207 protein-coding genes, 3 tRNA genes, 3 rRNA genes and 2 pseudogenes (1 of these 215 cut by a window edge) are annotated in these 227,892 nt (G+C 70.7%); 126 read left to right on the top strand and 89 right to left on the bottom strand.

Translation table 11 applies throughout. From position 1 onward, the window contains the following. Positions 1-261 precede the first annotated feature (261 nt). Positions 262-2,226, bottom strand: a complete 1,965-nt coding sequence (locus ACQRWP_RS22360; protein WP_430497472.1) for a penicillin-binding transpeptidase domain-containing protein — start codon at positions 2,224-2,226, stop codon at positions 262-264. A 289-nt stretch (positions 2,227-2,515) separates the two neighbouring features. Between ACQRWP_RS22360 and ACQRWP_RS22355 the strand changes: the two genes are divergently transcribed. Next, positions 2,516-7,597 (top strand): NAD-glutamate dehydrogenase, encoded by a 5,082-nt coding sequence (locus tag ACQRWP_RS22355; protein WP_430497470.1) that lies wholly within the window; start codon positions 2,516-2,518, stop codon positions 7,595-7,597. Between the two features lie 73 nt (positions 7,598-7,670). Here the strand turns inward: ACQRWP_RS22355 and ACQRWP_RS22350 are convergent, their stop codons facing one another. After that, complete coding sequence (locus ACQRWP_RS22350) at positions 7,671-8,369, bottom strand: class F sortase (RefSeq protein WP_430497468.1); 699 nt, start codon at positions 8,367-8,369, stop codon at positions 7,671-7,673. A 1-nt stretch (position 8,370) separates the two neighbouring features. After that, entirely contained in the window at positions 8,371-9,672 is a 1,302-nt protein-coding gene (locus ACQRWP_RS22345; protein ID WP_430497466.1) for a hypothetical protein, read from the bottom strand. 601 nt (positions 9,673-10,273) lie between these two features. Between ACQRWP_RS22345 and ACQRWP_RS22340 the strand changes: the two genes are divergently transcribed. Continuing rightward, positions 10,274-12,046, top strand: coding sequence for a glycoside hydrolase family 6 protein (locus ACQRWP_RS22340; RefSeq protein WP_430497464.1), 1,773 nt, complete (start codon positions 10,274-10,276; stop codon positions 12,044-12,046). A 122-nt stretch (positions 12,047-12,168) separates the two neighbouring features. Here the strand turns inward: ACQRWP_RS22340 and ACQRWP_RS22335 are convergent, their stop codons facing one another. The 5 genes from ACQRWP_RS22335 to ACQRWP_RS22315 form a co-directional block, all read right to left on the bottom strand. Next, a complete protein-coding gene (locus tag ACQRWP_RS22335; RefSeq protein ID WP_430497463.1) occupies positions 12,169-12,555 on the bottom strand; it encodes a hypothetical protein in 387 nt (128 codons plus the stop codon). Between the two features lie 119 nt (positions 12,556-12,674). Then, positions 12,675-12,983, bottom strand: a complete 309-nt coding sequence (locus tag ACQRWP_RS22330) for a hypothetical protein (RefSeq protein ID WP_354948441.1) — start codon at positions 12,981-12,983, stop codon at positions 12,675-12,677. A 15-nt stretch (positions 12,984-12,998) separates the two neighbouring features. Then, positions 12,999-14,657, bottom strand: a complete 1,659-nt coding sequence (locus tag ACQRWP_RS22325; protein ID WP_425700523.1) for a sodium:solute symporter family protein — start codon at positions 14,655-14,657, stop codon at positions 12,999-13,001. 198 nt (positions 14,658-14,855) lie between these two features. Further along, a complete protein-coding gene (locus ACQRWP_RS22320) occupies positions 14,856-15,899 on the bottom strand; it encodes a hypothetical protein (protein ID WP_430497461.1) in 1,044 nt (347 codons plus the stop codon). A gap of 11 nt (positions 15,900-15,910) precedes the next feature. Continuing rightward, a complete protein-coding gene (locus ACQRWP_RS22315) occupies positions 15,911-16,504 on the bottom strand; it encodes a hypothetical protein (protein WP_354948449.1) in 594 nt (197 codons plus the stop codon). 288 nt (positions 16,505-16,792) lie between these two features. Between ACQRWP_RS22315 and ACQRWP_RS22310 the strand changes: the two genes are divergently transcribed. From ACQRWP_RS22310 to ACQRWP_RS22280, 7 genes are all read left to right on the top strand, one after another. Next, complete coding sequence (locus ACQRWP_RS22310; RefSeq protein WP_430497460.1) at positions 16,793-19,195, top strand: nitrate- and nitrite sensing domain-containing protein; 2,403 nt, start codon at positions 16,793-16,795, stop codon at positions 19,193-19,195. Then, positions 19,195-19,617, top strand: coding sequence for a roadblock/LC7 domain-containing protein (locus ACQRWP_RS22305; RefSeq protein ID WP_112584065.1), 423 nt, complete (start codon positions 19,195-19,197; stop codon positions 19,615-19,617). Before ACQRWP_RS22310 ends, ACQRWP_RS22305 begins: the two co-directional genes overlap by 1 nt. Continuing rightward, on the top strand, positions 19,607-19,996 hold the full coding sequence (locus tag ACQRWP_RS22300; RefSeq protein ID WP_430497458.1) for a DUF742 domain-containing protein: 390 nt from the start codon (positions 19,607-19,609) through the stop codon (positions 19,994-19,996). Before ACQRWP_RS22305 ends, ACQRWP_RS22300 begins: the two co-directional genes overlap by 11 nt. Beyond that, positions 19,977-20,579, top strand: a complete 603-nt coding sequence (locus ACQRWP_RS22295; RefSeq protein WP_091405745.1) for a GTP-binding protein — start codon at positions 19,977-19,979, stop codon at positions 20,577-20,579. The genes ACQRWP_RS22300 and ACQRWP_RS22295 overlap by 20 nt, the downstream gene beginning before the upstream one ends. Positions 20,580-20,645: 66 nt before the next feature. Beyond that, the gene (locus tag ACQRWP_RS22290) at positions 20,646-21,704 is read left to right on the top strand and encodes a lactonase family protein (RefSeq protein WP_430503263.1); all 1,059 of its coding nucleotides are present in this window, start codon (positions 20,646-20,648) and stop codon (positions 21,702-21,704) included. Between the two features lie 157 nt (positions 21,705-21,861). Next, on the top strand, positions 21,862-23,619 hold the full coding sequence (locus tag ACQRWP_RS22285; protein WP_430497456.1) for a substrate-binding domain-containing protein: 1,758 nt from the start codon (positions 21,862-21,864) through the stop codon (positions 23,617-23,619). A 216-nt stretch (positions 23,620-23,835) separates the two neighbouring features. Further along, positions 23,836-25,317 carry a sugar transferase gene (locus ACQRWP_RS22280; protein ID WP_430497454.1) on the top strand — a complete coding sequence of 494 codons (1,482 nt, stop codon included), beginning with the start codon at positions 23,836-23,838 and terminating at the stop codon, positions 25,315-25,317. Between the two features lie 7 nt (positions 25,318-25,324). Here the strand turns inward: ACQRWP_RS22280 and ACQRWP_RS22275 are convergent, their stop codons facing one another. Continuing rightward, positions 25,325-26,455 (bottom strand): PP2C family protein-serine/threonine phosphatase, encoded by a 1,131-nt coding sequence (locus ACQRWP_RS22275; protein ID WP_430497452.1) that lies wholly within the window; start codon positions 26,453-26,455, stop codon positions 25,325-25,327. Positions 26,456-26,552: 97 nt separating this feature from the next. On the opposite strand from ACQRWP_RS22275, the gene ACQRWP_RS22270 reads away from it, so the two are divergent. Further along, complete coding sequence (locus ACQRWP_RS22270) at positions 26,553-27,179, top strand: MarR family winged helix-turn-helix transcriptional regulator (RefSeq protein WP_430497450.1); 627 nt, start codon at positions 26,553-26,555, stop codon at positions 27,177-27,179. Positions 27,180-27,207: 28 nt separating this feature from the next. Here ACQRWP_RS22270 and ACQRWP_RS22265 read toward each other — a convergent pair whose 3' ends face one another. Together ACQRWP_RS22265 and ACQRWP_RS22260 are read right to left on the bottom strand one after the other, a co-directional pair. Beyond that, positions 27,208-28,818 (bottom strand): SpoIIE family protein phosphatase, encoded by a 1,611-nt coding sequence (locus ACQRWP_RS22265; protein ID WP_430497448.1) that lies wholly within the window; start codon positions 28,816-28,818, stop codon positions 27,208-27,210. Between the two features lie 126 nt (positions 28,819-28,944). Beyond that, on the bottom strand, positions 28,945-30,183 hold the full coding sequence (locus ACQRWP_RS22260) for an ROK family transcriptional regulator (RefSeq protein ID WP_430497447.1): 1,239 nt from the start codon (positions 30,181-30,183) through the stop codon (positions 28,945-28,947). A gap of 78 nt (positions 30,184-30,261) precedes the next feature. Here ACQRWP_RS22260 and xylA point away from each other — a divergent pair, with 78 nt between their 5' ends. The 3 genes from xylA (at position 30,262) to ACQRWP_RS22245 (ending at position 34,413) form a co-directional block, all read left to right on the top strand. Continuing rightward, positions 30,262-31,449: a xylose isomerase gene (gene xylA, locus ACQRWP_RS22255; RefSeq protein ID WP_430497445.1), complete on the top strand. Its 1,188-nt coding sequence runs from the start codon at positions 30,262-30,264 to the stop codon at positions 31,447-31,449. A gap of 9 nt (positions 31,450-31,458) precedes the next feature. Continuing rightward, positions 31,459-32,886 carry a xylulokinase gene (gene xylB, locus ACQRWP_RS22250; protein ID WP_430497443.1) on the top strand — a complete coding sequence of 476 codons (1,428 nt, stop codon included), beginning with the start codon at positions 31,459-31,461 and terminating at the stop codon, positions 32,884-32,886. Positions 32,887-32,979: 93 nt separating this feature from the next. Next, positions 32,980-34,413, top strand: coding sequence for an MFS transporter (locus tag ACQRWP_RS22245; RefSeq protein ID WP_430497441.1), 1,434 nt, complete (start codon positions 32,980-32,982; stop codon positions 34,411-34,413). 143 nt (positions 34,414-34,556) lie between these two features. Here ACQRWP_RS22245 and ACQRWP_RS22240 read toward each other — a convergent pair whose 3' ends face one another. From ACQRWP_RS22240 to ACQRWP_RS22220, 5 genes are all read right to left on the bottom strand, one after another. Further along, on the bottom strand, positions 34,557-36,230 hold the full coding sequence (locus ACQRWP_RS22240; RefSeq protein ID WP_430503262.1) for a glycoside hydrolase family 13 protein: 1,674 nt from the start codon (positions 36,228-36,230) through the stop codon (positions 34,557-34,559). A gap of 30 nt (positions 36,231-36,260) precedes the next feature. Further along, complete coding sequence (locus ACQRWP_RS22235) at positions 36,261-37,307, bottom strand: LacI family DNA-binding transcriptional regulator (protein WP_091405707.1); 1,047 nt, start codon at positions 37,305-37,307, stop codon at positions 36,261-36,263. Positions 37,308-37,376: 69 nt separating this feature from the next. Further along, positions 37,377-38,345, bottom strand: coding sequence for a carbohydrate ABC transporter permease (locus tag ACQRWP_RS22230; RefSeq protein ID WP_430497439.1), 969 nt, complete (start codon positions 38,343-38,345; stop codon positions 37,377-37,379). A gap of 1 nt (position 38,346) precedes the next feature. Continuing rightward, positions 38,347-39,393 (bottom strand): carbohydrate ABC transporter permease, encoded by a 1,047-nt coding sequence (locus ACQRWP_RS22225; RefSeq protein WP_430497437.1) that lies wholly within the window; start codon positions 39,391-39,393, stop codon positions 38,347-38,349. Between the two features lie 71 nt (positions 39,394-39,464). Further along, complete coding sequence (locus ACQRWP_RS22220) at positions 39,465-40,811, bottom strand: ABC transporter substrate-binding protein (protein WP_430497436.1); 1,347 nt, start codon at positions 40,809-40,811, stop codon at positions 39,465-39,467. 250 nt (positions 40,812-41,061) lie between these two features. Here ACQRWP_RS22220 and ACQRWP_RS22215 point away from each other — a divergent pair, with 250 nt between their 5' ends. Then, the gene (locus ACQRWP_RS22215; RefSeq protein ID WP_430497434.1) at positions 41,062-41,835 is read left to right on the top strand and encodes a peptidoglycan DD-metalloendopeptidase family protein; all 774 of its coding nucleotides are present in this window, start codon (positions 41,062-41,064) and stop codon (positions 41,833-41,835) included. Between the two features lie 51 nt (positions 41,836-41,886). Here the strand turns inward: ACQRWP_RS22215 and ACQRWP_RS22210 are convergent, their stop codons facing one another. From ACQRWP_RS22210 to ACQRWP_RS22190, 5 genes and pseudogenes are all read right to left on the bottom strand, one after another. Then, positions 41,887-42,381 (bottom strand): TspO/MBR family protein, encoded by a 495-nt coding sequence (locus ACQRWP_RS22210; RefSeq protein ID WP_430497432.1) that lies wholly within the window; start codon positions 42,379-42,381, stop codon positions 41,887-41,889. 171 nt (positions 42,382-42,552) lie between these two features. Next, positions 42,553-42,696, bottom strand: a complete 144-nt coding sequence (locus tag ACQRWP_RS22205) for a GPGG-motif small membrane protein (protein ID WP_165947907.1) — start codon at positions 42,694-42,696, stop codon at positions 42,553-42,555. Further along, positions 42,687-43,463 (bottom strand): metallophosphoesterase family protein, encoded by a 777-nt coding sequence (locus ACQRWP_RS22200; RefSeq protein ID WP_430497430.1) that lies wholly within the window; start codon positions 43,461-43,463, stop codon positions 42,687-42,689. The genes ACQRWP_RS22205 and ACQRWP_RS22200 overlap by 10 nt, the downstream gene beginning before the upstream one ends. Positions 43,464-43,473: 10 nt before the next feature. Further along, a complete protein-coding gene (locus ACQRWP_RS22195) occupies positions 43,474-43,749 on the bottom strand; it encodes a hypothetical protein (RefSeq protein ID WP_430497428.1) in 276 nt (91 codons plus the stop codon). Continuing rightward, a pseudogene (locus ACQRWP_RS22190) lies at positions 43,746-44,333 on the bottom strand (nucleotidyltransferase); the annotation flags it as partial. The pseudogene ACQRWP_RS22190 and the gene ACQRWP_RS22195, both read right to left, overlap by 4 nt. 179 nt (positions 44,334-44,512) lie before the next feature. Here ACQRWP_RS22190 and ACQRWP_RS22185 point away from each other — a divergent pair. Next, positions 44,513-45,181, top strand: coding sequence for a thymidylate kinase (locus ACQRWP_RS22185; protein WP_430503261.1), 669 nt, complete (start codon positions 44,513-44,515; stop codon positions 45,179-45,181). Here ACQRWP_RS22185 and ACQRWP_RS22180 read toward each other — a convergent pair. After that, positions 45,166-45,858 (bottom strand): SDR family NAD(P)-dependent oxidoreductase, encoded by a 693-nt coding sequence (locus ACQRWP_RS22180; protein WP_430497426.1) that lies wholly within the window; start codon positions 45,856-45,858, stop codon positions 45,166-45,168. The two genes, ACQRWP_RS22185 and ACQRWP_RS22180, sit on opposite strands and share 16 nt — an antisense overlap. A gap of 178 nt (positions 45,859-46,036) precedes the next feature. Between ACQRWP_RS22180 and ACQRWP_RS22175 the strand changes: the two genes are divergently transcribed. The 4 genes from ACQRWP_RS22175 to ACQRWP_RS22160 all read left to right on the top strand — a co-directional run bounded on the left by ACQRWP_RS22175 (position 46,037) and on the right by ACQRWP_RS22160 (position 50,349). Continuing rightward, on the top strand, positions 46,037-47,053 hold the full coding sequence (locus ACQRWP_RS22175) for an NAD-dependent epimerase/dehydratase family protein (protein WP_430497424.1): 1,017 nt from the start codon (positions 46,037-46,039) through the stop codon (positions 47,051-47,053). Positions 47,054-47,128: 75 nt separating this feature from the next. Further along, positions 47,129-48,043: a MurR/RpiR family transcriptional regulator gene (locus ACQRWP_RS22170; RefSeq protein ID WP_238670458.1), complete on the top strand. Its 915-nt coding sequence runs from the start codon at positions 47,129-47,131 to the stop codon at positions 48,041-48,043. Next, a complete protein-coding gene (murQ, locus tag ACQRWP_RS22165; RefSeq protein ID WP_430497422.1) occupies positions 48,040-48,981 on the top strand; it encodes an N-acetylmuramic acid 6-phosphate etherase in 942 nt (313 codons plus the stop codon). The genes ACQRWP_RS22170 and murQ overlap by 4 nt, the downstream gene beginning before the upstream one ends. 378 nt (positions 48,982-49,359) lie before the next feature. Further along, the gene (locus ACQRWP_RS22160) at positions 49,360-50,349 is read left to right on the top strand and encodes a sigma-70 family RNA polymerase sigma factor (protein WP_091405669.1); all 990 of its coding nucleotides are present in this window, start codon (positions 49,360-49,362) and stop codon (positions 50,347-50,349) included. Between the two features lie 72 nt (positions 50,350-50,421). Here ACQRWP_RS22160 and ACQRWP_RS22155 read toward each other — a convergent pair whose 3' ends face one another. After that, positions 50,422-51,399 (bottom strand): NlpC/P60 family protein, encoded by a 978-nt coding sequence (locus ACQRWP_RS22155; protein WP_430497420.1) that lies wholly within the window; start codon positions 51,397-51,399, stop codon positions 50,422-50,424. Between the two features lie 499 nt (positions 51,400-51,898). On the opposite strand from ACQRWP_RS22155, the gene ACQRWP_RS22150 reads away from it, so the two are divergent. After that, positions 51,899-52,420, top strand: coding sequence for a DUF6232 family protein (locus ACQRWP_RS22150; protein WP_238678172.1), 522 nt, complete (start codon positions 51,899-51,901; stop codon positions 52,418-52,420). 51 nt (positions 52,421-52,471) lie between these two features. Here ACQRWP_RS22150 and ACQRWP_RS22145 read toward each other — a convergent pair whose 3' ends face one another. Both ACQRWP_RS22145 and ACQRWP_RS22140 read right to left on the bottom strand, forming a co-directional pair. Further along, complete coding sequence (locus ACQRWP_RS22145; RefSeq protein WP_354945497.1) at positions 52,472-52,801, bottom strand: DUF3817 domain-containing protein; 330 nt, start codon at positions 52,799-52,801, stop codon at positions 52,472-52,474. A gap of 25 nt (positions 52,802-52,826) precedes the next feature. Beyond that, the gene (locus ACQRWP_RS22140; protein WP_430497417.1) at positions 52,827-53,249 is read right to left on the bottom strand and encodes a hypothetical protein; all 423 of its coding nucleotides are present in this window, start codon (positions 53,247-53,249) and stop codon (positions 52,827-52,829) included. Between the two features lie 131 nt (positions 53,250-53,380). On the opposite strand from ACQRWP_RS22140, the gene ACQRWP_RS22135 reads away from it, so the two are divergent. Genes ACQRWP_RS22135 through ACQRWP_RS22125 form a run of 3 tightly spaced genes read left to right on the top strand, consistent with a single transcriptional unit; the run spans position 53,381 to position 54,657 of the window. Next, positions 53,381-53,722 (top strand): DUF6158 family protein, encoded by a 342-nt coding sequence (locus tag ACQRWP_RS22135; protein ID WP_430503260.1) that lies wholly within the window; start codon positions 53,381-53,383, stop codon positions 53,720-53,722. After that, a complete protein-coding gene (locus ACQRWP_RS22130) occupies positions 53,722-54,060 on the top strand; it encodes an SRPBCC family protein (RefSeq protein ID WP_238678168.1) in 339 nt (112 codons plus the stop codon). Before ACQRWP_RS22135 ends, ACQRWP_RS22130 begins: the two co-directional genes overlap by 1 nt. 54 nt (positions 54,061-54,114) lie before the next feature. Next, positions 54,115-54,657, top strand: a complete 543-nt coding sequence (locus ACQRWP_RS22125; protein ID WP_196919420.1) for a DUF1360 domain-containing protein — start codon at positions 54,115-54,117, stop codon at positions 54,655-54,657. 57 nt (positions 54,658-54,714) lie between these two features. On the opposite strand, the gene ACQRWP_RS22120 is transcribed toward ACQRWP_RS22125, so the two are convergent. The 5 genes from ACQRWP_RS22120 to ACQRWP_RS22100 form a co-directional block, all read right to left on the bottom strand. Continuing rightward, positions 54,715-54,909, bottom strand: coding sequence for a hypothetical protein (locus ACQRWP_RS22120; RefSeq protein WP_091405645.1), 195 nt, complete (start codon positions 54,907-54,909; stop codon positions 54,715-54,717). Between the two features lie 49 nt (positions 54,910-54,958). Further along, positions 54,959-55,192, bottom strand: a complete 234-nt coding sequence (locus ACQRWP_RS22115; protein WP_430503259.1) for a hypothetical protein — start codon at positions 55,190-55,192, stop codon at positions 54,959-54,961. Positions 55,193-55,244: 52 nt separating this feature from the next. Continuing rightward, positions 55,245-55,928 carry an SDR family NAD(P)-dependent oxidoreductase gene (locus tag ACQRWP_RS22110; RefSeq protein WP_430497415.1) on the bottom strand — a complete coding sequence of 228 codons (684 nt, stop codon included), beginning with the start codon at positions 55,926-55,928 and terminating at the stop codon, positions 55,245-55,247. A 102-nt stretch (positions 55,929-56,030) separates the two neighbouring features. Further along, on the bottom strand, positions 56,031-56,882 hold the full coding sequence (locus tag ACQRWP_RS22105) for a helix-turn-helix domain-containing protein (protein ID WP_430503258.1): 852 nt from the start codon (positions 56,880-56,882) through the stop codon (positions 56,031-56,033). Positions 56,883-57,195: 313 nt separating this feature from the next. Then, the gene (locus ACQRWP_RS22100; RefSeq protein ID WP_091405633.1) at positions 57,196-58,290 is read right to left on the bottom strand and encodes a 3-deoxy-7-phosphoheptulonate synthase; all 1,095 of its coding nucleotides are present in this window, start codon (positions 58,288-58,290) and stop codon (positions 57,196-57,198) included. Between the two features lie 273 nt (positions 58,291-58,563). Here ACQRWP_RS22100 and ACQRWP_RS22095 point away from each other — a divergent pair, with 273 nt between their 5' ends. Further along, complete coding sequence (locus tag ACQRWP_RS22095; RefSeq protein WP_410822120.1) at positions 58,564-58,782, top strand: hypothetical protein; 219 nt, start codon at positions 58,564-58,566, stop codon at positions 58,780-58,782. Here the strand turns inward: ACQRWP_RS22095 and ACQRWP_RS22090 are convergent. After that, complete coding sequence (locus tag ACQRWP_RS22090; RefSeq protein WP_430497412.1) at positions 58,749-59,498, bottom strand: phosphodiesterase; 750 nt, start codon at positions 59,496-59,498, stop codon at positions 58,749-58,751. The two genes, ACQRWP_RS22095 and ACQRWP_RS22090, sit on opposite strands and share 34 nt — an antisense overlap. Positions 59,499-59,600: 102 nt before the next feature. Between ACQRWP_RS22090 and ACQRWP_RS22085 the strand changes: the two genes are divergently transcribed. The 4 genes from ACQRWP_RS22085 (at position 59,601) to ACQRWP_RS22070 (ending at position 63,995) form a co-directional block, all read left to right on the top strand. After that, positions 59,601-60,890, top strand: a complete 1,290-nt coding sequence (locus ACQRWP_RS22085; protein ID WP_430497410.1) for a M16 family metallopeptidase — start codon at positions 59,601-59,603, stop codon at positions 60,888-60,890. Continuing rightward, the gene (locus ACQRWP_RS22080; protein ID WP_430497408.1) at positions 60,887-62,224 is read left to right on the top strand and encodes a M16 family metallopeptidase; all 1,338 of its coding nucleotides are present in this window, start codon (positions 60,887-60,889) and stop codon (positions 62,222-62,224) included. The genes ACQRWP_RS22085 and ACQRWP_RS22080 overlap by 4 nt, the downstream gene beginning before the upstream one ends. A gap of 159 nt (positions 62,225-62,383) precedes the next feature. Continuing rightward, positions 62,384-63,409, top strand: a complete 1,026-nt coding sequence (locus ACQRWP_RS22075) for an aspartate-semialdehyde dehydrogenase (protein WP_430497406.1) — start codon at positions 62,384-62,386, stop codon at positions 63,407-63,409. Positions 63,410-63,554: 145 nt separating this feature from the next. Beyond that, the gene (locus tag ACQRWP_RS22070) at positions 63,555-63,995 is read left to right on the top strand and encodes a PPOX class F420-dependent oxidoreductase (RefSeq protein ID WP_430497404.1); all 441 of its coding nucleotides are present in this window, start codon (positions 63,555-63,557) and stop codon (positions 63,993-63,995) included. Positions 63,996-64,009: 14 nt separating this feature from the next. On the opposite strand, the gene ACQRWP_RS22065 is transcribed toward ACQRWP_RS22070, so the two are convergent. Further along, entirely contained in the window at positions 64,010-64,591 is a 582-nt protein-coding gene (locus ACQRWP_RS22065) for a nucleotidyltransferase family protein (protein WP_430497402.1), read from the bottom strand. Between the two features lie 114 nt (positions 64,592-64,705). Between ACQRWP_RS22065 and ACQRWP_RS22060 the strand changes: the two genes are divergently transcribed. From ACQRWP_RS22060 to ACQRWP_RS22030, 7 genes are all read left to right on the top strand, one after another. After that, positions 64,706-65,389 (top strand): TMEM175 family protein, encoded by a 684-nt coding sequence (locus tag ACQRWP_RS22060; RefSeq protein WP_430497401.1) that lies wholly within the window; start codon positions 64,706-64,708, stop codon positions 65,387-65,389. A gap of 72 nt (positions 65,390-65,461) precedes the next feature. Then, entirely contained in the window at positions 65,462-65,878 is a 417-nt protein-coding gene (locus ACQRWP_RS22055) for a CBS domain-containing protein (RefSeq protein WP_430497400.1), read from the top strand. 211 nt (positions 65,879-66,089) lie between these two features. After that, a complete protein-coding gene (locus tag ACQRWP_RS22050; protein WP_091405597.1) occupies positions 66,090-66,461 on the top strand; it encodes an SCP2 sterol-binding domain-containing protein in 372 nt (123 codons plus the stop codon). Continuing rightward, a complete protein-coding gene (locus ACQRWP_RS22045; RefSeq protein WP_430497397.1) occupies positions 66,461-68,521 on the top strand; it encodes an amylo-alpha-1,6-glucosidase in 2,061 nt (686 codons plus the stop codon). The genes ACQRWP_RS22050 and ACQRWP_RS22045 overlap by 1 nt, the downstream gene beginning before the upstream one ends. 95 nt (positions 68,522-68,616) lie before the next feature. Next, positions 68,617-69,369: a lysophospholipid acyltransferase family protein gene (locus tag ACQRWP_RS22040; protein WP_430497395.1), complete on the top strand. Its 753-nt coding sequence runs from the start codon at positions 68,617-68,619 to the stop codon at positions 69,367-69,369. 80 nt (positions 69,370-69,449) lie between these two features. Then, the gene (locus ACQRWP_RS22035) at positions 69,450-70,058 is read left to right on the top strand and encodes an isochorismatase family protein (protein WP_430497393.1); all 609 of its coding nucleotides are present in this window, start codon (positions 69,450-69,452) and stop codon (positions 70,056-70,058) included. A gap of 4 nt (positions 70,059-70,062) precedes the next feature. After that, positions 70,063-71,043 carry a GlxA family transcriptional regulator gene (locus ACQRWP_RS22030; protein ID WP_430497391.1) on the top strand — a complete coding sequence of 327 codons (981 nt, stop codon included), beginning with the start codon at positions 70,063-70,065 and terminating at the stop codon, positions 71,041-71,043. Here the strand turns inward: ACQRWP_RS22030 and ACQRWP_RS22025 are convergent. The 5 genes from ACQRWP_RS22025 to ACQRWP_RS22005 form a co-directional block, all read right to left on the bottom strand. Continuing rightward, positions 70,925-71,647: a hypothetical protein gene (locus ACQRWP_RS22025; RefSeq protein ID WP_430497389.1), complete on the bottom strand. Its 723-nt coding sequence runs from the start codon at positions 71,645-71,647 to the stop codon at positions 70,925-70,927. The genes ACQRWP_RS22030 and ACQRWP_RS22025 overlap by 119 nt on opposite strands. Before the next feature lie 72 nt (positions 71,648-71,719). Further along, entirely contained in the window at positions 71,720-72,433 is a 714-nt protein-coding gene (locus tag ACQRWP_RS22020; RefSeq protein WP_238678153.1) for a response regulator transcription factor, read from the bottom strand. Further along, positions 72,406-73,575 carry a hypothetical protein gene (locus ACQRWP_RS22015; protein ID WP_430503257.1) on the bottom strand — a complete coding sequence of 390 codons (1,170 nt, stop codon included), beginning with the start codon at positions 73,573-73,575 and terminating at the stop codon, positions 72,406-72,408. The genes ACQRWP_RS22020 and ACQRWP_RS22015 overlap by 28 nt, the downstream gene beginning before the upstream one ends. A gap of 28 nt (positions 73,576-73,603) precedes the next feature. Further along, positions 73,604-74,782, bottom strand: a complete 1,179-nt coding sequence (locus tag ACQRWP_RS22010) for a sensor histidine kinase (RefSeq protein ID WP_430503256.1) — start codon at positions 74,780-74,782, stop codon at positions 73,604-73,606. Between the two features lie 118 nt (positions 74,783-74,900). After that, the gene (locus ACQRWP_RS22005) at positions 74,901-75,296 is read right to left on the bottom strand and encodes a VOC family protein (RefSeq protein WP_430497387.1); all 396 of its coding nucleotides are present in this window, start codon (positions 75,294-75,296) and stop codon (positions 74,901-74,903) included. Between the two features lie 153 nt (positions 75,297-75,449). On the opposite strand from ACQRWP_RS22005, the gene ACQRWP_RS22000 reads away from it, so the two are divergent. The 3 genes from ACQRWP_RS22000 (at position 75,450) to ACQRWP_RS21990 (ending at position 78,164) form a co-directional block, all read left to right on the top strand. After that, positions 75,450-76,448: a hypothetical protein gene (locus tag ACQRWP_RS22000; protein ID WP_430497385.1), complete on the top strand. Its 999-nt coding sequence runs from the start codon at positions 75,450-75,452 to the stop codon at positions 76,446-76,448. Between the two features lie 295 nt (positions 76,449-76,743). Then, complete coding sequence (locus tag ACQRWP_RS21995) at positions 76,744-77,490, top strand: GAF and ANTAR domain-containing protein (protein WP_430497383.1); 747 nt, start codon at positions 76,744-76,746, stop codon at positions 77,488-77,490. 176 nt (positions 77,491-77,666) lie between these two features. After that, positions 77,667-78,164: an STAS domain-containing protein gene (locus ACQRWP_RS21990; RefSeq protein ID WP_430497381.1), complete on the top strand. Its 498-nt coding sequence runs from the start codon at positions 77,667-77,669 to the stop codon at positions 78,162-78,164. Between the two features lie 39 nt (positions 78,165-78,203). Here ACQRWP_RS21990 and ACQRWP_RS21985 read toward each other — a convergent pair whose 3' ends face one another. The 3 genes from ACQRWP_RS21985 to ACQRWP_RS21975 form a co-directional block, all read right to left on the bottom strand. Then, positions 78,204-79,247 (bottom strand): hypothetical protein, encoded by a 1,044-nt coding sequence (locus ACQRWP_RS21985; RefSeq protein WP_430497380.1) that lies wholly within the window; start codon positions 79,245-79,247, stop codon positions 78,204-78,206. After that, positions 79,247-79,744 (bottom strand): SigE family RNA polymerase sigma factor, encoded by a 498-nt coding sequence (locus tag ACQRWP_RS21980; RefSeq protein ID WP_430497378.1) that lies wholly within the window; start codon positions 79,742-79,744, stop codon positions 79,247-79,249. Before ACQRWP_RS21980 ends, ACQRWP_RS21985 begins: the two co-directional genes overlap by 1 nt. 127 nt (positions 79,745-79,871) lie before the next feature. Beyond that, positions 79,872-80,267: a VOC family protein gene (locus tag ACQRWP_RS21975; RefSeq protein WP_430503255.1), complete on the bottom strand. Its 396-nt coding sequence runs from the start codon at positions 80,265-80,267 to the stop codon at positions 79,872-79,874. A 681-nt stretch (positions 80,268-80,948) separates the two neighbouring features. On the opposite strand from ACQRWP_RS21975, the gene ACQRWP_RS21970 reads away from it, so the two are divergent. Beyond that, on the top strand, positions 80,949-81,251 hold the full coding sequence (locus tag ACQRWP_RS21970; RefSeq protein WP_430497376.1) for a MerR family transcriptional regulator: 303 nt from the start codon (positions 80,949-80,951) through the stop codon (positions 81,249-81,251). A 973-nt stretch (positions 81,252-82,224) separates the two neighbouring features. Here the strand turns inward: ACQRWP_RS21970 and ACQRWP_RS21965 are convergent. After that, entirely contained in the window at positions 82,225-83,181 is a 957-nt protein-coding gene (locus tag ACQRWP_RS21965) for a hypothetical protein (RefSeq protein ID WP_430497375.1), read from the bottom strand. A gap of 857 nt (positions 83,182-84,038) precedes the next feature. Between ACQRWP_RS21965 and ACQRWP_RS21960 the strand changes: the two genes are divergently transcribed. Next, complete coding sequence (locus ACQRWP_RS21960; protein WP_430497374.1) at positions 84,039-84,575, top strand: hypothetical protein; 537 nt, start codon at positions 84,039-84,041, stop codon at positions 84,573-84,575. A gap of 428 nt (positions 84,576-85,003) precedes the next feature. Here the strand turns inward: ACQRWP_RS21960 and ACQRWP_RS21955 are convergent, their stop codons facing one another. The 5 genes from ACQRWP_RS21955 to ACQRWP_RS21935 form a co-directional block, all read right to left on the bottom strand. Then, positions 85,004-86,008 carry a hypothetical protein gene (locus tag ACQRWP_RS21955; protein WP_430497373.1) on the bottom strand — a complete coding sequence of 335 codons (1,005 nt, stop codon included), beginning with the start codon at positions 86,006-86,008 and terminating at the stop codon, positions 85,004-85,006. 1,202 nt (positions 86,009-87,210) lie between these two features. Next, a complete protein-coding gene (locus tag ACQRWP_RS21950) occupies positions 87,211-88,245 on the bottom strand; it encodes an NAD-dependent epimerase/dehydratase family protein (protein ID WP_430497372.1) in 1,035 nt (344 codons plus the stop codon). A 1,031-nt stretch (positions 88,246-89,276) separates the two neighbouring features. Then, complete coding sequence (locus ACQRWP_RS21945; RefSeq protein WP_430497371.1) at positions 89,277-89,768, bottom strand: hypothetical protein; 492 nt, start codon at positions 89,766-89,768, stop codon at positions 89,277-89,279. 152 nt (positions 89,769-89,920) lie between these two features. Continuing rightward, the gene (locus ACQRWP_RS21940; RefSeq protein ID WP_430497369.1) at positions 89,921-91,444 is read right to left on the bottom strand and encodes a tyrosine-type recombinase/integrase; all 1,524 of its coding nucleotides are present in this window, start codon (positions 91,442-91,444) and stop codon (positions 89,921-89,923) included. 68 nt (positions 91,445-91,512) lie between these two features. Further along, a tRNA-Arg gene (locus tag ACQRWP_RS21935) sits at positions 91,513-91,585 on the bottom strand. A gap of 160 nt (positions 91,586-91,745) precedes the next feature. On the opposite strand from ACQRWP_RS21935, the gene ACQRWP_RS21930 reads away from it, so the two are divergent. Beyond that, positions 91,746-92,441 carry a hypothetical protein gene (locus ACQRWP_RS21930; RefSeq protein ID WP_430497367.1) on the top strand — a complete coding sequence of 232 codons (696 nt, stop codon included), beginning with the start codon at positions 91,746-91,748 and terminating at the stop codon, positions 92,439-92,441. Between the two features lie 197 nt (positions 92,442-92,638). Here ACQRWP_RS21930 and ACQRWP_RS21925 read toward each other — a convergent pair. Together ACQRWP_RS21925 and ACQRWP_RS21920 are read right to left on the bottom strand one after the other, a co-directional pair. Further along, a pseudogene (locus tag ACQRWP_RS21925) lies at positions 92,639-93,578 on the bottom strand (alpha/beta hydrolase); the annotation flags it as partial. Positions 93,579-93,742: 164 nt separating this feature from the next. After that, positions 93,743-94,162: an HPF/RaiA family ribosome-associated protein gene (locus tag ACQRWP_RS21920; protein WP_430497366.1), complete on the bottom strand. Its 420-nt coding sequence runs from the start codon at positions 94,160-94,162 to the stop codon at positions 93,743-93,745. A gap of 304 nt (positions 94,163-94,466) precedes the next feature. On the opposite strand from ACQRWP_RS21920, the gene ACQRWP_RS21915 reads away from it, so the two are divergent. From ACQRWP_RS21915 to ACQRWP_RS21905, 3 genes are all read left to right on the top strand, one after another. After that, on the top strand, positions 94,467-95,345 hold the full coding sequence (locus tag ACQRWP_RS21915; RefSeq protein ID WP_430497364.1) for a single-stranded DNA-binding protein: 879 nt from the start codon (positions 94,467-94,469) through the stop codon (positions 95,343-95,345). A 318-nt stretch (positions 95,346-95,663) separates the two neighbouring features. Next, on the top strand, positions 95,664-96,656 hold the full coding sequence (locus tag ACQRWP_RS21910; RefSeq protein WP_430503254.1) for a cobalamin biosynthesis protein: 993 nt from the start codon (positions 95,664-95,666) through the stop codon (positions 96,654-96,656). Beyond that, entirely contained in the window at positions 96,653-98,191 is a 1,539-nt protein-coding gene (locus ACQRWP_RS21905; protein ID WP_430497362.1) for a cobyric acid synthase, read from the top strand. Before ACQRWP_RS21910 ends, ACQRWP_RS21905 begins: the two co-directional genes overlap by 4 nt. 166 nt (positions 98,192-98,357) lie before the next feature. Here the strand turns inward: ACQRWP_RS21905 and ACQRWP_RS21900 are convergent, their stop codons facing one another. Beyond that, a complete protein-coding gene (locus tag ACQRWP_RS21900; protein ID WP_145785474.1) occupies positions 98,358-98,759 on the bottom strand; it encodes a rhodanese-like domain-containing protein in 402 nt (133 codons plus the stop codon). 311 nt (positions 98,760-99,070) lie between these two features. On the opposite strand from ACQRWP_RS21900, the gene ACQRWP_RS21895 reads away from it, so the two are divergent. The 5 genes from ACQRWP_RS21895 to ACQRWP_RS21875 all read left to right on the top strand — a co-directional run bounded on the left by ACQRWP_RS21895 (position 99,071) and on the right by ACQRWP_RS21875 (position 104,266). Then, complete coding sequence (locus ACQRWP_RS21895; RefSeq protein ID WP_430497361.1) at positions 99,071-99,685, top strand: uridine kinase family protein; 615 nt, start codon at positions 99,071-99,073, stop codon at positions 99,683-99,685. 67 nt (positions 99,686-99,752) lie between these two features. Further along, entirely contained in the window at positions 99,753-100,898 is a 1,146-nt protein-coding gene (locus tag ACQRWP_RS21890) for a M48 family metallopeptidase (RefSeq protein WP_430497359.1), read from the top strand. A gap of 36 nt (positions 100,899-100,934) precedes the next feature. Then, positions 100,935-102,278 (top strand): dipeptidase, encoded by a 1,344-nt coding sequence (locus ACQRWP_RS21885; RefSeq protein ID WP_430503253.1) that lies wholly within the window; start codon positions 100,935-100,937, stop codon positions 102,276-102,278. Between the two features lie 77 nt (positions 102,279-102,355). Next, positions 102,356-102,562 (top strand): hypothetical protein, encoded by a 207-nt coding sequence (locus tag ACQRWP_RS21880; RefSeq protein WP_030333429.1) that lies wholly within the window; start codon positions 102,356-102,358, stop codon positions 102,560-102,562. A 111-nt stretch (positions 102,563-102,673) separates the two neighbouring features. Then, entirely contained in the window at positions 102,674-104,266 is a 1,593-nt protein-coding gene (locus ACQRWP_RS21875; protein ID WP_430497356.1) for an ATP-dependent DNA ligase, read from the top strand. Positions 104,267-104,276: 10 nt separating this feature from the next. Here ACQRWP_RS21875 and ACQRWP_RS21870 read toward each other — a convergent pair whose 3' ends face one another. Further along, positions 104,277-105,098: an SURF1 family cytochrome oxidase biogenesis protein gene (locus ACQRWP_RS21870; RefSeq protein ID WP_430497354.1), complete on the bottom strand. Its 822-nt coding sequence runs from the start codon at positions 105,096-105,098 to the stop codon at positions 104,277-104,279. A gap of 206 nt (positions 105,099-105,304) precedes the next feature. Here ACQRWP_RS21870 and ACQRWP_RS21865 point away from each other — a divergent pair, with 206 nt between their 5' ends. Further along, positions 105,305-106,708, top strand: coding sequence for a cobyrinate a,c-diamide synthase (locus tag ACQRWP_RS21865; RefSeq protein WP_430497352.1), 1,404 nt, complete (start codon positions 105,305-105,307; stop codon positions 106,706-106,708). After that, the gene (locus ACQRWP_RS21860) at positions 106,705-107,274 is read left to right on the top strand and encodes a GNAT family N-acetyltransferase (RefSeq protein ID WP_091405515.1); all 570 of its coding nucleotides are present in this window, start codon (positions 106,705-106,707) and stop codon (positions 107,272-107,274) included. The genes ACQRWP_RS21865 and ACQRWP_RS21860 overlap by 4 nt, the downstream gene beginning before the upstream one ends. 25 nt (positions 107,275-107,299) lie before the next feature. Here the strand turns inward: ACQRWP_RS21860 and ACQRWP_RS21855 are convergent, their stop codons facing one another. After that, positions 107,300-109,429, bottom strand: a complete 2,130-nt coding sequence (locus tag ACQRWP_RS21855) for a transglycosylase domain-containing protein (RefSeq protein ID WP_430497350.1) — start codon at positions 109,427-109,429, stop codon at positions 107,300-107,302. 121 nt (positions 109,430-109,550) lie between these two features. On the opposite strand from ACQRWP_RS21855, the gene cobC reads away from it, so the two are divergent. From cobC to ACQRWP_RS21835, 4 genes are all read left to right on the top strand, one after another. After that, the gene (gene cobC, locus ACQRWP_RS21850) at positions 109,551-110,636 is read left to right on the top strand and encodes an Rv2231c family pyridoxal phosphate-dependent protein CobC (RefSeq protein WP_430497348.1); all 1,086 of its coding nucleotides are present in this window, start codon (positions 109,551-109,553) and stop codon (positions 110,634-110,636) included. Beyond that, positions 110,636-111,736 (top strand): nicotinate-nucleotide--dimethylbenzimidazole phosphoribosyltransferase, encoded by a 1,101-nt coding sequence (gene cobT, locus ACQRWP_RS21845; protein WP_430503252.1) that lies wholly within the window; start codon positions 110,636-110,638, stop codon positions 111,734-111,736. The genes cobC and cobT overlap by 1 nt, the downstream gene beginning before the upstream one ends. Positions 111,737-111,776: 40 nt before the next feature. After that, a complete protein-coding gene (gene cobA, locus ACQRWP_RS21840; protein ID WP_430497346.1) occupies positions 111,777-113,027 on the top strand; it encodes a uroporphyrinogen-III C-methyltransferase in 1,251 nt (416 codons plus the stop codon). A 73-nt stretch (positions 113,028-113,100) separates the two neighbouring features. After that, positions 113,101-114,387 (top strand): hypothetical protein, encoded by a 1,287-nt coding sequence (locus tag ACQRWP_RS21835; protein ID WP_430497344.1) that lies wholly within the window; start codon positions 113,101-113,103, stop codon positions 114,385-114,387. A 48-nt stretch (positions 114,388-114,435) separates the two neighbouring features. Here ACQRWP_RS21835 and otsB read toward each other — a convergent pair whose 3' ends face one another. The 3 genes from otsB to ACQRWP_RS21820 form a co-directional block, all read right to left on the bottom strand. Beyond that, a complete protein-coding gene (gene otsB / locus ACQRWP_RS21830; protein WP_430503251.1) occupies positions 114,436-117,000 on the bottom strand; it encodes a trehalose-phosphatase in 2,565 nt (854 codons plus the stop codon). 41 nt (positions 117,001-117,041) lie between these two features. After that, on the bottom strand, positions 117,042-118,442 hold the full coding sequence (locus ACQRWP_RS21825) for an alpha,alpha-trehalose-phosphate synthase (UDP-forming) (protein WP_030333449.1): 1,401 nt from the start codon (positions 118,440-118,442) through the stop codon (positions 117,042-117,044). Between the two features lie 142 nt (positions 118,443-118,584). Next, a complete protein-coding gene (locus ACQRWP_RS21820; RefSeq protein WP_430497341.1) occupies positions 118,585-118,815 on the bottom strand; it encodes a hypothetical protein in 231 nt (76 codons plus the stop codon). A gap of 210 nt (positions 118,816-119,025) precedes the next feature. On the opposite strand from ACQRWP_RS21820, the gene ettA reads away from it, so the two are divergent. The 4 genes from ettA to ACQRWP_RS21800 all read left to right on the top strand — a co-directional run bounded on the left by ettA (position 119,026) and on the right by ACQRWP_RS21800 (position 122,611). Further along, positions 119,026-120,702 (top strand): energy-dependent translational throttle protein EttA, encoded by a 1,677-nt coding sequence (ettA, locus tag ACQRWP_RS21815; RefSeq protein ID WP_430497339.1) that lies wholly within the window; start codon positions 119,026-119,028, stop codon positions 120,700-120,702. A gap of 12 nt (positions 120,703-120,714) precedes the next feature. Next, positions 120,715-121,161, top strand: a complete 447-nt coding sequence (locus tag ACQRWP_RS21810) for an acyl-CoA thioesterase (protein WP_430497337.1) — start codon at positions 120,715-120,717, stop codon at positions 121,159-121,161. Further along, the gene (locus ACQRWP_RS21805) at positions 121,158-121,895 is read left to right on the top strand and encodes a hypothetical protein (protein ID WP_430497336.1); all 738 of its coding nucleotides are present in this window, start codon (positions 121,158-121,160) and stop codon (positions 121,893-121,895) included. Before ACQRWP_RS21810 ends, ACQRWP_RS21805 begins: the two co-directional genes overlap by 4 nt. 131 nt (positions 121,896-122,026) lie before the next feature. Next, entirely contained in the window at positions 122,027-122,611 is a 585-nt protein-coding gene (locus tag ACQRWP_RS21800; RefSeq protein ID WP_030333460.1) for a YbjN domain-containing protein, read from the top strand. 21 nt (positions 122,612-122,632) lie between these two features. Here ACQRWP_RS21800 and ACQRWP_RS21795 read toward each other — a convergent pair whose 3' ends face one another. The 4 genes from ACQRWP_RS21795 to ACQRWP_RS21780 all read right to left on the bottom strand — a co-directional run bounded on the left by ACQRWP_RS21795 (position 122,633) and on the right by ACQRWP_RS21780 (position 126,661). Then, a complete protein-coding gene (locus tag ACQRWP_RS21795) occupies positions 122,633-123,022 on the bottom strand; it encodes a globin (RefSeq protein WP_430497333.1) in 390 nt (129 codons plus the stop codon). Positions 123,023-123,183: 161 nt separating this feature from the next. Further along, positions 123,184-124,569 (bottom strand): MFS transporter, encoded by a 1,386-nt coding sequence (locus tag ACQRWP_RS21790; protein ID WP_430497332.1) that lies wholly within the window; start codon positions 124,567-124,569, stop codon positions 123,184-123,186. A 233-nt stretch (positions 124,570-124,802) separates the two neighbouring features. After that, positions 124,803-125,843, bottom strand: a complete 1,041-nt coding sequence (locus tag ACQRWP_RS21785) for a mechanosensitive ion channel family protein (protein ID WP_430497330.1) — start codon at positions 125,841-125,843, stop codon at positions 124,803-124,805. A gap of 95 nt (positions 125,844-125,938) precedes the next feature. After that, on the bottom strand, positions 125,939-126,661 hold the full coding sequence (locus ACQRWP_RS21780; RefSeq protein ID WP_430497328.1) for a hypothetical protein: 723 nt from the start codon (positions 126,659-126,661) through the stop codon (positions 125,939-125,941). A 268-nt stretch (positions 126,662-126,929) separates the two neighbouring features. Here ACQRWP_RS21780 and ACQRWP_RS21775 point away from each other — a divergent pair, with 268 nt between their 5' ends. After that, positions 126,930-127,466: an HNH endonuclease gene (locus ACQRWP_RS21775; RefSeq protein WP_030333470.1), complete on the top strand. Its 537-nt coding sequence runs from the start codon at positions 126,930-126,932 to the stop codon at positions 127,464-127,466. A 15-nt stretch (positions 127,467-127,481) separates the two neighbouring features. Here the strand turns inward: ACQRWP_RS21775 and ACQRWP_RS21770 are convergent, their stop codons facing one another. Further along, positions 127,482-129,077 carry a DUF6194 family protein gene (locus ACQRWP_RS21770; protein ID WP_430497326.1) on the bottom strand — a complete coding sequence of 532 codons (1,596 nt, stop codon included), beginning with the start codon at positions 129,075-129,077 and terminating at the stop codon, positions 127,482-127,484. Positions 129,078-129,080: 3 nt separating this feature from the next. Here ACQRWP_RS21770 and ACQRWP_RS21765 point away from each other — a divergent pair, with 3 nt between their 5' ends. Continuing rightward, positions 129,081-129,905 carry a MerR family transcriptional regulator gene (locus tag ACQRWP_RS21765; protein WP_430497324.1) on the top strand — a complete coding sequence of 275 codons (825 nt, stop codon included), beginning with the start codon at positions 129,081-129,083 and terminating at the stop codon, positions 129,903-129,905. Here ACQRWP_RS21765 and ACQRWP_RS21760 read toward each other — a convergent pair. The 3 genes from ACQRWP_RS21760 to ACQRWP_RS21750 all read right to left on the bottom strand — a co-directional run bounded on the left by ACQRWP_RS21760 (position 129,848) and on the right by ACQRWP_RS21750 (position 131,861). Continuing rightward, on the bottom strand, positions 129,848-130,624 hold the full coding sequence (locus tag ACQRWP_RS21760; protein WP_430503250.1) for a class F sortase: 777 nt from the start codon (positions 130,622-130,624) through the stop codon (positions 129,848-129,850). The two genes, ACQRWP_RS21765 and ACQRWP_RS21760, sit on opposite strands and share 58 nt — an antisense overlap. Before the next feature lie 75 nt (positions 130,625-130,699). Continuing rightward, entirely contained in the window at positions 130,700-131,224 is a 525-nt protein-coding gene (locus ACQRWP_RS21755) for a hypothetical protein (RefSeq protein WP_430497322.1), read from the bottom strand. Positions 131,225-131,414: 190 nt separating this feature from the next. Beyond that, entirely contained in the window at positions 131,415-131,861 is a 447-nt protein-coding gene (locus tag ACQRWP_RS21750) for an Lrp/AsnC family transcriptional regulator (protein WP_430497320.1), read from the bottom strand. A gap of 148 nt (positions 131,862-132,009) precedes the next feature. On the opposite strand from ACQRWP_RS21750, the gene ACQRWP_RS21745 reads away from it, so the two are divergent. The 14 genes from ACQRWP_RS21745 to ACQRWP_RS21680 all read left to right on the top strand — a co-directional run bounded on the left by ACQRWP_RS21745 (position 132,010) and on the right by ACQRWP_RS21680 (position 144,916). Beyond that, on the top strand, positions 132,010-132,912 hold the full coding sequence (locus ACQRWP_RS21745; protein WP_430503249.1) for a tryptophan 2,3-dioxygenase: 903 nt from the start codon (positions 132,010-132,012) through the stop codon (positions 132,910-132,912). 14 nt (positions 132,913-132,926) lie between these two features. Further along, on the top strand, positions 132,927-134,207 hold the full coding sequence (gene kynU / locus ACQRWP_RS21740; RefSeq protein WP_430497318.1) for a kynureninase: 1,281 nt from the start codon (positions 132,927-132,929) through the stop codon (positions 134,205-134,207). Beyond that, complete coding sequence (locus tag ACQRWP_RS21735) at positions 134,204-135,541, top strand: FAD-dependent oxidoreductase (RefSeq protein WP_430497316.1); 1,338 nt, start codon at positions 134,204-134,206, stop codon at positions 135,539-135,541. Before kynU ends, ACQRWP_RS21735 begins: the two co-directional genes overlap by 4 nt. Positions 135,542-135,564: 23 nt before the next feature. Beyond that, on the top strand, positions 135,565-137,046 hold the full coding sequence (locus ACQRWP_RS21730) for a 2-hydroxymuconic semialdehyde dehydrogenase (RefSeq protein WP_430503248.1): 1,482 nt from the start codon (positions 135,565-135,567) through the stop codon (positions 137,044-137,046). Positions 137,047-137,066: 20 nt separating this feature from the next. Beyond that, on the top strand, positions 137,067-137,864 hold the full coding sequence (locus tag ACQRWP_RS21725; protein WP_430497315.1) for a 2-keto-4-pentenoate hydratase: 798 nt from the start codon (positions 137,067-137,069) through the stop codon (positions 137,862-137,864). Then, positions 137,861-138,796 (top strand): acetaldehyde dehydrogenase (acetylating), encoded by a 936-nt coding sequence (locus tag ACQRWP_RS21720; protein WP_430497314.1) that lies wholly within the window; start codon positions 137,861-137,863, stop codon positions 138,794-138,796. Before ACQRWP_RS21725 ends, ACQRWP_RS21720 begins: the two co-directional genes overlap by 4 nt. Beyond that, positions 138,793-139,854, top strand: a complete 1,062-nt coding sequence (dmpG, locus tag ACQRWP_RS21715) for a 4-hydroxy-2-oxovalerate aldolase (protein ID WP_430497312.1) — start codon at positions 138,793-138,795, stop codon at positions 139,852-139,854. Before ACQRWP_RS21720 ends, dmpG begins: the two co-directional genes overlap by 4 nt. Then, entirely contained in the window at positions 139,851-140,624 is a 774-nt protein-coding gene (locus ACQRWP_RS21710) for a 2-keto-4-pentenoate hydratase (protein ID WP_430497310.1), read from the top strand. The genes dmpG and ACQRWP_RS21710 overlap by 4 nt, the downstream gene beginning before the upstream one ends. Next, positions 140,621-141,043 (top strand): RidA family protein, encoded by a 423-nt coding sequence (locus ACQRWP_RS21705; protein ID WP_430497308.1) that lies wholly within the window; start codon positions 140,621-140,623, stop codon positions 141,041-141,043. The genes ACQRWP_RS21710 and ACQRWP_RS21705 overlap by 4 nt, the downstream gene beginning before the upstream one ends. Beyond that, positions 141,040-141,564 carry a 3-hydroxyanthranilate 3,4-dioxygenase gene (locus ACQRWP_RS21700; protein ID WP_430497306.1) on the top strand — a complete coding sequence of 175 codons (525 nt, stop codon included), beginning with the start codon at positions 141,040-141,042 and terminating at the stop codon, positions 141,562-141,564. Before ACQRWP_RS21705 ends, ACQRWP_RS21700 begins: the two co-directional genes overlap by 4 nt. Further along, the gene (locus ACQRWP_RS21695; protein ID WP_430497304.1) at positions 141,564-142,565 is read left to right on the top strand and encodes an amidohydrolase family protein; all 1,002 of its coding nucleotides are present in this window, start codon (positions 141,564-141,566) and stop codon (positions 142,563-142,565) included. Before ACQRWP_RS21700 ends, ACQRWP_RS21695 begins: the two co-directional genes overlap by 1 nt. A gap of 121 nt (positions 142,566-142,686) precedes the next feature. Then, positions 142,687-144,150, top strand: coding sequence for an amidase (locus ACQRWP_RS21690; RefSeq protein ID WP_430497302.1), 1,464 nt, complete (start codon positions 142,687-142,689; stop codon positions 144,148-144,150). A 57-nt stretch (positions 144,151-144,207) separates the two neighbouring features. Then, complete coding sequence (gene ctaJ / locus ACQRWP_RS21685; RefSeq protein ID WP_428842198.1) at positions 144,208-144,522, top strand: aa3-type cytochrome oxidase subunit CtaJ; 315 nt, start codon at positions 144,208-144,210, stop codon at positions 144,520-144,522. Beyond that, positions 144,509-144,916 (top strand): DUF5130 family protein, encoded by a 408-nt coding sequence (locus ACQRWP_RS21680; RefSeq protein WP_354945602.1) that lies wholly within the window; start codon positions 144,509-144,511, stop codon positions 144,914-144,916. The genes ctaJ and ACQRWP_RS21680 overlap by 14 nt, the downstream gene beginning before the upstream one ends. A gap of 76 nt (positions 144,917-144,992) precedes the next feature. Here the strand turns inward: ACQRWP_RS21680 and ACQRWP_RS21675 are convergent, their stop codons facing one another. From ACQRWP_RS21675 to pepN (ACQRWP_RS21665), 3 genes are all read right to left on the bottom strand, one after another. Next, the gene (locus tag ACQRWP_RS21675) at positions 144,993-145,178 is read right to left on the bottom strand and encodes a hypothetical protein (RefSeq protein WP_430497301.1); all 186 of its coding nucleotides are present in this window, start codon (positions 145,176-145,178) and stop codon (positions 144,993-144,995) included. Positions 145,179-145,230: 52 nt separating this feature from the next. Next, positions 145,231-148,503 (bottom strand): RHS repeat-associated core domain-containing protein, encoded by a 3,273-nt coding sequence (locus ACQRWP_RS21670; RefSeq protein ID WP_430497299.1) that lies wholly within the window; start codon positions 148,501-148,503, stop codon positions 145,231-145,233. A 249-nt stretch (positions 148,504-148,752) separates the two neighbouring features. Beyond that, a complete protein-coding gene (gene pepN, locus ACQRWP_RS21665; protein ID WP_430497297.1) occupies positions 148,753-151,302 on the bottom strand; it encodes an aminopeptidase N in 2,550 nt (849 codons plus the stop codon). Between the two features lie 221 nt (positions 151,303-151,523). On the opposite strand from pepN (ACQRWP_RS21665), the gene ACQRWP_RS21660 reads away from it, so the two are divergent. The 4 genes from ACQRWP_RS21660 (at position 151,524) to ACQRWP_RS21645 (ending at position 154,691) form a co-directional block, all read left to right on the top strand. Continuing rightward, complete coding sequence (locus ACQRWP_RS21660) at positions 151,524-152,150, top strand: disulfide bond formation protein DsbA (RefSeq protein ID WP_357258009.1); 627 nt, start codon at positions 151,524-151,526, stop codon at positions 152,148-152,150. Positions 152,151-152,331: 181 nt separating this feature from the next. Further along, the gene (locus tag ACQRWP_RS21655; RefSeq protein ID WP_430497295.1) at positions 152,332-152,847 is read left to right on the top strand and encodes a hypothetical protein; all 516 of its coding nucleotides are present in this window, start codon (positions 152,332-152,334) and stop codon (positions 152,845-152,847) included. 89 nt (positions 152,848-152,936) lie between these two features. Beyond that, a complete protein-coding gene (locus tag ACQRWP_RS21650) occupies positions 152,937-154,136 on the top strand; it encodes a DUF1015 family protein (RefSeq protein WP_430497293.1) in 1,200 nt (399 codons plus the stop codon). An 87-nt stretch (positions 154,137-154,223) separates the two neighbouring features. Further along, positions 154,224-154,691 carry a ribose-5-phosphate isomerase gene (locus ACQRWP_RS21645; RefSeq protein WP_238669040.1) on the top strand — a complete coding sequence of 156 codons (468 nt, stop codon included), beginning with the start codon at positions 154,224-154,226 and terminating at the stop codon, positions 154,689-154,691. An 11-nt stretch (positions 154,692-154,702) separates the two neighbouring features. On the opposite strand, the gene ACQRWP_RS21640 is transcribed toward ACQRWP_RS21645, so the two are convergent. Next, positions 154,703-155,044 carry a hypothetical protein gene (locus ACQRWP_RS21640; RefSeq protein WP_430497291.1) on the bottom strand — a complete coding sequence of 114 codons (342 nt, stop codon included), beginning with the start codon at positions 155,042-155,044 and terminating at the stop codon, positions 154,703-154,705. Between the two features lie 139 nt (positions 155,045-155,183). Between ACQRWP_RS21640 and ACQRWP_RS21635 the strand changes: the two genes are divergently transcribed. Then, positions 155,184-155,729, top strand: a complete 546-nt coding sequence (locus ACQRWP_RS21635) for a hypothetical protein (protein WP_238680812.1) — start codon at positions 155,184-155,186, stop codon at positions 155,727-155,729. A gap of 164 nt (positions 155,730-155,893) precedes the next feature. Here the strand turns inward: ACQRWP_RS21635 and ACQRWP_RS21630 are convergent, their stop codons facing one another. Further along, on the bottom strand, positions 155,894-156,160 hold the full coding sequence (locus ACQRWP_RS21630) for a hypothetical protein (RefSeq protein ID WP_091405397.1): 267 nt from the start codon (positions 156,158-156,160) through the stop codon (positions 155,894-155,896). A 93-nt stretch (positions 156,161-156,253) separates the two neighbouring features. Then, positions 156,254-158,401 carry a M14 family zinc carboxypeptidase gene (locus tag ACQRWP_RS21625; RefSeq protein WP_430497288.1) on the bottom strand — a complete coding sequence of 716 codons (2,148 nt, stop codon included), beginning with the start codon at positions 158,399-158,401 and terminating at the stop codon, positions 156,254-156,256. A 190-nt stretch (positions 158,402-158,591) separates the two neighbouring features. On the opposite strand from ACQRWP_RS21625, the gene ACQRWP_RS21620 reads away from it, so the two are divergent. After that, complete coding sequence (locus ACQRWP_RS21620; RefSeq protein WP_430497286.1) at positions 158,592-159,101, top strand: SigE family RNA polymerase sigma factor; 510 nt, start codon at positions 158,592-158,594, stop codon at positions 159,099-159,101. Further along, on the top strand, positions 159,098-159,928 hold the full coding sequence (locus ACQRWP_RS21615) for a hypothetical protein (protein WP_430497285.1): 831 nt from the start codon (positions 159,098-159,100) through the stop codon (positions 159,926-159,928). The genes ACQRWP_RS21620 and ACQRWP_RS21615 overlap by 4 nt, the downstream gene beginning before the upstream one ends. Positions 159,929-160,046: 118 nt before the next feature. On the opposite strand, the gene ACQRWP_RS21610 is transcribed toward ACQRWP_RS21615, so the two are convergent. The 3 genes from ACQRWP_RS21610 to ACQRWP_RS21600 form a co-directional block, all read right to left on the bottom strand. Next, on the bottom strand, positions 160,047-160,439 hold the full coding sequence (locus tag ACQRWP_RS21610) for a hypothetical protein (RefSeq protein WP_430497283.1): 393 nt from the start codon (positions 160,437-160,439) through the stop codon (positions 160,047-160,049). A gap of 95 nt (positions 160,440-160,534) precedes the next feature. Then, positions 160,535-161,050, bottom strand: coding sequence for a putative immunity protein (locus tag ACQRWP_RS21605; protein WP_430497282.1), 516 nt, complete (start codon positions 161,048-161,050; stop codon positions 160,535-160,537). A 101-nt stretch (positions 161,051-161,151) separates the two neighbouring features. Further along, positions 161,152-161,225: transfer RNA gene (locus ACQRWP_RS21600), tRNA-Gly, on the bottom strand. Positions 161,226-161,559: 334 nt separating this feature from the next. On the opposite strand from ACQRWP_RS21600, the gene ACQRWP_RS21595 reads away from it, so the two are divergent. From ACQRWP_RS21595 to ACQRWP_RS21570, 6 genes are all read left to right on the top strand, one after another. Beyond that, positions 161,560-161,633, top strand: a tRNA-Pro gene (locus tag ACQRWP_RS21595). Positions 161,634-161,771: 138 nt separating this feature from the next. Further along, positions 161,772-163,118, top strand: a complete 1,347-nt coding sequence (gene tig, locus ACQRWP_RS21590; protein ID WP_354945627.1) for a trigger factor — start codon at positions 161,772-161,774, stop codon at positions 163,116-163,118. Between the two features lie 224 nt (positions 163,119-163,342). Continuing rightward, a complete protein-coding gene (locus ACQRWP_RS21585) occupies positions 163,343-163,984 on the top strand; it encodes an ATP-dependent Clp protease proteolytic subunit (RefSeq protein WP_430497280.1) in 642 nt (213 codons plus the stop codon). A gap of 10 nt (positions 163,985-163,994) precedes the next feature. Further along, positions 163,995-164,657, top strand: coding sequence for an ATP-dependent Clp protease proteolytic subunit (locus tag ACQRWP_RS21580; protein WP_030333536.1), 663 nt, complete (start codon positions 163,995-163,997; stop codon positions 164,655-164,657). Positions 164,658-164,866: 209 nt separating this feature from the next. Then, a complete protein-coding gene (clpX, locus tag ACQRWP_RS21575) occupies positions 164,867-166,162 on the top strand; it encodes an ATP-dependent Clp protease ATP-binding subunit ClpX (protein ID WP_430497278.1) in 1,296 nt (431 codons plus the stop codon). Positions 166,163-166,296: 134 nt separating this feature from the next. Further along, the gene (locus ACQRWP_RS21570) at positions 166,297-167,094 is read left to right on the top strand and encodes a carbon-nitrogen hydrolase family protein (protein WP_430497276.1); all 798 of its coding nucleotides are present in this window, start codon (positions 166,297-166,299) and stop codon (positions 167,092-167,094) included. A gap of 3 nt (positions 167,095-167,097) precedes the next feature. On the opposite strand, the gene ACQRWP_RS21565 is transcribed toward ACQRWP_RS21570, so the two are convergent. Continuing rightward, a complete protein-coding gene (locus ACQRWP_RS21565) occupies positions 167,098-167,322 on the bottom strand; it encodes a hypothetical protein (protein ID WP_112584164.1) in 225 nt (74 codons plus the stop codon). 730 nt (positions 167,323-168,052) lie between these two features. Between ACQRWP_RS21565 and ACQRWP_RS21560 the strand changes: the two genes are divergently transcribed. From ACQRWP_RS21560 to rrf, 3 genes are all read left to right on the top strand, one after another. Next, positions 168,053-169,567: ribosomal RNA gene (locus ACQRWP_RS21560) — 16S ribosomal RNA — on the top strand. A 379-nt stretch (positions 169,568-169,946) separates the two neighbouring features. After that, a 23S ribosomal RNA gene (locus tag ACQRWP_RS21555) occupies positions 169,947-173,056 on the top strand. An 85-nt stretch (positions 173,057-173,141) separates the two neighbouring features. Continuing rightward, a 5S ribosomal RNA gene (rrf, locus tag ACQRWP_RS21550) occupies positions 173,142-173,258 on the top strand. The 16S, 23S and 5S rRNA genes sit together here, the layout of an rRNA operon. 199 nt (positions 173,259-173,457) lie before the next feature. Here rrf and ACQRWP_RS21545 read toward each other — a convergent pair. Beyond that, a complete protein-coding gene (locus tag ACQRWP_RS21545) occupies positions 173,458-174,144 on the bottom strand; it encodes a hypothetical protein (protein ID WP_430497273.1) in 687 nt (228 codons plus the stop codon). Between the two features lie 69 nt (positions 174,145-174,213). Here ACQRWP_RS21545 and ACQRWP_RS21540 point away from each other — a divergent pair, with 69 nt between their 5' ends. Genes ACQRWP_RS21540 through ACQRWP_RS21530 form a run of 3 tightly spaced genes read left to right on the top strand, consistent with a single transcriptional unit; the run spans position 174,214 to position 178,594 of the window. Next, positions 174,214-176,832 (top strand): valine--tRNA ligase, encoded by a 2,619-nt coding sequence (locus ACQRWP_RS21540; RefSeq protein ID WP_430497271.1) that lies wholly within the window; start codon positions 174,214-174,216, stop codon positions 176,830-176,832. Next, positions 176,829-178,163: a bifunctional folylpolyglutamate synthase/dihydrofolate synthase gene (locus tag ACQRWP_RS21535; RefSeq protein WP_430497270.1), complete on the top strand. Its 1,335-nt coding sequence runs from the start codon at positions 176,829-176,831 to the stop codon at positions 178,161-178,163. Before ACQRWP_RS21540 ends, ACQRWP_RS21535 begins: the two co-directional genes overlap by 4 nt. Further along, complete coding sequence (locus ACQRWP_RS21530) at positions 178,160-178,594, top strand: DUF4233 domain-containing protein (protein ID WP_430497269.1); 435 nt, start codon at positions 178,160-178,162, stop codon at positions 178,592-178,594. Before ACQRWP_RS21535 ends, ACQRWP_RS21530 begins: the two co-directional genes overlap by 4 nt. A gap of 38 nt (positions 178,595-178,632) precedes the next feature. Here the strand turns inward: ACQRWP_RS21530 and ACQRWP_RS21525 are convergent, their stop codons facing one another. Beyond that, positions 178,633-180,153 carry a VOC family protein gene (locus ACQRWP_RS21525; protein ID WP_430497267.1) on the bottom strand — a complete coding sequence of 507 codons (1,521 nt, stop codon included), beginning with the start codon at positions 180,151-180,153 and terminating at the stop codon, positions 178,633-178,635. A 142-nt stretch (positions 180,154-180,295) separates the two neighbouring features. Between ACQRWP_RS21525 and ndk the strand changes: the two genes are divergently transcribed. Beyond that, the gene (gene ndk / locus ACQRWP_RS21520; protein ID WP_141910817.1) at positions 180,296-180,721 is read left to right on the top strand and encodes a nucleoside-diphosphate kinase; all 426 of its coding nucleotides are present in this window, start codon (positions 180,296-180,298) and stop codon (positions 180,719-180,721) included. Between the two features lie 37 nt (positions 180,722-180,758). On the opposite strand, the gene sigJ is transcribed toward ndk, so the two are convergent. The 3 genes from sigJ to ACQRWP_RS21505 form a co-directional block, all read right to left on the bottom strand. After that, a complete protein-coding gene (gene sigJ / locus ACQRWP_RS21515; RefSeq protein ID WP_430497264.1) occupies positions 180,759-181,637 on the bottom strand; it encodes an RNA polymerase sigma factor SigJ in 879 nt (292 codons plus the stop codon). Beyond that, positions 181,634-182,065 (bottom strand): carboxymuconolactone decarboxylase family protein, encoded by a 432-nt coding sequence (locus ACQRWP_RS21510; protein WP_430503247.1) that lies wholly within the window; start codon positions 182,063-182,065, stop codon positions 181,634-181,636. The genes sigJ and ACQRWP_RS21510 overlap by 4 nt, the downstream gene beginning before the upstream one ends. Positions 182,066-182,190: 125 nt before the next feature. After that, positions 182,191-183,369: an acyltransferase family protein gene (locus ACQRWP_RS21505; RefSeq protein ID WP_430497262.1), complete on the bottom strand. Its 1,179-nt coding sequence runs from the start codon at positions 183,367-183,369 to the stop codon at positions 182,191-182,193. 347 nt (positions 183,370-183,716) lie between these two features. Here ACQRWP_RS21505 and ileS point away from each other — a divergent pair, with 347 nt between their 5' ends. Both ileS and ACQRWP_RS21495 read left to right on the top strand, forming a co-directional pair. Continuing rightward, positions 183,717-186,911, top strand: coding sequence for an isoleucine--tRNA ligase (gene ileS / locus ACQRWP_RS21500; protein ID WP_430497260.1), 3,195 nt, complete (start codon positions 183,717-183,719; stop codon positions 186,909-186,911). A gap of 105 nt (positions 186,912-187,016) precedes the next feature. Beyond that, the gene (locus ACQRWP_RS21495; RefSeq protein ID WP_238678458.1) at positions 187,017-187,706 is read left to right on the top strand and encodes a lysophospholipid acyltransferase family protein; all 690 of its coding nucleotides are present in this window, start codon (positions 187,017-187,019) and stop codon (positions 187,704-187,706) included. Positions 187,707-187,899: 193 nt separating this feature from the next. Here the strand turns inward: ACQRWP_RS21495 and ACQRWP_RS21490 are convergent, their stop codons facing one another. Continuing rightward, positions 187,900-189,174 carry a hypothetical protein gene (locus ACQRWP_RS21490; RefSeq protein WP_430497258.1) on the bottom strand — a complete coding sequence of 425 codons (1,275 nt, stop codon included), beginning with the start codon at positions 189,172-189,174 and terminating at the stop codon, positions 187,900-187,902. Between the two features lie 107 nt (positions 189,175-189,281). On the opposite strand from ACQRWP_RS21490, the gene ACQRWP_RS21485 reads away from it, so the two are divergent. The 11 genes from ACQRWP_RS21485 to ACQRWP_RS21435 all read left to right on the top strand — a co-directional run bounded on the left by ACQRWP_RS21485 (position 189,282) and on the right by ACQRWP_RS21435 (position 202,527). After that, positions 189,282-191,282, top strand: a complete 2,001-nt coding sequence (locus tag ACQRWP_RS21485; protein WP_410815351.1) for a TIGR03960 family B12-binding radical SAM protein — start codon at positions 189,282-189,284, stop codon at positions 191,280-191,282. Positions 191,283-191,543: 261 nt separating this feature from the next. Next, a complete protein-coding gene (locus ACQRWP_RS21480; protein WP_430497256.1) occupies positions 191,544-191,984 on the top strand; it encodes a hypothetical protein in 441 nt (146 codons plus the stop codon). Between the two features lie 10 nt (positions 191,985-191,994). Further along, positions 191,995-193,497 (top strand): WXG100 family type VII secretion target, encoded by a 1,503-nt coding sequence (locus ACQRWP_RS21475; RefSeq protein ID WP_430497254.1) that lies wholly within the window; start codon positions 191,995-191,997, stop codon positions 193,495-193,497. A gap of 10 nt (positions 193,498-193,507) precedes the next feature. Next, complete coding sequence (gene mycP, locus ACQRWP_RS21470) at positions 193,508-194,914, top strand: type VII secretion-associated serine protease mycosin (RefSeq protein WP_430497252.1); 1,407 nt, start codon at positions 193,508-193,510, stop codon at positions 194,912-194,914. A 157-nt stretch (positions 194,915-195,071) separates the two neighbouring features. Further along, positions 195,072-195,884, top strand: a complete 813-nt coding sequence (locus ACQRWP_RS21465; protein WP_430497251.1) for a TIGR03936 family radical SAM-associated protein — start codon at positions 195,072-195,074, stop codon at positions 195,882-195,884. A 131-nt stretch (positions 195,885-196,015) separates the two neighbouring features. Continuing rightward, complete coding sequence (locus ACQRWP_RS21460; protein ID WP_430497249.1) at positions 196,016-199,099, top strand: Rne/Rng family ribonuclease; 3,084 nt, start codon at positions 196,016-196,018, stop codon at positions 199,097-199,099. 116 nt (positions 199,100-199,215) lie between these two features. Further along, the gene (locus ACQRWP_RS21455) at positions 199,216-199,698 is read left to right on the top strand and encodes a hypothetical protein (protein WP_430497248.1); all 483 of its coding nucleotides are present in this window, start codon (positions 199,216-199,218) and stop codon (positions 199,696-199,698) included. Between the two features lie 166 nt (positions 199,699-199,864). Next, positions 199,865-200,179, top strand: coding sequence for a 50S ribosomal protein L21 (gene rplU, locus ACQRWP_RS21450; RefSeq protein ID WP_007464063.1), 315 nt, complete (start codon positions 199,865-199,867; stop codon positions 200,177-200,179). Between the two features lie 11 nt (positions 200,180-200,190). Continuing rightward, the gene (gene rpmA, locus ACQRWP_RS21445; RefSeq protein ID WP_007464062.1) at positions 200,191-200,445 is read left to right on the top strand and encodes a 50S ribosomal protein L27; all 255 of its coding nucleotides are present in this window, start codon (positions 200,191-200,193) and stop codon (positions 200,443-200,445) included. Between the two features lie 95 nt (positions 200,446-200,540). Next, entirely contained in the window at positions 200,541-202,007 is a 1,467-nt protein-coding gene (obgE, locus tag ACQRWP_RS21440) for a GTPase ObgE (protein ID WP_425698925.1), read from the top strand. A 70-nt stretch (positions 202,008-202,077) separates the two neighbouring features. After that, positions 202,078-202,527: a GNAT family N-acetyltransferase gene (locus tag ACQRWP_RS21435; RefSeq protein ID WP_430497244.1), complete on the top strand. Its 450-nt coding sequence runs from the start codon at positions 202,078-202,080 to the stop codon at positions 202,525-202,527. 16 nt (positions 202,528-202,543) lie between these two features. Here the strand turns inward: ACQRWP_RS21435 and ACQRWP_RS21430 are convergent, their stop codons facing one another. Continuing rightward, a complete protein-coding gene (locus ACQRWP_RS21430; RefSeq protein WP_430497242.1) occupies positions 202,544-203,203 on the bottom strand; it encodes a DUF6766 family protein in 660 nt (219 codons plus the stop codon). Between the two features lie 65 nt (positions 203,204-203,268). Continuing rightward, positions 203,269-203,760, bottom strand: a complete 492-nt coding sequence (locus ACQRWP_RS21425) for a DUF4383 domain-containing protein (RefSeq protein ID WP_430497241.1) — start codon at positions 203,758-203,760, stop codon at positions 203,269-203,271. Positions 203,761-203,989: 229 nt separating this feature from the next. On the opposite strand from ACQRWP_RS21425, the gene ACQRWP_RS21420 reads away from it, so the two are divergent. From ACQRWP_RS21420 to ACQRWP_RS21410, 3 genes are read left to right on the top strand one after another with little or no spacing between them, the layout of a single operon-like run. After that, a complete protein-coding gene (locus tag ACQRWP_RS21420) occupies positions 203,990-204,811 on the top strand; it encodes a hypothetical protein (protein WP_430497239.1) in 822 nt (273 codons plus the stop codon). A gap of 31 nt (positions 204,812-204,842) precedes the next feature. Then, positions 204,843-205,310: a phage holin family protein gene (locus ACQRWP_RS21415; RefSeq protein WP_357280365.1), complete on the top strand. Its 468-nt coding sequence runs from the start codon at positions 204,843-204,845 to the stop codon at positions 205,308-205,310. Next, positions 205,307-205,924, top strand: coding sequence for a DUF3618 domain-containing protein (locus tag ACQRWP_RS21410; RefSeq protein ID WP_430497236.1), 618 nt, complete (start codon positions 205,307-205,309; stop codon positions 205,922-205,924). The genes ACQRWP_RS21415 and ACQRWP_RS21410 overlap by 4 nt, the downstream gene beginning before the upstream one ends. Before the next feature lie 104 nt (positions 205,925-206,028). Here ACQRWP_RS21410 and ACQRWP_RS21405 read toward each other — a convergent pair whose 3' ends face one another. Continuing rightward, complete coding sequence (locus ACQRWP_RS21405) at positions 206,029-207,108, bottom strand: glycosyltransferase (RefSeq protein WP_430497234.1); 1,080 nt, start codon at positions 207,106-207,108, stop codon at positions 206,029-206,031. Between the two features lie 158 nt (positions 207,109-207,266). Between ACQRWP_RS21405 and ACQRWP_RS21400 the strand changes: the two genes are divergently transcribed. Beyond that, positions 207,267-207,905 (top strand): cyclase, encoded by a 639-nt coding sequence (locus ACQRWP_RS21400; protein WP_430497232.1) that lies wholly within the window; start codon positions 207,267-207,269, stop codon positions 207,903-207,905. After that, positions 207,902-209,071: a zinc-dependent alcohol dehydrogenase gene (locus ACQRWP_RS21395; protein ID WP_430497231.1), complete on the top strand. Its 1,170-nt coding sequence runs from the start codon at positions 207,902-207,904 to the stop codon at positions 209,069-209,071. The genes ACQRWP_RS21400 and ACQRWP_RS21395 overlap by 4 nt, the downstream gene beginning before the upstream one ends. A 49-nt stretch (positions 209,072-209,120) precedes the next feature. Here the strand turns inward: ACQRWP_RS21395 and ACQRWP_RS21390 are convergent, their stop codons facing one another. Continuing rightward, positions 209,121-210,368: a cytochrome P450 gene (locus ACQRWP_RS21390; RefSeq protein WP_430497228.1), complete on the bottom strand. Its 1,248-nt coding sequence runs from the start codon at positions 210,366-210,368 to the stop codon at positions 209,121-209,123. A 146-nt stretch (positions 210,369-210,514) separates the two neighbouring features. Here ACQRWP_RS21390 and ACQRWP_RS21385 point away from each other — a divergent pair, with 146 nt between their 5' ends. Next, a complete protein-coding gene (locus tag ACQRWP_RS21385; protein WP_430497226.1) occupies positions 210,515-210,916 on the top strand; it encodes a hypothetical protein in 402 nt (133 codons plus the stop codon). A 120-nt stretch (positions 210,917-211,036) separates the two neighbouring features. On the opposite strand, the gene ACQRWP_RS21380 is transcribed toward ACQRWP_RS21385, so the two are convergent. Beyond that, entirely contained in the window at positions 211,037-211,255 is a 219-nt protein-coding gene (locus ACQRWP_RS21380; protein WP_124817462.1) for a DUF397 domain-containing protein, read from the bottom strand. 69 nt (positions 211,256-211,324) lie between these two features. Between ACQRWP_RS21380 and pepN (ACQRWP_RS21375) the strand changes: the two genes are divergently transcribed. Continuing rightward, a complete protein-coding gene (gene pepN / locus ACQRWP_RS21375; RefSeq protein WP_430497224.1) occupies positions 211,325-213,841 on the top strand; it encodes an aminopeptidase N in 2,517 nt (838 codons plus the stop codon). Positions 213,842-213,947: 106 nt separating this feature from the next. Here the strand turns inward: pepN (ACQRWP_RS21375) and ACQRWP_RS21370 are convergent, their stop codons facing one another. Together ACQRWP_RS21370 and ACQRWP_RS21365 are read right to left on the bottom strand one after the other, a co-directional pair. Then, positions 213,948-215,153, bottom strand: a complete 1,206-nt coding sequence (locus tag ACQRWP_RS21370; RefSeq protein ID WP_430497222.1) for an FAD-dependent oxidoreductase — start codon at positions 215,151-215,153, stop codon at positions 213,948-213,950. Between the two features lie 189 nt (positions 215,154-215,342). Continuing rightward, a complete protein-coding gene (locus tag ACQRWP_RS21365; RefSeq protein WP_430497220.1) occupies positions 215,343-216,047 on the bottom strand; it encodes a PadR family transcriptional regulator in 705 nt (234 codons plus the stop codon). A 197-nt stretch (positions 216,048-216,244) separates the two neighbouring features. On the opposite strand from ACQRWP_RS21365, the gene nadD reads away from it, so the two are divergent. The 5 genes from nadD to ACQRWP_RS21340 all read left to right on the top strand — a co-directional run bounded on the left by nadD (position 216,245) and on the right by ACQRWP_RS21340 (position 219,696). Beyond that, on the top strand, positions 216,245-216,841 hold the full coding sequence (gene nadD / locus ACQRWP_RS21360) for a nicotinate-nucleotide adenylyltransferase (RefSeq protein WP_030336528.1): 597 nt from the start codon (positions 216,245-216,247) through the stop codon (positions 216,839-216,841). A 110-nt stretch (positions 216,842-216,951) separates the two neighbouring features. Further along, positions 216,952-217,359, top strand: coding sequence for a ribosome silencing factor (gene rsfS / locus ACQRWP_RS21355; RefSeq protein WP_210785344.1), 408 nt, complete (start codon positions 216,952-216,954; stop codon positions 217,357-217,359). Then, positions 217,356-218,015, top strand: coding sequence for a histidine phosphatase family protein (locus ACQRWP_RS21350; RefSeq protein ID WP_430497217.1), 660 nt, complete (start codon positions 217,356-217,358; stop codon positions 218,013-218,015). The genes rsfS and ACQRWP_RS21350 overlap by 4 nt, the downstream gene beginning before the upstream one ends. A 48-nt stretch (positions 218,016-218,063) precedes the next feature. Beyond that, positions 218,064-218,918 (top strand): DegV family protein, encoded by an 855-nt coding sequence (locus ACQRWP_RS21345; RefSeq protein WP_430497215.1) that lies wholly within the window; start codon positions 218,064-218,066, stop codon positions 218,916-218,918. Positions 218,919-218,922: 4 nt separating this feature from the next. Continuing rightward, a complete protein-coding gene (locus tag ACQRWP_RS21340; protein WP_430497213.1) occupies positions 218,923-219,696 on the top strand; it encodes an SDR family NAD(P)-dependent oxidoreductase in 774 nt (257 codons plus the stop codon). Between the two features lie 30 nt (positions 219,697-219,726). Here ACQRWP_RS21340 and ACQRWP_RS21335 read toward each other — a convergent pair whose 3' ends face one another. Next, complete coding sequence (locus tag ACQRWP_RS21335) at positions 219,727-219,948, bottom strand: GntR family transcriptional regulator (RefSeq protein ID WP_430497211.1); 222 nt, start codon at positions 219,946-219,948, stop codon at positions 219,727-219,729. A 250-nt stretch (positions 219,949-220,198) separates the two neighbouring features. Between ACQRWP_RS21335 and ACQRWP_RS21330 the strand changes: the two genes are divergently transcribed. Together ACQRWP_RS21330 and ACQRWP_RS21325 are read left to right on the top strand one after the other, a co-directional pair. Beyond that, positions 220,199-220,402, top strand: a complete 204-nt coding sequence (locus tag ACQRWP_RS21330) for a hypothetical protein (RefSeq protein WP_430497209.1) — start codon at positions 220,199-220,201, stop codon at positions 220,400-220,402. A gap of 227 nt (positions 220,403-220,629) precedes the next feature. Next, on the top strand, positions 220,630-221,004 hold the full coding sequence (locus ACQRWP_RS21325) for a VOC family protein (protein WP_112604312.1): 375 nt from the start codon (positions 220,630-220,632) through the stop codon (positions 221,002-221,004). 41 nt (positions 221,005-221,045) lie between these two features. On the opposite strand, the gene ACQRWP_RS21320 is transcribed toward ACQRWP_RS21325, so the two are convergent. Both ACQRWP_RS21320 and hemC read right to left on the bottom strand, forming a co-directional pair. Continuing rightward, positions 221,046-221,444 (bottom strand): integrase, encoded by a 399-nt coding sequence (locus ACQRWP_RS21320; protein ID WP_430497207.1) that lies wholly within the window; start codon positions 221,442-221,444, stop codon positions 221,046-221,048. 36 nt (positions 221,445-221,480) lie between these two features. Continuing rightward, entirely contained in the window at positions 221,481-222,416 is a 936-nt protein-coding gene (gene hemC / locus ACQRWP_RS21315) for a hydroxymethylbilane synthase (RefSeq protein ID WP_430497205.1), read from the bottom strand. A 187-nt stretch (positions 222,417-222,603) separates the two neighbouring features. Between hemC and ACQRWP_RS21310 the strand changes: the two genes are divergently transcribed. The 4 genes from ACQRWP_RS21310 to ACQRWP_RS21295 all read left to right on the top strand — a co-directional run bounded on the left by ACQRWP_RS21310 (position 222,604) and on the right by ACQRWP_RS21295 (position 227,502). Further along, the gene (locus ACQRWP_RS21310; protein ID WP_430497203.1) at positions 222,604-223,440 is read left to right on the top strand and encodes a helix-hairpin-helix domain-containing protein; all 837 of its coding nucleotides are present in this window, start codon (positions 222,604-222,606) and stop codon (positions 223,438-223,440) included. Beyond that, a complete protein-coding gene (locus tag ACQRWP_RS21305) occupies positions 223,437-225,842 on the top strand; it encodes a ComEC/Rec2 family competence protein (RefSeq protein WP_430497201.1) in 2,406 nt (801 codons plus the stop codon). The genes ACQRWP_RS21310 and ACQRWP_RS21305 overlap by 4 nt, the downstream gene beginning before the upstream one ends. 260 nt (positions 225,843-226,102) lie before the next feature. Further along, a complete protein-coding gene (gene holA / locus ACQRWP_RS21300; RefSeq protein ID WP_430497200.1) occupies positions 226,103-227,083 on the top strand; it encodes a DNA polymerase III subunit delta in 981 nt (326 codons plus the stop codon). After that, on the top strand, positions 227,080-227,502 hold the full coding sequence (locus ACQRWP_RS21295) for a hypothetical protein (RefSeq protein ID WP_430497198.1): 423 nt from the start codon (positions 227,080-227,082) through the stop codon (positions 227,500-227,502). Before holA ends, ACQRWP_RS21295 begins: the two co-directional genes overlap by 4 nt. A 125-nt stretch (positions 227,503-227,627) precedes the next feature. On the opposite strand, the gene rpsT is transcribed toward ACQRWP_RS21295, so the two are convergent. Further along, on the bottom strand, positions 227,628-227,892 hold the 3' portion of the coding sequence (gene rpsT / locus ACQRWP_RS21290) for a 30S ribosomal protein S20 (RefSeq protein ID WP_030491765.1). 2 nt of this gene lie beyond the right edge of the window; 265 of the gene's 267 nt are visible here — the last part of the coding sequence; the start codon is cut by the window's right edge — 1 of its three bases falls inside, at position 227,892; its stop codon occupies positions 227,628-227,630.

Below are 227,892 nucleotides of genomic sequence, written 5' to 3'. Positions count from 1 at the left end.
GTGTCCCCGGCGTCGGTTCGTCGGAGAGCGCGGTGCCGTACGGCATCCCGGCCGAGGGGGAGTCGCCCGGCACGGGCGAACGGGCCCACTCCGAGCCACCGGGCGTCGCGGCCAGTGTCGCGCCCCTGGTCGAGCGCGAACCGGTCGGCCCGCCGGCGTCGGCCGGCCCAGGTCTCCTCCGACGCACCGCACCGTCGACCCAGAACCCGCCCGAAAGGCACGAAGCCGACACCGCCTGACCCGGCCCGGGAGGGCGTGGGGTCAGGGGGTTGGGAGGGCGCGGAGGAAGCGCTCGGCCATCGGGACGGCCGAGGCGGTGCTGGCCCCGCCCTTCTCCACGAAGACGGCGAACGCCACGTCGCCCCGCCAGCCGACGAACCAGGCGTGGGTGTGCGCCGGGTTGTCGTCGTACTCGGCGGTGCCGGTCTTGCCGTACACCTCTCCCGGCACGTCCTTGAGGGCGCTGCCGGTGCCGGCGGTGACCACCTCGCGCATCATCGTGCGCAGCGCCGCGACGGATTCCGGCTTGAGTTGCTCGCCTGCCGGGGCCGGCTTGGCCGGCGCCGGGTCGATCAGCAGCTTCGGCTGCTCGAAGCGGCCGCGGGCGACGGCGGCGGTGGCGCCGGCCATGGCGAGCGGGCTGACCAGCGTGGTGCCCTGCCCGAACGACGCGGCGGCCTGCTCGGCCAGGCTGCCGCCCGTGGAGACCTTGCCGGTGAAGGCGTCCGTGCCGAGGTCCCACTGACCCTCCAGGCCCAGCGAGCGGCCGGCGGCGGCCAGCCCGTCGCCGCCGAGCTTCGGGGCCAGCGCGGCGAACGCCGTGTTGCAGGACTTGGCGAAGTCGGTGCGGAACGGCACCGAACCGAGCTCGAAGTTGTCCGAGTTCTTGAAGGACCGGCCGTCCACGGTGAAGGTCTTCTTGCAGTCCACCGGGCCGTCCAGCGTGACCGCGCCCCGGTCCAGCAGGCCCAGAGTGCTGACCATCTTGAACGTGGAGCCAGGAGGCACCTGGGCGTCGAAGGCCAGATTCTCCCCGGCCGGGCCGGGGCCGTTCGCGGCGGCGAGCACGGCGCCGTCGCTGATCCGGAGCGCCACCAGGGCGGACCGGCGCGACTCGGCGCGCAGCGCCCCGTCGGCCGCGTTCTGGACGGCGACGTCCAGCGTGGTCTTCAGCGCCTGCCCGGGCTGCGGCTCCCGGCGGAAGAGCTCGGTGCCGGTGGGTTCGAGTTTGCCGCCCTCGGCCGGACGCTCGACCACCACGGTCAGCCCGGGGCCGCCGCGCAGTCGCTCGTCGTAGCGGCCCTGAAGCCCGCCGTGCCCGACCAGGTCGCCGACGACGTACCGGTCGGGGTGTGCGGCGAGGTCGTCTGCCTGCGCCGGGTCGACCGAGCCGAGCAGCGCACGGGCGAACTCGCGGGTGGGGGCCAGGTCGATCTTGTCGGAGACGAACTTGGTGCCGGGCAGGTCGTAGATCCGGGGCTTGATCTGCCGGTACGCCTCCTCGCGGAGCGACACCACCTCGACGAAGGCACCCGGCTCGGCCTTGGCCACCCGGTCGGGCAGATCGGCCAGGTCGACGCCGGGGACCAGCGCCGGCCGGATCGCCTTGAACGCCGCGTCGAGGTCCTTGACGAGCTTCTTGAGGTCGGTGACCCCGTTGGGCTGCACACCCACCCGGACCACCGGGCGCGGGGTCACCAGCGGCTTCCCGGCGTTGTCCAGCACCGCGGCGCGGGCACCGGCGTCGCGACGCAGCGCCAACCGGTCGCCCTTGGTTAGCTGCTCGTGCGCCACCTTCGGCTCCCAGATCACCTGCCACTGGTCGTCGTCGCCCTGGGCGAGCCGCACCTCCCGGTCGTACGCCCAGCGGGTCTGACCGGGCAGGGTCCACTCCACCTGGACGGTCGTGGTCGCGATGTCCTTCGTGATCTTCGGCTCGCCGCGACGCGTCAGCGTGGGCGGGGTGGCCGCCAGCTCACCGGAGAGGTCCTTGATCTCGCGCGCCACGTCGGCCGACGGCAGTTTCGAGCCGAGCGGGTCGATCAGACCGACCGCCTGGAGGTCACCGCTGCGCCAGCCCGCGAGGAAGGCGTCGACGGTGCGCTGCGGCCCGTCGTCACCCGAACAACCGACCAGGACACCCGCCGCGAGCAGCGCCGTGGTGACGGCGGCGGCCAGCCGGCGGGCGGGGTTCGGCCGGTGGGGCCGGGGGTACGACAAGGGCATGAAGCTGGTCCTTCCAATCTTGGACTGCCCTCGCACGGTAGTACGCGAGCGCCGTCCCCAACGTCCCCCAGGTGCTCGGCCGCGCTCAAAGACGGGCCGCACCCGTGTGATGAACATCGCGTGGAGGGGTATCCCGCAGCCAGCCAACCTCGGACCCGCAACGGGTGAAAGGACAAAGTCCCGATCCGGACGTCTGGTCAGTGGTCCGCCGACGAAGGCGCAGAGCGGCAGGGCCTAGGCTGGGCGGCAGAGTGACCCACAACGCGGTGGGTCGAGGGGAGTGGCACCGATGGACCGGCGTCCGGCGATCAAACCGGAACCCGACCTCCGGCAGGATGACTCCGGCCGGGACGATGACAGCTTCGATTCGGCGACCGACGGGGACGGCTACGGCCGACTCGACACGGGAGTCACCGGGCTGACCGGGTCGAGCATCGACACCATCTACGATCTGGGTCTGCCAGCCGAGGCGTTGGCCGACGACGTGGAGGATGCCGAGCTCGACGAACCCGTCCCCAACGCGGAGCGCCTGGTGGCCCAGGCCGTCGCGCTCGCGGGGGACGACCACGACGCGGCGACACTTGTCGGCCGTTTCTGGCGGTTCGCCCCGGACGAGGAGCTGGTCGGCTTCACGGCGGAAGAGATGCTCGACGCGGCCCGGGCACATCGGGATCTTGCCCAGCAGCGGGTGCCGGGCGAGTTGAAGCTGCGGATCCACGAACCGCACGCCGATCAGCACCACACGGTCGTCGAGATCGTCACGGACGACATGCCGTTCCTGGTCGACTCGGTGACGGCGCTGCTCAACTCGTACCACCTCGACGTGCACCTGCTGGTGCACCCGCTGGTGGTGGTGCGGCGGGAGCCGCTGGGCCGGCTCACCGAGGTCTCCGCGGATGTGGAGCCGGACGACGCGATCTCCGGCGACATCATCGAGAGCTGGATGCGGATCGAGATCGACCCGGTCCGGGACGCGGCCGAACGGGACCGGTTGCGCCGCGAGTTGCAGCGGGTGCTCACCGACGTGCGGGAGGCGGTGGAGGACTGGCCGAAGATGCGTCAGCGTGCCCTCGCGCTCGCTGACGAGCTGGCCTCGGCCCGTACCTCCGACAACCGCCCACCGGTGCCGGAAAAGGACATCACCGACTCGGTGGAGCTGCTGCGCTGGCTCGCCCAGGACCACTTCACCTTCCTCGGTTACCGCGAGTACCGACTGGTGGACGCCGACAGCGGCGACGCCACCGACCCGGTCGACGGCAAGGCGTTGGAGGCGGTGCTCGGCACCGGTCTGGGCATCCTGCGCTCCGATTCGCCGGACGCGCGGTCGCTGTCGTCGATGACGCCCGAGGCGCACGAGAAGGTGCTGGAGAAGCGCCTGCTCATCATCACCAAGGCCAACTCCCGTGCCACCGTGCACCGCTCGGCGTACCTGGACTACATCGGTTTCAAGATCTTCAACTCCGCCGGTGACGTGATCGGTGAGCGGCGCTTCCTGGGCCTGTTCTCGACGGCCGCCTACCGGACCAGCGTCCGCGAGCTGCCGGTGGTACGCCGCAAGGTGGCCGAGGTGCTGGACCGCTCCGGCCTGAGCCAGCGCAGCCACTCGGGCAAGGATCTGATCCAGATCCTGGAGACCTACCCGCGCGACGAGCTGTTCCAGATCAAGACCGACGACCTCTACCACGCGGTGGTCGGCGTGCTGCGGATGGCCGGCCGCCGGCAGCTGCGCGTCTTCCTGCGTCGGGACGCCTACGGGCGCTTCATCTCCTGCCTGATCTACCTGCCCCGGGACCGGTTCACCACCCAGAACCGGCTGCGCATGCAGGACATCCTGCTGCGTGAGCTGAACGGCGTCGGGGTGGACTACACCACCCGGGTCACCGAGTCGATGCTGGCTCGGGTGCACTTCATCGTCCGTACCGACCCGACGCGGCCGCCCGGCGACATCGACGCCGACCTGCTCGCCGAGGAGTTGGCCGACGCCACCCGGCTCTGGGACGACGACTACCGCCTGGTGCTGGAGCGCAAGCTCGGCGACGAGCAGGCCAAGCACCTGTTCACCCGGTACGCCGACGCGTTCCCGGAGGGCTACAAGGACGGGCACACGCCGTACGAGGCGATGAAGGACCTGGCGAAGCTGGAGCTGCTGGAGGAGCCCGGCCAGCTGGAGATGCACCTGTTCCGCAAGCAGTTGGCGCCCCGGCCGGGCACCCGGGTGCCGGGCGCCGACCTGGCCGAGGCGATGGACGTCCGGTTCAAGGTCTACCGGTACGGCGAGCCGATGATGCTCTCCGCCGTGCTGCCGGTGCTGCACTCGCTCGGCGTACGGGTGGTCGACGAGCACCCGTACGAGGTGGACCGGATCGACGGCCGGGTCTACCTGTACGACTTCGGCCTCATGCTGCCCGAGGGGCATCACGAGCTGGCCGAGGTGCGCCCGCACGTGGAGAACGCCTTCGCGGCCGCATGGCGCGGCGAGGCCGAGGTGGACCGGTTCAACGAGCTGGTGCTGCGCGGCGGGCTGACCTGGCGGCAGGTGGTGGTTCTGCGGGCGTACGCGAAGTACCTGCGGCAGGCCGGCACGGTCTTCTCGCAGGACTACATGGAGCAGACCTTCATCGCGTACCCGAAGCTCGCCGCGTTGCTGGTGGAGCTCTTCGAGACCCGGTTCGCGCCGGGCGAGTTGGGCACCGAGCAGCGGCAGCAGCGCAGCGGTGAGCTGGTGGAGACGATCCGGGGCGCGCTGGACGACGTGGCGAGCCTCGACCAGGATCGGATCCTGCGCTCGTACCTGACGCTGATCGAGGCGACCCTGCGGACCAGCTTCTACCAGAAGCGCGCCGACGGGCGGCCGAAGGCGTACGTGGCGTTCAAGCTCGACCCGCAGGCCATTCCGGACCTGCCCGCGCCGCGACCGAAGTTCGAGATCTTCGTCTACTCGCCTCGCTTCGAGGGTGTGCACCTGCGGTTCGGGCCGGTGGCCCGGGGCGGGTTGCGCTGGTCCGACCGTCGGGAGGACTTCCGTACCGAGGTGCTGGGCCTGGTCAAGGCGCAGATGGTGAAGAACACCGTGATCGTGCCGGTCGGCGCCAAGGGCGGCTTCGTGTTGAAGCAGAAGCCGGGTGACCGGGACGAGGCGGTCGCCTGCTACCAGGAGTTCGTCGGCGCGATGCTGGACGTCACCGACAACATCGTCAGCGGGCAGATCGTGCCGCCCGAGGACGTGGTCCGGCACGACGGCGACGACCCGTACCTGGTGGTGGCGGCCGACAAGGGCACCGCGACGTTCTCCGACATCGCCAACGAGATCTCCAAGACCCACAACTTCTGGATGGGCGACGCGTTCGCGTCCGGCGGATCCGCCGGCTACGACCACAAGAAGATGGGCATCACCGCCCGGGGCGCCTGGGAGTCGGTCAAGCGGCACTTCCGGGAGCTGGGCCTGGACACCCAGACCCAGGACTTCACTGTGGTCGGCGTCGGCGACATGTCCGGCGACGTTTTCGGCAACGGGATGCTGCTCTCCGAGCACATCCGGCTGGTGGCCGCCTTCGACCACCGGCACATCTTCCTCGACCCGGAGCCGGACGCCGCCACCTCGTACGCGGAGCGTCGACGGCTGTTCGACCTGCCCCGTTCCTCCTGGGAGGACTACAACCCGGAGCTGATCTCGGCAGGTGGCGGCATCTTCCCGCGTACCGCGAAGTCCATCCCGATCACGCCGCAGGTCCGGGCGGCGATCGGCCTGGACGACGACGTCACGCAGATGTCGCCGCAGGATCTGATGAAGGCGATCGTCACCGCGCCGGTGGACCTGTTCTGGAACGGCGGCATCGGCACCTACGTCAAGGCCTCCACCCAGACCAACGCGGAGGTGGGCGACAAGTCCAACGACGCGATCCGGGTGGACGGGCGCAGCCTGCGCTGCCGAGTGGCGGGCGAGGGCGGCAACCTGGGCTGGACCCAGCTCGGCCGGATCGAGTACGCGTTGACCGGTGGCCGGATCTACACGGACTTCATCGACAACGCGGCCGGGGTGGACACCTCCGACCACGAGGTGAACATCAAGATCCTGCTCAACACGGCGGTGGCCGATGGCGAGCTGACCATGGCCGACCGGGACGAGCTGCTGGCCGGGATGACCGACGAGGTCGCGGAGCTGGTGCTGCGGGACAACTACGACCAGGCTCGGGCGATCAACAATGCCCAGGCCCAGGCCGCCTCGCTGCTCCCGGTGCACCGCCGGATGATCAACGAGCTGGAGCGTTCGGGCGGGTTGGACCGCGCGTTGGAGGCGCTGCCGCCGGATGAGGAGCTGGCGGTCCGCAGCGAATCCGGGCTGACCGCGCCGGAGTTCGCGGTGCTGCTCGCGTACGTGAAGATCGTCCTGGAGCGGGAGATCCTCACCGAGGGGTTGGCCGACGAGGAGTGGACGACCGACGTCCTGGTCAACTACTTCCCGACGCCGATGCGTGAGCGGTTCGCCGACCGGATGGGCCGGCACCGGCTGCGTCGGGACATCGTCACCACCGTGCTGGTCAACGAAGCGATCAACCGGGGTGGCATCTCGTTCATCTTCCGGGTGGTCGAGGAGACGGCGGCCAGCGCGGCCGACGTGATCCGGGCGTACGTGGTGGTCAGCGAGGTGTTCGGCCTGCGCGACCTGTGGGACGCGGTCGAGGCGCTGGACAACAAGGTGGCGCCGGAGCTCCAGACCAGCGTCTACCTGGACACCCGTCGGCTGCTCGACCGGGCGGTGCGGTGGTTGGTCTCCAACCGGCGCTCGCCGATCGACGTTCCGGCCGAGATCGCCCGACTGCGCGACGGGGTCACCCGGCTGCTGCCGGGGCTGGAGGAGCTGTTCTACGGCAACGAGCGCCAGGGCATCGCCGCGCACATGGACTCGATGACCGAGCGTGGGCTGCCCCGCGAGTTGGCGGAGCGGGCGACCCGGCTGATGTACAGCTTCGGCCTGATGGACGTGGTGGAGACCGCGAACGCCAGCGGGCGGGACGTCAGCGAGGTGGCCTCGGTCTACTTCGTGCTGTCCGACCTGTTCCGGGTGGACTCGCTGCTGTCGAAGATCTCCCTGCTGCCGCGGGAGGACCGCTGGCAGACGCTGGCCCGGATGGCGCTGCGGTACGACCTGTACGCCGCGCTGGCCGCGCTCACCGCGGAGGTACTCGACTCCACACCGGGCGACCTGCCGCCGCACGAGCGGGTGCAGCAGTGGGAGCAGTCGAATGCCACCTCGATCCACCGGGCCCGGCGGGCGATGGGTGAGTTCGACGAGTCGCGGGCGGATCTCGCCGCCCTGTCGGTGCTGCTGCGCCAGATCCGCACCCTGGTGCGGACCTCCGCGGCCGCCTGAGTCAGGTACGCCGGACGCGGTCCGGCCGGTCGGGTCACCCCGACCGGCCGGACCGCGTTTCGTTTGTCGCGGGTCACGCCGCCAGGGTGGCGAAGACGACGATGTTGTCCGGGTAGCTCTTCGCGGCCGCGTCGAACTGACCGCCGCAGGTGACCACCCGCAGGCTGGGCCGGTCGCTCGGTCCGTACACCAACTCGGTGGGGAAGGCCGTCTTCGGGTACGACTTCACCGAGTCGACGGTGAAGGTGGCCGGCACTCCGTCGGCGCGGCGCACGGTGACGGTGTCGCCGGGGGTGAGAGCGCCGAGGTCGAAGAAGACGGCCGGGCCGAGCACCGCCGAGTCCACGTGCCCGACGATGACCGCGTTACCCGTCTCGCCGGGGCTCGCGCCGGGCTCGTACCACCCGGCCTGGTCGGCCTTGTCCAGCGGAGGGACCTGGACGGTGCCGTCCGGGTTGGTGCCCAACGACATGATCGTCGCGTCGACGCCGATCCGGGGGATCTCGATGCTGGTCGGCGCCGAACGGGCCAACCCGGCCGCCCCCTGACCGACCGGCTGCCCGTCGACCGGGGGGGTGTCGTCGACGGTGCTCGCCGGCCCGGTCGCCTCGGGGCCGGCCTGGGCCAGCGGCTGCGGCGGCCGGGGAGTGGGCGTGGTCTTCAGGGAGGCGCCGATCATGCCGGCGCCGATCATGGCCATGGTAACGACGACGGCCGTGCCGGCGGCACGCCACGGTTTCCCGCGGCGGCCGCCGGCCGGTGTCGTCGTCACGTCAGACGAGCGAACCATCGGTCCGCCGACGACGCATCAACACGATCCCGCCCAGCGCGGCAGCGCCGAGCAGGCCCGCCCCGCCGGTGGCCAGACCCCGGTCGGTACCGGTGCTGACGCCACCGTCACCACCGTCGACACCGCCGTGCGGCAGCACGACGAGCTCGCCCTCGCCGCACGAACCCTTGAGCTCGTAGCGACCCGGCTTGGCGTCCTTGTCGACCTTGGCTTCGCCGTAGTAGACGAACTCGCGCTCCTTGTCCCAGTCGCGCTCGTCCGAGCCGCGCTCGTCCTTGCCGTAACCGCCACGCTCGTCCGAGCCGTGCTCGTCCTTGCCGTAACCGCCACGCTCGTCCGAGCCGTGCTCGTCCTTGCCGTAACCGCCACGCTCGTCCGAGCCGTGCTCGTCCTTGCCGTAACCGCCACGCTCGTCCGAGCCGTGCTCGTCCTTGCCGTAACCGCCACGCTCGTCCGAGCCGTGCTCGTCCTTGCCGTAACCGCCACGCTCGTCCGAGCCGTGCTCGTCCTTGGAGTCCCAGCCGTTGTCCGAGCCGTACTCGGAGCCGTGCTCGTCCTTGGAGTCCCAGCCGTTGTCCGAGCCGTACTCGTCCTCGTGCTTGGAGTCCGAGCCGTACTCGTCCTTGTCCTTGGAGTCCCAGCCGTTGTCCGAGCCGTGCTCGTCCTTGGACTCCCAGTCCTTCTTGTCTTCGTCCTTGGAGTCCCAGTCCTTCTTGTCACGGCCTTCTTCGGCGTCCTGGCCGTGCTCCTCGCCCTTCCAGTCCTTGCTGCCCTCGTCGCCGTAGGCGTCGGCGGCAGCGCCGCCACCCTGGCCGCCCTTGCCGTTCTCGTCCTTGTGCTCGTCCTTGCCCTTGTCGTCCTTGCCGTTTTCGTCCTTGCCGTTCTCGTCCTTGCCTTCGTGGTCCTTGCCCTTGTCGTCCTTGCCGTTCTCGTCCTTGCCGTGCTCGTCCTTGCCGTTTTCGTCCTTGCCGTGCTCGTCCTTGCCCTTGTCGTGGTCGGAGGAGTTCTCCTCCTCGCGCCACTCGCGGTCCTCGCCTCGGTCTTCATGCGCCGGCTTGAGCTTGACCTTGCCGGTGACCTTGGACCACACGTACGCGTGCTCCTGCCGATCCGGGCAGATCTCGAGGAGCTTGACCTCGTCGCCAGCCTTGACGACGTGCGGCTTGGCGTAGACCTTGCCGTCGTCGTGGCCGTCGGCGAACGCGATCCCCGGTGCGAACACCAGGAGCGACGCGCCGCCGAGCGCGGCGCCCGCAACGACCTTCCCGAGCATCTTCTTAGCCATGACCTGCGTCACTCCATCCCTGTTGTCCTGAGCTCGGCGACAACCGAGCTAAGACCGACGTTAGACCGTTTCATGACTTATGAAGTGAAAGATTCGCGTTTTACCTTTGATCCAAGTAAGAGGTGAAGGGGTGCTACGCGGCTTTCGCCGCGCCGAGCGTCGTGTCAGGCGTCCCGGGACCTTCTGGGCACGCCACGGCGTTCCGCGCTCGACCTGCCCGGCCTGCCCCGGTCATCCGTTAGTGGCGGGTCCGAGCGCCGCGTGCCGGTCGGGCGCACTCGGAGGTATCGTCCGAAACGGCTTCGGCAACGCATCGAGCCATTGCCATGGAAGCGCTCCCATGTAAGAATCGGCGAACGCGGTTCAGAGAGCCACACCGTGCAGGCAGGGGAGTCGAGGGCACCCGGTTTCACCGGGCGACGCACCCGCCGCCGATCGACCGGCCGACGCATCGGCCGGGCACCACCACCACCATCGCCCGTCCGGGTCGGGCGCCCCCCAAAGAATCCCGTTGGCGCCGACGGCCGTCCGTTCAGGACGCCCATCGGGCCGTCCCGCCGGGCCGCACGTGGGCCCGGTCTCGCCCAAGGAGATCAGTGGCATGAATGTGTGGAGAAGGCTAACCGGCCCACGCCGGGCCCTCGCGCTCGCCGGCGCGGGCGCCCTGGTCGCCGGTGGGCTCGTAACGATTCCGGTTACCGCGGCGCAGGCCGCGACGCAGTGCGACATCGCGTACACGAGCAACGACTGGCCCGGCGGTTTCACCGCGAGCGTCACCATCAAGAACGTCGGCGACCCGCTGAACGGCTGGACGCTGGGCTGGACCTTCGCCAATTCCAGCCAGCGGGTGCAGCAGGGCTGGTCGGCCACGTTCACCCAGTCCGGCAGCCAGGTCACCGCCCGGAGCCTGTCCTACAACGGCACCCTGGCCACCGGCGCGTCGACGAGCATCGGCTTCAACGGCGCGTGGAGCGGCAGCAACCCGAAGCCGACCTCGTTCACCCTGAACGGCGTGGTCTGCAACGGCGGCACCACCCCGCCGACCGACCCGCCCACTGACCCGCCGACCGATCCGCCGACGGATCCGCCGACCGATCCGCCCACCAACCCGCCCGGCACCAAGGTCGACAACCCGTACGTCGGGGCGCGCGGCTACGTGAACCCGGAGTGGAAGGCCAAGGCGGACGCCGAGACCGGCGGAAGCCGCATCTCCAACAACCCCACCGCCGTCTGGCTGGACCGGATCGCCGCGATCAACGGCACGCCGGACAGCAGCTCCAACGGCGCCTTCGGGGTGCGTGACCACCTGGACGAGGCGTTGCGCCAGGGCGCCGGCTACATCCAGTTCGTGATCTACAACCTGCCCGGCCGGGACTGCTCCGCGCTCGCCTCCAACGGTGAGCTGGGCCCGGACGAGCTGCCGAAGTACAAGGCCCAGTACATCGACCCGATCGCCGCGATCCAGGGTGAGTCGAAGTACAGCAGCCTGCGGATCATCAACATCATCGAGATCGACTCGCTGCCTAACCTGGTCACCAACACGTCCGATCAGGCCGGCGGCACTGTCATGTGCGACACGGTCAAGGCCAACGGCGCCTACGTCAACGGTGTCGGCTACGCCCTGGCCAAGCTGGGCGCGATCGGCAACGTGTACAACTACATCGACGCAGGTCACCACGGCTGGCTCGGCTGGGACTCCAACTTCGTCCCGACCTCCAACATCCTGAAGACCGCCGCAGTCGCCTCCGGCAGCACTGTCAACAACGTGCACGGGTTCATCACCAACACCGCGAACTACTCGGCGCTGCAGGAGCCGTACTTCAAGGTCACCGACAACGTGAACGGTCAGTCGGTGCGGCAGTCCAAGTGGGTCGACTGGAACTTCTACGTCGACGAGCTGTCGTTCGCCCAGGCGTTCCGCAACCAGCTGGTCTCGGTCGGCTTCAACTCCAACATCGGCATGCTGATCGACACGTCCCGTAACGGCTGGGGCGGCTCCGCCCGGCCCACCGGTCCGGGCGCCACGACCAGCGTCGACACGTACGTCAACGGCGGCCGCATCGACCGCCGGGCCCACCTCGGCAACTGGTGCAACCAGGCTGGTGCCGGTCTCGGTGAGCGGCCCCGGGCCACCCCGGCGACGGGCATCGACGCCTACGTCTGGGTGAAGCCGCCGGGTGAGTCGGACGGCTCCAGCAAGGAGATCCCGAACAACGAGGGCAAGGGCTTCGACCGGATGTGCGACCCGACGTACGGCGGCAACGCCCGCAACGGCAACAACCCTTCCGGGGCGCTGGCCGACGCACCGATCTCCGGTGCCTGGTTCTCCGCCCAGTTCCAGGAGCTCATGCGCAACGCCTACCCGGCGCTCTGATCGGGTAGCACGCACCAACCCGCTGCCAGTGGTTGGTGAGGCACTGTTGGCAGCAGGTTCCCCCCGGGTCCCCGGCTCGACCGTCACAGGTCGGGCCGGGGACCCCCTTGGGCGTGAGTCGATCAGGGCACTGTGCGTTCGATCGCCGCCCGGCCCTGCTCGGCCAGGTCCCGGCGGGCCTTCTCCAGGTTCTCCGGGGTCAGGTCCTGCCCGCGGGCCATCACCAGGTCCTCCGGCTCCCAGGGCTGTTCGGCCCCGGTGCGGATGTTGTCCCCGCCAGCGCCGGTGCCCGTCCCGGTCGCCCCGGTGCCGGCAGCGTACGGGTCGCCGATCAGCTCGTCGGTGTCCGGCGCCAGGTCGTCCGGTCGGCTGCGGGGCTCGGCGAAGCCCGGTGTGTCCCGGTCCGGGCCACCTCCGGTCCGCAGCTGCGGCACGGTGGCGTCATCGTCCACCGCCGAGGCCACCTCGGGGCTGTCCTCCAGCGGCGGTTGGCGATCGCGATCGGTCATGGTGCTGCCTCCTGTGTCCGACACGGTGCCTGATTTCCCCACGTACCCCTTCGTGCCGCGCTCATGCCGCACGGCCCGGCGGTCAGGCCGGGCCGCGCTCATGCCGTGCGGTCAGGCGGTCAGGCGTCGGGCTGCTGCTCGTTCGGGGCCGGCGCTTCCGCTGGGCGCAGCCACTGCCAGAGCAGCATGAGCAGACCGAACACGAGCATCGCCAGCCCGGCCCACAGGTTGATCCGTACGCCCTCGGCCTTGTCGATCTCGGCCCGGCTGTCGAAGATGCCGATCAGGGTCACGATGACCCCGTACGCGACGAAGAGGCCACCGATCACCCGGCGGATGTCGAACAGCCGGGCCGCGGCGGAACGCCGCTGCTCCGCCTGGGCCTCGTCGATCAGCGGGTCCTGTGCCGGCTGGCCATCGTTGCTCATCTGCCGACCCTTTCCTTAGAAGACCGGGATGTAGAAGAGGGCGGCCAGCGCGACCGCGATCAGACCGAGCAGCACCGGGGAGCGGTACCAGGCGGCGTCCCCGGCGAGCACGTCGCCCTTCAGGTCGACGCCGCCCATGCCGTACACCAACCCGCGCAGTTCCTCGTCGCGCTTGGGTGCGGTGAGCGGCGTGACGATCGCGGCGACCACCACCGCGGTGACGAACGCCAGACCGGCACCCCAGAAGCTCTCCTCCAGGTCCGAGTTGAAATCGACCACACCGCCCTTGTAGAGCAGGTAGAGGCTCAGCGACACCAGGGTGCCCAGCAGCAGCGACCAGAAGCCGGCCAGGGCGCTCATCCGCTTCCAGAACATGCCGATGATGAAGGTGGCGAACAGCGGCGCGTTGAAGACGGAGAAGAGCGCCTGGATGTAGTTCATGATGTTGCTGAAGCCGGCCGCGATGAACGCGGTGCCGATCCCGATCACCACGGCGGCGACGGTCGCCCACCGGCCGACCCGCAGGTAGTGCTCGTCCGACCGGTCGCGGCGGATGTACGCCTGCCAGATGTCGTAGGTGAAGACGGTGTTGAAGCCGCTCACGTTGGCGGCCATGCCGGCCATGAACGAGGCGAGCAGGCCGGTGACCGCCACCCCGAGCACGCCGTTGGGGAGCAGGTCGCGCATCAGCAGCGGGATGGCGTTGTTGTACTGGAGGTCGCCGCTCTCCGCGCCGAGGCCCTTCACCGTGACCAGGGCCACCAGGCCGGGGATGACCGTGACCAGGGGGATGAACAGCTTCGGGTACGCAGCGATGATCGGCGTACGCCGGGCGGCGCTCATGTTCTTCGCCGAGAGGGCTCGCTGCACCTCGGCGAAGTTCGTCGTCCAGTAGCCGAACGACAGCACGAAACCGAGGCCGAAGACGATGCCGATCCAGTGCGCGCCCAGCGGGTTGGCGGTGCTGCCGGTGTCCTGCCACGCGTGCAGGCCGGCCTCGCCGAGCTTGGTGTCGCCGACCGCGTCCATCAGGCCGTTCCACCCGCCGACCTTGACCAGGCCGATCACGGTGACCGGGATGAGGCCGGCCAGGATGACGAAGAACTGGAGCACCTCGTTGTAGATCGCCCCGGACAGGCCACCGATGGTGATGTAAGCCAGCACGATCGCCGCGCCGACCACGATCGCCGTCCAGAGCGGCCAGCCGAGCAGCGCCTGCATGACGAGGGCCAGCGCGTACAGGTTCACGCCGGCGATGAGCACCTGGGCGACCGCGAAGCTGATCGCGTTGAGCAGGTGGGTGGGGCGGTTGAACCGCAGCCGCAGGTACTCCGGCACGCTGCGGACCTTGGAGCCGTAGTAGAAGGGCATCATCACGATGCCCAGGAAGACCATCGCCGGGACCGCGCCGATCCAGTAGTAGTGGACCGTCATCACGCCGTACTGGGCCCCGTTGGCGGCCATTCCGATGATCTCCAGCGCGCCCAGGTTCGCCGAGACGAAGGCGAGACCGGTCACCCAGGCCGGCAGGGAGCGGCCGGAGAGGAAGAAGTCGACGCTGGTCCGGATGGCCCGACGCGCGGCGAAGCCGACCCCGAGAACGGTGACGAAGTACAGCGCCAGGATCAGGTAGTCCAGGCCGTTCATGTTGAGCCGGAGACCGTCGCCGTCCATCCCGTCACCCCTCGTCCCGACGTCCCGCGCTGTTTGGTGCGCGCGCGCCCTATTACCCCGTCCGCGCGGTTTCACTCCCAGAGGTCGAGACCGCCGTGTTCGGGCCCTGTCGGGCGGTCTGGCGGGCTTGGCGACGGTCGGCACGCAAGAGGGCGCCCCGGCCGTTGCGGCCGGGGCGCCAGTTGGTGGTCGGGGGTCTCAGCGACCGAGTACGCGGTCCAGGAAGTCCCGGTAGTTGCGGACCGCCATCCGCAGTTGCTCGGTGTCGGCCGAGCCGGCGTCCTGCCACCCGCCCAGCGTGCTCTTCTGAGCGGCCAGCGCCGAGGAGAGGGCCTGGATGGCCTCCTCCACCAGTGACTGCGCCTCGCCGGCAGCCGCCTGCGGGTCATCGACGAAACGCAGCTGCACGTCCCGCCAGCGGTCCCGGAAGCCCTGCGCGGTGTCCGTGTCGAGGAGCGTGGCCGGCTCGGCCGCGACCGTCGACCCGGCGGGTCGGGACGTTCCGGCGGACCCCAGCGTGGGGCTGGCGTCGTCGCCGGGGACCGGTTCGCCGTCCGCGTCCGGGTCGACCATCTCCGGTGTCGCGCTGCCGTAGCCGGCCGCGCCCGCCGCGGCGGCATCCCGGTCGCCGGTCAGATCGCCGCGCCGCTCGGGGTCGCCGTCCGTACTTCCCGGCGGGACGACGGTCCGCGCGGACGTGTCCGCGTCGTCCCGGTCGTCCCGGTCGGTGCGGTCGTCGAAGTCCGCGCTGTCGTCGACGTCCGTGTCGCGGCGGTGCAGCTCGGCGGTGGGGTCGGCGCGCAGACCTTCCCGCTCGCCGTCCTCGGCGCCGTCGCCCGGCTGGGCGGTCCGCTCGGCCCGGGGGTCCGGCTGGTCCTGCGGGTGCGGGCTGGCCAGCGCGGAGGCGGCCACCGCGTCGGCCACCGTGGTGGCGCCGAACGTCGTCGGCAGCGGCCCCGGCTCGTGGAAACCGCCCTCGTCGGTGGACCGGTCGTGGCGCCGGTGGCGCGGGTCGGAGTCGTCGGTCAGCTCGTCGTCGGCCGGGTCGTACGCGGCGTCCCGGTCGGTGTCGTCGGCCCGCTGGTGGGCGGCGGTCTGGTCGTCGAAGGTGCCCCGGTCGTCGAGGGCGTCCTCCGGGACGTCGGAACGGCCGGCCCGGTCGCCAGCCGGGGGTACCGGCACGGGCGCGGACCGGACGGCCTCCGGGTGGTCGTTGCTCACCTGCTGCTCTTCCTGGCGCATCGGTGGCCTCCTCAGCGGCTCGTGGCGTCGTGGTCCGGGTGGTGGCGCTGTTCGGGCGTGTGGTGGCCGACCGGCTCCTCGCCCAGCAGGTCGGCGAAGAGTGCGCGGTAGTGCACGACCGCCTGCCGCAGCTCCTCGGTGTTGGCCTCGCCCCGGGAGTTGCGCAGGTGGATCTCGTGCGCGTCCCGGTAGTTGGTCAGCGTGCGGGCGTGCTCGACGGAGAGGTGGGCGATCTGGTCGGAGAAGTCACCGGTCGGGTAGCCCTGCTCCTCGATGAGCCGGGTGACCAGTTCGTCCGCGTCGCCCACGGTCTCGCCGGGGGAGTCGATGAAGCGGACCTGGAGTTCCTCCCAGGCGGCGGCGTACCGGGCCCGGGACTCCGGGCTGAGTGGGGTGAGCGTGAGCTCGGCATGCCGGCGTTCCCGGTCGCGCAGTTCGCGCTCCGCGGCGGACCGGCTGTCCTGTTCCGCCACCACCCGGTCGTACTCCGGCCCGAACCGGTTGCGCAGGGCCCGGCGGTTGTTGAGCGAGCGGGCGGCCACAGCCAGCACCGCGACGATCACCAGCACGACGAGCACGATGACGACTATCTGCGTGGGCGACATGGGCTCCTCCTTCGTCATCTGCTATTCCCTCCGCGCAGTGATCGCCAATCCCGATCCGAGACACTTTCCTGACGAGGGCCGCAACTACTCACCGGCCAAGACCTGATTTACCCCAGAAGAGGCGCTTGGGTGGGTGGCGACACGGGCGGTAGTGAAACAGCCTCCGATTACGTATCCTGCCCAAGGCGCCCGCGCCGGTGCCCGGCGACGCGGCCGGGCGTGCAGCCGGCAGGCGCGGTGCCCGGCGGTGCCGGCACCCCTCCTGCCACCCTGTACGGGCGAGGTCTGATGAAAACCCGCGACTGGCCGATCCGCTCGAAGCTGACCGCGTTGGTCGTCGCGCCGGTGACCGCGCTCCTGGCGCTGTGGATCTTCGCGACCACGCTGACCTTCGGTCCCGCCCTGAACCTGCTCTCCGCCCGCACCCTGTTGTACGACCTGGGTCGCCCCGGCGAGACAGTGGTCACCGAGCTGCAACGGGAACGCCGACTCTCGGTGGTGCAGCTCGCCGGCAACACCGAGCTGCCCGCCCTCGCCGAGCAGCGCGGGCGCACCGACCGGGCGGTCGCCGAGCTGCGCCGCCGGGTGGACGGGGAGCCGCTGCGCGACGCTGCGGACGACCTGCTGGAAACCCGGGTCGACCAGCTGGTCAACGCCCTGGCGGCGCTACCCAGCGGGCGGAAGTTCATCGACGACCGCAAGGTGGACCGGGCCGGCGCGATCGGCCTGTACAGCGGCATGGTCGCCGCGGCCTTCCAGGCGTTCGCCGGCATGGCGACCCTGACCGACCCGGACATCAACCGGCAGGCACTTGCGCTCACCGCGCTGGGTCGCTCCCGGGAACTGCTCGGCCAGAGCGACGCGCTGCTGGCCGGCGCGCTGACCGCCGGACGGTTCGCCGAGGGCGAGCACACCCAGCTCGTACAGGCCATCGGCAACCAACGGTGGCTCACCGAGAGCGCCGTGGCCGACCTGCCCGAGAGCAGCAGGGTCGCGTACCAACGGCTGACCGAGGGCGAAGCGTTCACCCGGCTGCGCCGCATGCAGGACGCGCTGGTCGTACCCAACCGGTCCGGCCGACCAACGGTCGACGCGGCCGCCTGGCAGGCCAGCCAGGACGCGGTGCAGCAGCAGTTGCGGGACTTCGAACTGTCCGAGGCCGACGCGCTCACCGACCGTTCGGTGCCGATGGCGGTCCGCATCCTGGTGCGGCTGGCCGCCGCCGGCGTGCTCGGGCTCGTCGCCGTGGTGGTCTCGGTGCTGGTGGCGCTGCGGGTCGGCCGCACCCTGGTCCGGCGGCTCAGCGGCGTCCGCACCGCCGCCCTGGAGCTGGCCGAGCACCGGCTGCCCGACGTGGTCGCCCGGCTGCGCCGTGGCGAGCAGGTCGACGTCGCCCGGGAGGCACCGCCGCTGGAGTACGGCCACGACGAGATCGGCGAGGTCGGGCGCGCCTTCACCGAGGTACAGCGCACCGCCGTCCAGGCCGCGGTGGACGAGGTCACCCTGCGTCGCGGGCTCAACGAGGTCTTCCTCAACATCGCCCGACGGAGCCAGAGCCTGGTGCACCGTCAGCTGCACCTGCTGGACCGGATGGAGCGGCGTAGCGAGGACCCGGACGAGCTGGCCGAACTGTTCCAGGTCGACCACCTGGCCACCCGGCTGCGTCGGCACGCCGAGGATCTGGTCATCCTCGCCGGCTCCGCGCCCGGCCGGGGTTGGCGGAACCCGGTCGCGATGGTCGACCTGATCCGCGGTGCGATCTCCGAGGTCGAGGCGTACGAACGGGTGGACGTCAAGGCCGTGCAGCCGGCCGGCGTGCTGGGGCGGGCGGTCGGCGACATCATCCACCTGCTCGCCGAGCTGGTCGAGAACGCCACCGCCTTCTCCCCGCCGGACACCCGGGTCACCGTCACCGGGGCGCAGGTGGCCAACGGGTACGCCCTGGAGATCACCGATCAGGGGCTGGGCATGTCCGACACGGCGCTGGAGAGCGCCAACACCCGGCTCGCCAGCTCGCCCGAGTTCGACCCGGCGCAGAGCGCCCGACTCGGCCTGTTCGTGGTGGCCCGGCTGGCGGCCCGGCACGGCGTACGGGTGCGGCTGCGCCCATCCGGGGAGGGTGGCGTGACCGCCGTGGTGCTGGTCCCCGGCGACCTGATCACCACCGAGCCGCCGGCCGGCCCCGACCCCGCCACGCTCGGTACCGCGTCGGCCGACCCGAGCCGGCGGCTGGCTCGGACGGCGCGCCGGGGCACAGTGACCCGCCCTCGTACCCGCCCGCCGACGGCGCCGTCCGCCAGCACAGCCCCACCCGCCCCACCCACCGGAGCGCCGACCTCGGCCATCCCGCCCGCCAACGGGCGCGACGAGGGGTCGGCGACCCCCGACGAGCCGGACGATGAGCTGGATGGCCTGCCCCGCCGGGTGCGTCGTCGTACCCCCGCCGCCCAGCCCCGGTCGACCGTCAGCGACACGCCGTCGCCCCGCTCGCCGGAGGAGGTCCGCCAGGTGATGGCGGCGCTCCAGGCCGGCACGGCGCGCGGACGCGCCACCGCCATCACCCCGGCGGCGCCAACCGGTCCGGCGGCGCCAACCGGTCCGGCGGCGCCAACCGGTCCGGCAGTCCCGGCGGCTCCCACCGACCCGGCGACGACCCCCGAACCCCCGACCGCAACTGAGAGGGACGCCTAGTGCGGCATTCGACGAAGCAGAGCGCCGGCCTCGACTGGTTGCTCGACGAGCTGGTGCAACGGGTGCCGGCCGCCCGCGAGGCGGTGGTGCTCTCCGCCGACGGCCTGCTGCTCGGTTGCTCGGCCGAGCTGGAGCGCTCCGACGCCGAGCACCTCTGTGCGCTCGCCGCCGGCTTCTCCAGCCTCGCTCGAGGCGCCAGCCGGCACGTGGACGGCGGCCCGGTCCGACAGACCGTGGTGGAGATGGAGGCGGCGTACCTCTTCGTCACCGCCGCCGGGCAGGGGGCCTGCCTGGCCGTGGTGAGCGACGCCGACGCGGACATCGGGCTGGTCGCGTACGAGATGGCGATGCTGGTGATCCGGGTGGGGGAGAGCCTCGCCGCGCCGGCCCGATCGGCAGCGGGTGCCGGAGATGCGGACTGAGCCGCCCGGGCCGCAGCACGAGTGGCTGGATGGTGAAGCCGGCCCGGTGATGCGCCCGTACACGCTCACCGGAGGACGGGTACGCTCCGCCGTCGACAATTTCAACCTGGTCGCGTTCGTGTTGGCCGGTTCGGACGTCGATGCGACAAGCCATTCGCATCTGCTGCCGGAGCATCGACGGTTGGTCGCGTTGGCCCACCGGCCGGTGTCGGTGGCCGAACTGGCAGCCGAGCTGGACCTCGCGGTCGGCGTGGTCCGGGTACTGCTCGGTGATCTCCTCGCCGATGGCCTGGTAGCGGTGCACGAGCCGCCGCCCGCCGGCATCCTTCCCGACGACGACATCCTCAAGGCGGTGGTCAGTGGACTCCGTGCGCTATGACCAGGTGGGCACCAGCACCACCATCCCGCTGGCACTGAAGATCCTCATCGCGGGAGGCTTCGGGGCTGGCAAGACGACCTTGGTGAGCGCCCTGAGCGAGGTCCGTCCGTTGCAGACCGAGGAGGTGCTCACCGGCGCCGGGATCGGCACCGACGACATCTCCGGCGTGGAGGGCAAGTCCACCACCACGGTGGCGATGGACTTCGGCCGGATCACCATCAACGACGACCTTCAGGTCTACCTGTTCGGCACGCCGGGCCAGGACCGGTTCTGGTTCCTCTGGGACGAGCTGGCCTTCGGCGCGCTCGGCGCGGTGGTGCTCGCCGACACCCGGCGGTTGGCCGACTGCTTCCCCTCCATCGACTACTTCGAGCAGCGCGGCATCCCGTTCGTGGTGGGCGTGAACTGTTTCGACGACTCCCGCCGGTTCAACCTGGAGACCGTACGCCGGGCACTCGACCTGGACCCGGACGTGCCGATGGTGCTCTGCGACGCCCGGGACCGGCAGTCCGGAAAGATGGTGTTGATCTCTCTGGTGGAGCACGTCGCCCGACAGCGCGGCGAGCCGGTGCCGGCGGCCTGAGATCCCGGCCGGAAAGCGGGTTAACGGGCGGGCAACGCGGGCAGCCTCTGGTTGGATCAACGGAGGATGCCGGCGGAGGAGTTGGGCGTGAGCGGTCACGGTGAGGTCGTCCACATCGGGGGTTACACCGCGCAGAGTGGCGGTCGGGGCAGCGGCATCGTCGCCGCGCGTCGCGACCCGACGACCGGGGCGCTGACCCCGCTCGGCACGGTGGCGGTCACCCCGTCCCCCTCGTTCCTGGCGCGGCACCCCACCCAGCCGGTGCTCTACGCGGTCAACGAGCTGACCGACGGCGAGATCAGCGCCTGGCAGGTCGGGGCGGACGGCGCCCTGGACCCGCTCGGCAGTCGGTCGACCGGCGGCGCCGAGCCCTGCCATTTGGCGGTGCTGCCCGGCGGCGAGCACCTGCTGGCGGCCAACTACGGCAGCGGCAGCATCGCGGTCTTTCCGCTCGACCCGCAGGGCGTGCCCGGCGAGCGCACCGACCTGGTGGTGCACGAGGGGCACGGCCCCGACCCGGAGCGCCAGGACCACGCCCACGCCCACATGGTCTCGCCGGGGGCGGGCCGGGGTCCGATCTTCGGCGTGGATCTCGGCACCGACTCGGTCTACCGGTACGACCTGGACGAGGCGACCGGACGACTGGTGCCGCGTGCGCCCCGGATGCGTACCAAGCCCGGCACCGGCCCCCGGCACCTGGCCCGGCACCCGGACGGACGGCGCTGCTACCTCGTCGGTGAGCTGGACGCCTCGGTCACCGCCTACGAGCTGACCGACGACGGCGCGTTGCACCAGCGCGGGCGGGTCGAGGCGAGCGAGCGGGCCGGCCACGTCCAGCCGTCGGAGGTCACTGTCACCCCGGACGGCCGGTTCCTCTACGTCGCCAACCGTGGGGTGGGGACCGTTGCGGTCTTCACGGTGGCCGGGGAGTTGCCCGAGCTGGTGGCCGAAGTGGACACCGGCGGCGAGTGGCCTCGGCACTTCGCCCTCATCGGTGAGCACCTCTACGTCGCCGACGAGCGGGCGGACATGGTGCGGGTGTTCCGGCGCGACGCCGACACCGGCGTCCCGGAGGCGGTCGGCGAGCCGGTGCCGGTGCCGAGCCCGACGTGCGTGCTGCCCTGAACGATGGTTTAGAGACGCGAGCGCTGCACTGATTCGGCAACGCCACGAGGCTGCTGCGTCACTCTGTGTTGCAAAAAGGTGGTCAACTGTTTCTCCTCCGTAACTTTAGTCCGAACGGATGTGGCAGAGACGGCACCTAGTACGCAAGATGGTCACCGTGTCAGCAGGCCGCCATCGCATGCGTTCGAAACTCCACCTAGCCGCCGCCGCCGCAACGGCGGGGGTGCTCGTCGTGACGACGGGCGCGTGGTTCGGCTACCAGGAGTTGGTCCAGCCCAGCTGCTCGGGGGAGATCCGACTCGCCGTGGCGGTCGCTTCCGAACTCGCGCCGGCGGTTGACGCCGCCGCGTCCCAGTGGGTCAAGGATGGCGCTGCGGTAGGCCCGACCTGCATCCGCGTCGACGTGTCCGCGTCCGACCCGGTCGACGTGGCGGCCGTGGTGGCGGCCAAACACGGCGCTGTGCTGGCCGGCGTGGGGCAGGCCAGTGGCACCGCCGTCAGCCCCGACGTCTGGGTGCCCGACTCCTCGACCTGGCTGCTGCGGTTGAAGAAGGACGCGACAGCGTTCGCTCCGACCAACGGCCAGTCCATCGCGCGCAGCCCGATCGTCGTCGCGATGCCCGAGCCGATCGCGACCCGGCTGGGCTGGCCGGACAAGAAGTTCAACTGGACCGACCTGCTCAAGCAGGTCAACAACACCAGCGCGCCGCTGCGGACCGGGATCGTCGAGCCGACCCGCGACGCGGCGGGCCTGTCCGGTCTGCTCTCGCTGACCGCGGCCGCCAACGGCGCCGGCGGCGACGCCCAGCGCAACACCGTCGGCGCGCTCCGCGCCCTGGCCACCGGGCGCTCCTCGCTCCGCAACGACCTGCTGGCCCGCTTCCCCACGGCCAACGACTCGACGTCCATCGCCAGTGGTCTCGGCGCGGCGGCCCTGTCCGAAGAAGACGTGATCGCGTACAACAGCAAGAAGCCGCCGGTGCCGCTCGCCGCGCTCTACATGGAGCCGGCTCCGATGCCGCTGGACTACCCGTACGCGGTGCTGCCCGGCATCGAGCCGAGCAAGGCATCGGCCGCCAAGGTGCTGTTCGAGCTGCTCACCAGCCCGACCTTCCGTAACCGGCTCGCCGCGCAGTCGCTGCGCGCGCCGGACGGCAACTGGGGCGAGGGCTTCAAGGCGCCGCAGGGTGCTCCGAGCCCGTCCGGCGGCGCGCCCACCGCACCCGCGAACGGCGGCACCGCGGCGGGTGGCCTCGACCCGGCCGCCATCCAGCGGGTCGTCTCCAGCTGGTCGATCGCCACCCAGTCCGGTCGGATGCTGGCCGTCATCGACGTCTCCGGCTCGATGAAGGACCCGGTGCCCAGCGCCAACAACCGCAGCCGGGAAGAGGTCACCGTCGACGCGGCCCGCCGCGGCCTCGGCCTCTTCGACGACTCCTGGTCGATCGGTCTGTGGACGTTCTCCACCAAGCTCGTCGGCAACCGGGACTACCGGGAGCTGGTCCCGATCGGGCCGCTCTCCGGCCAGCGGGCCCAGTTGGAGGGCGCGCTCGCCACCGTCAAGCCTTCCAGCGGCGACACCGGCCTCTACGACACCATGCTGGCCGCGTACCAGGCCGTGCAGGAGAACTGGCAGCCCGGCCGGGTCAACTCGATCGTGCTGTTCACCGACGGCAAGAACGAGGACGACAACGGTCTCAACCAGCAGCAGCTGCTCAGCAAGCTCAAGCAGATCGCCGACCCGGAGCGGCCGGTCCAGGTCATCATGATCGGTATCGGCGAGGGCGTCAGCAAGGCAGAGCTGGAATCGATCACCAAGGTGACCGGTGGCGACGTCTTCGTCACCAAGGACCCGAGCGAGATCGGCAGCATCTTCCTCAGCGCCATCGCGCGGCGTCCGCCAGCACCACGCTGATCCCACGCTCAGACGTCCAGGGGCCTGCCGTACCGTCGATTCGGTGTGGCAGGCCCCTTTTCGGCCACCAGGTTGTTTAAAAAAAGTGACGGCAATACGTCGGAAGCAATCGGCAGTCATAGTTGTCAAGGCAGGATGTCGACTGTTCCGGCATAGTCGGTCCGCCTCCGGTCCGACCCGTCGGCCGGGGCCATCCTGTACAGAGTGGGAGGGCCGGTGAGCGTGGCGACACTGTTGACCCCCGCCACGTCGGCGGAGCCGAGCGGTCGACGCGCCGGGTTGGTGGCGCGCGCCGACGAACGGTCCTACGTCCGGGTCCTGGTGGTGCTGGACACCACCGTCCTCATCATCGCGCTGCTGATCGGGTACGTCGCCCGTTTCGGTGACGACGAGCCGACCGGCTCGGAGATCCCGTACGTGCTGGTCGCCCCCGGGTTGGTGCTGGCCTGGCTGATCTCGCTCAAGGCGCTCGGCTGCTACGACGACCGGGTGATCGGCTACGGGGCGGACGAGTACCGGCGGGTCAGCTCCGCCAGCCTGCGCCTGGCCGGGGCGATCGCCATCATCGGCTACATCGCCGACGTCGGCGTCTCCCGGGGCTTCCTGGGAATCTCCTTCGCGGTGGGCACCGTCGGGCTGGAGGTGGCGCGGTTCGCCGCCCGCAAGCGGCTGCACCGGGCCCGCTCGCTGGGCGCCGGCTGGTCCCGCAAGGTGCTGGTGGTCGGCGACACCGCCCACGTGTTGGAGTTGGTCCACACGCTGCGCCGCGAGCCGTACGCCGGTTACCAGGTGGTGGGCGCCTGCATCCCGGACGCGCTGCTCGCGCCGGTGGCGCAGCGGCTGGGTGACGTGCCGGTGGTGGGGTCGTTCCGGGGCATCCCGGAGGCCGCCACCGCGATCGGCGCGGACACGGTCGCGGTGACCGCCTCCGGTGAGCTGACCGCGACCCGCCTGCGCCGCCTCGGCTGGCAGTTGGAGGGGACCGGCATCGACCTGGTCGTGGCACCCGCGCTGACCGACGTCGCCGGCCCGCGCATCCACACCCGCCCGGTCGCCGGCCTGCCGCTGATCCACGTCGAGGCGCCCGAGTTCCGCGGGGTCCGCAAGCTGGTGAAGGGTCTCGTCGACCGATCCGTCTCGTCGCTGGCGCTGGCGGTGCTGCTGCCGCTGATCGCGTTCATCGCGTTGGCCATCAAACTGGACAGCCGGGGCCCGGTGCTGTTCCGACAGGTCCGGGTCGGCCGGGGCGGGCAGGAGTTCGGGGTGTTCAAGTTCCGCACCATGGTGCTGAACGCGGACGCGCTCCTCGCCGAGCTGACCGCCCGCAACGAGACCGACGGCCTCATGTTCAAGATGCGCCACGACCCCCGGGTGACCCGCGTCGGCCGGCTGCTGCGCAAATGGTCACTGGACGAGCTGCCGCAGCTGGTCAACGTGCTGCTGGGGCAGATGAGCCTGGTCGGGCCCCGCCCGCCGCTGCCCTCGGAGGTGGCCCGCTACGACGGCGACGTGGCCCGACGGCTGCTCGTCAAGCCCGGCATGACCGGCCTGTGGCAGGTCAGTGGCCGCTCCGACCTGAGCTGGGAGGACGGCATCCGGCTCGACCTCTACTACGTGGAGAACTGGTCCCTCGCCGCCGACCTCACCATTCTCTGGAAGACCTTCGGCGCGGTGCTCAACGGCCGCGGCGCGTACTGAGCACCGCTCACGCCTGCGGGCCGGTCCAGTCCAGGCAGACGACCACCGCGTCGTCGACCAGGTCACCGGCCACGAACGCGCGCAGGTCACCGATCAGCGAACGGACGGCGTCCAGGGGCGCCATCGGCCCGGTCCGCCGCAGGAACCGGTCCAGTGCCGTCTCGCCGTAGCGCACGTGCTGACCGGTGGCCTCCACCACCCCGTCGCTGACCACGAAGACCCGGTCGCCGCGCTCCAGCGGGAACTTCTGCTCGTGGTAGTCGGTCGCCTCGAACATGCCCAGCGGGAACTGCGCCTCCAGCGGCTGCTCGGCGACGTCCCCGTCGCGGAGCAGGACCAGTCGGGGCGACCCGGCGTCCACAACGGTCATCATTCCGGAGCGCAGGTCCAGCTCCATCAGCAACGCGGAGAGGTGCTGCTCGCCCCGGTACAGGTCGTAGATGGCCTGATCGGCGAGGGCGGCCTGGTCGGCGAGGCTCAGCCCGGCCCGACGCGCGTTGCGCAGAGCGTGGGTGGCCAGCGAGGTGAGCAGGGAGGCGGCCACGCCCTCACCGGTGCCGTTGATGGTGGACAACCAGAGCCGTTCACCGTCGTCGGACCAGTCGAAGCTGTCGCCGCGCACCGCGTACGCCGGCTCCAACTGCCCGGCCAGGCTGAACGAGGGACGGATCCGGCTGCGGCCGGGGAGCAGGTCCCACTGCATCTCGGCGGCCAGGGTGAGGCGTTGGGCGCGTCGGGCCGCCCGATAGACGTCGGTGCCGGCGGAGACCGCCGCCACCTCGTGGGCGAGCGCGGTGGCGATGTCGGCCAGGTCGGCGAGGACCTCCCGGTCGTCCGGAACGGACGACAGGCGCAGCACCCCTCGGCGCTCGCCACGCATGGCGACCGGGAACCAGGCGGTGCCGTCGATCAGTATCGGCGACTGGTGGTCGAAGGCGCGCCAGGCCGGGTGCCCGGGGCTCGTGATCGAGTCACCGTCGGTGAGTGGCAGTAGCTCCGCGAGTCGGTAGTCGACCTGGTAGAGCTCGACGTCGGTGATCCCGTACGACTGGGCGAGTACGTCCCCGATACCACCGACGAGCCGGTCAGCTGGTGTCTCGTTCAGGGCACGTCGTGCCCGATTGACCGGTTCGCTCATCGTCACTCCCTCGCTGAAAGCTCGACTACCAGTGGGTTCGGAGTACTCTCGGGCCACCATGGCCGAACTGAACCGTCCGACGGACCCTGAGACGAGTATGGCCGCCGCACTGGACGCGGCGGCCGCTGCCCTGTTGGGCATCTGGGAGTCTGCCCGGGAGGGGACCGCCAGCCGCCTGTCTGGTGCCCAGTTACGGGCGGTGATGGTGGTGGAGCAGTTCGACGGGATCAACCTGCGTCGGCTCGCCACCCGACTCGACATGCTGCTCAGCTCCGCCAGCCGCCTGTGCGACCGGCTGGTCGCCGCCGGCATGCTGGAGCGCGAGCCCGGCCGCTTCGACCGGCGGGAGATTTCGCTCCACCTCACCCCGGAGGCCCGTCGGCTCGTCGCCGAGCTGCGGGCCGACCGCCGGGCCCAACTCGCCGCCGTGTTGGCCGGGATGAGCCGGGAGGGCCGCGACGCGCTGCTGCGCGGGATGCGGGAGTTCGACGAGACCGTTCGTGGCCAGCAGGCGCAGAACGCGCCGACGTCGGATGAGTCGACGGGCCAGGGGGACTGGCCGGACGACCCGGACCGGCCCGGTGGTCGGTCGGGGGACTGGTCGGTCGATTCGGGTCGGCAGACCCGAGCGGGGTGGACGGGTTCGTCGGGCGGCCCGGAACGATCGGTCGGCACCACCCGGGAGCGGCCGGCCGGCGACCCGCCGGTGGCGCGTACCGCCTGATCAAGCCGGTCGGGCCGGCACCCGTCGGTCATGCCGACGCCGACGCGCTCACGGCCAGCATCGCGATGTCGTCGTGGGCCTGCCCGCCCAGCCAGTCGTCGACCGCGCGGAGCACCCGGTCGATCAACACCGCCGGCGGTTGCCCGGCCGCCGACGCGAGCGCGGCCCGCAGCCGGGCCTCGCCGAACATCGCCGCGTCGCGCGGGCCGCGCGCCTCGGTCACCCCATCGGTGTACGCGAGCAGCAGATCGCCCGGATCGAGGTGGACCCGGGTCTCGGCGAACCGTGCGGCCGTCAGCGCCCCCACCGGCATGCCACCGACCGGGACCGGGGTGACCGTGCCGTCGGCGGTGACCAGCAGTGGCGCCGGGTGCCCTCCGCCGGCGATCCGGACGTCCAGCCCGGCTGGCCCCCGGTCCAGGGAACCGAGCAGCAGGGTGGTGAACTGGTTGCGCCGTGCCGCGTCCGGCGCGTCGAACAGCGCCTGGTTGAGCAGGTGGATCAGCTCCAGCGGGCGTTGCTCGACGAGCCGCAGGGTCTGCAACGACTGGCGGACCCGGCCGGTCAGCACCGCCGCGCCCACGCCCTTGCCGCACACGTCGCCGAGCGCGAACAGGGCGCCGCGCGGGTGTGGGAACACCTCGTAGAAGTCGCCGCCGATGCGCAGCGTGTCGCCGGCTGCCCGGTAGCCGCCGGCCATGGTCACGCCGGGCACGACGGGCAGCTCGGGCGGGAGCAGACTGGTTTGCAGCACCCGGGCCAGGTGGGCCTGCTCACCGTGCAGGTCGGCGGTGGCCAGTGCGGCACCCGCGCGGGCGGCGAACTCCCGGGCCAGCTCGACGTCGCGCCTGTCGAAGCCGGCCCGCCCAGGCCGACGGATGAGCAGCAGTGCACCGGCCGACCCGCTGGCGCTGAGCAGTGGGCTGACCAGCACCATGCCCGGGGGGCCGAACTCGGACGGCAGCAGGTCGGCCAGGTCGGTGAGCGGGGCATCCGGCCAGGGGCCCGGCTCGGCCCGGTCGCCGGCCAGCGCTTCGGCCAGCCCGGGCACGGAGTGGGTCAGCTCGGGACTGGCCAGCCCGGTGACCGGGGCGGGCTCGCCGTCGGCGTACCGGATCCAGCGGGGATGCGGCTCGGCCGGCGCGGTCGGTCGGGGCAGTGCCACGGCGACGTCGGCCAGGTAGGGAACGGCGAGCGTGGTGGTGGCCAGGAGGACCTGGTCGCGGTGCAGGGCCAGCGCCAGCCGACTGCCGGCCTGGGCGAGGAACGCGGTGCGGGAGCGTTCGGCGAGCAGGGCGTCGGCGCGGGCGTGCTCCTCGGTTATGTCGCGGACATACCACGCCCATCGGGAGCGGGCGAGTTGCCGCCGGACGCCGCGCAGTCGCCGGCCGTGGTGGTCGGCGTCGAACCGGTCAGCGCCGCTGGCGACTGCCCGGGCCAGGGCTGCCACCGAGCAACCGGCCAGCTCGGTGCCAGCGTCGATCTCCGGGATCAGCTCGGCCGCCATGGCGTTGACCAGGGTCACCCGACCGGTCCCGTCCGTTGTCAGCACGGCCTCGGCGAGCCCGTCGAGCAGCTCGCGGGCCAACCGTTCGTCGGCCGGCAACGGGGTGCCGCCGGGTTGCTGCGTCGTGGTCACCGCCGGACGCCGGCGCGCGTCTGACGACGTGTGCGCATGCTGCTTCTCGACTCCTCACCGGGGATCGTTGCCTGGGAGCAAGGATACCGATTCCCCCCGACAGCGGCGCACGGCGCGGGGTGGCGATCAGTCGGAGCGGGCCAGCCAGCCGGCGGGCTGAGCGACGATCCGACGGGCCACCGAGCCGGCGGCGCCTACCGCGGCGGCCTCCGCGCCGAGCGTCGACGGGCGGACCGTGACCGGCGACCAGGCAGCGGTGAGCACCCGGGCGCCGATCTCGGCGAGGACCGGGGGGCACAGCCAGGGTGCGAGCGCCGCGTAACCGCCACCGAGTACCACGGTGTCCAGGTCGAGCAGGTTCACGACGCTGGCCACCGCGACACCGAGCGCCGTTCCGGCGTCGTGCAGCGCCCGCAGCGCGTCGGCGTCGCCGGCCTCCGCCAGCTCGGCCAACCGGGCCGTCGCGGTGTCCGCGGGAAGCTCCGCCCGGGCCAGCCCGGCGGCGGCCACGATCGCCTCCTGGCCGGCGTACTGCTCCAGGCAACCCTGGCCGCCGCAGCGGCACGGACGGCCCTCGGGGTGCACCGGAAGGTGCCCGATCTCGCCGCTCCACCCGCGTACGCCGCGAAACAGCGCGCCGTCCAGCACGATGCCGGCGCCGATGCCCACCTCTCCGGAGATGTGCAGGAAGCTGGACGGGCCGGGTGGCTGAGAGTGCAGCTCGCCGAGCGCGGCGAGGTTGGCCTCGTTGTCCACCACCAGCGCGGGGACGCCGGGCACCTGCTCGATCAGCGGAGGGTGCTCGGCGAGCAGCGCGGGCACCGGCACGTCCCGCCAGCCGAGGTTCGGCGCGAGCCGGACCAGCCCGGCGTCGTCCACCAGGCCGGGCACCGCGAGCGCGGCCCCGACCAGGGTGAGGCCGTGCCGGGCAGCGTCCTCGCGGGCCACCCCGGCCATCTCGACCAGGAGGGCCAGGGCGTCGGCGGGGGCCACCGGGCGCAGGTCGGCCCGGTGCACCGTGCGGTGCCGGACCTGGCCGGCTAGGTCCACCACGCAGACCGCCAGGTAGTCCACGTTGACCTCCAGGCCGAGCCCGGCCGGCCCCTGATCGGCCAGGACCAGTCCGCGCGCCGGTCGGCCGGCGCCCGAGCGGGGCGCGGGGTCGGACTCACTGACCAGCCGGCCGGCGAGCAGGTCCTCGACCACCGCGGACACGGTGGCTCTGGTCAGGCCGGTGGCGGTCGCCAGGTCGGCCCGCGAGGGAGGCCGGTCGGCCGTGGCGATCCGGCCGAGGACCAGGGCGAGGTTGAGCTCGCGCAGGCTGCCCTGACGGACTGCGCCGGCCGGGGCGTGGGTGAGGCTCACCCCTTGACAGTGCCATATGGTGGGCAAATAATTCAATCGCTGAACAAATAGCGGACAACACCACCCCGGAGGTCGCTCATGGCACCCCGTCCCACCCCCGCCGACAAGTTCTCCTTCGGGCTCTGGACCGTGGGCTGGCAGGCCCGTGACCCGTTCGGTGACGCCACCCGTCCCGAGCTCGACGCGGTCGAGGCAGTGCACCGGCTCGCCGAGCTGGGCGCGTACGGCATCACCTTCCACGACGACGACCTGATCCCGTTCGGCGTCGACGCGGCCACCCGTGACCAGCACATCGCCCGGTTCCGCAAGGCCCTCGACGAGACCGGCCTCGTGGTGCCCATGGTGACCACCAACCTCTTCACCCACCCGATCTTCAAGGACGGCGGCTTCACCAGCAACGACCGCGAGGTCCGTCGCTACGCGCTGCGCAAGGTGCTACGCCAGGTCGACCTGGCCGCCGAGCTGGGCGCCAGCACCTTCGTCATGTGGGGTGGCCGCGAGGGCTCCGAGTACGACCTCGCCAAGGACGTCCGCGCCGCCCTGGACCGCTACCGCGAGGCGGTGGACCTGCTCACCCAGTACTCCATCGACAAGGGCTACAACCTGCGGTTCGCGCTGGAGCCCAAGCCCAACGAGCCGCGCGGCGACATCCTGCTGCCCACCATCGGGCACGCGCTCGGCTTCATCTCCCAGCTGGCCCACCCGGAGCTGGTCGGCCTCAACCCGGAGGTCGGCCACGAGCAGATGGCCGGGCTCAACTACGCCCACGGCATCGCCCAGGCGCTCTGGCAGGGCAAGCTGTTCCACCTGGACCTCAACGGCCAGCGCGGCATCAAGTACGACCAGGACCTGGTCTTCGGCCACGGTGACCTGATGAACGCGTTCGCCCTGGTGGACCTCCTGGAGAACGGCGGCCCCAACGGCGGGCCGGCCTACGACGGGCCGCGGCACTTCGACTACAAGCCCTCCCGCACCGAGGACATGGACGGGGTGTGGGCCTCCGCGGCGGCCAACATGAGCACCTACCTGCTGCTCAAGGAGCGCGCGGCGGCGTTCCGCGCCGACCCCGAGGTGATCGAGGCGCTCGCCGCCAGCAAGGTCGGCGAGCTGAGCACGCCGACGCTCAACGACGGCGAGGGCTACGAGGAGTTCCTGGCCGACCGGTCGGCGTTCGAGGATGTCGACGTCGACGCGGTGGCCGCCCGGGGCTTCGCCTTCGTCCGGCTCAACCAGCTCGCCGTCGAGCACCTGCTCGGCGCCCGCTGAGGCCCCGCCATGCCGTTGGTCGCAGGCGTTGACTCGTCCACCCAGTCCTGCAAGGTGGTGATCCGGGACGCGGAGACCGGCACCCTGCTCCGGCAGGGCCGGGCACCGCACCCGGACGGCACGGAGGTCGACCCGGAAGCCTGGTGGCAGGCGCTACGTAGCGCCGCCGACCAGGCCGGCGGGTTGGCCGATGTGGCGGCGATCTCCGTCGCCGGCCAGCAGCACGGCATGGTGTGTCTCGACGAGGACGGCCGGGTGGTCCGCCCGGCGCTGCTGTGGAACGACACCCGATCCGCCGACGCCGCCGCCGACCTCATCGAGGAGGCCGGCGGCGGCTCGGCCGGGAGTCGGTTCTGGGCCGAGGCCACCGGCAGCGTTCCGGTGGCCAGCTTCACCATCACCAAGCTGCGGTGGCTGGCCAGGCACGAACCGGAGCTGGCCGCCCGGGTGGCCGCCGTCTGCCTGCCCCACGACTGGCTGACCTGGCGGTTGGCCGGCGCACCGGGGTTGGGCGCCCTGCGTACCGACCGGGGTGACGCCAGCGGCACCGGTTACTGGTCGCCGGCGACCGGTGACTACCGACTGGACCTGCTGGAGCGGGGCTTCGGTCGGCGGTTGGTGGTGCCCGAGGTGCTCGGCCCGGCCGAGTCGGCGGGGAAGCTCGCCGACGAGCTGGGCGGGCCGGGCGGTGCGCTGCTCGGCGCGGGCACCGGGGACAACGCCGCCGCCGCGCTGGGTGTCGGCGCCGGCCCGGGTGACGTGGTCGTCTCGATCGGCACCTCCGGCACCGTGTTCAGCGTCGCCGACGTGCCGGCCGCCGACGAGAGCGGCGCCGTCGCGGGCTTCGCGGACGCGTCCGGCCGTTTCCTGCCCCTGGTCTGCACGCTCAACGCGGCCCGGGTGCTGGACGCCGCCGCCGCGATGCTCGGCGTCAACCTGGACGAGCTGGCCGAGCTGGCGCTCTCCGCGCCAGCCGGGGCGGACGGGCTGGTCATGGTGCCCTACCTGGAGGGTGAGCGGACGCCAAACCGGCCGCTCGCCACCGGTGCGGTGCACGGCCTGACCCTGCGCACGTCGACCCCCGCGCACCTGGCGCGGGCCGCCGTGGAGGGCATGCTCTGCGCGCTCGCCGACGGGCTGGACGCGTTGACCGCGCAGGGTGCCACCGCCCGCCGGGTCATTCTGGTCGGCGGCGGGGCCCGGTCGGCCGCGGTGCGTCAGATCGCCCCGCAGGTCTTCGGCTGCCCGGTCGTCGTCCCGCCGGCCGGGGAGTACGTCGCCGACGGCGCCGCCCGGCAGGCCGCCTGGGTCGCCCTGGGTGGTGCCGCGCCGCCGGTCTGGGCGGTCGAGGGCACCGAGGAGTACGCGGCGGCGGCCGTCCCCGCCGTCCGCGAGCAGTACGCCGCGGCTCGCGGGTTGGTGCTCGACCGGCGCTGAGCGTCGGGATCGACGCGGGTGGGTGCCGGTCGACGGTGACCGGCACCCACCCGCGTGACGACCTCCTCCACGCAGTCTGGTTGGCTGCCGGTCATGACGGTGACCAGTGGCGGGCCCGGTCTGCGCTCGCACGGTCGGGGTGGTGGGCCGGCGCACCGGTTGTACAGCGTCGTGGTGTTCGTGCTGCTCGCCTCCCTGGACAACGTGGCGATCGGGCTGGTACCCCCGCTGTACGGCCCGATCTCCGACGCGTTCGACGTGTCCGGGCGGCTGCTCGGCGTGGTCACCGCGGTCAGCTTCCTGGTCAGCGCGGTCGCGGCGGTCGGCTGGGCGTACGTCGGGGACCGCACCAACCGCAAACCGCTGCTCATGGTGGGCACACTGCTCTGGGCGGCGGGCACCGGCGGTAGCGCGCTCGCCGGCGGCTACCTGACGTTCCTGGCCGCGCAGTTGGTCGCGGCGGTCGGCCTCGGCGCGGTCGGCTCGGTGGGCTTCTCCGTGGTCACCGACCTGATCTCACCGACCCGGCGCGGGCTGGTGATGAGCTTCTGGGGGCTCTCCCAGGGGGTCGGCACCCTCGCAGGCACCCTCGTCGGCGGGCTACTCGGGGCCGCCGACTGGCGGCGGCCGTTCCTGCTGTTGGCCGGCGTCGGCCTGGTCGCCACAGTGGCCTACCTGTTCACGTACGACGTCCGGCGTGGCCAGAGCGAGCCGGAACTGGCCGGCAGGTTGGACGCCGGCGCCGAGTACGACTACCGGATCAGCCGCGCCGACCTGCCGCGCATCCTGGCCCGGCGGACCAACCGGTGGCTGATCCTGCAGGGGCTGACCGCGCAGGCCGCGTTCGGTTCGCTGGTCTGGCTGCCGGTGCTGTTCGCCGAACGCGCCGAGGCCCAGGGTTACTCCACTTCGACCGCTGTGGTGGTGGGCAGCGTCTTCGCCACCCTGTTCCAGCTCGGTGGGGTGCTGTCCATCGTGGGCGGGCTGATCGGCGACGCCGTGCAACGGCGTACCCCGCGAGGGCGGGCGCTCGTCGCCTCCATCGGCATCCTCGCCGCGCTGCCGTTCTACCTGGTGTTGTTCTTCGTGCCGGTGACCATCGACGTGCCGGACGGCGCGAGTGGCGGCGCGGTGGTCGGTGCGGTGCTGTCCAGTGTGTTCACCGAGCCGTCGGTCGGGCTGAGCCTGCTCACCGCCATCGTGGCGCTCGCGTTGACCTCGGCCAACTCGCCGAACTGGTTCGCGTTGATCGCCGACGTCAACCCGCCGGAGCACCGGGGCACGGTCTACAGCCTGGGCAACCTGGTCAACGGGGTCGGTCGCGCGGCCGGCAACGGGCTGGTCGGGGTGGCCTTCCAGGCACTGCGAGTGGCATTCCCGCCGCCGCTGAACTTCGCCGTCGGGCTGGCCGCGTTCCAGCTCTTCTTCATCCCGACCGGTGTCATGTACTGGCTCGCCTCGCGAACCTCACCAGCGGACATCGACAACGTGCACGACCTGCTCCACACCCGAGCCGACCACCTCTGACCCCGCCGCCCTACGTTCGCGGCACTCCCACGTGCCTTGATCCGCGCAACATCAGGCAAGGTGCTGCCTCGGGCGAGCGTGAGGGGCCAACATCCCTGATGTTGCGCGGATCTTGGCCCCCCGCGCCTCCACGTGGGGCTGGGTCAGCCGCGCAGCCAGACGGTCACGTCGGCCGGGACCGCGCCGTCGTCGTCCAGGGGCGCGCTGGCGGCGAGCACCTCGGCGCCGGCCGGCAGCGGCACCGGGGCGGCACCGAAGTTGGTCAGCACGGTCAGCTCACCGTTGCGGAAGCTCAACACCTCGTCGCCGGAGGACAACCACTCCAGGGTGCCGCGACCCAACCCGTGGGCACGGCGCAACCGCAGCGCCGCGCGGTACATCTCGTACGTCGAACCGGGCACGTCGCGCTGGCGGTCCAGCGCGTACTCCGCCCAGAGCGCGGGCTGCGGCAGCCAGCTCGCGTCGGTCGGCCCGAAGCCGTACGAGGGGGCGTCGGCCTCCCACGGGATCGGCACCCGGCAGCCGTCCCGGCCGCGCTGGGTGTGCCCGCTACGCGCCCAGGTCGGGTCCTGCCGGGCCTCGTCGGGCAGGGTGGTGTGCTCGGGCAGCCCCAGCTCCTCGCCCTGGTAGAGGTACGCCGAGCCGGGCAGTGCCAGCATCAGCAGGGTGGCCGCCCGGGCCCGGCGCAGACCGAGTGCGGCGTCCGGCTGCGGGTCGCCGATGCCGATGCCGTTGGGGCGTACGGTGCCGACCGGCAGGCCGAGCCGGGAGGCGTGCCGCACCACGTCGTGGTTGGACAGCACCCAGGTGGTCGGCGCGCCGACCGAGTCGGTCGCCTCCAACGAACGGGTGATCACCGCGTACTGGGCCGGTGCGGTCCACGCGGCGAGCAGGTACTCGAAGTTGAACGCCTGGTGCATCTCGTCCGGGCGAACGTAGCGGGCCAGCCGCTCGGCCGGCTCCACCCATGCCTCGGCGACCAGCACCCGCTCACCGGGGTAGCTGTCCAGGACCTGCCGCCACTGCCGGTAGATCTCGTGTACGCCGTCCTGGTCCCACATCGGCGGGCGGGGCTTGTCGATCTCGTTTCCGGAGAGGATCTCCTGCGGCTCCTGCCAGTCGGCCAGGTCGGCCTGCTTGATGAGGCCGTGCGCCACGTCGACCCGGAAGCCGTCCACGCCGCGGTCCAACCAGAAGCGCAGCACGTCCAGGAACTCCGCGTGCACCTCCGGGTTGTCCCAGTTGAGGTCGGGCTGCCCGGTGTCGAACAGGTGCAGGTACCACTGGCCGGGCTGCCCGTCGGCGTCGACCGTCCGGGTCCAGGCCGGGCCACCGAAGACGCTCTGCCAGTCGTTCGGCGGCTGGTCGCCGGCCGGACCGCGGCCTTCGCGGAAGATGTACCGCGACCGCTCCGGGCTGCCGGGCGCGGCCGGCAGCGCGGCCTGGAACCAGCGATGCGCCGAGGAGGTGTGGTTCGGGACCAGGTCGACGATCACCCGCAGGTTGCGGGACCGGGCCTCGGCGATCAGCTTGTCCGCGTCGGCGAGGGTGCCGAACAGCGGGTCGATGTCGCGGTAGTCGGCCACGTCGTAGCCGGCGTCGGCCTGCGGCGAGGGGTAGAAGGGGGAGAGCCACACCGCGTCCACGCCCAGCTCGACCAGGTGGTCGAGGCGGGCGGTGATGCCGGGCAGGTCACCGATTCCGTCCCCGTCCGAGTCGGCGAACGAGCGGGGGTAGATCTGGTAGATGGAGGCCTCGGTCCACCAGCCGGTGGCCGGGTGACCGGAGGGGGTCTGCTGCGTCGGGTTGGTGTTCAGGGTCGTCTCCCGTGTTGCGGTGTTTGGATTTCAGTGTGCCCGGGGCGGTGCGGTCGAGTCCCGGACCACCAACCGAGTGGGCAGGACCACCGGAGTGTCGCAACCGGCGCCCCGTTGACTGACGATGGGGCCCGGAGGCCGGGCACCGAGCGGGTCGAGCAGCATCTGGGCGGCCAGCCGGCCCTGCTCGGCGGCGGGCTGGGCGACGGTGCTGAGCCCGAGCACACCGGCCAGGTCGTGGTCGTCGATGCCGACCACGCTGACGTCCTGCGGCACCCGCAGTCCGACGTCGCGCAGGGCGGTCATCGCGCCCATCGCCATCTCGTCACAGGCGGCGACGATCGCGGTCGGCGGCTCGCCGCGGGCCAGCAGTTCGGCGGTGGCCCGGTTGCCGCCGTCGATGGTGAAGGTGGACTCGATGTCCAGGGTGGGGTCGGGTCGCAGGCCGGCGGAGCGCAGCGCCGCCTGGTAACCCCGGCGTCGGTCGAGGTGCGTGGTGAAGGCCAACTCGTCGTCCGGGTCGCCGGAGATGTGGGCGATCCGGTGATGGCCGAGGTCGATCAGATGCTTGGTCGCGACCCGCGCGGCCGCCACGTCGTCGATCCGTACGCACGGCCAGTTGGGCACTCTGCTGCCCGAGCTTATGGTGACGCCGGGCAGTTCCAGCGTGGCCAGCGCGGTCAGGTCGGCCGGACGCAGGGGCGTGGCGACCAGCATCATGGCGTCCACCCGCTTGTGCAGGTTGGCCGTACGCAGGACCCGCTGGCGGACCTGCTCCCGACCGCCCAGGTTGTAGAGCAGTAGGTCGTAGCCGGACTGGTGGAGGTACTCCTCGACCGCCTCGACGACGGTGCTGAAGAACCAGCGGGTGATCCGGGGGACCACCACCGCGACAGTGCCGGTTCGGCCGCCGGCGAGCCGGGACGCGCTCGGTGAGACCTCGTAGTCGAGTTGCTCGGCGGCGGCGAGTACCCGGCGTCGGGTGGCGGCCGAGACCGTCGGTAGTCCGCGTAGCGCCCGCGAGACGGTGGCCGTGGACACTCCGGCCAGCCGGGCCACATCATCGATCCTCGTCACGGTTACCCCCGCTCGGTGCCCGGAGCGTCCGCCGCCGCCCGAGGGGCCAGGCGGCGGCGGACGCGCGGGTCAGCCCTTGACGCTGCCGGCGAGCAGACCTCGCACGAAGAAACGCTGCAGGGACAGGAACACGATGAGCGGGACGACGATGCTGACGAACGCGCCGGCAGTCAGGCGCTGCCACTCGTTGCCCCGGGTGCCGGCCATCTCGGCGAGCCGGACGGTGAGCGGAGCGGTCTCGTCGCTGCCGCCCGCGAAGATCAGCGCCACCAGCAGGTCGTTCCAGACCCAGAGGAACTGGAAGATGCCGAACGCCGCCAGCGCCGGGGTGATCAGCGGCAGCACGATGGTGCGGAAGATCTTCGGGTGGGTTGCCCCGTCGACCCGGGCCGCCTCCATCAGGTCACCCGGCAGTTGCGAGATGAAGTTGTGCAGCAGGAAGACGGCGAACGGAAGCGCGAAGCAGGTGTGCGCGAACCACACCTGGGCGAACTTCTGCTCGTCGACCAGGTCCCAGGCCGGCATCAGTGTGACGCCGCCGAGGGTGACCCCGGTGGAGAAGAACCTCAGCAGCGGCACCAGGGCCATCTGCAGCGGCACGATCTGCAACGCGAAGATCGCGATGTAGAGCCAGTCCCGGCCACGGAAGTTGATCCACGCGAGCGCGTACGCGGCGAGGGACGCGAAGGCGAGCGGGAAGAGCACCGACGGGATGGTGATCGCCAGCGAGTTGATGAAGGAACCGGCGAGCTGCCCGGAGGACGCCGAGCGCCCGAACAGGACCTGCTCGTAGTTCTCGAAGGTGAACTGCGGGTTGGTGAAGGCCGTCCACCAGCCGGTGGTCTTGATCTCGTCCTCTGGGCGGAGGGAGGAGACGAGCAGGCCGAAGGTCGGGATGGTCCAGACCACCGCGATGACGATCGAGACGAGCGTCGCGGTGCGGCTGTTCAACCGCTTGCGGACCCGGCCGGCCGCGCTGGTCGGGGTGCCGTCGGTCTTCTGGGTGCCGGCGGCGACGGTGGGCGTTGCGGTGGTCATCTCAGCCCTCCCGCTGTTGACGGAGGTTACGGATCTGGTAGATCACGACCGGGATGACCAGGATGAAGAGGAAGACCGCGAGCGCGGAACCCCGCCCGTTCTCGCTGTACCGGAACGCCTGGTTGTACATCTCGTTGGCGATCACGCTCGTGTCGTAGTTGCCGTTCGTCGAGGTCCGGACGATGTCGAAGACCTTGAGCGTGGCGATCGTGAGGGTCACCATCACGACGATCAGCGCCGGTCGGATGCTCGGCATGGTGATCTGCCAGAACATCTGCCACGGGCTGACACCGTCGAGCCGGGCGGCTTCGACGATGTCGCCGGGAATCGCCTTGATCGCGGCGGAGAGCACCACCATGGCGAAACCGGCCTGGATCCAGACCATGATGACGATCAGCAGCAGCGTGTTCAGTGGCGATTCGAGCAGCCACTGCTTGGGCTCACCGCCCAGGCTGACCACGATCTGGTTGAGCAGACCGATCTGGTCGCCCTCGCCTCGGTAGGCGTAGACGAACTTCCAGATGATGCTGGCGCCGACGAAGGAGATGGCCATCGGCAGGAAGATCAGTGACTTGGCCACGGCCTCCAACCGGGCCTTGTCCACCAGTACGGCGTAGATCAGGCCGAACCCGGTCGCCACCAGCGGGACCAGGAGCACCCAGATCAGGGTGTTGATCAGGACCCGGACGATCGCGTCGTCGGAGAACATCCAGCCGAAGTTGTCCAACCCCACCCACTCCGTGCTGGTCCTGTTCATCAGGGAGAGCAGCACGGTGCGGATGGCCGGCACGACCAGACCGATGGTGAGCAGCAACAGCGTCGGCAGCATGAAGAAGAGCGCGAAGATCCCCTCCCGCTGCTTGAGTCGACGGGGAAGTGGAGCACCACTCGCCGAGGCGGCGACGAGCTGTGCCTCCCGTCGCCGGGCGAACCAGGCCGGCACCACGTCGAGCAGCAGCAGGAGACCACCCACCACCAGCACGAAGGCGACCAGCCCGTACATCAGCATGAGGAGCTTCGGCTGCTCATCGGCGAAGTCGAACTCCATCAACCCTCCCTTCCGGGTCCACCTCGGCCGGTGGCCCGGCCCGCGTCAGCGGACCGGGCCACCGCCGGGGATCACTTAGGCCAGCTGCTCTCGATGCCCTGGAGCACCGGGGCGGTCGCCTTGCCGTTCAGCCACTCGACCATGCCCTTCCAGAACGTTCCCGCGCCGACGCCGGCCGGCATCAGGTCGGATCCGTCGAAGCGGAAGGTGCCCGTCTTGTCCTGGAGGATCTGGACGGAGAGCTTGTCGATCGGGCTGGCGACGTTGGCGATGTCCAGCTTGTTGTTCGCCGTGACCCAGTTGCCGAGCTTCGCGCGGCTGTTCACGTACTCCGCCGAGACGAGGTAGGTCTGCACGGCCTGCACCTCGGGACGGTCGGCGTAGCCGACGACGAACTCGCCCGCGCCCAGCACCGGCTTGCCCTTGGCCGGGTCGATGGCCGGGAAGTAGAAGGCGAACGCGTCGCCGTCCTCGGCCACCTTGGTGCCCTCGGGGAACTGGTTGGCGTAGAACGACGCCTGTCGGTGCATCGCGCACTTGCCGGTGGTCACCGGCAGGCCCGCCTCCTGGAAGGCGGTGGTGGTGATGCTCTTGACGCCGCCGAAGCCGCCGTTGACGTACTTGTCGTTCTTGAGGATGCTGCCGGCGCGGTCGACCGCGTCGATGATCTTCGGGTCGTTGAACGGGATGGCGTGGGTGGTCCACTGGTCGTAGACCTCGGGACCCTGCGTACGCAGGACCACGTCCTCGATCCAGTCGGTGGCCGGCCAGCCGGTGGCGTCACCGGACTCGACGCCCGCGCACCACGGCTTCGTGCCGCTGGCGGCGATCTTGTCGCTCAGGGCGATGAGCTGGTCCCAGGTGGTCGGAACCTCCCAGCCCTTCTCCTTGAACGTCTTCGGCGAGTACCAGACGAAGGACTTCACGTTGGCGCCGAGCGGCACGCCGTAGAGCGTCCCGTTCACGGTGCCGTACTTCAGCCAGTCGGCCGGCATGTTCTGCTCGGCGAGGGCCTTGGTGTCGGCGCCGAGGGACTTCAGCTTGCCGGCGTCCGCGAAACGCTTCACCAGGCCCGGCTGGGGCACGAAGGCGATGTCGGGGGCGTTGCCACCGTCGACCCGGACGGGGAGCTGCGCCTCGAACTCGCCGCTGCCCTCGTAGTCGATCTCGATGCCGGTGCACTCGGTGAACTGCGACCAGGACCGCTCCAGCAGGTCGGCCTCGGCGTCACGGATGGACGCGTAGATGGAGACCTTCTTGCCGTCGTGGCCCTCGTACTTGTCGTATGCGGCGCACTCCGCGGAGCCCGCATTGCTGCTCTTCTTGTCGTCGCCGGTACCGCAGGCGGTGGCGCTGAGCGCCAGCCCGAGTACACCGGCGATCACGAAGGCCTGGCGTGGTCTGGTAAAGACCGCCATGCCGTCCTCCTTCCTAGCCGGCGCGGTCGTGCTGGTGACCCGTCGCCGGTCCGATTGGGCGTGCACACATGTAAGCGCTTGCATCCGGCCCGGTCCACCCCCTGTCAGACACGAGCGAGTAACAATCCGGAAACCTGCGGGCTGCCTGGTGGGCGCGCTCCCGGGACATGCTGGGGACTCTTTCGAAGATTGACGATATCTGTCAGGCTGGGCACACCGGATCGAAGGTTTTCGACATAGGAGGAGCTGTATGCGAAAGCGGTGGATCAGCCTGCTGGTGACGGGTCTCTTCGTCGGGGGAGCGCTGGTGCCGGCGACCCCGGCGATGGCCGCGCCGACCTTCAAAGTGCCGTTCCCGTGCGGCCAGTCCTGGTCCGGGCAGACCCGGTCGGACCACAGCCCGGCGTACGCCGTCGACTTCAACCGCACCGACGACCTCGGCGACCCGGTGGTCGCCAGCGCCCCCGGCACTGTCGACCGGGTGACCGACCTCGGCGGCACCAGCTACGGCAAGTACGTCCGAATCAACCACGGGGGCGGTTACAGCACCTACTACGCGCACCTCAACGGGTTCAACGTCTCGGTCGGGCAGACGGTCGGGTACGGCAAGGTGCTCGGCTGGGTCGGCAGCACCGGCGGATCCACCGGCCCACACCTGCACTACGAGCAGCGCCTCAACGGGGCCGACATCCAGGTCCGCTTCAACGGAACGCTCGCGCTGTACTGGGGCACCAGGAGCTACAGCAGTGACAACGGGTGCTCCTCGGGCAGCGGCAACGGCACTGTCGACACCGCCGGCACGCCGCTGACGGTCCGCTCCGGCCCCGGCACCGGGTACGCCTCGGTGGGCACCGTCGCCGACGGCACCCGGGTGACCATCGCCTGCCAGACCAGCGGCACCACGGTCACCGGCACGTTCGGCACCAGTTCGATCTGGGACCGGATCGGCTCCGGCCGCTACATCGCCGACGCGTACGTGTACACCGGGCACGACGGCTACATCCCCGGCGTGCCCCGCTGCTGACCCGGCTACGGCAACGGTCCCCGGCGGCCACCGCCGCCGGGGACCGGTCGGTCAGTTGTTCAGCTGCCAGATCGACAGGTTCAGCGCGGCGGCGAAGGTGACCCAGGCCCAGTACGGCAGCAGCAGCGCCGCCGCGACCCGGGACACCCGGGCGAACAGCACCACGGTCAGGCCGATCGCCAGCCACATCAGAACGATCTCGGCGAACGCCAGCCCGTACTGCCCCGCGCCGAAGAACAGCGGGGTCCAGATCGCGTTGAGCACCAGCTGGGCGGTCCACGCCCAGAGGGCGGGGGAGAAGCCGACCCGGCGCCACACCAGCCAGCCGGCCACCGCGATCAGCGCGTAGAGCAGCGACCAGACCGGGCCGAACAGCCACGAGGGCGGGGCCCAGCCGGGCTGCCGCAGGTTCGCGTACTCCTCGGTGGTGCCCTGCACGCCCAGCCCGCCGATCGCGGCGGCGACGAAGACCGCCGCCGCGAACCCGGCGAGGCCCCACCACGCTCGCCGCCCGGAGGCCGCCGGCGCGTCCTGAGATATCTCCATGGTCGAGATATTTCCTCCGGAGGTCGGCTCAAACCGCCGAGCGGGAGGGCGGTCCATGGGCCGGCCACCCACGAAAAAGCGCCGGGATCGCCACGGCCGGTGCTTCTGTCGGGAGGACGAAGCTCCGGTCGCGGCGACCCCGGCGGGTCCCGGTGTTAAGGAATACGAGCGCTAATTGAAGATGCTGACACCACCCGGGCCGACCAACAGCCCGACAACGATGAGGACGACGCCCCACAGGATCTGCCGGCGGAACAGCGCGAGGATGCCGGCGACCACGAGTACGACTGCGAGAATCCAGAGAATCAGCTCCATGACCTCTGACTACCCGACTGGCCGATCGGGGAAACCTGGTCGGTGTCGAGTTGATCGCCAACGTGAAAGACGCTGTACGCCTGCTTGATCACCGGGTGCGCGACGTTGCGGACGCGTACCCCACCGGGGGTCGTGCCGCGCTCGGTGCCGGCGTGCGCGTGACCGTGCACGGCCAGCGCCGTGGGCGCCGAGTCGATCGCCTGCCCCAACTGGTACGACCCCAGGAACGGGTAGATCTCCAACGGCTCGCCGGCCAGTGTGTCCGGCACCGGCGAGTAGTGGGTGAGCGCGACCAGCATGTCGCAGTCCAGCGAGCGCAGCGCCGCACCGAGGCGGTCCGCGCTGTCGGTGGTGGTCCGCACGAAGGCCTTCATCTCCGGCTCGCCGAAGTCACTGGCGCACCGCCCGGCGAATCCGCCGCCGAAGCCCTTGACGCCGGCGATGCCGAGCCGGCCACCCGCGCAGTCCAGCACGACGCCGTTGCCCTCCAGCACGGTGATGCCCGCGTCCTCCAGCACCTTGACCACCTGTGGCACCTGGTCACACTGGTGGTCGTGGTTGCCCAGCACGGTCACCACCGGTACGGCCAATCCGCCGAACTCCTCTGCCACGCAGCGCGCCTCGGCCTCGGTGCCGTGCCGGGTCAGGTCCCCGGCCAGCAGCAGCACATCAGCGCAATCCGGCAGCTCCTCCAACGCCGGTCGGAACCGGCCGACCACGTCCTCGTCCAGATGCACGTCGCCCACAGCGGCAATCCGGATCACCATGAAACCTCCCTCAGGGCAGTTGCTCGATCTCCGTGGGCGCCTGGGCGCGGATCACCCCGATGTCGCTGGTGATCGGCACGTCCGGGAAGCGCTCGGACACCCGACGCAGGATCTCCTCCCGCCGGTGCGGACTCTCCACCTCGCCGTAGAGCACGAGGGCGCGTTCCCGTCGAACCACTGTGATCCCCTGTTCGGCGACGGCGGGGTCCTCGACGAGCAACCGTTGGATCTCCGCCTCGACGTACTCGTCCGGTGGCTCGGCGCCGATGTCGCGATGGTGGGTCACGATGTCCCCTCTCCTGGCTGGGTGCCGGCGGCCGGCACCACCTCCAGCCGGTCCAGCAGCATCAGGAACGCCTCGGCGTACGGCGAGTGCTGCGTCTCCTTGCGTACCCGTTCCCAGTCGATCTGCTCCCGCAGCGAGCGGGCCAGCGGCAGACCGCGGGCGAAGTCGCAGTAGTGCTGGGAGAAGCTGAGCAGTTTGTGCACCATCAGCTGGCTGGCGGACAGCACCGGCATGTGAATCGCGTCCACCGGCCGGATGACGGTGTCGGCGAACGTCTCCTCGGTCACCGGCGTCTCGATCGGCCGGTGGATCAGGTCCACCATCCGGCCGTCGTCGAAGACCTTGACCAGCCAGTCCTCCGGTGGGCGCTCGGCGACGAAGCCGGCGGCCACCAGGGCCTCCAGTGCCTCTTCCACGTCGGCCTCCCGGATCAGGAAGTCGACGTCGTGATCGCTCGAGTGGCCCCCGTGGGCGTAGACCGCAAAGCTGCCGCCCAGGGCGAACGGAATCTCGGACTGCTTGAGCACGGCGGCGACCTTCTTGAGGGTGTGCACAAGACTCTCGTCCCCGCGCTCAGCCATCTGGTGCCTCCGTCGTCGTGTTGGTGGACCGGCGGTTGGATTTCAAACTCCGGTACCCGGCATTCCGGTCGTCCACACCTGCTGGTGTCGCGGTCGGGCGTGAACAGGGATGAAGCGCCACAAACCTCGCGGAGCAGGTGCGTGGGTCGGATAACCTGTGGAGAGTGGCCAGATCATCGGGGATGCGACGACGCAAGGCCCGATTGCGCACCGTCGCCCTGATCGGGATCGACGGTTCGGGCAAGACCACGCAGGCACACCGGTTGGCCGACGCGTTGACCGCCGCCGGACGCCCCGCCACCTACCGCCGCAACGCCAGTGGTCGCCGCTGGCTCGGCCGGCTCGCCCACCGTCTCGGCCGGCCGGACGCGCAACGGCTCGTCGGTCGCGACGGCGTGCTGGCGGTGGAGTCGGTGCTGCGCTGGCTGGCCATCGCCATCGCCCTGGTCAGCTGTCTGCTCACCGGCCGGACGGCGGTGATGGATCGCTACTCGGCCTGCCAGTACGCGAGCATCCGGGCGCACGGCGGGCAGCGTTGGGAGCGGCTCGCCCGGGCCGGCTACCGACTGTTCCCGACGCCGCAGGTCACCTTCCTGCTCGCCGTCGACCCGGCGGAGGCGTACCGGCGCATCGAGGAACGCGGCACCGACCACGAGACGATGGGGTGGCTGACCGCCGCCGACACCGCCTACCGGGCACTGCCCGAATACCCCAGCTTCGTGCTGGTGGACGCGGGCCGCACGGCCGAGGAGGTGACCGAGCAGATTCAGGCGCACCTGGAGACCTGGCTGCCGCCGTCCTCGTCGGGCGGAGAGGACGTCGGCCCGGTGGTGGCTCAGGCCCGCCCGTAGACCGGCACGGTGGCGCCACTGGTCGGAGCTGACTCGGCCGACGCGAGGAACCGGATCACTGGCGCGATCTCGTCCGGCGTCACCCAGCGGGAATGGTCGGCGTCGGGCTGGGCCGCCCGGTTCGCCGAGGTGTCGATGACGCTGGGCAGCACGGTGTTGCAGCGCACGTTCTGCGACCGGTACTCCACCGCGACCGCGTTGGCGAAGGCAAGTACCGCCGCCTTGGCCGTCGAGTAGCCGGCCGCGCCACGAAACGGGGCGATTGCCGCGCGGGCCGAGACGCAGACCACCGCGCCGCCGCCGGACGCCACCAGGTGCGGGAGCGCGGCCTGGGTGACCAGGTAGGTCGGCCGCAGGTTGACGGTGAGCATCCGCTCGAACTCCTCGACCGGGGTCTCGTGCACCAACCCGCCGCTGGCGTACCCCCCGACGAGGTTGACCACCGCGCGCAGCGGCGCCGTCGGTTCACCGGCCGCGGCCTCGACCGCCTGCGCCGCGCCCGCCGGCTCGCCCAGGTCCGCGACCACCCGGACCAGTCCGTCCGCCGCCGGCTCCGACCCGGGCCGGGCTTTCCGCTCCGGTACGACCACCCGCCAGCCCGCCTCGACGAACGCGGTGACGACCGCCCCGCCAAGCCCACCGGAACCCCCGGTAACCAAAACGCTGCGCTCTCCCATGACCCCACGCTAGTGCCCCCCGGCGCCCCCACCTCCCCCCGCGCCCCTCCGCCCCACGCCGTCGATCATGAAGTTGTTGCCGTGACACGCCGATCTGAGTGGCGACAACTTCATGATCGCGGTCTGCCGTGGGCAGATTGGTTGGGTTGTTCGGACCTTGGGGGCGCAGGATCGGCGGATGCGGATCCTCATTCTCGGTGGCACCCAGTTCCTCGGCCGGGCGACGGCTCGGCTCGCCGTTCAGCAGGGTCACGAGGTGACCTGTGCGGCCCGGGGCGTGTCCGGCGCCGTGCCGGCCGGGGCGCGGTTCGTGGCGGCCGACCGCGATGATCCCGAATCGCTTGTCCCGCTCGCCGACGCGGGCTTCGACGCCGTGGTCGACGTGACCCGCCAGATCAGCCACGCCCGGCACGCGCTGGCCGCGCTCGCCGACCACGTCGGCCACTGGTCGTTCGTGTCGACGATCTCGGTGTACGCGGACCACACCACCCCGGGCCAGACGGCGGCGGACGCGCCGATCCTGGCGCCGGCCCCGCCGGACGTGGACGGTCCGATCGGCCCGGATCACCGCTGGTACGGCGAGTGCAAGGTGAGCATCGAGGAGCTGGTCCGGGAGCGGATGGGCGTGGACCGTTCGTTCATCTGCCGGGCGGGGCTGATCGTCGGCGCGGAGGATCCGAGCGACCGTTTCCCGTACTGGGTGCGGCGGCTGTCGGCCGGTGGCGAGGTGCTGGCCCCCGGGCACCCGGCCGATCGGGTGCAGTTCGTCGACGTCGCCGATCTGGCGCGTTGGTTGCTGCACGCCGCCGGCACCCGCCTCGTCGGCACGTACGACGGCACCGGTCCGGCGATGTCCCGGGCCGACCTGTTGGCCGGGCTGGCCGCCGGGCTGGGCGTCGCCGATCCGGTCCTCACCTGGGTCGACCAGGAGTTCCTGCTGTCCCACGACGTACGCGAGTGGTCGGGGGAGCGGGCGCTGCCGCTCTGGGTGCGACTGCCGGAGACCGCTGGCCTGATGGACCGGGACGTCCGGCCGGCCCTGGACGCCGGTCTGACGGTCCGTCCGCTGGCCGACACCGTTCGGGCGACCGCGTCCTGGATGGCCGCACACCCGGCCGCCGTCCGGCATGGTGGACTCGACCCGGCGGATGAGGCGGCGATCCTGGGGAAGTGGCAGGCTGTGCGGGACCGGTGATCCCGGCGATCAAAGTTTCCCCCACCTCGGACAGTCATAGTTGACGCTCACGCTTGGTGAAAGTAAGTTTCATCCGTGGCGAAGAGTCCGAAGATTTCTGCGAGTCACGAGCCCGGTGGGCTGATCGTCCACATCAGCGGGCTGTTGCCATCGCTGTCGCCCGCCGAGCAGCGGGTCGCGCGGCTGGTCGTCTCCGACCCGGCGGCCGCCGCCCGGCGGACAATCACCGACCTCGCCACCGCAGCCGAGACATCCGAGGCGACCGTCATCCGGTTCTGCCGTTCGGTGGGCATGGACGGCTACCCCCAGCTGCGCATCCGCCTCGCCGCCGAGGCCGCCCGCCGGATCGAGCCGCCGGACGCCCGAGTGGTCGGCGGTGACATCCCGCCCGGCGCCGACCTCGCGCAGATCATCGCCACCATCGCGTTCAACGACGCCCGCGCCGTCGAGGAGACCGCCGAGCAACTCGACCCCGCCGTCTGCGAGCAGGTGGTCGAGGCGATCAGTGGTGCCGCTCGGATCGACATCTACGGCGCCGGCGCCAGCGGGTTCGTCGCCTCGGACTTCCAGCAGAAGCTGCACCGCATCGGCCGGATCGCCTTCTACTTCCCGGACGTGCACACCGCGCTGACCTCGGCCGCCCTCCTGGGCCGGGGAGACGTGGCGATCGGCATCTCGCACACCGGCACCACCTCCGACGTGATCGAGGTGCTGGAGCAGGCCCGTACCCGCGGTGCCGCGACCGTGGCGCTGACCAACTTCCCGCGCTCGCCGATCACCGACGTGGCGGACTTCGTGTTGACCACGGCGGCCCGGGAGACCACCTACCGCTCCGGCGCGACGGCCAGCCGGCTGGCCCAGCTCACAGTGGTCGACTGCCTCTTCGTCGGGGTGGCCGCCCGCAACCGGGCCCGGGCCCGCAAGGCCCTGGAGGCGACCGCCGAGGCGGTCCAGTCGCACCGGGTGGGTGCCAACCGGAGGCGGGCATGACGGCCGGTGCGGAGATGCCCGCACGGCCCGCTCGCCCCACGGTCCGGGTGGGCGCCCCCACCGAGCGGCGTAACCCGCTCAGCGTCGACCTCGACCTGATGTCGACCCGGGACGTGCTTACCGTGATCAACGAGGCGGACCGGCGGGTGCCCGCGGCGGTCGCCGCGGTGCTCGACGAGATCGCCACCACCGTCGACCTGGCGGTCGCGGCGCTTCGCGGCGGTCACCGGGTGCACTACTTCGGGGCCGGCACCTCCGGCCGGCTTGGCGTGCTCGACGCGGCCGAACTGGCCCCCACCTTCAACTCGCCCCGACACTGGTTCTGCGCGCACCTCGCGGGCGGCCCGGACGCCATGTGGCGGGCCGTCGAGGATGCTGAGGACGACGATCGGGGCGGCGCGGTCGAAGCGGCCAGTTGTGTACGGGCCGGGGACCTGGTGGTTGGTCTGGCGGCCAGCGGTCGCACCCCGTACGTCCTCGGGGCGCTTGCCTCGGCCCGCGCCAAGGGCGCCTCGACGGTGCTGCTCTGCGCCAATCCGGAGGCGGAGGCCGCCCGGTCGGTCGACGTGTTCATCGGGGTGGACACCGGACCCGAGGTGGTCACCGGGTCGACCCGGATGAAGGCGGGCACAGCGCAGAAGTTGGTGCTCAACACGTTCTCGACCGCCGTCATGGTGCGCCTGGGGCGGGTCTACTCGAACCTCATGATCGATATGGTGGCCACCAACGCGAAACTCCGCGGACGAATGATCTCGATCCTGGTCGAGGCCACCGGCTGCTCGGAGGAACTCTCCCGGCAGGCCCTCAGCCAGGCCGACGGGGACCTGAAGACGGCGCTCGTCGCCCTCGTCTCGGGCGCTGAGATCGACGCTGCCCGGGCCGCGCTGGCCCGCTCGGCCGATCAGGTGCGCGGCGCCCTCGCCCTGCTCGCCTCCTAGCGCCACCCGGCCCCGGGAAGCGAATGGGGCCTCGGATTGTTCATCTGGCCGGGGGGTAATAACACCCCCGTGGATGAACCGACCGGCTCACCGGTGCGTATCTGGCAGTGACCAGGATCGCATCGCGGTGGTGACCCGGGTCGCTGTGCCCCCACGGCGGGCGGTGTTGCCATGGTGCGGTAACCCGTACGTGGTGCCCAGTGGCGAGCCACCCGATGGGGTGCTGACAGCAAACATGGACCGTGCTCTCAGCTACTACTCAGGCATTCGTGACACTTTCGACTCACGACGAGGAATCCCCGACACGTCTCATCTGTTGTGTAGGTGTCAGCACCGATGGGCACAGCAGAAGTTACCAGGGGCTGACAGGTGTGGGGAATGGCAAGGAACCGGGCAACCGGCGCGAGCGAGGGGACCGTGGGCAACGTGGACAAGAACATCGGCATGCGAACCGACGAGGTTGCCGAGGAGCGCGACCTGGTCGGCGTCTACCTGCACGAGATCTCCCGGACGCCACTGCTGGACGCCGCCAAGGAGGTCGATCTCTCCAAGGCGATCGAGGCCGGCCTCTACGCCGAGCACCTGCTCGGTGAGGAAGCCGTTCCCGCCGGTGTCGACCGGGCCGACCTGGAGTGGCTGGTCGTCGAGGGGGAGCGGGCGAAGGATCTCTTCATCCGCGCCAACCTCCGACTGGTCGTGTCGATCGCTCGGCGCTACGTGCGCTCGGGGATGCCCATGCTGGACCTGATCCAGGAGGGCAACACCGGCCTCGTCCGGGCGGTCGAGAAGTTCGACTACGAGCGCGGCTACAAGTTCTCCACCTACGCCACCTGGTGGATCCGGCAGGCGATCAGCCGGGCGATCGCCCAGCAGGAGCGCACCGTCCGTCTGCCGGTGCACCTGGTGGAGGACGTCAACCGGATGCGCAACGTGGCCCGGCAGTTGACCCGTGAGCTGGGCAGCGACCCGGAGCCGGAGCAGATCGCCAACGCCCTCGGCGTCACCGTCGAGCGGGTGAACGAGCTGCGCCGCTGGTCGCAGGACACCGTTTCGCTGGACACCCCGGTGGGCGACGACGGCGACACGAACCTCGGTGACCTGGTCGCCGACAGTGACGCGCCGTCGCCGGAGGACATCGTCCTCAGCGGCCTGGAGCGGCAGCGCATCGAGGGGCTGCTCAACCACCTCGACGACCGGTCCGCCGGCATCATGCGGGCCCGCTACGGGCTGGAGGACGGCCGGGAGCACTCGCTCACCGAGGTCGCGTCCCGCTTCTCGCTGTCCCGCGAGCGGATCCGGCAACTGGAGATCCAGGCCCTCGGCCGGCTCCGTGAGCTGGCCCGGGCGGAGGGGCTGCAAGCAGCCTGACCTGGTAGCAATGACGGCGAACGGCCGGCGTCCGATAGGGGGACGCCGGCCGTTCGCCGTTACCGATCGTGGTTAGCGGACCCGTCCGTAACCCTGGATGGACATCATGTTCATGCCACGCTTGAGCACGTTGCGACCGGCGCTGGGCGCGTCGATCACCTGACCGCCGCCCACGTAGAGGGCGACGTGCCCGAGCCCGCTGTAGAAGACCAGGTCGCCGGGGCGTAGCTCGCCCCGCCCGATGTGGGCGACCGCGCTCCACTGCATCCTGGTGTTGTGCGGCAGGGACTTCCCGGCCGCCCGCCAGGCCGCCGAGGTCAGACCGGAACAGTCGTAGCCGTTCGGCCCGTCGGCCGCCCAGATGTACGGCTTGCCGATCGCGCCGAACGCGTAACGCACCGCCGTGCCGGCAGCACCGGACACGGCGGGCACGTTCTTGGCCTCGGTCGTCGCCGCCTTGGGCTCGGGTCGCTCGGTGGCGGCCCCGTACGCCTGCCGGCGCAGCTCGTAGAGCTTGGCCAGGTCCTGCTCGATCTGCTTCTTACCCGCGGCGAGCTGACGAGCCTGTGCGGCCTGCCGGGTCAACGTCGCGCCCAGCCGGGCCTTCTCGTCGAGCAGCCGCTGCTGGTCGGCCGTGAAGCCGGAGATGCGCTCCTGCCGCTGGCGGGTCAACTGCTCGATGGCGCCGAGTCGGTCCAGCAGCGCGGCCGAGCCGCCGGGACGCAGCAGGGCGTCCGCAGTGCGCAGGCCCCCACTCTTGTACGCGGTGGAGGCAAGCTCCGCCACGTCGGCCCGGCTCTGCTCGACCTGCTGTTCGAGCGGGCCGATGCGGGTCTGTAATCGGGCCACGGCGGCCTCGTTTGCCTTGATCTCCTCACGCAGCTTGTTGTACGACTCGACGACCCGCTCCAACTCGGCCGAGGACGTCTCGATCCGGCGGGTCAGGTCGGCGGGGGACGGCTCGGCCTGGGCCACCGCCGTCGGGGCGATCAGCGCGGCCGACATGCCGACCAGCGCCACGGTGCGCAGCAGATTTCTCAGGGATGACAAGAGCGGAAGGCCCCTCTCCCACGGCCGTCGGGGCTGCTGACGCCCTCGACGACACCGGCCGGGGTCATCCGGGCGGACGGCACTGGGCCGGACCGGCTCGCCCAACCTAACCCGGGACGGATGTCGCTCGCAGTTGAAGCAGGGGCGAAAGTTGGGAGAGTTGCGGGTCGGGCCCCTGGGCTGGGTGGCGCCATCGTGGCGGATGACACCTGCGAACGAGGGGACATCGCCCTTTTCGCCGCCTACTGACGGATATGCGACTTTCGTCGTTCCGGGCGTATGCCGCCGGATTCCTGGCCGCGATAACCGATAAAAGCTGAAATGGATGCTGTTTCTCGGCGATGTCACCCAGCCGTGGCGAACTGTCGGGACCTGGTAAATGCCCAGGTCGACTGGCGGTGCCGCAACACAATGAAGTCCGGAGCCGGGAATCCCGTCGACAGGCAGCGATGAATCGCCTTCGGGTCCACTCGGCCAACCGTCCCCTTCGGGAGGAACCGTGAACCGTGAAGGCGCAAAGACGCGACCGCCGCGAACGGTGCCGGGCGCTCGGTCGACCCTGCTGTACGCGCGGCCCGGCATCATCGTGACCGTCGACCGGTTCACCGTCGGTCGGAACAGTTACCGGGTCGCCGACCTGACCCATCTGCGTACCACCCGGGGTCCGCATGACCGGATCGCCGTCCGGGCCGTCGTCATCACCGCCAGCATGCTCGGCGGCGTCGGGGTGCTCCTCGGCTTCACCGGCGGCCTGCAACGCCTCACCGCCGAGGCGTACCTGATCCTCGGCGCTGTGTTCCTGCTCCCGGCCGCTCTTGCCCTGGTCGGCGATCGCTGGCGGCCACCGCCGCACGAACTGTGGGGGTGGTACCAGGGATCGGAGGTGCTGCTGTTCAGCGCCGACGACGAACGGCAGTTCGGCCAGGTCACCAGGTCGCTGCTGCGGGCCCGGGAGGTCAACCGCTACGGCAGTTGGGTCGACCCGCTCGCCTCGGCGGACCCGTGGCGGCCCAACCGCTGACCCGTTGGCGGTGGGCCGGACGCGTGCCGACCCCCCGGCGGTTTGGCGAGCTCAGCGGGCGACCGGCTCCGGAGCCCGTTCCGGCTGCGGCGCGGCCACCCAGGCGCTGACCCGGCGCTCGGCGTAGAACGAGACGAACGGCACGGTGCCGGCCAGCATCACCAGCAGCATCCGCTTCAGCGGCCAGTCGGCTCGGCGGCTCAGGTCGAACGCGGCCACCAGGTAGATCATGTAGAGGAAGCCGTGCGCCGGCCCGATCGTCTCCACCACGACCGGGTTGTCGAACGCGTACTTCAGTGGCATGCCGATCACGACCAGCAGGATCAGCACCACGCCCACGATCCAGGCGATCACGCGGTACCGGGTAAGGGCAGCGCCCACCTTCGTCCGTCCTTCCGAGCCCGGCTCAGCCGGGATAGTCACCGGGCCGGGCGCCCGGATTGGCGTTCAACCATGACAGGTAGTGGTTGTAGGCGGCCAGGTCGTTGTCCTCGACGACGTCGCCGGTGGCCGGCACCCGGGACACCCGCACCGGTCGGCGTACCGTCGGTCGGGACCCGTCGGTGACCGCCGGCGTCGGTTCGACGGCCGGATCCTCGGGCGGCGCGTCGGCCTCCGCCGCCCTGCGGCGGGCCAGCTTCACCTCACGCCACCAGACGTAGACCACGAAGCCGGCGAAGATCGGCCACTCGACCGCGTACCCCCAGCTCAGGCTGTTGCCGGCGGTGGCCCGGCTGATCTGCCACCAGCCCAGTCCGAGGAAGCTCACGACCAGCACGACCATGGCCACGTGGCGCGCGATCCACGCCGGGGTCCAGAGCCGCCTCATGACATTGAGGGTACCGGGGGCGCTACCGCTCTCCGACACCGTGTCGTAGTCGTCGCCTCGCCGGCTTGGTTTGGCATCACCACGCCTGGGCAATCGTCTAGACGCCAGCCCAAACGAGATCAAGGGGGGCGATCATGACCGGATCGGTACGTGAGGACGACTTTGCGTCCAGCGGCAGTGCCGAGATGAGCCCGGAGCAGCGGGTGCCCGAGTGGGGCGGCGACCAGCTCGCCGACCCGGCCGGCGCTCCCGGCCTCGACGGCGACCTGCTCGGCATCGACCCGACGGAGCTGACCGACGAGGACCTGATCCGCGAGATGCACAGCCTGCACCGCACCCGCCTGGACACCCTGCGGCACGCGGCGGACTCCGCACTCGCGAACCACCTGCGGCGCACGGCGGAGCTGGAGACCGAGTACCTGGCCCGCCACCCGGGTCGCGAGGTCGATCCCAGCCGCCTGCGGGACGCGTGATGCCGGCGCGCGCCGTGCGCGGCATGTCCGCGCCACCCGAGGTGGTCTTCAGCACCGCCACCGACCCCGACCGGGCCTCGGCCTGGCTGCCGGAGCCGCTGCGCGGCGACGGCAGCCCCGCGGCGGAGATCAGCGGCGAGGAGCTGCGCGCCCGCTGGGGCGACGGCGACGCCGACGACTGGTCCGCCGAGATCCGGGTGGAGCCGGCGGATTCCGGCGGCGCCCGGATCCAGCTCGACCTGGCCGACGGGTCCGGCGGGCCCGGTCCGGATCAGCTGGCGGACGAGGCGCTCACCAACCTGGCACGCGAGGTCGCCGACAACCTCCAGGCCGGCTGAGCCGGCCGCGCGGGACGCCGTTCCCACACCACCACGACCATGTGAGGAGATCGGGTGAGCGACACTGGCCTGCGACAGAAGGCGGCCCGGCTGCGCCGGGCGTACGCGCCGCACGAGCACCGGCCGCTCGGCGGCTACCTGGTGGCGATGGGCGCCTACGCCGGGGTGACCGGGGCTCTCGCCGGCCTGGTCAAGGCGACCGGCCGGCCGGTGCCGGAACGTCCCGCGCCGTCCGACGTGGTGCTGCTCTCCATCGCCACGCACAAGCTGAGCCGGTTGCTGTCCAAGGACGCGGTGACCAGCCCGCTGCGGGCGCCGTTCACCCGCTACGACCGACCGATCGGCAGCGGCGAGGTGATGGAGCAGGTACGCGACTCGGGCAGTCCGACCCGGCACGCCATCGGTGAGCTGCTGAGCTGCCCGTTCTGCCTGGCGGTCTGGGTGGCCACCGGGCTGACCGGTGGCCTGGTGCTCGCGCCCCGGCTCACCCGCCTGGTGGCCACCGCGCTGACGGCGGTCGCCGCGTCCGACTTCCTCCAGATGGCGTACGCGACGGCGCAGCAGGCCGCCGAGGGTGGGCACCACGACGACGACTGACGAGCAGGACACGAGAAGGGGGGCCGGCAGACGCCGGCCCCCCTTTTCTCGTACGTCTCAACGTTGCATGCCGGACCAACCGTGCGGCGACTCCGGCTCCCGTTCGTCCTCGTCCGCCCCGGTGATGATGTCCCGATCCACCGCCGTGCGGTCGTGCTCGTTGGCGAAGTCCGGCTCGGGCGTGGTGTCCCTGCCCTTCGGGGGCTGACCCAGCGCCGGCACCTTCTCGTCGTGGTCCTCGTGGTGCGTCATGTCGGTGTCCCTCCTGCGGTCATTCACGCGATGGTGCCGCCCAGGTCGTTCACCCGATGGAACCGCCCAGCAGGTCGCTGGCCTCGTCCACCGCGTACTCGCCCTCGGGAAGCGCGTCGATGCGGGCGAGCAGGTCCGGCGAAAGCTCGGCGGCCACCGCCCGGCGATAGATCTCCGCCTGGGTGACCCGCTCCTGCGCCCGGAAGATGTCGTCGAGCAGGTCGTCGAGGGCCTGGGTGCCCGGCTCGCCGGCCACGGATGCGTCGTCGGTCACGTCGATCAGCTACCCGGGGCGGAATCGGTCAAACGTCACGCCGATGGCCGACGTACGGGGCTCACCAGGGCAGCGCCCCCGCTTCGTCCTGGAAGGTCCCCGTCGGCCCGGTCGGCTCCAGGGTCGCCAGGCGTACGACCTGTCGGGCGCTCTCCTCGGCCGGTCGACCGATCCCGAAGGCCGCGGTCATGTCGGTGGCGGTGGTGCCCGGTTCGAGGGCGTTGAACTTGATGCCCGGCTGCGACTTGGCGTACTGCACGGTCAGCATTGTGGCCGCGGACTTGGACGCCGAGTACAACGCGAGCGACATGCCGAACTCCGGTCGCTCAGGATTGTTCACCGCCCAGAACGATCCGGCGCTGCTGGAGAGGGTGACGACGTTGGGATTCGAGGACTTGCGCAGCAGGGGCAGCGCCGCCTCGGTGACGCGCACGATTCCCACCGCGTTGGTGTCGAAGGAACGCAGCGCGGCGGGGCCGTCGAGCCCGGTTTCCAGAATGCCCGCGTTGTGCACCAGGACGTCGAGTCGGCCCTCGGCCGCGTCGATCGTGGCCAGTGCGGCGCGCACGGACGCGTCGTCGGTGACGTCGAGCTGGACGAATCGCGCTCCGAGTGCCGTGGCGGCCTGCTCGCCTCGCTCGACATCACGCGCGCCGATGTAGACGACATGCCCCAGCTCCAGAAGCTGTCTGGCGGTCTCGAAGCCGATGCCCTTGTTGGCCCCGGTGATCAATGTGACGGTCATGTCGCGAACGCTAGCCAGCGCGGGCCGACGTACCCGGAGCCCTGTTGAGACCGGGGTCTGACAGGACCCCCTCTGATCGCTCGACATTGCCATCGGCAGTTTTCAGGCCCTGGCGTGCTCGACTGCTCGTGGCTCGCGGATGGCGGGTAGGCCCGCGGAGGCGAGGAGGGTCAGCTTCTCCGCGTCGCTCGACCCGGCGTCGGCGTGATAGACGACGAGCATCAGGCCATCCGCTCCGGCGATGCTCAGCCGTTCTCGATTGAGGGTCAGCTCCCCGACCTGCGGGTGATTGAGCCGGATCGGCGTTCCGCGCTGTCCGCGTACGTCGTGGCGTGCCCAGAGCTGACGAAATCGGGCGCTCGCCAACGAGAGTTCTCCGGTGAGTTCGATGAAGCGGGGGTCGTCTATGTCGGTGCCCACGGCCTGTCGCAGGTTCGCGACGAAGCACTCCGTCATGTTCTCCCAGTCCGGGTGCAGTGCCTGCTCGGCGGGGTTCAGGAACAGATCCCTGAGCTGATTTCCCCCTTCGGCAAGCCGTGGGGAGAGGGCTCTGGCGAGGCTGTTCGAGGCAAGGATGTCGAAATACCGCCCCTCGATGAAGGCGGGCTGGACGAGGGAGCCCAGGAGTTTGAGCGCACCGGCTGGAACGATTTCCTTACGTGGTCGACGTCTGCGCTTTCGGGGAGTGTCCGCGACCAGCTTCAGCAGGTAGGCCAGGTGCTCGTCGTCGAGCTGGAGGACGCGTGCGATGGACTCGAGCACCTGCACGGACGGGTTGCGGTCGCGGCCCCGCTCCAAGCGCAGGTAGTAGTCAGCGCTGACGCCGGCAAGCATGGCGACCTCCTCGCGGCGCAGGCCCGGAACACGTCGCACACCCCCGTCGGGGATGCCGGCCTGCTGCGGTGTCACCAGCGCCCTTCGAGCACTCAGAAACGCGCCAAGGTCGTTCGACATCTCGCTCACCAATCGATCGTATGACCGGGGAAGACGGTTGACGGGGGCCCTGTCGCACCCCCGGCTTTAGCGGGACCAGGGAAATCCCGCTGCCCCGGGCCCGCGTACAGACAGCGCCGCCCCCGGCCTTGTGGGCCGGGGGCGGCGCTGGTGTCGGTGTGCAGGTCGCCTCTCGGCGAGTGGCACTACGCGGCTCCAGCCGGACGGTATTCCGCGAAGGCTATTTAGGTGAGGCCCGGGGACACTGGACACACCGACACCCCTGTCAACGAGCCGACCCCCGCTCGTGTTCCGTACGCCGCGGTGTCGGCGGTCACACCGTCGTCGGCAGAGTGGCCCGACGGGCCCGCACCGCCGAGGCGAGGTGGTCGAGCACCTCGGCGGTGTCGTCCCAGCCCAGGCAGGCATCGGTGACCGACCGGCCGTACTCCAGCTCCCGGGTCGGGTCGAGCTCCTGCCGGCCGGGCAGCAGGAACGACTCCAGCATCACGCCGGTGATCCCCCGCTGGCCGGCGGCCAGTTGGGCGGCCACGTCCGCGGCGACCAGCGGCTGGTTGCGGTGGTCCTTGCCACTGTTGGCGTGACTGGCGTCGATCACCAACCGCTCCGGCAGGTCGGCGGCGCGGAGCAGGTCGAGCGCCCCGGCGACCGACTCGGCGTCGTAGTTGGGTCGGCCGCCCCCGCCGCGCAGCACCAGGTGCCCGTCGGTGTTGCCCCGGGTGTGCATGATCGCCGGGGTGCCGGAGAAGTCGATGCCGGGGAAGACGTGCGGCACCCCGGCGGCGCGGATCGCGTCCACGGCCGTGCCGATGCTGCCGTCCGGGCGGTTCTTCATGCCGATCGGCATGGACAGGCCGGAGGCGAGCTGGCGGTGCACCTGACTCTCCACGGTGCGGGCGCCGATCGCGCCCCAGGCCACCGTGTCCGCGATGTACTGCGGGGTGATCGGGTCGAGGAACTCGCAACCCACCGGCAGGCCGAGGCGGAGCACGTCGAGCAGTAACGCCCGAGCCAGCCGCAGACCGGTGTTGACGTCCCCGCTGCCGTCCAGGCCGGGGTCGTTGATCAGGCCCTTCCAACCGACGGTGGAGCGCGGCTTCTCGAAGTAGACCCGCATGACGATCAGCAGGTCGTCGGCGAGCCGGTCGGCTGCCGTCCGCAGACGCTGCGCGTAGTCGAGGGCGGCGGCCGGGTCATGCACCGAGCAGGGGCCGACCACCACCAGCAGGCGGTCGTCCTCGCGGTCCAGCACGCGACCGACCGCGCGGCGGCCGGTCAACACGGCCGACGCGAGCGGGGCGTCCAGGGGCAACTCGTGGTGCAGCAGGGCGGGCGTGGTCAGCGGCACGACACGGTCGATCCGCTGATCGCTGACCCGATCAGTCTCCGGGGTCGTCACGGTGGGCATCCTTCCGCCGACCGTGCCCGGGGCCGGTGCCCGGGACGAGCCGGCTGCTCGTACGCAAATGGGCAGGAACGACAGCTCCTGCCCAGCCGGCTCGGTCCGTGGTGACGTCAGTTCATGGTGAAGTCACCGGCGTGCGAGCCGGCTGCCTAAACCATCGATAGGAACGCGTCACCGGGCCAGCGTACCCGACCGGACGCGGTCACCCGCCCTGTCGTCCCAAGATGCGGGGCGGAGATCGCGTGCCGGGGGCGCGGTCGGGGTAACAGGGGTGCCATGACACACGAGCAGAGCGATCAGGACCGGGTGGAGTCCCGCGCGCACCACCTCCTGCCCGAGGAGAAGGCGGTGGGCAGCGACGACCCGGAGGCGCAGGCGGAGGCCATCCTCGCCGACTCGGACCTCCGCGCGGCGGACCAGAACGCCGCCCCCGATACGGTGCTGGAACGTCGTACCTCGGATCAGACCGTGGCGGCGGTCGAACCGCCGGACTGAGCGGTCGCCCCACGGGCCCGGCGCGACCCCCGGTAGGTCTGGTCGCGCAGCCAGGCCAGCGGACCTGCCACCCGCAGTTCGGGTGGCAGGTTGCGCACCGGGTCGAACGCGAGCGCCGCGTCCTCCTCGGCGCTGACCTGGGCGCCGAGACTGACCTGCCCGACCAGCCGCCAGGGCCCCACCGCCGACGCGACCGCGAGCACCAGGCGCGGGGTGTCCGTCCGGGTCGCGGCGACCGCCGTGGCCAGGCTGCGACCGAGGTCGGCCGAGTCGGGGTCGGCCAGCGCGGCCAGCCAGAGGCGGCGTCGACCCGCGCGGTAGCACATGATCGTGCTGTACGTGCCGGTGAAGCGGCGTCGGGGCAGTGGCAGGTTCCGCAGCACCGGGGCCGCGCCGCTGGAGCTGACCAGCAGGTCGAACGGCCGGCCACCGTCACCGTGCAGGCGCAGCGCGAGGCCCAGAACGTCGGGCCAACTGCCGGGCGTGGGCGTTCCCTTGGAGAGCCGGACGGTGGTCCGGTACCGGCCGGGGTCGTCCAGCAGAGCGACCCCGGTGGGCGGTCCGGGCGTACCCCAGATCACCGTCTCGCCGACGAACGAGCGACCGGCCGGATGCAGCAACCGGCCGCGGCGCAGCCGGCCGAGTGCCTTGCTGGCGCGTTCGACGGCGGTGGCGGCCCGGCCAGCGGCCCGGGACGGAGGCGGGGCGACGGTCATTGCTCTCCGATACCCCGCGCGGCGGCTCCGATGCCGCCCGGGTCGGCTCGCCGACCGACCGCACGTCACCTTTCCGCCCCCGAGATCGGATAGCGTCGGGGCATGCCCGACAGCGGTTACCCCTGGCCCATTCAGACGTCCCGACTGGACAACGGCCTGCGCGTGGTGGTGAGTGAGGATCGCACCGCGCCCGCCGTGGCCGTCAACCTCTGGTACGACGTCGGCTCCCGGCACGAGCCGGCCGGGCAGACCGGTTTCGCCCACCTCTTCGAGCACCTGATGTTCGAGGGCTCGGTGAACGTGGCGAAGACCGAGCACATGAAGCTGATCCAGGGCTCCGGCGGCTCGCTCAACGCCACCACCAACCCGGACCGGACCAACTACTTCGAGACGGTCCCGGCCGAGCACCTGGAGCTGGCGCTCTGGTTGGAGGCCGACCGGATGGGCGGCCTGGTCCCCGCCCTCACCCAGGAGACGCTGGACAACCAGCGGGACGTCGTCAAGAACGAGCGCCGGCAGCGCTACGAGAACGTGCCGTACGGCGACGCCTGGCTGCGGTTGCTGCCGCTGCTCTACCCACCGGGGCACCCCTACCACCACGCGACGATCGGCTCGATGGCCGACCTGAACGCCGCCGACCTGGCCACCTTCCAGGCGTTCCACCAGACCTACTACGCGCCGAACAACGCGGTGCTCACAGTGGTCGGCGACGCCACCGCCTCCGACGTGTTCGCGCTCGCCGACAAGTACTTCGGCGCGCTGCCCGCCCGCGACGACATCCCGCAGGCACCGGACGGCCGCAACGTCCCCGCCACGGGGCAGACGGCCGTCGAGTCGGTGAGCGCCGACGTGCCGGCGCCACGGGTCTACATCGCCCACCGCAGCTACCCGTTCGGCAGCCCGGGATACAACGTGATCACCGTGCTCGCCACCATCCTGGGCAGCGGCCGGGGCAGCCGGCTCTACCAGCGCCTCGCCGACGGCGAGCGGATCGCGCAACCGGACCTGGTCGGGGCGTACGGGGTGGACCTCGCACACGCGCCGGCACCGCTGATCGCCACCGCCACCGCCCGCCCCGGAGTGAGCGCCGAGCGGCTGGCCGAAGGGCTGGCCGACGTCGTCGACGAGCTGGCCACCGTGCCGGTCACCGCCGCCGAGCTGGATCGGGCCAAGGCGTTGCTCAGCACCGGGTGGTGGCGTCAGCTGTCCACCGTCGACGGCCGCGCCGACCTGCTCGGCCGGTACACCACGCAGTTCGGTGATCCGGCCCGCATCGCCGACCAGTTGCCGGCCCTGCTCGCGGTCACCGCCGAGCAGATCGCCGAGGCCGCCGCCGACGTGCTCGCCACCGACCGGGTGACCCTGACCTACCTGCCCGAGGAGACCTCATGACGCTGATCGCCGACCGTCCCGGCCCGGGCGCCGCCCGCCCGTACCGGTTCCCGCCGGTGGTCCGCCGTGCCGCGGCCGGTGGTCAGGTCGTCGCCGCGCACCTGCCGGGGCAGAACCTTGCCGTGGCCCTGCTGCTGCTCGACGTGGGCGCGGGCCAGGAGCCGGTCGGCAAGGAGGGCCTGTCCGGTGTGCTGGCCAAGGCGCTGGAGGAGGGCACCGCGCAGCGGGACGCCGCCGCGTACGCGCTCGCCGTCGAAGGGCTCGGCACCGCGCTGTCGACCGGTCTGGACTGGGACTCGTTCCAGGCCAGCGTGGTGATCCCGGTGGACCGGCTGAGTGCGGCCGTGGAACTGCTCGCCGAGGCGGTCCGGACGCCCAAACTCGACCCCGCCGACGTACGCCGGGTCCGCGACGACGAGGCGACCGCGCTCCGGATGGACTGGGCCAACCCCGGCCCGCGCGCCGACGCCGCGCTGCGCGCCGACCTGTTCGGCGCGCAGAACCGCTGGGGACGGCCGATGCACGGCGACCCGGAGTCGGTCGCCGGGTTGGACGTGGAGGACGTGACGGTCTTCCACTCCGAGTGGTTCCTGCGTCCCGGCACCCTGATCGTCGCCGGTGACCTGGACCGGATCGACCTGGACGCGCTGGCCGCCGCGGCGTTCGCCGGCACCGGTGGTGGCCCTGCCGAGCGGGGCGGCCCCACCGAGGTGCCGCTGCACAGCGAACGGCGGATCATCCTGGTGGACCGGCCCGGCTCGGTGCAGTCCACGCTGCGGCTGGGCCACCCGTCACCACACCGGGCGCACCCCGACCACGTGCCGATGACACTCGCCGGCACGGTGCTCGGCGGGGCGTTCACCTCCCGACTCAACCACCTGTTGCGCGAGGTGCACGGCTACACCTACGGCATCCGGGGCGACTTCGCCGCGTCGCGGCGGTTCGGTCGGTTCGCGGTCAGCTCCGGCGTGCAGACGGCGGTCACCGCACCGGCCCTGGTCGAGGCGGTGGGCGAGATCACCCGTACCCAGGCCACCGGGGTGACCGAGGACGAGCTGGAGGTGGCCCGCTCCTGGCGCGCCGGGCAGCTCTCGGTCGAGTTGCAGAGCCCCCGGGCGATCGCGTCCGCGCTGACCACCCTGGTGGTGCACGACCTGCCGGACGACTACCACGCGCGGCTGCGCGAGTCGCTGCTCTCCGCCGACGTGGACCAGGTCTCCGCGGCGGCAGCCACCCACCTGCACCCGGAAGCCCTCACCCTGGTCATCGAGGGCGACGCCGCGGTGATCCGCGCCGACCTGGAGTCCACCGCCCTGGGAACCCTCCTCCCCTAACCCCGAACAAACGCCGTTGATCAAGAGATTTGCGTCATCCGGAGCACGCTTTCTGACGCAAATCTCTTGGTCGACAGCCGTAGGGCGGGGTGTGAGGTGGGACCCGGGGGGTGGGAAAGGGGTCCCGGTTTCGGGGGTGGGGTCGGTAGCCTCGCGGACATGAGGATCGGCATTGTGGGGGCCACCGGCCAGGTCGGTGGCGTGATGCGGCAGGTGCTGGCGGAGCGGGAGTTCCCAGCGGAGCAGGTGCGGTTGTTCGCCTCGGCGCGGTCCGCCGGGCGGGCGCTGCCGTGGCGCGACGGCGAGGTGATCGTCGAGGACGCCGCGACCGCTGACTATTCCGAGCTGGACATCGTGCTCTTCTCGGCCGGTAAGGGCACCGCTCGGGAACTGGCGCCCCGGGTCGCCGAGGCCGGCGCCGTGGTGATCGACAACTCGTCGGCGTTCCGGATGGACCCGCAGGTGCCGCTGGTGGTCGCCGAGGTCAACCCGCACGCCGCTCTGGAACGGCCCAAGGGCATCATCGCCAACCCGAACTGCACCACGATGGCCGCGATGCCGGTGCTGCGTCCGCTGCACGCCGAGGCTGGCCTGGTCGGCCTGGTCGTCTCCACCTACCAGGCGGTCTCCGGCGCCGGGCTGGCCGGCGTCGCCGAGCTGGACGAGCAGGTCCGCAAGGTGGCCGAGCACGCCGCCGGGCTGGCCTTCGACGGGTCGGCCGTGGAGTTCCCCGCGCCGCGCTCGTTCGCCCAGCCGATCGCCTTCAACGTCCTCCCGCTGGCCGGTTCGATCGTCGACGACGGCTCGTTCGAGACCGACGAGGAGCAGAAGCTCCGCAACGAGAGCCGCAAGATCCTGGAGATCCCTGACCTCAAGGTCTCCGGCACCTGCGTCCGGGTGCCGGTGTTCACCGGGCACTCGCTCCAGATCAACGCCCGGTTCGCCCGGCCGCTCACCCCGCAGCGCGCCCACGAACTGCTGGCCGACGCGCCCGGGGTGGCGCTGACCGACGTCCCGACGCCGCTGCAGGCCGCCGGCCAGGACCCGACCTACGTGGGCCGGATCCGCGCCGACGAGACCGTCGAGTACGGGCTGGCCCTGTTCTGCTCCAACGACAACCTGCGCAAGGGCGCCGCGCTTAACGCTGTGCAACTCGCCGAGCTGGTCGCCGCCGAGCGCCGCTGACCGGCGCGGTCGCCGAAACACCGAGCCCTCACCGAGCCCTCGCCGTCCGTCGGCGGGGGCTCGGTGCCGTTCCCGGGTGGTCGCCCGCGGCGGCCGGCCGGTCTGCTTGGATGGGTCGGAGACGATCGTCCAACTGGAGGACACCATGCCGGATGACCGCACCCAGCAGGCGTTGACCGATCTGGTGGCCGGCCGCTCGATGGGCGTGCTCGCCACCATCAAGCGGGACGGGCGTCCGCAACTGTCCACGGTGCTCTACTCCTTCGACCGGGACGCGGGCCTGATCCGGGTCTCGGTCACCGACGGCCGTGCCAAGACCGCCAACCTGCGCCGCGACCCGCGCGCCAGCTTCCACGTCAGCAGCGAGGACGGCTGGGCGTACGCCGTGGTCGAGGGCCGCGCCGAACTGACCCCGCCGGCCACCCAGCTCGGCGACGACACGGTCGAGGAGTTGGTGGCGCTCTACCGGGGGCTGAGCGGTGAACACCCCGACTGGGACGAGTACCGCCAGGCCATGGTCGACGAGGGACGGATCGTGCTACGCCTGCACGTCGAGCGGCTCTACGGCATGCCGCCCCGAGGCTGACCCGCCACAGCCGATCAGCCCGGCTCGATCACGGTCACGCCGGGCCAGCGCTGCGCCGGCCGGTGCCGGGCCAACCGCTGCCGCGACCGGGCCACGTCCACCCGGGCCGGGTTGTGCCGCCACACCCCGCCCAGCAGATCCGTCAGGCCGTACGGGGCGCAGACCTTGAGCCGGTCGGCCGGGTCCAGGCGGACGGCCACCGCTGTCGCGTACTCCGGCCAGGTGGCGACCGCCTCGGCCACGCTGCGGTACGGCTCGATCGGGTCGCCGCCGAACTTGGCCGCGTACCAGGTGTGCACCGCCGCCTGGTTGCGCGCCTGCCACGGCGGCTGCGGCCACATCCCCGCCAGCCGGGCGGTGGCCCGGTCGTCGTCGACGGGGGTCAGCTTCGCCGGGTCGAAGAAGACCACGTCCACGTCGCGGACCCGCGCCGGGTCGAACCCGTCGCCGTACCGTTCGCCCCAGACCAGGTCACGCAGGGCGCCCGCGCCGATCCAGGCGTCCGGCAACCCGGAGTCACGCACCACGCTCAGCGCCCGGGTCAGCCAACCGCTGCCGGCGACCAGGTCCCGCAGTTCGTCCTCGCCCGTCATCATCCGCCCACGGTAGGCAGCGGAGCCGACGCGCGCCGCCCGTAGGCGGGTGTGCCGCCCGTCGACGGGTATACCGCCCTGCTTTGCCGTTGCGGGACGTCGGGGAGGGGATGGGCGATGGGCGCCGGCACGAGCAGCGACGACACCGGCCCCGCCGGCCCGACCCTGCGGCGGGAGACCTCCCGGCTGCTGTCGTTCAGCGACGGGGTCTTCGCCATCATCATCACGCTGCTGGTGCTCGACCTCCAGCCGCCTCGGGTCGGCCGCGGTCGGCTGCTCCACGCGCTGGTCGAGCAGTGGCCCGCGTACCTCGCCTATGTCACGTCGTACGTGTACGTGGCGGTGGGCTGGCTGAACCACCGAGCCGCCTTCAACCGCGTGGTGAACAGCGGAAAAGCCCTCCAGTGGTACAACCTCGGAGTGCTGTTCAGCACCGCGCTGCTGCCGTTCGCCACCTCGGTCGTCTCGCAGGCGATGCGCGACGGCGACCAGGCGGACCAACGGACCGGCGTGGTCGTCTACGGTCTGGTCGGCGTGCTGGTCTCGGTGAGCTGGCTGGGGCTGTACCACTACCTCGCCCGGCATCACGATCTGCTGGACCAGACGGTGCCGCTTGGGTTCTTCCCGGCCGAACGGGCCCGGGCCGCTGTCGGCCTCCTGGGGTACGCGCTGGCGATCCTGGTCGGATTCCTGGCCAGCCCGCTGTTCGCGCTGGTGATCTTCCTGCTGCTGCCGGCGTTCTACAGCCTGACCAGCAGCGGCCTCTACGAACTGCGACGCCTGCGGCACCCGCGTCGATAGGCCGGGGCCGTCGGCGTTACCCCCTCCCGGGCGGCGGGTAGACGGCCGTGCCGACACCGAGAGGGGAGCACCATGACAACGGTCGGAGAGTTCATGACGACCCGGTTGGTGACGATGGACGGCAACGACACGCTCATCGCCGCCGCGCAGGAGATGCGTGACAGCGCGATTGGCGATGTGGTGGTGACCGACGGTGACAGTGTGGTTGGCATCGTCACGGACCGGGACATCACGGTCCGAGGTGTCGCGGAGAACATGGACCCGGGCTCGACCCGGTTGAGCCAGATCACCACTCGCGACGTGATCACGGTGAGTCAGTACGACGATGCCGTGGCCGCCGCGGACCTGATGCGGACGTACGCCGTACGCCGACTTCCGGTGATCGACGACGGGCGCCTGATCGGTCTGGTGTCGATGGGTGACCTCGCGGTCGAGCGCGAACCGCAGTCGGTCCTGGCCGACATCAGCGCCGACGAGCCGAACAACTGACCCGTCCGCCGCGGCGCGCGCCGGCTCTCCCCTTCCGGGAGGGCCGGCGCTGTGGCGTCCCCACCGGGGCGGGGCGGCGCTCACCCGAATTGGGCGAGGTTGACCGGGGGAGCGGCGGGGACCCGTGCGGGGACGTGCAACGCCGGCCGTCCGTGCGACGCGAGCGCGGTGGGTGGGATCCCCGGCCCGGCAACTGGGAGGAGTGGACCCGATGGTGGACGCGACCACGAGGTTCTTCGAGGACCTGGACCGGCGGGGGTACGAGCCCCTGCTGGCCAAGACCTCCGGGACGCTGCGGATCGACCTGCACGAGGGGGCGCAGACCCGGCACTGGCTGCTGAGGATCGACCACGGCCGGCTGAACGTAAGTCAGGAGGACCAGGAGGCCGACACTGTGATCGGCGCGAGCCCGGTCCTCTTCGACGACATCGCCTCGGGGCGCGAGCACGGCCTGGCCGCGCTGTTGCGGGGGGACATGACGGTGTCGGGCGACGCTCGTCTCGTCGTACAGGTGGAGCGGATCTTCCCGGGTTCCCCGGACGCCCGTGGGCCGCGTCGGCGATTCGCCGGGGAGGTGCACTGATGGGGCAGAGCAACACGATCCGAATCCTGGACGGCAACACGTTCGTCGTCTGCGAGGACACCGGTGACATCGAAGCGACGCCGAGCGAGCCCACCGGGCTCTTCTCCATCGACACCCGGTTCCTGTCGACCTGGGTGCTGACCGTCAACGGTGAGCGACTCAACTCGCTCTCCTACGACGACCTCCAGTACTTCGAGTCGCGATTCTTCCTGGTCCCGGGGATGGCCACGCACTACGTGGACGCGAAGCTGTCGATCATCCGGGAGCGCACGGTGGGCGGCAGCTTCTGTGAGCAGCTGACCATCCTCAACCACGACGAGAAGCCGGTCGACCTGGAAGTCCGGATGGACGCGGCGTCGGACTTCGCCGACCTGTTCCAGGTCAAGGACGAGATCCTGAACAAGAAGGGCGAGATCTACACCGAGGTGGAGTCGGACCGGCTGCGGCTGGGCTACCGGCGGGGGAACTTCCGGCGGGAGACGGTCATCTCGTCGTCGATGTCGGCCCGGTACGACAGCAAGGGCTTCGCGTACACCGTCCACCTGGAGCCCAACGAGCAGTGGGATGCCTCGATCGACGTCCAGACCCACGCGGTCGGGCCCGGCGGCCGGGACCTGCGGTTCGGGCTGCGCAAACACGGGACCGAGCGGCTCGCTCTCCAGCACGACCTGGAGAAGTGGATCGCCGACGCGCCCAAGGTCAACAGTGAGCACGGCCGGGTGGCCAGCACATACCGGCGCAGTCTGATCGATCTGGCGGCGCTGCGCTTCTCGCCGCTGTCGCTGGGCGGCGCCACCCTCCCTGCCGCCGGTCTGCCCTGGTTCATGACCATGTTCGGCCGGGACAGCATCCTCACCTGCCTGCAGACGCTGCCGTTCACCCCGCAGCTGTCGAAGACGACGCTGCGCATCCTGGCGTCCCTTCAGGGCAGCCGGTTCGACGACTTCCGGGACGAGGACCCGGGGCGCATCCTGCACGAGATGCGCTACGGCGAAACCGCGGCCTTCGAGGAGCAGCCACACTCGCCCTACTACGGCTCGGTCGACGCGACGCCGCTGTTCATCGTGCTGCTCGACGAGTACGAGCGGTGGAGCGGGGACGTCGCGCTGGTCAAGGAGTTGGAGCAGGAGTCGCGGGCGGCGCTGAGGTGGATCGACAACTACGCCGATCTGGTCGGCACCGGCTACATCTGGTACGAGCGACGCAACACCGACACCGGCCTGGAGAACCAGTGCTGGAAGGACTCCTGGGACTCGATCTCCTACTCCGACGGCACGCTCCCGCCGTTCCCACGGGCCACCTGCGAGGTGCAGGGGTACGCGTACGACGCGAAGGTCCGCGCGGCTCGGTTGGCGCGCGAGTTCTGGGGTGACCCGGAGTTCGCCGACCAGTTGGAGCGGGAATCGGCAGAGCTGAAGGAGCGGTTCAACCGGGACTGGTGGGTGGCCGACGGCGAGTACTTCGCCCTGGCCCTGGACCCGGACGGCCGGCAGTGCGACATCCTCAGCTCCAACATCGGCCACCTGCTGTGGAGCGGGATCGTCGAACCCGAGCGGGCGGAGAAGCTCGCCGCGCACCTGGTCGGGCCGCGGCTCTTCTCCGGCTGGGGAGTGCGCACCCTCGCTGAGGGGGAGGCCCGGTACAACCCCATCGGCTACCACAACGGCACGATCTGGCCGTTTGACAACTCGTTCATCGCCTGGGGTCTGCGCCGCTACGGCTTCGCCGAGGAGGCCGCGACCATCGCCAACGGCATCCTGGACGCGGCCACGTACTTCGACGGCCGGTTGCCGGAGGCCTTCGGCGGCTACCCGCGGGAGCTGACCAAGTTCCCGGTGGAGTACCCGACGGCGTGCAGTCCGCAGGCCTGGTCGACCGGTACGCCGCTGTTGCTGCTGCGCACCATGCTCGGTCTGGAGCCGCACGAGGGTCACCTGGCGGTCGAGCCACGGCTGCCGGTGGGGATGGGTCGCATCGAGGTGCTGGACATCCCCGGTCGTTGGGGTCGGGTGGACGCGTTCGCCCGGGGTCGACTGGACCTGAACAACCTCGCCGACTGACCGACTGGTCCGCCGAACCGGCGGTGGCGCGCCACCCGCGTCGCCGCCGGTTCTCCACCCAGCCGATCCCCAGCCGGTCAGGGTAGATTCTGCGAATGCCGGAGCTCGTGTACCCGCCCGTTATCGCCGCCGCCAAGACGCTGTTCCGGGTCCTCGACCTGAAGATCACCATCGAGGGCGCCCACCACGTACCCCGCACGGGCGGGGCGGTGCTGGCCAGCAACCACGTCAGCTACCTCGACTTCATCTTCGCCGGTCTGGGCGCGAACGCGTCGGGCCGGCTGGTCCGCTTCATGGCGAAGGATTCGGTCTTCACGCACAAGATCTCCGGCCCGCTGATGCGCGGCATGCGGCACATTCCGGTGGACCGGCAGGCCGGCGCGGCCTCGTTCCGCGCCGCCGTGGGCGCGCTCAAGCAGGGCGAGGTCGTCGGCGTCTTCCCCGAGGCGACGATCAGCCGGTCGTTCACCGTCAAGGAGCTCAAGAGCGGCACGGTCCGGATGGCCCGCTCGGCGAAGGTGCCGGTGCTGCCTGTCGCGTTGTGGGGCACCCAGCGCCTCTGGACCAAGGGCCGCCCGCGCACCCTGACCCGTCGGCACACGCCGATCACCATCCTGATCGGCGAGCCGATCAACCCGGCGGACTTCCCGGACCCGAACGTGCTGGCCGCCGAGCTGACCACCCGGCTCAGCGCCCTCGTCGACCGGGCGCAGCGGGACTATCCGGACACCCCGGCCGGCCCGGACGACACCTGGTGGCAGCCCGCGCACCTGGGTGGCAGCGCGCCCTCACCGGAGGAGGCCGCCGCTCTGGACGCCGCCGCCGAACACCGCGCCCCCACCGCCTGACGCCGAGTTGGCCGGATCGTTCCGCACCCGGGCAGAATGGTGTCTGCCGGCGCGGACGCCGTCCGAGCAGGATCGACGTCATGAGCAGAGCAGCACTCGTCGTGATCGACGTGCAAGAGTCCTTCCGTCAGCGCCCGATCTGGGCGTACGGCTCCAACCCCGACATGATCCGCCAGGTCGACCGGCTGGTGGCTGCCGCCCGGCAGCGCGGCGACCTGGTGGTCTGGGTCCTGCACTCGGAGCCCGGCACGGGCGGGTTGTTCGACCCCGCCCTAGGGCACGTCCGGCTGATCGACGGGCTGGTCCCCGCCGAGGGTGAGCCGACGCTGGTCAAGACCGCGCACAACGCGTTCACCACGACGAACCTCCAGCAACTGCTCACCCAGGCTGGCATCACCGACATCACCGCCTGCGGCATCCGCACGGAGCAGTGCGTGGAGACCACCACCCGGGTCGGCGCGGACCTCGGCTACCGGATGACCTTCGTCACCGACGCCACGCTGACCTTCCCCATCCCACACCGGGACCTGCCGGAGACCGCCACGGTCGCGGAGATCCTCGCCGACCCGCGCACCCTGACGAACGAGGAGATCGTGACCCGCACCGAGTACGCGCTGGCTGGCCGCTTCGCGACCATCCGCACCGTGGACGAGGTCACCGGCGCGACCCTCGCCGGCAACCGGGGCTGACGGCGTGACCCGGGTCGTCTTCCTGCTGGTCCCACAGCTGCACCTGCTGGACCTCGCCGGGCCGGCCCAGGTCTTCTCCAGCGTCGCCGACCTCGGGTACGACTATCAGCTGCACTACGTCGCCGAGCGCGAGCAGGTGCCCACCGTGCAGGGCGTACCCCTGGTCGCCGACACCCGGTGGCCCGAGCTGGCCCCGGACGACCTGGTGATCGTGCCCGGTTGGCGGCCGGCGGCGCACGGGCCGCAGGGGCCGGTGTCGCCCGGCGACCTGCGGCGGCTCGCCGAACACCACGCGGCCGGCGGCACGGTGGCCAGCGTCTGCGCCGGGGCGTACGCGCTCGGGCGGGCCGGGCTGCTCGACGGCCGACGCTGCACCACCCACCACGAGGTGCAGGACGACCTGGCCCGCCGGCACCCGGCGGCCCAGGTCGTCCGGGACGTGCTGTACGTGGTGGACGACCGGGTGGTCACCTCGGCAGGCATCGCCAGTGGCATCGACGTGGCGCTGCACCTGGTGGCGACCCGGCACGGCCCGGCGACGGCCGCGAAGATCGCCCGCACACTGGTCGTCTACGCCCGCCGCAACGGGCACGAGCCGCAGGCCAGCGCGCTGATGCGGCACCGCTCACACCTGTCCGACTCGGTGCACCGGGTGCAGGATCTGATCGACAGCCGGTACGCCGAGCCCCTGCCCCTGGCCGAGCTGGCCGCCGCCGGCGGCGTGGCCGAACGAACCCTGACCCGGCTGTTCCGGGCGAGCACCGGCCTCACCCCGCTCGGCTACCAGCAGCTGCTCCGGGTGGAACGGGCCGAGCACCTGATCGGGCACGGCACCACAGTGGAAGCCGCCGCGCGGGCGGTCGGCTTCACCGATGCCCGGATGCTGCGCCGCCTGCGAGCCCGCCCCACGAGGTCGGATCCGGTCTTGAGCGGTAGTAGTCGTCCCGGGAGTGGAACTCCACCGGCAACGAGCCGGGCAGCGTGATCCGGCTGCCGCCGGCGAGCAGAGCGGGGCCGGCCCGCAGCAGCAGCACGTCACGCTCCTGGGCCGAGAGGTCGACCAGTTGTGGACGGTTGAGCCGGAACATGGCCACCGCCCGGCGGACCTGCCGGGCCAGCGCCACGACCTCGGCGGCGGCTCCGCTGAGGGCCAACGCCGGCTGCTGAATGGTGCGCAGCGCGTCGCAGACGATCAGCAGCTGCGCCTGGGCACCCGGCTCGGTCGCCGGCAGTTCCAACCGGGACGGCCACTGCCAGCGGATCTGACCGCTCATCAAGCCGTTCAGTCGAGCGGGTGGTCGGGCCCGGTGCGTGCCGTCGGCGACCAGCGACAGCTGCGAGCCACTGCCCACCCAGCAGATCCGCTGGTCGGTGACTGTCACCGCGACCGGCTCGGGCAGCTGCCAACGGCGGCGCACCTCGCTCGGCCCGAGCAGGTAGCCCGCGACCAGTAGCGGGTATCGCCCGAGCACCCGCTCACCGGGCCTCGGTCGCAGGTTGTAGCGGCGGTCCAGGGTCGGGCCCACGTCGTCGTCGGGAGCGTCGAACCGGTGGGGACCGATGAAGAAGGGGGACGCGTCGGAGTGCATCGTCACGACCTTCCGGTCAGCTGGCTGTGTACTGAAGCCTGGCGGACCGGAGGACTCCTGTCATGACGCCTGTTAGGGGGTCGGCCGGTCGTGCGTCGCCTGTGACCGGTAGATGCCGATCTCCTCCGGGCGGACGAGACCGTCCTCGATCGCACGGGCGAGCAGTGCTGCCTTTGTGGCGGCTGGTCGCCCCGCCCGGGTGTACTTGATCCGCGCCCGGTCGACGTACTGCTTCACGGTGTGCTCGCTGATCTGCATCCGCCGAGCAACCGACGCCTTGGACATCGACTGGAACCAGAGCAGCAGCGCCTCACGCTCCTTGTCGGACAGCATCGGCCGGTCCGGCCGCGGGTCGCCGACCATCGCACCGGCCAGCGCCGGTGGCACGTACGGACGGTCGCTCGCGGCGGCCAGCACCGTCTCCACGCAGTGTTCCCGGCCCTCGTGCTTGGCCAGGAACGCGACCGCCCCGGCGTCCAACGCGGCGAGCATCGTCTGCGGGTCGGTGTGCTCCGAATAGACCACCACCCGCCGGCCGGCGGCGCTCAGCTCGGCCAACTTGTCCAACGCCATCCGCCCGTGCAGGCGCAGGTCGAGCAGGACGACGTCGGCGTCCGGCGCCGCCCGCAGCACGGCGTCCGGGTCGTCGCCGGTGGCGAGCACCGTCAGGCGCGGCTCGGTGGCGAGCCAGGCGCGGACCCCCTCGACCACCACCGGGTGGTCGTCGACGATCGCCACCCCGACCGGCCGATCGCCAGTCACCGCCGCCACCGGGTCTGCGCCCATCTGATGTTCCCGTCCCGTTCGTAGAGGTACTGCACCGGCCCGTCGTCGTGCTCCCCGGGGGGTGGGCCGGTCGACTCCGGCCCCTCCCGGTCCGGCGTGACCAGGCTGACCACCACCTCGTCCGCGCCGGATACCACGGTCAGACGCGCCCATCCCCGGGCATCGGCGAGGGTGCCGGTGAGTGGGTCGGCCAGTCGGCGGCGGACCTCCACCGGCAGCGGCGGCGGGGTGCCGATGGTGACCAGGTCGATCGGTAGGCCGTTGCGTTCCGCCAGGTCGGCGGCGGCTCGCAACTCGTGCAACAGCGGGTCGGGCACATCGTCGGACTCGGCGATCAGCCGGCGCAGCCGGGCGGCGGCCAGCATGCACCGACGCTGCACCTCCGGGTCGTCCGGGTCGGCCTGGCCGGCGGCCAGATCCCCGAGGACCCGACCGGCCGCCGAGCTGACCAGAGCGAGGCGGTCCCGGCGTTCCCGAAGGCCCCGCTCGGCGGCATCCCGCTCGGCGGCCATCGCGTGACCGGCGGCCGAGACGGCGGCCCGTTCCCGAGCCAGGCCGACGATGACCGTGCTGCCCACGAAGACCGCCACCGGCAGCGAGAACGTGCCGTAGACGTACATCACGTAGCGGACCACGTCGGCCGGGTCGGGGCCGTGCCCGAGCACGGCGACCAGGGCGATCAACGCGTGCGTGCTGAGGAGCGCGATCAGCCCCACGACGCGCCGACCCCACACCGCCAGCACGAAGAACCAGCCGAGCGTGCCCCACACCCAGTTGGCGGCGGTGAACAACTGCCGCTCGCCGGCCGCGGCGAAGACGGCCGCGTCGACGACCAGCAGCAGCCCGGCCAGCGGCCACGGCGGCAGCGGCGAACCTTGCAGCAGTCGTACCCCGGCCACCGCGCCGATCACGGCGACCAGGATCCAGGCGCCGAGCACCACCGCTGGCGCGGCGAACTCCGCGCGGGCGGACAGCACCGCCGGCAGCGCGATCGCGACGTGCCAGGCCAACGCGATGGCGACGGCGGCGATCCGGGCACCCCGGTCGGACGCGTGCGCCACGGCGGCCGGCGCGGCGAGCGCCGCGGGGGAGCCCGGCTCGCGGGGCGTCGGAACGCGGGTCCGGTGCGGTGCCTCCGGCACGTCGGTGGGGTGCGCCGGGGCGTTCAGGTCAGCCGACACCGGGCCACTCCAGTCGAATCCGGGTGCCTGCTCCGACGGCCGAGTGCACGACGGCCCGCCCACCGACCGTCGCCATCCGGCCGCGGATCGACTCGCGCAGTCCGTACCGGTGCGGGGGGACGGTGGCCAGGTCGAAGCCGGGGCCGTCGTCGGCGACCTCGACCACGACGCCGATCGCGTCGCGGCTCAGCCGCAGCGTGGCCCCGGCGCCCGGTGCGTGGCGGACCACGTTGGACAGCGCCGCGTAGGCGCTCTCGCTGATCGCGTCGGCCACCCCGACGGGGACGGTGCAGGACGCCAGATCCAGTCGTACCGCAAGCTCGGGCAGCCGGCCGACCACCAACCGCAACCGCCCGTCGAGCGGCACCGGACCGTCGCCGGCCACCGGGCCGATGTCGGTGAGCGAGACGAGGGTACGCAGGTCGGCCGCGCACCGGTCCCGGAAGACAGCCGAGGGTCCGGCCACCGCGCCCAGCCCCACCATGGTCAGCGTCCCGAGCACTGTGTCGTGCAGGTCGCGATTCTGTTGGCGTTCGGCCTCGCGGGCGGCGCGCGCGACCAACGCCTCCCGGGTCAGCCGCTGGTGTTCGACGAAGGCGCGGTCCGCCCGGCCGATGCGTCGGCGCATGACCGCCGCCATCATCGCCGTGCAGAGGGTCTGCGCCAGCAGCGTGGCCGCGTGCGCCCTGGCTTCGATGGGATTGCCGGCGGCCTGCGCCCCGGTCACGTAGGTGGCGATCACGAGTAGCCCGGCCGGGATCGACCAGCGTGCCGAGGTGGTGGCCTGTGCGTTGATCACCGTGGTGCTGGCCAGCACGGCGATCCAACTGCCCTCGCCAGGCAGCACCTCGGGCGCCACCAGCACCGGGATGAGGAGGCAGGCCAGCGCGGTGACCGCCACGTCACCGGCGACGAGGGCGGGGCCGATGCCGTGGCGCAACGCGCGGTGCGCGTACCAGAGGGACCAGCCGGTCAGCACGGCCACCGCGGGCAGCAACACCGCCTGCTCCACCGGCGGGGTCTGCACCGACACGGCCACCGCCGCGCCGAACAGCCCGCAGCTCAGCCGCAGCAGCGCTGGCAACGTGGTGAAGATGAGGCCCAGGGCCCCACCGGCCGGATTGTCCAACGTGGGCGGCGGCACGGTTGGGGTGGCAACGGCCGGCATCGGGAAGTGTCCTTCCGACAACGACCCGGTCCGGGTCCACGCGGCGTAGATCGACATCGGACAATAGCATGGCGGACGGTGACGGGCCGACCCTTTGTTGCGGAGTGTCGCTAATGTGTCACTCTGTGCTGCGGGGCTGAAGGAGGTCCCAGCGGTTGCCGTAGATATCGACGAATACCGCTACCGAACCGTACGCCTCGTGCCGCGGTTCCTCCAGAAAACGCACCCCGGCCCCCACCATCCGGGCATGGTCCCGGGCGAAATCCTCCGTGTACAGGAACAGCCCGACCCGACCGCCGGTCTGGTCGCCGATCCGAGCCTTCTGCTCGGCGCTGCTCGGCCGGGCCAGCAGCAGGGCCGTCTCGCGGGCCCCCGCCGGGCGTACCACCACCCAGCGCGAACCGTCCGGTCGGGCGGTGTCCTCCACCAGCTCGAAACCGAGGTCGCCGACGTAGAAGTCGATCGCCTCGTCGTACTCCCTGACCAGCAGCGCGACAAGTCCCAGATGTGCCATTCGGCCATTCTGCCGGCGGGCACCCGGACCCAGCCGGCGACGTCCCCACCGGTCACCCTCGTCACGCCGCCGGTCGGATGGCTGCGACCGGCCGGCCGGAACCAGACGTGTCTGCCGTCCGTCTCATCCTCGGGTGGAAGGGTGGTGAGCCGGATGCGCTCGTCCCGGACGGTACTGGCGGTGGCACTGCTCGGCATGGCGCTGGGTGGCTGCGGTGGCACGGTGATCGGGCCGGGCGGGGCCGACGAGCCCGCTCCGGCCCAGATCGTCGATGGGTGGACCTCCTGTGCCAAGGCGGCACCCCGGGCCGGCGAGATGATCACGGTGCCGAACACGGAGACGCCGCCGGCGGCCGTGAAAGAGCCGGCGATCGGTCGCATCGACCCCGCGTTCACAGCGGTCGCGGCCGTGATCTGCGGGCGCGAGATTCGGCCGGGCCCCAACGGCGGCCAGGAGCAGATCGCCACCGAGCAACGCGCCGAGCAGATCGCACCGCTGCTCACCGCGCTGCGCCTACCCAGCGAGCAGACCGGCGGGGAGGTCGCCTGCACCCTCGAGATGGTCATCCCGCCGTGGTTGGCCCTGGTGGACGACCGGGGGCGCTGGCTGCGGCCACACATCCCGACGGACTCCTGTGGCAAGCCTCGCACCGAGGTGATCGCCGCGTTGGCCGGTCCGCAGTGGACCACGGTGGACACCCGCACCATCCGGCAGATCGAATCCGCGGCGGCCGAGGCCGCCGGATGCGCGCAACAGTGGACGGACCTGGTGTGGGTGGAGACCCGCAACGGTAGCCCCGGGCCGGCCGGGCCGGGGCTACCGCCGGCCGCCGGGCCGCTGCGCCTCTGCGTCTACCAGGTGCCCGCGTCGCTTCAGGACGGCGAGAAACCGGCGGGCGACTTCGTGTACGGCGGGCCGCTGCCACCCGAGCGCCAGGCGGGCGTGTTCCGTGCGCTGTCCAACCGCCGGGCGGTGGCCGACTGTGCCACCCCGGCGACCCGTTTCGCCGTGCTGCGCCCGCTCGATGGTGCTGGCCCCGACCGGTACGTGGAACTCGACGGCTGCCGCCGGTTCCTGGTCGCGCCAGCGACCGGCGCCGCGCAGCTCGGCCAGGGCGACGACGCGCTGGTCGCCCTGCTGGGGCCCGTCTGAGCCGGCTCGCCGGATCCACGACACACGGCCTGTCAGGGCGGGGACCGCCGACCGGGGGGCAAACGAGTGCGCCCGAGCCGATCCGGCTGCGCCTTCCGGGACGTTCGACTCGGCGTCGTATAGTTGGCGCCGCAGCCGACGCTTGGGCGTCGGTCAGTCAGCGTCCAGCAGCGGGCGCCCGGGCTCCGTTGGCGAGTCCGTGCGGCGCCCCGTGCTCGCGGTGCGCCATCACCACGCGCGCTGCCGTCGCCTTCCTGCAACCGGTACGCGCCCCGGGCACGAGGACCTTGAAGTCATGGCACAGCAGCCCATTGATCCCAATGTGGCGATCTCCGAACTCGGCCAGATCAAGCTCGGCGAGACCGATCTGTCTGGGGTGTTGACCCAGGTCTCCGAACTGGCGCGGCGCACGATCCCCGGCGCCGAGGAGGTGTCGGTGACGTTGATCAAGCGGGAGGGTGCGCACACCGCCGCGTTCAGCGGTGAGATGGCACTGCGACTCGACGAACTGCAGTACGAGCATGGCGAGGGACCGTGTCTGGAGGCGGCCAGAGACGCCGCTGTCGTGTCCGTCCCCGACATGTCCGACGAGGCCCGCTGGCCGCAGTGGGCGGCCCAGGCCGTACAGGGCGGAGCGCACAGCTCACTGTCGATCGGGTTCCCGATCCAGGAGTCCGTGCTCGGTGCGCTGAACATCTACGGGGCCCAGGCGGGTGCCTTCGACGAGGACGCGGTCACCCTCGCACAGACATTCGCGGGGTACGCCGCCGTCGCCCTCGCCAACGCCCACCTCTACGACGCCACCGCCACCCTGGCCGCGCAGATGCAGTTGGCCATGCAGAGCCGGGCCGTCATCGAGCAGGCCAAGGGCATCATCATGGGCGAACGCCGCTGCACCCCCGACGAGGCGTTCGCGGTCCTCGCGAAGGTGTCCCAGGACTCCAACCGCAAACTGCGGGAGGTTGCTGCCGCCCTGGTGGAAAGGGCCACCCGACCGCCGAGTCTCAAGCGTGATCGCGGTGGGTTGGGCAGCCTGCCGTAGGGGTTCGGCAGCGAGCTGCTGTGCCGCGGGAAGAGGCGGCCTGCCAGCGCAGCGCAGCGGGTCCGGCCAGAAGCGGACGCGCCGACTGGCGGCCGACTGTGCGGCCCATTATCGTCGAGGTTGGTCAAGCCATGCGCCAATCCTGTTACGGATTTCCACAGGAGGCGTGTGTTCCTATGACCGAACGTTCCTGGTTCTTTCAGACCCACTTCGACACCTACCCGACGGCAGTCAGCCTCGGGCAGGTCACGCCAGCGGCGCTCGCCGTCGGCCAGCGGGATGGTCGTCTCGACGTCGACTCCTCAGGCCCGTCGTTCCAGGTGACTCGCTACACCGAGCTCACGAACCTGTCCGCGACCATCTCGGCCGACCGGATGGTTGTCGCCCCGATGGGGTACGTCGACATGGACACCGCGCCACGCCTGGCCACGGCCCTGATGGACGCGATCGACAGCCATCCCGAAGTGTGTTGCGACCTGACCGGCGTCGGCTTCTTCAGCGCAGCGGGTGTGCGCGTACTCCTGCTGGCGCGGGACCGGGCGGACCGGGTCGGTTCCCGCTTCTCGGTCCGCGGCGCCGGGGGAATCACCCAGCGGGTGCTGCGGATCACCGGGGTGGAGCCCCTGCTCCTGGGCCCCGAACAAGACACCGGGCCAGCCGCGCGGCTCGGCTGATCCCCAGCTCATGACCAACGATTCCGCAATGCGGTGGCGTCACCAGGTGTCTGGGCGGTCGAGATCGCGGGCCGGCTGGTACCCGCCGAGGATCGCCAAGCCCTCGGCCTCGGTGTAGCCGTTCCCCCAACCCTTGCGGAACGCCTCGACGACGCACGGCTCGACGGCCATCTCCAGCACGTCGCTGCCTTGCCGACGAGCCCGGTACGGGCCAGCGACGAGATCCCCGGGCCGGGCGTCGTCGCCGGCCGGGGCGGGTTGCGCCCGAACAGTCAGCCAACGGCCGGAGGCGTCACCGACCACCAGAGCGCCCTCGACGAAAGAGTCCCGCGCCGACCGGCCGAGCGTGACCGAGCACTCCAGCAGCCGTCCGTCGGGCGGCAGCGACTCCAGGCGGAACGGCACGATGCACCGGTGGGCACCGTCGAACCGGACCCGGCTCGCCGTGCCGGCCGCCTCGTCGCGGGTGGTCGCGTACATGTCCACCTGGGCCCAGAGCCCGTCGGCGGGTTGCCAGCGGACGAACCACAGCTTCCGGTCGCCGGACGGATCGAACCAGGCGACCCCCGAGCGGTCGCCGACCCGCACCTCGGTCCGTCCCTGCGGTCGCCCCTGCGAGGACAACGTCTGCTGAAGCCCATCCAGCAACACTTCGGTGCGCGCCAACACGAAACGGGCCTGACCGCTCGGGCCCCGGAACTCGACGCTCTCGATGCCGCGCCCGGTGCGCCACGACGCGAAATCGGCATCGCTGACCAGAGCGTGGGTCGAGAAGTGCACCGTCGCGGGATCGGCACCGACCTCCTCGGGGCGTACGGTCCCATCGCTCTGCGCCTCCGGCAGCATCAGTGCCGCGGCCGGCATGATCGGGCCATCGGTGCTCCGAACGCCCGGGATCGCCAGCACCACCGAGGTGAGAGCGACACACGCTGCTGCCACGCCGCCGGTGATCAGCCCCCGCCGCCGCAGTCGCAACCGCCGGCCCCGATGCCGGGCCTGCTCCACGATCGGCGTCGGGTCGACGTCGCCGCCCGCCCGATGCCTCAGCGTGGCGGCGAGCTGCTCATCGAGGTCACTGAACATCAGAGGTCTCCTGCCCGTGCGGGGGTTGCCGCAACCTGTCGTTGACGCAGCGCCGCCAGGGCACGCCTCGCGTGTGTGCGTACCGTCCCGGTCGAACAGGCGAGGATCTCCGCGATCGACGTGTCGTCCAGATCCTCGTAGTAGCGCAGCACGATCACGGTGCGCTGACGTGCCGGCAGATCACAGACCAACCGCCACAATGCGTCGCGCTCGGCGACCCCGGCGGCCTCATCCACCTCGCCCGCCCGATCGAGCACCGCGGCAACGGAGATCTCCTGGCTGCTGCGCCGACGCCACCACGAGTTGTGGGTGTTGACGAGCATGCGCCGGACGTAGGCGTCCGGCCGATCCGTCCGCGAGATGCGCCCCCACCGGGCGTACGCCCGGGCCAGGACCTCCTGAACCAGGTCCTCGGCTCGGTGCTCGTCACCGGTCAGCAGCCGGGCGAGCCGCACCAGCGCCGAAGTGCGAGCGAACGCGTACTCCTCGAACGTCACGCCCTATTAACGCCGCAGGCCGGCCAACTCGTAGACACCTGCCGGGCACTTCTTACCGGCAGGCCCGGATCGACCTCGTTGCGTGCCTACCTGTCGCTGACGTGGCCGTCCCGCCGCGGCACGGTCATCACCCGTCCACGCTCTCGAGTTGTTGGACGATCTGGATCGGGTTGCCGTCCGGGTCGGCCGTCCAGGCGATCAGCAGGCGATCGAGCCACCGGTGCGGTGCGGCCAGTGCGGGCGCGCCGTTCGCCGTGAGTTCGGCGTACGCGGCGGCCGTGTCGTCGGTCCAGAGGATCACCGCGGCCCGCTGGCCTTGGGATACGGGGTCGAGCCCGTGATCGTCGCGGGTGGAGGCCACCGAGGCGACGCCGATCTGGTAGCCGTCGAGCACGAGATCGATGTGGATCGGCTCGCCCTCGGCCGGCACCCGGAAGGTCTCGGTGAAGCCGAGACCGGCGTAGAACTCGGCGGCGCGGGAGACATCCTCGCTGAAGAGAATCACCTGAGGAGTGCGGAACATCGACACGGCCCGACGCTATCAGCGCGGTGCTGGTGTTGAGCGCCAGGAGATCTCCGCGCACACCCAGCCACGACGGTCTTGGCTGCGCAGGCGGGCTATCCCCGTCCTCGGAGAAAATCTATGTGCGAAGCGCTAGACATTCGCGCCGGTGCCGGCTAACGTTCCTGGTGTCGAAAACAGAGCAAACAAAGACGCTGACGTTGCCGCCCCGCACGAGGGCGAAGGAGTGGGGCCAGGGATCTTGCAAGCCCTGCTCAGCTCGGCGGCAGACATTTGCCGTAGTGAGGTAGTGGTGTGACAGCGGGTGGAGCCGACGCTTGTTCAGGGCTTCACCCGAGGTAAGGAGAGTTCGTCGTACGTGTTGGGGCCATGAAGTCGCGTGGGGCTCGGACACCGACGGACAGCACGGAGTACGGCACAGGAAATCAGAGGCAAGGGAGGGCATTACACCGTTGGATCGCCCGCTGCCAGTCGCACTCGTGGGCTGGGCGCGGACACCGCAGTTTCCCTCGAACGAGAGGTGGTCTCCGGTCACGCTTATGCGATCCTCGCACCCGAAGCCGTCCCTGACGGCTGGTGCGGACAAGACAAGCCGACGTTCTGTCGGTAGATGGTGTTCCTGACCCACAACCCTTGGGCCCCGGTGCTTTCGAGCACCGGGGCCCTCGTGATGGAGGTTCCATGGCTCAACCCGACGACATGCTCGACGATGAGGACTACCCCGCCTACACGATGGGCCGCGCCGCCGAGATCCTCGGCTGCTCACAGGACTTTCTACGCCGGCTCGGCGATGCGAAATTGATCGACCCGCAGCGCTCCAACGGAGGGCACCGCCGCTACTCCCGCTACCAACTGCGCCTTGCCGCGAGAGCTCGGGAGATGTGCGACCAGGGCACCGACATGGCCTCGGCCTGCCGGATCATCATTCTTGAGGACCAACTCGAAGAGGCCCTTCGGCGCAATGAGCGCCACCAGCAGGGCTGAGCACACGCTCCCGCGCGGGCCTGCCCGCAAGGTGAAGCCGAGCGCCATACGGTCCCTCCCGTCAGGGCAGGGGCCGTCTGTCGTCTGGGGAAGGTCTCGGGCGTCCGGAGGGGCGGGCCTGGCGGCAGCGCTCGATTGTGGTCCCGTGCCTGCCGGCTTCTGGATGACCAACTTCTGAGCGGAAGCTGCAAGTCAGCGGTGGCGCGCCCGGCAGGATTCGAACCTGCGGCCTTGGGATTAGAAGTGGTGTTCACGTAGCGATCTCTGGTTTCAGAGTCTGCCCTAGCTGCTAAAACCCGCTCCACAGACTCTCTGGCTTCCGTGGTTGGCTGTTTTTCGCACCACGGATAGCTCCACAACTCTTTTGGTCCGACGGGTTTGGCAGGTCTTGGTGCCGTGACTCTGAGTGGTTAAAGGTTCTAAACGGGGCTTCGGCGCCGTCGGAGTGGCTCAGAGTTTTGTACGTCTTCAAGGCGGCCCTGAACGGGCCGCACGCGCCGCCGCTTGGGCGCGCGCCGGCCGCTATCGCACACGGCCGCCAAGCCGACGCCCGGCGGCTGGCGGCTGGCGCGGAAGCGTGAAGCCCAAGGGGCCGCCCCTAGCGACAGGGGCGTTGACCGTGGTGTGGTGGGCCGGCAGCCGGCCGGGCCGCGCGGCCACGAGCCCGCGCGGCGCAGGTGAGCGCACGCCGGCCGCGTCGGCGAACTGGCGGCGATGGTGGGGTTGCGGCCATTGCGCCTCCGGCGGGGGCGCTCCGGCTCCAGGATGGGAGGGGATCCGTCGGCGGGTGCCGGGCCGTAGGTGGTTGCGCGGGCCATCCCGTCTGCCATCGACCCGGGCAGCCGAGCGGGCCGCCGCCCGAACCGCCAGCGTCCGACCGTGGGTCAAGGCCGTCTTGACGTGGCGGTCCGGGCGGCGGCCCGCTCCCCAGGAGGGCGGGTCGATGGCAGACGGGATGGATGGCTTGCAATACTTACTGTTTGCGGCTAACAAAGTGTTCCTCACGATAGGCCTTATAAAGCCCAAGCCAAGCTTCAAAATATTCTTCCTTCTCAGGCTTCCCGTGATTGGCTAGGAGCCATTCCGGGTCGAACAAGTGCATATTTTCGCGTATTTTCTGTAGAGCGTTGTTGTGGATACTGATAACCCGTGCGTCAAGGTATTCGCTTAAGTGGGGGAAGCTCACGACATCAAAAAGATAAGACCCTTGAAGGTCGCCTGCTTTGAATGTCCGAGTTAGCGACCCCCAACTGCAGGCACTAACTTCCGGCTCCTCCGCCTTAATGTTGACAGAAAATATAGGCCCGCTAGTCACCAAGACGAGGTGAAAGAAGCCGAAATCTGCGGATATCTCCGTAGGGTCGGGCTCTGAGAAGCCGTCAGCAAGGTGCTTTGCGGCTTTCGCAAGCGGATAAACAATGCTATCGAAAATAGATGAGTTATCCGCCCGCCAGCTGCTTCCTTGGCGGTTCATGCGCACGAGTTGCCGGCCAACCAGGTCAGATTTGGTCAGCTGCCCAGGAAGCGACCCGAAATTTAGCTCCCACTGAGATTCAGAGACAAGACCTCCGAAATTGAGTCCCAGTGGATCGAAGCCACTCACAACCTGGACACTGCCACGTGAATCGAAGTGCTCCAAATCCTCGCCGACGATGATAAACGGCTGATCTGTATTCTTGCACTCGCAAATCACCTGGGTATCGAGGTAGATCGAAAGCAGGTCCCTTCGGGCAAAAGAGCTCAGGCTGGCCCAGACATCCATCTCTCTTGACTTTCCAGAATCACCGTCGGGAAAGGGGCGATTTAAGTCGGTCTCAAATCCTTTGCTTCTCAGCACTTGCGCAACGCGATGCTCCAGGATGAACCCTGTCTGATCGAGCGCTTTGATGATTTGGTCAGGCGAGGGGAGGTTCGGCGCGGGCATAGTCATTTGGCCTCTTCATCCAGCACTGGGTCGACTTCAGTCAGGCTAGGTGACTTGCGCGAGGAGCGGAACTCTCACACGGACTGGGGTTTTCTACGCCGAGCACGACCTCTACCGGCCTGAGTGACTAGCTGGGTGACGATCACGCCGTACACGTCTCGGTCAGTCCGCTGGCTGGACAACCCACACGAAGATCATCGGGCACAGATCCGGCACAGCCAACAGCGAGAACGCGTGTGAGACGTCGAGAGTTGCCGAGGGAAGCAGTCCAGGCCAGCGCACCGGTACGTCCGTCTTGGCCGGCTCCTCCGTGACGTCTCGGGTTAGGGGTTCAAGCCCGCTCCACGACCTGGCGCTCGGGCTGGAGTGGCTGCTCTACTGATGCGGTGCGCACTCATCTTGTTCTCCGCGTCGCCTTGCTGGTGTCGGGTGTGATGGTGACGGGGGCCGGACTCGTGGTCGCCTTGGGATACGTCGAGCAGCTAGGGCCCTTCAACGCGGCGATATTGGGTGCGATGGGCGGGGGGATGATCGTCGTGGGCCTCCGCCGTTGGAGGAAGCACCGCTCCTCGGGCTCGGGGCACACACGGGGCACAAGACAGCGTGCAACGTCGGCAACCAGCCACCAATGACGTGAGCCCAAGACGGAACGTGACCAGCATGCCGGCCAGCCTGCCGCAGGTCACGCGAGGGCGGGTCTAAGTTCCGCTTCAACGTCTGCCCCTCGGGCCGGCGACAACAAAGTGGAAATCGGGGCGCTTGCTCTGGCAAATGGCAGCGAGGGCCGTTGTGTCGACTATCTGACTAAAGAGTCGCTCTGCCGTCAGCAGCCGCGAGCGTAGGCCGTGCAGAAGGGAGGCCTTGTGGCCGCGCTTGGGATGTCAGCTGAATCGATGGAGCGCCTAATACTGGCTGCTGAGGAAGCGGCGCGGGAAGGAGATATACCGCGCCTGGAGGCCATGCAGCGCATAATTGCCATGGCGGCAGACAGTTTGCGAGCGCAGCAAGCCGTCGAGCAGCAAATGCAAAGGTCAACCGACGTTTCATCGCTGCAAAGCCAAGCACTTGCGCATCGTTCGAGGCTGGAGTTTATGCGATTCGGCGTGGCGATCCTCCTAATCGTTGCTCTGTTTTCCGTGATCTTTGCAGGAGTAGCGGAGGGAATTGCAGGCGACAGTGTGGCCCAGTTTGCGGCTCCAGTTAGTGGACTAGCGGGTATTGCCATCGGTTGGCTCTTTAGTGGTCGCGATCAAGGATCCTCGATAGTGGATACGCTTCCTGCCCTTGAACAGCAGGTAGCCGAAACGCCCCAAGCGCAACCGAGCATATACATCGGCGGAAGCAACTTCGGAGGGCGCGTAGGCGATGAAAGAGACACCCGAACTGAGGAAATCCGTTAACCGTCGGACGGGCTCGGGATTGAAGTCTTAGAGGGAGCGGCGGAGGATGGTGAGGCCGCAGGTTGCGCCTCACCCTGCAGTCCTCAGAGAAGTCCGCGCTACAGAGCATGCTCAACACCTGCGCCTCCTGACCAGCGTGTGCCACCCGGTCGGCCGTCACGCCGACGACTCAGGCCGGCCGGGTCACACGCCAATGAAGCTGGAACGTCGGGGGGTGGTGGGGTTCGGCCGTGCCCGTTGCGTGCCCGATCTCGCGGTCGCTGATGGGTAACCACGGTCATTTGCTGACGGCAGACAGCGTCCCTGGTAAGGGGTATCGGCAGACAGCGAGGCTGCTCGACGTGCAGCGCCGAGAATTCTTAAGCCGTGTATCGAAGGCGAGCAGCCAGCGGGTGTTAGGAGGGCAGCGTGGTGGCGGAGTAGCGTGCCTATGGAGCGCGTCGGAATGTGTGGCCTCTGTGCCAGGCGAAGTAGGGTTCGCGCTGGGGCGACCACCAGTTGGTTGCCTTACTGGTGAAGAGAGTGCTGCAGTGAGCAGCAACCGCCGGGGCAAGCGCTGCCTGTGGGCTGATTTCGATCGCACCTCCCAGTTGGACCGTGATAAAGCCGTGTTCATAGAGGCTGTCGCAGCCAAGAACGCAGGCGAGCATCGCTACATTGTCATAATCGAGCTTCTCGGCGTCCGTGCATTCGGAGCGCTTCTTGATGTGGGCAGCGACGAGAAACTGCGGCGGCAGTCCACGACCGCAGAGTGCGCAGGTCTTTCCGCCGATGTTACGCAGCCGTCGTTTGAGCTGGGCTTGTTCTCTGCGGTAGGCCGCGGTGCGGCGACCGTCAGGGTCACCGGGGAAACTCCTGATGGCCTCCCTGAGCTCGTGTAGATCGGCAGGGAGATTTTCGGGTTCGCTGGCTGTCCTGAACGACGGTTCTGCTGAGAGATCGGCGCCGAGACGATCCGCGTCGGAGGGGGCGTAGCCAGGGATGCTAAGACGTAGCCGAATCCGCTTGGTGCTGTTGCCGGGGCGTCGAGCGCTGGGTGCCTGCCCGATCGTGGTTTGAGCATTGGTCAGTCGTTTTCGTAGCGCTCCGGTGTCGAGGACGTCAATCAAACGAATGGGCTCGCTGATCAGACTGCGGCTTGACTCAGGAAGTTGTTGAGTTCGTCGCGAATCGACTATGGCTGCCTCGATGACAGCTCGCCGTTCCTTGAGGCGCCTCAAGATCAGTTCTAGAGCGGGTTTATAGTGGTCGTTCCGCGGCGCTCTGCCCTTGGCCCGGCCACTCCTGCTTTGCAGGATGATGGCGACGTGGTTGCCGTCGGGCTCTACCGAGAATTCAGCTTCGAGCACTTTGCCGTGGTCGTTGGTCATTCGCACGGGCTGACTCTTGCACAGGCGTGCGACGGCCTGCTCAGGTCGCTCGGTGGTCGGCAAGGCTGAACCATCTCCGCATCTCCGCATCTCCGCAAACGTGCCTCTGAGCTGGGCAAATACTTGCGGAGATGGAGCGGGGTGGTGGGGGGTCATCTCCGCAAAGAGAGGGGATCTCCGCAGTTGGTTGCGGAGATGCGGAGATCGACGATCCTCTTGGTTCTGATCTTCGGAGGGTGTTTTCCCTGGTGGTGGGGGTCGGTGGCAGTGACGGCAGCGTTCTGGATGGTGTGAGCGCTGCTGCTGAATCGGTCGCCAACGATTCCTTGCTGATGAGTCTTGCTCTGCCGCACGACTCTATCGAGTCCCTACAGGAAGACGTAACGCTGCTCGCCCGGTCGGGTGGAATGACAGCCTTCGACGTGTTCAGCGGCGCCCGGCGGTTGCGCGACGAGGCAAGGGCGTTAGTCGAGCGCACCCGACGGCCCGTTGATCTGGCCGATCTCTACGTGATTATCGGCCAGAGCGCGTCCCTGATGGCTTCTACCGCCTTCGATCTCGGGCATTGGAACGAGTCGGCGGCGCTAGCCAGGGCGTCGACGCAGTACGCCGACCTGGCCGGACATGCTTCATTGAAGGCATGGACCTACGGCCTGCAAATGACACTTGCCAACTGGCGCAACGAGCCTGATTCCGCACTGAGCTACTTCGCTCGTGCCATGCGGGCGGCCCCGGAGGGAGAACCGCGACTGAGGCTCCGCTATATCGCTTCCCGCTCTCACGCACTGCTCGCCGATTCCGATTCAGTCGCGGCCGTCTTGGAAGCAGCGCAGCGAGACAGGGAATCGGCGGCGGACCGACCCGACGAACTCGCCACCTCTACTGGCGGGGAATTCGCGTTCGGCGAAGCGCGGGCGGCGGCATGTGCGGCGGCGGCATGGCTTGACCTCCGAAACGGCGAGCAGGCCGCGAGGTACGCCCGAGAGGCGTTGCAGGTGTACGAGGCGTTGCCCTCGCCAAGGCGGCCGTACTCGCAGATCAACGGGACGCAGATCGATGTAGCCGCTGCTCACCTCCACATGCGAGACAAGGACGGTGCGGCCGAAGCGCTGCGTACCGTATTGGGCCTACCACCGCAGAAGCGCAACGTTTCGCTGACAGGCCGGCTGTCGCGGATAGAGCGCCTGCTGAGCGAATCGCCGTGGGACCGCGATGCGGACGCGCGCCAGCTCGCCGAGCGCATTGCGGCGTGGTTGTCGGAAACGTCAGCCCGTCCGCTGACCTGCCCGGCGCCAGGCGGCCAACACCTGCTCTTCCTTCTCCCAGCTGATGCCGATCTCGGCGGCCCGATCGTGGCTGCTGGCCTCGCCGCTCTCCACCAGCCATCGCCAGGTGTCGCGGACGGTTAGTGAGAGCGGTCGACAGCGGAGGCCGGCTGCCTGCGCCCTGGCCGTGTCGACGCGCCACACACCGTCGAACGTGCGCCAGAGCGGCAGTTCGGACCACTGCCGGACGCCTTTGCTGAGCAACACCTCATCGGACACCCACTCGAAGGAGGTATCACCGCGGGTTGCGTGGACGCAGTCGCCCAGCAGTCCGCCGAACGTGGCGCCGTCCACCGGGGCGCAGACGTTAAACGCGCCGGAGGATCCCTCGGCGATGGTGTGGAGTGCGAACGTGGCCAGGTCGCGTACGTCGATCGGCTGGATAGTGCGGTCGGGGGAGCCGGGGGCTAGGATTTCTCCACCGGCAGCCACGCGGCGCAGCCACCACGGCAGACGGCCGACGTACTCGCGCGGGCCGAGGATGACACCGGGGCGCAGGATCGTGGTCCGATCTTCTCCGAACGCGGCGACTGCTGCTGCCTCGCAGCCGGCTTTCTGGTAGCCGTACTGGGTCGGTCCGTCCTCGGTGTCGGTGCCGTAGTCTGGGCCGGCGTCAGGCGGGCAGTAGAGCACTTCGGACCGTTCGCTGAGCGGCTTTGCCGGCCAGTCGCGGTAGACGCTGACCGTGGACATGAAGACGTAGCGACCGGCGGCGGGCGCGAGTGCGCGAGCCACGTCGAGAACATTCCTAGGCACGTAGCCCGAGGTGTCGACCACGGCATCCCAAGGGCCAGCGGCGGCGAGGGCGGCGACGTCCTCAGGATGGGTCCGGTCGCCGCGGATGGGCCGTACGGCTTCCAGGAAGGGATCTGAGGTGCCCCGGTTGAACGTCGTCACCTCCCAGCCGGCATCGATCGCAGTCGTGACGACCGCGTGTCCTACGAACCAGGTTCCGCCGAGCACCAGCAAACGCATGTGCCCATCATGCCGAGCGGCGCGACCGCTCGGTCGGCGGAGGGTCTCGGCAGGAAATCGGCTTCTGCTAGCGGTTCAGCTCGCTGCGATCTAGTTGCTTGCTGCCGGCAGCGCCGGAGAAGACGGAGCCGCTGTAGGGGAAGGTGCAGTCGACGGTGCTGGTGTCAAGGGAGGCGTCGCTGACGGAGACATTGGTGTGGTCGAAGGGGTCGGAGTTTCTCGCTGCGGTAGACCCGACGGGCAAGCTGGGTGGGAAAAAAGCTGCTTTGATCTACGCAGATGTGCGCTGAGGGATTGCGAATACCACGATACAGTTTCATCGTTGCAGGTCTTTCGGTCGTGCAGTTCATCGAGGGGCAATACTCGCACTTGGCCGGCAGAGCGGTCGAGTACGGTAGCTGACCCTTCCTTGGTGTCGAGGACGTAAATAACGCTAGATGATGAGGAATTTCCAATTCGGGCTGTCTCGGCAGGAACCCAAGCAGTGGGCATTAGGGAGAACCCGACAGGCATGAGCACAACATACGCAAAGGAAATGTTCTTCGCAAAACGTTGCAAGTAGTCTAGGGGTTCGGGAAGATCCTCACCGCGCCTTCGCGACAGAATCATCGCGCCGCCGATAACCACTGCCAAAAGCAAGGCGGAAAGCGTGAATGCTGCCGGAACGACGAGGGCAAGCTGTAAAACAAGCATCGCGCAACCCACCCGATAGAGGTTCAGTCGCTGTTGATTTGCGAGCGGCGACTCGGGCGCCAGTTGTTTGGCCGGATAGAGGGTCAGCACTACAAGCGTGAGAGTCGCGGCACTTATTAGGAAGACGGCGGATATGGGCGCAAATACCGACAGTAGGAGGCTGCGAAGGTCTAGGGTTTGGCCCAGGAACCTCATCGTGGCCGGGTCGCCGCCAGCAAACGCATAGATCCGAAGGATCGCAAGTGCACCTGCGGCTGTTGGAATGAGGACTAGAAGGTCCACCCAGAGTGCTGGCTTAGGCGTTCCTCTCGACCCCTCCTCGGCCGACACGGGGGTGATCATGCCTCAGCCTCTCGCTGCTTGGGCGGTTGGCCGCCGGCGGGTGGCTGAAAATCGACTAGACCAAGCTGTATCAATGCCAGGTCGTTCTTGTTTAATGGTTCGCCGGCTATGACCTTCTTACGGATCTCCTCAGCCCTGAGTTTGATGCCGATCGCCGTAAGATTATTCTCCGGCCGACGTAGGAAGAGATTAACTACCAGCCATGCGAGTATCCCAAATGCCGAGACGATGAGGAGGGTTGACAGCGCGATTGATAAAGGTCGAGTGCCTTTTAGTAGGCCGGATGCGACAGCGACAAGATAGATTAAGCCGGCCCCTAGTGCGGTACCAACGGCTTGAACCACCAAACCACGCACCATCTCTCCGACATGCAGCTTTATCTGCTGCCGAGACGCGCGCCTTCGCGCCTTTCGTTCCTTGACCACCGCTGCAATTTCCGCATACTGCCGTTTCAGTTCTTCAGGGCTTTTCTGCTTGCTGTCCGTCATCTTGCTCATGCTCCCGGCGAGTCAAGGGGTCCCGGTCGAGAAGTACGTGAATGCACGTCGGAGGCAGGGTATTGCAGTCCGGTTAAAACTATTTCGGTCGTTTCGGCTCTACCTTCACGATCATGCGCCGACTGCAGTAGCCGGGCCCTTAATCAGGTTGTTGCAAGGCTATCTGGCGAGTTCCCATCGCGAGGGTACGCGACGGTCGCCCGGCGACCTCGGACTACGCTTACCAGGCCCTCCGCCGTCAGCAGCGCCACGGCGCGGTGAGCGGTTCCGACCGAAACGCCATGCGCCGCAGCCAGTTCGGCAACCGCCGGGAGTTGGTCGCCGGGTCGAAGCTGACCAGTAGCGACCTGCTCGCGTAGCTCTGCCGCTATCACTTGGTACGGGCTGCTCGACGCAGTGCCTTGAGTTGGCGTGACAGGGCGCGGCGGCATCCGAGCGGCGAGCGTCCCGGCAGCACGCTGGTCCGATTCCGACAGCCAGGCTGCGTACACCCTGAGGGTGGTTGTTCCACCACCGCCATGACCAAGCCGGCCGGCGACCGTCCGTACGTCGACACCGGCGTTGATCAGCTCAGTAGCCGAGTAGTGGCGCAGTGCGTGAATGTGACTGTTGATGTCGAGCCGGGTAGCGAGTCGGCCATACCGCTGGGTGATGGTGTCGGGCCGGTAGCCACGGCTGTTGTCCGGCTGGGGGGAGAAGACGTAATCGGCAGTGTCGGCGCCAGCGTCGAGCTGCGCCAGCCGGTCAAGGTACCGGCCGTGCAGCTCACGCAGTACCTCGATGGTCTCCGGGTCGAGCGCCACCCGCCGCTGCTGGTGCGTTTTGGTGTCCTTCTCGCGCAGCTCGCCGTGTTCGTCCAGGTAGGCACTGCGCCGCAGCGTCAACACCCCGGCGTCCAGGTCGAGATGCTGCCAGCGCAGCGCACACAGTTCACCGCGTCGGGCGCCCGTCGTCATGGCGAGCCAGACCAACGCGCCCCAGTCCGGATCGCGCCACGCCTCATTGATGATTCGGGCCGCGTCGGCAGGATTCGGCGGCTGCGGGTCGGGGTGCGGCGGCGCCGGTGGTTCGGCTTGCCCGGCGGGGTTGACGGCGATCCAGCGCCACCGGACGGCGCGACTGAGCGCACCACTCAGGATCCAGTGAACCTGGCGCACGGACGAAGCGCTGAGCGGTTTGCAGACGTGCGGCCGGCACTTTGCCGTACAAGTGTGCTCACCTTCTACGCGGTGCTTCACGTACGCCTTACCGCCGCACCAGTCGCGGCAGCGGCGGAGGCTCGCGTAGAACGACTCCAACGTCTCGGCGTCGAGTCGGCCGACCGGCAGCTTGCCGAGCACCGGCCGTACGTGCTTGTTGAGCTTGTTGACGTAGCCCATGCGCGTCGTGGCCTCGATGTCGGCCACCTCAAGCCACCGGTCTAGGAGCTGGTCGAGCGTGGCGCGGGTGCGGGGGTTGCGCCGCTCGTCTACCTGAGCCAGCAGCCGCGTGCGTGCCTTCTCGGCTTCCTTGGCGGCGGTGCGGCCGGCGGGGATGACCTCGGTGAGGTAATGCCGCTTCCCGCTGATCGGGTCGACGCCGGCATAGACCTTCACCCGTAGTGACCCGCTGGGCAGGGTTTCGATCTCGCCGCGCTGGCGCTTGGTGCGTCCGTTCGAGGCTGCCACGGGGCCACCGTAGCGCGCTCGCACCACGAATAGCCCCACGCGAGCCGGCCAGATTGAGGAAGTACCTGTGCGCCCGGCAGGATTCGAACCTGCGGCCTTGGGATTAGAAGTCCCCTGCTCTATCCGCTGAGCTACGGGCGCCTGTGGCGTGGATGTCGCGCCCAGAGGGTACCGCCGTCCCACTGCCCGACGGCAAAAAGGGTGCCCGCGTCCACGTTGCCGAGCAGAGTCTCACGTCCGCCTCGTAGCGGGCATCCGGGTTACCGCGGACCGGCCTCGCCTCGGACCGTACCTTTGGCTGGTGTTGCTGGATTCCGACGCCGAGAGCGACGTCGCCTACGAGCTGTGCCAGGTCGTCGGTCGCGCCATCCTGCCGTACCGGTCCTCGGGCGACTTCGGTACCGCCTTCTTCTTCCAGGGCGGTGACGACCCGGTGGGGGAGTCGCTGCTGACGGCGGCCGACCTGGTGGGCGGTTCGGGTGGTGAGTTGGGCCTACGGACGAGCGTCACCGAGCCGGCGGGGGTGGCCCCGGCGGTCATTTCCGAGGCCGAGATCGTGCCCGGTTGGGCCCGCTTCGCGGGCGACGGGGTCGCGGTGTTGCCGACCGCCGGCCTGCACCGGTATGCCGGCGACGGCGGCTGGCGGTGGCGCGTCCAGCCGGTGCCGGCGGGGATCGCCGCCGGGCCCGAGGTGATCGCCCGCCTCGCCGCCGACGCCAGTTCCGCTTTCGTGCTGGCCCATGGGGTACGCGAAGACGGGTCGCGCCCGCTGGAGGTCGCGATCGAGCGGGTGGTCCGCGACGGGGACGCCGTGCTGATCACCACGGAGCTGCCACCGGGGTACGTCGGGGCGCCGGTCTTCATCGTTCAGGCTGAACCCACCGGTGAGGTCTCCCCGTACTGCCTGGGCCTGGTCCTGCCCGGCGTCGGCGAGCACCCGGTGGCGACCTTCGACCGGATCCGTGCCGTCCTCCCGGCGACGCCCGGCGACATCTGAACCGCGTTCCGTTCGGCCTGGTCAGCTGCCCGGCGACGCCGCCCCCGCCGCGTCGGCCGTCTGCGCGTTGGCCGGCGCCGCGTCAGCGCGGCCGGCGTCGGTAGACGCGGCGTCAGCTGGGGCCGCCTCTGATCGTGCGGCGTCGCTCGGCGCGGCGTCGGTCAGCGCTGCGTCGGCCGGGGCGGTGGGGCCGGCGGCGAGGAACGCCTCGGCCCAGCGGCCGACCTCGTCGAAGACCTTTTTCCGTACGACGGGGCCGGAGAGCGTGAGGTCGTGCAGGCCGCCGTCGAAGCGGGCCACTGTGACGTGGCGGCCGAGGCGGGGCGCGTAGCGGACCATGTGCTCGACGTCCAGCACGGCGTCGGCCAGGGTCGCGTTGTCGTGCCACTTGGTGCCCCGGAAGGACCGGGTCGAGCAGGCCAGCAGCACCGGCACCTGGATGTCCAGCCCGGCGCGGAGCCGGCGTTGCCCGGTGCGGATCGCGTTCAGCCAGCCGGCCCGGACCGGGAACCCGGCCAGCGGCTTCCACGCCAGGTCATAGGTCCACTCGCCGCGGTGGTCGGAGTGGATGCTCTCGCCGTACACCGTGCCGAGCCCGAACGGGAGGATGCGGTGCGGCGCCCTGCGGCCCAGCCGGGACGCGGCGGCCGCGAGGGGTCGACGGACCGCCCAGGGGGCGTTCAGGTCGAAGAAGGGGCTGTTGAGCACCAGGCCGTCGATGGTGCCGGTGTCGCGGCGGGCGTCCGCCCAGAGCGAGATGATCAGGCCACCGGTGGAGTGGCCCATCGCCAGCAGGGTGTCGTGCCCGTCGTCCTTGCGGATGATCTCGGCGGCGGCGTCCAGCTCCGGGAAGTAGTCGCTGATGTCGTGGCAGAAGTTCGGAGTCTGGGCCGGGAGCAGACTGCGACCGTACTTGCGCAGGTCGAGCGCGTAGAAATCCCAGCCTCGCTCGGCGAAGAAATCGGCCAGATGCGTCTGGAAGAAGTAGTCGACGAAGCCGTGTACGTAGAGCACGGCCCGGCCGGTGGGGCGCTCGGCCCGCCGCCGGACCAGAGTCGCGACAACGGGGCCTTCGTCGTCGGTGCCCAGGTCGATCGTCTGCCGCTCGTACGGCGGCCCCAACACGTCCGGTTCCACGAACGCGACGCTACGCCGCCAACCTACCCAGCGGTAGCCCGCGCCCCGCCCGCCCCGCCCTCGCCCCGCTCGTCCCCGCGATCTTGCACTTTCTGTCCCGACATAAGGGGCGTTAGCCGCTGTTCGGGGGCCGAAAGTGCAAGATCGCGGGGGTGCGGCGTGGGTCAGGCCGTTTCCGCGTCGGCGCGGGGGGCCGGGTCGTCGGACTCGACGGCCTCCACCTGCGGCTGGGGGAGGTCGCGTAGGTGCTTGTTGTGCCGGGGCTCCTGGCGGGTCTTGGCGTCGTTGAGCCGGCGGCGCAGGTCGTCACGGACGTCGTTGAGGGCGGCGTGCAGGTCCTCCTCCGCGGAGGTCGTGACGATTTTCTGCCGGCCGGCGATCCAGCACTCCAGGGTGACCTTCTGGCCACGCGCCTCCCGGTCCTTCACCGACACCTCCAGCTCGGTGGCGTCAGCGTGGAAGCTCGCGAGCCGGGCGTCGAGGGTGGCGAACTGCTCGGCGATCCAGTTGCGGTCGCCCTGGGAGAACCCGGCGCCCACCCGCAGGCACTCAGCCACGGTGGCCGGGTTCGCCACGGCGCTCATCGCTGCGCCTCGGAAGCGTTCGCGGAGTCGATGGTAGTGATCGTCATGGCGCTGACCTCTCGTCGACGTGGAGCTGTCGGTGGTGCGTTGATCAAGTCCTTACCCAGTTCGGGAGGCCTGGGAAACCGTGGACGGCGGGTCGGGCGGGTCGGGCGTACCACATCCGGGCGTGATCAGGGCGTTGTCCACAGGTGGGTTCGTCATCCACAGGTCGGGGATCGGCGCTCGCGATGGGTGCTCTCAGTGTCGATGCTCGGTGTCGAGTCGACTCGCGCTGGCAGGCCCCGATCCCCCTGGAGGGACGATGTTCGACACTTACGTGACAATCGTCGGCAATGTGCTGACCACGCCCGAGTGGCGGCGTACGACCCAGAGCAACACCCTGGTGGCCAACTTCAAGGTCGCCTCGACCGCCCGCCGACTCGATCGGGACAGCGGCCGGTGGGTGGACGGCAATTCGCTCCGCGTCCGCGTCAACTGCTGGCGCAAGCTCGCCGAGGGGGTGGCGGCCTCCGTCATGGTCGGCGATCCGGTGGTGGTCTGTGGGCGGCTCTACACCCGCGACTGGACCGACGACGCTGGCAACCACCGCACGCTCTACGAGCTGGAGGCGGTCGCCGTCGGCCACGACCTCTCCCGGGGCCGGGCGCGGTTCCTGCGCAACCGGCCGAGCATGACGACCAGCACCGTGGAGGACGCGGAGGCCGAGAGCCGGGTGCACGGCGAGCCCACCGAGCCGGTGCCGGCCGGGCAGGCGCCCGTGCTGCCCGACGACCGTCCGCTGGACGACGACTTCGAGCTGCCCGACTACGCCGAGCTGCGGACCAGTCCGTTTGGCAACATTCCGGAGGACGACGACAGTTCCCCGAGAGGCGGGGTCTCCGCGAACGGCGGGATCTCCTCGGGCGGTGGGGTCTCCTCGGGCGATGGAGTCTCCTTGAGCGGTGCGGTCTTCGGTGACGGCGGAGCGCTCCCGAGCGGCGGGCAGGTCGGGCAGGTCGGGCAGACCAACGTCCCGGCGGGCCTCGACGACGAGTTGGCCCCTTCGCCCGAGGCGGACGGCGACAGCGCCGACGGTGACCTGGACATCGAGTTGGGTCCGGTGCCCGACGAGGGGCAGCCGGAGCCGGCGCAGCCCGGTCGAGGGCGGCGTGGTCGGGGCCGGCTCCCGCAGCCAGCCTGACCGATCGGCTCGACCGTCGCGGGTTGGGCGGCGGTCGAGCTGGCTGAGGTTCCCGCATCGGTCGCTGGTGCTGCGACGAAACGGCACCACGCGGCATGGCGCGGTGCGGCGCGGCACGCGCTTCGCGGCGCGGCACGACGGGGGCGGGGTGGCGGCGCGACCAGCGTCGTCACCCCGCGTGACGGGCGTCGGCGGCCGGCCGGCCGGTTCGCTCCACGGGTTCTCGTTGCCGGTGCGGGACCGTGGGTTGGGCTGGTTCACGGGGTGCTCGTCTAGGCTGGCCGGCCGGAGGTGGTGCGGGTGCGACGGACAGCGCCGATGGCGAACGCGGTGGGGCTGCTGGCCGGGTACGCGCTGGACAGGGTGCTCGGCGACCCCCGCCGATGGCACCCTGTGGCCGGCTTCGGGCAGGTCGCGGGTGCGCTGGAGCGCCGCCTCTACCACCCGGACCGAACGGCGGGTGCGGCATTCACCGCGCTGGCCGTCGGCGGGCCGGTGTTGCTCGGGGCGGTCGCTGCGGCGGCTACCCGGCACCGTCCGGTGACCCGGGCGGTGCTGGTGGCGGCCGGCACGTGGACCGTGCTGGGCGGCCGCACGCTACGGCACGAGGCGACCGTCATGGGTCGGACGCTGCGTGACGGTGACCTGCCCGCCGCCCGGCGACGCCTCGGTCACCTCTGCGGGCGGGACCCGTCGACGCTGGGCGAATCGGAGCTGGCCCGTGCGACCGTCGAGTCGGTCGCGGAGAACACCTCCGACGCGGTGGTCGCTCCGCTGCTCTGGGGAGCGGTTGCCGGTCTGCCCGGGCTGCTGGGCTACCGGGCGGCGAACACCCTCGATGCGATGGTGGGGCACCGGTCGACGCGCTACGCGCGCTTCGGCACACCGGCCGCTCGGCTGGACGACGCGCTCAACCTCGTGCCGTCCCGGCTGACCGGGCTGCTCACCATCGCCGTCGCGCCGGTCGCGCACGGGGACCGGCAGCGCGCCTGGCAGGTGTGGCGGCGGGACCGCAACGACCACCCGAGCCCCAACGCCGGTCAGTGCGAGGCGGCGATGGCCGGTGCGCTCGGGGTCCGCCTCGGTGGCCGCAACGTCTACTTCGGGCGCTCCGAGGTGCGGCCGTTCCTCGGCGACGGTCCCCGCCCGGAGGCGCGGCACCTGAAGCGGGCCGCCCGGATCTCCGGCGCGGTGGGGCTGGCCGCCGTCGGGCTCGCCGCCGCGTATCCGGTGACGCTCGGCCGGCTGGTTGGTGCGGTGAGCAGGCGCGCACTGATCGGCGCCGTGGGTCGGCGGGGGAGTGGGCGGTGAGCGGCGGGCTGCTGGTGGCCGGCACGACGTCCGACGCCGGCAAGAGCGTGCTCACCGCCGGCATCTGCCGCTGGCTGCACCGGCAGGGCGTGAAGGTGGCGCCGTACAAGGCGCAGAACATGTCGAACAACTCTGCGGTGGTCGTCGGGCCGGACGGGCGCGGCGGCGAGATCGGGCGCGCCCAGGCCATGCAGGCCGCGGCGTGCGGGCTCGCACCCGACCTGCGGTTCAACCCGGTGCTGCTCAAGCCGGGCAGCGACCTGGCCAGTCAGGTGGTGCTGTTGGGCGAGGCGGTCGACACGATCACCGCAGGCACCTTCCGGCAGCTGCGTCCCCGGCTCGCCGAGACCGCGTACGCCGCACTGGCCGAGCTGCGCGAGACGTACGACGTGGTGATCTGCGAGGGTGCCGGCAGCCCCGCGGAGATCAACCTGCGGGCCGGTGACTACGTCAACATGGGGCTGGCCCGGCACGCCAACCTGCCCACCATCGTCGTCGGCGACATCGACCGGGGCGGTGTCTTCGCCTCGATGTTCGGCACCGTGGCCCTGCTCGACCCGGCCGACCAGGCGCTGATCGCCGGCTTCGTGATCAACAAGTTCCGGGGCGACCTCGGGCTGCTCCAGCCGGGCCTGGGCATGCTGCGTCAGGTCACCGGCCGCCCCACGTACGGGGTGCTGCCCTGGGCACTGGACCTGTGGCTCGACGCGGAGGACTCTCTCGCCTACGGCCGGGTGCTCGGGCGACCCGCCGCCCCGCACGGCAGCGAATGGCTGGACGTGGCCGTCGTCCGCCTACCCCGGATCAGCAACGCCACCGACGTGGAGGCGCTCGCCACCGAGCCGGGCGTCCGCGTACGCCTCACCATCGAACCGGCCGAACTGGCCGCCGCCGACCTGGTCGTCCTGCCCGGCTCCAAGTCCACCGTCGCCGACCTCGGGTGGCTGCGCGAGACCGGCCTCGCCGACGCGGTAGCCACCCATGTGGCGGCCGGCAAGCCCCTGCTCGGCCTCTGCGGCGGTTTCCAGATGCTCGGCCGCGCCATCCACGACCCGGTGGAGAGCCGGCAGGGCAGCGTGCCGGGGCTCGGTCTGCTGCCCATCGACATCACCTTCGACCCGCGCAAGACCGTCCGGCAGTCGGTGGGCACCGGCCACGGCGGCCTCCCCGTGCGGGGCTACGAGATCCACCACGGGTACGTCTCACACGCCGACCCCAGCCTGACCCCGCTGCTGACCAGCGACGGCGGTGTCGGAGAGGGTGCCGTGCTCGGCGCGGTGCACGGCACGCACTGGCACGGGGCGTTCGAGTCCGACGAGTTCCGCCGGTGGTTCGTCACCGAGGCGGCTCGCCTGGCCGGTCGCAGCGGCTTCCGGGTCGCACCGGCCACCAGCTTCGCCGCCGCCCGGGAACGCTCACTCGACCTGCTCGGCGACCTGGTCGAGGAACACCTGGACACCGATGCTCTCTGGCGTCTCATCGAAGCCGGCCCACCCGCCGACCTCCCCTTCATCCCACCCGGCGCTCCGTCCTGACCGGCACACCATCCACTGAGGACGGTGACAGCGGGGACCGCGCATGATCGTGCTCGATCGTTGTTGTAGAGGCCTCGTCCGCGCGAGGAGGGGCCCGCTTCCTGGATCGAGCGCGATCTTGCGACGTCCTCCCGCCCGGGATGGGCTTGAGGGCGAGGCCGGGATTTCAGGGGCGGATGTCGGCGGGCCGGTCGGTGGTGGGGAGGCCGGCGGCGAGCCAGGCGTCCACGCCGCCGATCATGTCGGTGGCCCGGCGCAGCCCGAGGGTCTGGAGGCTGGCGGCGGCCAGGCTGGAGCTGTAGCCCTGCCGGCACACCAGCACGATCTCCCGGTCGTACCCGGTGGCCTCCGGGATCCGCCAGGCGCTGGCCGGATCGAGGCGCCACTCCAGTACGGTCCGGTCGATGACGACCGCGCCCGGCAGGTCGCCCTGTTCGCGGCGCTGTAGTTCGGTACGGGTGTCGACCAGCAGCGCACCGCCGCGGACCGCCTCGACGGTCTGCTGCGGAGTCAGTCGGTGCAGCCCAGCGCGGGCCTGTTCGAGTAGGGCGTCTATACCGGGGCTCATTACGTCTCGGAGCACCACCCGATCATGCCGATTCGGTGGCACCCCGGGCGGCGAACGGGCCGCCCGTCACCCGTCGCCGCCCCAATTCCCCCGGACGTGACGGTGGTCGGCGAGCGCGATCAGCCGGACGTGTCAACGCGGCCCAATTTGGCCCCCCGATCGGCATGATCGACGCCGTCACTGACAACTGTGGTTCCGCCGACAGGGCCGTCGATGAACCGGAGCCGATCACCCCGCCAGCAGCGGTGGCGGCATACTTCGGTCATGCACCACGGGAGGCTGCGCTGAACCCGGGAACTGGCGGGCCGACCGTGGCGGTTGTCGAGGCGTACGCCGAATTGGCTCGTCGGGTGCTCGCGGGCCCGGCGCGGTTGGGGCGGACCCGGCTGGTCGCGGTCGACGGGCCGAGCGGCGCGGGTAAGAGCCGGTTCGCCGCGCAGCTCGCGGATGCCCTGGCGGGGCCGCTTGGCGGCCGACCGCCGGTGGTGCACACCGACGACCTGCTCGACGGGTGGGACGACCAGGTCACCTTCTGGCCCCGGCTCGACGACTGGGTGCTCGCCCCGCTGCGTAACGGAGAGCCGGGCGGCTACCGGCGGTACAGCTGGGTCCGGCAGTGCTTCCTGTCCCGGCCGGTTCCGGTTCCGGTGGCTCCGGTGCTGCTGGTGGAGGGGGTCAGCGCGGCCCGGGCGGTCGTCCGGCCGGAGCTGACGGTGGCCGTGTTCGTCACCGCGCCCGCGTCGCTGCGGCTTGCTCGCGCGGTCGCCCGGGACGGGCCGGAGATCCTGCCCGAGCTGCGCCGCTGGCACGAGGGGGAGCGGTCGCACTTCGCTGTCGACGAGACCGCGACCCACGCCGACCTGTTGGTGGATGGCGCGCCGACACTGCCGCACGACGCGGACCGGTACTACGTGCGGCTCCGCTGAGCGGGGCATGGACGTCGGCCACCGACTGCGGCACGATGCGAAGAGCTACGGCGAACGGGGAGCCACCATGACGGCAGCGGACGCGCCAGCGCGGCGTCGGATCACCCTCACCGGCATCAGCTCGCGGGCCTGGGAGCATCCGGCCGACCGGGGTGCCCTGGTCGCGCTGCGGGAGCTGCGCGGCTTCGACGACGTGGTGCGGGCGTTCTTCGGGATGTGGAACGAGCGGGGTTTCCGGCTGTCCGTGCTGGCCTCCGGCATCCGGGTCGACCACCGGCAGTACCCGGCGGTGTGGCAGCGCTACACCGAGGCCGCGGCGACGCTGGACGTGGCCGAGCTGCCCGAGCTGTACGTGACCCAGTCGCCCTGGTTGGGCGCCGAGGCGGTCGGGCTGGAGCGGCCGTTCATCGTGCTGAACTCCGCGTGCGTGCAGCAACTCGACGAGGACGAGCTGCGCTGCCTGCTCGGCCACGAGTTGGGGCACGTGGGCAGCGGGCACGCCGTCTACAAGACCATGCTCATGATCCTCACCCGGTGGGCGGCCAACCTGAGCTGGTTGCCGGTCGGCGCGATCGCGCTGCGCGCCATCATCGCGGCGATGCTGGAATGGTGGCGCAAGGCGGAGCTTTCCGCCGACCGGGCCGGCCTGCTCGCCGGGCAGGACCCGGCCGCCGCGCTGCGGCTGCTGATGAAGCTCGCCGGCGGCGGTGACCTGTCCCAGGTCGACACCACCGCCTTCCTGGAGCAGGCCGCCGAGTACGCCGGTGGCGGCGACCTGCGCGACAGCCTGCACAAGATCCGGATGACCGCGTGGAGCACCCACCCGACGCCGGTGGCGCGGGCGGCGCAGCTGCGCCAGTGGATCGACTCCGGGTCGTACGGGCGGGTGCTGGCGGGGGACTATCCGCGCCGCGAGGACGACAGCTCGACCAGCGTCTCGGAGGAGATCAAGGCGGCTGCCGAGTCGTACCGGGAGGAGTTCAGCCGGTCCACCGACCCGCTGGTCGGGTTGCTGCGCCGGCTGGGCGACGGCGCGAGCGACGTCGGCGAGTGGGTGGGCGGCACCGCCGGTCGGGCCCGTTCCTGGATGGACGCCGCCACCGAGGCGGCGGGCCGCGCACACCGTGCCGGGCGGGCCGCCCCGGGCGCGCGGGCCGGTGCCGGCCCCGCGGACAGCGGTGACGGTACGGGCTCCGCCGGCACGCCTGGGTAAGGCCGGCATACGATGCCGGTCATGACCTCTCCGATCATGTCCGAGTCCGAGGTGCGGGCCGCCGTCGAGCGGGAGATGCCCGGCGTCCGGGCCGACCTGGAGCGCCTCGTCCGCATCCCCGGCATCGCGTTCGAGGGCTTCGACCACTCGCACGTGGAACGCTCCGCCGAGGCGGTCGCCGAGCTGCTGCGCGGCTGCGGCCTGGACGTCGACATCGTGCGATCCGGCGGTCAGCCGGCGGTGATCGGCCGTCGGGCCGCCCCGCCCGGCGCGCCCACCGTGCTGCTCTACGCCCACCACGACGTCCAGCCGGTCGGCGACCGGTCGCTGTGGGAGTCCGACCCGTTCGAGCCGGTGGAACGGGACGGCCGGCTCTACGCCCGGGGCGCGGCCGACGACAAGGCCGGCGTCATGGCGCACGTCGCGGCGCTGCGCGCGTACGGTGACGCGCTGCCGGTCGGCGTGGTCCTCTTCATCGAGGGCGAGGAGGAGTACGGCTCCGACTCGCTGGAGCAACTCCTGGCCGAACACCGCGACGAGATCACCTCGGACGTCATCGTGATCGCCGACTCAGGTAACTGGGACATCGGCGTACCGGCGTTGACCACCTCGCTGCGGGGCATCGTCAACTGCTTCGTCGAGGTGCGCACGCTGGACCACGCGGTGCACAGCGGCATGTTCGGCGGTGCCGTGCCGGACGCGCTCACCGCGCTGGTCCGGCTGTTGGCGACGCTGCACGACGACGCCGGTGACGTGGCCGTGGACGGCCTGGTCGGCCGGGAGGGCGCCGTCGTCGACTACCCGGAGGACCGGGTCCGGGCCGAGGCGGGGCTCGCCGAGGGCGTGCAGTTCATCGGCACCGGCCGGATCACCGACCGGCTCTGGACCAAGCCGGCGCTGGCCATTCTCGGTGTCGACGCGCCGTCCACCGGCGAGGCGCCGAACGCCCTGGTCCCGGCCGCGAAGGCGAAGCTCAGCATCCGCCTCGCTCCGGGCGACGACCCCAAGCGGGCGTACGCGGCGGTGCGCGCGCACCTGGAGCAGCGCGCGCCGTGGGGTGCGCAGGTGACTGTCACCTTCGAACACGACGGTGACCCGTGCGTGATCGACGCGTCCGGGCCGATGTTCGACGCCGCGCGTTCGGCCTTCCGGACCGCCTGGGACGGCACCGACCCGGTGGACATCGGCGTCGGCGGCTCGATTCCGTTCATCGCCACCTTCCAGGAGATGTTCCCGAAGGCGGCGATCCTGGTGACCGGTGTGGAGGACCCGCACGCCCGCGCGCACGGCCCGAACGAGAGTCTGCACCTGGGGGAGTTCGCCCGGGTCTGCCTCGCCGAGGCGCTGCTTCTGCGCAACGTGGCAGCGGTGAGCGGTTAGGTGTCGGAACGGCAACTTTGGGCCTGATCTGGGAGTTTACGGCGTGTCGGATGGTCAGCTGTTATAGCCTTTCGTACATGAGTACGAACGAGGTGATGGCCCGGTTGGGGGCCGCTGTCAGCGCGCTGGGAGATGTCGATGTCTCCGCGTGGTCCGAGGACACGCTCAACGAACAGCTCGGTGAGCTCTCCGCCGCACTGGTCGCCCTCGACTCGGTGCTCTCCCGGGTCGCCGGCGAGGTCCGCGCCCGAGGGTTGCGCATCGAGGAGCCCGTCTCCGCCTAGGGCCTGTCCTCATGAAGCAGGCCTAATCCGTCGTCCGCGTGAGTGGGCGGCACCCTGCCGACACCGCCCGGGCACGGCAATGCCCGGGCGGTGTCGGAGGTGACTGGCAGGATGAGCTGCGTGCGGTTCCTCGATCTGGCAGCCACCTCCGCCGCCGTCGGCGCCACCAGCGGCCGACGGGCCAAGGTGGAGCTGCTCGCTGACGCGCTGCGCCGGCTCGACCCCGGCGAGGTCGAGCCCGGCGCCGGCTACCTCGCCGGCGAGCTGCGCCAACGGCAGACCGGGGTCGGCTACGCGAGCCTGCGTGACCTGCCGCCGCCTGCCGCCGAGCCGACGTTGACGGTGGCCGCCGTGGATGCGGCCATCGCGCAGATCGCCGCGGTGCACGGCTCGGGCTCACAGGCTCGGCGTCGGGCGTTGCTCGGTGCTCTCTACGCGGCGGCGACGGCCGACGAGCAGCGGCTGCTCACCGGCCTGTTCAGCGGCGAGCTGCGGCAGGGTGCCCAGGCCGGGCTCCTGGCGGACGCGGTGGCCCGGGCCGCCGAGGTGCCGGTGGCGGCGGTCCGCCGGGCGCTGCTGCTCGCCGGTGATCTCCGGGCGGTGGCGGTGGCCGCGCTGGCCGGTGGGGCCGCCGAGTTGGCCGGCTTCGGTCTGCAGGTCGGCCGCCCGCTGGCGCCGATGCTCGCGCAGAGCGCCCCCTCTGTCGACGAGGCGCTCGCCGCGACCGGCACGCCCGCGGTGGTCGACGTGAAGCTCGACGGCATCCGCATCCAGGTGCACCGCTCCGGCACCGACATCGCCGTGTTCACCCGCAGCCTCGACGAGATCACCACCCGGGTGCCCGAGGTGGTCGCCGCGGTCCGTGCCCTGCCGGGCCGGGAGTTGGTCCTCGACGGCGAGGCGATCGGCCTGGACGAAACCGGCCGCCCACTGCCGTTCCAGCAGACGTCGAGCCGGGCGGCCCGACGCACCACCCCCAGCACCACCGGGCGCACACCGGTCGCCCCGGCGGTGCTCGCGGCGGCCGCCAGCACGGGCGCGACGGTGCTCACCCCGTACTTCTTCGACCTGCTGCACCTCGACGGCGAGGATCTGATCGACCTTCCCGGCCGGGAGCGGTGGGCCGCCCTCGCCGGTTCGGTGGATTCGTCGCTGCTGGTCGGCCGGATGGAGGTCGACGGCCCGGAGCAGGCCGCCGCCGCGTTCGCCGCCGCGCTCGACGCCGGGCAGGAGGGCGTGGTGATCAAGGCGCCGGACGCCCCCTACGACGCCGGCCGGCGCGGTGCCGCCTGGGTCAAGGTGAAACCGCGGCACACCCTCGACCTGGTGGTGCTCGCCGTCGAGTGGGGCAGCGGCCGCCGCAAGGGCTGGCTGTCCAACCTGCATCTGGGTGCGCGTGACGCGCGCACCGGTGACTTCGTGATGCTCGGCAAGACGTTCAAGGGGCTCACCGACGAGCTGCTGCGGTGGCAGACCGAGCGGTTCCTCGACCTCGCCGTGGACCGCGGCGACTGGGTGGTCCGGGTCCGGCCCGAGCAGGTGGTGGAGATCGCCTTCGACGGGGTGCAGACGAGTTCGCGCTATCCCGGTGGAATGGCGCTGCGGTTCGCCCGGGTGGTGCGCTATCGCGACGACAAGTCCGCCGCCGAGGCGGACACCATCGACGCGGTCCGCGCCATCCACGCCGGCCGCGTGAGCGGCTGACGGGGCGAGGTCAGGCGGACGCGGTCGGCGTCGGCTCGGCGGCCCGGTCCAGCGGAGCCGGGGTGGTGCCGATGCCGGCGGCCCGGCGGGCCTCCCGACGGGCCACCCAGCCGTAGCCGAAGATGGACATCACCGCGAAGAGCCACCACTGCACGACGTAGCCGAAGTTCTGCCAGTTGTTGGCGTGCCCGACCGGCACCGCCTTGAACACCGGATCGGCTGCCGGGGTCTGCTCGTCGAGCAGCAGGTACGCACCGTAGACCGGGTAGGGAAGCTCGCCGGCCAGCCGCGGCACACCGATCCGCCGGATCTCCAGCAGCCCGTCGCGTCGGGCCACCGCGCCGGCGCCGCTCTCGGTCTCGTGCACCCGGCCGACCACCGTCACGTCGCCGGTCGGCGCGGCCGGCACCGACGGCTGGGCGGTCGCCCCACCGGGCGCCGGCGGGATCCAGCCCCGGTCCACCAGCAGCGCCGTGCCGTCGGCGAGCACCAGCGGGGTGAGCACCTCGAAACCGACCCGGCTGTCCACCGTCCGGCCACGGACCAGCACGGTGTTCGTCGGGTCGTACCGGCCGGTGACGGTGACCCGGGTCCAGACCTTGTCCTCGGCGGGGGCCGGACCGGCCGTTCCCGCGCCGCCGGTGGGAGCGCGCAGCGCGTTGGCGAGCGGCACGGGGGCCATCCGCTGGCCCGCGTCGATCCGCTCGTTGACCTCGGTGCGCCCCCGGTAGCGGTCCAGCTGCCAGTTGCCGAGGAACACCATGACGGCGGCCGCGACCAGGGTCAGCGCGAGAGCGCCCAGCCAGCGTGGGCTCAGCAGGAACCGGTACACGGCACCGAGGCTACTCGTATGACCGGCGCCACTGACCTGGACCGGGCCGGACCGGGCCGGGACCGACGCCCGGGGGCCCTGCCAGGGCCGGGCCGGCTGTCCCGGTTGGCGGTGCTCGCGCCTTCAGCCGGGCGGGTATCGTCACGCCGACGGATCGGCCTCGGTCGTCCCGTCGCGTACCCGCCGCCGCTCGCGAGGAGTCGATGATGACCGTCGTGCCGCGCCTGGTGCTCAGCGCGCCGTCCTCCGGGCACGGTAAGAACGCGCTGGCGATCGGGCTGCTCGCCGCCCTGGCCGAGCGAGGGGTCGACGTCGCCGGGTTCAAGCTCGGGCCGGACCACGTCGACGCCGCGTACCTCGGCCTCGCCTCCGGTCGGCCGGGTCGGGTGATCGACCCCCGACTGGTCGGCCTCGACCGGCTCGCCCCGCTGGTGGCGCACGGTGCCGCCGATGCCGGGCTGGCCGTGGTGCAGGGCAGCATGGGGCTGTACGACTCGGTGGGTGGCCGTCCCGAGCAGGAGTCCACGGCCGCTGCGGCCGCCGCGCTGCGCAGCCCGGTGGTGCTCGTTGTCGACGTGGCCGCGATGGGTCAGTCGGTGGCGGCCCTGGTGCACGGTTTCCGCTCGTACGACGAGCAGTTGTGGCTCGGCGGGGTGATCCTCAACCGGGTGGCGTCGTCACGGCACGAGGGGATGCTGCGCGAGGCGTTGGACGACGTGGGGGTGCCGGTCTACGGCGCGTTGCGTCGCCAGGACCTGCCGGCGGTGCTGCCGTCGCGGCGGCACGGGGTGGCGCCGGTGGTCGACGACTCGGCCGACGCCGTCCGTGCGGTCCGCCGCCTGGGTGAGGCCGTCGCCGCAACTGTCGACCTGGAACGGCTGCTCGGGCTGGCCCGCTCCGCCCCGCCGCTGCCGGCGCCGGCCTGGTCTCCCGAGGAGGCCCTGGGCACGTTCACACCCCCGGCGAACCGCCCACTGGTGGCGGTTGCCGGTGGGCCGGGCGGCAGCTTCAGCCACCCGGAGACCACCGAGCTGCTTCGGGCCGCCGGCGCCGAGGTCGTCGTCGTCGACCCGCTGCGCGACGAGGCGCTGCCGGTCGGCACCCGCGCGCTGGTCGTCGGCGGCGCGCTGCCCGAGGCGTACGCCGAGCAGTTGTCGGCCAACCGGCGGCTCTGCATCGCGGTGGCCGAGTTGGCGCGGACCGGGCGTCCGGTGATCGCCGAGGGCGCCGGGCTGCTCTGGCTGGCCCGGGAGTTGGACGGGCTGCCGATGTGCGGTGTCCTGGACGCGGTTGGTGTCAGCCGCGACGGGGTGGTGGCCGGCTACCGGGAGGCGACCGCCCAGACCGACAGCGTGGTGGCCGCCACCGGCACTGTGCTGGTCGGGCACAAGGCGCACCGTGCGGTGCTCACCCCCCGCGCCGGTCAGCGCCCGGCCTGGAGCTGGGACGGCGGCGCGCCGGAGGGCTTCGTCTGGCGCAACGTGCACGCCTCGCAGCTCACCCTGCACTGGGCGAGCCATCCGGCGACGGCGGCCCGGTTGGTCGCCGCGGCGGCGGCCGACCCGACGAGCGAGGTGGAACCCGCGCAGTCGGGCGAGGTGTCGGTGTGATCGGTCAGGTGGCGGTGCGCCGATTCCCGGCGTTGACCGTCTCCACCCCGCGTACCGAGGTGCGTCAGCTCACGGCGGCCGACGCGGCGGCGGCCGGGGAGATCTTCGCCGACAAGTTGACCCGGCGTTGGCTGCCGCTGCCCGACGACTCCGGCCCGATCGACGGGCTGGCCTGGTGCACCGATCTGGCCCGGCAGCGGCGCGACAGCGGGGAGGGCGACCACTACGCGGTGCTCCGTCGGGAGGACGACCAGGTGGTGGGCTCGCTGTGGACCCGGCGCACCGACTGGGGCGCCCGCCTCACCGAGATCTCCTACGCGATGGCGGCGCACGCGCGGGGCTTCGGCTTCGCCGCCGAGGCGGTCGACGCGGTGGCCATCGCGCTGATCCTGGAGCACGGCTTCCAACGGGTCGAGCTGCGGGTGGCTCCCGGCAACCTGGCCTCGCGCCGGGTCGCCGAGAAGGCCGGGTTCAGCTACGAGGGTCTGCTGCGCAACGCCGGGTTCGTCAGCGGCGGCCGGGTGGATCTGGAGCTGTGGTCGTTCGTCGCCGCCGACCTGCGCTGAGCCCCGCGCACCGACCTGCGATCCGTCAGCCGACGATGGCGTCCGATGGTGGGGTGAACTGGCGGGTCGGGGTGCCCTTCAGGCCGTCGCGCAGGGTCTCCGAGACCGCCTTGATCGGGATCTGGGACTGCCCGTCACCGACCGCGTTGAACGGGTTGTCCGGGTCGGAGATGAAGCTCGCCGCGGCCAACTCCGGGGTGTAGCCCACGAACCAGGCCGATCGGGTGCTGTCGGTCGTACCGGTCTTGCCGGCCACCGGGCGTCCGACGGTGCCCCGCACGCTGTCGGCGGTGGACCAGCCGCCGCAGCTGCCGCGCGCCGGGGTGTCTCCGGTCGGGCAGCGGGCCGCGTCGGTGGCCGCCCGCGCGGCGTCCGCGCTCACCACCTGCCGGCAGCGCGGCTTGGCCACCTCGCGGTGCAGACCGCCCGGGGTGGCGTACGTGGCGGGCGTGCCGTCCCGGTTCATGATCGCTTGCACCGGAATGGCCTCGCAGTAGCGGCCGTCGGCCGCGATGGCGGCGTACGCGTTCGCCATCTCCAGCGGGGTGGCGTCGGAGACGCCCAGGGTGAACGCACCCCACTTCTTCGCCTTGTCCGGGGACGCGTGGTCCCGGTCGACGTCGGTGCGCCACCGCAGCCCGAGCTGCTCGGCCAACCGGACCGCCCGGTCCGCGCCGACCTTCTCCTCCAGCCACACGAAGTACGTGTTCACCGACTTGCCGAAGCCGGACCACATGGTCTGCTGACCGGACATGGCGCCGCTGGCGTTGGAGGGCGCCCAGCCGTCGTAGACCTCGGAGCGGTAGCGGTGTGGGGCGTTGAACGAGGTGGAGAGGGGCATCCCGGCGTCGAGCGCGGCCAGCATCGGGAACATCTTGAACGTCGAGCCGGCCTGGTAGCCGGCCAGGTCACCGCCGCCGAGCAGCGGTGCCACGGTGTTCGGGTAGTTGGCCTTCACCTTCGGCCCGGCCTCGGGGTTGGAGCTCTGCGGGTTGTCGGCCAGGTCCAGCGAGTACGTCCGGTTCACCGCCATGGCCTTCACCCGCCCGGTGCCCGGCTCGGAGACCACGATCCCGTTGGCGAACGGGCTGCCGGTGGCGTCCTTGGCGCCGACGTTCTTCTCCGCGGCCTCCTGGATCTTCGGGTCGAGGCTGAGCACGATGCGGTAGCCGCCCCGGCGCAGGTTGTCCATCCGTTCCAGCCGGTTCGCCCCGAACGCGGGCTGCGCGCTCCACCAGTTCTTCAGGTAGTCGCAGGCGAAGCCCCAGCTGTTGTACTTCTCCGCCACGGCGGCGCAGTCGTGCGGTGGGGTGGTCAGCTTGAGCCGGATCGGCTCGGACTTGGCGGCGGCGGCCGAGTCGGGGGAGAGGTAGCCGAGTTGGCTCATCCGGTCCAGCACGTAGTTGCGCCGCCCGGTGGCCTCCTTCTGGTCGGAGTCGGCCGGGTCGTACTCGGAGGGGGACTTGACCAGTCCGGCGAGGGTGGCGGCCTCGACAGGGGTGAGGTCCTTCGGGGTCTTGGAGAAGAAGATCTCGCTGGCCGCGTAGATGCCGTACGCCCGGTGCCCGAAGTACGCCGAGTTCAGGTAGCGCTCCATGATCTGTTCCTTGCTTATCTCCTTCTCCAGGTCCAGCGCCATCCGCATCTCCTTGACCTTGCGCAGGCTGGTCTGCTGGGTGGCTTCCTGGACCTCCTTGGGCGTGGTCGCGCTGTCCCGCAGGGCCATCCGGACGTACTGCATGGTCAGCGTCGAGGCGCCCTGGGAGCCGCCGGAGCGGGCGTTGGAGACGAAGGCCCGGGCCACGCCCTTCGGGTCGACGCCGTGGTGCTGGTAGAAGCGGGAGTCCTCGGCGGCGACGATCGCCTGCTGGATGTTCGGCGACATGTCCGACAGCTTGGTGTACTGCCGGTACTCCTCGTAGAACATGGTCAGCACGGTCTTGCCGTCCGGGCCGTAGACGTACGAGGTCTCAGCGGGCAGGGCGGTCTTCAGCACCCGGGTCTTCTGGTCCACGGCGTGCGCGGTGGCCTTCGCGCCGAGCCCGGTGAGGGCGACCAGCGGGTAGGCGGCGGCGGCGATCACGATTCCGGCGATCAGTCCGGCGCGGAGGAGAGGGACGAGTCGACCAGCGGCAGCAAGGGGTCGGTTGCTCACCAGGTCAAGTTATGACATTTCCGATTCGTACATGAGAAGAACTCTTAAACCGGCGAGTGGTGACGCGGCTTACGCCGAGATCGACTGTCCCACCGGCCACCTTCCCGGCAGGATCGCGGACATGTCTGATCAGCCGAGCGCTGTCGCCCCACCCACCGGGGTCGAGCCGGACCTTGCCCACCACGGCGACGCCGAGGCGACCGCCGGCCTGATCGACCTAGCCGTCAATGTCCGTCGGGCGCGGCCGCCCGCCTGGCTGGCCGACCCGATCGTGGCGACCCTGACCGACCTGGCCCGCTATCCGGACCCGACGCCGGCCCGGGCGGCGGTCGCCGTCCGGCACCGCCGTCACCCGAACGAGGTGCTGCTCACCGCGGGCGCCGCCGAGGGCTTCGTGCTGATCGCCCAGGCGCTGCGCGGCGTTCGCCGCCCCGTGGTGGTGCACCCCCAGTTCACCGAGCCGGAGGCGGCGCTGCGGGCCGCCGGGCACCCGGTCGAGCGGGTGCTGCTCGACGCCGCCGACGACTTCCGGCTCGACCCGTCCCGGGTGCCCGCCGACGCCGACCTCGTGATGATCGGCAACCCGACGAACCCGACCTCGGTGCTGCACCCCGCCCGGACGGTGGCCGCGCTGGCCCGCCCCGGCCGGGTACTGGTGGTCGACGAGGCGTTCGCCGACACCACCATCGCCCCCGGGCACCCCGGCGAACCGGAGTCGCTGGCCGAACGCCGCGACCTGCCCGGGCTGCTCGTGGTGCGCAGCCTCACCAAGACGTGGGGCCTGGCCGGCCTGCGGATCGGCTACCTGCTCGGCGCCGCGGAGCTGCTGTCCCGACTGGCCGCCGTCCAACCGCTCTGGGCCGTCTCCACGCCCGCGCTGGCGGCCGCGTCGGCCTGCGCCAGCACCGTCGCGGTCCAGACCGAACGCGCGATCGCCGCCGACCTCGCCGCCGACCGCGACCACCTGGTCGCGCGCCTCACCGACCTGCCCGGTGTACGCGTCGTCGGCCGTCCCGCCAGCGCGTTCGTCCTGCTGCACCTGCCGGGCGCGACAGCGATCCGGGCCGCCCTGCGCGAGCGCGGCTGGGCGGTGCGCCGAGGCGACACGTTCCCCGGCCTCGGCCCGGACTGGCTGCGGGTGGCCGTACGCGACCGAAACACCACCGACGCGTTCATCGACGTGCTGCGCGAGACCATGGAGGCATGATGCTGGAGACCACTATCGCGGCGATCCGCCCGGCGGACGAAGCGGCCATGGCCGCCGCCCGGGAGCTGCACGGCCGGCTGACCAAGCCGGCGGGCTCGCTGGGCGCGCTGGAGGAGCTTTCGGTACGCCTCGCCGGCCTCGCCGGAGCCTGCCCACCACCGCTGCCCGAGCCGGCCGCGGTGGCGATCTTCGCCGGCGACCACGGGGTGCACGCCCAGCGGGTGAGCCCCTGGCCGCAGGAGGTCACCGCGCAGATGATCGGCAACTTCCTGGCCGGTGGAGCGGTGGTCAACGCGTTCGCCCGGCAGGCCGGCGCCTCGGTCACAGTGGTCGACGTCGGCGTGGCCACCCCGCTGCCCACCGAACCGGCTGTGCTCGACCCGGTGCTCGACTCGGCGGTGCTCGACCCGGCCGTGCCTCGGCTGGTTGTCGCGTCCGTCCGCCGGGGCACCCGCGACCTCACGGTGACCGCCGCGCTGACCCGGGACGAGGCGCTGGCGGCGGTGCAGACCGGCATCCGGATCGCCGACGAGCTGATCGACGCCGGCGCCGGCATCCTGCTCACCGGGGACATGGGCATCGGCAACACCACCCCGGCCGCCGTGCTGATCGCCGCGTTCACCGGCGCCGACCCGCTCGACACCACAGGTCGGGGCACCGGGGTGGACGACCCGACGTACGCGCACAAGGTGGCGGTGGTGCGGGCCGCGCTGGCCCGGCACACCCCCGACCCGACCGACCCGCTGGGGGTGCTGGCCGCCGTCGGTGGCCTGGAGCACGCCGCCCTGGCCGGGCTGATCCTCGGGGCCGCAGCGCGCCGCACGCCGGTGCTGCTGGACGGCGTGATCGCGGTCTCGGCCGCGCTCGCCGCCGCCGCGTTCGCCCCGGACGCGGTCTGCGCCATGGTCGCCGGTCACCGCTCGGCCGAGCCCGGTGCCACTGTCGCGTTGCGCCACCTCGGCCTCGACCCGCTGATCGACCTGGGGCTGCGCCTCGGCGAGGGCACCGGCGCGCTGCTGGCGTTGCCCGTGGTCACCGGAGCGGTCCGGGTGCTGCACGAGGTGGCCACCTTCGACTCCGCCGGGGTGGCCGAGAAGTGAGCACGCGCATCGAACGAGCCGTCCGCCCCGGTGGTGCGGCGTGACCTCCAATCCGTACCCCCTGGGTTTGCGGCTGCACGGGCGGCGGGTGGTCGTGGTGGGTGGCGGCGCGGTCGCCACCCGGCGGGTACCCGCGCTGCTGGACGCCGGTGCGGACGTCCTGCTGGTGGCCCCGGAGCTGACCCCGGCGCTGCGTGCCCGGGTCGACGCGGGTCGGCTGCACTGGGTGTCGCGCCGGTTCGTACCGGAGGACCTGGACGGCGCCTGGCTGGTCCAGGTCGCGGTCGACGACCCGATCGCGGCGGCTTCGGTGAGCGCCGTCGCCGCCGAGCGGCGGATCTTCTGCGTTCGGGCCGACGACCGGACGGCCGCCACCGCCTGGACCCCGGCGGTGACCCGGCACGGCCCGGTCACCGTGGCGGTGCTCGGCGGCGGCGACCCCCGCCGGGCGATGACCGTCCGCGACGCCATCCGCGACCTGCTCGCCGTGCGCCTGGCACCGGACGGGGCCGCTCCGACGCCGGGCGGACCCGACGCTTCGACCGGGACGACCGCTGGGCCGCAGGCCGGGCGGGTGGCGCTGGTCGGGGCGGGGCCGGGGGACCCGGAGCTGATCACCGTGAAGGGTTGGCGGCTACTCACCGAGGCCGACGTGGTGGTCGCCGACCGCCTGGTGCCCGGGCTGCTCCTCGACGAGTTGCGCCCGGACGTCGAGCTGGTGGACGCCTCGAAGATCCCCTACGGCCCGTCCCGGGCGCAGGAGGAGATCAATCAGATCCTGGTCGACCGGGCCCTGGCCGGCGCCTTCGTGGTGCGGCTCAAGGGCGGTGACCCGTACGTCTTCGGGCGCGGCGGCGAGGAGTTGTTGGCCTGCGCGGCGGCCGGCGTGCCGGTGACCGTGGTGCCCGGGGTGACCAGCTCCATCGCCGCGCCGGCCGCGGCTGGTATCCCGGTCACCCATCGGGGGGTGGCGCACGAGTTCACTGTGGTCTCCGGGCACCTGGCACCCGACGCGCCGGCTTCGCTGGTGCGCTGGGACGCCCTCGCCGGTCTGCACGGCACCCTGGTGATCCTGATGGGGCTGAAGAACCTCGCCGCCATCACGGCCACCCTGATCGCGCACGGCCGACCGCCGCAGACGCCGGCCGCTGTCGTCCAGGAAGCCACGACAGGCACCCAGCGGGTGCTGCGGTCGACACTCGGCGAGGTGGCTGCCGACCTGCGTGCGGCCGACCTACGCCCGCCCGCCGTCGTCGTGGTGGGCGATGTGGTGAACGCCCTCGACGGGTGAGGGAACGGGTGGCGCTGCCGGCACGAGGATCGGGAACGCGGGGTTGTCGGGGGCTGTGGACACAATGTCGACCATGCTCACCGTGAAGGATCCTCACGAGACGTGGCGGACGGAACTGCTCACACCGGTCGCGCTGCGGTGCGGAAGCCCCGGCCTGACCACCACCTTCGAGGACCTCCCCTCGCGATGGCGCAATGCTCCGGTCCGGACTCTGAGGTGCACTGTCGTGGACGGCTCCTGGGCCGTCCTGGTCACTGTGGTCCGCGGCTATCGCCAACAGCCGGGCGACTCGCTCGTCGGCAACGAGTTCGGCCGTGACCCGCACACCGCCTACGACCTGGACTCGCCCGGCGACCTGGTGTACGAGCTGCAGGTGACCGAGGACGACGGGTCCGACGAGCCCGAGCTGCTGGAGTTCCGGCTCTTCGGCGACCCGCAGGCGGCCGGGTCGGAGGTGCTGCGGTGGGCGGGGAAGAAGGCGGCGCACTCGGTCAGCCCGTTCGTCGAGCGGGCCGAGATACGGCAGCGCCGGGACCGTCGCCAGTTCGACCATCGTCAGGCCAGTGCGGCATCGCCGCCGGCCCGGATCGGCGTGGTGTCGGACGAGGCCGCCGCCGACCTCGACGCCATCGACCTGTCCGGGTTGTGCTGGCACTTCCCGCGCGGGAACACCGGCGCCTACCTGCGGTCCGCGGTGGTCGCGCTGGCCGGCTACGGCGGGCAGCGGCCGCACCTGCGGGGCCGGTGGCTCACCGCACGGGTAGAGGGCGAAGAGTTGGTCATCGGCATGGACGACCTGATCCCGGCCAACCAGCGGCACCGCTGGGACAACGCCCGCTGGCTGTGGGACCGCCGACAGGCGAACACCCCGGCAGGGCTTCGCTGGCAGGTCGATCGGGTCGAGCAGGCCGCCCCCGCGGTCGCGGCCGTCCGCCGTGGCGCGCTGCCCGAGGCGCTGACCAACGCCGGGGTGGAGACTGATCCGGAGCTCGACGCGTTGCTGACCGGGGTGCCGTACCGGCTCTCCGACGCCGAACTCACCCCGACCTGGGTGGCGAACCTGTACCGCGGCCTCGCCGACCTCGCGCCCTGGCGGCTGGACGCGGCATACCGAGGTTGGCGTGACGCCCGGCAGGCACAGGGGCTTCCGGTCCAGGACTCGGTTGTCCTGTTCGGCCTCGGCGGCGTCGGCGCGGCCCGTAAACCGAAGCTCGCGCTCGACCACAACGGTGACGCCCCACTACTGTGCCTGATCCACACCGGCAGCAGCGCGGTGCTGCCGTACGCGCACTGGACCGTGCCCGCCGACCTCGCCGCCCAGCTGTACGGGTGGCGACCGAGCCTGCCGTACCCGCAGTGACTGACGGGGCCAGAGCATGCGCTCCGGCCCCGTCACACGAGCTGTCGACTACTGCTTGAGCATGTTGTCCAGCAGCAGGGCGCAGCGGATCAGACCGAGGTGGCTGTACGCCTGCGGGTGGTTGCCAAGGCCGCGCTCGGCGAGCGGGTCGTACTGCTCGGGGAGCAGGCCGGTCGGGCCGGCGGTCAGCACCATCTGCGCGAACAGCTCCTCGGCGTCGGTGCGGCGGCCGGTGCGCAGGTACGCCTCGATCAGCCACGCCGTGCAGATGTGGAAACCGCCCTCACGGCCGGGCAGGCCGTCGTCCCAGTGGTAGCGGTAGACGACCGGGCCGCTGCGCAGGTCCGCCTCGATCCGCAGGACGGTGGACAGGAAGCGCGGGTCGTCGCCCGGGAGCAGGCCGGAGAGCCCGATCCAGAGCGACGAGGCGTCCATGTCCTCGTCCCCGTACGCGACGCTGTATGCCTCGACGTCGGAGTGCCAGCCGTGCTCCAGCACGTTGGCGCCGATCCGGTCGCGCAGATCCTTCCACTCGGGCCGGTCCTCGCCGCCGTGCTCGCGCATCACGTGCAGCGCGCGGTCGACGGTCATCCAGCACATCACCTTGGAGAAGACGTGGTGCCGGGGTGGCAGCCGGGCCTCCCAGATGCCGTGGTCGGGCTCGTGCCAGCGGCGGCGGACCGCCTCGACCATGTTCTCCAGGACCCGCCACTCGTCGTCGCGGACCGAACCGCGTGCGTCGGCGACGGCCGCGATCAGGTCGGCGATCGGGCCGAAGACGTCCAGCTGCAACTGGTGGTTGGCGAGGTTGCCGACCCGGACCGGCCGGGAGCCGGCGTACCCGGGCAGCGTGTCGATGACCGCCTCGGCACCCAGCTCGTAGCCGTCGATGGTGTAGAGCGGGTGCAGCCGCTCCGGGTGCCCGCCGGTGCGCTCGATGCAGCCGTCCACCCAGCGCAGCAGCGCCTCGGCCTCCTCGACGGAGCCCAGGTCGACAAGTGCGCGGGCGGTCAGCGCGGCGTCGCGCAGCCAGCAGTAGCGGTAGTCCCAGTTGCGGACGCCGCCCAGCTCCTCGGGGAGCGAGGTGGTCGCCGCGGCCAGGATCGAGCCGGTGGCTTCGTGGCAGAGCCCGCGCAGGGTGAGGGCGCTGCGCGCGACCAGGTCACGGGCGGTGGACGGCAGCCGCAGCGAGGCCACCCAGTCCTTCCACGGCTGCTCGGCGGCGGCCTGCCGCTCGTGGATCGGCACCCGGTGATGCTCCAGGCTGTGCGTGCCGAAGCGCAGCTCCAGCACGACCTGGCCACCGGCGGCGGAGAGGTCGACGATCGCCTTGGCGGTCTCGTAACCGCCGTCGTTGCCGACCTCCCACTGCACGCCGGGGGCGTAGAGCGCGACCGGTTCGTTGGAGCCGAGCACCAGCAGGCCGTCGCCGAGCGGCTGCAGCTGCACGGCGACCTGACCGAACTCCGGCCTCGGCGCGAACTCCACCTTGGCCTTGCCGCCGCCGGTCAGCACCCGGACCAGGGTCGAGTCGCCGGTGATGACCGCCGGGCTGTCGTCCGGAGTGGTCTCCCGGGCCGGCTTGTCCAGCCAGTCGGTGACGGTGAGCCCGGACCAGCGGGTCTCCACGGTCATCGTGCCGGAGCGGTAGCGCTGGCCCAGCGGGATGCCGCCGCGTTCCGGGGTGATGCTGAAGTGGCCGGCCGGGCTGCCGCCGACCAGGTCGGCGAAGATCGCCGCCGAGTCCGGCTTGGGGTGGCAGAGCCAGCTCACCTTGGCCTCGGGGGTGAGCAGAGCGACGGTACGACCGTTGGCCAGCATGGAATGCCGTTCGATCGGCACCGCCCGCTCACCGAAGAGCCAGTGCCGCCGGGTCTCCAGCAGCAGCGCCAGCGCGCGGGCGGCCTCCAGCGGGTCGGCGACCCGGTAGCTGGCCTGGGTGTCGCCGGGGCCGATCTTGATGCCGAGGTCGGGACCGTGCAGGTGGCCGAATGCGTTCTCGTCGGTGACGTCGTCGCCCATGAACAGCACCGCGCTGGAGGCGAGCTGGGTCCGCAACTGGTCGAGTGCGGTGCCCTTGTGGGTGGCCACCACGGAGAGCTCGATGACCTCTTTGCCCTGGGTCACCGTGACGCCGTCGAAGGTGGCCGGACCGTTGCGGACCGCCTCGATGGCGGCGGCGGCGATCTGCGGGTCGACCCCGCGGGTGTGCATCGCGACGCTTGCCGGTTTGCGTTCCAGCCGGATGCCCGGGTGCTGGGCGGCGATCTCGCGCAGGGCGTTGCGGACCTGGGTCCGCACGGCCACCAGCTCGGGGGAGAGCCGCTCGACGAAGCCGATGTCGAATTCGGAGCCGTGGCTGCCGACGAGGTGCACCTCGCTGGGCAGCCGCGAGAGGGCGGCCAGGTCGCGCAGCGCCCGACCGGAGACCACCGCCACGGTGGTCTGCGGCAGCGCGGCGAGCGCGCGGATCGCGGCTACCGACTCGGGCAGCGGGACGGCCGTGCTCGGGTCCTCCACGATCGGCGCCAGCGTGCCGTCATAGTCGCAGGCGACCAGGAGCTGGGGGACCCGGGCGATCCGGCCGATGGCGGAACGCAACTCAGGGTCCATGACCCCGGTGACGGTTGCCGCCCCATCGTTGACGGACGTGTTCACTCGGCCTCCGCCTCGGGAACTCCGAGCTCCGAGAGGAAAGACTTGGCCCAGTGGCCCACGTCGTGGGTACGCAGGTGACGTTGCATTGTCCGCATCCGGCGGCGTGCCTCGGTTTTCTCCACGTGCACTGCCCGGAGGAGGGCGTCCTTGACCGCGTCCGGGTCGTGCGGGTTACACAAAAATGCCTGGCGAAGCTCGGTGGCGGCACCGGCGAACTCACTGAGCACGAGCGCGCCACCCTGGTCGGCACGTGATGCTACGTATTCCTTCGCCACGAGGTTCATTCCGTCTCGCAGCGGGGTCACCATCATCACGTCGGCAGCAACGTACATCGCCGCCAGCTCACTGCGACTGTACGACTGATGGAGGTAATGGACCGCCGGCACGCCGACCCTGCCGAACTCGCCGTTGATCCGACCGACCTCGCGCTCAACCTTGACCCGTAGTGCCTGGTAGTGCTCCACGCGCTCGCGGCTGGGTGTGGCGACCTGAACCATGACCGCGTCGGGAACTGTCAACTTTCCGTCAGCCAGCAGCTCCCGGAAGGCCTTGAGGCGCAACTCGATGCCCTTGGTGTAATCCAGCCGGTCCACGCCCAGGATTATCGTCTTCGGATCGCCCAGCTCGGCGCGAATCTGCTTGGCCCGGGCCTGGATCGCCGGATCGGCGGCCATCCGTTCCATTTCCTGGGTGTCGATCGAGATGGGGAAGGCGCCCGCCTTCACCTGCCGACCGTCGACCTGGATCATCTGCCCCTCGTAGCGCAGCCCGAGCAGGTGCCGGGCCAGCCGGACGAAGTTCTGCGCGGCCAGCCGCTGCTGGAAACCGACCAGGTCGGCGCCGAGCAGACCGCGCAGGATCTCGGTGCGGAACGGCATCTGCATGAACAGCTCGATGGGCGGGAACGGGATGTGCAGGAAGAACCCGATCCGCAGGTCCGGGCGGAGCTCACGGAGCATCGCCGGCACCAACTGGAGCTGGTAGTCCTGCACCCAGACCGTCGCGCCCTCGGCCGCCACGTCGGCTGCGGCCTCCGCGAACCGGGCGTTGACCAGGCGGTACGCCTCCCGCCACCGGCGCTTGTAGGCCGGTGTCTCCACCGCGTCGTGGTAGAGCGGCCAGATCGTCGCGTTGGACTGGCCCTCGTAGTAGCGCTCCAGCTCCTCGGCGCTGAGCGGAACCGGGTGCAGCCGGATCCCCTCCAGGTCGAACGGCTCGGGGGCCGCGCCGGTGCCACCGGCCCAGCCGACCCAGGTGCCCTTGTGTTCGGCGAGTACGGGATGCAGCGCGGTGACCAGCCCGCCAGGGCTGCGTCGCCACTGCCGGCCCTCGGGTGTGCTCACCTCGTCGACCGGCAGACGGTTCGCCACTACGACAAAGGAGCTACGGACGGTCACGATCGGCCACCTCCGGGTACTGACGGGTCCACCGCGATGAGCGTACTGAGCGTAGCTGCGGCGTCTTGTGCCCCGTGCCGGAGTCTCCTACCCGCCTCGGACCGACCGAATCCTATAGGTGATCTTGTCGACAGCCCGTGGGTCAGAGGTCGATGATCGGCCATTCCTTCGGCAGCACCTCGCCGAGCAACTCCCGCCGATCCGTCATGATCGGTGTGATCGCCCGAGCCGCCTCCATCGCAGCCTGGGCCAGGTCCATGGCCGGCACGCTCCGCAACCACAGGCCCAGCGCAGCCGAGCAGTCTGCGGTCAAGGGCTTGACCCGCGTCGGGCGTAGACCGTCCGGCACCTCGATGACGAACTCGGTAGACATCGAGTCACGATAAAAAACGGACTGCCGAGCGGCAACGCGGCGCGCTTGCGTACTCCTGGGACGGGGTGATGTGGGCGAAGCGCGTCGTACCTGTCAGGATTGACGATGGCGTGCGCGCGGCCGGCTTCCCGGCCGGCGGCGGCGGGCGGTCCTCGCAGCCCGCGCCGCGCCGCCGATCAGCGACAGCAACCGACGGAGGTAGCCCGCACCGTGGCCCAGTACATCTACGTCCTGGAAAAGGCGCGCAAGGCGCACGGCGACAAGGTCGTGCTCGACAACGTCACGTTGAGCTTCCTGCCGGGGGCCAAGATCGGTGTGCTCGGTCCGAACGGCGCCGGTAAGTCCAGCCTCCTCAAGATCATGGCAGGGCTGGACAAGCCGAGCAACGGCGAGGCCCGACTCATGCCCGGCTACACCGTCGGCATGCTCGCCCAGGAGCCCCCGCTCAACGAGGCCAAGACCGTGCTCGGCAACGTCGAGGAGGCGGTCGCCGAGACCAAGGCCAAGCTGGAGCGGTTCAACAAGATCGCCGAGCAGATGGCCACCGACTACTCCGACGAGCTGATGGAGGAGATGGGCAAGCTCCAGGAGGAGCTCGACCACCTCGACGCCTGGGACGTCGACTCCAAGCTCGAACTGGCCATGGACGCGCTGCGCTGCCCGCCGCCGGACGCCGACGTGACCCAGCTCTCCGGTGGTGAGCGTCGCCGGGTCGCGCTCTGCAAGCTGCTGCTGGAGGCGCCCGACCTGCTGCTGCTCGACGAGCCCACCAACCACCTGGACGCGGAGAGCGTCTCCTGGCTCGAGCAGCACCTGGCGAAGTACGCCGGCACCGTCATGGCGATCACCCACGACCGGTACTTCCTCGACAAGGTGGCCGGCTGGATCCTGGAGCTGGACCGCGGCCGGGCGATCGGGTACGAGGGCAACTACTCCACCTACCTGGAGAAGAAGGCCGCCCGGCTGGCCGTCGAGGGCCGCCGCGACGCCAAGATGAAGAAGCGCCTCACCGAGGAGTTGGAGTGGGTCCGCTCCAACGCCAAGGCCCGCCAGACCAAGTCCAAGGCCCGCCTGGACCGGTACGACGAGATGGCCAACGAGGCCGAGAAGACCCGCAAACTGGACTTCGAGGAGATCCAGATCCCGCCGGGCCCGCGACTGGGCAGCACGGTCATCGAGGCGGACCACCTCACCAAGGGCTTCGGCGACCGGATCCTCATCGACGACCTGTCGTTCTCGCTGCCGCGCAACGGCATCGTCGGCATCATCGGCCCCAACGGCGTCGGCAAGACCACGCTCTTCAAGACCATCGTCGGGCTGGAGCAGCCGACGGACGGCAAGGTGCGGGTCGGCGAGACGGTCTCGCTGTCGTACGTCGACCAGAACCGTGAGGGCCTCAACGGCGACAAGACCGTCTGGGAGGTCGTCTCCGACGGGCTCGACTACCTGATGGTGGGCAAGGTCGAGATGCCGTCGCGGGCGTACATCGCCGCGTTCGGCTTCAAGGGCCCGGACCAGCAGAAGCCGACAAAGGTGCTCTCCGGTGGCGAGCGCAACCGGCTCAACCTGGCGCTGACCCTGAAGATCGGCGGCAACGTCATCCTGCTCGACGAGCCGACGAACGACCTGGACGTGGAGACGCTGTCCAGCCTGGAGAACGCGCTGCTGGAGTTCCCCGGCTGCGCCGTGGTCATCTCGCACGACCGGATGTTCCTGGACCGCGTCGCCACGCACATCCTGGCCTGGGAGGGCGACGACCAGGACCCGGCCAAGTGGTTCTGGTTCGAGGGCAACTTCGAGGCGTACGAGAAGAACAAGATCGACCGCCTCGGCGCGGAGGCCGCCCGGCCGCACCGGGTGACGTACCGCAAGCTGACCCGCGACTGACCGGCCGAGAAGGTGTCTGACCGCTTCGTCTACCACTGCACCCTGCGCTGGTCCGACCTGGACGCGTACGGCCACGTCAACAACTCGCGCTTCCTCACCCTGTACGAGGAGGCGCGGGTGGCGTTGATGTTCGCCGGCGGCCGGGCCTGGGGCGTCGGCTCGTTCGCCGACGGCGTGGTGATCCGCCGGCACGAGGTCGACTACCTGCGCCCGGTCGACTACGCGCTCGGCCGGGCCACCGCGGAGGCGGCACCCACAGTGCGGATCGAGCTGTGGGTGGAGGAGATCCGGGCCTCCCGGTTCACCGTCGCCTACGAGCTGTACGACGGCGAGGTGCTGGCCAGCCGGGCCCGTTCGGTGCTGGTGCCGTTCGACCTGACCCGTCAGGTGCCCCGGCGGATCACCACCGAGGAACGGGACTTCCTGCTCACGTACGCGCCGCAGGGCGGTCTGGCGTGACCCGGCCGGGTACCGCCGAGCCCGGCCGGGTGGCGGCGTCCACCCACGGTATTGCCGGGGTGGCGGACGCGGGCGCCTTCCTGGCCCGGCTGGTCCGGTTGGATCCGGTCGCGCCGGTCCGGCTGCGACCGGCCGGCGCGCCGGGCCGGGTTGCCCTGTGGGCCCGGCTGCCGTGGCAGGTCCTGGTGGTCCGCACGGTTGCCGGTGGGCCGGCCGACGGCGACGCCGAGGACGTCACGGTGGCAGCCGCAGAGCTGCTCGCCGAGCTGGAGCGGGGCGGCGCGACTCTGCCGACCCGCCGGGACGCCCAGTGGCGGTGGCCGCTGCCGCCGACGCGGAGCCGCCAGGTGGAGGCGCTGCCCGCTGCCGAGTTGCGACGGATCGCGGACGCGGCGGCGGGCACCCTGCGGACGGCGAGCGAGCAGGGTGTGGCCGGCCGTGCCGTGGGCCAGCGGGCCCTGCGTGACGCGTTGCTCGACCACGTGGCGGTGCTGATCACCCCGGACGGGACGCCCGCCGCGCCGGTCGAGGTGTCGCAGCGGCTGGTGCAGGGGGTGGTCCGGATGGGCTTCCTCGGCGCCCCCGACGGCTCTGCGGGTGACGAGGGCGGGCACGCCGTTCAGGTGCGGGTGGCCGGTCGTTGGGTCGGCCTGGTGGGACCGCACGGAGCGGCTTGGTTGCAGAAGGCCACGGATCTTGCCGTGACACCGCTGAGTGCTCGTCCGAACGGATGACCCCGGGTCATTCTTCTGGTCAGGGGCGGTCGTTGGGGGGATGCTTCAACCCGGCTGTCCGGGTACCGTCCATCCTCGGATCCAACGCACCGTAGGCGACTGGATCCGCTGGGGAGTGAGGTGCGCGAGCGATGCCGTGGTGGTCATGGCGCCCCGGTCCCGCCGACGGCGGCGATCCGGAAACCCGAAGCGGGATCACAGTCGACAGCGCGGTCCGGATCGGGCCGCCCAGCCCTCGTCAGCCGGGGGACGACTGCCCGTCCAACGAGCGGCCCGTGCTGACCGAGATGCCCGCCACAGTCGAGCCGGTGAGTCTACGCCGGGTCTGTGACGCGCTCGATCTGCTCGACGTGCGTTACCTGGCCGACGGCGACGGCAACCTGCTGGCGATGTGGGAGCGGCACGCGGTGCTGGTCACCCTCGAAGGGCCGGAGGACGAGATCCTGGTCATGCGGGCACGCCCGCACGCCACGGTCCCGCCGGACTGGGCCGACCGGGCGTACCGGGTGGTCAACGAGTGGAACCACACCCGCCGGTTCTGCAAGGCGTACATCGGTGACCCGACCGAGCGCGGTCAGCTACCGATCTACGCCGAGCTTCAGGTGCCACTCGGTGCCGGCACCCACGACGCGCTCCTGGTAGAGATGCTCGACTGCGGCGCGGCGGTCGCCACCAGCTTCGTGGACTGGCTGCACGACGAGGGCGCGCTGCTCTGACGCCGCTCCGGGTCGGGTGGGTCAGCCGCCGTTGGCCGGGTCTTCCTCGGCGTTGACCATGAAGTACGCGGCCCGCTCCAGGTAGTCCCAGAGGGTGTTGGCGATCTCCGGCTCAAGGTCGAGCCGGTCCACGGCGCGGCGCATGTTCCGCAGCCAGGCGTCCCGTTCGGCCGCGCCGATCCGGAACGGCGCGTGGCGCATCCGCAGCCGCGGGTGCCCGCGCTGGGCGGAGTACGTGTTCGGCCCGCCCCAGTACTGCATCAGGAACAGGGTCATCCGGTCCGCGGCCGGGCCCAGGTCCTCCTCCGGGTACATGGGCCGTAGCAGGGGGTCGGTGGCGACGCCGGCGTAGAACTCGTCGACCAGCTTGCGGAAGGTGGGTTCGCCGCCGACCGCTTCGAAGAGTGTCATCGACGCACCGGGACGGTCGGATTCACCTGCGGAAGTCACAGTTCCATCCTGCCAGGTGTGTCCGGTGCCGACCCGACCCGCACGGCGTGCGTCGGATCACGCCGGGTCGACAACCCCGAATGTCGGTCACCCGGCCTGTCGGGCGGAGGTCGGTTCGACGGTCAGGTGACCGCGTGCCGGCGGTGGCCGTCACCGGCATGCGGGTCGGACGTGCCTCCCACCGGGCCGTCCCTGGCCGGGTCGCCGAGCCCGGAGGGCGGCGGATCGGCGTTGGCCAGCGAGGCGGCAGTGATCGCGTCGTCCACCGTCTGCTGGTCGGGCCAGCGCAGGGCGGCCACCGCCATCAGCACCACCCCGGCCGCGCTCCACACCCCGACCACGATCGGAATGGGGAACCGTTCGGCGAGCACCCCGGTGACCAGCACCGCGAGACCCTGGATGACCTGTATGCCGGTAGCCATCACCCCGAAGGCGCGGGCCCGGAACCCGTTGGGCAGCGCCTGGACGAACAACCCGTTGGCCATCGGGATCATGCCGGCGACCGCGAACCCGCAGAGCGCGGCGAGCAGCGCGACCACCAGCGGCGGAGGGTCGAATAGCGCCGGTACGAGCATCAACGGGGCGAGCACCGCGAGCGGCCGCATCAGCTTCAGCCGGCGAGCCGGCCCGAACAAGCGACTCACCAGCAGCCCGCCGAGGATGAAGCCGACCGGGTTGGCCACCATGATCGCTGCTTGTGCGGTGCCCGCGCTCACCGCGCCGCGGCTCTCTTCGTTGGCCCAGGCCGCGGCCAGACCCTCAGGAACGATCGAGAAGAGCATCGCGCTGAACACCAGCACCGCGATGGCCCGCAGCACCGGCGTGCGGAACACGATGTCGAACCCCTGGCGAGTCTCCCGCAGCAGGTGACTGCGGTGCGCCGGGTTCATCACCGCCGGGCGGTGGCGCACCCCGAGGCGAACCAGCAGCGCCGAGAGGCCGAACGTGGCCGCGTTGAACAGCAGCGCCGCCTCCGGGTCGATCGCGGCGACACCGGCGCCGAAGATGTACCCCACGACCTGGGCGGCCTGCCCGACGCTGCTGTTCAGCGACAGCCCCAGCACCAGTCGGTCCCCGGTGAGCAACTGCGGGATCAGCGCGGACTTCGCTGCCTGGCTCGGCGGATTGGCCAACGTGGCGGCGAAGATGAGCACCAGCACCGCCTGGTACGGCAGGCTCGGAATGGCGATGAGCAGCATCAGCGCCATTCGGATGAGGTCGCACGCCACCATCACCCGTCGGTACGGGTAGCGCTCCGCGAGTGCGGCGAGCACGGGACCGCCGAGCAGCCAGGGAAGAAAGCTGACCGCGAAGGCAGTCGCGGAGAGCGCGACGGACCGGGTCTGCTGATAGACGAGCAGGGTGACGGCGGCCTTCGCGACGTAGTCGCCGACCCAGGAGAGGGTGCCAGCCGCGAACACGGCCCGGAACTCGTGCTGGGCGAAAACTTCGCGGAATGTGGCGGGGCCTTCCGCAGAAGGTCGCTCGTCAGGCACCGTCGCCTCCATCGGCCCCGGCTCGGCCGCTCGTGGCAGCCCGGCCGGAAGCGCTCGTCAGATCTACGGATCAGCGAGGATGTGATCACGCTTTGGTGGGAACGCGTGCTCCGGATTCTGCCCGATCGTCTGACAACTAGCTAGGTCGAACGGGCCGTTCGTCGCCTCCCCGACTGAACGAACGGACGATACCCGAGGGGCCGGCCGGCTCGCGACCCCCGAATTGCCGGACAGTGTCGGCGGTTTCAGGTAGCGCCGCCCTGACCAGTCTCACCCTCGGGCAACGGCCGGGTCGACAGACCGGGATAGATGCGGGCGGCCGCGATCTGCGCGGTGATCCCCGAATTCTCCAGCGCCTCGGCGAGACGCCGACGCAGTTCCCGGCCCACCGCGAACTGCCCGTCCGCGGTCGTCTTCACCACGGTGCGGATGACCGCGCCGTCCACCGTCACCTGCTCGACACCCAGCACCTCGGGCGCCTCCACGATCTCCGGCGACAGCTCCGGGTCCATCGCGATCGAGGCGGCCGCGGTCCGTAGCACCGCCGTCGCCTCCTCGGTGCTGTTGAAACCGATCGGCAGGTCCACCACCACGAGGGCCCAACCCTGGCTCTTGTTGCCCACCCGGATGATCTCGCCGTTGCGGATGTACCAGAGCACGCCCCGGCCGTCGCGCACTGTGGTGACCCGCAGGCCGACCGACTCGACCACGCCCATCGCCTCGCCCAGGTCGACGTTGTCGCCCACGCCGTACTGGTCCTCGATCAGCATGAAGAGGCCGGCGATCAGGTCCTTCACCAGGCTCTGCGCACCGAAGCCCAGCGCGACGCCGGCGATCCCCGCGCTGGCCAGCAGCGGAGCCAGGTCGAAGCTGAACTCCCGCAGGATCATCAGCAGCGCGATGCCGAAGACGAACGCGGTGGTCAGGCTGCGCAGCACCGACCCGATCGCCTCGGCCCGCTGCCGTCGTCGCTCGGGTACGAACTCGGCCGGGTCGACCGCGGCGGTGGGTACCCGCTCGCGCAGCGGCCGCAGCATCGTCGGCACCGCACCGTCGGTGGTCGTCCGAACCAACCGGTTGATCGTCCGGTGCAGCGCCCAGCGGGCCACCATCGCCAGTGCCAGGATCAGCAGCACCCGAAGCGGTTTGAGCAGGATCCAGTAGCTTCCCTCGGCGAACCAGGCCGACCCGGTGATCCGGTAGATCCACTCGCAGGAGGTGCTGCCCTGGCAGCTCACCGAGACGGCGTCGGACAGGGCTAGGGGCGTCACACTGGCGGCACTCACTATGTCTTCGTACCGTAAGGGGCCCGAGCGCCCGCCGCCGACCCACCGGCGGGGTGGCCTACCGGCGCGGGCAGGATGCCGCCGCCGGTTGTTACTCACTCTCTCCCGGGCAACGCGGCGCGGAGCCGTTCGTACTCGGCCTGGCTACCGATCGCCGCCCGGTGTTCGGGGTGCGCGACGTAGTGTCCGATGACCGCGGCGAGGAATCCCGCGTCGACGATGTCCGTCCGCAACGCCCCCCGGCTCCGCGGAATGCCGCGCCGCCGAACCAGCCGGGGTTCCGTGATCCTCATCGGGAGCCACGGACGGCGATCGGCAGGCGGGGGGATCTGCGGGGCCAACAGGGCCTCCCATGGCACGGTGAGCGAGCCCAGCGGCCAGGTCTGCCGTACCCCGGACGGATGCAGCCGTACCCCGTGACCCCGCCACGCCCACGCCACCACCAGCGCGGTCAGGCCGACCCAGAGAACATCGAGAACCACGTCGAACGTCGACGGCGTGCCCTGGCTGGCCGAGCGCGCCAGTGCGTCGACACGTGTGGACGCGGGCCCGAGGTAGCCCAGGGCGAAGAGCACCGTCCAGGCGGGCCCGGGTGTGACGAAGGCCGGAACCTGCGGCCGTACCACGAGGTAGGCCGGACGGACCCCCATGATGACGATCGCCAGGATCAGGGCCGCCAGCGAGATGAGGATCAACAGGCGCTGCCCCACGATGGACGCGGACCCCGGGGTTGCGACGTTCACGCCGACCAGGAGAAGCCCAAGTGCCAGGACGACGTGCCGGTGGCGCACGGTGGCGGCGGACAGCTTGTCGATCATGCCCGTGACCATAGGAGCCGATGGCTGCTGGACCGGCTGGCCGATCGGTCGAGGCTGAGCACCGAAGCGTCGTAAATCGAGGTGCCTGGCTCGGCGTGGGTGATCCGCTTACCAGAAGAGAGATTAGTACGTGCAATCCGGGGTCCGATCAGGGACTATTGGCGCAACGGACGTCGGTGATCGGCCCGGCGTCGACCGTGTGGGCCGTTGTGCCCGGCCCCGGTCGGCGGCGGTCCCCAGCAGCCGCTGAACCGGGAGGGTGAGCGCGATGCCTGACATACGACCCACGGTGGGCTCCGGCGCGTTGGTCCTCAACGCCACCTACGAGCCGCTGTGTGTCGTGTCGGTGCGCCGCGCCGCGATCCTCGTCCTCTCCGCCAAGGCGGTCTGCGTCGCCGATGGTGACGGCATCCTGCACAGCGCCCGGGACGCGCTCCCGGTGCCATCAGTGGTCCGGTTGACGCGCTTCGTCCGGGTGCCGTACCGAACGCACGTCGGGCTGTCCCGCCGGGCGATCTTCGCCCGGGACGGGTGGCGGTGCGCCTACTGCCGGGGCCCGGCCGAGACCATCGACCACGTCTTTCCGCGCAGCCGGGGTGGCCGGCACGCCTGGGAGAACGTGGTCGCCGCGTGCGCCCGGTGCAACCACACCAAGGGCGACAAGACCCCGGCCGAGATGGGGTGGCGGTTACACGCCTTGCCGGCCGCCCCGAAGGGCACCGCCTGGCGGGTGCTGGGCCACCGCGCCCCCGACCCCCGCTGGGCCGACTGGCTGGACCTGCGGGAGCCCGAGGCGGCCGCCTGACTCCGCAGGGCGTGGTCAGGCTCCGGATTGCGGGCGGTTTGCCCGGCGCGCTGCGCGTTCGTGGCGGTCGACCGCTCGGTGGTGCGCGATCGCGAGTAGCCGGTCGATCTCGGGCAGCAGTTGCGGGCCGGGCATGACGATGCTGGCGAAGCCGTACTGTGCGTAGCCCGGGTGCGGCGCGAGGGTGTCCAGTCGGGCGAAGTCGAACTCGTGTCGGTGCTCTTCGAATGCCTTTGGCGGGAAGCCGAACAGCCGCTCGAACTCGGCCCGGCCCAGGTCCAGGTTGAGGCGGAAGACGCCGGGCCGGTCAAGCTGTGCTGCCTCGTCGAAGCCGGGCACGTCGTGCTCGACGACGGTGGCGAATGGCTGGCGGCGGTCCGGGCCGACGAAGAAGAACCGGTCACCCCAGGCTGCCTCGGGTGATCCGTTCTCCTCGCTCGCCACGACCTGCTCGACGCCGGGCAGCGCGACGATCCGATCGGCGAGCACGGCCGCGTCGACACCTGTCGGGACGTGTAGGACCACGTCGGCGTGTTCGATGGCGGCCCGGTCCAGCGGGAAGTAGCGGTAGTCGTGCGTCCGCTGCTCGGCCGCTCCGATGTCGGACGCTGGCAGGTAGCGGGGAAGGCTGGCCTCCTGCTGGAGTCCGCCCTCGTAGGTGCCGGGGGCGGGCGGCCCGATGCCGAGCGCCGGGCTCGCGCCGAGGCTGCCGGCGATCACCGCGTACCGGTCACCCAGTAACGACGCGAGGATCGCGCCGGCGCCGGCCCATGACACCTCCGTGTCGGCCAGCGTCATCGTGCTCTGGTGGCGCTGGAGGTGCGCGTTGTGCGAGAAGACCAGCGTGGGCCCGCGGTGTGCCTCGGCCGATCGGATCGAGAGCAGGTTCTCGGCCATCAGCGCGTCCCGGACCGCGACCAGGCGGGCGAAGCGTTCCTCCTGGGCCAGTGGTGCGGCGGCTGCGGCGTGGTAACGCAGCAACGCGACTGCGGCAGTGGCGTGCACGAACGCCGCCTGCCAGCCCGCTGACTTCCACGGCGCCCACAGGTACAACTCGGTCAGCAGGTCGTCGGCGAGCACCCGCAGTCGCTGGGCGTCGGTCGAGCGCCCGACCGATCGGCCCGGTTCCCAGATCGCGGCCGAGTCACTCCACCGCGCCTCGTCCCCGATCAGGTCGTCGATCTCGGCAGACCGGTCCAGGTCGAGGAAGTGGCAGACCTGGTCAAGGTGGCGGCGCGGGCTCGGGGCGCTCTCCAACTCCACCGGGGCGTCGAAGCCGTGGAACGTCAGGCGCTCGGCGACCGGCCGTCCGGCGTTCCACTCCCGCATCCGCAGCAGGAGGTCGCGGTTGGCCGGGGCCGCTCCGAATCCGTGGCTGAACCCTTCGGTGAGCGCCCGGTCGAGCGTCACGGCGGCGACGCCCTGCACGAAATCGTCGGCGATCAGCCCGGCCGCCCGGTCGCTCTCCACGGCGATCGAGCGGTAACCGTGCTCCGTCAGCGACATGAAGGCCTCGTTGCGGAGCTGGAGGAAGGCGGACTCACCGTGCGTCGGCTCGCCCAGCGCGAGCAGGTCCGGGGATACCGCCAGCAGGTCGAGAAAAGATGGCATTCCATGAACCGTATCGTTGAACCAGCGGTTGAAACTCACGAGCGGCGGAGCGCGGTGGCAGCCATAAAACCTTCAAACCCGGGGGTACGCCGACCGATCGATCTCGCGCGCGCCCACGGCCTCTCCGCGCAGGCCGTGCGCAACTACGAACGAGACGGCGTCCTGCCGCCGGCCCAGCGCACCACGAACGGCTACCGTCGCTTCACCGAGCTGCATGTAAAGGCGCTGCGTGCCTACCTCGCGTTGATCACGGGCCATGGCTATGCGGCCAGCGGCGAGATCATGCGGGCCGTCAACCGGGGCGAGATCGACACGGCGTTGCGCACCATCGACCAGGGCCATGCCCTGCTCCAGCGCGATCGGGAGACCCTGGACGCGGTCGAGGCGGCGGTGGCGACGCTCACCGGAACGAGACCGCAGCCACAGAGCCAGAAAGCCGTGCCGATCAGCGCGCTGGCCCACCGGCTCGGTCTACAGCCGGCCACGCTGCGCAAATGGGAGCGGGCCGGGGTGCTGCGGCCGGTACGTGATCCGGTGACCCACTATCGGCTGTACCTTCCCGACGACGTCCGGGACGCCGAACTCGCCCACCTGTTGCGCCGCGGCGGGTACCAGCTCGACCACATCGCTGGCGTGCTGCGTCGAGTGCGCGACGCCGGCGGTGCCGAACCGCTCGCCGCGTCGCTGCGCCAGTGGCGGCAACGGCTCACCGAGCGAGGCCGGGCCATGCTCACCGGCGCCGCCCGGCTGGCCGATTACCTCGAGGCTGGTCAGCCGCCTGAACGCGCCTTGACCAGCGAGGCGAAGACCACCACGTTGTCCGCGTAGCCGGTCTCGCCGCCGACCCACTGGCCGCCGCAGGTGATCAGTCGGAGGCTCGGGCGGCTGAAGTCGCCGTACACCTCGTCCACCGGCAGTCGGCCCTTGTCGAACTTCTCCACCGAGTTGACCTCGAAGACCGCCACGCGCTGGTCGGTGCGGGTGACCTCGATCTCGTCACCGGAGCGCAGCTCGCGGAGTTTGTGGAAGACCGCCGGCCCGCTGGTGGTGTCGACGTGCCCGACGATCACGGCTGGGCCGTACTGGCCCGGGGTGGGCCCCTGGTCGTACCAGCCGGCCTCCTGGGCGCGGGCCGCGTCCGGCACGGCGATCGTGCCGTCCGGGGCGATGCCCACGTCGTGTACGGGCGCCCGCACGTCGATCTTCTCGATGGCGAGGCTGGTCGGAGGGCTGGCCGGCAGCACCGGGAACTTCTTCGGCGGCGGTCGCAGGCCGGCGCTGAGCCGGTCCGGCAGCAGGCTCATCCCGGTCACCTGCTCGACGCCGAGCATCGCCACGATCAGCACCATCAGCGCGGCGATGGCCAGCACCGGCAACCCGGGACTCGTACCGAATCGGTGTCGGGCCGACGGCGGCCCGGCCGGACGCCGCGGCGGCAGCGGGCGGGTGGCCGGGTCGGTGGTGGTGACGCTGGCCGACACGGCCTGCCCGGCGACCCGGCGCAGCCGCCCGGAGACGCGGGCCACCAGCCGGCCGGACGCGCGCAGCGCCGGCCCGGCCCGGAGGCGGGCGCGGCGGTCCGGCCGCGCACGCGCGGATCTGCGGGTCATGGGTGATCCGGCTCAGGAGCCGGCTCCCCGTCTACGTCGGCCGCCGCTCATCCCGAGCATGATCGCGGTCGCCACCAACGCCACGCCACCGAGCACCAGCAGCGAGCCGGTGCCGCGACCGCCGGCCATCCCACCGCCGCCGGTCGCCGGTCCCTTGCTGGGTGAGGCCATGTTCAGCACGGTCAACGTGGTCGACGCCGTCTGGCCGTTCTCGCAGCGCAGGTCGACCGGGTAGTCACCGGCCGGCTTGTCCCTCGCAATGGTGACCTGCGCGGTGAGGAAGCCCTTGTCCGGTTTGAGCATCACGTGCCCGAACGCGTCGGAGTGCACGTTGGACTGTCGGTTGTTGTTGTCGTTGTCGCAGCTCGCCTTGATGCTGACCCGGCTACCGGCCTGGGCGCTGTTCGGTGTCACCTCGACGAAGACGTTGTCGCCGGCTCGCGCTGGCGCGACCGACAACAGGACGAACGCCCCAACCAGCCCCACCAGTGTCAGTGCGGACGAGAGCGCGCGGTTGATCGTGCGGATTGCCTGCATGATTTCCCCCCAACCGGCGACGACCGCCGGAACCCTCCCCTGGGCACGCGCTGCTTTCCCGCTGGCACGTAGGCAAACCAGCCCCACCCCACCCCACCCGCGCTCGCGATCTTGCACTTCCTGCAGCGGCGAACCAGCGCAGAGCCGGCATTTCGCCAGCAGAAAGCGCAAGATCGCGGGACGAGGGGGGTTAGCGCTGGCGGGGGAGGGGGGTGATGGGGTGCCAGTTCAGTGGGGAGGAGAGGACCATCGTGCTCGACGGTTGGCCGTACGGGGCGAGACGGTCGATGACCCCCTCGAACGCGCCGATCGACCCGGCCGCCACCTTCAGCACGCTGCACGCGTCCCCGGTGATTCGGTGGATCTCCAGGATCTCCGGCCAGTCGGCCACCGCCGGGTCGTGCAGGATGCACCGCGCGCCGTAGCAGGACATGCGGATCAGCGCGACCACGCTACGGCCGGCGCGGCTCAGGTCGACGTGGGCGTGGTAGCCGGTGATGATCCCGGCCTCCTCCAGCCGGCGGACCCGCTCCGCGACGGACGGTGGCGACAGGTGCACCCGGCGGGACAACTCGCTGAAGGAGAGCCGCGCGTCGGCCTGCAACTCGCGCAGCAGCGCCCAGTCCATGTCGTCCACGCTCAGACCTTACTTTCGTGAACCGACTTCGCCTAGTTGCCTTTGGTTTGCCAGGAGAAGCCGGCGAGAGCCGTTGATTCGGCATTCCGCAGGCCGATCCGACCGCGAGATCATGACGTCGGCTAGTCCGGGGGAGGGAGACGAGATGGTGGATCAGACGGAGCGGCGGGCGCCGAACCGCCGTGCCACGGTGCAACCGGTGACCCCCGGGCAGCGCGCCGCGCAGGCGGAGCGCACCGGTGGCGAGCCGACCCTGGAGTTCGCCGACATGGTGCCGTACGACGCGTACGTGCAGGCCAGCGCCCTGCACAAGATGCAGCACCCGCTCAGCAGCGACCCGGGCGAGATGTCCTTCCTGATGGTCAGCCAGATCATGGAGCTGTACTTCGGGCTGACCTGCCACGAGCTGCGGGAGACCCAGCGGCTGATCCGCGCCGACCAGATCTGGGAGGCGCTGGCCCCGCTGGGCCGAGCCAAGCTGCACCTGGAGGGGCTCAACGCCGCCTGGCAGGGCCTGCGCTGGATGAGCCCGGCCGACTTCAACCGGTTCCGCAATCTGCTCGGCGAGGCGTCCGGCTTCCAGTCCGCGATGTACCGGCAGTTGGAGTTCCTGCTCGGGCTGCGCGACCCGACGCTGATCCGACCGTTCCGCCGGCAGGCCGAGGTGCACGCCGAGCTGAGCGCCGCGCTGGACACCCCGAGCCTCTGGGACGACGTGCTCGCGCTGCTCGCCCGGCGCGGCTTCGACCTCCCCGCCGACCTGCTCGGCCGGGACGTGGCCGTCGAGCACGACCCGCATCCGTCGGTCGAGGCGGCCTGGGTACGGATCTACGACGACGCCAGCCCGGACAATCACCTGCGGCTGCTCGGCGAGGCGCTGAGCGCTGTCGCCGAGGAGTTCGGCGACTGGCGCTGGAACCACGTCAAGGCGGTGCAGCGGACGATGGGCGCCAAGGTTGGCAGCGGAGGCTCCGCCGGCCTGGCGTGGTTGCAGCGCAGCATGGCCCGGGTGGTCTTCCCGGAGCTGTGGTCGGCCCGCACCGCGATGTGACCGGAGAGCGAGACATGCACACCCCAGAACACGAGGCGCATCGCCGCGACGAGGCCGACCCCGGCCACCGGCACCTGTTCCACGTGCCGCCGGCCGACGGCGGCGACCACCCCGAGTCGGCGTACCTGGCCGGCAACTCGCTCGGCCTGCAACCTCGGGCCACCCGTGACGAACTCCTGGCCGACCTGGACGCGTGGGGGCGGCTCGGCGTGGAGGGGCACCTGGAGGCGGAGCGCCCCTGGCTGCCGTACCACGAGTTGTTGACCGGGCCGGCCGCGCGACTGGTCGGCGCCCGGCCCGCGGAGGCCGTGGTGATGAACTCGCTGACGGTCAACCTGCACCTGCTGATGGTGAGTTTCTACCGACCGGCCGGCGCGCGCACCCGCATCGTCATCGAGGACGCCGCGTTCCCCTCGGACAGCTACGCCGTGCGCAGCCAGGCCCGGTTCCACGGCCTGGACCCGGACGACACAGTGGTCCGGTTGCGTCCGCGCCCGGGTGAGGACGCCCTGCGCACCGAGGACGTGACCGACTACCTGGCCGCCGAGGGCGACCGGGTGGCGCTGCTGCTGCTCGGCGGGGTCAACTACCTCACCGGTGAACTGCTGGACATCCCGGCGATCACGGCTGCCGGCCGGGCCGCCGGCGCGGTGGTCGGGTGGGACCTGGCCCACGCGGTCGGCAACGTGCCGCTGGCCCTGCACGACTGGGACGTCGACTTCGCCGCGTGGTGCTCCTACAAGTACCTGAACTCCGGTCCGGGTGCGCTGGCGGGTGTCTTCGTGCACGAGCGGCACCTCGGCGACGAGAACCTGCCCCGGTTCGAGGGGTGGTGGAGCACCGCGGCGGCCACCCGGTTCGAGATGACGCCGGTGTCCCGGCCACCGGCCACTGTGGAGGCCTGGCAGATCTCCAACCCGCCGATCTTCGCGATGGGCCCGGTGCGTACCTCGCTGGAGCTGTTCGACGCGGTGGGGATGACCGCGCTGCGCGCGCGCAGCCAGCGCCTCACCGGCTGGCTGGAGTCGCTGTTCGACGAGGTGACCGTCGGCCGGCCGCTGCGAGTGGTCACCCCGCGCGACCCGGCCCGCCGGGGCTGCCAGCTCTCCGTGCGTATCGGTTCCGGCAGCGCCGCCGAGCTGACCAAACGCCTACGGTACGAACACGGGGTGATCGCCGACGCCCGCGAACCGGACGTCGTGCGGTTCGCCCCGGTGCCGCTGTACTCCACGTACCTCGACTGCTGGCGGGCCGCGGCCGCGCTGGCGTCCACCGTCGGGCAGGTGAACTCATGACCGCGCGGCGCGACGAGATCGCGATCATCGGGGCCGGGCTGGCCGGTTGTCTCGCGGCCTGCTTCCTGGCCCGGCGTGGCTACCCGGTGGCGCTCTACGAGCGCCGCTCCGACCCGCGCGCCGGCACCGCCGAACGCGGTCGCTCGATCAACCTGGCGCTCTCCGAGCGTGGCCTGGACGCGTTGCGCCGGATCGGGCTGGCCGAGCAGGTGATGACCGACGCGCTGCCGATGCGCGGCCGGATGATTCACCCGGTCGAGGGCGAGCAGCAGTTCCAGTCGTACAGCGCGGCCGGCGACCGGGCGATCAACTCGATCAGCCGGGGTGCGCTGAACAACGCCCTGCTGGACGAGGCCGCCGCGCTGCCCGGGGTGCGGGTCGTCTTCGACCACCGGCTGGTCGGGCTCGACCCGACCGATGGCGCCCTGAGCTTCGAGACCCCGCAGGGCACGGTCGCGGCGAAGGCGTCGGTCGCGCTGGGTGCCGACGGCGCCGGCTCCGCGGTGCGTGGGCAACTGCTGGCGTACGGGCTGCTGGACGAGAGCGTGGACTTCCTCGACTACGGCTACAAGGAGCTGACGATTCCGCCGCTGGGCGGGGACTTCGCCCTGGACCCGGACGCGCTCCACATCTGGCCGCGGGGCACCTCGATGATGATCGCACTGCCGAACCCGGACCGCTCCTTCACCTGCACGCTGTTCTGGCCCAACGACGGCGCCGGCAGCTTCGCCTCGCTGACCAGCCCGGCGGAGATCGAAAAGCACTTCACCGAGCACTACCCGGACGTGGTCCCGCTGGCCCCGAACCTGGTCGACGACTACCAGCACAACCCGGTGGGCGTGCTCGGCACTGTGCGCTGCACCCCCTGGCAGGTCAACGGCAAGGTCGGCCTGCTCGGCGACGCGGCGCACGCCATCGTGCCGTTCTACGGCCAGGGCGCCAACTGCGCCTTCGAGGACGTGGTGGAGTTGGACCGCTGCCTGGACGAGTGCGCCGACGACTGGTTGGCGGCGCTGCCGCTGTTCCAGCGGCGCCGACAGGAGAACGCCGAGGCCATCGCGACGATGGCGCTGACCAACTTCGTGGAGATGCGGGACAAGGTTGCCTCCCCGGTCTTCCAGACCCGACGGCGGGTGGAGCACGCACTGGAACGGGCCCTGCCCGGCCGGTACGTTTCCCAGTACGAGCTGGTGTCGTTCTCCACCACCCCGTACGCGGAGGTGCGCCGCCGGGTGCGCCGACAGCACCGGGTGCTCGGGGCGGTCGTCGGCGGGGCCGCCCTGCTGCTGGTCGGCGCGATCGGCGCGGCACTGAGCCGAGGGAGGCGGGCATGACCGGCAACTGGGATCCGCGGCTGATGGCCGGCCACGCGCCGAGTGGCCCGCAGCGGTTGCGCAACTTCGTCGCCGGTGAGTTCGTCGACGGCGCAACGACGTTCACCAAGGCCAGCCCGGTCACCGGGGAGCAGGTCTTCGAGGTGGACGAGGCATCACAGTCCACGGTGGACGACGCGGTGGCCGCCGCCCGGGCGGCGCTGCGGGGGCCGTGGGGCCGGATGGGGGAGCGCGAGCGCGCCGAGGTGCTGCGCCGCGTCGCCGACGAGCTGGAGCGCCGCTTCGACGACCTGGTCACCGCCGAGGTCGCCGACACCGGCAAGTCCATCGCCCAGGCCCGCACCCTGGACATCCCGCGCGGCGCGGCGAACTTCCGGGCGTTCGCGGAGATCGTGGCGACCGCCCCCACCGAGTCGTTCACGACTGTCACCCCGACCGGCGGCCGGGCACTCAACTACGCGCTGCGCAAGCCGGTCGGCGTGGTCGCGGTCATCGTGCCGTGGAACCTGCCGCTGCTGCTGCTCACCTGGAAGGTGGCCCCGGCGCTGGCCTGCGGCAACGCCGTCGTGGTCAAGCCCAGCGAGGAGACTCCCGCCTCGGCGACGGTGCTCGCCGAGGTGATGGCCGCCGCTGGCGTACCGGCCGGGGTGTTCAACCTGGTGCACGGCTTCGGGCCGGACTCGGCGGGCGAGTTCCTCACCCGCCACCCGGGCGTCGACGCGATCACCTTCACCGGCGAGTCGGCCACCGGCGGCGCGATCATGCGGGCCGCCGCCGACGGGGTGAAGGCCGTGAGCTTCGAACTCGGCGGCAAGAACGCCGGCCTGGTCTTCGCCGACGCCGACCTGGACGCCGCGGTGGCCGGCTCGGTGCGGTCCAGCTTCACCAACGGCGGGCAGGTGTGCCTCTGTACCGAGCGCATCTACGTGCAGCGCCCGGTCTTCGAGGAGTTCACCGCCCGGCTGGCGAAGCGGGCCGGCGAGCTGGCGTACGGCTGGCCGACCGACGAGGCCACCGCCACCATGCCGCTGATCTCCCACCAGCACCGCAGGAAGGTGCTCGGCGCGTACGAGCTGGCCCGCTCCGAGGGCGCCGAGGTGCTCACCGGTGGCGGCACGCCCACCTTCGGCGACACCCGCGACGGCGGGTCGTACGTGCAGCCGACGGTGCTCACCGGGCTCGGCCCGGACGCCCGCACCAACCGGGAGGAGATCTTCGGCCCGGTGGTGCACGTCGCGCCGTTCGACACCGAGGACGAGGCGTACGCCCTCGCCAACGGCACCGAGTACGGCCTGGCGGCGACCGTGTGGACCCGGGACGTGGGCATCGCGCACCGGGCCGGCGCCCGGCTCGACGCCGGAATCGTCTGGGTCAACACGTGGTTCCTGCGTGACCTGCGTACCCCGTTCGGCGGGGTGAAGGCGTCCGGGATCGGTCGCGAGGGCGGCGTGCACTCGCTGAACTTCTACTCCGAACTCACAAACGTCTGCGTGGACCTGTCGTGAGCCGTAGCGAGGGAGCGGGCATGGAAGCTGACATCGAGGCCGCCAACCGTGAGTTGGCCGACGCCCGCAGCACCGGCAAGCCGTGCGCGCCGCTCCGGGGCCGGCTGCTGCCGGAGGGCGACGTCGAGGCCGCGTACCGGGTGCAGCAACTCCAGTCGCGGGCCTGGCAGGGCCGCGGCGAACGCCGGGTCGGCGCGAAGATCGGGTTGACCTCCCGGGCCGTGCAGGAGACCTTCGGGGTGTTCCAGCCGGACTTCGGCATGCTGACCGACGCCATGGCGGTCGGCGACGGGGTCGAGGTGCCCATCGACCGGTTGCTCCAGCCTCGCGTGGAGGCGGAGATCGCCTTCGTACTCGACAAGGATCTCCCGAACCCGCAGCTCACCACGGTCGACCTGATCCGCGCGGTCGACCACGTGCTGCCGGCGATCGAGATCGTCGACTCCCGGATCGCCGCCTGGGACATCTCCATCGTGGACACCGTCGCCGACAACGCGTCCAGCGGGCTCTTCGTGCTCGGCACCACGCCGCGCCGGCTCGCCGACGTGGACCTGCGACTGTGCGGAATGGTGCTGGAGCACGCCGGTGAGCCGGTCTCGGTGGGAGCTGGCGCTGCCTGCCTGGGCAACCCGCTGCACGCCCTGCAGTGGTTGGCCGGCACCCTGGCCCGCGCCGGCGACCCGCTGCGCGCCGGGGACGTGGTGCTCTCCGGGGCGCTCGGTCCGATGGTGCCGGTCACCCCGGGTGCCGCGTACGAGGCCCGGATCTCCGGGCTCGGCTCGGTGCGCACATCCTTCTCCCGAGGGGAATCAGCATGAGCGTCGGAGTGGCGGTGCTCGGTTCCGGCAACATCGGCACCGACCTGATGATCAAGGTGTTGCGGGTGAGTGACAGCCTGCGCATGGTGGCGATGGCCGGCATCGACCCAGCCTCCGACGGCCTGGCGCGCGCTCGCCGCCTCGGTGTCGCCACCACCGCCGACGGCGTGGACGGGCTCGTCGCGCTGCCCGAGTTCGCCGACGTCGAGCTGGTGTTCGACGCCACCTCTGCCGGCGCGCACCGACGCCACGACGAGGTGCTGCGCGCCCACGGCCGCACTGTGGTCGACCTGACCCCGGCCGCGCTCGGCCCGTACGTGGTGCCGCCGGTCAACCTCGACGAGCACCTGCACCAGCCCAACGTCAACATGGTGACCTGTGGCGGGCAGGCGACAGTGCCGATCGTCGCCGCGGTACGCCGGGTCACCCCGGTGGCGTACGGGGAGATCGTCGCGTCGATCGCGTCGAAGTCCGCCGGGCCGGGCACCAGGGCCAACATCGACGAGTTCACCGAGACCACGGCCCGGGCCATCGAGGTGGTGGGCGGGGCCGAGCGGGGCAAGGCGATCATCGTGCTGAACCCGGCGGACCCGCCGCTGCTGATGCGGGACACCGTCTACTGCCTCTGCCCGGACGCCGACGCCGACACCGACGCCATCGCCGCCTCGGTGGCCGAGATGGTGGCGGCCGTGCAGGAGTACGTCCCCGGCTACCGGCTCAAGCAGGACGTGCAGTTCGACCGGGTCGAGGCGTACCTGCCGACGCTCGGGCGGCGGCTCACCGCCCTCCAGGTGTCGGTCTTCCTGGAGGTCTCCGGCGCCGGGCACTACCTGCCCGCGTACGCCGGCAACCTGGACATCATGACCTCGGCCGCGCTGCGCACCGCGGAACGGCTGGTCGCCCTGCGTTCTTCGGAGGTGGCCGCGCCATGACCGAGCTGTACATCCAGGACGTGACGCTGCGCGACGGCATGCACGCCATCGCCCACCAGTACTCCGTCGACCACGTACGCACCATCGCCGCCGCGTTGGACGCCGCCGGGGTGGCCGCCATCGAGGTGGCGCACGGCGACGGCCTCGCCGGCTCCAGCGTCAACTACGGCCACGGCGCCGCCAGCGACGCCGAGTGGATCTCGGCGGCTGCCGAGGTGCTGACCACGGCGAAACTGACCACCCTGCTGTTGCCGGGCATCGGCACGATCGCCGATCTGAAGGCTGCGAAGGCGCTCGGGGTGACCAGCGTCCGGATCGCCACCCACTGCACGGAGGCGGACATCTCCGCCCAGCACATCTCCTGGGCCCGGGAGAACGGCATGGACGTCGCCGGGTTCCTGATGATGTCGCATATGAACGATCCGGCCGGGCTCGCCGGGCAGGCCAAGCTCATGGAGTCGTACGGGGCGCACTGCGTCTACGTCACCGACTCCGGCGGCCGGCTGCTGATGTCCGACGTGGCGCAGCGGGTCGACGCGTACCGGCAGGTCCTCGCCCCGGAGACGCAGATCGGCATCCACGCCCACCACAACCTGTCGCTCGGGGTGGCCAACAGCGTGCTCGCCGTCGAGCACGGCCGGGTCACCGGGTCCGCGCCGGTCGGCCCCGACGCGGTGCACGGCCGGACCGTCCGCGTCGACGCCTCCCTCGCGGGCATGGGCGCGGGTGCCGGAAACGCCCCGCTGGAGGTCTTCGTCGCGGTCGCCGAGTTGCACGGCTGGAAGCACGGCTGCGACGTGTTCGCGCTGATGGACGCCGCCGACGACATCGTCCGCCCGCTCCAGGACCGACCGGCCCAGGTGGACCGGGAGACGCTCTCCCTGGGCTACGCCGGGGTCTACTCCAGCTTCCTGCGGCACGCCGAGCGGGCCTCCACGAAGTACGGCGTGGACGTCCGGTCGATCCTGGTCGAGCTGGGCCGCCGCCGGATGGTGGGCGGCCAGGAGGACATGATCGTGGACGTCGCACTCGACCTGGCCGGCAAGGAGCCCTCATGATCGGACCAGACATCGCCGGGATCGCCGACAAGCTGGGCGCGGCGGCCGACACGGCCACCGCGATCCCGCAGCTCGCCGCCGAGACCGGCCTCGACGTGGACACCGCGTACGCCGTGCAGGCCGCGCTGCTGCAACGCCGGCTGAACGCCGGTGAGCGGTTGGTCGGGTTGAAGATGGGGCTGACCAGCAGGGCGAAGATGGCCCAGGTCGGCGTGGACGAGGTGATCTGGGGGCGGCTCACCAACGCGATGCGGGTGCCCGACGGCGGTGCCGTGGACCCGGCCGCGTACATCCATCCCCGGGTCGAGCCGGAGGTGGCGTTCCTGCTGGACCGGCTGCCCGAGCCTGGTGAGCCGGTCGGCGACTTCGCCACGGCGGTCCGCGCGGTCGCCCCGGCCATCGAGTTGATCGACTCCCGGTACGCGGACTTCCGTTTCTCGCTGCCGGACGTGATCGCGGACAACACCTCGGCCGCCGCCTTCGTGATCGGGCCGTGGTCGCCGGTGCCGGCGGGGCTGGACAACCTGGGTGTGCTGCTGGAGGTCGACGGGCGGGTGGCGCAGGTCGGCTCGACGGCGGCGATCCTCGGTGATCCGCGCCGGGCGCTCGACGAGGGCATCCGGCTGGCGGGCCGACACGGGGTGCGGCTGGAGTCCGGCTGGGTCTTCCTGGCCGGTGCCGCCACCGCCGCTGTGCCGCTGCGCCCCGGCGCCCACGTCCGTGCCGTCGTCGAGAAGCTCGGCACGGCCTCGCTGCGGGCGTCGTCGTGACCGCCCGGGTGGTAGCCGGGAAGGCCGTCCCGCGGGGGGCCTTTCCGCACGTCAAGGTCGCCGGTGGTTTCGTCTTCGTCTCCGGTACGTCGTCGCGGCGCGCGGACAACACGTTCGCCGGTGTCGAGGTGGACGGGTTCGGCACCACCAACCTCGACATCCGGGTGCAGACGCGGGCCGTCATCGAGAACGTGCGGGACCTGCTGCGTTCGGTCGGCGCGGACCTCACCGACCTGGTCCAGGTGACGACGTACCTGGTCAACATGAACGACTTCGGTGGTTACAACGAGGTGTGGGCCGAGTTCTTCGACGCCTCCGGACCGACCCGTACGACGGTGGCGGTGCACCAGCTGCCGCACCCGCACCTGCTGATCGAAATCCAGGCCGTGGCCCTTCTTCCCTCGGGAGGTCAGTCGTGAGTGAGATCGCCGAGCCGTTCAGCTTTCCGGGCTGGATCGCGGACAACCAGCACCTGTTGAAGCCCCCGGTGGGCAACAAGGAGATGTTCCCCGGCGGAGACGACTTCATCGTGATGGTGGTGGGCGGGCCCAACCAGCGCACCGACTTCCACGTGGACCCGTACGAGGAGTTCTTCTACCAGGTCAAGGGCAACATGCACATCAACCTGGTCACCCCGGAGGGGCCGCGTACTGTGCACGTGCGCGAGGGCCAGATGTGGATGCTGCCGCGCAACACCCCACACTCGCCGCAGCGGCCGGAGGCCGGCTCGATCGGCGTGGTCGTCGAACGGGTCCGCGAGGAGGGCACGCTGGAGACGTTCCAGTGGTACTGCCCGGACTGCGGCAGCAAGGTGCACGAGGTCGAGTTGCAGGTCCGCGACATCGCCGCCGATCTGCCCCCGGTGTTCCAGGCGTTCTACGCCGACGAGCAGGCGCGCACCTGCGCCAACTGCGGCACCCTGCACCCGGGCAAGGGCTGATGCCCGCAGGTGTGGTCGACGTGCACACGCACGTCGTACCGAAGGGTTGGCCGGACCTCGGCGCGGCGTGCGGCGGGTCCGGCTGGCCGTGGTTGCGGGTCGACTCCGAGCGCGCCGCCATGATCATGGTGGGGGAGACGGAGTTCCGCCCGGTCGGCGCCGAGTGCTGGGACGCGTCGCGCCGACTGGCCGACATGGACGCCGACGGCGTGGCCGTGCAGGTGGTCTCGCCCACCCCGGTCTTCTTCAGCTACGACCGCCCGGCCGACCAGGCGGTGAAGGTCGCCCGGATCTTCAACGACCTGACCCTGGAGGTCACCGCGGCCGGAGGCGACCGACTGGTGCCGTTCTGCCAGGTGCCGCTCCAGGACCCGGACGCCGCCTGTGCCGAGCTGGACCGCAGCCTCGCCGCCGGGCACGTGGGCGTGGAGATCGGCAACCACGTCGGCGACCGTGACCTGGACGACGCCGGCGTGGTCACCTTCCTCCAGCACTGCGCCGAGGTGGGCGCGCCCGTCTTCGTCCACCCCTGGGACATGCCCGGCGGGCCGCGACTGGACCGCTGGATGGCCCGTTGGCTCACCGGGATGCCCGCCGAGACGCACCTGTCGGTGCTGGCGATGATCCTCGGCGGGGTCTTCGACCGGGTGCCCGAGACGCTGCGGATCTGCTTCGCGCACGGCGGCGGCAGTTTCCCGTTCTGGCTCGGCCGCGCCGACAACGCCTGGCACCGCCGTGGTGACCTGGTCCGGGGCGCGTCCGCCGGCCCACCCAGCAGCTACCTCGACCGGTTCAGCGTCGATTCGGTGGTCTTCGCGCCGCCCGCCCTGCGGCTGTTGGTCGACACGCTGGGGGAGGATCGGGTGCTGGTCGGCAGCGACTACCCGTACCCGCTTGGCGAACGGCCGGCCGGCGCGGTGGTACACGCGGCCGACTTCCTCACCGACGACCAACGCGACAAGCTTCTGTCCACCAACGCCCTGCGCTTCCTGCGCGGCTGAGCACAGCGCCTCGCCCCGGCGGCCCGACCGGTCAGGCGTGCGGCGGGCGTCCGGTTGGTCCGTTTCCGGTCGCCAGCGCGTGTCGGCTGCGCGAACGACCGACTGCCGGCAGGATGACGGCATGGCCGAGCCGCACGACCTGACCGCGCTGGAGCAGGCCGCCGCGATGACCCGCGGCGAGCTGTCCAGCGTCGAGGTGGTCGAGCATTCCCTGCGCCGGGTGGCGGCGCTCGGCGACACCGTGGGCGCGTTCGTCACCGTCACACCGGACCTCGCCCGGCAGGCCGCGCGCGCCGCCGACGCGGTGCCGAACGAGGCGCGCGGCCCCCTGCACGGGGTGCCGACCGCGATCAAGGACCTGACGCTCACCGCCGGGGTCCGCACCACCTTCGGTTCGGCCGCCTTCTACGACTTCGTCCCGCCGGTCGACGCCGACGTGGTCCGGTTCATCAAGGCCGCCGGTCTGGTCAGCCTGGGCAAGACGACCACCTCCGAGCTGGGCTGTTCGCTCTACTCGGAGGGCCGGGTCGCGCCGCCGGCCCGTAACCCGTGGCAGCTGGCGTACACCGCGGGCGGGTCCAGCGGCGGCGCGGCGGCGGCGGTCGCGGCCGGGCTGGTCCCGGTCGCCCAGGGGTCCGACGGCGGTGGGTCACTGCGCATCCCGGCATCGCTCTGCGGCCTGGTCGGCTACAAGCCCAGTCGGGGCCTCGTCTCCGGTGGGCCGATCGGTTCCGGCGCGTTCGGCCTGCCCACCAGCGGCCCGCTCGGGCGGACGGTCACCGACGTCGCCGCGCTGCTCGACGTCATGGCCGTCCCGGTCCCCGGTGAGCCCTACCTGCCGCCGCCCGCGCCGCCCGGCGGCTACCTGGCCGTCGCACGCCGGGCCGAGCCCGGCCCGCTACGGATCGGCCGGTTCACCACGCCGATGCTCGCCGACGAACCGGTGCATCCCGACTGCGTGGCCGCCGTGGACCGGGCCGCCGCGCTGCTCACGGCGGCCGGCCACGAGGTGGTCGAGGTGCCGCCGCCGCTCGGGCCGGCGGCGTGGCCGCTGTTCGAGATCCTCTGGTACGTGCTGGCGCTCTCCCCGGTGCCGCCGCAGCGGGAGGCGGAGCTGCTGCCGTTGACCCGGCTGCTCCGGGCCCGCGGCGCCGAACTCTCCGCCGGCACCCTGGCCGCCACCCTCGGGGAGTTGCAGGCGCAGGTCCGCCTCGGCGCCCGCCGCACCGCCGGCTGCGACCTGCTCCTCTGTCCCACCCTGGCCACCCCGCAGGCGCCCGTCGGCTGGTTCACCGCCGACGCGGACCCGGCCGCCGACTTCGACCGGCAACGCCGGTTCTCGCCCTACTGCGCCATCTTCAACGTCACCGGCGATCCCTCCGTCTCGCTGCCGCTGGGCACCACCACCGACGGACTGCCCGTCGGGGTGCTGCTCACCGGCCGGTACGGCGACGACGCGCGGCTTATCGCTACCGCTGCGCAACTGGAGAACTCCAGTGACGGATGGGATCGGCACCCCGCAATCTGGCGGGCCGCCGACTCCGCTAACGTGAATGGCGACGGAGTCGGGCGGTCGGCAGCGTGATCGTCCATCCGACCCGGTTGTTCAAGGTCGTCCTTCTTCCGCCTGGGGGCGTTGGGATTGTCTGTTACCGAGACGTTGCTGGTCTTCGTCGGCATCCCGCTGGCCGCGGTGCTGGTCATCGCCGGCCTGTCGTACGCCGGTAGCCGCGGGGGTGCCACCGGCGGTGGCGGTGGCGCCAAGCGCTACCGTCCGGGCCGGCCCTTCGACTTCACTCCGGTCTGGTTCCTGGGCCGCCCGGAGCAGCTGGCCGACTCGGCCGGCACCGCGCTGACGGCGGGGGCGCAGGCGCCCGCGCTGACCAGCCACAAGCTTGAGCAGGCCAGCGTCGAGGCGCCGGCCGGTGGAACCGGAGGCGCAAGTGACCGTTGGTGAGAAGCAGACCGGGTCGGAAAATCCGCCCGAGGTGCTCGACGGGCCGTTCTCGACCCGCCAGCTGCTGCGCATCGACGAGGCGTTGCGCCTGGCCGACCAGGGCACCGGCCTGGTCTTCTCGGTCTTCGTCGGCGGTCTCGACGAGCCCATCCGCGAGCACGCCCAGCGGCTGCACCGTCAGCTCGCCGAGCCCGACAAGTCGGTGCTGATCGCCGTGTCGCCCAACCAGCGGCAGCTGGAGATCATCACCGGGCGGTACGCCCGCAAGCGCATCCCGGACACGTACGCCAAGCTGGCCGCGCTCTCCATGGTCGGCGCATTCAGTGGAGGTGACCTGGCCGGCGGCATCATCAACGGCCTCGACCAGCTCGCCAGCCACGCCGGCAAGGGCTGACCCACTCGTACGACGAACCCCGGCCCGCTGATCGCGGACCGGGGTTCGTCGCGTGCTGTTCTACCGCCGCACGTCGTCAGCGTTGGCCGCTCCGGGACCGGAGCCGGGTGAGCGCTAGGCCGAGCGGGACGGTCACCGCGCTGGCGGCGACCCAGCTGACCAGCCCGACCCAGATCGGGCTGTCGTTGAGCACCGCCAGCAGGACGCACACGGGCAGCAGTCCCAACACCGTCGCGAGCACCGGTCGTAGCGACATTCTCATCTGCGTGTCCTCCTTCGTCACCGTGTCGACCACTACCCGTGGCCTCGCGCCGTCAGTCCTCGTCGGCCTCGTCGGTCAGGTACTTGGTGACGACGCCACCGACGCAGCCGCCCACCGCACCGAGGGCCCCGCCGGCCAGGGCGCCGGCGACTCCGCCGGTCGCCCCACCGATCGCCCCGGTGATGAGGCCGCCGGCGGCACCGATCGCGCAGGACTCGCCGTAGTCGACTTCCAGGCCGGTGGGGTCGAGGTAGTTCACGGGGTTCGCGGCGGCGTAGGCGTACCGGTTGCCGGTGGCCGGGTCGCCGATGAAGGCGAGGCTGTCCTGCTGGGTGAAGCGACCCGTCGCGGGGTCGTACCAGCGACGGCCGAACTTGGTGAGGTCGTCGCTGCGCAGACCAGCGGCGAACCCGAGCGCGTTCTCCTCGGTCTCGTCGCCGTTGTCGACGGTCTTGACCACCTTGCCGTACGGGTCGTAGGTGTAGGAGGCCGCCAGTGAACCGTCGTACTTGACCAGGGCCACCACCGACCCGAGTCCGTCGAGGACGTAGAAGTAGTGGTGGAAGACCCCGTTCGTCTTCGCCCGGAAGCCCAGCGGAGTGCCGAGCTGGTCCCGCTCGACGTAATGCCTGCTGTACGAGCTGGGCACCGTGTAGCTCTGCAGCATCGGCTGGCCGTTCTGGTCGTCCAGCCCGTAGAGGTACCGGTGCTCGAACGACGGGGTGGTCTTCCAACCGAGCTCGATCTGGTTGGGTCCGCTGTACTCCCAGGTCACCGACGCGTTCGTCGAGTCCTTGCCGCTGGTGACCTGTCCTGCGGCGTTGTAGACGAAGGAGCGTGCGGCCGACCCGCTCTTCTGGTTGCCGGCCGCGTCGTAGCTGAAGCCGGAACTGGTGATCTGGTTGCCGGCGTTGTACGTCAGCGTCTGCGTGGTGGTGCCGTCCACCTTGACCGAGGTGCGGTTGCCGTTGCTGTCGTAGGCGTAGTCGTAGGTCTTGCCGTCGATGCTGGTGGCCTTGGTGAGCCGGTTGCCCTGGTCGTAGGTGTAGAGGCTGACCGCGCCGCTGCGGTGGTGGTCGGTCTGCCACTGCCGCAGGCCGGTGTCGTCGGTCTTGGCGTTGGAGCAGGCGGCGGTGCCGACTCGCTTGGCGTAGCAGTAGGAAACGTCGAAGACGGTGCTGGCCGTGCCGGACTGCCAGCGCTTGCTGGTGGTACGGGTGATCCGGCCGGACTGGTCGTACGCGGTGACCGTCTCGGCAACGGCCACCGAGGAGACGGCGAGTCTGGTGGCGGTCCGCCGCCCGTCGTCGTCGTACTCGAAGGTGTAGGTGCCGTTGGCGGCGACCAGCTTGGTGAGCAGGTTGCGGGCGTTGTACGTGTAGAACGAGCTGCCCCGCTGGTCGCGCAACTCGACGAGGTTGCCGACCGGGTCGTAGACGTACTGGTGGGTGGCCTGACGGCCGACCAGCCGGTTGAGCCGATCGTGCGCGAAGTTCTGGTAGCCGTTGCCGTCCTCTCGGGCGTAGACGTTGCCGGCGGCGTCGTAGGTGTACGAGACGTCGGGCGTCGCGTCCGAGTAACTGATCTTCGTGACCCGGTCGTTCTTGTCGTAGTCGAAGTGAGTGGTGCGCCCGGCGCCGTCGGTGGCCTCGTGCACCCGACCGAACTCGTCGTAGTTGATCGTGCGGACGCCCAGCGAGGTGCCACTCGGGGGAGTCACGGAGATCAGCTGCTTGTTGGAGTCGTACTGGTAGGTCGTCTTGTTCGTGCCGTTGCCCGGATCGGTCGAGGACTTCACCGTGCCGTCGCTGTTGTACTCGATCTTCGCCTCGGCGGCCTGGGCGTCCTTCGAGGACAACCGGTTGCCCGCCCCGTTGTACGTGTAGGTGCTGCTGTTGCCCTGCGAGTCCGAGCTGGACGACGGTTGGAAGTTCGCCGTCGGATTGGTGGGGGTGGCGGAGTTCGCGTACGAGTAGGCGATGTCCGCGCCGCTCGGCGCGGCAGAGGCGGTCAGCGACTGCCCGCCGTTGGCGGCATACCCGTTGCTGGTGACGCCGCCCGTGCCATTGGTGGAGGTCAGCACGTCGTTGTACGGCGTGTAGGAGTTTTCCCGCGTCTTGCCCTCCGGGTCGACGGCCTTGGTCACCCGCTTGTCGGAGTTGATCGTGTAGGTGGTGCGCGGCACGGAGGTGACCGGCTGCGACTGGTTGGTGTTGGCGTCGGCGATCAGCGTCTGCGTGGCGGACGGGTACGCCCAGCGGGTGACGGCGGTCGCTCCCGGCGCGTCCTCCTCGTCGATGACCCGCTGGATCGAGGTGACCCGGTGCGCGGAGTCATAGGTGAGGGTGGCGACGGAACCCACGTCCGAACCCCTGATCCCGCTGGAGATCTTCGTGATCCGGTGTGACGAGTCGTAGACGAAGCGGACGTCGTCCTCGGTCAGCGAGCAGATCTCGGTGAGATCGCCGTTGGCGTTGTACGCGTACTCGACGCGCCGGTACAGGCCGCCGTCGCCGTGCTGCTCGATCTTCGAGATGTAGCCGTGGCCGCCGTAGACCACCGTCGCCGTGCGCACGGCCTGGGTGCCCCGGTCGGAGATGACAGTGGTCAGTCGACCGTTGCCGTCGTAGGCGTAGTCGGTGACGTTGTCGTTGCGGTCCAGGCTGCGGTCCAGCAGCCCGGCGGAGGTGAAGTAGAGCCGCCGTCCGCTCTCGTGCTCGGTCAGCTTCCAGCCCGAGCCGTCGGTGACGAGGGTCGCCTTGAACTCGTTCGGCGTGGTGTAGCCGGCCCCGTTGGGCGTGAACCGTCCGACCACCCCGTCCGAGGCGACGTAGGTGACGGAGTTGTCGTCGGCCTTGATCAGCTTCACGTCCACGCCGGTGCGGGTCCGCCAGCCGTGACCGAGCGATCCGGTCGACAGCCCGCTGCCGGTGAACAGGCTGTTGTATGCAGAGCCGAGCACGAGGTCGCGGGCGATGCCGGGCAGTACCAGGTCGGTGCTGCGGATGAGCAGGTTGCCCGAGCCGGTGTTGACCTCGGCGGTCACCCGGTCGGTCAACGCGAAGCTGCTGAACGAGCCGTTGCGGACCGGGCCGGTGCCGACCGGCACCGAGATCGGGCCGGCGAGCATGCTGACCGGCGCGCTCGACGGGCCCAGCGCGATTGCTGCGGACGAACCGGGTGAGCCTGGTTGTGCCGGCGCCGCGCTGCGTTCGGTGGCGGGCTCAGGGCGACTGAGTGCGGCGGTGGCGGGCGCCGTCGGTACCGTGAGGACCGATGCGGTGACGATCAGTAGTGTCCAGAACGCGCGATGGCGTAAGGCCACGGTTCCTCCCCGTGCGTTGGTGGCGACAACGCACGAGATCGTCACACATCGATTACTTGATGCGCGGCAACCATTCGGATCTTTTGTCTAGGACCCGGAAAGTTCCGTCGATGCGTACCAATGCGAGTGACCGCGTGTTATTGGCCGGTCACAGAAGCGACCAAAGCCGGATCTTCGGACGGGACCGAGAAACGACCCGGGGCCGGCGCGGGCTCACACCCACGCCGGCCCCGGGCCGGACAACGCTGCTCAGGCGCTCTGGGCGTCCTTCGCGCGGGCCTTCAACGCCCGCACCACACCGTCGCGGCCCTCAGCCACCAGCCGACGCAGCGGGGCGGGGTGCCCGTCACCGGCCAACCACGCGTCGGTGGCCGCCACCGTGTCGTCCGCCACCAGGTAGGTCGGGTACGCCAGCTGGGCGAACTCCTGCGCCGGCTCGCTGTCCCGGGTGGCCCACACCTGCCCGACCGCCGCGAAGTACCGCTCCCGGTACGGGGCGACCAGATCCACCTGCGCCGGATGGGCGAAGCCCTGCAACAGCGCCCGGTGCCGCCAGTTGGGCAGCGCGTCCGGGCCGGTGAGCAGGGCCCACACGGCGGCCTTGTTCTCGGCCGTCGGCATCAACGCGTGCGCGTACGCGGCCTCCCGCTCGCCGCTGGCCGTGCGATCGCTGCTCAGCTCCGCCTCGATCTCGGCGGCGCTGGCGGCACCGTTGGCCACCAGCGCGGCGAGGACCGACCAGCGCAGCTCGGTGTCGACGGTCAGCCCGGTCGGCATGCCGGTGCCGTCCAGCCAACCGCGCAGCGTCGCCAGGTCTTCCTCGGAGCGGACCGCCGAGGTGAACGCCCGGGCCCAGGCCAACTGGAACCCGCTGCCAGGCTCGGCGGCGGCGAGTGCGTCGCGGGCGGTACGGGCCAGGTCGGCCCAGCCGGTCGGCGCCCAGGCCGGGTCGGCGTACAGGGTGAGCGCGGTGGTCGCCTGCCGCAGTGTGGCGGTGACCAGGTTGATGTCGGTCTCCGCGGGCAGCCCGCTCAGCGTCAGCGCCACGTAGTCGCGGGCGGACAGTTCGGCGTCGCGGATCATGTCCCAGGCGGCGGTCCAGCAGAGCGCGCGGGCCAGCGACGACTCGAAGCCACCGATGTGCTGCACCACGGTCGCCATCGAGCGCTCGTCGAGGCGCAGCTTGGTGTAGCTGAGGTCGTCGTCGTTGAGCAGCAACACGTCGGCCGCCCGGACGCCACGCAGCGGGGCGAGATCGGTGTGCTCGCCGGTCACGTCCACCTCGTACCGCTCCCGACGGACCAGCCGCCCGTCGGTCAGGTCGTACAGGCCCACGCCGATCCGGTGGGTGCGCAGCGTCGGGTACGCCGCCGGCGCCTCCTGCCGCACCAGCACCTGCTCGTACGTGCCGTCGGCCCCGATGGTCACCTCCGGCCGCAGCGTGTTGACCTGCGCGGTCTCCAACCACTGCGCGGCGAACTTGCGCAGCTCCCGCCCGGACGCGGCCTCCAGCTCGGTGAGCAGGTCGTCGAAGGTGGCGTTGCCCCAGGCGTGCTTGCCGAAGTAGGCCCGCAGCCCGGCCACGAACGGCTCCTCACCCACGTACGCGACGAGCTGCTTGAGCACGCTCGCGCCCTTGGCGTAGGTGATGCCGTCGAAGTTGACCTCCACGGCCTCCATGTCCGGCATCTCGGTGTAGACCGGGTGGGTGGAGGAGAGCTGGTCCTGCCGGTAACCCCAGTTCTTCCGGATGGACAGGAAGGTCGTCCACGCCTCGGTGAACCGGGTCGCGTTGGTGTTGCACCAGTGGCTGGCCCACTCGGCGAACGACTCGTTCAGCCACAGGTCGTTCCACCAGCGCATGGTGACCAGGTCACCGAACCACATGTGGGCCAGTTCGTGCAGGATCGTGTTGGCCCGCTGCTCGTACTCGAAGTCGGTGACCTGCGAGCGGAACAGGTAGTGCGACTCGGCGTGCGTCACGCAGCCGAAGTTCTCCATCGCGCCGGCGTTGAAGTCGGGCACCCAGAGCTGGTCGTACTTCGGCAGCGGGTAGCGCACGCCGAACTTCTCGTGGAAGAAGTCGAAGCCCTGCTTGGTGATCAGGAACAGGTCGTCGGAGTCCAGGTACTGTGCCATCGACGCCCGGCAGAACACCCCCAGGTCGATGCCGTCGTGCGCGTCGCGGACCTCGTGGTACGGCCCGGCGCACATCGCCGTGATGTAGGTGCTCATCCGGGGCGACTCGGTGAAGTGCAGCGTCTTGAGCGCCTCACCCGCCGGCTCCTCCCGCTGCACCGGCATGTTGGAGACCGCCCGCCAGTGCGCCGGCACTGTGACGTGCCACGTGTAGACGCTCTTCAGGTCGGGCTGGTCGAAGCAGGCGAACACCCGCTGCGCGTCGGCCGTCTCGAACTGGCTGTAGAGGTACGTCTCGCCGTCCACCGGGTCGACCGTGCGGTGCAGACCCTGACCGCTGTTGGAGTAACCGAAGTCGGCCTCGACCACCAGGACGTTGTCGCTGTCCAACCCGGACAGGGTCAGGCCCTTCTCGGCGGACCAGTCGGAGAGGTCGACGGGCGTGCCGTTCAGCGTCGCGGACCGCACCGACTCGGCAGCCAACTCGATGAAGGTGCTCGCGCCCGGTTCGGAGCAGCGGAACCGCACCTCGGTGGTCGACCTGAACGTGCGGCCGTCGGCCGCCAGCACGGCGCTGGACAGGTCCAGACTGATGTCATACCCCGTCACGTTGAGCAGGCGGGCCCGCTCGGTCGCCTCGACCTGCGTCAGGTTGCGCACTCCCGGCACTGTTCGTCTCCATCCCACATGTCGCCGTACGCCCGGCGGCGCCCGTTCGCCTACCGCTCGTGACGGCTGGCCCGATTCGAGTCTTCCATGTACGGGCAGCCCGCGGTGGCCGAGGTCACGCTCTCATTCGGGTGCCGGTCGATGCGCTGCGGGGTGAAGATTCTCCTGAGACGCCGACCTGTCGGCGCCACCCGTCACGAAGGGATCTGACCGTGACCGAACGTGTCACCGCCGACATGTGGTTCGACCCGGCCTGCCCGTGGGCCTGGATCACCTCTCGCTGGCTGCTCGAGGTCGAGCAGATCCGGGATGTCGACATCCGCTTCCACGTGATGAGCCTGGCCGTGCTCAACGACGGCCGGGACGAGCTACCCGAGGACTACAAGGAGTTCCTGAAGACCGCCTGGGGCCCGGTGCGGGTCTGCATCGCCGCCGAGCAGCTCCACGGCAATGACGTGCTGCGCCCGCTCTACACCGCGCTCGGCACCCGGATCCACCTCCAGAAGCAGGAGCGGGGTCCGGAGCTGTACGTGGCCGCGCTCACCGAGGCCGGCCTCGACCCGGCGCTGGCCGCGGCCGCCGACAGCACCGACTACGACGAGGCGCTGCGGGCCAGCCACGAGGCGGGCATGCGCCCGGTCGGGCAGGACGTGGGCACTCCGGTCGTGCACGCGCCCGGCCCGGACGGCGTCCCGGTCGCGTTCTTCGGCCCGGTGATCACTCCGGCTCCGAAGGGGGAGGCCGCCGGCCGACTCTGGGACGGCGTGCTGCTGGTCGCCGGCACCCCGGGCTTCTATGAACTCAAGCGCACCCGCGAGCAGAGCCCGATCTTCGACTGAGCGACGACCACCGCGCCCCCGTCCGTGCTTCGTCAGTCGCGCGGACGGGGGCGTTTCGGGTCGGGCGCCGAGGTCGGCGGAGGGTCGTGGCGTCACCGGGAGGCGGGCGGCGTCGTTTCCCTCGGTGTCCGCCGCAGCGACCCGCAGGGCCGCACGCCGCAGTTCGTGGAGGCAAATCCCGATGGCCAAGCACCGTGCGTCCGGTGACGATCAGTTGACCCGGCAGGGGGTGATCGAGACTCCCGGCGCGGACTACTGGTCCGTTGACGACTTCCGCTGGCCGACGGTCCGCCCGGACCTGCCCGCCCACCTGGTGGATCTGCTCGCGCCGCCCATCGTGGTGGGCGTGGCGCGGGTCCCGGTGACCTCCCGGCTCACCCCGCCCGCGTCGATCGACCCACTGCCGTCGCCCGTCGACGCCGTGCCGGTCGACGCGCCGGCGCTGGTGCCGTCGGGGGCGGCACCGGCCGAACCGGCGCCCCCGCCGCCGGCGCCGGCTCCTCCGCGCCCGGTGCCGACGCCGCCGCTGAGCCCGCGGCCCGTGCCCACGCCTCCCCCCGACCGTCCCGTGCCGGGGCCGCCCGCGTCGCCCCGCCGCGCCCTGAACGCCGGGCCGATCGGGACCGGTCGGCGTGGCAACGGTGGGCCGGCGAGCGCGGGCAAGCACCGCCGGGGCACCTCCGACCGCGCCGGCTGACCACCCGGGCCCCACCCGGCGCTTTCATCTGGTGGACGCCCCGCGGGTCCCCGCCGGCGGCGACACCGTCGCCGGTAGCGTCAGTGGGCATGACGGTCGTGCATCCGATCACCCGGGCCTGGGTCACCACTGGCGGCACCGGCGCGCAAAACTACGACGAGTTCGCCGACGACGCGGAAATCACCGCGATCATCGAGTCGAACCCGCACAGTGCTCTCGGCATCGAGATGCCGCACCGCGCCCCGCAGAGCCTCGGCAAGTCGTTCCTCGACGCGCTGCCGGACGCGGTGGCCCGCCTCGGCGAGGCCAAGGCCGACGGCAGTTACACCCCCGCCGAGCAGGTGGTGGTGCTCTACCGGATCAGCGCGCCCGGCGAGGAGCCGGCGTACGGGCTGTTCGCGATGGTGGACACCGACCAGATCTCCACCCGGGCAGACGAGCCGGGCCTGGTCATCCGCAACGAGGACGTCTTCATCGCCAAGGTGCGCGAGCGGGTGGCGCTGGCCGACGCGCTTGGCCACCTGCTCTCACCCGTACTCCTGCTGCAGACCGGGCGTGGTGACGAGCTGCACGCCGCGCTCGCGGCGGCGACCGAGACGGCCGGCGCGCCCGCCGCGACGGACACCGACCAGGCGGGGCGCACGCACGCCATCTGGCTGCTCGGCCCCGGCCCGGAGCAGGCCACGCTGACCGCTCTCGCCGGTGGCGGAGACCTGGTCGTCGCGGACGGCAACCACCGCAGCCTGGCCGCCCAGACCGGCGGGCTGCCGCGCTTCCTGGCCGTGGTCACCACCCCCGCGTCGGTCGCCATCCAGCCGTACAACCGGCTGGTCAGCGAGCTGACCACCACCCCGCCCGAGCTGCTCGACCGGCTGCGGGCCGCGGGCGCCGAGGTCGAGCCGATCGACGGCCCGGTCGAGGTCCCGGCGGCCGGCGGCACCGTGCACCTCCGCCTCGACGGCCAGGGGTACGCGGTGCGCCTGCCCGCCACCGCCGCCGCCCGCCTGGAAAACCTGGACCACGCCCTGGTCGAGCGGCTGGTGCTGCGCGACGCGCTCGGTCTGGACCCGGGTGACAAGCGGATCACCTACGTCGGCGGTGACTACCCGGCGAGCTGGCTCACCGGTGAGGTCGACGCCGGACGGGCCGAGTTGGCCATCCTGATCGCGCCGGTGACCGTGGCGGATTTCGTCGCGGTCAACCTGGCCAGGGAGAAGATGCCCCGCAAGAGCACCTGGTTCACCCCGAAGGCGCGGGGTGGTCTGGTGGTCGCCGAGCTGCCGCGTTGAGCGCCATCCCCACGACCGTGTGACGAACTCGGCTCGGGGACGCCGCCCCTGTGACGTCCCCGAGCGCGGCCTGACAGACTGCGCGGTATGCGCGTCTACCTGGGATCCGATCACGCCGGTTTCGAGTTGAAGGTGCACCTGGCCAACCACCTGGCCATGCAGGGCTACGACGTGGTCGACGTCGGCCCGCACAGCTATGACCCGGACGACGACTACCCCACGTTCTGCCTGCACACCGGCGATCAGGTGGTGGCCGACGAGACGGGCCTCGGAGTGGTGATCGGTGGCTCCGGCAACGGTGAGCAGATCGCCGCGAACAAGGTCGCCGGCGTCCGCGCCGCGCTGGCCTGGAGCGTCGAGACCGCTCAGCTGGCCCGCCAGCACAACGACGCGAACGTGGTCGCCATCGGTGCCCGCCAGCACACGCTGGACGAGGCGACCGGCATCGTCGAGGCGTTCCTGAACACGCCGTTCTCCGGCAACGAGCGGCACGCGCGTCGGATCACCCAGGTGGCCGAGTACGAGCGGACCCGGAAGCTGCCCGACCTGCCCTGACCGTGCGGCGCTCAGCGCGGCGAGCGGGGCAGCTCCTCGCGGGGCACCCAGTTCCGCCGGACGACCACCACCCGGGCTTCCGCCTCGGCCAGGTCGTCGTCGGTGGGGCGGGCCGCGTCCCGGGCCCGTAGCGCGGCGCTCAGCCCCACCTGGGACGAGCCGGAACCGACCAACCCGCGCAGCCCTCGCTCGCCGTCGCGCTCGTCACCGCCCGTGTTCCTGCGTCGCGGCGGCGGGTCGTCACCGTCGTGCACGCCGGGCGTGCTGGCCGTCGGGCCGTCGGCACCCGGCCTGGCCGTCTCGGTGTCGGCGTGGTGGCGCAGCCGTCGCCGTCGTCGGTCGGGGTCACCCATCAGCCGACCGTACCCTGGCCGGGTCTGATCCGGGACCGTCGCGGGGCCTCGCGTCCCGGCCGGGGTCGGCGACCGATTTGCCGGCTGGCTACCCTCGAATCCAGGCGGTGCTGTTGCCGTCGGTCAGGGGGAGGACGAGATGGCAGACCAGACGCAGCCGTGGGCGGAGCGGACCGTGGAGGTGCCACCGCAGGCCGGCGTCGGGGTGCCGCCGCAGCGTGACGGGTTCCGCCGGGGGGTCGCTCCGGTGGGTGAGCCGCGCACGCCGCGGACGGAGCCGTTCCCGGTGGTGGAGCAGGAGCCGACCGGCACCGGTTGGCCCGGTGAACCGGTGCCCCGCCGCTCGCTGAGCTCGCGGATGGCGCAGCTGCGGCGCGGCGGTGAGTGGAGCGCGGCGGCCGGCCTCTTCGCGTTCGTGTGTTGGGGGATCTGGGCGCTGTCCGGTCAGGGCGACCTGAGCGGTCCGCTGCTGGTGCTGGTGCTCAGCCTGCTGGTGGCGGTCGGCCTGTTCGCCCTGTTCCGGCTGGTCGGCCGGGTGGTGCTGGAGCGGCAGTTGGGCCGGGTCCGGCGCAGCGCCCGAGGTGCCCACTTGGCGACGGCGGTGTTCCTCGCCGGCCTCGGCGTGGCGTGGCTCCAGCAGACCGAGTGGGTCGTCTCGGCCTGGAACTGGATCTCCTCGAACTGACCGGGCGTGCACGGGCGGGCTGTCCAAGACCGCCCACCCGTGCACCCGGTCGTCTCCCCACCAGGCAAGGTTGCCGCTTACCCGGCCGGCCGCGGTTCATCCGTGGCCGGCGGCTCCGACCGGTACCTCCTTCGTGGGCTTGCGTGATCCCGATGGTGCGGCGGTCAGTGGGTGCCGCCGTGCCCCTCGGCGTCGGCTCGGGGCGACGCGACCCGGGCGGCCGGATCCTCGACGCCGGGCTCGCCGCCGTCCGGGGCGACCGCCCCGTCGTAGTTGTAGAGCGGTCGACCATCGTCGTGCTGCTTGGTGGTCTTGATGTAGCGGTGCATCAGGCCGTCGATCTCCACCTCGACGAGTGCCTCGTTGCCGGTCTCGTGGGTGCTGCCGTCTCGGGGGCCGCCCACCAGGTGGGCCGTGGTGTTCGTGTCCATGGACTCGCCCTACCCGCCAGGCACCCGGCGGAAACGGGTGAAATCCGGCCAGCGGTGCCGCGCCCCGATGAGTGGACGCGGCACCGCCGAGGGTCAGCCGGCGGGTTCGGCGGCGGCGTAGTCGCGGGCCACCCGGACCATCTCCACCAGCCCGCCGGCGTACTCCTGCGATTCGCCGTGCGCCTCGTCGAACGGCGGCTGGAAGCCGACGCCCTCCCACTGGTTGGTCGCCGGGTTCCACCGGTCGTTGCCGACCTCGAAGTCCCAGGCGAAGATGCCCAGCTCGTAGTAGAGCTGATCGGCCGAGTTGCCGGCGGCGGAGTAGAGCACGTCGGCGACTGGTCCGGTCTGCGACGGCCAGGTGACGGTGCCGCGTTCTTGCTCGATGGCGCCGACGATCCGTCGGGCGCTGTTGAGGAACAGCGTCGACTCGTCGATCGACGGTCGCGGCAGGGTGACCCTGCCGTCGGCCCGGTACGCCCCCGGCGGCCACATGAAGTACCCGCCGTAGGAGTGCACGTTCATCGCGAACTTGATGTTCGGGTGGTCCTGAGCGAGCGCGATCACGTTGCGGCTCTCCGCCTCGGACAGCTCCGCGGTGCCCGCGTAGGTGCCGGACAGGCAGTTGGCGCTGGCGCCCACGTACCCGTCGAAGTACGACCCGACGGTGTAGTTGCGGTTGAGGTCGACGCCCCACGAGGTGCGGTTCTTCGGGTCGCGGGCCGCCCCGGTGCAGTGGTTGACGAGATTCTTGCGCTGCATGTTGAAGTCGTTGAACGAGTAGTTCGCGCCATCCGGGTTGACCATCGGGATGACGAAGATGTCGACCTGCTCCAGCAGCTCACGGGTGGCCGGGTCGGTCCGGGCGTTGGCCAGCATCCGCTCGGCGAACTCCAGTGTGACCAGCGGCGTGGCCCACTCCCGGGCGTGTTCCTGGGAGTACGCGAGCACCCCGACGCGGGAGCCGTCCCGGTGTACGCCGAGGCGCAGAGCCTGCACCGTCCACGGTCGCGCCGGCACCTCGGTGCCCTGGAGGCCGTCGTCGAGTCGGGTGGGGCCGGCGACGGGCATCGGCAGCCCGGCCGAGCCGTCCTCGACGGTGGCCCGGAACCGGTCCGGCTGACGGGCGTTGATCGCGGCAGCGACCTCGTCGGTGGTGCTCACCGTCTTGCCGGCGGTGTCGGTGGCGAGTGACACGGTGAGAACGCGGTCGCGGTAGCCGACGGTCAGTGGCCGGTTCGCCCGGCCCGGGTCGACCGTCCGCACCTGTACGCCGTTCATGCTCTGGTCGCCGAAGCGGACCGACTCGACCACCAGGGCGGCCACCGCCGGGTCGCCCAGGTAGCCGGCGGCGGTGCGCCGGTAGCCCTGGGTCTTGTTCGGCAGGTCGATCACGTCCACCAGGTCCCGGTACTGGCGGGCCAGCCGCTTGATCCGCGCCTGGATGTCGGTCGGCGTCAGGTACGCGTCGATGAAGTCCTTCTGGTAGCCGGCCGGCAGCGGCGGCGGAGAGGCGTTCGGCCAGAGCGTCGGGGTGACCGCCCGGCTGACCCCGCCGAGGGTGGAGGTGGCGCTCAGCTGCACCGGTCGGCTCGGCACCGGCTCAGGGAGCGCGTAGTGGTACTGGTACTCGCCGGAGTCCTCGAACCGGTACAGCGGGAACGAGCCGGTGGCGCCGTCCGCCGTCCGCCAACTGACGGTGATCTCCACGTCCGGGTCGTCGGTGGCGGTGGTGGCCACCTGGGCCTGCAGGAAGGTCTGTCCGGTAGTGGTCCACCAGTACGCCTGCTGCACCTGGAGGGTGTCCACGGCAGCGGCGGCGGCGGTGGACCGCTGGCCAGCGGCCGGCGCGCGCAGCCCGGCGGCGGTGCGGGCCTGAGCCGCGCGGACGCTGTCGGCGTAGTGCCGGTTGCCGTCCCCGGCGCGCTGCACGATCTGCACGGCCGTCGCGCCCTGCGCGGTCAGTTCGGCGAGCTGCGCGCCGCTGAGCACCAGGTCGGCGATGATCCGGCCGTCCCGCGCCCGGGGCCGGTTGGCCAGGTCCGCGCCGGTGGCGACGAGCCGGTCCAGCTGGGCCTGATCGCGGAGCTGGACTCGGACCAGGGCGGTTTCGGTGGCGCTCAGAGTGATCGGTGCGGCCGGGGCGGCGGGTGCGGCCGATCCGGAAGCGGGATGGGACAACACTGCGCTGAACAGGATCACTGTGGTGGCGGCAGCTGTCCACCGTCGTCGGACGATCATGTGCCCTCCTGTGACGGACGTCGATGTGTTTGGTCCTTACACACCAGTGCATAGATCGACACCTGTCAAGATGGGGTAGCGTGCTCCGTGCCTTTCCGGCGTTGATCCCCGTGACATCAGCGCGAGTTCCGGAGCAACCCCCGGGGCCGGACCCCGCGTGACTATCTCGAAACGGGGATCGGAGGCCTTAATGAGCGATCGCGACGAGGCGTTCGCCGAGTACTTCGCGGCACGGTCCGGTGCCATGCGCGGCACCGCGTACCTGCTGTGCGGCGACTGGCACCGTGCCGAAGACCTGGTCCAGACCACGTTCGTCAAGCTCTACGGGGTCTGGAACCGGATCTCCCGGCACGAGGTGCTCGACAGCTACGTGCGCCAGATCCTGATCCGGACCTTCCTCGACGAGCGCCGCCGCGGCTGGTGGCGGCGTGAGCGGGTGGGTGGCGAGGACGCCGAGCAGGTGGCCCCGCCCGACTCGCCGGAGAGCCGACTGGTGCTGCTCCAGGCGCTTGCCCGGGTGGCACCGCGCCAGCGGGCCGTGCTGGTTCTGCGGTACTGGGAGGACCTGTCGATCGAGGACGTCGCGGCGCTGCTGGAGTGTTCTCCAGGGACGGTGAAGAGCCAGGCGGCACGCGGGCTCGACACCTTGCGCGGCCTCCTGACACCCACCTACAGCGGTATCGAGATGGGGGAGCGATGAACGAGCAGGAGTTGCGCGAGGGGCTGCGCAGCGAGATGGCGGGGATGACCCCGCCACCACCATTGAGTACGACAGCCGCGCTCGGCGCGGCACGTCGGACGCACTTCCGCCGACGTGCGCTGTGGGCGTTCCTCGGATCGGCGGCTGTCGTGCTGGCGGTCACCGGCTTCGCGGCCGTCGCCACTCCGGACGGCCACGTCTACCAACCGGCGGGCCAGGGGCCACTGGCTTCTCCGGACACCAAGGAGCCGTGGCCGACCGGGCCGGACGGGCAACCGCAGGAGGACCGGACCGCGCGGGCCGGATCCAAGCACGACCAGGGAGTTCACCTGCTCAATGAGGCCGTCTCGGTCGTACCTTCCGGCTTCACCACGCCGGAGGATCCGCCGAGCCAGTCCGCCGAGGAGCGGACGCTGCGGACCCACCAGGCGCAGTTCGAGGAGAGGGTGGGCGGCGTCGACGTGTGGAGCTACTCCTCTTCAGTGGCCGTGGCGCAGGGCAAGGGCACCGGGCGAGTGATCGTCGAGGTGCACGACGCCGGCAACCAGCTGCCGACCGAGCCGTGCGACCTGGCCCAGAAATTCTGGGGCATGCGGGGCGATTGCCGGGTCGAGACCGTCGGAGCCGCGCGGGTCGGCGTGGTGGTTCGACCGGGCAGCGACGATCGGCTCGACCAGTGGTCGGCGTACCGGCACCCGGACGGTGTGGTGGTCTTCGTGGCGCAGGGCGTGCGGCTCGACGAGAGGCGGCCGGCGTTGAAGAATTTGCCGTTCTCGGTGCCGCAGTTGGCGGCTCTCGCGGTCGACGAACGGTTCCACCTGAAGTGACACGGCGACTCGGCCTCGCCGAGTGGGTCCAGGTGCCGCCACCGTGCGGTCCACCTGGGCCTCGCTGTGTGTCAGAGCCCGCCGCCTCGTGACCCGTACGAGGCGCGGCGCGTCTCTCTCAACGGCGCGCCGTGAGCGGAACCAGGACGAGGACGGCAATGCCGAGCGCACCGGCGCCGACCGCCCACCACCAGAAGAATCCAGCGAAGACCGAGGCGACCAGGAGCCCCACACCGAGGCCGGCCAGCAGGCCGAGTGCGAACAGGGCCCGTGGGGGCAGGGCCAGGTACGGCAGGCGTCGTACCACCAGCACCTCCAGCCAGGGGCCGCCGCAGGTCAGCAGCGCCGCGCCGACGCCGTCCACGGCGGACAGCCCATGGCCCTCGCTGATCGGTACGAGAACCCAGCCCTCGTCACCCGCCGGGACGAAGAGGACCAGCACGCCGAGAAGGATGAGCAGAGTGGCGCTGGCGACCTGCCTGCGCGGGGCGCCCTCACCATCGGATGACATCGCTACAGTCTCGGCCGCCCGTCGTCGTTTGCACAGGAGCCGTATCGGCGAACACCGAACTTCCGGTGCCCCGGGCTGGTCGGCGGTCAGCCCGCTCAGCAGTCGAAGACCGACCAGCAGATGTCGTTGCGCAGCCGCTGGTCGTCGAGCACCAGCTCGCGGATCGCCTCCGGGAGTTGCGCACGCTGCCACCGACACTCGAGACGCCCCGCCGCCTCGCTCTCGCCGTCCGGGGCGGCGGCGCGCACGGCCTTGATCGCGTAGGCGGCCGCACCCAGTTCGTGCGCGGCGACGTGTGCGACGGCTCCCGCCTGGCCGGCGGCGTACGCGGCATGTCGTGCCGCCCCGCGCAGGTCTCGGGCCGCGCCCATGGCATGACCGCCCGCCGCGCGGGCCTGCGTCATCGTGGCCTCGCCACGCACCCAGGCGCGGGTGTGCTCGATCGCCTGCTGTGGTCGTGGGTCGTCGGGCCGCACCGACTCGAACAGGTGCAGGACGTGCTCCGCGCATGCCGCGGCCCACAGGGCGAGCAGGTGGTGGTCCGGATCGGTGAGGCTTCCACCGCGCCGAAGAGTGGTGAAGCGGGGGTCCCGCACCTTCGGAAGGATCATGGCTGGCGCTTCTTTCCAGGGAGGACCGGATCTGCGACCGTAGCGTCCCGTGCGCCAAGTCCTGTACGCCAAAGCGCCCTCCGACCGGGGCCGGAGGGCGTTGGAGCGGGCGACGAGAATCGAACTCGCGTAGTCAGTTTGGAAGACTGAAGCTCTACCATTGAGCTACGCCCGCGTGCATCCCGCCGAAACAGGACGCGCCCCTAGCGTACCCAATGCCGACGCCCGACGCGTAACCGCGCCACCGCCCTGCGGTGCCGCGTCGTCCGCGACCCGGCGGCGCGGCGACCCAAGATCCGCGCAACATCCGGGATGTAGTGGCCTCGCCGCGCGCGGAGACCACTACATCCGTGAAGCTGCGGGGATCTTGGAGCCGCTCCGCGGCGCCCCTTTGCGGATCTTGGCGGCACGCGGGCGGGGTGGAATGGTGATTTTCGGGTGATGTGTCCGGGTGGGGGATGCCCCGGCACCGACTGAGGCGTGGCGACGGCATAGACTGCACGTCGCCACGGGGTGTGGCGCAGCTTGGTAGCGCACTCGCTTTGGGAGCGAGGGGCCGTGGGTTCAAATCCCGCCACCCCGACTGTCGTCCGCGGCCGGGCCGCCCCGGGTGCCGCCCAGTGCGGTCCCCGGGCGATGCCGGAGCGTCAGGCCGGCTCGCCTACACTCGATGGGCTGAATCACGCCCAGACTCAACTGAGATCCGTCAAGGAGTACGCCTGTGAAGAGCACCGTCGAGACTCTGAGCCCGACGCGCGTGCGGCTCGCCATCGAGGTGCCGTTCGTCGAGCTCGAGCCGAGCCTCAAGAAGGCGTACCGGGAGATCGGTTCGCAGGTCCAGGTTCCGGGCTTCCGCCGGGGCAAGGTGCCGACCGCGGTGATCGACCAGCGGGTGGGCCGGGGCACCGTCCTCAACGAGGCGGTCCAGGAGGCCATCCCGGAGAACATCCTCGCCGCGGTGCGCGAGCACGACCTGAAGACGCTGGGGCGCCCGGAGGTCGAGATCACCGAGTTCAACGACGGTGACTCGCTGAACTTCACGGCCGAGGTCGACGTCCGCCCGGAGATCACCATCCCGGACGCGAGCACCATCGAGGTGACCGTCGACGAGCTGCAGATCGACGAGAGCGAGATCGACGAGCAGGTGAAGAACCTGCGGGAGCGTTTCGCGACCCTCAAGACCGTGGAGCGGGCCGCCGCCGAGGGCGACTACGTCCAGATCGACCTCAACGCCACCGTCGACGGCGAGGACGTGCCGGGCGGCCAGGCGAGCAACATCTCCCACGAGGTGGGCAGCAAGCAGCTCCTGCCGGGCCTGGACGAGGCCGTGGTCGGCCTCGCCGCCGGTGACGACACCACCTTCACCACCCAGCTGGTCGGCGGCGACTTCGCCGGTCGGGACGCCGACGTGGCGGTGACCGTGCGCACGGTCAAGGAGAAGGAGCTGCCGGAGCTGAACGACGAGTTCGCCCAGATGGCGAGCGAGTTCGACACCATCGAGGAGCTGCGCGGCGACCTGCGGGCCCGGGTCACCCAGGGCAAGCAGGTCGAGCAGATCTACGCCGCTCGGGACAAGGCCCTGGCCCAGCTCGTCGAGGCCGCCGACATCCCCGCCCCGGAGGGTGTCGTCCGCGAGGAGGTCGAGAGCCGCAAGCAGGCGATGGTCGACCAGCTGGAGCGGATCGGCGCCTCGATGGAGGAGTACCTCGCGGCCGAGGACAAGACCGAGGAGCAGATCGACGCCGAGCTGACCGAGGCGGCGACCGAGGGCGTCAAGGTCCAGCTCCTGCTGGACACGCTGGCCGACGCGGAGGACGTGCAGGTCTCCGACGACGAGTTCGGGCACGAGATCGTGCACCGGGCGCAGCGTGCCGGGATGGCCCCGCAGCAGTACTACGACCAGCTGGTGCGCTCCGGCGCGGCCGCCGCGGTCTTCGGCGACGTGCGGCGGGGCAAGGCGCTCGCGGCCGTCATGGAGAAGATCACGATCAAGGACTCGGCCGGCAACGGGATCACCCTCGACGCCCTGCGCGCCGCCAACGAGGCGGAGCACAACCACGACCACTGATCGTCGGGTGCGGCCGTCGTCCGCCGCTGAGCGGCGGACGACGGCCGTTTCCCTTTCCGGGTACGCCCGGGCAGCAACAAGCACTGCCGGGTACGCCCGGAAGCCCGCGCCGCGGGTACGCCCGACACAGCTGCGCTGAGAGCGAACACTGCCCCGACCGGGACTCTGCCGCCCCGCACAGCGGTTAGTGTCGGGAAAGACGGTACGGAGAGCGAAGGGCTGCCATGACCGACATGCACATCCCCAAGAAGTCGCTCCGGGCGATTGAAGCGCGCGGTGGCGACTCCATTGGCAACCTCGACGACTCGGTCTACAACCGGTTGCTCAAGGAACGCATCATCTTCCTGGGCAGTGAGGTGACCGACCAGGTCGCCAACCGCATCTGCGCGCAGCTGCTGCTGCTCGCCGCGGAGGACCCGGACCGCGACATCAACCTGTGGATCAACTCGCCGGGTGGCTCGGTCTACTCCGGCATGGCGATCTACGACACCATGCAGTTCATCGACAACGACGTGTCGACCGTGGCGATGGGCATGGCTGCCTCGATGGGTCAGCTGCTGCTCTGCGCGGGCACCAAGGGCAAGCGGTACGCCCTGCCCCACGCACGGATCATGATGCACCAGCCGTCCGGTGGTCTGGGCGGCACGGCGTCCGACATCGCCATCCAGGCGGAGCAGATGCTCTACACGAAGCGGATGTTCCAGGAGCGGGTCGCGCACCACACCGGCCAGAGCCAGTCGCAGATCGAGGCCGACTCGGACCGGGACCGTTGGTTCACCGCCCAGGAGGCCATGGACTACGGCTTCATCGACAAGGTGATCATCGGGGCCGCACAGGTTCCGGATGGCGCCGGGACCCTGAGCTGAGGAGCTGACGATGACCGATCTGAGCCTGCCGCCCCAGTTCGCGGCCGTGCACAACCGCTACGTGCTGCCGTCGTTCGTCGAGCGCACGTCGTACGGGGTCAAGGAGTCGAACCCGTACAACAAGCTCTTCGAGGACCGGATCATCTTCCTCGGCGTCCAGGTGGACGACGCGTCGGCCAACGACGTGATGGCCCAGCTGCTGACGCTCGAGGGCACCGATCCGGACCGCGACATCATCATGTACATCAACTCGCCGGGTGGGTCGTTCACCGCCATGACGGCGATCTACGACACCATGCAGTACGTCCGTCCGGACATCTCGACGGTCTGCCTCGGGCAGGCGGCGAGCGCGGCGGCGGTGCTGCTCTCGGCGGGCACGCCGGGTAAGCGGATGGCCCTGCCGAACTCGCGGATCATCATCCACCAGCCGGCCACCGAGGGCGGCTACGGGCAGGGCTCGGACATCGAGATCCAGGCCCGGGAGATCCTGCGGATGCGTACGCAGCTGGAGGACATGCTGTCCCGCCACTGCAACCGCCCGATCGAGCAGGTTCGCAAGGACATCGACCGTGACAAGATCATGACGGCCGAGGAGTCCAAGGAGTACGGGCTGGTCGACACGATCCTGACCAGTCGCAAGAAGGGTCTGCTGGCGGCCAACGCCGCCCGCTGAGCTGTATCGGGTCAGAGGTTGGCCGGGGCTCCGTTCCTGGCCGACCTCTGACACACCCGTTTTGGGGGTCGGAGAATGCCCCGCCAGCGGGTAACGTCGGGTCCGTACCGCTTCGCCGGTTGAGCCGGCGGCGCGAACTAAGCCGGGCGGCGCGCAACGTCCGCAGGTCAGGGCCGGGTCTCCGGCCGATGAGTGCAGGGAGAACGTAGGTGGCACGGATCGGTGACGGCGGCGACCTACTGAAATGCTCCTTCTGCGGCAAGTCGCAGAAGCAGGTCAAGAAGCTCATCGCGGGCCCAGGGGTCTACATCTGCGACGAGTGCATCGATCTCTGTAACGAGATCATCGAAGAGGAGCTGGCCGAGTCCGGCGAGGTGAAGTGGGAAGAGCTTCCCAAGCCGATGGAGATCTGCCAGTTCCTCGACACCTACGTCGTGGGTCAGGATCAGGCCAAGAAGGCGCTCGCCGTAGCGGTCTACAACCACTACAAGCGGATCCAGGCCGAGGCGGCTGGCGCGCCGGGCTCCGGCAGTGACGCCGTCGAGCTGGCCAAGTCCAACATCCTGCTGCTCGGCCCGACGGGGTGCGGCAAGACCCACCTGGCGCAGACCCTCGCCCGGATGTTGAACGTCCCGTTCGCCATCGCCGACGCCACCGCGCTGACCGAGGCGGGCTACGTCGGCGAGGACGTGGAGAACATCCTCCTCAAGCTGATCCAGGCCGCCGACTACGACATCAAGCGCGCCGAGACCGGCATCATCTACATCGACGAGGTCGACAAGATCGCCCGCAAGTCGGAGAACCCGTCGATCACCCGGGACGTCTCCGGTGAGGGCGTGCAGCAGGCCCTGCTCAAGATGCTCGAGGGCACGGTGGCCAACGTGCCGCCGCAGGGTGGCCGTAAGCACCCACACCAGGAGTTCATCCAGATCGACACCACGAACGTGCTGTTCATCTGTGGTGGCGCGTTCGCCGGCCTCGACCAGATCATCGAGTCCCGCACCGGGCAGGGCGGCACCGGCTTCGGCGCCCGGCTCCGGTCGGTCTCCGATCGGTCGACCGACGACATCTTCAGCCAGGTCATGCCGGAAGACATGCTCAAGTTCGGGCTGATCCCCGAGTTCGTCGGCCGGCTGCCGGTGATCACCAACGTTCGCAGCCTGGACCGTAGCGCCCTCGTTCGGATCCTCACCGAGCCGCGCAACGCCCTGGTCCGGCAGTACCAGCGCCTGTTCGAGCTGGACGGTGTCGAGCTCGAGTTCGACGAGCCGGCGTTGGAAGCCATCGCCGATCAGGCGATGCTGCGGGGCACCGGTGCCCGTGGTCTGCGGGCCATCATCGAGGAGGTCCTGCTCTCCGCGATGTTCGAGGTGCCGAGCAACCCCGATGCCGCCCGCGTGCTGATCACCCGCGAGGTTGTCCTGGAGAACGTCAACCCGACGATCGTGCCGCGTGAGTTCACCGGGCGCCGGGCTCGGCGGGACCGCGAAGAGAAATCTGCCTGATCCTTCCCGCATCACGCCGGCCGTTCGATCCTGACGCGGCCGGCGTGATCGTGTTCGGGGGCGCCTGCGTGCGACCCGCACCGGCCAGACCGTGACGCTGTCCGTGAGCGGCCCTCCAGCCGTACCCTTTGCTCATGCGTGTCGCCGTCTGCCAGCTGAACGCCCGGGACGACCGTAAGGCCAATCTGGCGGCCGCGGAGGCCCTACTGGAGCGCGCCGCCGCCGGCGGCGCGGATCTCGCCGTCCTCCCGGAGTACGTCGACTACCTGGGCCCTGCCGCTGGGCTACCCGAACCGGAGCCGGTCGACGGGGAGGTGGGCAGCTTCTTCGCCGGGGTCGCCCGGCGGCTCGGGATCTGGTTGGTGGCCGGGTCGTTCCACGAGGCCGGCCCGGACCCGGAACACACCTGGAACACGTCGCTGGTCTTCGACCGTTCCGGCAGTCTGGCCGCGAGCTATCGCAAGATCCACCTGTACGACGTGGAGATCCCCGGTCGCGTCTCCTACCGGGAGTCGGCGAGCGTCGCGCCCGGGGTCCAACCGGTGGTGGTCGACGTCGAGGGGCTGCGGGTCGGCCTGTCGATCTGCTACGACCTGCGCTTCCCGGAGCTGTACCGGCTGCTCGCCTCCGACGGCGGCGCGCAGCTGCTGGTGGTTCCGGCCGCGTTCATGATGCACACCGGCCGGGACCACTGGGAGGTCCTGCTGCGGGCCAGGGCGATCGAGAACCAGTGCTACGTGGCGGCGGCCGGTCAGACCGGCGACCACGAGCCGGGTCGTACCTGCTTCGGGCGCAGCATGGTGGTCGACCCGTGGGGGACGGTCATCGGCCAGGTGCCGGACGGCCCGGGGGTCTCCGTCGTCGACCTGGACCTGGACCGGCTCGACACGATCCGCGCCGAGCTGCCCAGCCTCGCCAACCGCCGGCTCTGAGCCTCAGCCCTCGAGCAGGACGCCGATCACCGCGAACCCGGCGATGGCCGCTGCGGTGACCAGCAGCGCCGTGGTCATCCGGGACCTGCCCCGTCGGGCCAGTCGTCCCACCGAGAGCACAAGTACGACCAGCACTACCGCACCGATCACCACCTGCCAGAACGGCCCGATGAGGCCGAGCAGCGCTTCCTCGGCGAACACCCTGGCACCGTGCCCGGACTCATCCATGACTGACACTCTGGCACGTCGAGGCGGCCCGCGTCCTCGGCTGCGTCGGGGAGGCGAGGTGCTCGCGTCCCCGGCTGAGCCGGGGGGCCGGTGGGCGCTCTTCGTCCGAACCAGTGATGAACCCTGATTTGCCTTCTCCGGGCCGTCCGCGTAACTTTCTCTCTGCACGGGGGAGGCCGGACAAACCGGCCGAGAACGGGCGCCAGGCTCGTGGCGGGAACGCCGAGCGAGACTGAGGATCGGGCGGTGCGGAACACTCCGGAAACGGGGTTGCGAACGCGAAGCCGACCGGGTAGAGTTCTGAAGCCGGCAGGAGCCGGGCGGAGAGCCGCGAAGCGGCGATCGGCCGGTCTGCGGCTTCCCACGACAGAAACGAACGTCGGTAACGACGTGCGTCATCGTGGAATCGAACGAGTAACAGTATCCGCAGGTCGGGTGAAGCACGACGAACCGTGAAACACCGGTTTGACACGGCGGAAACGAGCGGGTAACGTAGTAAAAGTGCCTGGCGCTGGAAAGCGTTAGGGATTTGGTTCGGATAGCCCCGGGTTGGGGTTCCACTGTGGTGGGGCTTCTGGTCGGTGTGTGGTTGTTCTTTGAGAACTCAACAGGGTGCTTGTAAAGCCAGTGCCAATTATGATTTATACCCCGGACTGGTCAGTTTTTGCTGGCTGGTTGGGATTCCTTTGGCAACATTTGTTTGTTGTCAGGATGCTGTTCAACTAATTTTTTGTTGGAGAGTTTGATCCTGGCTCAGGACGAACGCTGGCGGCGTGCTTAACACATGCAAGTCGAGCGGAAAGGCCCTTCGGGGTACTCGAGCGGCGAACGGGTGAGTAACACGTGAGCAACCTGCCCCAAGCTTTGGGATAACCCTCGGAAACGGGGGCTAATACCGAATATTACTTCTGGCCGCATGGCTGGTGGTGGAAAGTTTTTCGGCTTGGGATGGGCTCGCGGCCTATCAGCTTGTTGGTGGGGTGATGGCCTACCAAGGCGACGACGGGTAGCCGGCCTGAGAGGGCGACCGGCCACACTGGGACTGAGACACGGCCCAGACTCCTACGGGAGGCAGCAGTGGGGAATATTGCACAATGGGCGGAAGCCTGATGCAGCGACGCCGCGTGAGGGATGACGGCCTTCGGGTTGTAAACCTCTTTCAGCAGGGACGAAGCGAGAGTGACGGTACCTGCAGAAGAAGCACCGGCCAACTACGTGCCAGCAGCCGCGGTAAGACGTAGGGTGCGAGCGTTGTCCGGATTTATTGGGCGTAAAGAGCTCGTAGGCGGCTTGTCGCGTCGACCGTGAAAACTTGGGGCTCAACCCCAAGCCTGCGGTCGATACGGGCAGGCTAGAGTTCGGTAGGGGAGACTGGAATTCCTGGTGTAGCGGTGAAATGCGCAGATATCAGGAGGAACACCGGTGGCGAAGGCGGGTCTCTGGGCCGATACTGACGCTGAGGAGCGAAAGCGTGGGGAGCGAACAGGATTAGATACCCTGGTAGTCCACGCTGTAAACGTTGGGCGCTAGGTGTGGGGGGCCTCTCCGGTTCCCTGTGCCGCAGCTAACGCATTAAGCGCCCCGCCTGGGGAGTACGGCCGCAAGGCTAAAACTCAAAGGAATTGACGGGGGCCCGCACAAGCGGCGGAGCATGCGGATTAATTCGATGCAACGCGAAGAACCTTACCTGGGTTTGACATGGCCGCAAAACTCACAGAGATGTGAGGTCCTTCGGGGGCGGTCACAGGTGGTGCATGGCTGTCGTCAGCTCGTGTCGTGAGATGTTGGGTTAAGTCCCGCAACGAGCGCAACCCTCGTTCGATGTTGCCAGCGCGTTATGGCGGGGACTCATCGAAGACTGCCGGGGTCAACTCGGAGGAAGGTGGGGATGACGTCAAGTCATCATGCCCCTTATGTCCAGGGCTTCACGCATGCTACAATGGCCGGTACAATGGGCTGCGATACCGCGAGGTGGAGCGAATCCCAAAAAGCCGGTCTCAGTTCGGATCGGGGTCTGCAACTCGACCCCGTGAAGTCGGAGTCGCTAGTAATCGCAGATCAGCAACGCTGCGGTGAATACGTTCCCGGGCCTTGTACACACCGCCCGTCACGTCACGAAAGTCGGCAACACCCGAAGCCGGTGGCCCAACCCTTGTGGAGGGAGCCGTCGAAGGTGGGGCTGGCGATTGGGACGAAGTCGTAACAAGGTAGCCGTACCGGAAGGTGCGGCTGGATCACCTCCTTTCTAAGGAGCACCTTCACCTGAAAGGGTGCAAGGAGCCCGCGGCCCACGAATGTTGGGTCGGGGTGCTCAGATGGCGGAGACACTGGCAAGTTTTTCCTCGGCAACGGCCGGGTTCCTTCTAGTACAGCCACTTCGGTGGTGGGAACGAAGTCCCTGGTGCGGCTGAGAAAGAATGTGAGCACCCTGTTGGGTCCTGAAGGAACAACCATCGTGTTGTTGTTTCAGAGACTTGGCCAGCCTCCTGTGTGGGGGCTGGAAGTCTGCCAGGCATGGCCTGGCCCCACATACCGCCAACAGTTTGTTGGGTTTGGTGTGGGGCGGATCGGGTTGTGGGTTGGTCGTTTGTTGAGAATTGCACAGTGGACGCGAGCATCTTTGTGGTCAAGTTGTCAAGGGCGAACGGTGAATGCCTTGGCACCAGGAGCCGATGAAGGACGTGGGAGGCCGCGATAGGCCTGGGGGAGCTGTCAACCAAGCTGTGATCCCAGGGTGTCCGAATGGGGAAACCTGGCACCAGTCATGTGGTGTCACCCACACCTGAACACATAGGGTGTGTGGAGGGAACGCGGGGAAGTGAAACATCTCAGTACCCGTAGGAAGAGAAAACAATTTAGTGATTCCGTGAGTAGTGGCGAGCGAAAGCGGATCGAGGCTAAACCGGCTGCGTGTGATACCTGTCAGGGGTTGCGTGGTCGGGGTTGTGGGACCCTGCTGAACAAGCTGACACTTGTTCGAGAAGTTACAAAGTCAGTGGCTAGTCGAACAGTCTGGAATGGCTGACCGTAGACGGTGAAAGTCCGGTAGGTGAAAGTTGCTGACCTTCTGTGGGTGTTCCCGAGTAGCGGCGGACCCCTGAAATCTGCCGTGAATCTGCCAGGACCACCTGGTAAGCCTAAATACTTCCTGGTGACCGATAGCGGACAAGTACCGTGAGGGAATGGTGAAAAGTACCCCGGGAGGGGAGTGAAATAGTACCTGAAACCGTTCGCCTACAATCCGTCGGAGCCTTGCGGGGTGACGGCGTGCCTTTTGAAGAATGAGCCTGCGAGTTAGTGGCATGTGGCGAGGTTAACCCGTGTGGGGGAGCCGTAGCGAAAGCGAGTCTGAATAGGGCGATTCAGTCGCGTGTCCTAGACCCGAAGCGGAGTGATCTAGCCATGGGCAGGCTGAAGCGCGGGTAAGACCGCGTGGAGGGCCGAACCCACCAATGTTGAAAAATTGGGGGATGACCTGTGGTTAGGGGTGAAAGGCCAATCAAACTCCGTGATAGCTGGTTCTCCCCGAAATGCATTTAGGTGCAGCGTCGCGTGTTTCTTGCCGGAGGTAGAGCACTGGATGGTCTAGGGGGCCCACAAGCTTACCGAAATCAGCCAAACTCCGAATGCCGGTAAGTGAGAGCGCGGCAGTGAGACTGCGGGGGATAAGCTTCGTAGTCGAGAGGGAAACAGCCCAGATCACCAGCTAAGGCCCCTAAGCGTGTGCTAAGTGGAAAAGGATGTGGGGTCGCATAGACAACCAGGAGGTTGGCTTAGAAGCAGCCACCCTTTAAAGAGTGCGTAATAGCTCACTGGTCAAGTGGTTCCGCGCCGACAATGTAGCGGGGCTCAAGCACACCGCCGAAGCTGTGGCATTCACATTTTATCCTCGCTTGGACTTGATTCCTTGTGCAGGTGTGTGGATGGGTAGGGGAGCGTCGTGCCGCGAGTGAAGCAGCGGGGTGACCCAGTTGTGGACGCGGCACGAGTGAGAATGCAGGCATGAGTAGCGAAAGAAGGGTGAGAAACCCTTCCGCCGGATGACCAAGGGTTCCAGGGCCAGGCTAATCCGCCCTGGGTGAGTCGGGACCTAAGGCGAGGCCGAGAGGCGTAGTCGATGGACAACGGGTTGATATTCCCGTACCCGCGAAAGAGCGTCCCTGATGAACCTCGTTGTGCTAACCACCCGAACTTGGTGAGGTCTTCGGACTGATCTGAGGGAGCGTGGGAACCTGATGGGTAGTAGTCAAGCGATGGGGTGACGCAGGAAGGTAGCTGAGCCCGGCCGGTGGTTGTGCCGGGGTAAGCGTGTAGGCCGTGTTGTAGGCAAATCCGCAACACATGAAGGCTGAGACGTGATGCCGAGCCGATTCAGGTGAAGTCAGTGATCCTATGCTGCCGAGAAAAGCCTCTAGCGAGTTCTTAGCGGCCCGTACCCCAAACCGACACAGGTGGTCAGGTAGAGAATACCGAGGCGATCGGGCGAACTGTGGTTAAGGAACTCGGCAAATTGCCCCCGTAACTTAGGGAGAAGGGGGGCCGGAGACGTGAAGCCCCGCGCGGGTGGAGCGTTGTATGGCCGCAGAGAGCAGGGGGAAGCGACTGTTTACTAAAAACACAGGTCCATGCGAAGAAGTAATTCGATGTATATGGACTGACGCCTGCCCGGTGCTGGAACGTTAAGGGGACCTGTTAGCTCTTCGGGGCGAAGCGGAGAACTTAAGCGCCAGTAAACGGCGGTGGTAACTATAACCATCCTAAGGTAGCGAAATTCCTTGTCGGGTAAGTTCCGACCTGCACGAATGGCGTAACGACTTCCCCACTGTCTCAACCACAGGCCCGGCGAAATTGCAGTACGAGTAAAGATGCTCGTTACGCGCGGCAGGACGGAAAGACCCCGGGACCTTTACTATAGCTTGACATTGGTACTCGAATTAGCTTGTGTAGGATAGGTGGGAGCCGGTGAAGTCCATACGCCAGTATGGGTGGAGGCAATCTTGAAATACCACTCTGGTTGATTTGGGTATCTAACTTCGGACCGTTATCCGGTTCAGGGACAGTGTCTGGTGGGTAGTTTAACTGGGGCGGTTGCCTCCTAAAAGGTAACGGAGGCGCCCAAAGGTTCCCTCAGCCTGGTTGGCAATCAGGTGTTGAGTGCAAGTACACAAGGGAGCTTGACTGTGAGACTGACAGGTCGAGCAGGGACGAAAGTCGGGACTAGTGATCCGGCACTTGCGAGTGGAAGCGGTGTCGCTCAACGGATAAAAGGTACCCCGGGGATAACAGGCTGATCTTCCCCAAGAGTCCATATCGACGGGATGGTTTGGCACCTCGATGTCGGCTCGTCGCATCCTGGGGCTGTAGCAGGTCCCAAGGGTTGGGCTGTTCGCCCATTAAAGCGGTACGCGAGCTGGGTTTAGAACGTCGTGAGACAGTTCGGTCCCTATCCGCCGTGCGCGTAGGATACTTGAGAAGGGCTGTCCCTAGTACGAGAGGACCGGGACGGACGAACCTCTGGTGTGCCAGTTGTCCTGCCAAGGGCACGGCTGGTTAGCTACGTTCGGAAGGGATAACCGCTGAAAGCATCTAAGCGGGAAGCCTGCTTCAAGATGAGGTATCCCACCCACCTTGGTGGGGTAAGGCCCCCAGCTAGACGACTGGGTTGATAGGCCGGAAATGTAAGCCCGGTAACGGGTTCAGTTGACCGGTACTAATAGGCCGAGGACTTGACTACTAAGCTGCTACGCGTCCACTGTGCAACTCTGAACAAGCGAACACCCGTGTATTGGTGCCGGGGATGTTTGATATGTTCATAGAGTTACGGCGGTCATGGCGGAGGGGAAACGCCCGGTTACATTCCGAACCCGGAAGCTAAGCCCTCCAGCGCCGATGGTACTGCACTCGTGAGGGTGTGGGAGAGTAGGACGCCGCCGGACAATCTTTCAGGAAAGGCCACCCCCGAATGGGGGTGGCCTTTTCTGCGTTTCCTTTCAAGCCGGCAAGGTGATGCTTGATCCTGGTTGTAGTGGCCTGACCGGCGGGCTGACACCACTACAACCAGGATGCTGCGCGATCTTGCGGTCTGCTGTCGGTGGTCTGGGCGGGTCCGGTGGACTGGGCGCCTGGTGTTGCGGGTCAGTCTCGGGTCTGCATGCCGTTGCGGAGGTTGCGCAGGAGGCCGCCGGCGTCGGTGACCGACCGGCCGGGGAACATCGCCATCACCACGCTGCCGTGGTCGGCCCAGCCGCACACTGCGAAGTCCCCGCCCTCACCGCTGGTGCTGCCACACTTCAGCACCCCGCCGAGATCGCCCGCGGGCAGCTCCCGCAGACCGTTCACCGCACCGGTCTCGTCCGACATCAGGCGGAAGAGGCTGTCCAGGTCCCGCTCCGGCTGCCACAGCAGTGTGGTGCCCCCGAAGATGAGCACCGAGCGCTTGTCGTCGGCTGGGTCGCGGTAGACCGTGCCGAAACTGCGGTCGAGTTCGATGTTCGCCGCCAGGCCGCTGCGCAGATAGTCGGCCGTGCTCTTCGCCCGCTCGCTGTCGTCGCGGGTCAGACCCGCCACCCGATCGGGTGAGGCCAGTTGGGTGTCCTTCTGCTGCGACACCCGCCACCCGGCGACACCGAGCACCCCGGCGCCGGCGAGGCCGACCACCAGCGCGACCGTCCAACCGATCTTGCGGCGGCGTGACCAGCCGCTGGACCGCTCGTCGGGGTCGCCTCCGGAGTCCCGGGTGCTCAGTTGGATCGGCTCTTCGGTCAGCTCGACCGGATCGCGGCCGCCGTCGCGCGACCGCTCGGTGAGATGTGCGTCGGACATAGCCGACACCGTACGCGAACGGTAGGTGGCGCACGCCGGGTCTGCGAAAGCCCTCCGTAGACTTGGCCGGTGACCGAGAGACTGGATGCCCGACGCCCCGACGCCCCGACCCTTGCCGGCCAGTACCAGCCCGGTGAGGTAGAGCAGCGACGGTACGAGCAGTGGGTAGCCGGCGGGCACTTCCGGGCCTCCGCCGACAGCGACAAGCCCCCCTTCACCATCGTCATCCCGCCGCCGAACGTCACCGGCTCGCTGCACATGGGCCACGCGTTCGAGCACACGCTGATGGACGCGTTGACCCGGCGTAAGCGCATGCAGGGCTTCGAGGCGCTGTGGCTGCCGGGCATGGACCACGCCGGCATCGCCACCCAGAACCTGGTCGAGCGTCAGCTCGCCGCCGAGGGGCTTTCCCGGCACGATCTCGGCCGCGAGAAGTTCGTCGAGCGGGTCTGGCAGTGGAAGGCCGAGTCCGGTGGCGCCATCCTCGGCCAGATGCGCCGCCTCGGCGACTCCGTCGACTGGGACCGCGAGCGCTTCACCATGGACGCGGGGCTGACCCGCGCCGTCCAGACGATCTTCAAGAAGCTCTTCGACGACGGCCTGATCTACCGGGCCAACCGGATCATCAACTGGTGTCCGCGCTGCCTCACGGCGCTCTCCGACATCGAGGTCGAGCACACCGACGACGATGGCGAGCTGATCTCGATCCGCTACAGCGACGAGGTCGTGGTGGCCACCACCCGGGCCGAGACGATGCTCGGCGACACCGCCGTGGCAGTGCACCCCGACGACGAGCGCTACCAGCACCTGATTGGCACCGAGGTCGAGCTGCCGCTGACCGGCCGCCGGATCCCGATCGTCGCCGACGCGCACGTCGACCCGTCCTTCGGCACCGGCATGGTCAAGGTGACGCCGGCCCACGACCCGAACGACTTCGAGATCGGCCAGCGGCACGACCTGCCCGCGCTGACCGTGATGGACGAGCGCGGTGTGATCACCGTGCCCGGCCCGTTCGAGGGGTTGGACCGGTTCGAGGCGCGGCCCGCGATCGTGGCGGCGCTGCGGGAGCAGGGCCGGATCGTCGCCGAGAAGCGCCCGTACGTGCACGCGGTCGGGCACTGCTCGCGGTGCAAGACCACCGTCGAGCCACGGCTGTCGTTGCAGTGGTTCGTCAACACCGCCCCGCTGGCACAGGCCGCGGGTGACGCGGTGCGCGACGGCCGGGTCCGCATCGAGCCGGCCGAGCTGGCCAAGCGCTACTTCGCCTGGGTCGACAACATGCACGACTGGTGCATCTCCCGCCAGCTGTGGTGGGGGCACCGCATCCCGGTCTGGTACGGCCCGGCAGGTGAGATCGTCTGCGTCGGCCCCGACGAGGCGCCGCCGACCGGCGAGGGCTGGCACCAGGACGAGGACGTCCTGGACACCTGGTTCTCCAGCGGCCTGTGGCCGTTCTCCACCCTGGGCTGGCCCGAGCAGACCCCGGACCTGGCGAAGTTCTACCCGACCAGCGTGCTGGTCACCGGGTACGACATTCTGTTCTTCTGGGTCGCCCGGATGATGATGTTCGGCCTCTACGCGATGGACGGCCGGCCACCCTTCGACGTGGTCGCGCTGCACGGCATGGTGCGCGACCAGTTCGGCAAGAAGATGTCGAAGTCGTTCGGCAACGTGGTCGACCCGCTGGACTGGATCGACCGGTACGGTGCCGACGCCACCCGGTTCACCCTGGCGCGGGGCGCGAACCCCGGCCAGGACGTCCCGGTCAGCGAGGAGTGGTGCCAGGGCTCCCGCAACTTCTGCAACAAGCTCTGGAACGCCACCCGGTTCGCCCTGATGAACGGCGCGCACACCACGGGCGACCTGCCCCCCGCCGAGCAGCTCTCCACCGTCGACCGGTGGATCCTGTCCCGGTTGGCGCACGTCACCGCCGAGGTCGACGAGCAGTTCGAGGCGTACGAGTTCGCCAAGGTGTGCGACCTGCTCTACCACTTCGCCTGGGACGACGTCTGTGACTGGTACGTCGAGCTGAGCAAGCCGGTGCTCGCCGAGGGCGGTGAGCGCGCGGAGGCCAGCCGCCGGGTGCTTGGGCATGTGCTCGACCAGCTGCTGCGGCTGCTGCACCCGGTCATCCCGTTCGTCACCGAGGAGCTGTGGCTCGCGCTGACCGGCGGCGAGACGGTGCAGGCCGCTGCCTGGCCGGTGGCCGACCGGTCGCTGGTCGACGACGCCGCCGAGGCCGAGCTGGTCGGCGTGCAGCGGGTGGTCACCGAGATCCGCCGGTTCCGTTCCGACCAGGGGCTGCGCCCCACGCAGCGGGTGGCTGCCCGCCTGGACGGGCTGTCCGGCGCGGGTATCGCTGCCCACGAGCCGCTGATCCGTTCGCTGGTCCGGTTGGATCCGGCCGGTGACGACTTCCAGGCCAGCGCCACGTTGGCCATGCCCGGCGCGGTCGGTGTCGCGTTGGACACCCGCGGGTCGATCGACGTGGCCGCCGAGCGGGCCCGGCTGACGAAGGACCGCGCGGCAGCCGAGAAGGAGGTCGCGCAGGCTCGGGCGAAGCTCGACAACCCGGCCTTCATCGGCAAGGCCCCCGAGCCGGTGGTCGCGAAGATCCGCGACCGGCTCACCACCGCCGAGGCCGACCTGGTCCGGATCAACGCTGCTCTGGAGACACTGCCCTCGTGACCGACCGTAACGAATTCGCCGCCGTCGAGGCCGAGCTGAACGCCCGCGGTTTCACCCGCATGGTCTTCGAGCTGGACCGGATCGAGTCACTGCTCGACCTGCTCGGCAGCCCCCAGCGGGCGTACCCGGCGATCCACCTGACCGGCACCAACGGCAAGACCTCCACCGCGCGGATGATCGACTCGCTGTTGCGGGCGCACGGGCTGCACACCGGGCGGTACACCAGCCCGCACCTGGAGACCGTCCGGGAGCGGATCAGCCTGGACGGGGAGCCGGTCAGCGAGGAACGGTTCGCGTCGGTGTACCGGGAGATCAAGCCACTGGCCGAGCTGGTCGACGCGCGGTCCGACGAGCCGCTGACGTACTTCGACATGACCACCGCGCTGGCGTTCGCCACGTTCGCCGACGCGCCGGTCGACATCGCGGTGGTCGAGGTGGGCCTCGGCGGCGCCGAGGACGCCACAAACGTCCTCCAGGCGGGGGTCTGCGTGATCACCCCGATCGGGCTGGACCACACCGAGTGGCTCGGTGACACGCTCCAGGACATCGCGCTGGCCAAGGCCGGCATCATCCACCCGGGGGCCACCGTGATCTCGGCGGCACAGGAGGAGGAGGCCGCTGGTCCCCTCCTCGAACGCTGCGCCGAGGTCGGGGCCACCATCGCCCGGGAGGGCGGCGAGTTCGGCGTGCTGGGTCGGGCCGTCGCGGTCGGCGGTCAGGTGCTCACCCTTCAAGGGCTGGGTGGCGTGTACGACGACGTGTTCATTCCGCTGCACGGTGCCCACCAGGCGCAGAACGCGGCGGTGGCGCTCGCCGCCGTCGAGGCGTTCCTGGGTGCGGGGGCTCGACGTCAGCTGGACATCGAGGCGGTCCGGGAGGGCTTCGCCTCGACCAGCTCCCCGGGTCGGCTGGAGCGGGTCCGGAACGCCCCGACCATCCTGCTGGACGGTGCGCACAACCCGCACGGCATGAAGGCCACCGTCACCGCGCTGCAGGAGGAGTTCGCGTTCAGCAAGCTGGTGGCCGTGATCGGCGTACTGGCCGACAAGGACGCTGAAGCGCTGCTGGAGTTGCTGGAGCCGGTAGTCGACCAGGTGGTGGTCACCCGTAGCAGCTCGCCACGGGCGATGCCGACGGAGGAACTCGCCGCGCTGGCCGCCGAAATCTTCGGCGAGGAGCGGGTGGCTTCGGCCGAGGAGATGCCGGATGCGATCGAGCTGGCGGTGGCGATGGCCGAGGAGGACGTCCCCGGTGAGCTCAGCGGGGTCGGGGTGTTGGTCACCGGTTCGGTGGTGACGGTCGCCGACGCCCGTCGGCTGCTGAAGCGATGACCAGCCCGGAGCGGGACCCGAACTCCACCGAGGACCCGACCGGTCCGCCGGTCGAGCAGCCGGTGGGGGAGGAGCCCACGGCCGGGCAGCCGCGACGCTCCGGGTTGCGCAACCCGGAGCGGGCGGTACGCGGTCTCGGCGCTGGCACGCTCAGCCTGGAGGCGCTGGTGCTGCTGCTGGCGATCCAGCCGATCCGGGTGGTCGGCGGTGACCTAGGCGGCGCCGCGATCGGCGCGGTCGTGGCACTGGCGGTGGCCGCCGTGGTGCTCGCCGGCATGATGCGTCGCCCGTGGGCCTGGAACGCCGGCACCGTGCTCCAGGGCCTGCTGTTGCTGGGCGGTCTGCTGCACTGGTCGCTGCTCGGGCTGGGCATCATCTTCGCCCTGGTCTGGGCGTACGCGTTGCACGTTCGCCGCGTCATTCTCGGCTGACGCCGGACCCGGCCGGCGCCGTCCGAAGGCGGGCCGGGTCAGGCGTCGGCGCGTTCACGCCACTGGGTGAGCGCGACGCCGTGGCCGTCCGGGTCGCGGAAGGCCGCCGCCCACACCTCCAGCTTGGTGCCGCGGTTGACCACCCGGGGCGCGTACGTGAAGCGGACGCCCGACTCGCGCAACCGCTCGTACGCCGCCTCGATGTCGTTCACCTCCAGGTTGACGTGCACGAGTCGGCGGCTGATGGGCGCCGCTCCGGTCACCTCGCGCAGGACGATCCGGGTCGTCCCGGAGGCGAGGACGGCGTTGTGGGCACCCTGGTCGACCTCGCTGAAGCCGAGCACGTCGCGGTAGAAGCCGAGCGACCGGGGCAGGTCGGTGACCAGCAGGGTGAGGCCCACCCCACTGATCGGCCCGGTCGGGTCCGCGGCCGAGTCGGCGTCGAACCCGAAGATCGCCTGGTCCAGTTCCTCGTCGGTCACCGTCGCGCGTGCGGCCCCGGCCGGGGAGGGATCGTCCAGGGGAAGATCGAGTGGGTCCAGCGGGTCGACCGAACCCGGGCCGGACCGCTGGGCGGGCGGAGGGTCGAAGCGCTGCGCGCTGGGCTGCTCGAAGCGCTGCGCACTGGGCGGGTCGGCGGGATCCTCGACGGGTGGGGTGGTCGTGCCGCCCGCCTCCGACGCGTCGAACCGGTCGGCCGCGGGCTCGTCGAAGCGCTCCTCGGCGGGCGGGCGCGGCGCGGGAGTAGTTGCCCGTCGGGGCAGCCCACCGGCCTGCGGTTCGACGACGACGCCCTCCAACACCACCGGGCCACCCGGGCTCTGATGCATCACCACGGGCTCGCGCTCCTCGGGCACGACGCCCGGGTCATCGCGCCGGATGTCGTCGCGCCGGAGGTCGTCGCGCCGGAGGTCGTCATGCCGCGGGTCGTCGCGCCGAGGGTCGGTGCGCAGCGGGTCACCGAGCGAGTCCCGGAACGGGTCACCGACCGGATCGCGGAAGTCGTCGCGGAAGTCGTCATCGGGTGCCCGGTCGGCCCACGGCGGCGCGTCCTGCTGAATCAGCAGATCGTCCATCGCCTCCGCGTCGGCGAACTCCGGCGGGAGATCGGCGACGGCAGCGGCGGTCTCGGCGTGGGTGGGCACCTCGTCCCAGAGGACCTTGACGTGCCGCTGGTCGTCCAACGCGACCCGGATCGGCAGGGTCTGGCCCAGCGACGGCCACTTGGAGACCGGCACCCTCGGCTCAATGATCTTCTTGGACCGTGGTGGCAGACCAGGGGCGTCGATCACCAGTTGCAGTTCGCAGCGGCCGAACGCGTACTGGGTTGGTGGTTCGGAGGCGCTGTGCACATGACCGACGCCGACGACCCAGGTGCGACCGCCGCCGCGTACGGTCGCCAGCGCGATCGCCAGCACCAGCAGGGCGACCCCGAGAGCCACGATGGCCCAACTGGTCATGCCCAGCCCGAACAGGACGACGAACGTGGCCACGGTGCCCAGCACCGTGCCGATCAGCTTGCGTACCGGCGCGATGGGTCGGTTCCCGCCATTCGCCACAGTGGACCTCCCGGGGGTCAGGGCCAGGCTAGGCCGGATCGGCCACCGGGGGAAAGACCGGCCGCCGCGCCGGCGCCGGGACCGGGTCGCTAGGCTGACCGTACCGATCCCAAGCGTTCAGCGCGTACAGGAGGAACCCAGCGTGTCCAGCAACAGCCCGGATGAGCGCAGCCTCGTTCTGATCAAGCCCGACGCGGTCCGCCGCGGCCTGGTCGGCGAGGTCCTCTCCCGCTTCGAGCGCAAGGGGCTGCGGATCGACGCGATGGCGCACCGGACGATGGACGCCGCGCTCGCCGACGAGCACTACGCCGAGCACGTCGACAAGGCGTTCTACCCGCCGCTGAAGGACTTCATGACCGGCGGCCCGCTGGTCGCCCTGGTGCTCTCCGGCGACCAGGTCATCGATGTGGTCCGCGGGTTGGTCGGCGCCACCGACGGACGCAAGGCCGTCGCCGGCACCATCCGGGGTGACCTGTCGCTGTCCAACCGGGAGAACCTGGTGCACGCCTCCGACTCGACGGACAGCGCCAAGCGCGAGATCGCGCTCTGGTTCCCCGAGCTGGGCTGACGCCCACCCGCCCCGGGCCGACCGACGAGGCACGGGTTCAGCCGACCGCCGGCACCTTCGCCGGGTTGCCGACCACGTAGATCCCGGTGATCTGTCCGTCGGCCGCGGCGATGGTCAGCGTGTACCGACTGCCGTCCGCACGGGTGATCAGCATCGCCGGTTCCCCGTTGAGCTCGACCGGATCCATTGTCACTCGGTGACGCGGGCCGTAGACCCCGGCGTAGAACCGGGCGATCCGGTCCGCGCCGGTGACCGGGTTGAGGGCGGCCCGCACCCGACCGCCGCCGTCGTTCCACGCTGTGGCGTCGGCGGCCACCAGGTCGGTGAGCCTGGCCAGGTCGCCGTCGCGGGCGGCGGCGAGGAACGCGTCCAGCAGCCGCTCCCGCTCCGGGCGGCTGGCGGTGAAGCGACGCTGCTCCTGCCGTACCCGAGCGGTCGCCCGGTGGTACAGCTGCCGGCAGTCGGCGACGGACCGGTCCAGGATCTCGGCGATCTCCGCGTACGGCAGGTCGAAGGCCGTGTGCAGGACGTAGACCGCCCGCTCCGGCGGGGTGAGCCGCTCCAGGACGTGCAGCAACGCGGTGGAGAGCGAGTCGCGTAGCTCCACCCGGTCCAACGGCCCGAACGGCGAGGGCGCGGTCGGCACCGGCTCGGGCAGCCACGTCCCGACGTACGTCTCGCGGGACGCCTGCCGGGCGCGCAGCCGGTCCAGGGCCAACCGGGTGACCACCCGGGACAGGTACCGGCGCGGCTCCTCCACCCGGGCCCGGTCCACACCCAGCCAGCGCAGGTACGCCTCCTGGAGCACGTCCTCCGCGTCGTGCCGGCTGCCGAGCAGGCGGTACGCGAGCCCAAGCAGCATCGGCCGGTGCGCCTCGAGCGCACCGGCCGCCTCCGCTGCCGCCTCGGTGGTCACGCCTGGGCTGGAGGCTCCAGCCGCATCGTCACCCCGATCCGATTCCACACGTTGATTGTGGCAATCGCGATGACGAGGTCGGCCAGTTCCTTCTCCGACCAGACCTTCGCGGCGTCATCCCACACCTCGTCCGGCACCCCGTGCTCGCCGAGCCGGGTGACCGCGTCGGTGAGGGCCAGCGCGGCCCGCTCCCGCTCGTCGAAGAAGGGCGCCTCGCGCCAGGTGGCGACCGCGAACAGTCGCTGGCTCGACTCGCCGCCGGCGAGCGCGTCCCGGCTGTGCATGTCCACGCAGTACGCGCACCCGTTGATCATCGACGCCCGCAGCTTCACCAGCTCCAGCACGGTGCGGTCGACGTTCGTCTGGACGTACTTCTCCAACCCCATGACGGCCTTGTACGCCTGCGGCGCGACCTCGGCCGGGTTCATCCGTTGCACGACTACCTCCTGATCGGTCCGACGCTGGTACGACGGTTGGGCCGGGCCAGGTCGTGACAACCGGGGCTGTGACCCCGCTCATGCCGCCGAGGCGGACGGGGTGGCCAGCCTCATGATCAGCGGCGGTCGCCGCCGGGGGTAAGGACCGGCATGGCGGGCACCGTGCGCTCGGAGAGTTCGGAGCGCTCAGGGGTGGGGGACTCGGCGGGGATGGGGGAATTCGGTGTGGCGGTCGGGGTGCCGGGGACCACCTTTCCCCGTCCGGAGAACCGGCGTCCCACCCCGATCATCGGCTGCTCCACCCAGCGGTAGAGCAGGTCGGCGGCGAGCAGGCCGACCACGGTGGTGGCCACGAACAACCGGGTGCTGTGCCCGGCGTACGACGGGACCAGCGCGATCACCGTCGCCATGGCGAGGTACTGCACCAGGTAGAGCGAGTAGGAGCGTTCGCCCACCCACACCAGCGGTCGCCAGGAGAGCACTTTCGTCGGCAGGCCAGGGGCCAGCATGGCGGGGAGCAGTAGCGCCACGGCCACCGCGTACACGCCGATCATCGACTCCGCGTGGCCGTCCGCGGCGGGCGGCCAGTACGGCAGCGCCAGGTGTACGGCGACGAACCCGACGAGTACGGCGAGGGACGCCACGGGACTGGTCAACGGCCGGAACAGCGCGTACCCCCGGGGGTGGTGCAGGACGACCGCCAGCAGGCAGCCCACCAGGATCGACACGTAGTGGATCGGCCAGTAGGGCCAGTCCTTCTCGAACGGGATCAGCGCGACCAGGGCGGCGATGGCCAGCACCGTCACCGCCATCCGACGCAGAAACGCGGCGCGGACGAACACGAAGGCGAGCAGCGGCCACACCAGGTAGAACTTCCACTCGATCGCGATCGTCCAGGAGTGCGGAAACGCCTGGTTCGGCGCGAACTCGTTGACCATGAGCAGGTAGTACGGCATCGATTCGCGGAGCCTCGTGCTGGCGCCGTTGAGGTGCGCGAGGGCGTACGTCGCGGCGAGCACCACCAGGTAGACCGGCAGGATCCGGAAGATGCGCCGGACGTAGAAGGAGCGCAACGACACCCGGCCCCGCGACTCCTCCTCGCGCAGCATCAGCGTGGTGATCAGGAAGCCGGAGAGCACGAAGAACAGTTGAACGCCGACCCAGCCGGAGAGCCAGGTCCATCGCGGCCCCCCGAAGTGGAAGGCGACGACGATCACCGCGGCGATCGCACGGAGCCCGTCGAGGGCAGGGAACCGGCGCATCGCACGGTATTCGGCGTAACTTATCGTGGCCACGCGCTGAATTCTGGGGAGCGGCACACAACGCCGTCAAGGCGGCTCTCCCGCCCCTGGTCGGGTTCGTCGTGACTCGAAGGCGCGGCGGTGGGCGCGTCGAGTATCGTTGAACACCGTAAGGCGATGACCCGGCCATCACCGGTGAGCCTCCGGAAGAACAGCCGGGCAACCGGCCCAGTAGAACCGGACGGGTGCGGCCCGTCACAGCCGGTAATGAGCGGGCGGTCGATCGTGACCGCCAAGCGGGGTGGTACCGCGGACCACCCGGGAGCGCCGTTCCAGGCGTACCCGGAGGTTCGTCCTCGCAGACCCACGTTGAGTGAGCTGCATGAGGAGAGCGACCCCCGATGGCCTATCCGTTGCACGACCCGACCGCCGCCGGTGTCCCGGCGAGCCCGGACCTGCCCGCGGTCGAGCGCCGGGTGCTGGAGCACTGGACGGCCGACAAGACCTTCGAGGCCAGCATCGAGGCTCGCCCCGCCGGCACGGACGGCAAGAACGAGTACGTCTTCTACGACGGCCCGCCGTTCGCCAACGGACTGCCGCACTACGGTCACCTCTTCACCGGCTACGTCAAGGACGTGGTGCCGCGCTACCAGACGATGCGGGGCCGGCACGTCGAGCGGCGCTTCGGCTGGGACTGCCACGGCCTGCCCGCCGAGGTGGTGGCCGAGAAGCAGCTCGGCATCACCAGCAAGGCGGAGATCATCGACCTGGGCGTGGACCGGTTCAACGAGGCCTGCCGCACCTCGGTGCTGGAGTTCACCCAGGACTGGGAGCGGTACATCAACCGGCAGGCCCGGTGGGTCGACTTCACCAACGACTACAAGACCCTCGACCTGGACTACATGGAAAGCGTCATGTGGGCCTTCAAGACCCTGCACGACAAGGGTCTGATCTACGAGGGCTTCCGGGTGCTGGCGTACTGCTGGCGTTGTGAGACGCCGCTGTCGAACACCGAGACCCGAATGGACGACGTCTACCGGGACCGGCACGACCCCACCCTGTCGGTGTGGTTCGAGCTGACCGCCGACGAGTCCGCGCCGGAGCTGGTGCGCGGGCCGGTCAAGCTGGGCGTCTGGACCACCACGCCGTGGACCCTGCCGTCGAACCTGGCGCTCGCCGTCGGGCCCGACATCGAGTACGCGGTGCTCGAACGCGACGGCGACCGCTACCTGGTGGGGGCGGCGCGGCTGGCCGCGTACGCCAAGGAGCTGGAGTCCTACGAGCAGGTCGGCACTGTGTACGGCCGGGACCTGGTCGGGCGCCGCTACACGCCGCTGTTCGACTTCCTCGTCGAGCAGGCCGGAGAGAACGCCTACCAGGTGCTCGGCGCGGAGTTCGTCACCACCGAGGACGGCACCGGGATCGTGCACCTGGCCCCGGCGTTCGGTGAGGACGACCAGAACGTCTGCAACGCCGCCGGCATCCCCACCATCGTCACTGTCGACGACCACACCCGGTTCACCGCGCTGGTCCCGCCGTACCAGGGTGAGCAGGTCTTCGACGTCAACAAGCCGGTGATCCGGGAGCTGAAGGACCGGGGGGTGGTGCTCAAGCAGGACACCTACACCCACTCGTACCCGCACTGCTGGCGCTGTGACACCCCGCTGGTCTACAAGGCGGTGTCCTCGTGGTTCGTCGCGGTGACCCAGTTCCGGGACCGGATGGTCGAGCTGAACCAGGAGATCAACTGGACGCCCGGCCACATCAAGGACGGCTCGTTCGGCAAGTGGCTGGCCAACGCCCGGGACTGGTCGATCAGCCGGAACCGGTTCTGGGGCTCGCCGATCCCGGCGTGGAAGTCCGACGACCCGAACTACCCACGCCTGGACGTCTACGGCTCGCTGGCCGACATCGAGCGGGACTTCGGCGTACGCCTGACCGACCTGCACCGGCCGGCGGTGGACGACCTGGTCCGCCCCAACCCGGACGACCCGACCGGGCAGTCGATGATGCGCCGGGTACCGGAGGTGCTGGACTGCTGGTTCGAGTCCGGGTCGATGCCGTTCGCCCAGGTGCACTACCCGTTCGAGAACGCGGACTGGTTCGAGCACCACTACCCGGGTGACTTCATCGTCGAGTACATCGGGCAGACCCGCGGCTGGTTCTACACGATGCACGTGCTGGCCACCGCGCTGTTCGACCGGCCCGCGTTCCGCAACTGCCTCAGCCACGGCATCCTGCTCGGCTCGGACGGACGCAAGATGTCCAAGAGCCTGCGCAACTACCCCGACGTCTACCACGTCTTCGACGCGTACGGCTCGGACGCGATGCGCTGGATGCTGATGTCCTCGCCGGTGCTGCGTGGTGGGGACATGGCGGTCACCGAGGCGGGCATCCGCGACGCCGTCCGGCAGGTGCTGCTGCCGCTGTGGAACGTGTGGTACTTCTTCACGCTCTACGCCAACGCCGACGGGTACCAGGCGCGGCGGCGCACCGACTCCACCCACCTGCTCGACCGGTACGTGCTGGCGAAGACGAACGAGCTGGTGTCCACGGTCGGCGCGCAGATGGACGCGTACGACATCTCCGGTGCCTGCGCCACCGTCCGGTCCTACCTGGACGCGCTGACCAACTGGTACGTGCGCCGGTCCCGGGACCGGTTCTGGTCCGGTGACGCCAACGCCTTCGACACCCTGTCGACGGTGCTGGAGACCCTCTGCCGGGTGGTCGCGCCGCTCGCGCCGCTGACCGCTGAGGAGATCTGGCGTGGCCTGACCGGGGAGCGTTCGGTGCACCTGACCGACTGGCCGGAGGCGAGCGAGTTCCCGGCCGACCACGACCTGGTCGCCGCGATGGACAACGTGCGGGCGGTCGCCTCGGCGGCGCTGTCGCTGCGCAAGGCCAAGGGGCTGCGGGTGCGACTGCCGCTGTCCAAGCTGACCGTGGCCTCGCCGGTCGCGGAGCAGCTGCGGCCGTTCGCCGACCTGGTCGCCGACGAGGTCAACGTGAAGACGGTGGAGTTCAGCGCGGAGCTGTCCGCGTACTGCGAGCAGGTGTTGACGGTGGTGCCCCGGGCGCTCGGCCCGCGGGTCGGCAAGCAGGTGCAGCAGGTGATCAAGGCGGTCAAGGCGGGCGAGTGGGAGCTGGTCGACGGGGCCCCGGTGGCCGCCGGCGTCACCCTCGCCGAGGGCGAGTACGAGCTGCGCCTGGTCGCCGCCGACGCCGAGCACTCCGCGCCGCTGCCCGGCGGCGAGGGCGTGGTGGTGCTGGACACCGATGTCACCCCGGAGTTGGCCGCCGAGGGGCTGGCCCGCGACGTGGTGCGGGTCGTGCAGCAGGCCCGCCGGGACGCCGACCTGGACGTCTCGGACCGGATCGTGGTGTCGGTGTCGGCGTCCGACGAGGTACGCGCGGCGGTGGCCGCGTACGTCGACTTCGTCTCCGCGGAGGTGCTGGCCGACTCGGTGGACTTCGCCGAGGGCCCGGGCGGCTCCGCCGTTGAGGGGCAGAACGGCTCCGCCGTTGAGGGCCTGGAGGGCTTCGCTGGCGAGGTCGGCGATGGTGAGCGGGTAACGGTGGTCGTCCGCCGGGTATAACGGACCATCGCCAGGGTGCGGGCGCCTCACCACCTCCGTCTGGGAGGTGTGGAGGCGTCCGCTACCGTGACACCGCCTGTTCGCACCTGATCTGCCGGAGGACCAGTGCCCCTGCTCTACACCATCGGCAAGCTCACCGTGGCGCCCACGCTGCGGTTGGCGTTCCGCCCGACCGTGGAGGGGCTGGAACACGTGCCGGAGATCGGTGGCGCGGTCTTCGCCGGCAACCACCTCTCGGTGGCCGACGAGTTGTTCCTCGGCACGGTCGTGCCCCGGCACCTGGCGTTCTGGGCCAAGTCGGAATATTTCAAGGGCACCGGCGTGAAGGGTGCGATCTCCAAGTTCGTCCTCACCGGCCTGGGCGCGATCCCGGTCGAGCGGGCCGGTGGTCGGGCGGCGCTGTCCGCGTTCGACGCGGCGATCCCGGCGCTCAAGGGCGGTGACCTGGTGGTGGTCTACCCGGAGGGCACCCGCTCGCCGGACGGCAAGCTCTACCGGGGGCGTACCGGCGCGGCCCGGCTGGCGATCTCGGCCGGCGTGCCGATCATCCCGGTCGGCATGATCGGCACGGACAAGGCGCAGCCGATCGGTGCCCGGGTGCCCCGGCCGGGCACTGCCAAGATCACGGTTCGATTCGGCAAGCCGCTGGACTTCAGCGGCCGACCGGACGACCGCACGTCGCTGCGGCAGATGACCGACGAGCTGATGAGTGAGATCCAGAAGCTCACCGGCCAGGAGTACGTGCCCCGCTACGCCCCGCCGCGCGCCCACCCGGACCCGACCCGCGACGCCTGACCTCGGCCCTCGGCCGCAGGCTCCCGGCACCCAGGCCGAGGCACCTAGTCTCAAAGGCGGTATACCTCTGAGTCATAGATATGACTCAGAGGTATACCGCCTTGCGCTTTGTCGTCTTGGCGCGGTGTGACGCTGCGTCACGGCTGCTGCCGCCGGTGCGCGTGCGGTACGGGTCGATCGCCCGGCGTGCCGCTCAGCCCCGCTCGGGCTGGACGATCTGGGCGCGCAGGGTCGCCAGCAGGTCGGCACTGTCGGCGACGGAGAGTCGGGTGAACACGCCGGTGGCGATGCTGCCGTGGTCGACCGATGTGCAGACCACCACGGCGCTGCCGTCGGCGCTACCCACCGCGCACCGTTCGTGCCTGCCCCGCACACCGGTGTCCACGCTCTCCGGGGCATCCAGCGTGTACCGCTCGGTGAGCCGGCTGATCTCGGCCTCCGCGTCCGACTCCGGGCTCAGCCGGAAGCCGGTGCCGCCGAAGACCGTCACCCGCTTGCCGCTCGTCGTGGCGTAGACACCGGCGAACGTGTCCTCGGCCAGCCAGTGCTCCTTGCGTACCTCGCTCTCCAACTGTTTGGCGGTCTCCGTGCTGCGGCCGTCCTGCCGCAGGCTGAGGTCGTCCACCTGGACGGGTAGTGCCGCGCGCGCCGGGTACTGGGCCGAGATCGGGAACCCGTAGTAGGCGGGGCAGCCACAGCAGCAGGCAAGGGTGAGCAGCAGCAGCCACGGCCAGCGGCGTCGTCGGCGGACCGGTACCGGCACGTACCCCTTGGGGGCCTGCCAACCGGGCGGCGGCGTCGGCGGTGGCGGCGCGGTGGATCGCCGGCCCCGGCGCTGCTTCGGCACCTTCGGCACCTTCGGCGGCGCGGGTGGCGCGGGTGGCGACATCGGTCGGGCCGGCACCATGGGTCCGACGGCCCGCGGTGCGCTCGGGGCAGCCGGCGGCGGCACCGGCGGCGGCACTGGGTGCGGCACCGGGTGCGGCCCGGCCGGGGGGGCGGGCGGCCCGGACCACTGCCGGGTCTCCGGCGGCGTCGGATACGACATCGTCGGTGGCAGCGGGGGCAGTTCGGCGGAGGGAAGGTCCCAGCCGCCGGTGTCCACGCCGGCCCACGGGTCGACCGGCGTCTGGTGCTCCGGCGGCCCGAAGGAGACCGGCGGAGGAGGAGTCGGCTCGACCGACTCGCCCCAGCTGGACCGACGTGGCAGCGGCGGCGGCACCGGGGCCGAACCGCTCCACCTGGGCGCCGGGACCTCCGCGGTGGCGGCAGGCTCCGGCTCGTCCGGGGGTTCTGGCTGGTCCGGGGACTCTGGCTGGTCCGTGGGTTCCGGCTGGTCCGAGGGGTCCGGCTGGTCCGGGGGTACGGGTGGGGAGGTCGGCTCGTCGGCGACCGCCGCGTCCCGCTCCGGCTCCGCGCCCGGGGTGCTCCCGTCGGCCGGCCGTGCTCCCGGCTGGGGCTCCGGCATCGCGGCAATCTCCTCTCGCGCCGATCCGAGGTTAGTACCGCGCCGCCACCACCGCCGATCGGGCGTGCGCGCGATCGCCGCCGGACGAACGCGTACCCTTGGGCATCATGAGTGCCCCGTCCACGACGCCGCGCGCGGCCGCGACCAACTCCGTGTGGTCCCAGCTCGAGCCGCTGCTACCCCAGATCTCCAAGCCCATCCAGTACGTCGGGGGCGAGTTGGGTGCGGTGACGAAGGACTGGGACTCGGCCACCGTGCGTTGGGCGCTGATGTATCCCGACGCCTACGAGGTGGGCCTGCCCAACCAGGGCGTGCAGATCCTCTACGAGGTGCTCAACGAGCTGCCCGACACCCTCGCCGAGCGGACGTACGCGGTCTGGCCGGACCTGGAGACGCTGATGCGCACGCACGGCGTGCCGCAGTTCACCGTCGACGCGCACCGGGCGGTGCGCGGGTTCGACGTGTTCGGCATCTCCTTCTCCACCGAGCTGGGTTACACCAACATGCTCACCGCGATCGACCTGGCCGGCATCCCGATGCTGGCCGCCGACCGCACCGACGCCGACCCGGTGATCGTGGCCGGCGGGCACGCCGCGTTCAACCCGGAGCCGATCGCCGACTTCATCGACGCCGCGGTGCTCGGTGACGGCGAGGAGGCGGTCCTGGAGATCACCGCGATCGTCCGGGAGTGGAAGGCCGAGGGCTCACCGGGCGGCCGCGACGAGCTGCTGCTGCGGCTGGCCCGCACCGAGAGCGTCTACGTGCCGCGCTTCTACGACGTCGACTACCTGCCGGACGGCCGGATCCAGCGGGTCGTGCCGAACCGGGCGGACGTGCCGTTCCGGGTGCACAAGCGCACGACGATGGACCTGGACGCCTGGCCGTACCCGAAGAAGCCCCTCGTTCCGCTGGCCGAGACGGTGCACGAGCGGTACGCGGTGGAGATCTTCCGGGGCTGCACCCGGGGCTGCCGGTTCTGCCAGGCCGGGATGATCACCCGGCCGGTGCGGGAGCGGTCGATCACCACGGTCGCGCAGATGGTCCGCGAGGGCCTGGAGTTCTCCGGCTTCTCCGAGGTCGGCCTGCTGTCGCTCTCCTCGGCGGACCACTCGGAGATCGGCGACATGTGCTCGGGCCTCGCCCAGCAGTACGAGGGCACGAACGTCTCGCTGTCGTTGCCCTCGACCCGGGTGGACGCCTTCAACATCGACCTCGCGCAGGAGCTGTCCCGCAACGGGCGGCGTACCGGCCTGACCTTCGCCCCGGAGGGCGGGTCGGAGCGGATCCGCAAGGTCATCAACAAGATGGTGTCGAAGGAAGACCTGATCCGTACGGTCGTCACCGCGTACACCAACGGCTGGCGGCAGGTGAAGCTCTACTTCATGTGCGGCCTGCCCACCGAGACCGACGAGGACGTCCTCGAGATCGCCGAGATGGCGCACGAGGTGATCAGGGCCGGCCGGGCCGCGACCGGCTCCAAGGACATCCGCTGCACGGTCTCCATCGGCGGGTTCGTGCCGAAGCCGCACACCCCGTTCCAGTGGGCCGCGATGGACCGTCCGGAGGTCATCGATCACCGGCTCAAGATCCTCAAGCAGGCCATCAACGCGGACCGTTCGCTGGGCCGTGCCATCGGCTACCGCTACCACGACGGGGAGCCGTCGCTCATCGAAGGGCTGCTCTCCAGGGGTGACCGCCGGGTCGGCTCGGTGATCCGCAAGGTCTGGGAGAACGGCGGCCGGTTCGACGGGTGGAGCGAGCACTTCTCGTACCAGCGCTGGGTGGACGCGGCGGCCGAGACGCTGCCGGCGTTCGGGGTGGACCTCGACTGGTACACCACCCGTCAGCGCGACGAGCTCGAGGTCCTGCCCTGGGACCACCTCGACTCGGGCCTGGACAAGGACTGGCTCTGGCAGGACTGGCAGGACTCGTTCAGCGAGTTCGAGCAGGACGACTGCCGGTGGACGCCCTGCTTCGACTGTGGCGTCTGCCCATCCATGGACACCGAGATCCAGATCGGCCCCACCGGCAAGAAGCTGCTACCGCTCACCCCGCTGGGTGGCAACGGCATGAAGGTCCCGTCGGGCCACTCGCACTCGCACCCCTGACCGGGCTGCCTTCGGGCAGCGCCGGCCGGCGGTGACCTCACCACTCTCCACATCCGACATGTCGCCCAACGGGTCCGCGTCTCGCGGGCCCGTTGGCGTGTTCCGGCTCGACCCGCGCGGTGGTCAGCACCGGACGATCCCGGAGATCGGCCGCCATCTGTACCACGTGCTGGTGGCTGGGGCTGCCCCGACTAGGTCAGACTCGATACGCTGCGTCTGACATGGACCGACCCGGCGGGTCGGGGACGGGGGAGGAATCGCATGGGTAACATCCCGCCGCCGAGCATCGGCGATCTGCAGGTCAGCGTCGAAGACCTGGACGCGGCCGCCACGTACGTCGAGCGGCTCCGGCAGTACATCGACGACACGCTCAAGTACGAGATGGAACGCATCAAGACGCGGATGAAGGGCGACAGCAACAACGCCCAGACCGTCCCGAACGGCACCCCGTTCGGCGCGTACGAGGACGCCGTCATGCAGTGGCGGGCCCTGGAGACGTCCACTGCGAACATGGAAGCGCACCTCACGACGCTCTCCCAGAAGCTCAGCGCGCTCAAGGAGGGCACCGAGGAGATCGCCAAGGCGTTCCGCGACACCGAGGCGCGTAACGGCGCCAACGGCAAGGAGATCGAGCGGCTGCTGGAGTCGGCGGCGCCGCCGCCCACTGCCAGCGGCGCACCCACCTACCCGTACACGGCCTGAGGGGGACGTCATGGCTGGAGGAACCTGGGAGCGGTGCGTCCGCGAGGTGACGCTCTCCGCGGACCCGGAAACTGTCGGATCGGTCGGAGCGGGCTGGAGCAATCTCTCCAGCGGCCTGCAACAGTTGCGGGACGCGCTCGTCGGTCGCTCGTTCGTCGGCCCGATCGCGACGGGCCAGGAACGCCCGCACGTCGGCGGCCTGCCCGGGATGCTCGCCGGTTGGCAGGGCAGCGGTGGTGACGCGTACCGCGAGCACCTGGGCAAGATTGGCAAACAGATCGAGGATCTGATTACCGACGCGACAAACGTCAGCGGCGCGTTGACGCGGATCGAGGGCGACATCCGCAAGTCGGTCTCCACGATTCCGGTCCCACTGATGGACGACTTCGGCTTCAACGAGTGGAGCCTGCCCAACGGCACCGAGCTCGACGACGCCCGCGACGGCGAGAGCTCGTCGGGGTTCCTCGCCGCGCTGCGCAAGGACTACCAGAGCAACCCCGGCTCGTACGCCGACGGCGCGTTCCGCGACAAGGCCGACGACCTGGAGGCGACCATGAAGGTCGACGGCCAGGCCGGCGACCAGAAACGGGGCGGCTGGTGGGACACCGGGGCCCACCTGGACAACTGGTACCGGGACAACCAGCAGGCGGCGACCGCGGCGATGGCGCCGCTGCCCCAGGCGGTCTACACCGAGCGTCCCAAGCTCACCGTGAACCGGCCGGAGGGCTACGGCGGCTCGGACGAGGTCGAGCGGGACCCGCGGGTTCCGCCGACGGGGCGGCCCGACATCGGTAGTGGTGAGATCGGCGGAAAGCCCGACATTGGTGGTGGCGGCCCCACCATCGGCAGTAGGCCACCGGGCCTCGGCGACACGGGCGGTCCGACGTCCACCGTCGACCCGTTCTCCCCGACCAAGCCCGGTGGGATCGGCGATGGCTCGCCCTCCGGCGGCACCGGTCAGTTCACACCCCCGTCCACGGGCTCCGGCTACCCGGGCTACCCGGACGGCGACGCCGGCTACAGCAGCGGCCTGGCTGGCGCCAGCCCGAGTGGCGTCGGTGGCCTTGGTGGTGGCATCGGCGGAGGCGGGGTCGGCAGCGCCGGTCTCGGTGGCGCCGGCGGTGGTTTCGGAGGCGGCGCCGGCGTCGGCTCGGCCGGCGGAATCGGCTCTGGCGGTGGCCTGGGCGGCGGCGCGGGCGGTGGCATCGGCGTGGGCGGCATTCCCGGCATGGTGGGCGGCGGCAACGGAAAGCTGCCGCCGTTGACGAGCGCCGCGAACGCGCTGCGCACCGCCGCCGCCGCCGGCGCCGGCGGGGCCGGTGCCGGGATGGCGGGCGGCGCGCGTGGTGCCGGCGTCGGCGGTGCCGGAATGATGGGGGGCGGCATGATGGGCGGCGCGGGCGGCGCCGGACACGGCGGTGGTGGCAGCGGCTCCGAGCACTCGTCGTGGTTGACTGAGGATGACGATCCGTGGGGCCCTGGTGACGGGGCGTCCCCGGGTGTCCTTCGATGAGGATGGACGGATGAGGGTGAACGTCGGAAGCCTCCGGCCGGTGGTCGCCTGCCTGCTGGCGGGGCTCCTGGTCGTGGGGGCCGCTCAACCGGCGGCCGCCGCGCCCCGGCGGGCCGAGCAGTGGTATGTGGACGAGCTCCGGATCGAGCAGGCACACGAGATTTCGACCGGGCGGGGCGTGGTCGTGGCCGTGATCGACAGTGGCGTCGAGGCCAGCCATCCGGACCTGCGCGGTCAGGTGCTCGCCGGTGGTCGCAGTTACGGCGCCTCCGGTGACGGCCGGTCCGACGATGACGGGCACGGCACGCACATGGCCGGCATCATCGCGGCGAAACCCAGCAGCGACGGGGTGGTAGGCGTCGCCCCAGGTGTGAAGATCCTGCCCATCAAGATGCGCAAGGACGACGGGTCCTACCGTGACACCGGGGTTGCCCGGGGCATCCGGATGGCCGTCGACGGCGGCGCCAAGGTGATCAACATGTCATTTGGTGGCCCGGGCGTCGCCAACCCGGTGGAGCGGGACGCGATCAAGTATGCGTTGGACCGTGACGTCGTCGTGGTCGCCGCTGCCGGCAACACCGCCAGGGGCAGCGTCGCCGTGGACAGTCCTGCCAACACCCCGGGTGTGATCGCGGTGACCGGGACGACCCGGGGTGGCGCGTTCTGGTCCGGCTCCGTCCAGGGGCCGGAGGCGGTGGTCGCCGCTCCGGGCGACGGCATCTACAACGTCCTCAACGAGGCGGGCTACGGCTGGGGCGACGGAACCTCCGACTCCACAGCGATCGTCTCCGGTCTCGCCGCGCTGATCCGATCGAAGTATCCGGACCTCAGCGCTCCCAACGTGATCAACCGGATCATCCAGACCGCCCGGGACGCGGGTCCATCCGGACGAGACCCGCAGTACGGCTTCGGCGTGATCGACCCGATGAGGGCGCTGACCGCGAGCGTGCCGTCGGTCGCCGCCAACCCGTTGCTCGACCCGGCGGCGGCGGCGGCGACCGACCCGGGCCCGGCCCGCACCGGGGGCGCGGACGAGGAGTTCGACGTCACCCAGCACGGCGATCGCGGTGGTCCGACCGACCAGCAGGTCATGGTCATCGGCATCGGCATCGCCGTGGCGCTGGTGTTGCTGCTGGGGCTGGCGGTGTTCCTCATCTGGAACCGCCGTCGGTACCGGCGGGAGGCGGCCCGGGCCGCCGACATCCCGGATGAGGTGCTCCACCGGGAGGCCCCCGGCGGATACCCGGGGTCGGACGCGGACTACGCCCCGCCGCCCGGCTACCCGCCGCCGCCCGGTTACGCCCCACCCTCCGGCTACGGCCAGCCGTCCGGTTATGCCCCGCCCTCCGGTTACGGCCCCCCTCCCGGTTACGGCCCGCCGGGCGGGCCGCCGCCCGCCCCGCCGAGGGAGCGGTAACCGGTCCCGATCATGGTGGCCGGCTGGTGACCTCCGCGTCACCGGCCGGCCATCGGCTTTCGCGGCGGGCGGTCACGACCCCGTCGACCGGTTTGTACCCGTCTGACGGGGCGATCCGGCCGCCCCGGCTGCGTACCGTCACGAGCCCTGCGCCAGGATGGGCGGACACGCAGGTACACCCGAGGAGCCCACGATCGCCAGAAAGCCTCAACCCGAGGGCGGCCAGGCACCGGTCGTCCAGCGCGTCCGCATCCGGTACGCCAAGCGCGGGCCGCTGCGATTCACCTCGCACCGGGACTTCGCCCGGGCGTTCGAGCGCGCGCTACGCCGGGCCGCCGTGCCGGTCGCCTTCTCCCAGGGTTTTCACCCGCACCCGAAGATCTCCTACGCCAGCGCCGCGCCGACCGGGGTGGCGAGCGAGGCGGAGTACCTGGAAATCGCCCTTCAGGCGACCGTCGACCCGGAGGCGTTGCGCGCCGCGTTGGACGCCGCGCTCTCGCCGGGGCTGGACGTGCTGGACGCCGTGATCGCCGAAGGGGGCAACCTGCCGGACCGGATCGAGGCATCGCACTGGCACATCGAGTTGCCTGAGGTCGACACGGCGGTGCTGCGCGCCGCTGTGGACGCCTTCGTCGCGGCCGAGGAGGTGCTGGTCGAGCGGATGACCAAGCAGGGTCGACGCACTTTCGACGCCCGAGCCGCCGTGATGTCGATCGATGTCCAGATGCCTACGCCGACGCCTTCCGGGGCGCCGGCCGTACCGTGTGCGATACTCGAACTGGTCGTGCGGCAGGTCACCCCGTCCGTACGGCCCGATGACGTCCTTTCCGGCCTCCGCGTGGTGGCCGACCTGGAGCCGCCGGTTTCGCCGAGGGTGACACGGCTGGCTCAGGGCACGTTGACCGCGCAGGGTGCGATCGTGGATCCGTTGGATGCGGACCGCGACGGGGCAGCCATCGTTGGGCACTGACCGACGGTCGGTGTTCTGGCAGGCAGACTTCGGCGGTCGCGCACCACGCGCGCCCGGCGGAAACACTTTTGCGGCGACCCTGCGTGGCAGCGCTCACCCGCGCCCGGGCTAGCCAGAACTGGAGAACGTCCATGCTCGAGAACGAGCCCGAGGGCGGCGAACGGACCGGTTCACAGCCGGCCGGTGAGACCGCCGACCAGAGCACCACGGCCGACGGCGCCGCCGTCGAGACCTCCACCACGGCCGTCGGTTCGGCCTCGGTGGAACCGGACGGCGCGGAGAGCGCTACCGCTGGGGCCGAGCCGGCCGCGCCGGTGCGGCGTACCCGGGCGACCCGTCGTCGGGCCGCCCCGCTCACCCAGCCGGAGCAGACCGACGCCCCGATCGAGGCGCCCACCGGTGGCGCCGGCAACGTCGAGTCGCCGCAGGCGGAGGTCTTCGCCCCGATCTCCGGCGACCTGGACGTCGCACCGAAGACTCCCCGGCGCCGCCGCAAGGCCACCCCCGTCGAGACGACCGCTGAGGAGCCGCTGGTCGCCGCCGCCGCGGAGGAGGCCTCGGCCGAGGTGGTGCCGCCGGTCAAGGTGACCCGTACCCGGCGCAAGAAGGCCACACCGGCTGCCGTCGAGGAGCCACCCGCGGTCGAGGAGCCGGTCGTCGTGGAGCCGGACGTCGCCGAGGAACCGGCGGAGTCCGACCTGCGCGAGGCCGAGGCCGAGTTGAACGACTCCCCGGCCCTCCCGAGCACGTCCGCCGCCGAGCTGGCCTGGAGCAGCGGTGCGCAGGAGCGCTCCGGCGAGGTGCCCCCGGGTGTGGCCGTCTCCGGTGTGACGGATGAGCCGAACGAGCCGGCCGAGATCGAGCCGGAGCAGCCGCGGACCCGTCGTCGGCGCGCTGCGCTCTCCGCGCCCACCGTGCTGTTCATGGCGCCCCAGCCGGACGCCGTGCCGGTGACCCGACCGGTGGAGCCCGCCGCGGCGGCCGAGGAGCCGGCCGTCGAGGAAGCCGCCGAGCCGTCCCGCCGCCGTCGGCGTGGTCGCCGCGAGGTCGAGCCGGTGGAGCCGATCGAGGCGATCGAGGCCGAAGAGGAGCCGACCGACGAGGCCGACGAGGCCGCCGAGGCGGATGAGGACGACGAGGACAGCGCCGCCGCGCGCCGCCGCCGCCGGCGTGGTCGCCGGGGCCGGGGCCGGGGCAAGGGCGGGGCCGACGACGCCGACGACGAGGAGTCCGAAGAGGCGGCGCAGGCCGACGAGGAAGAGACCGCCGAGGTCGAAGCCGAGGGCGACGAGGACGAGGAGTCCGAGGGCGGGGACGGCCTGACCCGTCGTCGTCGTCGCCGTCGCCGTCGTGGCGCCGGTGACACCGAGGGCGCGGCGGACGACGGCGTGCCGACCGTGGTGAAGATCCGTGAGCCGCGCCGGACCGTCGACGAGGTACAGGGTGTCTCCGGCTCGACCCGGCTGGAGGCCAAGCGCCAGCGGCGCCGGGACGGTCGGGAGCAGCGCCGTACCCGCCCGCCGATCCTCAGCGAGTCGGAGTTCCTGGCGCGCCGGGAGGCCGTCGATCGTGTGATGGCGGTCCGCCAGCGCGGTGACCGCACCCAGATCGCCGTCCTGGAGGACGGCGTGCTGGTCGAGCACTACGTCACCCGCAACTCCTCCGGGACGATGGCCGGCAACGTGTACCTGGGCAAGGTGCAGAACGTGCTGCCGAGCATGGAGGCCGCGTTCGTCGACGTCGGTCGGGGCCGCAACGCCGTGCTGTACGCCGGTGAGGTCAACTGGGACACCTCCGGGCTGGAGGGGCGGGCCCGCTCGATCGAGCAGGCGCTGCGCTCCGGCGATTCGGTGCTGGTCCAGGTCACCAAGGACCCGATCGGGCACAAGGGCGCCCGGCTGACCAGCCACATCGCGCTCTCGGGCCGGCACCTGGTCTACGTACCCAACGGCAACGCCTCCGGGATCAGCCGCAAGCTGCCGGACAACGAGCGCAAGCGGCTGCGGGACGTGCTCAAGAAGCTGGTCCCGGACGGCGCGGGCGTGATCGTCCGGACGGCCGCCGAGGGTGCGACCGAGGACGAGCTGGCCCGCGACGTCAAGCGGCTCCAGGCGCAGTGGGAGGACATCCAGGCCAAGGCCGCCGAGGGTGGCGCCCCGGCGCTGCTCTACGGAGAGCCCGACCTGGTCATCCGGGTGGTCCGGGACCTCTTCAACGAGGACTTCCGCGAGCTGGTGATCGAGGGCGAGCAGTCGTACGACATCGTCGAGTCGTACCTGTCGCACGTCTCCCCGGACCTGGTCGACCGGGTGCGCCGGCATGTCGGGACGAGCGACGTCTTCGCCGAGTACCGGATCGACGAGCAGATCATCAAGGGCCTGGACCGGAAGGTGTTCCTGCCCTCCGGTGGCTCGCTGGTGATCGACCGCACCGAGGCGATGACGGTGGTCGACGTCAACACCGGCAAGTACACCGGCTCCGGGGGCAACCTGGAGGAGACCGTCACCCGCAACAACCTGGAGGCGGCGGAGGAGATCGTCCGTCAGCTCCGGCTGCGCGACATCGGCGGCATCGTGGTGATCGACTTCATCGACATGGTGCTGGAGTCGAACCGTGAGCTGGTGCTGCGTCGACTGACCGAGTGCCTGGGTCGGGACCGTACCAAGCACCAGGTCACCGAGATCACCTCGCTCGGTCTGGTGCAGATGACCCGGAAGCGGATCGGCGCGGGCCTGCTGGAGGCGTTCAGCGAGACCTGCGAGTGCTGCAAGGGTCGGGGCGTCATCATGCACACCGAGCCGGTGCCGGAAAAGCCGCGTCCCGCCGGTGCGGGGGAGAAGGTCAAGGCGGTCGCCTCGGCGGTCGCTCCCGCTCCGGCGGCCGAGCAGGGCGCCACCTCGTCCCGCCGCCGGGCGCGCAAGAACGCCCCGGCCGCGGCCGAGCGGACCGCGGTCGAGGTCGTCGACACCGACACCAGGGCCGAGCCGGACGCCGACTACCAGGACACCATGGGCTACGACCTGTCCCGCTACGAGTCGGACACCGCCGCCGCGCCGGCGATCTCCGACGCTCAGCAGGGCGAGTCGGCTCGGCTGGCTGCGGCGGACGACCCCGACGCGCTCGCCGACGGGGAGGGCGACGAGGAAACCACCGAGGGTGGTGGCGGCCGTCGCCGGTCGCGTCGCGGTGGAGCCCGTCGGCGGACCCGCCCCTGAGCGCCTGACCGGCCACGTGTTTGACGAGGTCCCTCTCCCGGCAAAGTGACGGGGGAGGGACCTCGTCGTTGCGGCCACCCGGTCCTCGATCGGCCCTCCCAGGTCAGGAGAAGAAGATGCGCCGTCTGCTCGCGGTCACCGGGCTGCTCACCATGCTTTCCGGCGCGGCCGGCTGCTCCACCGCTGGGACCGCCGAGGGCGCCGGCTCGGCGGCCGCTGGCACCCCTCCCGGCCCGACCGGCACGCCGGCCAGCGGTGGCGTGGCGGGTGGAAACGCCACCCAGGTCTGCGTCGCCGCGCAGAAGGCCAGCACCACTGCCGTCCGGACGTACGTGGCGGAGTTGGGTCAGATGCTCGCGGCGGTGGGTGCGGGGGACAGTCGCGCGGCCGAGGCCGCCCGGGGACGGGCCGAGGCGGCGCTGGCCGACTGGCGGACCGTGCTGCGTGAGCAGTCGGACCGGACCGACGATCCGCAGCTCAAGACTCTGCTCACCGACCTCGGAACCGAGGTTTCCGCGCTCGGTGCCGACGTCGAGTCGATCGACGAGACCGAACTCGACCGGCTCCAGCAGCGCCTCGACCAGCTCTGCGCGCGCTGAGCAGGGCGGGCCGGTTTGGGGTCCGGGCCAGCAATGGCGTACTCTTGCCTGCGGCCCACCTTTGGTGTGCCGAGTTCCCGTGTGCCCGCGCCGCCGTGCACTGCTACCCGGCGAGCCGCTGCGGGGACGACCGCCAGCAGCCTCAACGACAGGGAGTCCGCCTCCGATGTACGCGATCGTCAAGACCGGCGGCAAGCAGTACAAGGTCGCCGAGGGCGACGTGATCGAGGTCGAGAAGCTCACCGGTGCCCCCGGTGACGCGGTGAAGCTCACCGCGGTGCTCCTCGTCGACGGTGACGACCTGGTGACCGACGCGGCGAAGCTTGCCGAGGTCGCGGTGTCCGGCGAAATCGCCGCGCACACCAAGGGCCCGAAGATCCGGATCCACAAGTTCAAGAACAAGACCGGCTACCACAAGCGCCAGGGTCACCGCCAGCCGTTGACCCAGGTCAAGGTGACCGGCATCTCCAGCGGGAAGTAGGTCGTCCTCCAATGGCTCACAAAAAGGGTGCGTCCAGCTCGCGTAACGGTCGCGATTCCGCGGCCCAGCGACTCGGCGTGAAGCGCTTCGGTGGTCAGGTCGTCAGCGCCGGTGAGATCATCATCCGGCAGCGTGGCACCAAGTTCCACCCCGGTGACCTGGTCGGCCGTGGCGGCGACGACACGCTGTTCGCGCTGTCCGCCGGTGCGGTCCTGTTCGGCACCAAGCGCGGTCGCAAGACCGTCAGCATCGTTCCGCAGCAGTAGTTCTCGGGCTAAGCGGGCCGCGGACCTCCGGGTCCCGGCCCGCTTAGCCTTTTTCGCGAAGTGCGAGGTTGAGCCTCGCTGGAAGGATTGACGCCGTGGCAACGTTCGTTGACCGGGTCGTTCTGCATCTGCAGGCCGGCGATGGCGGGCACGGTTGTGCCTCGATCCACCGCGAGAAGTTCAAGCCCTTCGGTGGGCCGGACGGCGGCAACGGTGGGCACGGGGGCAGCGTGTCCCTGGTGGTCGACCCGCAGGTGACCACGCTGCTCGACTTCCACTTCCACCCGCACGTCAAGGCCGACAACGGCAAGGGCGGCGCCGGCTCGAACCGGGACGGGGCCAATGGCCACAACCTGGTGCTGAAGGTGCCCAACGGCACCGTGGTGCAGACCTCCGATGGCACCGTGCTGGCCGACATGGTCGGCGCCGGCACCACCTTCGAGGTCGCCCGCGGCGGGCGCGGCGGGCGGGGCAACGCCTCGCTGGCCAACGCCAAGCGCAAGGCGCCCGGCTTCGCCGAGCTGGGGGAGCCCGGCGACCAACTGGACATCGTGCTGGAGCTGAAGAGCGTCGCCGATGTGGGCCTGGTGGGCTTCCCGTCCGCCGGCAAGTCGTCGCTGATCTCGGTGATCTCCGCCGCGAAGCCGAAGATCGCCGACTACCCGTTCACCACCCTGGTGCCCAACCTCGGCGTGGTCCGGATGGACAACCACACCTTCACCGTCGCGGACGTGCCGGGCCTGATCCCCGGCGCGGCCACCGGTAAGGGCCTGGGCCTGGAGTTCCTGCGGCACATCGAGCGCTGCGCCGTGCTGGTGCACGTCATCGACTCGGCGACCCTGGAGCCCGGCCGTGACCCGGTGGCCGACATCGACGCCATCGAGGCCGAGCTGAGCCAGTACGGCGGCCTGACCGACCGCCCACGGCTGGTCGCCATCAACAAGGTCGACGTGCCGGACGGCCGCGACCTCGCCGAGATCGTGCGCCCCGACCTGGAGGAGCGCGGTTACCAGGTGTACGAGGTCTCCGCGGCCACCCGGGAGGGGCTCAAGGAGCTGACCTACGCGATGGCCGAGCTGGTCGACGCAGAGCGTAAGGCCGCTCCGCCCGCCGAGCCGACTCGGATCGTCATCCGCCCGATCGCTGTGGACGACGACGGTTTCACCATCACGGCCGAGGCGGACGGCTCGTTCACCGTGCGCGGTGTCCGGCCGGAACGCTGGGTCAAGCAGACCAACTTCGACAACGACGAGGCGGTCGGCTACCTGGCTGACCGGCTGGCCCGGCTCGGGGTGGAGGACAAGCTGGCCAAGGCCGGCGCGCAGCCCGGTGATCTGGTTCGGATCGGCGTGCGCGAGTTCGACTGGCAGCCGACCCTCTTCGCCGGTGTGGACTTCGTACCCGGCAACCGGGGCACCGACGTCCGCCTGGAGGAGAAGTCGAACCGGGCCTCCGCCGCGGATCGGCTCGCCGCCCGGAAGGCTCGCCGGGTGCGGTCGGCGGACGAGGTGGGCGCGGACGCGTCCGACGACGCCATCGACGACGAGGACGACGCCGAGTAGTTCGTTGCGCTCCGTGGTGGGGTTGATTTCCGGAAACCTCCCCGAAATCCACGCGTCCTAGCGTGGGGTGATGCTGATCGAGTCCCGTCCTGCCATCGATCCGGAGATCGCCGCCATGGTCACCGCGCAGCAGCGTGAGCTGCGCGAGGCCGATGGTGGGTTGGATGGGCAGGTCTTCGTCCCCCACGACGACGTCCGCTACCTGGCGGTGGTGGTGAACGGTCGGGCGGTCGCCTGCGGTGGGCTCCAGGCACTCGATGCCGAGAGCGGCGAGGTCAAGCGGATGTACGTCCGGCCCGCGTACCGGGGGCGGGGGATCGGTCGTCAGTTGCTCGCCGCGCTGGAGGAGTGCGCGTTCCGGCAGGGGCACTCGGTGGTCTGTCTGGAGACGGGCACCTACCTGCCGGCCGCTATCGCCCTGTACACCTCGTGTGGCTACGAGCGGATCCCGGTCTACGGCGAGTACGTGGGCAACCCGTACAGCGTCTGTTTCGCCAAGCGGTTGCCGGTCGCGGCCTGACGGCCGCGTCGCCGGTTCAGGCGCCGGTGCTGGCGTGCTCGACGGTCACCGGCTTCGACTCCGGCGAGGCGTGCTGGCGCAGCACGATGCTCAGCAGGATCAGGGCGCCGACCGCGAGAAACTCGCTCTGCCAGTTCTGCATGGACTGGAACCAGAAGTCGCTGGTGCCGAGGAACTCCCGCACCCCGATCGGCGGCGCCCCGCTCTGGAGCGCCTGCTCCTGGTTGTACGCGGCGGTGCCACCGAGCAGGTGACCGACGAACGAGCCGGCGAAGATCAGCAGCAGGGCGAGGGAGAGGCTGTTCCGGTAGATCACCAGGGGTAGGCCGCCGACGCGTACCGGCCAGGGTGACTGCGGGGTCGCCCGGCGCTCGTCGTCCTCTGGTCGGTCGGTCTGGTCCACCGGCTTCGACTCGGCCGAGCCCCGCTGCACCAGGTACGCGGTGAGCAGCACGTACCCGCCCATCTGGAGGAACTCCGACTCCCAGTTCTCGAAGACCGCCTCGGCGAAGTGCCCGCTGGTCAGGTACGCCGGCCAGCTCAGCGGCGCGGCCCCGAACTCGGTCAGCTCCTCGTTGTGGGTCTGCCAGCCGAAGACGCTCTGCAACACCAGGAAGACCAGGAACGCCCCCAGCATGGCGACGGCCAGGGCATTGTCACGCAGCCAACGAGGCATGATCGCACCTCCTTCGCCGGCCGATTACCCGTGTTGGCGTGACCGCGAAACCCCAAGAGTCCAGGTCAGTGCCGGTCGGCGGGGTTGTCCAGGCGCCCGCCGGTGCCGGCCTGGTTCGACAGCAGCAGCCCGAGCGCGAGCATCCCGAAGCCGAGCGCGAGGTGCAGCCAGTTGTCGGCGTCGTTGACCGGCAGGATGTTCGCCCCGCCCTCCGGGTTGACCGCCTCGATCGCCAGGCCGTAGAGCCAGAGAGCGAGGTAGATCGCGCCACCGGCGGCGAGGAACACGCGGGCGCCGGCGACGCTGCGGGCCAGCACCAGGCCGACCAGCCCGAAGAGCAGGTGCACCACGTTGTGCAGGATCGACACCTGGAACAGCCCGAGCAGGTGGGCGTCCGAGTGGTGCCCGGCGAACCGCAGCTCGCCGTAGTCGGTGGTGATGCCGGGGATGAAACCGAGGACGCCGATCAGCAGGAAGACCCCGGCCACGACCAGCGCGGCCAGCTGGACCCGGGGTCGGGGGCTGGCCGCTCGGCCGCCTCGTGCGTCTCGTGCCATCGCTGCCTCCTCCGTGGATCTGCCGGCCTCGCGAACCTCACTGTCCGCAGCGGCGACGTGACGCAGCCCGACGATCCTCCATTTTGAAGACCAACCGGTGGGCCGCGCAGATAAATGCACGAAGAGGTATGGAAGCCGAAACGCAGGGTAGGTGAATGGTCAGCGGCGGCGGCAACGCGCCGCATCCCCCCAGCACAACCGCGACGACTTTCTGAGCGGAAGGGAAATCATGACTCACGATCTTTCACCTACGTCTTCCACGTACGGGCAGCAGTCGACCAACGGCGGTGGCGTCCGCGACCAGGCGCGCCAGGTCGGGTCGGAGGCCGCGCAGGCCGGTGGCGCGGTCGCCCAGACCGCCAAGGAGCAGGGCACCGAGGTCGGCCGTGAGGCGGCCCGGCAGGCCCGCAACCTGTACGGCGAGGCCCGCAGCCAGCTCGCCAGCCAGACCGGTGAGCAGCAGCGCCGAGCCGCCGGTGGGCTCCGTTCGCTGGCCGACGAGATGCGCTCGATGGCCGAGCAGGGTGGCCAGGCCGGCCCGGTGAGCGAGCTGGCCCGTCAGGCCGCCGACCGGGTGCACGGCGTCGCCGGCTGGCTCGAGGAGCGCGAGCCCGGTGACCTGATCACCGAGGTACGCGACTACGCGCGGCGTAACCCGGGCACCTTCCTGGTAGGCGCGGCGGTCCTCGGTGTGCTGGCCGGCCGGCTGACCCGTGGCATCTCGGCCGCCGGCGACGACTCCGGCAACGGTTCCTCGACCTACCGGGGCGCCGGGGCGTACGACCCGGAGCAGACCGCCGTGATCCCGACGCCGCCGCCGGCGCCCCGCGCGGTGCCGGATGCCGTTCCGCCGGGCGGCTACCTCGACCCGACCCCCGGCACCCACACCCCGCCGACGTCCGGTGGCTACGCCGACCCGGCGCCCGGTGACTACGCCGAGCCCACTCGGGGCGAGCACCCGGAGCACTCCAGCACCGGTCAGCCGCTGCCGCCGGTGACCCAGACCGACCCGCTGCCGGGCGTGCCGTCCAGCGGCAGCCCTCGCCCGTGAGCCGCCGAGTCATCCGAAGGGAGGCGACGGCATGAGCATGCCGACGCAGGGGTCCGGACTGGACTCCGGTTACCACCCCGACGCGGGTGCCCCGCACACCGCGTCGGAGGTGAAGAGCAGCTCGCTGGGTGACCTGATGCGTCAGGTCACCACCGACCTGTCGACGCTGATGCGTCAGGAGGTCGAGCTGGCCAAGGCCGAGATCCGGCAGGAGGGCAAGAAGGCCGGCAAGGCCGCTGGCCTCTTCGGCGGTGCCGGCTTCGGCGGCTACATGGTGGCCCTCTTCGTGTCCATCGCCATCTGGCAGTTCCTGGACAACGTCATGGACTCCGGCCTGGCCGCGCTGATCGTGGCCGTGATCTGGGCCGTGGTCGCCGCGGTCCTCTACTCGATGGCCAAGAAGAACGCCCAGCACGTACGCGGGCTCAAGCAGACCAACGACAGCGTGCAGCGGATCCCCGACGCGCTCAAGCCGCACCCGGAGGGAGTCACCCGATGAGCACCGATCCCGATCAGATCCGCCGGGAGATCGAAGCCACCCGTAACAGCCTCAGCTCCGATGTGGATGCGCTGGCGTACAAGGTCAGCCCCAGCCGCATCGTCGACGACCGCAAGCAGCGGGCCCGTTCCGCTCTGCAGAATGTGAGGGACAAGGTCATGGGAACCGCGTCTGACCTCGGCCACGGCACCGGCCAGGCCGCCCACTCGGTGGGTGACCGCGCCTCGTCGGCGGCCTCCAGCGTCAGCGACGCCGCGCACTCCGCGGCGGCCACCGTCAGCGACGCCGCGCACAGCGCGCCGCGGGTGATCCGGCAGAAGTCCCAGGGCAACCCTCTCGCCGCCGGCCTGGTCGCGTTCGGGGTCGGCTGGCTGGCCTCGTCGCTGATCCCGGCCTCCCGCCGCGAGCAGCAGGCGGCCACCCAGGTGAAGGCCAAGGTCAGCGAGCACAGCGGGGCGGTCAAGGAGAAGCTGGGCGAGGTCGCCAGCGAGCTGCGCGAGCCGGCCCAGCAGGCCGCCGAGTCGGTGAAGTCCACCGCTCAGGACGCCGTGCACGCGGTCAAGGACGACACGAAGTCCGCCGCCCACCACGTCAAGGACCGCGCCACCCCCTGACCCCACCCCCAACCAGCACGACAGCTCGCGGTCACCCGAGGGTGGCCGCGAGCTGTCGTGCTGGGAAGCGCCGATCTTGCGGTTTCGGCTGACGTTCCGTGGGCCTACCGGCGGTTTTGTCCCAACCGAAAGTGCAAGATCGCGGGGAGCCGCGGATTGCGCGGGGCGGGGTTGGCGGCTCGGCGGATTCGGGTGTCGCCGTAGCGGACGCCGCCGAGCAGGAGGCGTTGGGTGACCGCCAACCAGCCGCACACACCGCGTTCCAGCAGCCAGAGTGGGGCCGCCAGCGCCGTGGTCGGCGGGAACACCCGGGTGCCGCCGGCGCGGCGGCGACCCGTCTCGGCCAGGGCCACGACCCCGGCCACCGCGCCGAGCAGCAGCCTGGGCCGACGCGACGCGACCGCCGTCGCCAGCGCCGGCAGCACCGCCAGCGCCGTCAGCAGGCGAGCCGGCTGCGCCAGATCGTCGTACGCCTGACGGACCCGTTGACCGCGGAAATGCGCGGCGTCCGGAGGTAGTCGGCGGACGTACAGCCAGGCCGGGGTGGCCTCGGTGCCGCCGTACCCGCGCACCGTGCGGATCAGCTCCAGGTTCTCGAAGAGCACGTCCGAGTCGTACCCGCCCATGGCGAGGAAGGTGCTGCGCCGCACGGCGAGGGTGCCCGGGTAGTCCGCCCCGAGCGCCCGGTTGAGCAGCGTGCGACCGGTGTCCCACCAGGCGTGCCAGGGCAGCGGGTCGAAGTAGTTCTGCGGTCGTACCAGGTCGGCCCGGCCGAGCAGCCGGTGTACCGCGCCCAGCGCGGACTCGTCGTACCGGACGTCGTCGTCGGCGATCACCACGTGCTCGTGGCCGGCCGCGCGGACCCCGGTGTGTACGCCCAGCACCTTGCCGTTGAGCCCACGCTCATTCGGGTCCGGTGGCAGGTGCCGGACCAGCCCCCGCCACGCCTCGGCGTGCCGGGCGAAGAGGTGCGGAGGCGAGCCGTCGACCACGAGCACCTCCACCCGGTCACCCAGCCAGCGCAGGTAGTCGGTCAGCTCGGCCAGGCCGGTGTCGGTGTGCCAGCGCAGCGGCAGCACGTACGTCATCGGTAGGCGGACCGGCGACGTGCCGGCGCCATCGTGCTCGACCTCCCACCGGCGGGTGGCGGGCCGGGCGTCTCCATTAGGGCTGAACGTGGACATCACAACTCCGTGGCGGCCAGGGTCGCGGTCGATGTTGAGCAGCATCTGCCCGCATTTCCGTCGATCAAACAGCGGGTCGTTTCGACTGCCGGACCCCGGGTAGCGCTGCCCTTAAGAGCTGTCCATGCCCGGTTGTCCGGGTGGAGGAGAGAGACGAGATGACCAACAACGGAACCAGGTGGGCGCTGCTCGGCGTCACCGCGGCGACGGCGGTCGGCGTGGGGCGGGTGGTGGCCCGCCGTCGGCATCGGCATCAGCCGGAGCGGCAGGACGGTTGGTACGTGGTGCGTCGCGGGGTGACCGTGGACCGGTCCCGGGACGAGGTGATCGGCTTCTGGACCGACCGGGAACGGCTGGACGGCGCGCTGGCCGGGTGGGCCACGCTGCAGCAGCTCGACGAGCGGCGTTGGCGGTGCGTGGCCCGCGACCGGGCCGACGGGGAGACGCAGTGGCGGGCCGAGATCACCGTCGAGGGGACGGGCACCCTGCGGTGGCGGGTCGAGGACGGGCCGATGCCGCAGCTGGGACGGATCGAGCTGGCCGAGGCACCCCAGGGCCGGGGCACGGAGATCCGGGCCGAGCTGCGCTACCGCTCCGGTCCGGTGCGTCGGTTGGCTGGCCTGGTCGGCGGCGACGAGCCGGACCTGGCGCTGCGGGACGCGCTGCGCCGGGTGAAGGCGCTGATCGAGTGTGGCCAGGTGGTGGACACCCGGGACGACCCGTCCGGCCGGAGCCCCGCCCAGGAGAAGGCGACCGACAAGGTGCGAGAAAAGCTGATGACGGGAGGACGGGCGTGAGGGCGCTCTGCTGGGAAGGCGTCGGCAAGCTGGCCGTCCGGGACGTGCCGGAGCCCCAGATCCGCGCCGAGGGGGACATCATCGTCCGGGTCCGGGCCAGCAGCGTCTGCGGCTCCGACCTGCACCTGATCAACGGGTACCTGCCGGCGATGCGGGAGGGGGACATCCTCGGCCACGAGTTCATGGGCGAGGTGGTGGAGACCGGACCTGGCGTCCGGCGGCACCGGGTCGGCGACCGGGTGGTGGTGGGGTCGGTGGTCGCCTGCGGTGGGTGTTGGTACTGCCGGACCGAGCAGTACTCGCTCTGCGACAACTCCAATCCGCAACCGGTGTTCACCGAGAAGCTGTGGGGGCACTCGCCGGCCGGCATCCTGGGCTACTCGCACGCCGCCGGCGGCTACGCCGGATCACACGCCGAGTACATCCGCGTGCCGTTCGGAGACATCGGCGCCTTCGCCGTACCCGACGGGGTGCCGGACGACTCGGTGGTGTTCGCCTCCGACGCGATGCCCACCGGGTGGATGGCGGCGGACTTCTGCGGGCTCAGTGGCGGCGAGGTGGTGGCCGTCTGGGGTGCCGGTGGAGTCGGTCAGATGGCGGCCCGTTCGGCGCAACTCCTGGGCGCCGAGCGGGTCATCATGATCGACCGATTCCCGGATCGGCTCAAGACCGCCACCGAACGGATCGGGGTCGAGACGATCAACTACGCGGAGACCGACGTGCTGGAGGCGCTGCGCGAGCTGACCGCCGGGCGCGGGCCGGACGCCTGCATCGAGGCCGTCGGGATGGAGTCGCACGACGTCGGACCGACCTATGCGTACGACCGGGTGAAGCAGGCGGCGCGGTTGCAGACCGACCGCCCGACCTCGGTCCGCCAGGCGATCATGGCGTGTCGCAAGGGCGGCACGGTGAGCATCGTCGGTGTGTACGCCGGTCTGGTCGACAAGTTCCCGCTCGGCGCAGCCATGAACAAGGCCCTGGTGCTGCGGATGGGGCAGATGCACGCGCAGCGCTACATCCCGATGCTGCTCGACCGGCTCGCCGCCGGCGAGATCGACCCCGGTTATCTGGCCACCCACCCGCTCTCCCTGGAGCAGGGCGCCCAGGGGTACGAGCTGTTCGAGAAGAAGGAAGACGGCTGTCTACGCAGCGTTCTGCATCCCTGACGGGCTGGGCGTATCCGCCTCGCCGGTCGCTGCGATCGGCGAGGCGGGATCAGCCCGCGTGGCGGACGTTGGTGAGGGTCAGCCCGAGGGGCGGCAGTGCGGGCATCCGGTGCAGATCCAGGGCAAGGTTCTGGACCGGCACCTCGTAGCGCATGGTGGCGGCCAGGTTGGTGACCGCCCGCTTCATCAGGTCGATGGTGATCCACTCGCCGGCGCAGCGGTGCCCGGCCCAGTGGTCGCCGCCGCCCTGCGGGATCAGCTCGAACGGGTCCACCCGGCGGCCGGCGAACCTCTCCGGGCGAAACAGCTCCGGTTGTGGCCAGAGCGTCGGGTGGTGGTTGGTGCCGTAGAGGTCGAGCAGCACCCGCCGGCCGCGGGGAAAGTGGTGGCCCTGCCAGTCGAAGGACCGCCGGACCCGGGCGGCCGCGACCGGAAAGAACGGGTAGTAGCGGCGTACTTCCTGGACGAACTGCTCGGTGGCCTCGTCGTCGTCACGGACCCGTTCCCGCCAGGCCGGATGGTCGTGCAGGGCGAGCGCGGCGAAGGTCATGTACTGGTCGACGGCGACCACCGGGCGCAGCACGTTGAGAAGCTCCACCGCCGCGATCCGCCGGGGCAGGAGGTTGCCGCGCCCGTCCCGGTGTTCGGCGATCACGGCCAGGGCGCTGCCGGCCGGCGCCGGGGCGAAACCGACGCGGGTCCGTTCGATGAGGTCGGCGAGCCAGCGTTCGGCGCGGTACCGGGCGACCCGTCCCCGCCAGTGCCGGGGTCCCAGCACGGCCGGGGCCTCGATCATGGCGTGCAGCTCGACGGCGCGGCGCTCGACCTGCGACGCGGGCAGCGGCACCCCGGCCCAGGCGCAGACCACCCGGGTCAGCAGCCGACCCAGCTCGTCGTAGAGCGACACCGGGCCGGCGCCCTCCCAGGCGGCGACCCGGGTCCGCCACTCGTCGTCGAAGAGCTGACCGAGCCGCTGGATCGCCGCCGGCGTCATGATCGACATGAACATGGCCTTGCGGTCGGAGTGCTCCGGCCCGTCCAGCCCCTGCACGCCCCCCCGACCGGTCAGGGTCCGCTGCACCCGCAGCGGCATCGCGGTGGCGCGTTGGAAGCGGTCGGTGTCGTAGAACAGCTCCGCCGCCGGCCGGCCGCGCAGGCAGATGGTCGGAGCGAGCAGGATCCGGGTCTTGAAGACGTCGCTGCCGTACCGCTCGCAGCGCTCGCCGATGAACCGGTAACCGGCGCGGAGCAGCGCGAGGGTGCTGTCCGGGTTGCGGTCGGCCGGCATGGTCGCCATCGGGTCTCCTCACGCGCAGGTGCGGCTGGTCGCCGTTTGCCAGCGCGCTTACCCCCGTCAACGCCGCTGAACCCCGCCCGGCTGGCCCCTCCCAGGGGCGGCGGAACCTGGTTTGCTGCTGGTGGGACGAGCACGGGGGAGGGCGGATGCGCGACAACAGATCGCCGCACTGGCGGCAGCGGCGAGCGGCCGGGGCACTGGGCGGAGGCCGCGACGGGCGGTCACTGATCGGGCCGCCGCGGCGGCCCACCCGTCCGCACCGGTTCTTCACCGTGCACCTGGGCTTCACCGCGCCCGGCCCGGCCGAGGCCCGCGAGCTGGCCGTGGCGTACGCGGAGGCGTTGAGCCTGCTCCGCTCGGAGGTGGCACTCGGCGCGGCGGCCCTGTCACCGGCGGACGCCTGGCAGCGGGCCGAGCGGCTGTTCTGCGGCGCGGTCGGCCCGGACGGCGAGCGCTGCGTCGACGTGGCCGATCATCCGGGCTTCCACCACGCGCCGGGCCCGGGTGGCCTCGGCTGGGGCGACGGCGACCTTCCCGGCGATGGTTGACCATCAGCCCCGGGTGGTCGATCCGGGAGTGCGCCGGCCAGCCCGCCAGCGTGGCCGTGCCGGTGTCCCGACCACGGGCACCGGCACGGCGATCCACCGCCGACGAGTCGGCGGGCACTGTCAGTCCAGGTCGAACTCGCCGTCCTGCGCGCCGGCCACGAAGGCGTCCCACTCGGCCTGGGTGAAGACCAGCACCGGCCCGTTCGGCTCGGCTGAGTTGCGCATCCCGATCAGGTCGTCGACGAAGGCAACCTCAACGGCGCTGTCGGAGGTGTCCCCCTCGGCCCGCTGCCAGACCGCCCGAGAGAGGTCGAAGTCGCCCTTGGGGTGCTGCGCCATGTTTCTTTCCTCCAGTGCCGAGGGTCGTGTGGTGACCGGGTGCCGATCCCCATCGGGCAGGATAAGCGGATGCCGAGCCTGACCCGTGTAGAGGCGACCGCGCGTGGCGCGGCGATTACTGTCGAGTCCTATCAGGTGGACCTCGACCTGACCGGTGACGGCGACCTGTTCCGCTCCCGCGTCGAGGTCCGGTTCCGGGCCGCCGCCGGCGCCGCGACCTTCGTCGAGGTCAAGCCCGCCAAACTGCGCGGTGTACGCCTCAACGACCGCGACCTGGATCCCGGCCTGCTCACCGACAACCGGCTGCCGTTCGACGACCTGGCCGAGGAGAACACGCTCGTCGTCGAGGCCGAGATGGCGTACTCCAATACGGGGGAGGGGATGCACCGCTTCGTCGACCCGGCCGACGGCGAGACCTACCTCTACGCCGAGTCTTTCCTCGACAACGCGCCGCGCATCTTCGCCGCCTTCGACCAGCCCGACCTCAAGGCCCCGGTCACCCTCTCGGTCACCGCGCCGCCCCAGTGGATCGTCGCCGGCAACGCCGAGCTGGCCGCCAACCCGGCCCCCGGGCGCTGGGAGTTCGTGCCGAGCGCGCCCCTGGCCACGTACTTCTTCTCGCTGATCGCCGGGCCGTACCACGTCCGGCGGGCCGAGCACGACGGCATACCGCTGGGCATCTACTGCCGCCGGTCGCTCGCCGAGCACCTGGACGCCGACGCCGACGAGATCTTCACCATCACCCGGCAGTGCCTGGACCGGTTCCACCAGCTCTTCACCGAACGTTATCCGTTCGGCAAGTACGACCAGGCGTTCGTGCCCGAGTTCAACGGCGGCGCGATGGAGAACCCGGGCCTGGTCACCTTCCGCGACGACTACGTGTTCCGCTCGGCGGTCACCGACACCCAGCGCGAGCAGCGGGCCGGCATCATCGCCCACGAGATGGCCCACATGTGGTTCGGCGACCTGGTCACCATGCGCTGGTGGGACGACCTGTGGTTGAACGAGTCCTTCGCCGAGTACCTCGGCACCCGGGTCACCGCCGAGGCGACCCGCTTCGATCAGGCCTGGACCACCTTCGCCATGCGTCGCAAGGCCTGGGGCTACGCCGCCGACCAGCGGCCCTCCACCCACCCGATCGCCCCGCAGGAGGTCGTCGACGCCGAGGCGGGCCTGCTGAACTTCGACGGCATCTCGTACGCCAAGGGCGCCAGCGTGCTGCGGCAGCTGGTCGCGTGGCTCGGCGACGAGGCATTCCTCGCCGGCCTGAACGCGCACTTCGCCGCACACCGCTTCGGCAACGCCACCCTCGCCGACCTGCTGGCCAGCCTCTCCGCCAGCAGCGGGCGGGACCTGTCCGACTGGGCCGAGCTGTGGTTGCGCCGCCCGCAGGTCAACACGCTGCGTGCCGAGGTCGCCGTGGACGCCGACGGCCGCTACACCGAGGTGGCCGTGGTGCAGACCGCGCCCGAGTCGTACCCGGTGCTGCGCCCACACCGGATCGGCGTGGGTCGCTATTCGATGGACGGTGCCGGGCGGCGCGACGAGGTGGACATCGACCCGAACGCCGACGGTGGTCGCACCGTGCTCGGTGCGCTGACCGGCGAGCCGGCGGCCCGGTTGTTGCTGCTCAACGACGGTGACCTCACCTTCGCGAAGGTACGCCTCGACCCGGCGTCGGCGGACGCCGTTCCGCAGGTGCTGCCCGGTCTGACCGACCCGCTGGCCCGGGCGGTGCTCTGGCGCGAGGCACTGGACGCGGCGACCGACGGCGAGCGGCCGGTCACCGGCCTGGTCGATCTGATGGCCGCCGCGCTGCCCGCCGAGACCGAGGTGATCATCGCGGAGGACGTGCTGACACTCAGCCGGTCCCTGGTCGACCGCTACCTCGACCCGTTGACCCGCTCCACGGCGCTGGCCAGGGTCGCCGGGACGTGCCAACGGCTGCTCGACGGCGCGCCGGCCGGGGAGTCGTTGCAGCTCGCCGCCGCACGGGGTTGGATCGCCGCGACCACCGACGCTGATCTGCTCGTCGGGTGGCTCGCCGGCCGGGACGTGCCGGCCGGCCTGAAGGTCGACGCGGAGCTGCGCTGGGCGGTGCTGCGTCGCCTGGTGGTGCTGGGCGCCGCCGGCGAGGCGGAGATCGCCATCGAGGCCGCCGCCGACAACAGCTCCACTGGCGCGGAACGGGCCGCCCACTGCCGGGCGGCCCTGCCCGACCCGGTGGCGAAGCAGGCGACCTGGGAGATCATCGTGCGGGACACCGAGCTGTCCAGTCGGCTGCTGGAGGCGATCACCGAGGGGTTCTGGCAACCCGAACAGGCCGACCTGACCGCCGCGTACGTCGATCGGTACTTCGCGGAGATGCCGGCCGCCGCGCACCGGCGTACCCCCTGGACGGCCGACCGGGTGGCCGCCCTGGCGTTCCCCCGCTACGCCGTGGCGCAGCCCACCCGGGAGGCGGCCGCGGCGCTGCTGGTCCGCGACGACCTGACCCCTGGCCTGCGCCGGGTGGTGACCGACGCCGACGACGACCTGCGTCGCGCGCTGGTCGCCCGGACGGCGGTGGCCGCCGCCTCGGCCTGACCGCTGAGCAGCGCTGGCCTGACGCCGCCGGGCTGGCCCTGCGCGGTGCGGTCCGCGCCGGGCTGGCCGCTGCGGGGTGGCTGGTCGGCCACCCCGCAGCCGCAGCTCAGCGCAGGGCGGGCTCCGCCGTGACCGGCGCGTCCCAGTCGATGACGTAGCGCTGCTCGTCGGCGACGGTCTTCTCCGGGTCCAGCACCGTGCGCACCATCAGCGGCATCAGCAACGGCATCAGCGTCCGCGCGACCGCACCGGGGGCCTTCGCGTGGTTGATCCGGGCCGCCCGGGCCGCGACCTTCTCCACCCGGGTACGACGCAGCCGGACGTACGCGGCGAACGCCGCCTGGACGTCCGGCAGGTCGCGCAGACAGCGGGCGAGTTGTACCGCGCTCTCGATGGCCAGTGACGCGCCCTGCCCGGAACTGTTCGACGGCGCGTGCGCCGCGTCGCCGACCAGCACCATCCGGCCCCGATGCCAGTGCGGCACGGGCGGCATGATCTGCAACGACCCGACCACCTGGAGGTCGTCGGCGTTGCTGGTAGCGATCAGCTCCCGGCCCGGGTCGTCGTCGCCGTAGGTGGCGCGCAGGGTGTCCAGCCACTGCTCCGCCGGCACCGCCCGGGCCTCGACGAGACTCATCGGCCGCTGCTGCGGCAGGTTGGCCCCCCACCGGGTGCCGCCGCCGGGCTCCGGCCAGTACAGGTAGTAGCCGCGTCGGCCGAACGCGAACGTCATAGTGCCCGGCTCGGCGTCCACCTCGTGCCGGGCGACCGCCTCGAAGCCGAGCAGCCCGGTGAACCGGGGTCCGGGCGCGGCCGGGTCGATGAGACCCCGGACCGTGGAGCGGATCCCGTCCGCGCCGACGAGGATGTCGGCGGTCGCGGTGCTGCCGTCCTCGAAACGCGCGGTCACGCCGTCGCCGGTCTGCTCGGCGTCGACCAGCCGCTTGCCGTACGCGAACGGCACGCCCTCAGCGAATGCCTGGTCGTGCAGCACCTGGTACAGCTCGGCCCGGTGCACCACGTGCAGCGGCGGCACCCCGGTCAGCGTGGGCATGTCGATGCGGCGGCGGCCGACGGCCAGAGCGCTGCGTTCGATCCGGGTGGCGATCGCCGTCACCGCCTCGTGCGCGCCGACCGTACGCAGAGCCGCCACGCCGTTGGGCGCGAGGGCGAGGGTGCCGCCGATGCCGCTGGCCGTGGTCGGGTACGCCTCGTAGACGGTCGCGGTGATGCCGGCGCGGCGTAGCGCGAGCGCTGTCACCGGCCCGGCGACGCCGCCGCCGATGACGATCGCGGTTCGTACCGTGGTCATGGTCTCTCCCTGGGTGTGGTCGTTGAGCGCGCGGCGCACGGACCTGGCGTGGTCGGTGCGCGGGCGCGCGGACCTGGGAGGGAGCCCGGTTATCCTCGTGGTTGCCGCTTCGGGCCGGGTGCCTTCCCAGGCGTCGGTTCGGGGTCAGGGCCCCGGTGAGGTGTTGGCGCACCTCGCCGGGGCCGCTTTTCAGCCGGTGCTGTCGGTGCTGGCCTCCGGGGTGTTGGTCGTTGGGGTGTCGGTGCTGGCCTTCGGGGTGTGCGTTCTCTCGGCCAACTCGGTCAGCTCGGCCGGCATCTCGCCGGTCTCGTGGAAGGCCCGCCAGGCGCCCAACCCGGGGTAGCTGCCCGAGGTCAGCTCCGCGAGCAGTGCCCGCAGCCAGGCCGCCTCCGCGTCCCGCATGGCGAGGTCGTACTCCGACTCGACCAGGAACAGCCGTGGAATCTCGCGCAGGTGCGCGTCGAGCGTCTCGCGGTCCTGCCGGATGGCGACCTCCAGCAGGTCGAGCCGTTGCCGCAGCAGGCCGGTGGCCTCGTCGGGGTGCAGCGCGGCGAGCACGGACAACCCGGCCCGGAAGCGGGGGTGCTCCGCCATGGGGGTGGAGACCAGCTCGCGGGCCCAGTCGACCAGCTCCGCCCGCCCCGCCTCGGTGATCCGGTAGACGGTGCGTTCCGGGCGTCGGCCCTCGCGCACGCTCTCCACGGCCTCGATCAGGTGGTGTTTGTCCAGGTTGCCGATCACCGTGTAGAAGGATCCCCACTTGAACTCCATGTCCTGGTCCTTGCCCCAGGCACGCAGTGCGGTGGCGATCTCGTACGGGTGCATCGGCCGCTGGGCCAGGGCGGACAACACGGCCAGCGCCAGCAGGTTGCCGACCTTGCGGCGCTTCGGCACGATGCCCCACCCCTCGCTCGTCGACGGTTACTCGTCGACGAATATACGCCGACGCGCGCGATGCTGCGAGCCCCTGCCGAGCGGATCACAGCGATCCGCAGGGGTGATCGCCGACGCTGAGCCGGGCCGGAGTGGGGTGACGTACGGCGGTGCCGGGCCGGGACGGTCGGCCGCGACGCTCGGCCTACGATCATTGGGTGGAGGAAGATATCCGGCGGATCGGGATCATGGGTGGCACCTTTGACCCCATCCACCACGGGCACCTCGTCGCGGCCAGCGAGGTGGCGGACCGGTTCGGCCTGGACGAGGTGGTCTTCGTTCCCACCGGGCAGCCGTGGCAGAAGGCCGACGAGCCGGTCAGCCCGGCCGAGGACCGGTACCTGATGACCGTGATCGCCACCGCCTCCAACCCTCGCTTCCAGGTCAGCCGGGTCGACATCGACCGCAGTGGGCCCACCTACACGGTCGACACGCTGCGTGACCTTCAGGCCGAGTACGGCCCGAAGGTGCAGTTGTTCTTCATCACCGGCGCGGACGCTCTGCAACGCATCCTGTCCTGGAAGGACCTGGACGAGATCTTCGAGCTGGCCCATTTCATCGGCGTGACCCGGCCCGGCTTCCCGCTGAGCGACAAGCACCTCCCGGCGGATACCGTCAGCCTGATCCAGGTGCCCGCGATGTCCATCTCGTCGACCGACTGTCGCGCTCGGGTCGCCCGAGGTGAGCCGGTTTGGTATCTGGTCCCCGACGGTGTGGTGCAGTACATCGCCAAGCGGAGCCTCTATCAGCGCTGAGTGCACCCGTTATGCCCAGGTTCGTGGCGCTAACCGACCAGAACTGGACGATCGGGGTGCCGGCGGGTATGAGACGCTTGGAGGATCGCACGCTTGATCGAAGGAGAACGGTGACGATTTCCGAACGCGCTCACGAGCTGGCTATCGCGGCCGCCCAGGCCGCCGCCGACAAGAAGGCGCAGGACATCACGATCATTGACGTCGGCGACCAGCTCGCCATCACCGACGCGTTCGTGCTCGCCGCTGCCCCCAACGAGCGTCAGGTGCTGGCCATCGTCGACGCCATCGAGGAGAGCCTGCTGGAGCTGCCGGACAAGGCGAAGCCGGTGCGGCGCGAGGGCGAGCGTGGTGGCCGTTGGGTGCTGCTCGACTACGTCGACATCGTGGTGCACGTCCAGCACACCGAGGAGCGCGAGTTCTACGGGCTCGACCGCCTCTGGAAGGACTGCCCCACCATCCCGTTCGTCGACCGCGACCTGGTCGAGGCCGACGCCAGCGGGTCCGCCGCAGCCGAATGACCCGACTGATCGTCTGGCGGCACGGCAACACCGACTGGAACGCCGCCAACCGCGTCCAGGGGCAGACCGACGTACCCCTCAACGAGCTTGGTCGCGACCAGGCCCGCGCCGCCGCGCCGCTGCTCGCGGCGCTGCGGCCCGACGCGATCGTGGCCAGCGACCTGAGCCGCGCCGCGGAGACCGCCGCCGCGCTCGCCGCGCTGACGGGTCTTCCGGTACGCACCGACGCGAGGCTGCGCGAGCGGCACTTCGGTCAGTGGCAGGGTCTGCACCTCACCGAGGTCGCCGAGCGTTTTCCCGCGGAGTACGCGCGCTGGCGGGCCGGCGACCCCGACCCGGGTGCGGATCTGGAGCCCCTGCGCGACCTCGGCGAGCGGGTCGGTGCCGCGCTGCGGGAAGCAGCCGACGCGGCACCGGGCGGCACCGTGGTGATCGCCACTCACGGTGGCGGCTCCCGACAGGGCATCGGTCACCTGCTCGGCTGGGACACTGCCGTGCTGCGCACCATCGGTTCGCTGGCCAACTGCCACTGGAGCGAGCTGCGGCACGACGACCGCGCGCCGGTGGTCGGCCGTCCGCAGGACGTCAGTGGCTGGCAGTTACGGGCGCACAACGTCGGCCTGGTCACCGCTCCGGTAGCCGCCGACGCGATCTGATCGCTCGCGCTTCGGCGTTGGGGGTCTCGATCGGCTAGCGTGCCGGGCATGCCCGTCGCGGTTGTCATCGACTCCACCGCCTACCTTCCGCCCGAGCTGGTGCAGGCGCACCGGCTGACCGTCGTGCCGTTGACCGTCGTGCTCAACGGCGCGGAAGGGCTGGAGGGGGTGGAGACCCAGCCCGCTGACGCGACCCTGGCGCTGAGCGCCCGCCGGGTCACGGCGACCACCTCCCGCCCGGCACCCGAGCAGTTCGCCCGTACGTACCGCCGACTGCTCGACGCCGGCGCCGACGGGATCGTCTCGGTGCACATCTCCGCCGCGCTGTCCGGCACGGTGGATGCCGCCCGGCTCGCCGCCGCCGACCTGGACGGCCGGGTCGAGGTCGTGGACAGCCGCTCGGCGGGCATGGGGCTGGGCTTTCCGGCCATCGCCGCCGCCACCGCCGCCGAGGCCGGCGCCGACCTCGCCGCTGTACGCGACGCGGCGCTCGCCGCCATCTCCCGCACCACCGTCTGGTTCTACGTCGACACGCTGGAGTTCCTTCGCCGGGGCGGCCGGATCAACGCAGCCGAGGCGTTGGTCGGCACGGCTCTGTCCGTCAAGCCGATCATGCACATGCCCGATGGGGCGATCGTGCTGCGGGAGAAGGTCCGCACCGCCAGTCGGGGAGTGGCCCGTCTCGTGGACCTGGCCGTCGAGGCGGCCGACGGCGACGACGTGGATCTCGGGGTGCACCACCTGGCCGCGCCGCAACGGGCCGAGGCGTTGCGCGCCGCGCTGACCGAGCGGTTCGGTGACCGGCTGCACGACACGTACGTCTCCGAGGCGGGTGCCGTCGTCGCCGCGCACGCCGGGCCGGGCCTGGCCTGCGTGGTCGTCCACCGCCGACCGGAGGGTTGAGCCGGTGCACACGTCGTGCGTGGTGACCGGCGGCGGTCGCGGTGTCGGCCGGGCTGTGGTGGAACGGCTGGTGGCGACCGGCGCCACCATCGTCGTCCTGGAACGCGACGCCGACGCGGTCGACTGGTTGGCCGACCATCCGGCCGCCGATCGGCTCGTCGCGGTGGTCGGCGACGCCGCCGACGAGCAGGTTGCGGAGCGCGCCGCCGAGCTGGCGGACCGCGCCGCGCCGCTGACCGGCTGGGTGAACAACGCGGCGGTGTTCCGCGACGCCACCCTGCACTCCGCGTCGGCCGACACGGTGCTGGACCTGATCGGGTTGAACCTGCGCCCAGCCGTTGTGGGCGCCGCGGTCGCCGTCCGCCGCTTCCTGGCCCGCGCCGCCGGCGGCGCGATCGTCAACGTCTCGTCGCACCAGGCCCGTCGACCGGTGTCCGGTGCCCTGCCGTACGCCACGGCGAAGGCCGCAGTGGAAGGGCTGACCCGGGCGCTGGCCATCGAGTACGGGCCGCACGGCATCCGCGCCAACGCGGTCGCGCTCGGCTCGATCGCCACCGAGCGGCACGCCGAATTCCTCGCCACACAGGAGCCCGCCCAGGCCCAGTGGATCGACGCCGAGCTGACCCGGCTACACCCGGTGGGCCGCATCGGGCGGGCCGAGGAGGTGGCCGAGGCGGTCGCGTACCTGCTGTCGCCCGCAGCGAGCTTCGTCAACGGGGTCACGCTGCCGGTGGACGGCGGCCGGGCCGTACTCGGCCTCGACCCAGAGGCCCGCTGAGCGCCGCGCGGCTCTCGTGCCGGTCGGAGCCTAGCTGTCGGCGACGAAGACGCCCTGGCCCTGCTGACCGTAGATCAGGTTCCGCTCGTGCAGCTCCTTGACGGCTCGATAGGCCGTTGAGCGTGCCACGTTGTACAGCTCACCGATCTCGGAAACCGATGGCAGTTGTTGGCCAGGCGAATACGCGCCCGAGCGGATCTTCTGCTCGATGTCATCCGCCACGCGGCGGTAGTGCGGTGGTCTCGTCGGCATGAGCGGCTCTCCCGGACTTCAGCGGAGATCATGTTTCCAGCCCGGGCGTGATCGGGACAAGGCGGCAACGCAGCAAAGTGGAGATAGTGAGAACTTGACTACACTGAGACAGCGAATACAGTGAGACAGTGACCGGCTGCTCCTGGACTTCAGCACTCCTGAGATATCCGGTCTGCCCGCCCTGAGGGAGCGCATCGCAAGGCCTCGGCCCCCCAGGGCGGGCTACTTCGGCCGGGCGGAGGCGCCGAACATGCCAATCGATGAACCCGTGTCCACGGCGACCGAACTGTTCATTGCCAAGCGGGTGCTGGATGCTCACTGGACCCGGGCGCTCGACCGGCCGTGGCGGGCGGGCGGGTGCCTGGAGTGCCGAGCACACAGCGACTGTCGACAACTCGACTGGGCGTTGGCGCTCATGGCGGAAGTCGCCTCGGTCATGCTCCAGAAACGGTGAATGAACCCGCCCGCGCCGCTGTGTTAGCCTCCGTGCGCGCCCCAGATGGGCCTACCCCCGGAGGTTCTGGCTACTTCAGCCACCACGCCGACATCGACGCGATGTACGCGTCTCTCGTGCGGGATCCGGGGCGTCAGTTGCCTCGGGGCTTCATCATCTGCGTGGCTGGGTGAACGCTGTGGGCCTCCGGTCGGGTCTTCGGATCGACCGGGAAGAAGACGGTACGGATGACAGTCACGTTCAACCACACCATCATCGCCAGCAAGGACAAGAGCGCGTCGGCCGCGTTCTACCGGGAGCTGTTCGAGCTGCCGGAGGCGCCGTCGTGGGGGCCGTTCGCCAACGTCCAGCTGGACGAGGGTGTGTTGCTCCAGTTCGCCGAGCCGCCGGTGGACATCCAGATGCAGCACTACGCGTTCCTCGTCGACGACGAGTTGTTCGTGCGGTGCCTGGCGTTCGTCGAGGGACGTGGCATCACGTACTGGGCCGACCCGCAGCTGAAGCGGGAGGGGGAGACCAACACCGAGCACGGTGGGCGGGGCTTCTACTTCTTCGACCCGGCCGGCCACGCGATCGAAATCATCACCCGGCCGTACCTGTAGGAGGCCCGTCGGCCGGTGGGGTGCGGATGCCCCACCGGCCGTCAGTCTCGCTGCTGAGCCTCGTGGGTCGTACGGTCCGCGCTCTCGCCCGGGCGTACGGGATTGGTCAGCTGGAACCCCGACGCCGCGAAGGTGGCCCCATGCTCGCGATCGGACAGCACGAACGTTCCGCCCCGCTGCTCTGGCTGCCAACCACTCTTCAGGCCGCAGATGATGACCGCCCGCACGTCGGCGGGTGTGGGGTAGCCGTTGTCGACAACGTACGGCCCGGGGGCCGACAGCAGATCCGCTTCGAGTTTCTGGCTGTTCTTGTCGCCGGATCCCCAGGCGCGAACGTAGACGGCCCGGTGGTGGAAACCGTTGACCTGCACGTTGTGCAGCGCCGCGCGCCAGGTGAAGGTGTGCCCGTCGATGTGTATCTGCCGTAGTCGAGCCCGCATCTGAGCCACCTCCCTGCCTTCAAGATCGGCGGACGGTCAGGCGTGCGCGGGCAGGTCGAGGAGGTCACGGGCACCCTGCCGGAGCAGGGCGGCGGCGACGGAGGTCCCGAGGGTGATCGGATCCGCCGCCCATTCGTGTGCGTCGAGCACAGTCTTACCGTCGAGGCTGATCACCCTTGCCCGTAGGCCGAGGCGGCCGTCGGGTTCGGTGCGGGCAAGCGCAGCGATGGGGGAGTGACAGTTCCCCTGCAGGATGTGCAGCATGGTCCGTTCCGCCACGGTCTCCCGCCAGGCCCGTGGGTCGCCGAGACTGGCTGCCAGGTCACGGGTGCTGGTGTCGTCTTCCCGGCACTGCAGGACCAGGGTGCCGGACCCGACGGCCGGGACCATCGTGTCGACGTCGATCGGGTGGGTGATGCGGGCGGCCTGCCCGATCCGCTCCAACCCGGAGAACGCGAGCAGCAGCGCGTCGTACCTGTCCCCGGCGTCAAGTTTGGCGAGCCTGCTGTTCGCGTTGCCCCGGATGGCCACCGGCACCAGGTTCGGCCAGTGCAGCGCCAGCTGCGCCACCCGCCGGACGGCGGAGGTGCCGATCCGGGTGCCGGGCGGCAGTTGGTCGATCCGCAGCCCGCCCGGGTGCACGAGGCAGTCCCGGACGTCGTCACGGGCCAGGTAGGCGGCCATCACCGTGCCGGCTGGCGCCGGCCGGTCTCCGGGGACGTCCTTCACGCAGTGCACCACCAGGTCCACGTCCCCGGCGACCAGGGCGGCGTCCACCTCCTTGGTGAACGCCCCCTTGCCGCCCAGGGCGGCAAGGTCACCGTGCCAGCGGTCCCCGCTTGTCGACATCGACAGCACGTCCACGGTGACCTCGGGGTGCCGCTCGGCGAGCATCGCGCGGACCCGCTCGACCTGGGCGAGAGCCATCGGAGAGTTGCGGGTGCCGATGCGCAGCAGGCGGGAGTCGGACATACCAGGGAGGGTAGCCCGGTCGATGCGAGCGTCGGCGACCAGACCGGGTGCCCGGGCCAAGTGCCGAAATTCGACTCCCGCATAGCAGATCGCGGCATGATCAGGGCGATGTCCACAGTGGCGCTGGTTGTCCACAGGACGGTGTCGTCCCCCTACACCAATCCGGCCGCCGCCATAGCGTCGCGCTGTGTCGCACGACGAGGAGACAGAGGTACGCCAGCGCCTGCGCCGGCTGACGGAGGCGGCTGTCGCGCGGCCGCCCCGGCCGGACGCGCCGCTCACGGGCGTACCCCCGTCGTCCCTGGTCGGCTCGCAGCCCGTGGACGTGCTGTCCTCCGAGCCCGCCGGGCTGGTCGCGGAGCCGACATCGGACGGCCTTGCGGTCGCGTCCGAGTCGCGGCTGCCCGGCCCCGGGGCGTTCGACCCTGGGCGGCGGGGTGTGCGGGCGTTGGCGGTGGTCGCCGTGGTGGTGGTCGTGGGCGCGGCAGGTTGGGCCTGGCAGGCCCGGCCGCAGTCGGAGCCGGTCGCCCCGCTGGTCAGCGACGCCGCGTCGGCCACGCCGGCGGTTGACCCCAGCGTGTCCAGTCCCAGCGAGGTGGTGGTGGCGGTCGCGGGCAAGGTCCGAAAACCCGGTTTGGTACGCCTGCCGGCCGGGTCCCGGCTCGCCGACGCGGTGCAGGCGGCCGGCGGCGCGCTCCCGGGGGTCGATGTGGCGCTGCTCAACCCCGCCCGCAAGGTCACCGACGGCGAGCTGATCGTGGTCGGGGTGACGCCACCGCCGGTGCCGGGCGGCGCGGCCGGGCCTGCGGCGGGCGGTGCGGCACCAGCCGCCGGGCCGCTGAACCTCAACACCGCGACGCTGGCGCAGCTCGACGCGCTGCCCGGGGTGGGGCCGGTGCTCGCCCAACGGATCCTCACCCACCGAGATCAGCACGGCGGGTTCAAGTCCGTTGGCGACCTACGCCAGGTCGACGGGATCGGCGATGCCCGTTACGAGCAGCTCAAGGATCTGGTGACGGTGTGAGCGAGTCGGCCGTCGTCGCTGACCCACTGCCGGAGGGCGGGGCCCGGTCCGAGCCGCCGGATCTGCGACTGGCTGGGCTCGCCGTGGCGGCCTGGCTCACGGCGCTCGCCGGCCTGCACCTCGGCGGCCGCCCCATGCTGCTGGTGGCGGGCACGGCGGCCGGGCTGACGGCAATTGGTGCTGTGCACCTGCTCGGCCGCCTCGGCAGTCCCCGAGCCGTGGTGCGGCGCTACGGGTGGGTGGCCGTGGCGGTCGGCCTCGGTGTGGTGTGCGGTGGTGCGGCCACCGCCGCCCGGCTCGCCGTTCGCGACGCGCCGGCGATCCGTGCCCTCGCCGAGCAACGCGCTCCGATCACCGCCGACCTGGTCGTCCGGGACGACCCGCGCCCGATCCGGAGCGCCGGGCGGCCGGGGATGCTGCTGGTGTCGGCCAAGCTGGACCGGCTCACCGGCCCGGACGGTCGACGGATCCACGCGTCGGTGCGGCTGCTCGTCCTGGCGACCGACCCGGCGTGGCGGGGCATGCTGCCCGGGCAGCGCCTCACCGTCGACGGCCGGCTCGGCGTTCCACGCGGCGGCGACCTCACCGCGGCGGTGCTCAGCACCAACGATCCGCCGGAGCGGCACGGCGCGCCGTCCTGGGCGCAGCGCGCCGCCGGGGCGCTGCGTACCGGCCTGCAACGGGCCTGCGCGCCGCTGCCCGACGACCCCGGTGGGCTGCTGCCCGGTCTCGTGGTGGGCGACACCAGCCGACTGCCACCCGCCGTCGAGGCGGACTTCCAGGCCACCGGAATGACCCACCTCAACGCGGTCTCCGGCTCCAATGTCGCGATCGTGGTGGGTGCGGTGTTGTTGCTGGCCCGGTGGTCGCGCGCCGGCCCGTGGCTCGCCGCCGCGCTGTGTGGGGTGGCGCTGGTGGGGTTCGTCATTCTGGTCCGCCCGTCACCGAGCGTCGTGCGGGCCGCCACGATGGGAGCGATCGGGCTCGCCGCGCTCGCCTCCGGTCGTCCTCGCGCGGCGCTGCCCGCGTTGGCCGCCGCCGTGACCGTGCTGGTGCTCGTCGACCCCGAGTTGGCCGGGGATCCCGGGTTCGCCCTCTCCGTGCTGGCCACCGGTGGTCTGCTGCTGCTCGCGCCGCGCTGGCGGGACGGGTTGCGTCGGCGAGGCGTCCCGCCTGGGCTGGCCGAGGCGTTGGCCGTGCCGGCGGCCGCCCAACTCGCCTGCGGCCCGGTCGTCGCCGGGATCTCCGGCACGGTGAGCCTGGTGGCGGTGCCCGCCAACCTGCTGGCGGTGCCGGCCATCGCGCCAGCGACCGTGCTGGGCGTGCTGGCGGCCATGGTGTCGCCGATCTGGCCGGCCGGTGCCGAGTTCGTCGCGTGGCTGGCGAGTTGGCCGGCCTGGTGGCTGGTGGTCATCGCCCGCCAGGGTGCTCGACTGCCAGGTGGCACGCTGCCGTGGCCGGGCGGGGTGTCCGGTGCCCTGCTGCTGACCGGGCTGACCGTCGCGTTGCTGATCGCGGTTCGCCGGCCACTCGTACGCCGGCTGGTGGCGGTGGTTGGGGTCGCCGCCGTGCTGGGTGCCCTGCCGGTTCGGCTGGTGGCCGCCGGCTGGCCGCCCGGCGGGTGGGTGGTGGTGGCCTGCGCGGTGGGGCAGGGCGACGCCCTGGTGCTCCCGGTTGACTCCGGCCGGGCCGTGGTGGTGGACGCCGGGCCGGAACCGGGTGCGGTGGACGGTTGCCTGCGTCGGCTCGGCGTACGGGAGGTGCCCCTGCTGGTGATCAGCCACTTCCACGCGGACCACGTGGGCGGGGTGGCCGGGGTGTTCCGGGGGCGGCGGGTGGGTGCCGTCCTGACGCCGTCGTCCACCGACCCGGAGAGCGGCCGGGACCTGGTTCGGGCGGCGGCCACCGGCGGGCGGGCCGCGCTGCTGACCACCGTGGCCGGCGCTCGTCATCCCGTGGGCGGGGTCGACCTGCTGGTGCTCGGCCCGCCGTACCCGCTGGCCGGGACCAGGTCCGACCCGAACAACAACTCGCTGGTGCTGCGCGCCACGGTGGCCGGGGTGCGGATCCTGCTGGCCGGCGACGCGGAGACCGAGGAGCAGCACGCGATGGTGGCGCGGGCGGCGCCCGGCCAGTTACGGGCGGACGTGTTGAAGGTCGCGCATCACGGGTCGGCGTACCAGGACCAGGGCTTCCTGGATGCGGTGCGGCCGAAGGTGGCGCTCGTGCCGGTGGGCACGGGCAACACCTACGGGCACCCGAGTCCGGGGCTGCTCGCCCAACTGGGCAGGGGCGGCGTGCGGGTGCTGCGCACCGACACGGACGGCGACGTGGCGGCGGTCCGAACGGGCGACGGTCTGGCGGTAGCCCGGCGAGGTGTGCCCGCAGGCCAGCGGCCCTGAGCGCAGGCCGACAGCCTGGACCCGCGATAGCCCCCACGGTCGCTGATCGACTCGGGATCATTGAACCCGGGGTATCACCGGCGGTCCGATACCGCGGTTCCCTTGATCCCGTGTGGATCAAGGTGGACGGCTTGCGATTGGACGGGCGACTTGCGGATTAAACAGGGAATTGAGCTGGATGTCTGGATTTGCACTGTGTGCGGGCTGCGCCGATCAAGCAGCGAATGAGCAGGCACGATCCCGCCGCAGGCCGTGCGAATATGGGCGGCGTGACCCCCGCCAGCCTCGCCCCCATTCTGCTCGTCCTCGGTGACGAGGAACTGCTCGCCACGCGCGCGGTCACCGAAGCTGTCGCGAAGGTTCGCAGTGTCGACCCCGAGGTGGACGTCCGCGAGTACCAGGCCAGCGCGCTCACCGTCGGCGAGATCGCCGAGATGCTCAGCCCCTCGCTGTTCGGGGGGCGGCGGCTGCTGATCCTGCGTTCCGGCCAGGATGCCCGCAAGGACCTGGTCGCCGCGCTGCTGGCATACGCGAAGAATCCCGACCCGGAGGTCCAGCTGCTTGTGCTGCACCTGGGCGGTGCCAAGGGCAAGGCGTTCGCCGACGGCCTGCGGGCGGCCGGCGCGACGGTGGTTCCGGCGGCCAAGCTCAAGGGGCACCGCGACCGGGTGGCCTTCGTCCGCGACGAGATCCGCCGGGGCGGCGGAAAGTGCACCGACGACGCCTCCGAGGCGCTCATCGCCGCGGTCGGCAACGACCTGCGCGAGTTGGCCGCCGCCTGCTCCCAACTGATCGCGGACACCGATGGGCGGATCAGCGCCGAGACGGTCTCCCGCTACTACCGGGGCCGGGTCGAGGTGACCGGCTTCACGGTGGCGGACGCCACAATGGTCGGCGACGTGCCGGCTGCGCTTGAGGCACTGCGCTGGGCCCTGCACGTCGGGGTCGACCCGGTGCCCATCGCCGACGCCCTGGCCGACGGGGTGCGCACTGTGGCCCGGGTGGCATCGGCCGGGCGAGGTAATGCGTACCAGCTCGCCAGCAGCCTCGGAATGCCCGCCTGGAAGATCGAGCGGGCGCAGCGGCAGGGGCGGGGCTGGACGCCGGAGGGCCTGGTCCGGGCCATGCAGGTCGCCGCCGAGTGCAACGCGGCCGTCAAGGGCGGCTCCGACGACCGGGCGTACGCCCTGGAGCGCGCGGTCTTCTCGGTCGCGGCGGCCCGGCAGGGCAGCGCCAGGTGACGGGGGCGAACCGCCCAGCGTGGGCCACCATCCCCGTGGACGAGGAGCGTTACCGGCCGCTCTACGCCCGGCTCCTCGGCCTGCGGTTCCTCAACCCCGGCGGTGTGCTGTGCTTCCTCTTCTTCGAGGGTGCCATCGCCCTGGCGGTGCTGCTCGCCCTCGCCGAGCTGGTCAGCTGGTGGGCGGTGCTGGTGCTGCCGGTCGTGGTGGCCGCCATGGTGAAGCTCAACGACATGGTGGCCGCGGTCGTGGTCCGCTCCGCCGCGCTCGTGCCCGAGCAGGAACGGGACCGGTTTCGCCGGCAGATGGAACCGGTGGTCGGCCGAGCCCGGGTGGAGTGGGTCTCACACAGCGTTCCCGGCGTGGTGATCACCGCCGACCCGGTGCCGCCGCCCCGGCGGGCCAACCCGTCAGACTGAGCGCCGACCCCCGTCGGGGCCCACGCACAGAACGGCCGGCCCGGATAGGCGCGGCCGGCCTCTGGACACACGGAAACCCCGGGCCGGGGCCCGGGGTTTTCCGAATCAGTCTGACGGTGAAAGCGTCAGGCAGAAAGCGACACCACGCGCTTCGCGATCGCGGACTTGCGGTTCGCGGCCTGGTTGGAGTGGATCACGCCCTTGCTGACGGCCTTGTCCAGCTTGCGCGAGGCGTCCAGCATGAGCGCGGTCGCCTTCTCGACGTCACCGGCCTCGGCAGCCTCGTGGAACTTCCGGACGGCGGTCTTCAGCGACGACTTGACCGACTTGTTGCGCAGCCGGGCCTTCTCGTTCTGCCGGTTGCGCTTGATCTGGGACTTGATGTTCGCC

The organism is Micromonospora trifolii (genome assembly GCF_050516465.1).
GTDB lineage: Bacteria > Actinomycetota > Actinomycetes > Mycobacteriales > Micromonosporaceae > Micromonospora > Micromonospora trifolii.
This window is presented reverse-complemented; position numbering and strand designations above follow the sequence as displayed.

Coding starts and splice junctions, on each gene's coding strand:
- ACQRWP_RS22360 (WP_430497472.1), bottom strand. CDS start 2,226: ATGCCCTTGTCGTACCCCCGGCCCCACCGGCCGAACCCCGCCCGCCGG.
- ACQRWP_RS22355 (WP_430497470.1), top strand. CDS start 2,516: ATGGACCGGCGTCCGGCGATCAAACCGGAACCCGACCTCCGGCAGGAT.
- ACQRWP_RS22345 (WP_430497466.1), bottom strand. CDS start 9,672: ATGGCTAAGAAGATGCTCGGGAAGGTCGTTGCGGGCGCCGCGCTCGGC.
- ACQRWP_RS22340 (WP_430497464.1), top strand. CDS start 10,274: ATGAATGTGTGGAGAAGGCTAACCGGCCCACGCCGGGCCCTCGCGCTC.
- ACQRWP_RS22335 (WP_430497463.1), bottom strand. CDS start 12,555: ATGACCGATCGCGATCGCCAACCGCCGCTGGAGGACAGCCCCGAGGTG.
- ACQRWP_RS22330 (WP_354948441.1), bottom strand. CDS start 12,983: ATGAGCAACGATGGCCAGCCGGCACAGGACCCGCTGATCGACGAGGCC.
- ACQRWP_RS22325 (WP_425700523.1), bottom strand. CDS start 14,657: ATGGACGGCGACGGTCTCCGGCTCAACATGAACGGCCTGGACTACCTG.
- ACQRWP_RS22320 (WP_430497461.1), bottom strand. CDS start 15,899: ATGCGCCAGGAAGAGCAGCAGGTGAGCAACGACCACCCGGAGGCCGTC.
- ACQRWP_RS22315 (WP_354948449.1), bottom strand. CDS start 16,504: ATGTCGCCCACGCAGATAGTCGTCATCGTGCTCGTCGTGCTGGTGATC.
- ACQRWP_RS22310 (WP_430497460.1), top strand. CDS start 16,793: ATGAAAACCCGCGACTGGCCGATCCGCTCGAAGCTGACCGCGTTGGTC.
- ACQRWP_RS22300 (WP_430497458.1), top strand. CDS start 19,607: ATGCGGACTGAGCCGCCCGGGCCGCAGCACGAGTGGCTGGATGGTGAA.
- ACQRWP_RS22290 (WP_430503263.1), top strand. CDS start 20,646: ATGCCGGCGGAGGAGTTGGGCGTGAGCGGTCACGGTGAGGTCGTCCAC.
- ACQRWP_RS22275 (WP_430497452.1), bottom strand. CDS start 26,455: ATGAGCGAACCGGTCAATCGGGCACGACGTGCCCTGAACGAGACACCA.
- ACQRWP_RS22270 (WP_430497450.1), top strand. CDS start 26,553: ATGGCCGCCGCACTGGACGCGGCGGCCGCTGCCCTGTTGGGCATCTGG.
- xylA (WP_430497445.1), top strand. CDS start 30,262: ATGGCACCCCGTCCCACCCCCGCCGACAAGTTCTCCTTCGGGCTCTGG.
- xylB (WP_430497443.1), top strand. CDS start 31,459: ATGCCGTTGGTCGCAGGCGTTGACTCGTCCACCCAGTCCTGCAAGGTG.
- ACQRWP_RS22245 (WP_430497441.1), top strand. CDS start 32,980: ATGACGGTGACCAGTGGCGGGCCCGGTCTGCGCTCGCACGGTCGGGGT.
- ACQRWP_RS22230 (WP_430497439.1), bottom strand. CDS start 38,345: ATGACCACCGCAACGCCCACCGTCGCCGCCGGCACCCAGAAGACCGAC.
- ACQRWP_RS22225 (WP_430497437.1), bottom strand. CDS start 39,393: ATGGAGTTCGACTTCGCCGATGAGCAGCCGAAGCTCCTCATGCTGATG.
- ACQRWP_RS22220 (WP_430497436.1), bottom strand. CDS start 40,811: ATGGCGGTCTTTACCAGACCACGCCAGGCCTTCGTGATCGCCGGTGTA.
- ACQRWP_RS22215 (WP_430497434.1), top strand. CDS start 41,062: ATGCGAAAGCGGTGGATCAGCCTGCTGGTGACGGGTCTCTTCGTCGGG.
- ACQRWP_RS22210 (WP_430497432.1), bottom strand. CDS start 42,381: ATGGAGATATCTCAGGACGCGCCGGCGGCCTCCGGGCGGCGAGCGTGG.
- ACQRWP_RS22205 (WP_165947907.1), bottom strand. CDS start 42,696: ATGGAGCTGATTCTCTGGATTCTCGCAGTCGTACTCGTGGTCGCCGGC.
- ACQRWP_RS22200 (WP_430497430.1), bottom strand. CDS start 43,463: ATGGTGATCCGGATTGCCGCTGTGGGCGACGTGCATCTGGACGAGGAC.
- ACQRWP_RS22185 (WP_430503261.1), top strand. CDS start 44,513: ATGCGACGACGCAAGGCCCGATTGCGCACCGTCGCCCTGATCGGGATC.
- ACQRWP_RS22180 (WP_430497426.1), bottom strand. CDS start 45,858: ATGGGAGAGCGCAGCGTTTTGGTTACCGGGGGTTCCGGTGGGCTTGGC.
- ACQRWP_RS22175 (WP_430497424.1), top strand. CDS start 46,037: ATGCGGATCCTCATTCTCGGTGGCACCCAGTTCCTCGGCCGGGCGACG.
- murQ (WP_430497422.1), top strand. CDS start 48,040: ATGACGGCCGGTGCGGAGATGCCCGCACGGCCCGCTCGCCCCACGGTC.
- ACQRWP_RS22160 (WP_091405669.1), top strand. CDS start 49,360: ATGGCAAGGAACCGGGCAACCGGCGCGAGCGAGGGGACCGTGGGCAAC.
- ACQRWP_RS22140 (WP_430497417.1), bottom strand. CDS start 53,249: ATGAGGCGGCTCTGGACCCCGGCGTGGATCGCGCGCCACGTGGCCATG.
- ACQRWP_RS22130 (WP_238678168.1), top strand. CDS start 53,722: ATGCCGGCGCGCGCCGTGCGCGGCATGTCCGCGCCACCCGAGGTGGTC.
- ACQRWP_RS22120 (WP_091405645.1), bottom strand. CDS start 54,909: ATGACGCACCACGAGGACCACGACGAGAAGGTGCCGGCGCTGGGTCAG.
- ACQRWP_RS22110 (WP_430497415.1), bottom strand. CDS start 55,928: ATGACCGTCACATTGATCACCGGGGCCAACAAGGGCATCGGCTTCGAG.
- ACQRWP_RS22105 (WP_430503258.1), bottom strand. CDS start 56,882: ATGTCGAACGACCTTGGCGCGTTTCTGAGTGCTCGAAGGGCGCTGGTG.
- ACQRWP_RS22100 (WP_091405633.1), bottom strand. CDS start 58,290: ATGCCCACCGTGACGACCCCGGAGACTGATCGGGTCAGCGATCAGCGG.
- ACQRWP_RS22095 (WP_410822120.1), top strand. CDS start 58,564: ATGACACACGAGCAGAGCGATCAGGACCGGGTGGAGTCCCGCGCGCAC.
- ACQRWP_RS22090 (WP_430497412.1), bottom strand. CDS start 59,498: ATGACCGTCGCCCCGCCTCCGTCCCGGGCCGCTGGCCGGGCCGCCACC.
- ACQRWP_RS22085 (WP_430497410.1), top strand. CDS start 59,601: ATGCCCGACAGCGGTTACCCCTGGCCCATTCAGACGTCCCGACTGGAC.
- ACQRWP_RS22080 (WP_430497408.1), top strand. CDS start 60,887: ATGACGCTGATCGCCGACCGTCCCGGCCCGGGCGCCGCCCGCCCGTAC.
- ACQRWP_RS22075 (WP_430497406.1), top strand. CDS start 62,384: ATGAGGATCGGCATTGTGGGGGCCACCGGCCAGGTCGGTGGCGTGATG.
- ACQRWP_RS22070 (WP_430497404.1), top strand. CDS start 63,555: ATGCCGGATGACCGCACCCAGCAGGCGTTGACCGATCTGGTGGCCGGC.
- ACQRWP_RS22065 (WP_430497402.1), bottom strand. CDS start 64,591: ATGATGACGGGCGAGGACGAACTGCGGGACCTGGTCGCCGGCAGCGGT.
- ACQRWP_RS22060 (WP_430497401.1), top strand. CDS start 64,706: ATGGGCGCCGGCACGAGCAGCGACGACACCGGCCCCGCCGGCCCGACC.
- ACQRWP_RS22055 (WP_430497400.1), top strand. CDS start 65,462: ATGACAACGGTCGGAGAGTTCATGACGACCCGGTTGGTGACGATGGAC.
- ACQRWP_RS22050 (WP_091405597.1), top strand. CDS start 66,090: ATGGTGGACGCGACCACGAGGTTCTTCGAGGACCTGGACCGGCGGGGG.
- ACQRWP_RS22045 (WP_430497397.1), top strand. CDS start 66,461: ATGGGGCAGAGCAACACGATCCGAATCCTGGACGGCAACACGTTCGTC.
- ACQRWP_RS22040 (WP_430497395.1), top strand. CDS start 68,617: ATGCCGGAGCTCGTGTACCCGCCCGTTATCGCCGCCGCCAAGACGCTG.
- ACQRWP_RS22035 (WP_430497393.1), top strand. CDS start 69,450: ATGAGCAGAGCAGCACTCGTCGTGATCGACGTGCAAGAGTCCTTCCGT.
- ACQRWP_RS22025 (WP_430497389.1), bottom strand. CDS start 71,647: ATGCACTCCGACGCGTCCCCCTTCTTCATCGGTCCCCACCGGTTCGAC.
- ACQRWP_RS22020 (WP_238678153.1), bottom strand. CDS start 72,433: ATGGGCGCAGACCCGGTGGCGGCGGTGACTGGCGATCGGCCGGTCGGG.
- ACQRWP_RS22010 (WP_430503256.1), bottom strand. CDS start 74,782: ATGCCGGCCGTTGCCACCCCAACCGTGCCGCCGCCCACGTTGGACAAT.
- ACQRWP_RS22005 (WP_430497387.1), bottom strand. CDS start 75,296: ATGGCACATCTGGGACTTGTCGCGCTGCTGGTCAGGGAGTACGACGAG.
- ACQRWP_RS22000 (WP_430497385.1), top strand. CDS start 75,450: ATGCGCTCGTCCCGGACGGTACTGGCGGTGGCACTGCTCGGCATGGCG.
- ACQRWP_RS21995 (WP_430497383.1), top strand. CDS start 76,744: ATGGCACAGCAGCCCATTGATCCCAATGTGGCGATCTCCGAACTCGGC.
- ACQRWP_RS21990 (WP_430497381.1), top strand. CDS start 77,667: ATGACCGAACGTTCCTGGTTCTTTCAGACCCACTTCGACACCTACCCG.
- ACQRWP_RS21985 (WP_430497380.1), bottom strand. CDS start 79,247: ATGTTCAGTGACCTCGATGAGCAGCTCGCCGCCACGCTGAGGCATCGG.
- ACQRWP_RS21975 (WP_430503255.1), bottom strand. CDS start 80,267: ATGTTCCGCACTCCTCAGGTGATTCTCTTCAGCGAGGATGTCTCCCGC.
- ACQRWP_RS21970 (WP_430497376.1), top strand. CDS start 80,949: ATGGCTCAACCCGACGACATGCTCGACGATGAGGACTACCCCGCCTAC.
- ACQRWP_RS21965 (WP_430497375.1), bottom strand. CDS start 83,181: ATGACTATGCCCGCGCCGAACCTCCCCTCGCCTGACCAAATCATCAAA.
- ACQRWP_RS21950 (WP_430497372.1), bottom strand. CDS start 88,245: ATGCGTTTGCTGGTGCTCGGCGGAACCTGGTTCGTAGGACACGCGGTC.
- ACQRWP_RS21945 (WP_430497371.1), bottom strand. CDS start 89,768: ATGACGGACAGCAAGCAGAAAAGCCCTGAAGAACTGAAACGGCAGTAT.
- ACQRWP_RS21920 (WP_430497366.1), bottom strand. CDS start 94,162: ATGAGCGCCGTGGCGAACCCGGCCACCGTGGCTGAGTGCCTGCGGGTG.
- ACQRWP_RS21915 (WP_430497364.1), top strand. CDS start 94,467: ATGTTCGACACTTACGTGACAATCGTCGGCAATGTGCTGACCACGCCC.
- ACQRWP_RS21910 (WP_430503254.1), top strand. CDS start 95,664: ATGGCGAACGCGGTGGGGCTGCTGGCCGGGTACGCGCTGGACAGGGTG.
- ACQRWP_RS21900 (WP_145785474.1), bottom strand. CDS start 98,759: ATGAGCCCCGGTATAGACGCCCTACTCGAACAGGCCCGCGCTGGGCTG.
- ACQRWP_RS21890 (WP_430497359.1), top strand. CDS start 99,753: ATGACGGCAGCGGACGCGCCAGCGCGGCGTCGGATCACCCTCACCGGC.
- ACQRWP_RS21885 (WP_430503253.1), top strand. CDS start 100,935: ATGTCCGAGTCCGAGGTGCGGGCCGCCGTCGAGCGGGAGATGCCCGGC.
- ACQRWP_RS21880 (WP_030333429.1), top strand. CDS start 102,356: ATGAGTACGAACGAGGTGATGGCCCGGTTGGGGGCCGCTGTCAGCGCG.
- ACQRWP_RS21875 (WP_430497356.1), top strand. CDS start 102,674: ATGAGCTGCGTGCGGTTCCTCGATCTGGCAGCCACCTCCGCCGCCGTC.
- ACQRWP_RS21865 (WP_430497352.1), top strand. CDS start 105,305: ATGACCGTCGTGCCGCGCCTGGTGCTCAGCGCGCCGTCCTCCGGGCAC.
- cobC (WP_430497348.1), top strand. CDS start 109,551: ATGTCTGATCAGCCGAGCGCTGTCGCCCCACCCACCGGGGTCGAGCCG.
- cobT (WP_430503252.1), top strand. CDS start 110,636: ATGCTGGAGACCACTATCGCGGCGATCCGCCCGGCGGACGAAGCGGCC.
- ACQRWP_RS21835 (WP_430497344.1), top strand. CDS start 113,101: ATGCTCACCGTGAAGGATCCTCACGAGACGTGGCGGACGGAACTGCTC.
- otsB (WP_430503251.1), bottom strand. CDS start 117,000: ATGGACCCTGAGTTGCGTTCCGCCATCGGCCGGATCGCCCGGGTCCCC.
- ACQRWP_RS21820 (WP_430497341.1), bottom strand. CDS start 118,815: ATGTCTACCGAGTTCGTCATCGAGGTGCCGGACGGTCTACGCCCGACG.
- ACQRWP_RS21800 (WP_030333460.1), top strand. CDS start 122,027: ATGCCGTGGTGGTCATGGCGCCCCGGTCCCGCCGACGGCGGCGATCCG.
- ACQRWP_RS21795 (WP_430497333.1), bottom strand. CDS start 123,022: ATGACACTCTTCGAAGCGGTCGGCGGCGAACCCACCTTCCGCAAGCTG.
- ACQRWP_RS21790 (WP_430497332.1), bottom strand. CDS start 124,569: ATGGAGGCGACGGTGCCTGACGAGCGACCTTCTGCGGAAGGCCCCGCC.
- ACQRWP_RS21780 (WP_430497328.1), bottom strand. CDS start 126,661: ATGATCGACAAGCTGTCCGCCGCCACCGTGCGCCACCGGCACGTCGTC.
- ACQRWP_RS21775 (WP_030333470.1), top strand. CDS start 126,930: ATGCCTGACATACGACCCACGGTGGGCTCCGGCGCGTTGGTCCTCAAC.
- ACQRWP_RS21770 (WP_430497326.1), bottom strand. CDS start 129,077: ATGCCATCTTTTCTCGACCTGCTGGCGGTATCCCCGGACCTGCTCGCG.
- ACQRWP_RS21765 (WP_430497324.1), top strand. CDS start 129,081: ATGAACCGTATCGTTGAACCAGCGGTTGAAACTCACGAGCGGCGGAGC.
- ACQRWP_RS21755 (WP_430497322.1), bottom strand. CDS start 131,224: ATGCAGGCAATCCGCACGATCAACCGCGCGCTCTCGTCCGCACTGACA.
- kynU (WP_430497318.1), top strand. CDS start 132,927: ATGCACACCCCAGAACACGAGGCGCATCGCCGCGACGAGGCCGACCCC.
- ACQRWP_RS21735 (WP_430497316.1), top strand. CDS start 134,204: ATGACCGCGCGGCGCGACGAGATCGCGATCATCGGGGCCGGGCTGGCC.
- ACQRWP_RS21730 (WP_430503248.1), top strand. CDS start 135,565: ATGGCCGGCCACGCGCCGAGTGGCCCGCAGCGGTTGCGCAACTTCGTC.
- ACQRWP_RS21725 (WP_430497315.1), top strand. CDS start 137,067: ATGGAAGCTGACATCGAGGCCGCCAACCGTGAGTTGGCCGACGCCCGC.
- ACQRWP_RS21720 (WP_430497314.1), top strand. CDS start 137,861: ATGAGCGTCGGAGTGGCGGTGCTCGGTTCCGGCAACATCGGCACCGAC.
- dmpG (WP_430497312.1), top strand. CDS start 138,793: ATGACCGAGCTGTACATCCAGGACGTGACGCTGCGCGACGGCATGCAC.
- ACQRWP_RS21710 (WP_430497310.1), top strand. CDS start 139,851: ATGATCGGACCAGACATCGCCGGGATCGCCGACAAGCTGGGCGCGGCG.
- ACQRWP_RS21695 (WP_430497304.1), top strand. CDS start 141,564: ATGCCCGCAGGTGTGGTCGACGTGCACACGCACGTCGTACCGAAGGGT.
- ACQRWP_RS21690 (WP_430497302.1), top strand. CDS start 142,687: ATGGCCGAGCCGCACGACCTGACCGCGCTGGAGCAGGCCGCCGCGATG.
- ACQRWP_RS21675 (WP_430497301.1), bottom strand. CDS start 145,178: ATGAGAATGTCGCTACGACCGGTGCTCGCGACGGTGTTGGGACTGCTG.
- ACQRWP_RS21655 (WP_430497295.1), top strand. CDS start 152,332: ATGGCCAAGCACCGTGCGTCCGGTGACGATCAGTTGACCCGGCAGGGG.
- ACQRWP_RS21650 (WP_430497293.1), top strand. CDS start 152,937: ATGACGGTCGTGCATCCGATCACCCGGGCCTGGGTCACCACTGGCGGC.
- ACQRWP_RS21645 (WP_238669040.1), top strand. CDS start 154,224: ATGCGCGTCTACCTGGGATCCGATCACGCCGGTTTCGAGTTGAAGGTG.
- ACQRWP_RS21640 (WP_430497291.1), bottom strand. CDS start 155,044: ATGGGTGACCCCGACCGACGACGGCGACGGCTGCGCCACCACGCCGAC.
- ACQRWP_RS21635 (WP_238680812.1), top strand. CDS start 155,184: ATGGCAGACCAGACGCAGCCGTGGGCGGAGCGGACCGTGGAGGTGCCA.
- ACQRWP_RS21630 (WP_091405397.1), bottom strand. CDS start 156,160: ATGGACACGAACACCACGGCCCACCTGGTGGGCGGCCCCCGAGACGGC.
- ACQRWP_RS21625 (WP_430497288.1), bottom strand. CDS start 158,401: ATGATCGTCCGACGACGGTGGACAGCTGCCGCCACCACAGTGATCCTG.
- ACQRWP_RS21620 (WP_430497286.1), top strand. CDS start 158,592: ATGAGCGATCGCGACGAGGCGTTCGCCGAGTACTTCGCGGCACGGTCC.
- ACQRWP_RS21615 (WP_430497285.1), top strand. CDS start 159,098: ATGAACGAGCAGGAGTTGCGCGAGGGGCTGCGCAGCGAGATGGCGGGG.
- ACQRWP_RS21610 (WP_430497283.1), bottom strand. CDS start 160,439: ATGTCATCCGATGGTGAGGGCGCCCCGCGCAGGCAGGTCGCCAGCGCC.
- ACQRWP_RS21605 (WP_430497282.1), bottom strand. CDS start 161,050: ATGATCCTTCCGAAGGTGCGGGACCCCCGCTTCACCACTCTTCGGCGC.
- ACQRWP_RS21585 (WP_430497280.1), top strand. CDS start 163,343: ATGACCGACATGCACATCCCCAAGAAGTCGCTCCGGGCGATTGAAGCG.
- ACQRWP_RS21580 (WP_030333536.1), top strand. CDS start 163,995: ATGACCGATCTGAGCCTGCCGCCCCAGTTCGCGGCCGTGCACAACCGC.
- ACQRWP_RS21570 (WP_430497276.1), top strand. CDS start 166,297: ATGCGTGTCGCCGTCTGCCAGCTGAACGCCCGGGACGACCGTAAGGCC.
- ACQRWP_RS21565 (WP_112584164.1), bottom strand. CDS start 167,322: ATGGATGAGTCCGGGCACGGTGCCAGGGTGTTCGCCGAGGAAGCGCTG.
- ACQRWP_RS21545 (WP_430497273.1), bottom strand. CDS start 174,144: ATGTCCGACGCACATCTCACCGAGCGGTCGCGCGACGGCGGCCGCGAT.
- ACQRWP_RS21530 (WP_430497269.1), top strand. CDS start 178,160: ATGACCAGCCCGGAGCGGGACCCGAACTCCACCGAGGACCCGACCGGT.
- ACQRWP_RS21510 (WP_430503247.1), bottom strand. CDS start 182,065: ATGAACCCGGCCGAGGTCGCGCCGCAGGCGTACAAGGCCGTCATGGGG.
- ileS (WP_430497260.1), top strand. CDS start 183,717: ATGGCCTATCCGTTGCACGACCCGACCGCCGCCGGTGTCCCGGCGAGC.
- ACQRWP_RS21490 (WP_430497258.1), bottom strand. CDS start 189,174: ATGCCGGAGCCCCAGCCGGGAGCACGGCCGGCCGACGGGAGCACCCCG.
- ACQRWP_RS21485 (WP_410815351.1), top strand. CDS start 189,282: ATGAGTGCCCCGTCCACGACGCCGCGCGCGGCCGCGACCAACTCCGTG.
- ACQRWP_RS21480 (WP_430497256.1), top strand. CDS start 191,544: ATGGGTAACATCCCGCCGCCGAGCATCGGCGATCTGCAGGTCAGCGTC.
- ACQRWP_RS21475 (WP_430497254.1), top strand. CDS start 191,995: ATGGCTGGAGGAACCTGGGAGCGGTGCGTCCGCGAGGTGACGCTCTCC.
- mycP (WP_430497252.1), top strand. CDS start 193,508: ATGAGGGTGAACGTCGGAAGCCTCCGGCCGGTGGTCGCCTGCCTGCTG.
- ACQRWP_RS21465 (WP_430497251.1), top strand. CDS start 195,072: ATGGGCGGACACGCAGGTACACCCGAGGAGCCCACGATCGCCAGAAAG.
- ACQRWP_RS21460 (WP_430497249.1), top strand. CDS start 196,016: ATGCTCGAGAACGAGCCCGAGGGCGGCGAACGGACCGGTTCACAGCCG.
- ACQRWP_RS21455 (WP_430497248.1), top strand. CDS start 199,216: ATGCGCCGTCTGCTCGCGGTCACCGGGCTGCTCACCATGCTTTCCGGC.
- rplU (WP_007464063.1), top strand. CDS start 199,865: ATGTACGCGATCGTCAAGACCGGCGGCAAGCAGTACAAGGTCGCCGAG.
- rpmA (WP_007464062.1), top strand. CDS start 200,191: ATGGCTCACAAAAAGGGTGCGTCCAGCTCGCGTAACGGTCGCGATTCC.
- ACQRWP_RS21435 (WP_430497244.1), top strand. CDS start 202,078: ATGCTGATCGAGTCCCGTCCTGCCATCGATCCGGAGATCGCCGCCATG.
- ACQRWP_RS21430 (WP_430497242.1), bottom strand. CDS start 203,203: ATGCCTCGTTGGCTGCGTGACAATGCCCTGGCCGTCGCCATGCTGGGG.
- ACQRWP_RS21425 (WP_430497241.1), bottom strand. CDS start 203,760: ATGGCACGAGACGCACGAGGCGGCCGAGCGGCCAGCCCCCGACCCCGG.
- ACQRWP_RS21420 (WP_430497239.1), top strand. CDS start 203,990: ATGACTCACGATCTTTCACCTACGTCTTCCACGTACGGGCAGCAGTCG.
- ACQRWP_RS21415 (WP_357280365.1), top strand. CDS start 204,843: ATGAGCATGCCGACGCAGGGGTCCGGACTGGACTCCGGTTACCACCCC.
- ACQRWP_RS21410 (WP_430497236.1), top strand. CDS start 205,307: ATGAGCACCGATCCCGATCAGATCCGCCGGGAGATCGAAGCCACCCGT.
- ACQRWP_RS21405 (WP_430497234.1), bottom strand. CDS start 207,108: ATGTCCACGTTCAGCCCTAATGGAGACGCCCGGCCCGCCACCCGCCGG.
- ACQRWP_RS21400 (WP_430497232.1), top strand. CDS start 207,267: ATGACCAACAACGGAACCAGGTGGGCGCTGCTCGGCGTCACCGCGGCG.
- ACQRWP_RS21390 (WP_430497228.1), bottom strand. CDS start 210,368: ATGGCGACCATGCCGGCCGACCGCAACCCGGACAGCACCCTCGCGCTG.
- ACQRWP_RS21385 (WP_430497226.1), top strand. CDS start 210,515: ATGCGCGACAACAGATCGCCGCACTGGCGGCAGCGGCGAGCGGCCGGG.
- ACQRWP_RS21380 (WP_124817462.1), bottom strand. CDS start 211,255: ATGGCGCAGCACCCCAAGGGCGACTTCGACCTCTCTCGGGCGGTCTGG.
- pepN (WP_430497224.1), top strand. CDS start 211,325: ATGCCGAGCCTGACCCGTGTAGAGGCGACCGCGCGTGGCGCGGCGATT.
- ACQRWP_RS21370 (WP_430497222.1), bottom strand. CDS start 215,153: ATGACCACGGTACGAACCGCGATCGTCATCGGCGGCGGCGTCGCCGGG.
- ACQRWP_RS21350 (WP_430497217.1), top strand. CDS start 217,356: ATGACCCGACTGATCGTCTGGCGGCACGGCAACACCGACTGGAACGCC.
- ACQRWP_RS21345 (WP_430497215.1), top strand. CDS start 218,064: ATGCCCGTCGCGGTTGTCATCGACTCCACCGCCTACCTTCCGCCCGAG.
- ACQRWP_RS21335 (WP_430497211.1), bottom strand. CDS start 219,948: ATGCCGACGAGACCACCGCACTACCGCCGCGTGGCGGATGACATCGAG.
- ACQRWP_RS21330 (WP_430497209.1), top strand. CDS start 220,199: ATGCCAATCGATGAACCCGTGTCCACGGCGACCGAACTGTTCATTGCC.
- ACQRWP_RS21325 (WP_112604312.1), top strand. CDS start 220,630: ATGACAGTCACGTTCAACCACACCATCATCGCCAGCAAGGACAAGAGC.
- ACQRWP_RS21320 (WP_430497207.1), bottom strand. CDS start 221,444: ATGCGGGCTCGACTACGGCAGATACACATCGACGGGCACACCTTCACC.
- hemC (WP_430497205.1), bottom strand. CDS start 222,416: ATGTCCGACTCCCGCCTGCTGCGCATCGGCACCCGCAACTCTCCGATG.
- holA (WP_430497200.1), top strand. CDS start 226,103: ATGGGCGGCGTGACCCCCGCCAGCCTCGCCCCCATTCTGCTCGTCCTC.